Raw genomic sequence first — 230,686 nt, 5'->3', positions numbered from 1 at the left:
AATTCAGACTCCATGAAAATAACAGGGTCATTATCACGGATAGAAGCTTTCAAAAGTCCTTTTGCATCAGCAGGATTTGAAGGCACAACTACTTTCAAACCTGGTGTGTTAGCAAACCAGTTTTCGAAGTTTGAAGAGTGTTGTGAAGACAATTGACCAGCATTACCTGTAGGTCCACGGAAAACCATTGGACAAGAATACTGACCACCTGACATCGACATCATTTTGGCAGCAGAGTTGATAATTTGGTCAATAGCTACCAATGAGAAGTTGAATGTCATGAATTCAACGATAGGACGCAAACCATTAGCGGCAGCACCTACAGCGATCCCTGCAAAACCTAGCTCGGCAATTGGCGTGTCAATTACTCGGTCTGGACCGAATTCATCCAACATTCCTTGCGAAACTTTATAAGCACCATTGTATTCGGCTACTTCTTCTCCCAGTAAAAAAACTGATTGGTCACGACGCATTTCTTCGTTCATGGCTTCACGAAGAGCCTCTCTGAATTGTATTTCTCTCATTTGTTTAAGATAATTCTAGGATATTTAGGACGCTATGCGTTAAAAATTAGATTCTTGTTATATTGAAAACTGTCTGTAAAATTAGGGAAGAATATTGGAACAGACAAGCGGGTTTAGCAACTAAGCCAGTAACATTATTCAAGAAACCTCAAATAGCTGATATTTGTTAGTTTTTGAAAACACTTATTTTCTGAAAAGTCGCTTTTATGCCCTAAAACTGATGATTGGATACTAAAATCTTCCTCTTAATAAACCGAAAAAATAGATTTTTTTACTCATTTACCACAAAAGTATTCCCTAATATCGTCATGATTCAAGGTTACTTCCTTTAAATTTGAGTACTTTTTGCATGAAAATACAACGGTAAAAAGAAGAAGAGAGTTTCCCATTCCAAATCTAAATAGAAAATGCAAGACCTTAAAGTTACGCTCATACAAACAGAACTATATTGGGAAAATCCCATAGCGAATTTGGCTATGCTAGAAGAAAAGATAGCACAAATAGAGGAGGAAACCGATTTGATTGTATTGCCAGAAATGTTTAGCACAGCTTTTTCGATGAATACAACGCTCGCCGAGCCAATGAACTTGACTACTTTTAAGTGGATGAAGCAACAAGCTGCTCAAACAAAAGCTGTGATTTTGGGTAGCGTGATGATTCGGGAGGGCGAGAAGGTCTTTAATCGTATGATTTGGATGCAACCTGACGGACAATTTCAAACCTATGATAAGCGACATTTGTTTAGAATGGGCAACGAACATTCTCATTATGAAGGGGGAAATAAGCGATTAATAGCAACTTTGAAAGGTTGGAACATTTGCCCATTGATTTGCTACGATTTACGCTTTCCTGTGTGGTCGCGCAATGTTGCTCAGGAATACGACCTACTAATATATGTTGCCAATTGGCCTGCCGCAAGAGCCTACCCTTGGAAATCTTTGCTTGTAGCTCGTGCCATCGAAAATCAAAGCTATGTAGTTGGGGTAAATCGAGTTGGGAAAGATGGTAATGATTATGCTTTTTCGGGAGATTCGGCAGTGTTGAATTTTAAAGGAGAATACCTTTTTGAAAAAAGTAATGAAGAAGCTATGGTTACGATTACACTCTCAAAAGAAGATTTGAATACTTTTAGAACGCAGTTTCCTGCCTATTTGGATGCCGACAAGTTTGAAATACTTGATTGAAATAAACATGAGTCATCCCTAATTTAGCGATTGAGTGATTTAGCGAATGAGTGATTATGTTAAAACTCGGGATTTGATATTACTATACTTAGGTCGACTCGACCTAAAACGCAAAGCATTGCGTTTATACAGCTAGAATACAAATTTTAGAATAATCACTAAATCACTCAATTGTAAATCACTAAATTAGAATACCCTAAAGGTTTCAACCTTACTGAATCGTTAGTTTTCGGAAAGTATCCTCCAAAGATTGTCCGTTTTGTACCAATGTAGATAGCGCTTGATCTTCTACGATTTTACCTTTGTTGATAATCACCACTCTATCACAGATAGCCTCCACTTCTTGCATAATGTGAGTAGAGAATACCACTGTTTTTTCTTTTCCGATATTTTTGATAACCTGACGAATCTCAACAAGTTGATTAGGGTCGAGACCTGTTGTTGGTTCGTCCAAAATCAAAACTTTTGGGTCATGAATCAAGGCTTGGGCTAGTCCTACACGTTGACGATAGCCTTTTGAAAGTTGACCGATTTTTTTCTTTTGTTCAATTTGTAAACCAACCAACTCAATCACCTCTTCGATTCTGCGTGTCAGTTGATTACCTTTTATTTGATAGATACCGCCTACAAAGCTCAAAAACTCCTTCACATACATATCCAAATAAAGAGGATTGTGCTCAGGAAGATAACCAATATTTCTACGTACCTCTTTTGACGACTTTTGTACATCGTAACCACATACTTCTACAGAACCTTCAGTGGCAGGAATATAGCAAGTCGCGATTTTCATGGTAGTGGATTTTCCTGCACCGTTAGGTCCGAGAAAACCAACAATTTCACCTTGATTAACCTCAAAAGAAATATTGTCAACAGCTTTTTGCTGCCCGTAAATTTTGGTAAGATTTTGAATTTTGATAGACATTCTAGCGTATTGTTGAATGATTGACTGAATGAGTGATTGTGTGAATATACCCAAGGGAAATTTATGCAGAAAGGCTAGTGTTGCACCTAGTTCTACATTACCAATCACCCACTCATTTATTGCATGTTTTATGAAAACATTCCTCCTAAATCCAAGCCTGGAATATTCGGAAGAAGTCCATTGGTAGCTTGCTGTAGGTGTTCTTTGATTTTGCCTTCGATATTACCCATGGCAATGTTAGTAGCTGCTACAATCAAATCTTGTACAACTTCACGGTCAGAAGGTTTTAATAAATCTTCATCGATTTCAACATTGAGCAATTGTTTTTTGCCATTGATAGTTACTTTTACCATACCACCACCAGCTTCGCCAGTTTCAACGATTGTTCCCAATGTTTCTTGTGCTTCTTTCATTTTTGCTTGAAGGTCTTTTACCTTTCCAAGCATTCCCATCATGTCGAACATAACTTATTTGCTTTGTTTTGGATAATCAAAAAATGGTTCATGAGCCAATGCTCATTTAGACTTGCAAGTTACAATTCTTCCCTCAAGTCACCAAAACGTTGATTAATGAAACCATTTAGTAAACCACCACAATGCTTCCTTCTTTAGTAATGATATTACCAGAAAGGTCTTCTACTTGAACCTGAAAAGCGTAACTTCCCGCAGGTACTTTGTTGCCATTTGAGCTTGTACCGTCCCAACCCAACTGTGGATTATTTTGATAGTTGGTGTTTTCTATAAATGAAATTAAATTGCCCCAACGGTCGAAAATGGACATTTTAGTAGCCTTGATAAATCGTCCTTGAATATAAAATGTGTCATTGAGCCCATCGCCATTAGGCGTAAATGCCTGTGCCGAAAGTGCCAACGAAGGACGTTGATATTCTACATAATTAGAAAGCGTAGTTGGAGGATAGCTAGTTGGATAACCCTCAATAGCTAAATAAATAGTTTGCCCTTCTGCTTCAGGAATGTTCAAGGTAGAAAGATTGAGTGAATTTTTGGTGCTTGTATAAGGCAGACCAGACCCTGAGGTATTAATTGGGAGACCTGTACTAGGGTTGATCCTGTAGATTTTATATTCTGTAATGGGGTCTGTAAAAGAACTTTCAGGAGACCAAATCATTGACGAGCCTTGCATTTGAGCAAAAATGGGACAAATCTTAGACGACGGTTGAGACTCGCCACAGCCACCTGTCCATGTCATATAAAAGCAATACTGCTGAGCGCTTGGATTTACCGAAGTGTCATCCCAAAAAGCACTCGCATCCGAATGTACTTTTGTATAATTACCATTGATGCTGTTGGCACGGTAGTAGTTGAAGGCCGTAAATGTTGGCAAATCCTTTCCTTCTTTTTCCAAAGACGTTACACGAATCGACTGCCCGCCAATAACGGTACTGCCCACTTTACCAAGAGGCGTTGGTGGAATGGACGTATTTTTGATTTTTAATAAATTAGATGTGGATTTGGATTGGTAATTAGTGACGACTTTATAAGTGTACTCTTCTCCACAAATAACATCTGTATCATCATACAGATTATTGCCAATACTCGTAATATTCCTTAGTAGCGATTCAGTGCCAGATGCATCAACTTTGAATACATCGTATGAGCGAAAAGTATTGCCAGGGAGGTTGCTTTGTGCTACTGACCAAATAATTACGTTGCCCCCTTGCTTGGTATTGCCTGTGAGTGGTGTCGTACAAATTTCGTTAGTACTCTCAACGGTCTTAGCGTTGCAAATATCAAAGGCATTGACTTTAAAGCAATATTGTTTGGTAGGGTCAGGAACGGTTAAGTTCTTGATTGCAAAAGCTGTAGCAGTTGGAGTATAAGTTAACGCTGGTGTTCCCGAAGTGTTGTAAGTAGATTGAACAGCAGGGTCACGCATCCAAATTTTATGTTCAATATCCACTGTGGCAAATGTATTTAATGTAACCTCTGATGCGTTTGTTGCGCTTCCGAGTGTAATTTCACCCAATAGAGGTGGGAGCGGCGTTGAAACTGTGGTGAGGGTTCTTGAGTCTGATTTTACACAACCACCAACTTTATTTGTTCCAGATATTTCTAGGTCATAAGATAGAAAGCCACTATTTATAGTTAGTGGGATTGAGTAGGGGTAACTGGCTATACCGGAACGGGTGGTACCTCTTGGTACACTTCCCAACGGAGTAACAGAATAAGTATAACTATCAATCAACTTATTTGATGGGTCATCGAGTAGAACAATCGTAACTTCCTTTTGTGATGTACCAGCAACATCACACATTTTTACAGTGTATTTGGGTTTCTCCAAGTCTACGACCTGAATAACCTGACAAGCATAATAGCCTGTCCCATTGTTGCTACCAAAACTTTTGATAAAATATATCCCTGGCGTAGCTGGCGCTGTAGTAGAAATAGAATTAGTAGTATTCGGTACAGGAATTGCACTAGAGGTAGAAAGTACAGTCGCATTTTGAGTAATTTCGAAAGATCGTGATTGCCCGCCATTTACTAAATCTTTTAAGGTAAGCGGTTGTTGCGGGCATACTTTCAAGGGTATGTTATTGACTGCTGTTGGTTTGCTATCGCCATCCGAGCTTACAGGATCAGTATCAATATTATTGATAGAAAAAATACCCCTGTCATCACTCAAAGGCGCATCGGGGCATTGTCCTAATGCAACTTCATGAAAAGTTACCAGTAGAAAAAGAAAAAAGATATTTCGAGTAAAGTATGTAGTAAATGAATGAGTCATAATGGTTAATATCTTCAAAAATCAACTTAGGATAAGATTAAATAAAGGTAGTAGCAATAACTATGCTAATCATGTATATAAACACAAATAGATAGGAGAGAAAAGGAAGATAATCTATCAACGAATGAGGTGCGATTTTATGATAAATATACAAAAAATAACACCTTTGTGAGTAAGCCTGTACTGACTCGGAACAAAATAGTATAACTTTGGAGTTTTAAATGAAATACAAATTTATGATATTGATTCGACACGAAAGTGTTGGCAAGAACATTCTCAAATTATAAAGAATTGAATAGGTTACGTGAAAACGAGACTTCTTTATGACTTATTGAAACTCTGCTAATGCTTTTGTTTCGGCCCCAAAAAAATAAAAAGATGTCAGCTATTAAATTAGATAGTATTGAGGAGGCTATAGAAGCAATCAGAAATGGTGAAATAATCATTGTTGCTGATGATGAAGACCGTGAAAATGAAGGAGATATGATTTGTGCCTCCGAGGCAATCACTCCCGAAATGGTCAATTTTATGATTCGCGAAGGTCGTGGTTTAATGTGTGTATCCCTTACCGAAGAACGTTGTAATGAATTAGGCCTCGAAATGATGGTGGGCAATAATACTGCCTCGCACGAAACACCATTTACTGTTTCTGTAGATTTATTAGGGCATGGCTGTACCACGGGTATTTCAGCTCCCGATCGTGCTAAAACGATTCAGGCATTAGTTGACGAAAATATCCGTCCTGAAGAGCTGGGTCGTCCTGGGCATATTTTTCCGTTGAAGGCTCGTAAAGAAGGTGTTTTGCGTCGTACTGGGCACACAGAAGCTGCTATGGATTTTGCCAAATTGGCTGGTTTCAAGCCTTCAGGTGTACTTATCGAAGTATTGAATGAGGATGGTACCATGGCACGTCTTCCAGATTTGAGACGTATGGCTGATAAATTCAATTTGAAACTTGTGACGATCAAGGATTTGGTTGAATATCGCCTCAAAACAGAATCTTTGATTAAGCGTGAAATTGGTGTTGATATGCCAACCGAACATGGACATTTTGACTTGATTGCTTTTAAGCAATTAAACACAGGCGAAAGTCATCTTGCTTTGGTAAAAGGTACTTGGGAAAAAGACGAACCCGTATTGGTACGTGTTCATAGCTCATGTGTGACAGGCGATATCTTTGGCTCATGCCGTTGCGATTGTGGGGCACAGCTACACAATGCGATGGAAATGGTCGAAAAAGCAGGAAAAGGAGTAGTCTTATATATGTTCCAAGAAGGCAGAGGTATTGGTTTGATTAACAAACTCAAGGCTTACAAACTTCAAGAACAAGGCCGTGATACTGTGGAGGCTAATTTGGAATTAGGCTTCAAAATGGATGAAAGAGATTATGGTGTAGGCGCACAAATTTTACGTGATTTGGGCGTTGGCAAAATCAAATTGATTTCGAATAACCCTAAAAAACGTGCTGCTCTTTTTGGTTATGGTCTCGAAATCGTAGAAACTGTTGCAATCGAAATTGCGCCAAATCCGCACAATGAGCGCTATTTGCAAACCAAGCGTGACAAAATGGGACATAACATTTTGAAAGGATAGTTTTTGAATTTGAAAATTTGAAGATTTGAAAATTTGTTTTTCTGTATCAAAACTCATTTTCAAATCTTCAAATTAGCCAATCTTCAAATTAATTCAAGATAATTGGTGTATTTCCCTTGGATCCCATAATGATTACTTTTGCATTAGGAGATAACGACAAATCTCTTTGGGCTTTGATAGCTTCATATTGCAGTTGCTTGTCACTCAGTCCTGTAGAAATAATTCTCTGATAATCAGCAATACCTTGCGCTTCTACTCTTTTACGTTCAGCCTCTTGTTTTTCTTTTTGTAAGACAAATTGCATTTTTTGCGCTTCCTGCTCGGCATTAATTTTAGACTCAATCGTTTGTTTTACCGAAGCAGGTAAATTAATGTTTCGAATCAAAAGTTGTTCAAGAATAATCCCTCTATTCTTCAAATCGATATCAATTGCTTTAAAAATACGATTCTGAAATTCATCTCTTCTGGTCGAGTATAGCGATACTGCATCATAATAGACTGCGTTATCTCGAATTTTGGTACGCGTAATCGGACGAATGATTTTGTCTTTATAATCAGCTCCAATTTGTTTCAAAATAGCAGGTGCTTGTGCGGGACTGATCCGATAAAGTACCGTTAAGTCAATAATCACTTCCAAACCATCCGCCGTCAATACCCTGATGGCATCGTCACCTTCTTTGTCTCCTTCATCATGTGAGGCTGACATGGTATAATTTTGTGTTTTAATATCAAACATCGTTACGTCATCTAGCGGGTTGACAAAATTCAAACCACTTTCTAAGGTCTTGTTTTGTACCTCGCCAAATAAAGAAGGTACGCCAACTTGTCCAGTATCTACTTTTCGGACAACAGAAGTAGAAAATCCAATAAGAAAGAAGATAACACCAGCAATGGAAAGTGGACGAGCAATACGTTGAAGGTTCGCATTGGGACTGTTGAACATATATCCTGCGATGAACAACATTAACCCCAAAATCATCAGTATCATGTTTTTTAAATTTAAGTGATTGGTTTATAAAAAAATACAGCACCAAATAAGCTCATTTGGTGCTGTATTGTTCACGAATATGATGAGTGGCATTAGCGAATGCCAGAGTGTCTAAAACTTATATGATATTAAAAGGTAATCCCAAAACGTTGATAAATAAAACTCAATAACCATGCAGGTCCAATCATTAAAAATTGTAAGTCCTTAAAAAATGAAGGTTTGCGTCCTTCCACTTTATGACCCCAAAACTGACCAATCCAAGCAAAAATGAAAATGGTTGAGCAAAATTGCCAAAGTGGTGCAATTCCAGAAGATTCAATAGCTAAACAGAGAAGTAAACAGATAAGGGAAAAGACAAACATCCCAATGGATAGAGATTTGGAAAGTACAAAGTAATAAAACGTAGTAAAAGTAAGCATCAACATCGCTAGATTTCCTTCAATCCCCAGTACATTGAAAAAGGGAAGTTTTACACTAAAGAAAAAACCAACAATACTAAAAAAGATAAGTGGTACACAAATGGAATGCACCGCTTTGTTTGTAGCGTTTTGATGACTTTCGCCATACTCTGATAACCATTGATAAATTGTCTTCATAACGTGTTAGTGATTTTAGGAATTAAGTAATCTTAGTTAATTTATGGTTTGGGTTTTGTTTCTAGTAAATAATCATTCAAGCCCTCAGGCTTTATATTTAATACTGGAATGTTGATTTCTAAAAGGGTAGAAGCATACGATTACCTTGTTTAATCAAAATGACTCAACAAGAAAATATCACTCCGATGGAGCGAATGATTCAAAGGATTAAGAAGATTGTTTTATGATAAATGACTGATTGTAACCGTACTATCCGAGTATAAAAATATTGTCGATGAAAACTCGATAAAAGTCGGTACTAACATTTAGAGCGGAAAGACTAAAATCACCTAATTATCAAAAGCTTATAGTGATTTTTTACGAATATAATAAAAAAAGTGAAAAAGTCGCTGTTCATATTTCAAATTTCTTCATTAAAAAAGAAAATATACGAAGCTTAAATTTGTTTTATTCCTTGCGCTAGTGACAACATTCAAAACAACAAGAAAACCTAAAATGTCGTATCTTCGCAGTCTTAATGGGAGGCTTTAGGCTGCAAGCAGTAGGCATTAGGCAAAAAATGTATTTATGATTTTGTTAGAAATACTTTTATCCTTTTAGCTTACCGGGTATAGCTTAGGGCTTATTGCAGTTAAAATTAACTCAGAGTAATAAGTATAAAATTAATTAATCATTAGAAAGAAAGAGCACTTATTTTTTATGAAATCCTGTTGTTTGAGCCGTAGGCGAGTTTAGGATTTCTTGACTTTCTTTTGTTACTTTTCTTGTGTCAAGACAAGAAAAGTAAGGAGTGGCGAAAGGTAATTTCGTTTTTCTAATGAGAGGGAAATAAAATTTTTAAACATACTCCTAGTTTTACTGATGTACTCATTCAAATTGTAATTTTTAGACTAAATTTTTAAATCGTGTTCATCGAACCTTATCATAATCAACAACAAACAGGGCAACGAACTGGATGGATAGAAGTGATTTGTGGATCAATGTTTTCTGGAAAAACAGAAGAGTTGATTCGTCGCCTCAATCGTGCCAGAATCGCCAAGCAAGACGTTAAAATTTTCAAACCTGCTGTAGATACCCGCTATCATCATGAAGATATAGTTTCGCATAATGCCTCGTCTATTTCTTCGATACCCTTAAAAGACCCAGCAGAAATGCTTTCTTTGGCAGGTAACTGCGATGTGGTAGGTATTGATGAAGCTCAGTTTTTTCAAGAATCAGTCGTGGAAGTTGCCAACCGATTGGCAGACGCTGGTAAAAGAGTTATTGTCGCAGGGTTAGATATGGACTTTCAAGGCAAGCCTTTTGGACCAATGCCAAGCCTTATGTCAATTGCCGAGTATATCACCAAAGTGCATGCTGTATGTGTTGTTTGTGGTGATGTCGCCAACTATTCCTACCGTAAAATTCCTGCACAAAATCAAGTACTATTGGGCGAAACCGATAGTTATGAAGCAAGATGTCGCAAATGTTTTCATACATAAAAAAAACTACCGAAGTTGGAATGAAATCTTCTCAGGTATTATTCCAACTTCTCATGCTATTGTGTGTGGTTCAGGTAGCTGTACCCCATGCAGTGGCACAACTTTCTACTCCAGTAGGTACTTGGAGGACACATTTCAATTATAAAAAAGCCAAAGCGCTAGCACAAGCAGGTAATCTGATTTATTGTGCCACCGAGCAAGGACTTTTTTATTATGACAAATCTGCTAACGAGGCCAATGTGCTGACCAAATTGGATGGTTTGAGCAATAACCAAATCGCTCAAATCAAAATCCATTCTTCACTCAAATTATTAATCATCGGATACGCTTCGGGAGCCCTAGACTTGGTACAGCTCGATAGTCAGTTTGAACCTACTTCTCAGATTACAACGCTCGAATTTATCGAAGATAATACTGCTATTCTTAGCTCAAAAAAAGTTTCAGATATTAGCTTTTACCAAAACACAGCCTTCATGTCTTATGATTTTGGCTTAGTTGTATTGGATTTGGATAAAAAAGAAGTGAAAGAAACCTATTTGTATTTGGGCGAAAATGGCAACGCATTAGGAGTATCTCAAAGTGTGGTAGTAGGAAATATCCTGTATATCTCCACACCCATCGGAATACGTCAAGCAACCCTTAGTAATGAAGTCAATTTGCAGTACTTTGGTAACTGGACTACCCTAAAATCTCCAAACGGAACCGCGTTGAAAGGAGCTTTGAGCGTAACTGGCACTCAGTTGTGGATAGGAAGTACCGAAGGTGATTTATGGAAATACATCAACGGGCAACTGCTATCTACCCTAAAATTTGCCACAGGTATCGACAAACTTATTGCCTTAGATACACAACATTTGCTTATCAAAAATGGTACAATACTGAGAGTTTACCAAACCTCCGACGAATCAGTTTCTCGCTTGACAGAGCCTTTGGCTCTACAATTGCAAGATGGTTTTTGGGATAATCAACAAAAGTTTTGGATAGCCGATTATGCGAATGGTTTAGTGAGTAACATTTCTGGCACATACAAATCCTATAGCCCAACGAGTCAAGATACACTTTTTCAATACCGTAAAGATTCTATTATTCTGGACTCAGACAAAAATCGCTGGACGCGCTTAGGCGCTTATCAAGGTATAATGGTAGAAACTCCAGCCAAACAAAGAACATATCTGTACAGTGGTAAAGGGCAAGGAAACCTCCCGAGTGCGACGGTTGCCAGTATGACTTTGGACAAATATGGACAAATATGGGTGGGAACTACCGCTGGGGTAGCCGTTTTTGACGACCCTGCAAGTGTAGTTTCTGGGCGTAATTTGGATGCTTACACACCAATTTTTGAGAAACGAAGACTTTTAGCTAATGAAACGGTAACGACTATTGCTATCGACGGGGGCAATCGCAAATGGATGGGTACGAACAATGGGGTATTTCTATTTTCAGAGGATGGCACCGAATTGGTTAGTAATTTTACAGTCGCAAATTCGCCGCTTCCAAGTAATCAAATCTCGTACATTGGCATCGAGCCATCTACAGGCGAAGTATTTATGCGAACCTCACAAGGAATGGTTTCTTATCAAGGAACAGCCATGGAAGCAGGCGATAATATTTCAGGAAAAGCCTTGATTTACCCCAATCCTGTTCGTCCAGAATATGAAGGTTTGATTACCATAGATGGATTGTACGAAAATGTAGTCGTAAAAATTACGGACGTAGCGGGTCGCTTGATTTATGAAACCAAATCCAACGGTTCAAGAGCGGTTTGGAATGGACAATATCCAACAGGAGGTAAAGTTCCAACAGGAATATATTATGTAATGACAAGTACCGACGAAGGCAATCAGGCATTAATGGGCAAAATAGCCGTAGTCAGATAAAATTGTAGAATATGTTATACAATCAAGATACCATCACCGAGTTTAGAGATGCTTCATTGAATAAGTATCCCGAAAACAAAAAGTTTTTTGAAAGATTAAAAACCAAAAAAGTAAAAAACCTTGACGAATTGTTTCATCCTCGTCATGAAGAGATTTTTGAAGAAGTTGACTGTTTGGCTTGTGCGAATTGTTGTAAAACGACAAGTCCGATTTTTACTGATATAGATATTGAAAGAATTGCTAAGCATTTGCGCATGCGCCCTGCACAGTTAATCGATAAGTATTTGCATCTGGACAAAGACCAAGACTATGTACTCAATAGTTCGCCGTGCACATTTTTGGGAGCAGATAATTATTGTTCAATTTATGAAGTAAGACCCAGAGCATGCAGAGAATATCCGCATACCGACCGAAAAAATATCTCGGGAATCATGAAGTTGACCTTAGAAAATACCAAAGTGTGCCCCGCAGTATTTGAAATTGTAGAACAATTGAAAAATCTAAAAATCGTGTAAGTAGATTGTTTCCTAAAAATAACAACATCTTTAAGGAAGTGGTGCTGTTTTAGGGCTTAATGTAATAAATTACGTATTCCCCAAACGAGATATTGACAGTTAAGTAATAAATGACTGATTTAGTATTAAATACAGACTAGAAACCTATATAATATTTCGTTATAACATAGAAAAAACAAACTTTTCTGTAATTTTGAAAAAATTTTAATATACTGTAATCCCAATTACTAATCATACATATAACTTTAAAACTTACAATTTTACTAGATGGCTGCAGCAGAGTATTTAGGTATTGACATTGGAGGAACGAACGTAAAAATGGGTATCGTTAACTCTGAAACTGGTCAAATTTCAAATTTTTACAGTCATGATACTGTTAGCTGGCGCAAATCAGGTCATTTCGAAGACCGCCTTGCCGAGGCTATTGCCCTTCAATTACTTGACCACAAGCATATCAAGAAGGTAGGTATTGGTTTGCCAGGTATGATTGACTCTACTCGTCGTACTCCAATCGAGATTACGGCTATTCCTGAGCTTGACCGTGTACCATTGGTTGACTTGCTTGAGAAAAAATTTGTAGGAGTAAATTTCTATCTTGAAAACGATGCCAATGCAGCAGCATTAGGTGAGTTTTATTTTGGTGAAGAACGTATCGACGAAAGCTATATTTTTATCACTTTAGGAACGGGTGTTGGTGGCGCTGCTATCATCGGTAAAAAAGTATTTACAGGTGGTCGTGGTAATGCTATGGAACCAGGGCATACACCATCTGCTAATGGTAAAGTTTTAGAGCGTAACATCGGTAAAAATGAATTGTTGGATTTGGCTAACAATATGAGAAAAGAATACACTGGCGAAACACAATTGCCAGATGATGGTTCTATCTCTACAACGGGTTTAGTAGCAGCTGCTGCCGACAATGACAAACTTGCTTTACAAGTATTTGAAAGAGTAGGAGAGTTGTTAGGCGAAAACCTTTGTCATTTAGTTGCCATTCTTGACATCAATTTGATTTTGATTGGTGGGGGGCTTTCAGCATCATTTGACTATATCTTGCCAAGCATGAAACGCAAGCTAAATCAGTGGTTGACAAAGTACCATGCAAGCGATTTAACAATCAAGCGTGCTACCTTGGGTAACGACGCAGGTTTGTTAGGAGCAGCTTCATTGTGCTTCTAGTACAAAAAATTAACTATAAGCAAGCCTCGAAGAATAGCAAAAAACGTCTAAATTTGTGGGCTAAATATAAAATTCCCTTAAAAATGGGTTTGGAAAACGAGCGAGTAAAAGAATTATTTTATTCTTTCTAAGAAAAGTTTAAAAGATTCTAAGATTAAGAATATCTGTTAGAAATATTTTTTGACAATCTAATTTTTAATCATCATCTTTGCACCGTTTTTCTAACCAAAAATCGTTCTAAAAATGGCAGAAATTGCAGAAAAAGTAAAAGGCATTATCGTCGAGAAATTAGGCGTTGACGCAGCAGAAGTAACTCCAGAAGCTTCATTCACAAACGATTTGGGTGCTGACTCTTTGGATACAGTAGAATTGATTATGGAATTCGAAAAAGAATTCAACGTAACAATTCCAGATGACCAAGCTGAAAACATCCAAACAGTTGGTCACGCTATTGCATATCTTGAAGAACATGCTAAGTAATTGACTTTTCAGTATGTGCTAATTTGAGAGTGGTTTGGTGGCTTTGCCGCAAATCATTGTTCAGATTAGCACATTTTTATTTGAAAGGCGTAATTAAGTGCCATCTCCAAACCTTTTATCAACAAGTCGTCTGCGAGATTTTATAACTTAATTCATATATTTCTTCATTTGATTTATAAAATCATCTATATTTGAAATTCGAGTGAACAAGGCCACTGGAAATTTATCTCTCTCAAGATGCTTTTTTCAGGGTGATTTTGCACCAACAGCGCCTAACAATATCTTCACTTTTAATAGAACTTGAAACTCAACTTCGCCACATGAGCTTTAAACGAGTAGTAGTTACTGGCATAGGAGCGTTGACTCCTATCGGAAACACAGCACCAGAGTATTGGGAAGGTCTCAAAAATGGTGTTAGTGGTAGTGATTATATCACTAAATTTGATGCTGAGAAGTTTCGTACTCGCTTTGCTTGCGAGATTAAAAATTTTGATGTTAACAACTTTATTCCACGTCAAGAAGCACGTAAAATGGATGCTTTTGCTCAGTATGCAATTGTCGCATCTGACGAAGCCATCAAAGATTCAGGCTTAGACTTAGAAAAAGTTGATAAAAATAAAATTGGAGTTATTTGGGGCTCTGGTATTGGTGGTCTTCGCACTTTTGAAGATGAATGCTTCAATTTTGCAAAAGGTGACGGTACGCCAAAGTTTAACCCATTCTTCATTCCTAAAATGATTGCTGACTCTGCTTCAGGAGTTATCTCTATTCGTCATGGTTTCCGTGGTGTAAACTACGTAACTGTTTCGGCTTGTTCGTCAGCAAACAACGCTATCATCGATGCTTTCAACTATATCCGTTTGGGTCGTTTGAAAGCTTGCGTAACAGGTGGTTCTGAAGCGCCAGTAACAATTGCATCAGTAGGTGGTTTTACTGCTTTACGTGCAATGTCTGAGCGTAATGACGATCCTAAGACTGCTTCTCGTCCTTATGATAAAGACCGTGATGGTTTTGTTGTAGGTGAGGGCTCTGGAGCATTGATTTTGGAAGAATATGAGCACGCTGTTGCTCGTGGTGCCAAAATCTACGCTGAAATGATTGGTGGAGGTTTCTCTTCAGATGCTTACCACATCACAGCTCCACACCCAGAAGGTTATGGTGCTTTGTTGTCGATGCAAGACGCTTTAGACGATGCTAAGATCAAGCCAGAAGAAGTTGATTACATCAATACGCATGGTACATCAACTCCACTTGGCGACCCTCAAGAATTGAAAGCTATTGTCGAATTATTTGGCGAGCACGCCTATAACTTGAACATTAGCTCAACTAAGTCAATGACTGGTCACTTGTTGGGTGGTGCTGGAGCAGTTGAAGCTGTAGCTTCTATTTTGGCTATGCAACATCAAATTGTTCCTCCAACGATCAACCACGTTACAGAAGACCCAACAGTTGATAATCGTTTGAACCTTACTTTAAACCAAGCTCAATCACGTAAGATTGATGTGGTTTTGAGTAATGGCTTTGGATTCGGTGGACATAATGCCACAGTTATTTTTAGAAAAATCTAATCTGAATAATATTGCAAACTTTCGTTGTGAGGTTCTTGCTTAATAATACAACGAAAGTTTGCAAGTTTGATTTTGTTTCGAATATATGTTGTCACCCATTTTAGAATTCTTTTCCAGCGACCCGAAAGACAAAAAGCTGAAGAAAGCTGTAGAACATATCATTGGTCAGAAGCCTTCCAATATTATGCTGTACAGATTGGCATTTATGCACTCATCAGTGTCGAAGGAAACGGTGGCAAAAGGATACAAAGAATCTAACGAACGCCTCGAATTTTTGGGAGACTCGGTTCTAGGGATGATAACAGCAGAATACCTCTTCAAAAAATTCCCATTCAAAGACGAGGGTTTTTTGACAGAAATTCGTTCTAGAATGGTAAGCCGCGAATCCTTAAATGGAGTAGCTCGTAAGATTGGTTTGGATAAACTTGTTGAATACGATGGAAATCGTCGCACAGTTTTGGCTCGTACATCGATGTATGGCGATGCGCTTGAGGCTTTGATTGGTGCGATTTATCTCGATAAAGGTTTTCAATTTACTAGAAAGTTTATTGTAAAATCTATTCTTACCCAGCATTTTGATATCGATACTGTTGTGTCAAATAACCCTAATTTCAAGTCTCTTGTGATAGAATGGGCACAGCGTGAGGGTAAGCAAATTAGATTTGATATTTCTGAAGAAGGTGCAAAGCATAATAAGGAATTTACCGCTACAATTTATGTTGACGATGATTCTTTTGCAGTAGGTCAGGGATATTCAAAGAAAAAGGCAGAACAAACTGCCGCTATGAAGGCTTGTGAAAAACTAGAAATTAGTTAATAAACCCAAGGGTTCTCAAAAACGGCCTAAGCACGAATTTTCCTGCTTAGGCCGTTTTTGTCATACCAGACTTCATCTATTAGTGAGATTTTCTGCCAACTGCGTAATTTGCCAATATTCGAAGAATACAATTTTTGATTTTCTTGCTGAATGAAAATCTGAGAAAACCATAATTTGAAAAGTTTCTCAGTGATTAGCATGGATTTATTTTTTTTATTCATTCATCAGAATAATCTTTGGTGTAATATTTGCGTTCTTAGTGTTAGTTAAAATACTTTTCACGGGAAGATTTCTTTTTTATCCTTTTACTTTCGTACATTCATAACCAGAAGTTTCAACCCAAACCATAAAAATATGAAGTTAGACTTTCAGGCAATAGAACGATACGCTAAACAGTATGCTGCCAAAGTTTGTGACGACTTTTTTAATAGAAATAATACAATTTCAGGCCAACAAATTATGAAACTGAGCAACGTTGCTCAGGTGAATACATTTGTGATTGGAGACTTGTACGAAACTTGGAAATCTAACACAGAATCTTTCAAAAGCCCTTATTTTAACTTTGAGAATGAAGAGGTAAAGGCGGCTTTACAAGCTTATATGAACACGGTGTCTCATCATATTTCGGTAGATAGAGAGCACTTTGAGCCGTTGTTGGTCAATGCCGTAAAAAATACCATTGGTCTGTTATTAGATCCAAGCAAGTATTTTGACGACTTTGTTCGTGAGTCACCAGAGTTTACCCTAACAAAAGACCGTATAATAACTTTGGCAAAATACACCAAAATTAATAGTGTGTTTGCTAAAGGATTGAAAGATAAAATAGCTGACGAAAACCAAGTGTATGTAACTACGGCATTGGGTTGGTTAAATGAGCTAGCGAATCATCACGATTTCGAAAATCCAGATAAATACTTAGAAATGCTAAATGCCACTTTAGCATTTAAGCGTGATGACTTTTATAAAAAATCAGCCACAGTAACGGCACCTAGCGCTGCTAGTCCACGATTGACACAGTCGTTTTTTGATGTTGAACACGACGTGGAGGATGAGCCTGAGACAATTATTGCACCAACGGTACCAGAAGAGGAAGACCACGAGCCGCTGCCAACTGTAGCTGCGATTCAAGCACAGATAGACAAAGAAGGTACACCTGCGGATATTCGTATTCCGTCAAAATTGAACGATGCTTTTACCGATGAATTACCTACTGTAAACGATTTGTTGAGAAAAGAGGTGATTAGTCAGGGCACTCCATTGTCAGATTTGGCATTTAATCGTCAAATTAAAAGTATTGCAGATGCGATTAGTTTAAATCAGAAATTCATTTTTATTGGTAAGTTATTTGAAGGGGATGTCAATGCCTATTCTAGAGCAATTGAGGATTTAGATAAATGTACCAGTTATTTGGAAGCAAAAAATATAATGAATAAAGTCTTGGCACCTAAATTTAATTGGGTGATGGCCGCCGAAGAGGCTAATGACTTTTTAGAGATAGTAGGGCGTAAGTTCTAAATTTTGTAAAAGCGAGATGATTCTCGCTTTTTTTTTGAGTAAAATAGTATATTTGTTTCAGAAAACTACTCCTAAATGAGTTCTTCAGAACTCTATAAACTGAGTCTACACCATGAAACAAGTAATATTATTGCTCATTTTAGGCATTATTGTGTCTAATCTACAAGCACAAGTACCTAACGAAGATATTTTGGGTACTTCAGCCGAAGGAGTTTCTGAGGAAACCTTTGAAAATTGGCTTCAAATACAATCTAATCCTATCGATATCAATCGTGTTGATTATGAGTCTCTGTCGGGGCTTGGTATCTTATCAACTATCCAATTAAAGGCATTTTTTGATTACCGAAAATCCTTCGGTCCTTTTGTTTCTATCTATGAATTGCAATCTATACCAGCATTTAACCTCGATGTACTGAAAAAACTAGCCCCATTTATAACATGTGGTCAGGAAATTAATTCGCTTGGACGAGATTTGAAATTAGCTAAAAGCTGGCTTTTGCTACGTTTTAGTCAGACTTTGGAGGAGAAGAAGGGGTTCAGTTTACCCACTAAGACTTCTACCGTTCGCTATGCCAATAGCCCAGTCAAAAGTTTACTCCGATACAAATACGCCAACCCCAAGAATTTAAGTGTTGGTTTTACCATTGAAAAAGACGAAGGAGAAAATAATTGGACAGATTTTACCTCTTTTCATTTACAAATACAAAATAAAGGTATCCTGAAAAATCTCATCATAGGGGATTATCAGCTCCAAATGGGGCAAGGATTAGCTACTGGAGGCGGATTTAGTCTAGGAAAAAGTGCCGAAACGATATTGTTTACCCGTAAGCCTACCTTGGGAGGGCGTCCATATACATCCACGCTTGAATCAGGTTTTTTTAGGGGAGTTCTCGCTAATTTTCAATGGCGAAAATGGGAGGGGCTAGGCTTCATTTCTCATGTGTCGAGAGATGCTAATCAATTAGAGCCCGACTCGCTTGGGGTGGTTAGTGTATCTTCACTTCAAACCTCTGGCTTTCATAGAACTACTTCGGAGATAGCAGATAAAAATGCTTTACTTGAAACAAACCTAGGAGGTGGTATTAGCTATCAATCTGAGTTTTCACGAATAGGCATGATGCTCCAATATACCAATTTTGATAAGCCAATATTAAAGGCCAATAAAACGTATAATCAATATGAGTTCGCTGGAGTACAAAATATTTTAATGAGTTTTTACTACAATTATACTCTATCATTTGCTCAAGTTTTTGGTGAAATAACTCGCTCAAATAGTGGAGGATATGGTGCAGTATTAGGTGCGATTGGTAGTCTTAATCGTCGTTGGGATATGTCACTGCTATTTCGAAAGTTTACACCTGATTTTCACTCTTTTTATGGTAATGCTTTTTCCGAAAATACTCGAAATATTAATGAAACGGGCATTTATTGGGGCGTAAAGTTTATGCCTAGCCGTCGTTGGCAATGGACTGCTTATGTTGATTATTTCTATTTTCCATGGTACAAATATTTAGTTGATAAACCTCGTACCCAGGGCTTTGAGACGTTGCTAAAGCTGAATTATCAACCTTCCAAAGTATCAAGAATTTCGGGACAATTAAGGTTGGAAAATAAAGAAGAAAATTTCAGTTGGAAAGAAAGTTATCTCGAAAATAACAAAACTAAAACTCGAACGATTACTGAAGTAACCCCTCGCTATCGTTGGACTTTTAACAGCTATTACTCCAATAAGTTGACCAGTAATATCTCGATTCAATCTAGGATTTCGGGAAGTGCTTTTAAGTTTAAACAACAAAATGCAACCTATGGTTGGGCTATATCGCAAGACGCCAAATGGAGTAAAGGGGCTTGGTCTCTGGCAGCACGAATAGCTTATTTCTCTACTCAGGATTACGATAATCGGCAATATACCTATGAGCAAGACGTGCAATATGCTTTTTCTTTTCCTGCCTATTATGGACGAGGTTGGCGCTATTACAGTGTTTTGTCGTATGATATAAATAAAAACCTAACATTTTGGCTAAGATGGGCAAGAACTGACTATATTAACCAAGAAACCGTCGGAAGTGGTCTTGATGAGATACCCGTTCCACATCGAAGTGATGTGAAAGCGCAAATAAGGTGGGTGTTTTAGTAATTTGAAGATTTGGGAATGTGGTTTAGCAGTGTACGAAAGATACTAAAAGTTATCAATTTCGGATTTCTGATGTTGGATTTCGGAAGTATTCTCCACTTTTTACATGATATTTTATAAAAAAATAGAAGAGTTTTATTTTCGAAACCCCAAATAGTTTGAAGTTCTTTTACAATACTAGTCTATCATCATAAATACTTTCAGGTTATACGTTAAAAAAAGTTAAAAACCTTTTATACAATTAGTATGGGGCAACAATAAACTTTTGCTTGCCGTTACTATCTTTATAGAAACAATCCTAGAGACGAAAAATATGCAATACCAAATACTTTGGGCAGACGATGAAATCGATTTGTTGAAGCCCTACATCATGTTTTTACAGAGCAAAGGTTATGATGTTACACCTGTGAACTCAGGTGCCGATGCACTGGAAGAGGTAGAGAAAGGAAAATTTGATGTAGTTTTTCTTGATGAAAATATGCCTGGAATGACTGGTTTGGAGGTTTTGCCACAAATCAAGCAGATGAAGCCTAATTTGCCCGTAATCATGATTACCAAATCAGAAGAGGAGCATATTATGGAAGAGGCTATTGGTTCAAAAATTGCCGATTATCTAATTAAGCCTCTTAATCCGAATCAGATTCTACTTTCGGTAAAAAAGATTCTTGATAAAAAACGTTTGGAAGAGGAGAAAACCAATATTTCTTATCAACAAGAATTCCGCCAATTGGCAATGCAATACCAAGATCGCATCAACCATGAAGAATGGGCAGAAATTTATAAGAAATTGCTATTCTGGGAATTGGAAATCGACCGTACTGAGAATAAATCGATGGCAGAGGTTTTGAATATGCAGAAGTCTGAAGCTAATTCAAACTTTTCGAGATTCATTGAAGAAAACTACGAAGATTGGTTGAACGACCCTCGTGCTGACAAACCTTTGATGTCGCACCAATTGATGCGTAAAAAGGTATTTCCATTGGTAAATGAAAGTTCGCCTTTGTTTTTCTTGTTGATTGATAATTTACGTTATGACCAATGGAAAATCTTGGAAGGATTAATTCAGGATTACTTCACCGTAGAAGAGGAGAGTTCATACTATTCTATTCTTCCTACAACAACAGCCTATGCTCGTAATGCTATTTTTGCAGGTATGATGCCTTCTGAAATCGAAAAGCAATATCCTAAGCACTGGGTACAAGACCTTGGAGATAACGAAGACGAAGAGGGTTTTAATCAACATGAGGAGTTTTTCTTACAAGAACAAATTCGCAAAAGCCGTCTTAGTTACAAAACATCTTACAATAAGATTATCCACAATAACCAAGGAAAGTCGTTAGTCGATAACTTCAATCGTTTGATGCAAAATAACTTGAATGTAATTGTGTATAACTTCGTGGATATGCTTTCGCACGCACGTACAGACATGGCCATGATCAAGGAATTGGCACCAGATGAGTCGGGGTATCGTAGTATCACTGCAAGCTGGTTTACACACTCGCCTTTGTTTGATTTAGTGAAAAAGATTTCGGAGAAAAAAGGTCGTTTGATAATCACTACTGATCATGGTATGATTCGTGTGCAAAACCCTGTCAAAATTGTTGGTGACCGTTCTGTAAATACAAATTTGAGATATAAGCAAGGCAAAAACTTGAACTGGGATTCTGACGACCATGTATTGATTTGTCGTAAACCAGAAAGATTTTTCTTGCCTAAAATCAACGTTTCAACAACGTATGTATTTACCATGGAAGACTATTTCTTTGCGTATCCAAACAATTATAATCACTATGTGAGTCATTATCGAAATACTTTCCAGCACGGAGGGGTTTCGTTGGAAGAATGTATTATTCCGTTTGTGTATTTGACAGCAAAATAGTTATGAGTCATTCCTAATTTTTGGGTTAAACTATTTATCAAAAAAGCGGTCGAGAAGTAATTCTCGACCGCTTTTTTGATAAATATGTTGAAAATTTTTGTCATGGGTGAATAAATTCACCCGCTAATTGGAATCGTTGGTCAAGAACGAGGCAAAGTGAAACGTAAATTTTTAAAATAATCACTTATTCACTAAATCTTAATTCACTCAATGAAGGATAAAATGACTATAAATCGTCAGATTTTACATATCCATTATCGCATTTCAAAATACGTGCAGGAAACTGACGAATCATATCAAAGTCATGAGTCGCCATCAAAATAGCAGTACCTGCTTTATTAATATCTTTGAAAAGCTGCAAAATCTGAGCCGAAACCTCAGGATCGAGATTACCTGTTGGCTCATCGGCAAACAAAATTTGCGGTTCGTTCAATAAGGCTCTCGCAATAACCACCCTTTGTTGCTCACCTCCTGAGAGTTGATGCGGCATTTTATCTTTGGCAGAAGCCAATCCTACCTGCATTAGCACTTCAGCGATACGAGCTTTCATTTTGGCACGGTCTGTCCAGCCAGTTGCTTCTAATACCCACATCAAATTTTCGTTCACATTTCTATCCATGAACAATTGAAAGTCTTGGAATACGACCCCAATCTTACGACGTAAAAAAGGTCGGTCCGATAATTTCATTTTTTCAATTTGATAACCAGCAACTTTGGCTGTGCCTTGTTGTAGCCACAAATCGGCATATAAGGTTTTGAGAAGCGAGCTTTTGCCACTACCCGTGCGACCAATTAAAAAGACAAATTCACCTTTATTGATTGTAAAATTCACATCATTCAAAACGATTCTGTCGTTCTGATAGATAAAAGCATTCTGTAAGGATACTACAGGTTCTGCGTTGAACATAAGGAGTTGATTTGGTTTGTTTTTCAAATATACAAAAAAGCCTTTTTGGTTGGTTTATTTGAGTGAGCTTATCTGGTATATGGTCGGGGAAAACAAAAAGGATAGACCGTAGCCTATCCTTTTTGAAAGTATAAAATCAAAATGCTGTCAAATATTAAGCATTTGTTTTAGCGTGGTCTGACAAGAATTTCTCCAAACCGATGTCTGTCAATGGGTGTTTCAACAACGCAGTGATAGCAGACAAAGGACCTGTCATTACATCAGCACCGATTTCAGCACATTTGATGATATGAATAGGGTGACGAACCGATGCCGCAAGGATTTCAGTATCGAAACCGTAGTTGTCATAGATAGTACGGATTTGTTCGATAAGTTCGATACCATCGAAAGAGATGTCATCCAAACGACCGATAAATGGAGATACATAAGAAGCTCCAGCTTTAGCAGCCAATAAAGCCTGACCTGCTGAGAAAATCAAAGTACAGTTCGTTTTGATACCTTTTTCTGAAAAATAACGAAGTGCTTTCACACCGTCTTTGATCATTGGGATTTTCACAACGATTTTATCATCCAATTCAGCTAATTCTTCGCCTTCACGAATCATACCTTCGAAATCTGTCGCAATAACTTCTGCCGAAACATCACCGTCTACGATTTCGCAGATAGCTTTGTAGTGCTTCAACACGTTGTTTTTGCCACTGATACCTTCTTTGGCCATCAATGAAGGGTTGGTAGTTACACCGTCTAATACGCCTAAATCCTGTGCTTCTTGGATTTCTTTGAGATTGGCTGTGTCAATAAAAAACTTCATAGCTGTTTTTGATTATGATTATTTGGCTACCCTCTGGTAGGAGAGTAAGGGATAAAGCTTTCCGAGTACAAAATTATAAAAAGCTGGCAAGAAAAGAAGGAATATTTTTGATTTATCTATAACAGTATAGAACAGTTGCAGAGATTACTTCAAGAAAGGGCAAAAAAAAATGGCAAATTCACCGCTCAACCAACCTACCCTTGCTTCGATCAAGACCTGGGGGATTCGGAGGGAGCTGGTAATTTGCCAGTGCAAATATGGCAGGTTTTGTTGTTTTTTCAAAACCTAGGTGGCAAATTTGTTGAAAATTTTCTGTCAAAAACTGGGCAAAAACTGCTAAATGTTCTATTATAGTTTGATTACCAGTTTTTTAAATAACATATTACGATGAAAAAAAAAGTAATAAAAAAAATCGCTTTGTCGATGATTTTTCCTGTTTTGATGGGTTGGATGACTGCTTGTACAGGTTCGGCAGAGGCTTTTTTAGAAAAAGCAAAGGGAGAATTACAAAAAGGAAAGGCTAAAGAAGCCATCGAATACCTCAATCAAGCCATTGATAAAGATGCCCAAAGCGCTGCTGCTTTCAATATGCGTGGTGCTGCGTATTTCGAATTAAAAGATTATACCAATGCGCTCTTGGATTATGAACAGGCTATCAAATTAGATGCAAGTAATTACAAACCATTCTTTAATCGTGCTTCTATTAAAATGGAACAATCCAACTGGCAAGGTGCTTATGAAGATTGTACTAAGGCAATAGAGCTTGCGCCTAAAGAAGCAGAATTGTATGTGAAAAGAGGTATTATCGAAGCAGCTTTACAGAAAGCAGACGAAGCAATTCATGATTTTGATAAGGCGCTTGAAATAGACCCTAAAGACACCAACGCATTGTATAACAGAGGGAATATCAAATTTCAAAGTGCGGAGTTAGAAGATGCCATTAAGGATTTTACTGAAGCCGTAAAAATTGATGCTCAATTTGCAAAAGCCTATTATGGCTTGGGCTTGGCCTACCAAAAACTGGGTAATTCTGACGCAAGTTGCATGAATCTCAAACAAGCAAATCGCTTAGGTTATGCTGATGCGAAGACAGCTTTGGAGACTTATTGTAAATAATAGTAAGTTAAATAGAGGACAGGCACAAGGCATCTGTGGTTTTATAGCTGATGCTTTGTGCCTGTTTACTTTTTCCGAATAATGTAGAAATGAAAATTTATACCTATTTATCTTGTTTCCGAGAGCTTTGTATATCCCTGTACGGTAAACTTATTTTGTTTGTTCCTTTCTGAAAATGAGGTAGTTGCTACAGGTTGAGATCCATCCCTAGATTTGAAAGCTACTACTATGTGCGCACCATAAATAGAGGCTTCATATCCATCATAAATATCCATGCGTGCAATATGCCCCATGGGTAGAGTAGTTTGGTCGAGCATATCTGGACCAATTTCGAATCCATCCAGAAAATACTTAATAATCAAATTGGGCATATATTTAGCAGCTCTCGGTCCTATGAATTGCTTATAGTAATTACCCATAAAATTCTGTCCTAAAAAGCGTTTTTGAATATCAATCGATTGTGTTGGTTCTCTCGAAAAGAGATTCATATCATATTTTTTATTATTTGCTTTGCCTTTTACAATTACTTCTTTCAACTCCTTAGATTTCGCAATATCGGCTTTCTGAATTTTCTCAAAAGTCTCCTTTTGTGCTATCCTTATTTCTTCTTTTACTTTTGGAGTTTTGAATAAACGCCAATCAATCTCTAGCGCTTCAATCTGGATTTGAGCGATATAGTCTTCATCTATTTTGAATGGAATGGATTCTTTTTGATTTTGAACAGATATGGTAGCAGTCGCTTGGTTATAAAAGTCTAGATTATGAAAGGTAAACAATCCGCTTTCATCCATTTCTGCAAAATGAATCCCAGAAGTAAACGACGCAGGTATGTCATTGCTTTCTAAAAGCATTGTTACACTAAGCTTTTGGGGACTGACTTTAGGATTTGATATTAACTTTCCTTTTACTTCAATATTATCTTGAGGGAAATATTGATGGTGTTTGTTTTTGTCTAGTTTGTAAAGCTTATTTTCAAGCGTGAGAAGCTGAAGATTGATGTCATCATTAGATAAATGGCTCAACTTACTACCAGTTTCTGTATCTAGTAACCATTTTTTCTTTGTAGAGTCAATGCTAGGTTGCTCTATGTAATACATTTTCTGACATAGTACTTCCATGTTAGCATTCACAAGTGAAAAGTTGATAATGCCTGGGGCGATGTTTTGGGTATTGAAATCTATTCTTGTAGAGTTTTTCGGAGAAAATACTGTAAGTTGATTGATTATTTCCCCTTGCTGGTGAATGAGTAAAAATAAAGTGTCTTTAACTGGTTTTACATTTTGTACTCTAATTTTTAGCAAATCACTTTCGGGTATTTTATCAACCAAGATGGTATTGCCACTCGCAAGAGTTGGAGGTAATGGCAGGATTTTATTACCCAATTTAAGTTGGTAAATATCTTGAAGTGACGGTTGAAATTCCAATGTTCCAATGCCTTGTTTATTGGTCTGGATGGCAATGAGGGTGTCTTTTTGATTGCTCATAAGCCATACTTTTTCTTCGATAGGATTACCAAAGTTGTCCTTTACCTCAAATGCGATTCTGTTCCAGGTTTGGGTAATGGGTTGGTCGAAAAATCGAATGTTAGTATCTATTTTGGTCGTAGAAATATCTTTTTCATAATTGACATTTAATATGGTTAGATTTTGCTGTGGGATGAAAAAATTTCTGGCCCAATTGGTATAAACTCTAACCGTATAAATACCTGAGGCTAATTTAGCGTCTGTTTTAAGGGTTTGTTTTACTTGACCATCCTTAATTTTGAATATCCATCTGTCCACCAAAGTGCCAGTTTGGGGATAAACCAAATCAATATACAATGGAACACTTAGAGAGGAAGCTTGAAGAGTTACAGCATCAAAAATCGTTGCTGTCAGTTGAATATCTTCGCCAGCTATATAGGTACTTTTGTTGAGCTGGAATAAGATTTTTTCAGGTCTTAGTACGACAGAAGTGGAGTCATTTTGGGCAATAGCCCCCTTTTGACAAATAGAAAGAAACGATAAAATAGTGGAAAAAATGGCGATTTTGCACATTTTCGAAAGCGTTTGTAGAATAGGAGTTTTCATCAGTTATTAGGTTGTTAAATTGTAATATCGAACTATTAAAAGAGCTTAGAGTAAATATAATATAAAATCCTAAATCAACTATTTAGTGCAGAATAAGCCAATGTCCTTTACAAGGATAATAGCAATTATTAAAATGAGAAAAAACAAAAAAGGCATAGAAATTCATGTTTGAAGTAAGAAATAATGCTTCAATCCTGAACCTCAATGCCTTTTCTAAATTAATCACTTATCTATCTCGGTCCACGTGAGCGACCACCTCCACCACCATTCGAACTTTGTCCTCCGCCGTTTCCTGCGCCACCACTGCTACGTCCTCCTCCATTTCCACCACCAAATGACCCGCCACCGTTGTATGATCCACCTCCACTACGTCCAGCTTCTGCGCCTGAGCGTCCACCTCCATTTCCACCACCAAATGACCCGCCACCGTTGTATGATCCACCTCCACTACGTCCAGCTTCTGTACCCGAGCGTCCCCCTCCATTTCCACCACCAAATGCCCCGCCACCGTTGTATGCTCCACCTCCATTACGCCCAGTTTCTGCCCCTGAGCGTCCACCGCCGTTTCCACCATAAGGATTGCCTCCATTACCATTGTATGCCCCGTTGTTGGCACTATTGTTACCACCGTAGCTTCCACCTCTTTCAGAGTTGTTTCCTCCACGATTACCGCCATTGTTACTGTAGTCTCTCCAGCTATTTACATTTCCATCAGAAGGGCGTTCGGTGTTTCCACTGCGTGGGCTATATCCATTGCCTCTGCCATTGTTATAATCTCTATTAGAGCGGCTATTGTTTCCGTAGTTGCCACGATTTCCATAACTGTAATCATTGCCACGGTTATTTCCTCCATAATTGGGATTAGAATTGCGATAATAACCATTATTCGAACGACCATTATTGCTATAATATCTATCACGGTCATAATTACGATATGGCATTGGGCGACCAGCGTAGTAATAACTACTAGGACGGCCGTAATAATAGTTTACGTAATTGCGATAATAATTGCCAAACGAGCCATAAAGTACAGGATAACGACGATAATAACCCCCATAATAGAACCAATCTGCAAAGCCATACGAGGCATAGCCATAAAGTCCTACGCTACCTATACCAAATGAGAATCTGAAATCATACCAGTAAGAGCTTGGGTACCAAAGTGGCGTAGTGTACCAGTAAGGATAACCACACCAATATGAATATGGGTTTGAGTAGTAGGCACGACTTGGATTGTTATTATAGTAGTTATTGGTGATATAGACGTCTTGGTCGCGATTGGGCAAAACATAATTATTACTTTGAGCGTACTCTTCAGCAGCTTGATCTAATTCTTTGGCTGCATCTGGATTGTCGTTAAGTTTTTTCTTGTACTCGGCTACGTCATACTGACGTTGTGCCACCATGGAGTCATGTAACTCCGACAATTCTTTGTTCAAACCTTCACGGTCGTTGGTATAGCGTTCACCCAAACGAGCAGTCAAATCTCTATTATCAGACATTAGTGTCATGACATCAGGATAATTGGCCAATTGACGAAAAGCAGACTGTGTACTAGGGTCAAGGCTTTGAATCATTTGCTGATATTCTTGGTCAGCATTTTGATTAAGTTGATAGATTTGAACAATCACATCACGATTACTACGATATAAAGACCAAGCATTATCTTTCAGAATCGAACTTGTATTGGCTACTAAATCATCTACATCATTACGACGAAGATTGGTGTTTGTTGCAAATGTGTTCAAAACGTTTGGATAACGAGTTACTTCATAGAAGTATCCTTGCTCTTTTTGACCAAAACCTTTAATTAAATCTTGAAAAGATTTTTGGCTACGAGTACGAATTTGTTGTGCTCTGTCTAAAACGTTTTGATTTTGACTAGCCATCAATATCGACTGACGAACATCCGAGCTGTAAGGAGCAATAGATTGCAAAAGCCCTTTATCCGTTTCGAGTTGATTATTTTGGGAAAAAATAAGTGTTTTCGTTACTAAAATCAGTAAAGCCGAAAGTATAAAGCGATAGTAGCCATAGTTTGGTTTTTCTATGGATAAAGCTAAAGTTGCTGAATGAGATTGAACTTCCATGGGCTGTGTCATTATAAAAAATGATAATTTACTCTTATAACGAAATTGTGTTCGTTTTTCTTCGGAAATATGAAGGGAATCTTTTTAATTTTAAAGTCCTTAACAATCATTAACAATAAGTGTCGATAAATGCGACTTTATTGTAAACAGTCTGATTTTCACAAATATCCCTTTATTCAATCACAATGAAATATTTTGCGTTGCTTTTTGCCTTGATTTTTCTGCTATTTGCTGGGTGGCAATATAATGACCCAGATCCCATACTGTGGATTCCAGTGTATTTGGTACCTGTTTATGTATGTGTACAAGCGTTTAAAGGAAAATATAATACCGAGTTGTTGGTAGTGCTAACGATTATGTCTTTTGTAGCAGGACTCAATACTTGGTTGCAGATGACGTCATGGGAAGGCTTTTTCTCAGAAGGCGAAGGAATTTCTATGAAAACCATGAACCAAGAATTAGCTCGTGAAGCTTGCGGTTTATGGATTTGTACAGGTACGTATGTAGTATTTTTACTGAAAAGTATGTTAGGTAAGCTTTAGGCTGTAAGCCGTAGGAATTAGGCAGAAAAACTTTCATTAAAAAAGGCGTTCGAAATATGTTTTCGAACGCCTTTTTGGGTATTAATGTGTTCCCATCTTTCAGACGCAAAGCATTGCGACTCTACAATTAAAAATAATCACACATTCACTCAAACACTAAATCTCTCAATGGTTTACTCTACATCTTTCCACCAAGGATTTTGTAATAATGAACCGTTTATGACAACAGGTTCGCCAATTCTTGGGTTGGTAAATGGTAGCCCTAGTTCTTTTGCGGATTTGGTTACACGTTCGATAGGCTCTTTCCAAGGGTGCAAAGCCAACGTAAATTTACTCCAGTGAACAGGCATAAGTACTTTGGTATTCAAATCTTTTGCAGCTTGAGTTACTTCTTCTGGCATCATGTGAATATATTTCCAGTAATAATTATACTGACCACATTCTAAAATAGCCAAATCAAAACTTCCGAATTTCTCTCCGATTTGTTTGAAGTGCGAGTCATATCCTGAGTCTCCACCCAAGTATAATTGTTCTGTTGGCGTTTTTAAAACATACGAAGACCAAAGCGCCAAATTACGAGTAAACTTACGTCCAGAGAAATGTCTGGCAGGCGTTGACGTAATTTCAAATCCTTCGATAGGTTGAGCATTTTGCCACCATTCTAATTCGATAATATTTTCAGGGTTAAAACCCCAATATTCAAAGTGTTGACCAGTACCCAAAGATGTTACTACTTTCTTAACTTTTGATTTCAAGGCTGTCACAGTTGGATAATCCAAATGGTCGTAGTGATCGTGGGTAATGAGTAAAATATCAATTTCAGGCATATCTTCTACGCTGTACACATTACTCCCCTCGTAGTTTTTACCAAAAAAAGAAACAGGCGAGGCATTGCCACTAAATACAGGGTCAACCAAAATATTTTTTCCATTGGTATGAATCAAATAAGAAGAATGTCCAAACCAAATAATTTGTGTGCTATCGTTCGATAGGTTTTTAAGATCAGTTTTTATAGAGGGAATAGTCTGCTGTGGCTCTTTATTGGGGATGGTTTGGAGTTGAGCTTTGATGATGTCCCAGTAAGAGGCATCTTCAGCCAAAGCAGGAGTGGGGCTCAGATTTTGAAAAGCACCATCTTTGTAATAAGGCGATTTTTGAATACGTTCAAGTCTTTTTCCTTGTGGTTCTTGTCCAAATTGTGCTTGTTGCATAAATATATAAATTCCTAGCGCAACAACAACTAGAAATACCAATACGTAAATAATCATTTTTTTAAGTTTTTGTAACATAGAGAAAGAGTTCGAAATCTCAGTAATAAAAGTTTTAACTACTTGATTTTAAGCATTGCTATAGACGAATTATTACTTCGCTTTAGTACAGACAAAATAAAGTGAATTTGAGTTCAAGAATAATGAATAAAAATTCATTTTATTTTTTTGAATAAAAAAAGTTATTTGTTAATAGCATATCAGTTAATGGCATTAACGAATCATAAGGAACGTGTGCCATAGTTGAGATTACTGGACAAAACGACTAAGAAGCATACAGGGGTGATTTCGTTACTCAATTTTATTGTAACAGTTTTAAACTGTTTAAAAACGTAAATCCAAGACTAAGTATTGAACTAGGAATTTCAATTTTATCTAATGATTATGATAGAATTGGTATTCTAACCGTAGAGACGTAATATTTTACGTCTTAAGCCAAGTCAAACATACTGTAGAAATATCAAAAAAGCGGTCAGAAATTACTTTCCGACCGCTTTTGATGGTAATATATCGTTATACTAATAAAACGTAGATTTAAGGAATAATCACTCATTCACTCAATAATTCTAATTATTCATAGTTCAGCACTGGAGCAAGCCATCTTTCTACAGTTTCCAAATCCATACCTTTACGTTTGGCATAGTCTTCTACTTGATCTTTAGCGATTTTGCCCAAGCCAAAATATTTAGCATCTGGATGAGAGAAATACCATCCTGAAACTGAACTAGCAGGATACATGGCAAAACTTTCTGTTAACGTAATGCCGATTCGTTCTGCTTGTAACAAATCAAATAACGCGCGTTTTTCGGTATGGTCTGGACAAGCTGGATAGCCTGGCGCAGGGCGAATACCTTGATATTCTTCTGAAATCAGTTCTTCATTCGAGAATGTTTCTTCGTTGGCATATCCCCAAAACTCTTTACGAACTCGTTCGTGCATCAATTCTGCCAATGCTTCTGCCAAACGGTCGGCAATAGCTTTGAGCATGATAGAGTTGTAGTCGTCATGGTCTTTTTCGTATTGTTCCAACAAAGTTTCGATACCCAAACCTGCTGTAACAGCAAATGCACCAATATAATCTTCTTTACCACTAGATTCAGGAGCAATAAAGTCAGACAAACAGATATTTGGCAACTTAGAAGCTTTTTGTCCTTGTTGACGCAAATGATGTAATACCGTTTGTGCTTGTGGAGATACCAATTCTCCTTCGCTATTTACAGCTGTATTACTCAACACTCTGTAGCCTTTCCCTTTCAATGTACCTTGTCCTGCGGCATCATATTCGTATTCCTCGAAAGGATGAAGAATAATATCATCTTCGATAGAGTTGGCAGGATAAAAACCAATTACTGCACGTGCTTTGAGGCTTTTTTCTGAAATCACTTTCTGAAGCATTTTTTGTGCATCTTCATAGAGTTTTTTGGCTTCGGCGCCTACTACTTCGTTTTCAAATATTTTTGGATATTTTCCAGATAATTGCCAAGTCGAGAAGAATGGAGTCCAGTCGATATACTTGGCGATTTCGGCAATATCATAGTCTTCAAATACCTTTGTACCCAAGAATTTTGGTTTTGTACCTTGGAAATTACTCCAATCTATCGCCGTTTTATTTGCACGAGCGGCATCGATAGAAATATAATTTTTATCACGTTTACGACCTGCATGTTCGTCACGAAGACGAGCGTATTCTGTCTTGATTTCGTCGTAAATTTCTTGGTGAGTTTTTTCATTTTGCATCAAACGACCCGCCACAGGAACTGAGCGAGAAGCATCCAATACGTGAATTACTGGACCGTGATAATGTGGGTCGATTTTTACCGCTGTATGGATACGAGACGTAGTAGCACCACCAATCAATAATGGCATGGTGAAACCTTGACGTTCCATTTCTTTGGCAACTCCAACCATTTCGTCCAATGAAGGAGTAATCAAACCCGATAGCCCAATGATATCGACATTATGTTCTTTGGCTGCTGCCAAGATTTTGTCAGTTGGCACCATTACGCCCAAGTCAATCACTTCGTAGTTGTTACAACCCAATACCACCGAAACGATATTTTTACCGATGTCATGAACATCGCCTTTTACCGTTGCTAACAAAATTTTACCTGCACTAGTACTTCCACCTCCAGCTTTTTCTTCTTCAATAAATGGAAGGAGATAAGCCACGGCCTTTTTCATTACACGTGCCGATTTTACTACTTGTGGCAAGAACATTTTTCCTTCACCAAACAAGTCACCTACTACGTTCATACCGTCCATCAGTGGCCCTTCAATTACTTGTAAAGGTCTTTCTACTTGCTGACGAGCTTCTTCTACATCTTGGTCAATAAATTCGGTAAGTCCTTTGATAAGAGCGTGTTCCAAGCGTTTTCCTACAGGCAATTGACGCCAGCTATTGTCTACAACTTGTTCTTTACCTTTTGATTTTACTGTTTCTGCAAATGTTACCAAACGCTCTGTTGAGTCTGGACGACGGTTTAATAAAACATCTTCGCAAAGCTCCAACATATCTTTTGGAATATCGTCATATACGCCTAGTTGACCAGCATTTACGATACCCATATCCATACCTGCTTTGATGGCATAGTACAAAAATACGGTGTGCATTGCCTCTCTTACAGGTTCATTTCCTCTGAAAGAGAATGAGATATTCGAAACACCTCCTGATACCTTAGCATAAGGAAGGTTTTCTTTAATCCAACGAGTTGCATTGATAAAGTCCACCGCATAATTGTTGTGGTCGTCGATACCTGTTGCAACAGTCAAGATGTTAGGGTCAAAAATAATGTCTTCTGGAGGGAAATGTACCTCATCCACCAAAATACGATAGGCACGCTCGCAGATTTCGATACGTCGCTCGTAAGAGTCAGCTTGTCCTTGCTCGTCAAATGCCATTACTACCGCAGCGGCACCGTAGCGTTTTACTTTTTCGGCAGATTCTATGAATTTCTCAACGCCTTCTTTTAATGAAATCGAGTTTACAATAGACTTCCCTTGTACGCATTTCAACCCAGCTTCAATCACTTCCCATTTCGAAGAGTCAATCATAATTGGCAAACGAGCAATATCAGGTTCAGCCATCAAGAGATTCATGAACTTGGTCATAGCCTGTACACCATCGATCATCCCTTCGTCCATGTTCACGTCTATTACTTGGGCTCCTCCATCTACTTGCTCACGTGCAACGGCAATCGCTTCATCGTATTTATTGTCACGGATTAAACGAGCAAATTTTTTCGAACCAGTTACATTACAACGCTCTCCAACGTTCACAAAATTGGTTTCTTTCGTAATTTTCAAAGGTTCTAAACCTGAAAGCTTTTGAACAGGTTCAAGCGCTGGAAGCTGACGAGGAGGATATTTTGCCGCAACATCTGCAATAGCTTTAATATGCGCAGGAGTTGTTCCGCAACAACCTCCAATAATATTAATAAAGCTATGTTGTAAGAAGTCTTCCACAATCTCGCTCATTTGCTCAGGCGACTGGTCATATTCTCCCATCTCGTTTGGCAAACCTGCATTTGGGTGAGCCGAAACCATGAAAGGAGCATTTACAGCAAGTGTCTGCACGTAAGGACGCATCAAATCGGCACCGAGGGCACAGTTTAAGCCAATAGATAACAATGGCATGTGCGAAACAGAAGTCAAAAATGCTTCAGTTGTTTGTCCCGATAACGTACGACCCGAAGCATCAGTAATCGTTCCTGAAACCATTACAGGAAGATATTCTTTTTCGGGGTGATTTTTGAAGAATAAATCAATTGCGAATAGGGCAGCTTTGGCATTTAAGGTATCGAAAATTGTTTCTACCAATAATGCATCTGCACCACCATCTACCAAACCACGAATTTGTTCCGTATAAGCTTCTACTAATTCGTCGAATGTTACTGCACGAAAACCAGGGTCATTTACGTCAGGTGAAAGAGATAAAGTACGGTTAGTTGGTCCGATAGAACCTGTTACAAAACGAGGTTTAGTAGGATTTTTTGCCGTAAACTCATCCGCTACTTCACGAGCAATTTTGGCCGAGCAGTAATTAAGTTCATACACATATTCTTCCATGTGATAATCAGCCATAGCGATAGACGTTGCCGAAAACGTGTTTGTTTCAGCAATATCAGCACCAGCCTCAAAGTACATGGCATGAATTTCCTTGATTACGTCAGGACGAGTAATCGAAAGCATATCGTTGTTGCCTTTTACCTCGTGCGGAAAATCTTTGAATTTTTCACCACGGTAATCAGCATCAGTCAATTTATATTGTTGGATCAAAGAACCCATTGCACCATCTAGTACAAGGATTCTATCTTTTAAGATTTCACGGATGTTCGGACGCATCAGTTTTCTGGTTAATTATAATTTTATCGGTAATGTGTTTTCAAATAGACTAGTAGCCAAAAGAATAACTATTTTAGATTATACCATACTGAAATAGTACCCTTGTATTACTTCATTTTTCTAGCTAAAAGCCTACAACTCGAATCTACTTCTACAAAGTTACATCAAAAGATAATATTTGTTTATTGCTTCTTTTAAATTAGATGTATTATCTTTAAATAAAAATATTTTAGAGAGTTTATCTAAATATTGAAGTGTTTTTACTAGAAAAATGAAAAAATAACGGCTATGAAACTCGATTCAATTGACAAAGCGATTCTTAGAAATCTACAAGAAGATGCTCATCTTACCACCAAAGAACTTTCGAATCGGCTCAACTTGTCGCCTACACCTGTGTACGAAAGGGTAAGAAGACTTGAAAAAGAGGGAGTCATTAAAGGATATGTGGCGTTGGTCGACAGAGAAAAAGTGGAGAAAGACTTGATGGTATTCTGTAATATTCGTTTAAAAGAACACGCCCAAGAGGCTGGTGCTAGATTTGTGCGTGATGTGGTTCAATTAGAGGAGGTTATGGAATGTTACAATATCTCAGGCGAATACGATTTTATGTTGAAAATTGTCGTAAAAGATATGCGTGAATATCAGAGCTTTTTGATGAATCGACTCGCCTCTCTCGATAATATTGGCAGTACGCATAGCACTTTCGTGATGAGCGAAATAAAATCCAAAACAGCACTAGAAATATAGAAAGTGCTGAGTTTTGAATTTTGAATGCTGAGTTTTATTATTCACGGCTATCCTATCCATGAGTCCTTTTGAATTTAGTGAATGGTGGTTGAGTGATTTAGTGATTGTTTTCTACATGATTTTCGCTTGTAGAGACGCAATGCTTTGCGTCTAAATAGTGTGTATTCATCAAACAGGTGTTTACCTTCATAGAAATATCCTGACATTCAATCAAAAAGGCGTTCGAAAAACTCATTTCGAACGCCTTTTTTTAGACGCAAAGCATTGCGTCTCTACTGCTGGAATGTAGATTTAAAGAATAATCACTCATTCACTCAACCACCATTCACTAAATCATTTACTCCGCATTCAAAACTCAAAACTCTACACTTATTTTACTCTTCCAGATAATCCAAATCTTTGTTATGTGTTTCTGGAATAGTTAGGATAGAATAGAAGGCTAGTACAAAACAAATAATGCCCACAATAGCTGCTGCGTTGAATACATCCAAACTTGGTTTTAGTCCTGAGTAAAGCGAAGTCATCCCAATCACCGTTCCACGAACCATATTAGGTACCGTTGTAGCGGCTGTGGCTCTGAGGTTGGTACCAAATTGTTCTGCTCCTATGGTCACAAACATTGCCCAGTAACCAACAGAAAAGCCTGCAAATACACAAACGGTATATAATTCCTGTGCAGAGTTCATACCCGCGTAGAGGTAATAAATACTACAAATCAAGGTAAGTACAAGTAATAATGAAACGGACTTTTTACGAGAGCTTAAAAACTGAGAAATAAAACCACTTGCCAAGTCACCAATAGCCAAACCTATATAACAAAACATAATAGCTTTCCCAGGTTTGATTTCTTCAGCAATGCCTAATTTTTCCCCAAACTCATTCGCAAATGTTGCCAAAATACCAATCACAAACCACGTTGGCATACCAATCGCAATACACTTTAAGTAACGCGACAAGCGGTCGGCATTGGTGAAAAGTGCAAAGAAATTCCCTTTTTTTACCCCTGTTTGATGCTTAATATTTTCGAACATACCTGATTCGAAAACACTAATACGAAGTAATAGCAAAATCACTCCTAAGCCCCCACCTACAAAGTAAGCAGTACGCCAGCCACCAAATAATTCTACGGTGAAATACCCCGCCACGGCGCCAAACAAACCCACACCAGCTACAATAGAGGTTCCAATAGCACGAAGTTCTTTGGGTAATACTTCTGATACCAAGGTGATACCTGCGCCAAGTTCGCCAGCCAAACCAATGCCCGCCACAAAACGTAGTAGCGCATAAGTGGTAGGGTCTTTGACAAAACCACAACCAATATTAGCCAACGAATAAGTAAGAATTGAACCAAATAATACCGACAAACGACCTTTTTTATCACCTAAGATACCCCATAAGATACCTCCCAATAATAAACCGCCCATTTGCCAGTTAAGAATATTTTTGCCAATAACACCGATTTCTTCCTTACTAAGCCCCATATCTTGTAAGCTTGGTACACGTACAATGCCAAAAAGCAAAAGATCATAAATATCGACAAAGTAACCCAAGGCGGCTACAATCACAGGAATACTGAAAAGATGCTGTAAGTTGGTTTTCTGAGAAAGATTTTGTTGCATAGTTTAGGGACTTGATTATATGTTGTTTTTCATAAAGAGAAACTCGAGTTGAATACTACTCTTTTTAGTATAGTAATTTAGTGATTCCTTTTCTAGTTACAAAGGAAGAGTGAGTTTACCTGACGGTACAATATGCTAAAATAATTTTCGAGCTTCGTCTTTTACAAATGCCAAAGCAGACTCAGTACTGAAATGTTGATTTTGTAAGACCTTTTCGATTACTTTTTTAGATAATTCAATCGATGGAGCATTCGGGTCTAATTCCTGAGCCGAGAGGTTAATCATTGAAATGGTTTCGTTCAAGGCATTTTTTACACTCAACCATGCGTCGTCACTGACATATAATTGTTGTGAAAAATTATGAGCTAGCTCTGCACGGATTTCAGCAACTAATACTTGCTGAAAGCTCACAACATTGAACTCGGGATTAGACAAGCGAATGAGGAGATTGTTGGGTAACATTCGTTCTAGTAATAAACAGATACGTTCATAAGCCTCTAGGCGAATGGGTAATACCGTTTTTTGAGCTTCAAAACGCTGTTCAAGATTTTTTTGTGTAAATTCTTTTCTCAAAAAAGAACTCAATGTCAAGTACATAGCCCAAAGGACTAAACTAGCAGGTACTAATACTTTAATTAAATCGGCAACTATTTCCATAAAGTTGGGGTTTATCTGTAATACTTTCTGCCAAGAGCTTTGTCAGTTTTACAAATGATTAAATACATTTTGTAATGTAGGGTTATTAACGTTGTTTTGTGGAAAATCTTTCAAAAATAAGTATTTTCGCCCTGAACTGTATAGCTTCGTTTGAGAAGAAGCAAATTGTGTACAAAGTCAGTCATATCAACCGAATTGTTTTTAGACACGAATAATGAATAGTCCAGCAATAATTCCAATTACGATTACTGAAATTGCTCAACAAGAAATTCTAAAAGCACTTACCATCAAAGGAATTCCTGAGGATTATTACTTGAGAGTAGGTTTGAGAGGAAGCGCCTGTAGTGCAAGTTATCTGATTGGATTTGATAAAAAAGAGGATCACGATGAGTTATACGAAATAGATGGTATTCAACTCATTATCAACAAACATCATCTTATGTACCTAATCGGCGTAGAGCTTGATTTTGAGGAAGATGGAAATGGATTTACGTTTAATAAATAAGCAAAAAGCTACTGCATAGAAAGAAGAAAGCATGAAAATTGCAGCGATTGACATAGGCTCTAATGCCGCCCGAATGCAAATCTCGAAGGTATTAGAGAATGACGGAAAAATTAGTTTTAAGAAGGTAGAATACGTTCGTTTTGCGCTTCGACTTGGACACGATGTATTTAATGAAGGAGAAATTAGCCCTGAATCAGAGGTGCGTATTTTCAAATTATTGAATGCCTACAAATTATTGATGGACTTGCACGAAGTAAAAGATTACATGATTTGTGCTACTTCTGCCATGCGTGAAGCTGGAAATGCTGAGGCTATTATCACGCGTATCCATAAAATTTTGGATATGAAAATCAATATCATCGATGGTTCGAAAGAAGCTGAATTGATTAATGATGTGGTGGTTCAGGCTTTAGATGATAGCAATTATTTGCATATCGATGTAGGTGGTGGTTCGACAGAGTTGAATATCTACATGAATCGTCAGAAAGTAGCTTCTCGTTCATTCAAAATTGGCTCTGTACGTTTGCTTGAACACAAAGAGCGTGAAGGTGATTGGGAAAAAATGCGTAAGTGGATTGAGATGCACGTAGACCCGTCTAAATCTCAGGTAACTGCTGTGGGTACAGGAGGTAATATAAATAAACTCTTTAATATTGCTTCGAACCACGATACCGAAACATCGATGAGTTTGAAGGAGTTGACAAAGATTAAAGAATATGTGGCTGGTTTTACTTATGAAGAACGAATTAATAAACTTCGTTTGAATGCTGACCGTGCCGATGTAATTGTGCCAGCTGCCGAAATATATCTCAACGCCATGAAATGGGCTGGAGCTAAAAGTATTATCGTACCAGATTTAGGATTGAAAGATGGAATCATTCAGATGGTCTACGAAAAAATCCAGAATAGAAAGAGAGACAAATAAGGTAATTGTGAGTTATGAATTGTGAATTGTGAATCACTCACAATTCACAATTCATAACTCACAATTATTTAAAACACCGTTACTCCACATTCTACAGTGTAAGATTCTCCTGCACTGATTACCAACAAATTTTCTTTTGAGTTAAGTGCATTGGTTGGGGCTGTCATTGGCTCGATAGCAATGCGGTCTCCTGTTGGTGGCGTGTATACAACGCTATAATTAAATTGTTGCTCTCCTGCTTGTTGCCATACTTTTATCGACAAATCTTGTTTGTTAGATTTGAGAATAACCTCTACAATTTCTTGTTTTTCTACGGCAAAAACCGCATCTAAAATCTGCCCATCCAAATTAAAACCTTCTGCATAATGCTTTGACGTTCTATCTACTGGACACATTTGATCGTCGAGTAAGTATTGGTGTGTCGATGGGAAACTAACAGTCCAATCATTTTTGGTTTCGCCTTCAATACTAAAGTACGGATGCCAGCCAAGGCTAACTGGGAGATTTCCAGAACCAATGTTATTAATGGTATAACTAAGTGTTAATCCTTTTGCATTTAAGGTATGCTTGATCAATAATTGAAAAGGAAAAGGATAACCTACATAACCACCCTTGTATAGATATTCTAACGTTAAGACTGCTTCAGTTTCAGATTCGGTAGTTTCATACACTTTAAAAGGAGACGTGTACACAAATCCATGAAGGGCATTTTGTAAACCTACTTCATTGAGTGGCAATTGATAACTAGTACCTTCAAATTCATATTGACCACTTTTTACACGATTTCCCCAAGGAAACAAATGTGTAGAAGGATAGGATAACAGGCTCGAAAGTAGTTCTTCAGGGGTATTGCCACAGTTGATGATTTTGTGTAAACCAGTCTCTGTTTTTAAGACTAATTGATGAATAATTCCTCCTAATTCAGGTAAGATATGTACGGCTTCATTAGTAGAAGGATTTTGAAGAACATATTCATTGAATAGTCCAAAGGTACTTTGGGTGATTTTCATGAGAGTTTTTGAAATAGTTAGTAAGCAGGGGCGATGGATTATATCCTTCAAGAATACTGTTCCTACTTTAAGGTAAGTAAAAATTTGCTTTCTGGTCAAGTGCAAGACCAGAAAGCAAATTTAAGATAGTCACTCTAAAGCACCAAATCTATTAAAACTTCATACGTTGAATCCTAATAGCGTTCAAAATAGCCAACAATGCCACACCTACATCAGCAAAAACCGCTTCCCACATAGTTGCTAAACCTCCTGCACCAAGTACAAGTACAAAGGCTTTTACCACAAAGGCCATCGTGATATTTTGCCATACGATACGTTTTGTTTCTTTTCCGATGATAATAGCTGTTGCTATTTTTGAAGGTTGATCATCTTGAATCACAATATCGGCGGTCTCGATGGTGGCATCGCTACCCAAACCACCCATCGCAATACCTGCATCGCTCAAGGCAATTACCGGAGCGTCGTTTACACCATCGCCAACAAATGCGACTGTTTCATGCTGTGTCTTAATCGCTTTTACTTGATTGACTTTATCTTCTGGTAACAAATCTCCAAAGGCTCTCGAAATGCCTATTTGTTGGGCTACATATTGTACAACCGAATTTTTGTCGCCACTCAACATGGTTGTTTTTACCCCTAACTTATGAAGTTGTTGAATGGCCAAAGAGGCATCAGATTTGATACTATCTGCAATAGTGATATAGCCCACAAACTGACCTGAATACGCAATAGCCAGTACAGTATAAACTATTTGAGATGGGTCAATATCATAAGTAATCCCCTTTTTTTCTAATAATTTAAAATTACCAATAAGAATCTCTTTGTCCTCTACAGTTGCGCTGAGCCCATATCCTGCAATTTCCTCTATATCTTGTAAATCGATATTGTAATCAATGTTGCCAACGTATTCATGAATAGCTGTAGCGACAGGATGTGTACTTTTACTTTCCAACGCATTTACAATTTGTAGTAGATGATTTTTGTCAAAGGTATCTTTAATAACTACTTCTTGTACTTTGAAAACTCCTTCAGTGAGTGTGCCCGTTTTGTCCATTACAACATGTTGAATGGTGGCTATTACATCCAAGAAATTACTTCCTTTAAACAAAATGCCATTTTTTGAGGCTGCACCAATACCGCCAAAATATCCTAGAGGAATAGAAATGACCAAAGCACAAGGACAAGAAATAACCAAAAAAATCAATGCTCGATATAGCCATTCTTGAAAATGATATTCTGACACCAATAGATAGGGTAGGAGCGTAATCGCTACTGCCAAACCAACTACAATTGGGGTATAAATATTAGCGAATTTTCGAATAAAAAGCTCCGTAGGCGCTTTTTGCTTGGTGGCATTTTGAACTAAATCCAAAATTTTACTCAATTTACTATCCTGATACGCTGTAGTAACTTTTACCAAAGCAATCGAGTTTAGATTGAGCATTCCAGCCAATACGGGTTCACCTTTTCTCTTGGTGTCTGGCTTACTTTCGCCAGTCAAGGCGGAGGTATTGAAGGTAGAAGTTTCGGAAACTAGTTCGCCGTCTAGGGCTAATTTTTCGCCTGCTTTTAATTGGATAATTTCCCCAACCGAAACAGTCATAGCTTTTTTTACAATAGGCTGGTTATTTTCCACCACTGTCACGGTGTCTGGGCGCTGGTCGAGGAGGCTTTTAATATTTGATTTAGCTCTTTTTACCGCCAAAGACTGAAAACTTTCCCCCACAGCATAAAACAGCATTACTGCCACCCCTTCAGGATATTCGCCAATGCCAAAAGCTCCAACAGTGGCAATACTCATCAAGAGAAATTCAGAGAAAATATCTTTTTTCAATATACTTTCCCAAGCTTCTTTAATAACAGGCAAGCCCACAGGGATGTAGGCAACCAAGTATAAAGTCATTCGTATCCAACCCGTAAACCATGTAGGTTGTAGCCAATTGTCGAGCGTAAGACCAATACCCAATAAAATGAAAGAAATAATGGCAGGCAGAAAAGATACTTCTCCATCATGCGAATGACCTGCATGGTCATGCTCGTTATGTTCGTGATTATGATGGATATGTTCAACCTGTTCGTCATCATGGCAACAGGTGTGACCATGTGACGTATGTGTATGTTGAGTCATGAGATTTAGAATTTATGAAAATACAATTATGCAATAACGATGCAAGAAATCCACTGATTTTTAAGGCGATAGTAGCAATCGTTACGCACAAATGTAGACCTAAAACTCATGCAACAGGGAATCAAAAAGAAAGAATATTTTAAAGAAATTCGAAATAAGTAGACCGAATATGCTTGTCTCATCTCGAATTTTAGTATTAGGTTTATACCCCAATTATTCATCAAAAAAGCGGTTGAAAAAGATTTTTCGACCGCTTTTTTGATACTACTATGCTATGTCTGACTTGGCTTATGACACAAAGTATTGCGTCTCTACGGCTAGAATACAACGTTTAAATAATCAAAAAATCTAAAAAATGAACTCATCTGCAATAGATACTTCTTTGAAGAATTGAGGGTTTTGTTCCATTTGCGTTTCTCTTTTTACTTGAATACCTGTTAAGTCAAAAACTCTTTCAAGGCGCTCCCCAGATTTTAGAAACTTCAATAGTTGTGTTGTGTAAACCCCGTTTCGACCGTATCCGTTTTTCGCTTTATTGCCCCAGTCGGTTGCCATAGCCAAATATACGTTACCTGCATTAAATCTGTTGAGTTGGATAGGGCTAAAGACATTAGCATCTTTCCACGCTCTTTCTGTTTCAATATTGGCTCTGGCTTGAATCTGAAATGGGTCATTTCTACAAGCGTCTAATACAATCAGGTTATGTTTGGCACCACCTGTTTTAAGTCTTCTAAACAAAAAGTCAATATTGTAGGCAAAATCGTCTAAATCTTCAGGGCGCTTAAGTTGGGCATCTACAGGAATAATATATTTCTTGCCTGCAATTTCCATTCCGTGACCTGCGTAGAAAAAAGTGGCCATTTCTGCACCAGTAATTTTTTCTTGAAAAGTTTTAATGGCTTGTTTGACATTTAGCAAATTTGCATCAACTAAAATTTTTACTTCAAAACCTAAAGCGGTTAATGCTTTACCCAAATCCTGAACATCGTTTTTGGGATTTTCGCCCAAACTACCTCCATAATTGTAGGTGCCATTACCAATCAATAGCGCAATACGTCGCCCTCTGCTCGGCATAGGAGTGTTGTTGAGATATGGATTTGAGCTTACAACTTGGCTAGCAGGAGTAGGCAATAGCGTTACTGGAGCTGCATTGGCAGGCGTAGTTTGCTTATTGGTAGTGGTTTTCTTTGTAATATTAACCGCATGAACAGGACTTATGCCCTGAATCGAGATATATTGTGCCTCTGAGTCAAATTTTCCTAGTATGAGCAGGAATAAAACTTGTAAACATATCAGTATTCTCATGAGATAAGGATGATTTAGAATAATACTAAAATAAACTGAAAGCAAGGAAATAGGTAATAGTGTTGGAGCAATATCTTTAAGGCTATTATGTTTATTGTCAGATAAATACGATTGTTAAGGCCTTTGTTTTACTTGCTAATTTACCTATTAGTAGTCCGAATAACAGATGCGAAATCCAATAAAACATGACCTAAATTCAGGCTGTTGATAGCTTCGACTTGAGGTCAGGGTCTCTTTTGGGGAGGATTCCCAGCTACCTCCTCTCACTATTTTGGCATGTCCTTTTGGCGGTCCTAGTGGATTATCTTTTTGGTTCTGATTATAATAGTTTGGTAAATACCAATCTGAACACCACTCGGCGACATTACCTGTTAGGTCGTGAATCCCTAAGTCATTGGGTGTATATGAACCAACTGGTGCTGTAAACACAAAACCGTCTTGATAACCCCAAAAAATTCTATCACTACTTTTAGTCCATTTCAAAACGCTGGCGGTATTTTCGTCAGCAAGGTTACTCACCCGAATATTAAAAGGCTGGTAGTTACCCCAGCTAAATTTGGTATGTTTATCGGCATTTCCTGCCGCATATTCCCACTCAGCTTCGGTGGGTAGTCTGTAGGCTTTGCCTGTAGAATTCTTCAACCAATTACAATAGGCTTGGGCATCGTTCCAACTAACGTGAACCACTGGGTGGTTGTCTTCCATGTCAGTTCTTGGACTTCCTGATGGGTCAAATTTCCAGTTGACCCCTTTTTTTAATTCCCATCTTTCGCCATTAAAAATATAGCTACCTCCTTTTTTTTCAGCGTCTGTTTTATAGCCAGTAGAATTGATAAACGCACGGAAATCGCTAACGGTTACCTCAAATTTGCTAATGTAGAAGTTATTGATTTTTACATATCGAATAGGTTTTTCATCTTCTTTCCCTTGAAGATTACCCATGAGAAATAACCCTCCTTTGACTAATAGCATGGAGGTATTGATACTTTGAGGGAGATTGGTGCCGTAGACTCTTACTTTTAATTGACCCGAAAGATTTTCTAGGTGTGTAAGTGGTAACCAAACAATGCGTTTGCCTTTACCAGTTTCTACAACTCCAAGGTCGCCATTACATGCATGCAATGGAACACTTTTCCAGATGGAGTTATTGATACTATATTGGAGAGATATATTTTGTGCACCACCATCCATAAGGTCATAATCCACAACTACTTGGTCGTTATCGATTTTATAATCAACATGTTGGATACTTTGGGCACTGGCATACATCGAACCAAACAGTAATAACGCTGTAATCAGTTTCATGTATTAAAGTTAGATGCTACAAGTGTGGTTTAAGCTATTTTAATCAATACGGATAGGCGCTATGTGCCTGAATACATCACTGTTGTATCAAAATAGAGGAGCAGAGGAGTTAATAAGTTCGGATTTACAGTCATAAAAATTAATGGTTAAACTACTTGAAAATAGGAAGTAAGCTTCTATAGCATACACTATAGAAATATAAAAATGTACAGCCCTAGTTTAGAAAAAGTTGCATTTGTGAAATTAGCACAACTTTAGACTAGGAATGTTGTTAAAAAGTCAATGAAAAGATAAAAGTAGTGCAGATTTTGTGGCGGAAATCTACATTTCTTTTTCTACGCCGAGACCAAACAAAGCAAAGTCGTACTTGACAGGGTCGTTTTTGTCAAGAGTTCTTAAATTTTCGGTAAGCTCTAATGCCGTTAGCCAATCTGTTTTTTGACGTTGTATCAAGCCTAATTTTCGTGCAACACGATCCACATGAACGTCGCAAGGACAAATCAGTTGGGCAGGTTTGATACGAGTCCAAATACCAAAGTCAACACCTTTGTTATCTTGGCGAACCATCCATCTCAAAAACATATTAATTCTCTTACAAGTAGATTTTCGCAATGGCGTTGCAATATGCTTTTGGGTTCTTTGAGGATAGTCTTCCAAGCTAAAAAATAGTTGATGAAAGCCAATCAGTGCATTTTCTGTTGTATGATCAGTATCATGCAAAAATCGTGCAAAAGCATCCTCTAGGGAGTGATATTTTGCATAATATTCTTTAAACCATTCGATAAAATAAAGGGTATCGGTAGCATTGAAGGTTCGATGCTTAAAATTGAGGAAGCGTTTTAGGTCAGAAGATTGATGTTGGGTAATAAATTGATGTGGTGCTCCATCCATCAAAGTAATAAGTTCATTACATTTATTGATAATGGTTTTACGTTGTCCCCAAGCAAGTATTGAGGCCCAAAATCCCATAATTTCAATATCTTGTTTTTGACTAAAAGAGTGAGGAATACAGATAGGGTCGTTGGGTATAAAATTAGGTTGGTTAAACTCTTGGAATTTTTCTTCCAAGAGTTCTATCACAAATGAGTTCATTATAAGGGCGATAGGAATAAAAGGCTTGCTATTTTTTGATTTTTGATGCCACAAAGGCAATAATTTTAGATGGAATAGATAAAATCCAAACCAATACCGTATATAAAAATGCAAAAGTAGCAATAGCTGGAAAAGCTAATGTGTAGAGGATATTAAAAATGATTCCTCCAGTTGTCAGTGGTCTTTTTTGTCTTGGCATAATATAAAAACAAACAAGGGATAGTTACTTCCGTAAATATCCCTTGGTCGAATTAAGGAGTCATATAATTAATTTCTGCTTTGATTCGTTTGTCAACGGGATTGAGTTTTTCAAAAGCCCGAGGCGATAATTTAATCACCACTTTGTCGGCACCAAGGTCTGGCAATCGACCAATAACTTTTACCCAAATACTTTGTCCATTAGCAACGTTTTTGACGTTCACTAAAGTTCCCACTGGAGCAGAACGATGTAACGCTAGATACTTTCCTGATTTATCTTCTACATCTATAAGCTCAGCCAAGCCTGTTTCTATGGTTTTCTTAAATCCTGATTGAGAGCGACTTACTTCAGAAGAAAGTTTTACTTCTGGCTCTGAGGTATTCACTGGCGTGCTAGAGGTAGGTTGAGTGTTAGCCGGCGTAGTTGGATAATTGGGCTGAACATCTACCTTTTGAATAAAATTTCGTGCTTCTGTATTGTTTCTTTTATTGGCTTCAGCGGGATCAATAATCAATACTTGACCCACTTCCAAATTGTCAGAAGAAAGACTATTCCATTTACGAATATCAGCTACCGCAATATGATATTTTGCTGCAATTCCATACAAACCCTGTCCTGGTTCTACAAGGTGTGTAACCATTTTAGGAGCATTTGTATTAGAAGGAACTTGCTGTTGAGGTGGCGTAGTTGGATACTGTGGTGCAGGATCAGGCTTACGTGCAGGAGGTGTCGATGCAGTAGATGAGCTTCCCATAGTACGCAAAGTTCTATTGTATGGAATTTTCAGAATATCTCCTACCTTAATACCATCTGGTGCCCCTGGGTTTGCAGCCTTGTATTCTGGCACATTACTACCAAATCTCTTTACGATTGAGAACAAAGTTTGCTTAGGATCCACTTTATATTTAACAAAAGTTTTGTCTCCTTCTCTAATCAAACCCAAAGAATCTTTTACTACCTCTTTGGCTTCGGCAACAACGGCTGAACCTGTCAAAACCAAGCAGGTAAATGTTAATTCACTAATGGATTTTTTAATTGAGCTCATAACCGTGTAATTGGCTTTTGTTCTTAACATATAGTAAAATTTCTGGTTTAACAGTGAAGGTGCCGAGACCTAATCCCTCTGATTCAGTAAGTAATTCGTTGAGCAATACTTCTTTACGATTGTTCACCACTAGAAGGTAATTCCAGAGTTTGTTTTCTTGGTAAAGATAATAAGAAATAATAATCTTGTCTTTATATTCTAAATAATCTACTCCTTTTTGAATATCTACATTTAATAAACGGTAAAGGAATCGATGAATCGCTGGAAAATACTCGTTTTGCTCCGTATAATGAATTGGTTGCAAATGACGATAAGACTGGCTGGAAAAATTATCTGATATTTGAGGTATGTACTCCGATATTTCGCCTGTTTGTATGTTTAAATAATGTTTTTGGGTAACTTGTGGCTTAGTTTCTTCCGAAAACTCGATGAGTTCCACTAGGTCATTATTAAGTTTCCCAAGACTTTGCCACCATGTATTGATAGGGCTGGCTTGCTTCCAGATGAGCGCTGCATTGACTAAATCTATACAGATGAGCTCCACTTTTCGAAGTGTTTCATTTCTTAGCTCTGCAACTAAATGGTGCTCACTAAGTTGAATATTCCAGATTTTTTCTTGAAATGTAAACGCAAATAGTTTTTTCACAAACAAGTAATTGATTAACGAAGAAAAAAGGTTTTAGGTATGAATAATGTACTCCTAATTTTTGGAGAGACAGTTTGTTTTTCTGCTTTTTTGACAAATACTCAAGATTTGTTGTACTATCATCTTCATACAAAATTAAGACTTTACTAACAAAGTACTTTATTTATCAATACCCTTTCCTTAAATTTAACGCCCTGATTGAAAAATGCTTTTGGTCATCTCAAATATCAATTAATAATCAATTCTGATGCCAAAAACGTATAGTACCTTCGAGTTTGAATAAATCTTATTTAAAATAATACTTCCATCTCGAGGCGTATCTTTTAAGTAACAACAAATATGTCAAACTCTTGTTTAATTACGGAGAGAAATGTAAAATTAAGCTCATTTTATTGAAAACTAATGATATGAAAATTCTTGGAATAATTCCTGCGCGATATGCTTCTACTCGATTCCCTGCTAAACCTTTGGTAGATATTGGAGGGAAATCAATGATTCAACGTGTTTATGAGCAAGCAAGTTCAGCAGAGGTATTGTCAAAAGTGGTTGTAGCTACCGATGACGAACGTATTTTTGAGCACGTTCAGGCGTTTGGTGGGGCTGTAGTCATGACCTCAACAGAGCATCCTAGTGGTACAGACCGTTGTTTCGAAGCCTTACAAAAAGTAGAACTAGAGTTTAATGAAGTGTTTGATTATGTGATTAATATACAAGGCGATGAACCCTTTATTCAACCAAAGCAAATTGAAATTTTGGCGGGTTGTTTAGATGGGAATACAGAATTAGCAACCTTGATTAAAAAAATCGAAGATGAAATAACCTTATTTAATATCAATACTCCGAAGGTGATTTTTAATGAGTTGAATGAGGCTATCTATTTTTCACGTCAGACTATTCCGCATTTGCGTGGAATTGAACAAAGTGAATGGCTCAATGCTCATGATTTTTATAAACATATTGGTATCTATGCTTATAGAAAAGATATTTTAGGTAAAATCACCTCGCTTCCCATGGCTGTTCTCGAAAAAGCCGAATCTTTAGAGCAATTGAGATGGCTAGCGCATGGATATAAAATCAAAGTCGCTATTACCCCGTATGATAGCTTTGGAATCGACGTACCTGCGGATTTAAAAGAGGCCGTAGAAAGACTTAAGAAGTAGTATAATTCAGGTTATCAATAATGTATTGATAACCTTTTTTATGCTTCAGTGTTCACCATTTATAAGGTGTATTCCAATAATTCTTTTTGCAGTATAAATTTTAAATCAACTTCAAATAACAAACAACGATGAAAAAACTACTTTACTTAATTACCTTTTGCCTTACAAGTTGGGCGGGTATAGCTCAAAAAACGCAACAGAACGAAGCATTCGCACATACATTTTCGATAGTTGCACGCGACCCTCAAACGGGTGATATGGCGGTTGGTGTTCAAAGTCACTGGTTCAGTGTAGGGACAACGGTGTCGTGGGCTGAAGCAGGCGTTGGAGCTATTGCTACTCAAAGTTTTGTAAACAAATCTTTTGGCATTAGAGGATTATCGTTGCTGAAGTCTGGAAAAACAGCTCAAGAAACACTGGATATTCTACTATCTGATGACGCAGGGAAGGAAGTACGTCAGGTTGGAATTGTTGATCAAAAAGGAAATGTGGCTGTACATACTGGCAAAAATTGTGTAGATTATGCAGGTCATGTAAAGGGGACTCAGTTTTCAGTACAAAGTAATATGATGCTTACAGATAAAGTACCCGCTGCCATGGCAAAGGCTTTTGAATCAAGTGCTAATTTACCGCTTGCTGAAAGAGTTTTAAAAGCAATGGAAGCCGCTCAAGCTGTAGGAGGAGATATCCGTGGAAAACAGTCTGCTGCATTATTAGTGGTAAACGCAACAGACACAGGAAAGCCTTGGGATGACAACCATAAAGTGGATTTACGGGTCGATGACCACGCTTTACCACTTGTCGAGTTAGCGCGATTGTTGAAAGTTCAACGAGCTTATGAGCACATGAATGAGGGAGATTTGGCAGTGGAAAAAAACGATATGAAAAAAGCGATGGAGGAGTACGGAGCAGCGATGAAAATGTTTCCCAATAATTTAGAAATGCAATATTGGACAGCTATAGCTCTGGCCAATAGTCATCAAACATTGAAAGCAAGTGCGATGCTAAAAAAGATTTATGCAAAGGATACTAACTGGTTAGAAATGACTAAAAGACTCCCTAAAGTAGGGCTTTTGACTGTTTCAGAAAAAGAATTTCAACAGCTTTTAAAACGTTAGTTTTGTCCGAATACTCAATTTTATATACTAATATCTATTGTTTATCCTTTATAGAAGTGGAGTTGTTGAAGTCCTTACTTAGATACAGTTCCACTCGATTAGCTTTTGTACATTTTTAATTTTATTGCTTAAACATCTTACTTTTATGAAAACTAAATTCTTATTTTTTGCTCTCGTATTTGCCTTAGTATCTACAATTAGTTACCGCTCTAGTGCACAATTATACAAGTCAGCTTTGGGCTTGCGTTTGGGAGCAGCCAATGGTATCACTTTCAAAACATTTGTAAACAAAAATGCTGCCTTTGAAGCCATTGGTACTTTCCGCTATCGTGGATTTGGTCTAACAGGTTTGTATGAGGTTCATGGAAGAGCCTTTAATTCAAGAGATTTCAACTGGTTTATTGGTGGCGGTGGTCACGTCTACACATGGGGCGATGACAGACCAAGCTGGTTGACTGGCGATAAACGTACAGTATTGGGTTTAGATGGTATTCTGGGTTTGGAAGGTAAAGTACGAACAATCCCTTTGGCGATAAGTTTAGACTGGAAACCTACAGTGAACATTATCAACTATTCTGGATTTTGGGGCGATGAGTTTGCCTTATCTTTCAGATATACGTTTTAAAAAGCAAAGTACTTTATTGTAATTCCTCCTCAATGCTTTGTTGAAGAGCTTGGATTTTTGCAATGATATCTTCGTAAATATTCAACACAAACATTCTATTTCTTTTGATTCTGTAAAGGTCAAGAAGTAGAATGTTTTTTTGTTTGGTAGTAAGAACAATCGGGCTATTAATACCTTTTACTACACCTTTGGTATCAAAAATCAAGTTTTCTGCGAAGCAGTCATTAAATTTAGAATAGTAGTTCTTATGAAATTGTAATTCTGAATATTCCTCCTCTAATTTTCTAATAGAATTATAGTCGTTTTCATATAGAGAAAGTATTTGTGACCTAAGAGAATCATTATCGATGATTTCTAATCCTTTCGACTTAAGAGTTTGATAACCAGAAGAGTTTTGGGTTGAAATAAAATCACGAAACAATCTAAAGTAGTAAACATTGGTCGAATCATGATTGATAGGTAGGGATAATATAGCTTTTTGAAAGAAAGTGGTAGCTTCAATTCCTTGCTTATGTCCTAACACATTGAGTTCTATATCTTGAATATCCTGTTTTAAACCATTATTGATTTCTGATAAAATCTTGACTTCGACATATTTATCTTTCCGTGTTTCGTTCCAACTATCGAGTGCAAAGGCTGCAAAAACACCAATGAAGATAGATAGAAATTCAAATCCAAATTTTTTGATAGCGTCAATAGATATAATATTTTTCATAAAATGATTTGATTCAGAGCTTGAATGAAGGTATTAGTTGCGAATATTACGAGATATATCGCTTATAAACAACAGGAGGCACGAGCTTTTATCGTGCCTCCTGTTGTTTATGAAAATATTAAGTTCTGGGCTTTTTAATTTAGTTTACTACGTATTTCCCATCTGAGGCAATAGTCACTTTAGGGAGTTTATGAGTAGTTTCGAAGTACTGATACCCTGGTTTTAGCCAAGACCAAAATTCGATTAAGTCGTTGTTTGAACTAAATTCTTGTTTTAAAGCATTGTAATTGTCGTCACTCAATTTTGTAGGAAAAATATGCACAGGAATATCATTACCGCTATTTTTTGCTTTAATCGCAAACAAATATAGTTCGTTGATAAGCTCGTCACCGACAGGAATACAACCAATGGTCAAACAAGAACCATGAATGAAAATATTGTCGCCTGGGTTTACAGGGTCAGCAAATTTCAAGTCAGAAGCATTAGGATAACCTACCCGAAAGGATAAAATATATTCGCTTTGAGGATTGAACGCATTTACGGTATAAAAACCTTCGGGCATTTGTCTGTCACCAGAACGGCGTTTAGGTCCTAATACGCCTGTAGTGGCACAAAAATCATAGGTTTTAGCTAAAGTGTACTGTGCACTTTCTTGGTTTTTAACCCAAACTTCAAGGATTCGCTCTTTTTTAAATGCACGAATAAACATATCATACTTTTGTATATTGATACCTTTTGATTTTAATAAATCCTCCACAGCCTTTCCTTTGAGTTTGACAGCTTCTCGCACACGAGGAAACTGTAATTGTTTAGCGTAAAAAGAAGGATTTGTCTGAGCAAAACCTCCGAAGCCTAAAAGTGTAATAAAGGCTAGGAAAATGTGTTTCATGGTTCGGATTGAATATTAAAGGTTCAAATAAATTTAAAAGTCAATTAGTAAGCTTATGACGTGTTTATGTGTGAAAGTCTCATAAACAAGGTACAAAAAAGTGTGCAAAAATCAAGGAAGGGATAGAATTCCTTTTATGCCAAATTTAATAGTTGCAATCAGATTTTCTGAAAAATATTTTATTGAATTGACCATATAGCGTAACTTTCCAGCTTCAAAATGGAATCCTATACACAACAATGATTACAGCCTCTTATTTGAAAAGTACCTTGTCGGAAGAATTTCCTCCGCAAGATTGTAATATATTTCTGAAAGCACTTTGGTATGATGCAAAAGGCGATTGGGAATCTGCACACGAAATAGCTCAGTCAAACGAAGGAAGTCAACCCTATGATCGTTTACACGCCTATCTGCATCGTAAGGAAGGCGACAATTGGAATGCCAACTATTGGTACTCACGTGCCAAGTCCAAAATGCCGTCCTATTCATTAGAAAAAGAATGGGAAAATTTAGTGGTTGAACTACAACGATAGATTTAATTTTTAATTACGACTTACAAATGACGAAAATTACCAAATATATAGAGGAAGCAAAAGGGAAAACACTTTTCTCAATTGAGATTATTCCACCTGTAAAAGGCGAAAGTATTCAAACATTGATGAATAACATTGAGCCTTTGATGGAGTTTCAGCCTCCTTTTATCGAAGTTACCTATCACCGAGAGGAATTTATTGAGAAAGTCATCAATGGAAGAATTGAGAAAATCCCTACTCGTAAACGCCCGGGAACGGTCGGAATCTGTGCTTCTATTATGAACAGATTCAAGGTAGATGCTGTGCCACACGTGATTTGTGGAGGATTTACGCAAGAAGAAACCGAAGACTTTTTGTTTGACTTACACTATATCGGTATCGATAATGTATTGGTGCTACGTGGCGATCCTGTGAAGGGCAATGCTGCCTTTGTGCCAGAAAAAGGAGGTCATGCTTACGCTAGTGAATTACTTGAGCAAGTTGTAAGTATGAATCAAGGAAAGCTTTTGCATGAAGAAACCGAAAGTGCGCCAACAAACTTTTGTATTGGTGTGGCAGGTTATCCCGAAAAACATTTTGAAGCTCCCAATTTCCAAGTCGACTTTGAGTATTTGAGAAGAAAAGTTGCATTAGGAGCTGATTATATCGTCACTCAAATGTTTTTTGACAATCAAAAGTATTTTGATTTTGTGAAAAAATGCCGTGAAGAAGGAATCAACGTTCCTATTATTCCAGGACTCAAGCCGTTAGCGACTCGTAAGCAGTTGACGGTATTGCCGAGAATATTTCATTTGGATATTCCGATTGATTTAGTGAATGCGGTAAATGCCTGTAAATCGGATAAAGATGTCAAACAAGTGGGTATCGAATGGTGTATTCAACAATGTAAAGAGTTGATGGATTTTGGTGCACCGATTTTACATTTTTACACCATGTCAAAATCAGAAAGTACTCAAAAAATTGCTCAAGCAATTTTTTAAAAATAGCAAATAAAAACTAAAGGAAAGGTAGGCTTCTTGGAGCCTGCCTCTTTTTTTTAACGCTAATTCATAAAAGAAAAGCTGTTTTCAAAACCATTTAAACAGTTTCATCCTGAATTACTCAAAGAATCCAAGTTACTTGCTTATTTTTGAGACAATAGAATCCAAATTAATTGCAAAACTCATATAAGAGATAATTGTCATACATGGTAATACATTTACAATCCTTCATACGATTTATAGTACAAAAGAGAAAAATATTTCTTGGACTGGCTTTGCTGACTTTTGGCTTGGCCTTTTTAGTCTATTTTTTAAGTGAAAAAGGACCCGTAAGCGCCACCGAGGATAAGTACCTGTATGACGTTCAGCAAAAGGTGCAGGAAGAGGTAAATGTTTCGCAGGAAGATTTACGGAAAATAATCGCTACACTACAAACACTAGGGCCTAAACCTCAGTTTTCTCAATTTGCTGTTCAAGCGACACATCCGTATTTTATTTTCAAGAACCACGAACTGATTTATTGGTCAGACTCAAGATTTGTCCCTGAATATGAAAAAGTAAGAGGAACTTATACGGCTCGTTCTTTTGAAATAGACAGGAATAAATTTGTGGTAAATCATGGGCAGACAGGAGAGTATGAAATATTTTCATTGATAGAACTATTTCGCTTATACGAATCAGAGACCAATCATCTGAAGTCTACGTATAATCCTGCTATTTTTTCGATAGACCCACAAAATTTAAGTGTCGAAAAATCTAATAATTCACACTTAAATATTCATACCGAAGATCAGATTTTCTTATTTGTTGTTACGCCACCTAAGGCGGATAGCTTAAAAAATCAATCCATTCCTGTCAATGTGATTGTGCTTGGTGTATTAGGGCTGTTTTTATTGACAGTATTTGTGTTGAGTGTGATTTGGGTATTCAATCACGAGCATCAATATGAAAAAGCCTTTGTGCTTTTGGGTGTTTTTTTATTGGGTTTGAGAGGGGTAATGTTGTTTTACTCCTTGCCGTTTATTTTCTATGAAAGTAACTTGTTCAATCCCAAATTTTATGCGTCATCTGCTATTGTACCTTCTCTAGGAGATTTAATGCTCAATTTGATTGTAGTATTTTTCTTGTTGTTATACTTGGTGAATTATTACTACAAAATGAAATTTTATCTTTGGGTAATGCACGTTTCGCAAAGTCTAAAAATAACCATTGCTAGCATTCTTGTCTTTTTGAGTTTCTATATTTACAAAAGCCTCTATTTTGTTTTAGTCAATATATATATCTTTTCTCAGTACCGACTAGACCTATCCTTAAGTATTGATTTTTGGGATAGACCCCTCAAAACTTCTTGTATTGGTATCTTTTTACTGGTGAGCTTAGTGTATTTTCTGGCAACGCATGTGCTCATAAATTTGTTTATCAAGCTTTTGCGTTTGACAAAACCACTGATTTACATGGGCTTATTGTTTGTGGTATCCTTGCTTTGTATGGTGTTTTGGGCTTTGCTATTGGACATCGGAATAGGTGTATTGAGCTTGCATGCGTTATATATTGGGCTGATTTGTTGGATGCAGTTTCCTCGTTATCTCTATACTTTTAGATACCAAACTACGATTTATTTCTTTTCGGCATCGATTATTTGTGCGGCTATGGCTACCAATGTAGTCTATAAGCAAGCCATTCGGAGAGACTTAGTAATGAAACAACAATTAGGGAAAAAGTACTTGGCCGAAAACGATGAGATAGGTGAGTTTCTATTGAGCAAACTTATTACCCAAGTAAAAGAAGATACAGCCCTATTGAAAATTGCACGAAAAGCCGTTTTGCCACGAGAAGAAGTGCAGAATTACTTCAAAAAATCTTTGTTAGACAACTATTTTGACTACTATGATGTGGAAATATCCGTATTTGACCCATCAGGCAATTCACTATCTAACGTAGATGGCTCTTCAAGTTATGCTATGTATGAAAAAGAGTATAACAAGCCTAAATATAAAACCAATTATCCTGACTTGTTTTTTATCAACGAACCGCGCAATGGGTTTGTAAAGCAATATGTTGAGTTTATTCCTTTGGCAACCAATTTTGATGAAAAAGTAGGGTATATCGTTTTGGATCTTCGAGAAAGAGATGGTATCACAAAAGATGCCTTTTCTGATTTGACGATGTCTGATGGTTCTCAGTTGGAACTAGGTAATTTTAGTTTTGCCGTATATGAAAATGGACATATCGTCAATTCTGGTGGAAAGGGCTATAATTATGAGCGTAAAATGCCTTTATCTGTCCTGAATAACCCTCTCTTATTTACCGAAGGACTTACCAACAGCGGCTACAAACACTTAGGTGTAACAGGTAAAAACAATCGAAAGATTATTGTTTCTTCCGAAGAAATGACTCCTTCTGGGTTATATTCTAACTTTTCATTTTTGTTTTTAGTGTTAGTAGTCACTATTATTTGTGTGATGCTACTGTATTCGGTTAGATATGGTTTTACCCGCATGAATGTAAGTTTGGCAACTAAAATACAAATTTATTTGAATGTTGCGTTTTTGCTTCCGCTGATATTAGTGGTAGGAATAACCCTGAGTATTATTGGAACAAAATTGGCCGAAAGTCAATCGCAGTCATATTTGAGTCAGACCGAAAATGTTAGTATTAGCGTTTGGCCAGCGGTGGAAAAATATGCTCAAGGCAAAATGAGTGAAGAGTTTCTATCTGATACCTTGACAAAAATTGTTTCGAATAGTAAGAAGTTCGTCAGTATTTTTGATACAACAGGAAAGTTATTAGCAACCAATAAAAACTTAATCTATCAAACTAACATGGTTTCAAAATACTTGAATCCATTGGCTTATACCAAGTTGATAGAAGAAAAGGAACTAAAAGTAAGTTTGAGTGAACAATTGGGTAATCTAACATTTACCACTTCCTTTCTAGGTATGCGCTCCAACGAAGGTCGCTTATTAGGTATTATCAGTATTCCTTTTTATGACTCAAAAGTATGGTATGAGAAAGAAGTAAGTGCTGTAATAGGTTCGTTATTAAATGCCTTTACTACTATTTTTGTAATCTTGTTACTCTTGTCATTCTTTGCTTCGAATGCTCTTACGGTTCCTTTGCGGATTATTACGAATAAACTACGGAAAATAGATTTGAGTAAAACCAATGAGGCATTAAGTTGGCGTTCGGACGATGAGATAGGCGTTTTGATAAAAGCTTATAATCAAATGCTTATCAAGTTGGAGGAGTCAAAAATTGCCTTGGCAGATTCAAATAAGCAGTCGGCGTGGCAACAAATGGCAAAACAGGTAGCGCACGAAATCAAGAACCCTTTGACGCCAATGAAGTTATCTTTGCAATTATTGCAACATAAGCTTTCACGTGGGGTAACGATTGATGCTGTTCAAATAAAAGACCAAATAGATTCATTAACAGGTCAGATAGATAATTTATCATACATTGCCAACTCTTTCTCAGATTTTGCTCGAATGCCTATTCCTAAGAAGGAAGTCTTTGACATAGTAGCAGAAGCAACCATGGTGATTAATTTATTCTTAGAGGATAAAACTATTCGCTTGATTAAGGATATTCCTGCCAATTCGATTTACGTGGTAGGCGATAGACATCTTACGGGGAATATTATCAAAAATTTAATTGTAAATGCGATTCAATCGGTACCTTCACACCGTAGTCCGATTATTACGGTACGTCTCATAAGAGGAATCGAGGCTATAACGTTTAGTGTAACCGATAACGGTATAGGTATCCCTGAAGAAGACCGTAGTAAAATTTTTATGCTTGATTTTAGTACGAAGGAACAAGGCTCTGGTGTAGGACTTGCCTTGGCAAAATGGGTTGTTGATAATGCCAAAGGTAGCATTTGGTTCGAGACGCAAACTAGTTCAGGTTCAACATTCTACTTTACCTTGCCTTTGAATCAATAATACGATCCATAAAAATAAAAAGCGGTCGGAGTTAATCTCCGACCGCTTTTTATTTTTCATCGTCCAACTTTACATGGCCCCAGTTTTCACCAGAACGAATGCGATTGAGTTGGGTGTGAGTGATGCCAAATTGCTTTGCAATCATTTTCAGACGGTTTTTGTCTGAGCGAAGCATCTTTTTAATCATCAAAACCTTACTTTCTGTGAGCTTATAGTTCTTAGTTCTTCTTGGAATAACTTTGTCTCTCACGGCTGGATTATCACGATTATGAATGGTCATTTCATCACGTGTTACCCATTTCAAATTTTCCCAGTGGTTGTTAAGCTTGTCGTGATCAAGGTGGACGACAAATTTCTTTTCATCTGAGTCTTTTTTCAAGAAGAACTCAGCTACAAGTTTATGTACATAGCGATTTAAAGACTTATTGCCTTTTGCTCTGATATTCAAAGACTTATATCCTTGTATTTTGGAGCCAGCAATAATTTCGCCATTTACAGGGTCATTTTGGAAACTTTTAAGTCTTCCATAGTTGGATACCTGATAACGAGGAGGATTTTCTACTTCAGTGAACGGAATATCCACCCATTTCTCGTTCCAGAAACTACTGATTTTGTTGATTTTCAACGCTGTTTTCTTTTCTGTCATGGGTGTAAAGATTAAGGATTATACAAATAACATGGACTAAACCTATTGTGTAATTGGTTTGTTTCTAATCAATTAAATTTTATAAAGTAAGTAACGTAATTAATATGATTTATAGGGTAACTTCTTGAAGCTTAGGGTGTATGCTACTCATCTAGTGCAACTAGTAAACCTCATGTAATAACCTTAAATCAAACATTGTCAATGATAATTGATTTATTGTAGCGAGCAATCCAACAATAAGATTACGAGAGTTTGTCATTTTATCGGGTTAGGTCTAATCAAATATAGCACTTTAGGATAACTATAAAATCAGTGATTTTGTTTCAAGCAATTCGTCATAAATATAACGAACTGCTTGAGTAAATATATTAAAAAGAGAATTAAAAATTACTTATAATTTAAAAATCTTACATTCTCCTGCCAATAGACTATTAACGATAAACACATCATTTGATTGCATAATATTTTGCAATGGTGATGCAAAAGTTGAAAAAATATTTTTGAGTTCTGTACCGTTTAATGCTCCTTTTAGCTCAATAGCTGTAATATCTTGCTCAATATCTAGATTTGCAAGAAATACGTAGTCGGTATCTCCCTCAATTTTCCAAGCAATTACCTTATGTTGATTTTCTATTGATGGGCTAATCAACCACTGTATTTTTTGATGAAGAATATCTGGCATTAGTTGGTCAGCGATTGTTTTTATTTGCTCTAAATTATGGAATAATTCTCCATTTTTACCCCAAATATATGGACCATGGGTCGCCTTTGGTCCTTCATCGAGCTGGAAAACATATAGTTTGGTATAATTTTCGTTTGGAGCAGGTACAGGATGCGGGTCGCGCTGTTCATAACCTAAGCTCATGTACGATGGCATATCTGTTAAAAAGAATGCCAGAAAAAGACGCAACTCGTTTCCTTTAAGATAAAATTCATCAAAACGCGGATCGTCTTTGTCTGCGGTCATGATGGTAAAATTAGGCGCAAAACTGCGAGTTTGGGCCAATTCATGATAACGTGCAAATTCTGCAATAAATCGTGCTGAGCCTACGACCATCGACTGCAAGTCGCCAAGGGTAGAGTCAGTATCTGAGCCTTCCAAATGCTCTTCTTCGATGCCATAAGCCATTTCGTTAGGCGGAGCCAAGAAGCTTTCGGCAAAATATCCAAACGAAGGTTTATGTTGACGAATAAAGTGTTTGATATATTTATGAATATCGTAATACAAATCAGGGTTACTAGGCGTACCTTCTGGACGCATCTGCACGTGTGACATATCGCCACGCATAAAATCAAAATTGAAATCGAGTGCAAAAGATAAGTAACGATTAGCTACATACTCCCAAACTTCTACACGTGGTTTTTCAAAATCAATTTCCCAGTCAGCATTATTGTTTTTAGCCTCATGAAGTTTAAATCTACCTAACGGACCAAAGACACGAGACATATTTTGTGGTTTCGCAATCACATAGTCTCGCCATACTCTACCATCTTCATCAACAGTCTTTGCATCATCGTGTGGGTCTACTACCAAACCACGATAGGGTGGAGCCATAGTGGCAGGCACAGGCTCATAACCTTCTTCAAACAAATAGCTTATAAACTGATTACGGCGTCCGTTTCGTCCCCAAAGGTCTTTTTTCTGACCAAATAATACTAAAATTCTATCTGATTCACTGATTTGAGAATTATCAAAAAAAGCCTCCACATTGTCTGGATAAGGCATTTCTACCGAAGCTCCTACTTGTTGTAAGAACTCAAAAATACGCTCTTGAACTTTTAGATGTAGATTTTCTTCATGGTTTAAAATCTCAAATTCTTTTCGTTGCAACCATTCAAAATACTGAGGATTGGCAAGAGCAATTTCTGAATAACGGTCAGTATGCGGAATCACATCCATACCCACTGTTTTTCCCAAGGCATGAAGTATGTTTACTACCACTTTCAATTGCTTTTCGACGGTATCCAAATGAGGATAGTAGCTCGCTAATTCGACATCATAAAATTCTGGATTAATATTCCACCCAGCCATGCCATACAAACTTGCTACCACGCCGCATTCCCAAATTGGCAACAAGTGAATTGAAGATTGCGAAGCAGGCAGCGTGAGAGAGTACTTTACTACATTCCAAAAACTCTGAATCGTTCGAACATTGATACCGACCATATTTACCGTTTTGAGCCATTGTCCATCGGGTAATGATTTAACTGGGCTATCTACGGTATTGTTGGGGTTAATGGCTTGATAGAAAGTTGCTTGCCCTAGCTTTCGTTCTAGCAAATAAGCTATTTGGGCGGTTGGAATCTTAACCGCCAATTCGGGCAAAAGATGTGGTATGAATTGGCTTTGCCCATTGAGATAGGGCGCAATTAAGTGCTGCTGATTGTTTGCCCAAAGCTGGCAAAAACCATCATGTGTATCTGGGATGTTCATAGATTAATATAAAAATGGATAATGGAACCTAACAAATGTCAGCAATACTGAAACTATTAGTTCTCTTAAATTTGTTTTAAAAGTAAACAAATTCTTGAAAATTACATATTTTTTGCCTTTGATATTACTTTAAGTAGTAGAGTAAGCAAATGATATATAAATACTTATGGCAAAAAAAACATTAGTGATTGGCGCAACGACCAATACTGCAAGATATGCCTACATCGCAACCAATATGCTTTTGAATCACGGACACGAAGTAGCGCTTTTAGGAATAAAAAAAGGAGAGGTGGCTTCTATTCCTATCCAAAATGGTTTTCCAGCATTGGAAAATATTGATACAGTTACCATGTATATCGGACCACAACATCAGGCAGAATATTATGATTATATTCTGGGCTTGCATCCCAAACGAATTGTATTTAATCCTGGTACAGAAAACCCTGAGTTTGAGACTTTGGCACAAAGTAAAGGAATAGACGTAGAAGAAGCTTGTACCTTGGTATTACTCTCAACAGGACAGTACTAATTTGAAAATTTGAAGATTTGAAGATTTGAAAATGTGCTAATTGGGAAATTTAATGATAATTGAAAGGATTGATAAAAAATATGAGGTTGTTTAGCTCTATTTATCGACCTTATTCTCTATCTACGAAACATTTTCAAATCTTCAAATTGGCAAATCTTCAAATTGATTAGTCTTCAAATTAACTAATCTTCAAATTAAATAACTACCACTTAATTAAAGCAGAGCCCCATGTGAATCCACTTCCGAAGGCAGCTAGACATACCAGATTTCCATCTTTAATTTTCCCCATTTCCCAAGCTTCACTTAAAGCAATTGGGATGGATGCTGCGGTGGTATTACCATATTTTTGGATATTATTCATCACTTTCTCCTCTGGCAAGCCCATTTGTTGGCGCACATATTCCGAAATACGAAGATTGGCTTGATGTGGTACTAATAGGTCAATATCTTCAGGAGATAAATTATTTTTTTCCAAAGCCTCTTTAATTACTTCTGGAAAACGAACTACAGCGTGTTTGAATACCATATTACCATTCATAATGACTTCTCCAGTGTTTTTATCTTCGAATAAATCATCATAAAAACGCTTTGGACGGCTACTGCCTGGGTCTTTTACATACAAATCTTCGGCATACGTTCCATCGGCATGTAAGTGTGTTGAAAGAATTCTATGCGATGAGTCGGTAGTGGCTTGTACTACCGCAGCACCTGCACCATCTCCAAAAATTACAGCTACGCCTCTTCCTTCGGTGGTATGATTAAGAAAGGTAGATTGTATTTCAGCACCAATGACCAAAATGTTTTTGTACATTCCCGAACGAATAAATTGGTCAGCAGTTGAAAGCGCATATATAAATCCCGAACATTGATCACGAATATCTAGGACTCCAATGTTTTGCATGCCCAAATTACGTTGCAATACAAAGCCTGGTCCTGGGAAATAGTAGTCGGGAGTAATTGTAGCGTAAACAATAAAATCAATTTCTTGAGGCTTCAATCCTGCTCGTTCAATCGCAATTTTAGCGGCTTCGGTAGCCATTGAGGCATTAGTGTCCTTTCCATAAGTAAAATAGCGACGTTCTTTAATACCAGTTCGTTCGGTAATCCAAGCATCGTTGGTATCCATGATGCTTTCGAGATATTGATTTGAAATGATATTTTCAGGAACATAATGTCCTAGTCCAACAATTTTTGAATAATACATATTTTTGCCAAGTGAATTAGTTAGTTGTTGATATGAATGAAAAATAGCAAGAGCGTATTCTTATTTCGAAAATCTTATTTTCTCTATTTTTATTAATATTTTGTGTAAAAGTATGAAAAAATTACCTTTTTCAGTGGTAGTGCTTGTTTAAACAAAAAGTATCAGATATCCATCATACCTAAAATATAAAGAGCTTCTTTCAAACTTTTGTTTAAAAGAAGCTCTTTTCATGATTTTGGAAATAGTTACTTTTTCTCTCCCATCAAATTATCAGCAATCGAAATCAAAATATAGATAAAGATAACCAACGGAATAGCAACGAATTTAAAGACCAAAATTAATGCTAATGAAAGTATTAAGAAGATATATTTAACCTGATTGGATTTCCAATCAAAGTTCTTGAATTTCAAGGCAAAGAGCGGTAGCTCGGCTACCAATAAATACGACATTACAATTGAATAAATAATCAAAACATTGTAATTGAGTACATATTCACGGTATTCGGGATGATACACCAAAATTAATGGCAACGACGCCACTACCATACCATTGGCTGGCGTAGGCACTCCAATGAACGAATGACTTTGACGGGTATCAACATTAAATTTGGCCAATCGTAATGCCGAGAACACTGCTAGAGCAAAAGCGATATAGGGTTTATAAAAACCAAATAATCCTACGGTACAAGTACCTGTTGTGCAACTTCCTTCAATCAATTTGAGCATGATAAAGGCTGGCAAAACACCAAAAGTTACCATATCTGCTAAAGAGTCTAACTCCTTACCGATAGGAGATTGTGCATTGACCAAGCGAGCGATAAAACCATCGAGCCAGTCACAAACTAATGCCACCCCAATAAGGATTGAAGGCAAAATTAATTTATCGGGCTGATCAATAAAATCAGGCGTGGAAAGAACAATATTTAACCCAAAAATTCCACAAAGTAAATTTCCACATGTGAGAGCATTAGGGATATGATTTTTGATTGAAAACATGCTATGTTGTGCTTAAAGTCTGACAAATGGATTATTTTTTTTCTCAAAACCAATTGTCGTACTTGATCCATGGCCAGGGTAAACTACGGTTTGGTCGGGAAGGGTGTAAAGTTTTGTTTTGATACTTTTTTCTAAATCTGCGAAGCTACATAAAGGTAAGTCAGTACGCCCTACGCTACCTTTAAATAATACATCACCCCCAATCACAAAGTTTTGCTCTTGGGCATAGAACACTACATGCCCAGGCGCGTGTCCCGGCGTAAAGAAAACCTGTAAGGTACTATTGCCAAAGCTTATGTCTTTACCTTCCTCCAAATACTCATCTACTGAAGAATGTTCGTAGGCAGGAAACCCCCAGAAAGCTGCTCTATCAGGTGCTGAGTTTAATACTGGAAGATCTTTTTCGTGTAAAAAGTAGCTAATGTTATAGTTTCTTTTGATGAAAGCATTACCCAAAATATGGTCAATATGAGCATGTGTATTGAGTAGCTTGACTGGTTTTAACTTTTTCTCTGAAATAAAATCTGTCAATGCCTTACGTTCCTCATACACGTGACAACCTGGATCAATGATGACACATTCTTGGGTTTCATCCCATAAAATGTAGGTGTTTTCTTGGAAAGGATTAAATGTAAATATTTCTATCTGAATCATTTTCTTGTAAGAATAAGTCTATATCGACAAAGTTATAAAAATTACTGAATAGTAAATGTTGCAATATAGTGGTGGAACCTAGTATACCGAACTGCCTATTTACCTATCCATCAAGCGCTCATCAAAAACATGGTTGGTTTTTTGTGCAAATCGGGCTTTTGTTTTTTCCATTCCGAAATAGTTTTGGTCTGGATAAACTCATCTGCTGCACTCACATTACTCGCAATACAAAGCTTGATATTGCCTTGACAAGTTTGTAAAATATCTTCCAAAAATTGATTATTACGGAATGGTGTTTCCATAAATATCTGTGTTTGGAGTTTCTGAGCACTTTTTTCTAGATTTTTTAAAGATTTCTGTCTTTCAATTTTATCAATGGGCAAATACCCATGGAAAATAAAAGATTGACCTGAAAAACCAGATGCCATCAAGCCCAATAGGATAGAGGATGGTCCGACTAATGGACATACTTTTATTCCTAATTCGTGTGCTATTTGTACTGCTACAGCGCCAGGGTCGGCTACGCCAGGGCAGCCTGCCTCGGACATTACGCCAATTGTGGCATCGGCTGGAATTTGTTTAAAATAAGAACGAACTTTATCAGAAGTGGTATCTTTATCTAGTTCGAAAAATACTAGCTCATCAATGACTTTACCTAGTTTGAGTTCGCTGATACATCTACGAGCTGTTCTGATATTTTCTACAAAATAATAATTTGTTTGTTTGACTACCTCCAATATTTGTGGTGCCAATACCTGCTGAGCGGTATTGGGTGCCAGCGTAGTTGGAATAAGATATAAGGTCATATACTCGCTATTGTACAAATTCTCTGGTGATTCTGATAAATTCTTGTGGATTGTCTGCCTGTATCCAGTGACCAGCACCCTCTACAGTAACTAACTCATAATTTGGGAAAATTTCCCAAATACGACGTTCATCTTCTGGTTGGATATAGTGCGATTCGGAGCCACGAACAAATAATGCAGGCTGGTCTACCACGTGCTCGTTGTTTAGCTCATGTCCAACTACATCGATATTCTTGGTGATAACAGGGACGTTAATACGCCAATCAAATTGATTTCCTTTTTCTGGATTTCTCCAAAGATTTTTAATCAAAAACTGACGAACCCCTTCTTTTTCCTCAAAGCGTTTTAATATTTCGTTGGCTTCGGTGCGGCTTGTAAGATTCGGGAGATCAACAGCGGCAAGCCCTTGCAAAATCATGTGGTGATGAACTGGATAAAATTTGGGTGCAATATCAACTACCATCATTTTTGAAAATGAATCTGGATAATTGAGCGCAAACTGCATAACAGTTTTTCCACCCATTGAGTGACCGATAATTACTGGATTCTCGATTTGGTGATCGTCGATAAATTCTTTTAAGTCGGCAGACATTACTTCGTAATTGAACTCGTCACTTCTTGGTGACTGACCATGATTACGCTGGTCGACCATATATACCTGATATGTATCGGCCAATACTTTTCCGATGGTAAGCCAGTTGTCCGACGAACCAAAAATACCATGAAGAATAATAATTGCTTGGCCAGTTTCGCCAGCTTTTCTATAATATAGTTTCATTTTTGAATATGAGAGCTGTCTACTAAATGTACATTCCGAATAAAAAGCGTTTATCTGCTAAAATCTAAGAAGGAATGTTATTTGTTTTTTTCTGCAAAGATACGACTTACCTCGACAGGGTAATCAGTAATCATTATATCTAATTGCATAGTTTGAGCTAAATTTAGATAAAATGAAGGCTCAAAAGGACTAGGGTGATTCTTAGCGTTTTCACTACAATCAGCTATAAGCCGAATACCTTTAGCTTTTAGTGCCGAAATAACAGATACAGGAGTTTGAGGATTGACATAGGCAATTAGCTGTTTGAAATTAGGCTGAAAAGCTTGGATACTGTTCCAATCATCTTCATTTCTAATTAATGCAGATATATGTGTAGTAGATGAAAGTTGAAAAACCTCTTTGGTATCTTCGGGTTTGAAAGTAAGAAAAAGTACTCTCGCCTCGAGTTTGTATCGGTGTACAGCATCGTACACTTTTTTCCACAAGCCACCTTTTACATCGAGCATTAACCAAGCGTTTGGATGATTTTTGAGCCAAACCAACATCTCATCGAAGGTGGGGATAGGTATTTTTGTAATATCACCTTGACTATTTTTTAAAAAAGTTTTTGAAAGTAACGAGTCACTAGATGTTTTGAGGAGTCCTGCTGCCGTTGTTGTTCTCTCAAGACTTGTATCGTGCAAGATAAACAGAGAACCATTGAGGCTTTCTCGAATGTCTAACTCAAGAATAATAGGGGAGGAACTGGTATTTTTATAAGTATGGTTAAAAAGTGTGGGACTATTTTCAGGAATATTTTGATAAAATCCTCCACGATGTCCACAGATTTTGAGATTCTGTGTAAAACTTTTTATGCTACTAAATAGTAGTATGATGGAAGTAATCAGGAAAATAAAATTTCGAGCAGTATTCATTCCTCAAAAGATTTTTAAAAGGGTTTGTTGAAAAGATTTAGGAAGCTGTAGAAAATGAAATAAAATTTAGATTAGGTCATCTTTAAAATTGACTTGACTAGTAGCAAATTTAAAACCTTTATCATGAAATATAGGTATATACATCAATTTTAAAGAATCTTTAAAAAATACTAATCTTATAGATTAACAAAATCTACTTGCTTTAGAATTCCTTTAGTTAAACTGTTTGTATAAAAATTAGTATTATTTTAAGAGGTCTGATAGCCGAAACTTATAAATCAGTATCTTACAGTAAGGAAATTTACATTCAGTTAATTTTCGAATTTTGTTGTTACTAATTTTTTGTTGTTATTTTGTAGCCAAATCATCCATTCAGTTTCTAACTAAATTCCAAATTCACTATGTTGAAAAGAATCTTTACCACTAACGTAGTTTTGACATTGCTTTTTGCGATTGCTGCTACTATTTCAAGTGTACAGGTTTTTGCACAGGTTACATCTTCATCTATTACTGGTAGTGTAGTAGATGCAAAGGGAGAAACTCTTCCAGGAGCCTCTGTAATTGCCATTCACACCCCATCAGGCTCACGCTATGGAGCATCAACAAACTCAGCGGGTCGCTTCACATTGCCAAGTGTGCGTGTAGGTGGTCCTTTCAAGATTACAGTTTCTTTTGTTGGCTATAAAACAGAAGAATTCACAGAAGTTTATACTACCTTAGGTGTTGCGACATCTTTGAACATTAAGTTGTCAGAAGAAGGAAAACAGCTTACAGAAGTAATTGTAAAAGGTGATAAAAATGATGTGTTTAGTTCTTCAAGAACTGGAGCTGCGGCTTCATTTTCTGGACAAACACTTTCGACTCTACCAACTTTGAGCCGTACAATTAACTCAATTACTAAATACAACGCTTACAGTAACGGTTCGTCTTTTGCTGGTCAAGACTCTCGTTTCAACAACTTTACTATTGACGGTTCTGTATTTAATAACGGATTTGGTCTTGGTAACGAAGCTCAGGCGGGTGGTAGAACAGGCTATGGTGCAATTTCTTTGGATGCTGTTGAACAATTGCAAATTAACATTGCTCCATTTGATGTTCGTCAATCAGGTTTTGCAGGTGCTGCTATCAACGCAGTAACACGTTCAGGTACTAACGAAACTACTGGTTCGGTTTATCACTTCTGGAAAAACCAAGGATTAGTAGGTAACAAGATTGATACAACTTCAATCAAGATTACAAACTTTAGCGAGAAAACAACTGGTTTCCGTGTTGGTGGTGCAATCATCAAAAACAAGTTGTTCTACTTTGTAAACGGCGAGTTTATCGACAGCTCAACTCCAGCGCTTAGCTGGTCAGCAAACAGAGGAACTTCTGGTGCTAATATTTCTAGAACTACTTTGGCTGATATGCAAAAAGTTGCTAGTATTATGAGCAAATTAGGATGGGATGCTGGTGCTTTGGACGGTTTCAACAGTTTGTCAAACTCTAAGAAATTCTTAGCTCGTATCGATTATAACATCAATGATAAGCATAAATTAACTGTTCGTTATTCACATCACGATTCTCAATCAGATCAGTTGATTTCTGGTAGTAACTCAAGTGGTACAGCAGGTTTTGGTACGCGTGCAAATAATGCTCAGTCATTGTCTCCTCAGAACACAGGTTACATCATTATGGATAATACGCGTTCTATCGTAGCAGAATTAAACTCTACATTCAACTCAAGAATCGCGAACAACTTCATTGCTACATACAACAAGCAGATCGAAGACCGTAAGTACCGTACTTCATTGTTCCCATTGATCGAGATCCAAGACCCTTCTACTGTGTCTACTTATACGACTGCTGGTATGGATCCATTCACTCCTAGCAATAAGTTGGATTACTCTACATTGAACTTTACAGATAACCTTACTTATTTTGCTGGTAAGCATACTGTAACTGCTGGTCTTTCTTACGAATACTTCAAGTCAAACAACTTGTTCTTCCCTGCATCTCAAGGTGTATATGTTTACAAATCAATGGCTGATTTTGAAACAGCAATGAATGCTTACATTGCTAATCCGAACTTGACTACTTCTCCTGTTCAATTAGCTCGTTTCAACTATCGTTATTCATTGTTGCCAGACGGACAAGAGCCTTGGCAAGTAATTAAAGTTTCTACTGCTTCTGCTTACATCCAAGATGAATACCAAGCAAAAGAAAACTTGAAATTAACTGCAGGTTTACGTGCTGACTACATTACAATTGGTACTGAGATTGATTATACAAACTCAACAGTTGCTGCATTGACTTACAAAGCTCCAGATGGTTCTGATTACAAGGTTAACACTGGTGCAATGCCAAAAGGACGTGTATATTTGTCACCAAGATTTGGTTTTAACTGGGATGTTAAAAACGATAAGAAAACTCAGGTTCGTGGTGGTACAGGTTTATTCTTGTCACGTATGCCATACGTGTTGATTTCAAACCAATTGGGTAACAACGGTGTAAACACGGCTGTATTAACCGTAAATAATACCACTGCTTATCCATTTACTTTGAATCCTTCAAAATATACTCCTTCAACTACAGATTTGAACTCAATTCCTGCATTTACGTTGAATGCTAATGATGAGAATTTGAAATTCCCTCAAATCTGGAAATCGAACATCGCTGTTGACCGCAAATTACCATTCGGATTTATTGGTACTTTAGAATATATCTACAATCAAAACATCAACGCGTTGAAATATATCGACGTAAACTTGAAAGCTCCAACAACTACATTTGCTGGTGATGACAATCGTGACCGTTACCCAAGATCAGTTTCTTCTGCTAACTCACTTTATATCAACTCTAAGACTAACAGTGCGTATATCTTAACTAACACTGACCAAGGTTATTCATACAGCTTTACAGCAAAATTAGAAAAACCTGCTAAAAATGGTCTAGGTGGTATGATTGCCTACACTTACTCAAAAGCTAAAGATGTAGCTTCAGTAGGTTCTACAGTAGATGCAACTACTCCAACTGTACGTGGTGTTAACTACTTAGGTTTAGATTATTCAAATAACGACTTGCGTCACCGTTTCGTAGGTTATGTAAACTATAGCATTAACTACGGTGGTAAATTTGGTGGTGCTACTACTTTCACTTTGGGTATGGTATCTAACTCAGGATCTAAATTGTCTTACACTTACTCAACAGACTTGAACGGTGATGGACAGACTAATAACGACTTGATTTATATTCCTAAAGCTGGTTCTACTTTGAATTTCATTACTAACGGTTCATTTACTGCTGCACAACAACAAGCAGCATTTGATGCATGGGTTGACGGTGATGCTTACTTATCTTCTCGTAGAGGAAATTACGTAGAAAGAAATGGTCAAACTTACCCTTGGTTGACTCGTTTTGACTTTACAGTTGAGCAAGACTTCTTCGTGAAAACTGGTAGCAAAACTAATATCTTACGTTTCAGAGCTGATATCTTGAATGCTGGTAACTTGATTTCTAATACTGCTGGTATTGGTTACTCAACTACTACAGCTACTCCATTGACAACTGGTTTGGATGCTCAAGGTAATATCACTTACAAATTGGCTACTCAAGTTGTTAATGGTAAATCAGTATTGTTGCAAGACAGATTCGTTAAAAACTATTCTTTGTCTAGCCTTTACCAAATCCAATTGGGTGTTCGTTACATCTTCAACTAATACCTAATTAGGATTTAGACATACAAAAAAATCCCGCCTCATAAGGGCGGGATTTTTATTTGCAGTAGGGTTAAATATCTATATGAAATTGAGCAAAATGTTTTTTAGATAGACTAAATAGCCTTGCCTTTTAGAAAAGAAAAACCCCAAGCATATAAGGCTTGGGGTTTTCTTTTATTTTCTTTCGTAATCTTCAAAACCTCTGTGATCTGCCATTTTGTATAGCTCATCGTTTGGTAATGACTTAAAGTATTCGTAAGTGATTTTTAAACCTTCTGCACGATTTACTTTTGGTTCCCAACCTAAAAGCTCCTGTGCTTTTGTAATATTTGGTTGGCGTTGTTTTGGGTCATCTTTTGGTAATGGTAACGAAATCAACTTTTGGTTTGTACCTGTCAACTTGATAATTTCTTCACCAAATTCTTTGATCGTGATTTCATCTGGATTACCAATGTTTACTGGATAAGCGTAGTCGCTCAACAACAAACGATAGATACCTTCAACTAAATCGTCAACGAAACAGAATGAACGTGTTTGTGAACCGTCACCAAACATCGTTAAATCCTCTCCACGCAACGCTTGACCAATGAATGCTGGCAATACACGTCCGTCGTTCAATCGCATTCTAGGTCCGTAAGTATTGAAGATTCGAACAATACGAGTTTCTAAGCCATGATACGTATGGTATGCCATCGTCATTGCTTCTTGGAAACGTTTTGCCTCGTCATATACTCCACGTGGACCTACTGGGTTTACATTACCCCAATATTCCTCTGTTTGTGGGTGTACCGTTGGGTCACCATAAACTTCCGAAGTAGAAGCAATCAATACTCTTGCATTCTTAACACGAGCCAATCCCAAACAGTTGTGGATACCCAATGAACCTACTTTCAAGGTCTGAATTGGAATCTTCAAGTAGTCAATTGGAGAGGCTGGTGAAGCAAAGTGAAGAATATAATCTAATTCGCCTGGAACGTGGATAAACTTCGATACATCGTGGTGATAAAACTCGAAGTTGGGTAATTTGAACAAGTGCTCAATGTTCTTTAAGTCACCTGTGATGAGGTTATCCATTGCAATAACGTGATAACCTTCCTTGATAAATCTATCGCAAAGGTGAGAGCCTAAAAAGCCTGCCCCACCTGTGATTAATACTCGTTTCATATTGTTTAGATTTCGCGATTTAGTGAACGAATATCTCTATAATTTACTCATTCACTAAATCACAATTCACCATTATTTAACTGCGTCTCTACCTATTGAGTAGTAAGTATAGCCAAGTTCTTTCATTTGGTCTAATTCATACAAGTTACGACCATCGAAGATTACTTTGTTTTTCAACAACACATCCATCACCTCAAACTCTGGGGTACGGAATTGTGGCCATTCTGTCATAATCAATACTGCATCCGCATCTTTGATTGCTTCATAAGGACCTTTTGTGTAGGTAATTTTGTCGCCAATAATACCCTTCACATTTTCCATAGCCTCAGGGTCAAATGCCTTGATAGTTACGCCCTCTGCCAATAATTCTTCGATATTGTACAAGGCTGGAGCTTCACGAATATCATCAGTATATGGTTTGAAAGCTAAGCCCCACATCGCAAATACTTTGCCTTTCAAATCGCCACCGAAGTGTTCTTTGATTGTTGGGATTAACTTCGTCTTTTGACCTTCATTTACGTTCATGACAGCCTTCAAAATCTGGAAGTCATATTGGTTGTCAGAAGAAGTTTTTGCTAAAGCCTGAACGTCTTTAGGGAAACAACTACCGCCATAACCAATACCCGCAAACAAGAAACGTTTCCCGATACGTGAGTCTGTACCAATACCACGACGAATATCGTCTACATTAGCACCTACTTTTTCGCAAAGGTTAGCAATCTCGTTCATAAACGTGATTTTAGTAGCCAAGAACGCATTTGCAGCATATTTAGTCATTTCAGCCGAACGCTCATCCATGAAGATAACAGGATTACCCTGACGAACCAATGGAGCATACAACTTGTTCATCACAGCTTTTGCTTTCTCAGAACGAGTACCAATTACCACGCGGTCAGGCTTCATAAAATCCTCTACAGCCACACCTTCACGCAAAAACTCAGGATTGGATACTACATCAAAAAGCTCTTCTGAAGCATTTTTAGCAATCGCAGCGTGTACTTTTTCGGCTGTACCTACTGGCACAGTACTTTTATCAATAACCACTACATATTGGTCTAGGATTGGACCTAAATCATCAGCAACTTTCAAGATATATTTTAAATCTGCTGAGCCATCTTCACCTGGAGGGGTTGGCAATGCCAAAAAGATTACCTTAGCATCTTTGATACCTTCCGCCAAATTGGTCGTGAATTTCAATCTCCCTTCAGCAGTATTACGATTGAACAATACGTCCAATCCTGGCTCATAGATAGGGATGATGCCATTCTTCATTTTTTCGACTTTCTTTTCGTCGATATCCACACAGGTTACTTGGTTTCCTGTCTCGGCGAAGCAAGTCCCTGTTACAAGACCCACGTAGCCCGTTCCAATTACAGCGATTTTCATAAATTCAGACGATAATTTCGATTAAAGTTGGGAAAATATAAAATGCGGGTTAAGCGTTAAAAATTCTGTTTGAATTTGCACTATTTCCTGCATGAATCATACCAAACTAGTTATTCTTCAAAAATAAGTTATTTTCCTTAGAAAAGTAAAAGAGACCTAATCTTAATTAGGTCTCTTTTAGTAAAAGGAACAAGTGTTTGCATTATTTTACTACATCAGTAATAATATTACCAACGGTTCCATTAGGCTCTAAGACATCCAATAAATCTGCTACAGTAGGAGCAATGTCCGAAATATTAGTACGCTTAGAGGTTTCGCCATGCTTAATTTTCCAGCCATACCACAACAATGGAATATGTGTATCATAACGATATACCGAACCATGCGTAGTCCCTGTTTTACGTCCTGTAAACCATCCTGGGTTCAAGAAGTAAAGAATATCGCCACTACGTTTTACATTATAGCCGTTTTTAATGTAGCCAATTTGATATTCTGGAACAGTGGCATTGGCAAGATTCTGAAGGTCGATGACATTGGCAACTTCTGGTCTTTTCAAAAGTGCTGTTTTGATGACTTCGAAAGCTTGAGAACGAGAAACATTTCTTGTTTTTAATGTTTCATGATTCAAATAAATTTGATTGTTTTCGTCAGCTCTTACATAATCACCGTCACCGAAAGAGGTTTTTAAGGCATCTTTAACAGTATTCGTGAGTGTAAGTCCGTCGGTTGTACCTGCAGGAAGTTTCTTAGATTGCCAATAGCCAGGCACGTCCGCCACACCATGGTCGGCACTCAAGAATACTAGTACATTGTCCTTGCCCAAATAAGTATCTAAGAAGCTCAATAATGAAGCAATATCTCTATCCAAGCGAATGTAGGTATCTTCTGCTTCAATTGAGTTTGGTCCAAATGCGTGACCTACATAATCTGTTGATGAAAAACTTACCGTTAAGAAATCGGTGCTTGCCCCTTTTCCTAACTGTTCGTTTTGTATAGCCGTAACAGCAAAATCTTTAGTTAAAGAGTTACCATACGGCGTCGAACGAATTACCTCCAAAAGATTGACACCTGCTTGTGCTGCAAGTTCATGAGGAAATACTGGTTTTTGTTCACCACTCAATTTTCCTTCAAATGGTTGATCATCAGGGGTACTTTCAGTGTATTGCTCGATTGGTAATAGGGTATTCCAACCTTTTGCTACATATTTTTGAGGGTTTTTCTGAGCGTTAAATTCTTTTACCCAGCTTGGTAGTTCATTCATATAAAACGAAGATGAAATCCAGAACCCGTCTTTCGAATCAAACCAATAAGCTGCATTGGCTGTATGACCAGCTGGTAAAATAGCTCCACGGTCTTTCAAAGCAATCCCAATAGTTTTACTTTGGTGATTTTGAGCAATTTTTACTTGGTCTGTAATAGTTGAAACCAATAAATTTTTTGGGGACATCAAACCAGCTGAGGTTGCGGCTCCTACCGTTTTTACCGTTGAATCTTCTACACAATAAACCGTGCGTCCTGATTTGGTATCAAACCATTCGTTTCCGATAATGCCGTCTACAGCAGGTACTGATCCTGTAAAGATGGCTGCGTGACCAGCAGCTGTAACTGTTGGTACATAGTCATAATGGTGGTTACGGCAGTTGTAGCCTTCACCCATCAAGCGTTTGAAGCCTCCTGCTGTATATTTATTGCTATAACGGTACAGATAGTCATATCTCATTTGATCTACAACGATACCAATGACCAATTTCGGTTTACTAGGAACTGTTTTTACAACTGCTGTATTGGCTTTAGAGGTACTCTTTATGGAAGTCTGAGCAGATAAATCTGTTACAACTGCACAAAGTCCAGCAAACAGTGTTATGAGTTTTTTGTTCATAATGAAGGTAGTTTTTTGACAAAGATACATAATCATAGAGCAATGATAGTACGGCTTTGTAGTTATGAATTTATGAAATTATGGGAATAGGGGCAGATTTTCCAAAAAGTCAATTTGGAAAGTTTCCCAGTTGGTTTTACAACAATATTGACTCATGCCATTGGTAATAACAATATAAGGACTACGCAAAGTATGATTATATTGGGCCACTTGCTCAAACACTGTTTGGGTAAGTGCAATGTAAGGAGCCTTACATTCGATAATCATAAAAAGCTGTCCATTTCTATCAAATACTTGAATATCAGTACGTTTTTGGACATTGTTGTAAGAAAGTCCTGATTCTAGTTTGATAAGACTTTTGGGGTAAGCCAAATGAGTAATAAGATAGTTGACGAAGTGTTGTCGAACCCATTCTTCAGGAGTCAGAAACAAATACTTTTTACGAAGCTGATCGAAAATGTATAATTTTCCATCTTTTTTTTGTAACTTGTAGTCAAATGTAGGAAGATTCAATAATTCCATTATTTCTACTGCACAGTTTGTTGTGAAAATTTAATATACTCTAACAGACTCGTAGCCTATCAGTTAGCCTCAAAAAGGCAAGACTTCTGGTCTAACAGAAAATAGCAATAAAAGTTAGACACTATTAGTTAAAACAAGTTTAAGATTCGTTTAAATCATAACTTATTCTTGTTTCTCGGAAAATACCATCGTAGTATTAGCCTGTTAAATTAACATTCGTTTTTGTGTTTTAATAATTTACGCATTTTTAAAAATAGCGTACCTGTTTCAGCACACCTTATTTTAAAGGGCTATAGATAAATATTAGTGATGAATTGTGAATTGTGAATGTAAATTTTTAATTATCACGATTTACCATTACAAGTGTACAAAGGATTATAAAACTGTTTATTTCGGATATTGGATGTTGGATTTCGGAAGTTAAGCTTCTTGTAAAAAATAAAGGTATTTTACTTTATTTTCGAAATCAGAAATCCCCAATCTGAAATAGTTGGAAATCGTTCGTACAGTACTAATTTACCACTCACAACTCATCACTGAGACCTGTCTCCCTTTTCCAAATTAATTAACTTTTAAACAAAACCACGACTTCATCAGGTATGAAAACAAAAGAAGAAATTGTGACAAACTGGTTGCCACGATATACTGGCACAGCCATCGAAGACTTTGGTCAATATATTTTGTTGACAAACTTCAAAAATTATGTAGATATGTTTGCGGAGCAGTTTGATGTACCAATTAATGGTATCGACAGACCTATGCAAACTGCCACAGCCAACAATATCACTATTATCAATTTTGGTATGGGTTCGCCAATGGCTGCTACTGTAATGGATATTTTGACTGCTATTTCTCCGAAAGCAGTATTATTTTTAGGAAAATGTGGGGGGTTGAAAAAGAACCTTGGTCTTGGAGATTTGATTTTGCCTATCGCAGCGGTAAGAGGAGAGGGTACTTCGGATGAGTATATGCCGAAAGAAGTTCCAGCACTTCCTTCATTCCGTTTGCAAAGAGCGGTTTCTTCCATGATTAAAAAACATGAACTAGATTACTGGACTGGTTTGGTATATACAACTAACCGCCGTGTTTGGGAACATGATGAGGAATTCAAGCAATATTTGACAGATATTCGTGCGATGGGTATCGATATGGAAACTGCGACTATCTTTACGGTAGGTTTTGCTAATAAGATACCTCATGGAGCTTTGTTATTGGTTTCGGATAACCCAATGACACCAGACGGTGTAAAAACAGAAGAAAGTGATAAGAAAATCACCGCTAATTATGTAGAAAAACACCTTCAAATTGGTATTGATTCTCTCGAAGAACTTGCTATGTCAGGTGAATCGGTGAAGCATTTAAGATTTGAATAAGGAATAAAAAAACCTGCTGATGAGGCAGGTTTTTTTTATTGATCTATGTTAAAGCATGTTTAAATTTTGTAAGTCATTAAAATAAAAAAAGGTATTTATTTTTCTGAAATCCTGTTGTTTGAGCCGCAGGCGAGGTGGGTCGCCACTCCGATTAGGATTTCTTGACTTTCTTTTGCGGCCGCCGCGCGGTTACTTTTCTTGTGTCAAGACAAGAAAAGTAAGGAGTGTCAAAAGGAAATATTGTATTTCCGATACATGCCAAATAAAATTTTAAACATACTACTAGTTACAGTAGTCACGAATTACGGCATACGCTGCTGTGTAGCCCAATTCGCCAGCTTTGCTTAAGTCATTGCATCCGTCGGTATCACCCAATGCATGACGAATAATACCACGAACGTAGTAGGCTTCTGCATATTTGGGATTCAACTTAAGGGCATTTGTACAATCTTGAATAGCACCACGCTGATCACCAATTTGAGATTTCACCATTCCTCTTGTGAAGTAAGCTTCAGCAAAAGTTGGATTAAGGGCGATAGCTTTGTTGTAGTCTTCAATAGCAGATTTGGTATCACCAGTTTTTGCTTTTGACAAACCTCGGTTATAATATACTTCTGAGCGCTCAGCAGTCATTTCTGCCATTTTCAAACGCTCGCTCACACCGCTACGCAACTCATCCAATACTTGTTTGGTAATAGGACCTGCGTAAAGAACCTTTTTGGCTTCGATGTTGCCAATGGCAATTGCTTTGTTGAAATCATCAATAGCTTCTTTGGTACGACCAAGTTTATTTTTGGCAAAACCACGACCATAATACGCAGGAGCGTTTTCTGGGTCTTGGCTCAAAGCACGGTCAAAGTCGATTTGTGCGCCAGCAAAGTCCTCTGTTTGGCTTTTACAATAACCACGAAAGTACAAAGATTCAGCATCTTCAGGGCTGATTTCAAGGGCTTTACCGTAATCAGCAATGGCACCTTTATAATCACCCATTTTCATTTTACTGTAAGCACGACCAGAATAAGATGAAGGACGTTTTGGACTTAATTCAATTGCTTTTGAAAAATCTTCCAAACTACCTTTGTAATCTTCTAGTTTTTGCTTAACTACGCCTCTAGCAGCATAACCTAACGCATTGTCGGGTGTCAAATCCAAAGATTTGTTGTAGTCAGAAAGAGCGCCTTTGTAGTTTTCCAGTTTTGATTTACTGTAGCCACGGCTAAAATATGCGTTGGCATCAACAGGATTTAAATCAATACCACGGTTGTAGTCTTGCAGAGCACCTTTATGGTCTTCTTGTCTTGCTTTACTAGTTCCACGACCGATGTAAGCGTCCGAATATCTTGGATTTAATTCGATAGCTTTGTCAAAATCATTGATAGCACCACGGTTATCTTTAAGGTTTGACTTTGTAACACCACGGCTATAATAGGCTACAGCATTATCTGGTTGAAGCTGGATAGCTTGTGTGAAGTAATTTTGAGCTAGTGGATAGTTGCCCTGACGACTCTGAACTACACCTAGGTCCATCAATTCTTGAAAAGTTTGTGTGGGCACAGGGGTTTGTTGTGAATATCCAGTAAAACTAAGCAGAGATATAGACAGCAGAGCAGAATAAAAACTCTTTTTCATAGGGTTAAATTTGAAAAAATAAGTTTTAGTGATTGGTTAACTATCAAAAATGAAGTAAATAGATAGATTAACCTTTAGATTTGTTTTATAACTTTGTAATTGCCAAAGTTTCAGCCAAATTACTGAAAAAATACCTTACAGCCAAAAGATAAAAGATAAACTGTCATGAAATTTGCCTTTCTAAAGAGTAGAAAAAAAATATTGCTTGGGCTTGTGCTCGGGACAACTGTAAGCTTGGATGGTTGTCGGGTAATTAATAAAAATCGTATCTATACCGATGAAAGATGGCAGACAGTCCAACAGTCGTCAACTACTAGCAGTCGGGCAGTTAGCGATAAAACGACATCTTTGCTAACAGCTGACGAAAGAGTGGCTCAATATTTTGATCAGCAATTAGGTGAACTCCGAAAGCAAGTCAAAGTGAGCCCTGTGACTCGTGTCAACACCAAGCTTATTCACATACGTTTTGATACGGACTCCTATTTTATTGGCAACTCAGATATACCTTCCGAGTTTGGTAAAATGAATATGGCAAGTCTTTCTCGTGTGTTGTTGTCGTATCCTCATACCGCAGTCATTATGGAAAGCTACACCGATGCTAATGGTACTGATGCTTATAATGATCGATTGTCTTTTAAAAGAGTAGCCCAAGTAGCCAATTGGTTGGTATTGAGTGGGGTAGCCCCCAATCGTCTTAAAGCATTATGGTATGGGAAGCGTAATCCTGTAGCAAGTAATGATATTGTAGACGGACAGCGTATGAATCGCCGTGTGGAGGTGTTTATTATGCCTCACAAAAGCTTGTTCGACAAAATTTCAACAGAAATGCGTGTAGCAGGTACGAATTAAACAGACCAGAGTACAGTCTTAAAGATTCCTATACTCTAGTCCGACAATGTTATTACAAAATTTGGCTTAGCCCGAAAGTAAGTACAAAAAGAAGGGTTGTTAAAGCCATTCTTTTCAAAAATGGGTCGATTTGAGCAGGTGTTTGTCCTTGAGAAATGCCACGACCAATCTTAATTAATAAAGGAAGCGTAACAACAAATAACCAATGAATCCAGTTGTTGCCTGATTCACTCAAAAGTGTATAAATTACTGCACACAAAAATCCCACAATTAAAAGTAACCAGTGATAAATAACCGCCTTTTCTTTTCCTAATCTCACTGGTATTGAATTTTTTCCTGTTTTTGTATCCGATTCTATATCTCGAATATTATTGATATTCAATACACCAACCGCAAATAAGCCACATGAACTTGCTGGTAAAAAGTTTAACCAATCAAAGTTGTGAGTATGTAAAAAGTACGTTCCTAGCACACCAACCCATCCAAAAAATATCAATACCGAAATATCTCCTAAGCCCATATAACCATAAGGACGTTTGCCAACGGTATAGGTAATAGCTGCAATAATCGATAAAATACCAAGTCCAAAGAAACCAAGAATCGTTTGCAAATCTGTGTCTTTTAGCCCTTCATAAATTAATAAAGAACCCGATGCTAATGATAATACAGACATGATAATCATTGCTCTGGTCATTTGCTCTCTGGTAATGGCGCCCGTTTGTACGGCACGTGTTGCTACTGTTCTTTCTACACTATCCACACCACTTACGGTATCGCCGTAATCATTCGCAAAGTTGGAAAGAACTTGTAAAAAAGTGGTAGTAAGCACTGCCAACCAAAAGATTTTCCAAGAAAAAGCATCATGACCTGCTGCCAAGAAGCTTCCCATCAAAATACTCGCCAGTGCCAAAGGCAATGTACGAGGACGAGCCGCCAGAATCCAATTTTTCATGTTTTATATAAAGTCTTTAAAGTATAAAATAAAACGAAAAGAAGTGGAAAAGTATCGCTAGCCATACGCTAGACGACAAACCTTTATCCAATAAAAATACCGAATATACAGCTACAAAAATAACCTGTACATTCGGTATTTAGATGTTTTTACTTGAAATAAGTTAGCGGGTAAAATAAAATTAATTTTACCTGCAATAGGCATTAAACTATATGCCGTAAGTAAAAAGTATTTCTAACAAAATCATGAATACAATTTTTGCCTAATGCCTACGGCTTACTGCCTAAAGCGTATTTTAAGTTATCAAAAAAGATTCATGATTACTTGTTCAACGCATCTTGGAATTCTTTGCTGTTTGGTTTTACGCCTGAAGCAAAAAAGTTTGTTAACTCTCCTTTTTCGTTAATCAAGTATTTACAGAAGTTCCAACTTGGTTCTTTGTCGTTCCAACCGTTTAATTCTTTTGTAGTAAGCCATTTGTACAAATCACATTTGCCTTCGCCTTTTACTACAACTTTTTCAAACATTGGGAATGAAACGCCGTAGTTTTTTTGACAGAAAGAAGCAATTTCACTATTTGAGCCAGGCTCTTGTCCACCAAATTCGTTAGCTGGAAAACCTAATACTACTACTTTCGCTTTGTTAGCTTGATAGAAAGCTTCCCAATCAGCGTACTGTGGCGTATAACCACATTTTGAAGCAGTATTTAGGATAATCACTTTTTTACCCTTATAATCTGCAAGATTTACATCTTTGCCATCTAATGATTTCATTTTGAAATCATAAAGCGTTTTTTTAGCTGCAAATTCAGTGTTCACAGGTCTGTTTTCGATAGTGTTTTTGGTAAAAGGAAGTGCTAATGCACCTAGCAAGCTTCCTACTTTCAAAAGTTTAAGAATCATGACAGTTACGATTGTTGAAAGGATGATAAACAAGGGCTTTTTCATAAAAACTAAAGCTGAAAGTTATCCAATATTGCTAATCCATTCAAACGAAAAACTGGTTACAGTCTGAATATTCGACGAACGGATTACATTCTTGTTGGTACTTTTATACCTAATAACGCCATTGCCTTCTTAATTGTTTCGCCAACTGCTTTTGAAAGCTGTACTCTGAACTGCATAGCCTCTGGGCTTTCAGCACTAAAAATGCTCAATTCTGCAAATAATCGGTTATATGATTTTGCCAAATCGTATACATATTGTGCAATTAAAGCTGGTGAATATTCACGTCCTGCATCGGCAACTTTTCTTGGATATTCGCTCAATGCAAAAATGATTTCACGCTCTACCTCATGCAAACTAGTGTATGAGCTTGCTTCTACGATATTGATGCTTTGGCTTTCAGCTTTTTTCAAAATCGAACAAATACGTGCATGCGTGTATTGAATGAATGGTCCTGTATTGCCTTGGAAATCAATAGATTCGGCTGGGTTGAAAAGCATACGCTTCTTAGGATCCACTTTCAATAAGAAGTATTTTAAGGCACCCATTGCCAATGTACTGTATAATTCTTCGGCTTCTTCAGGTGTAAATCCATCGATTTTCCCTAATTCGTTGGTGCGCTCACGAGCGGTATCCTTCATTTCTTGCATCAAGTCGTCGGCATCTACTACGGTACCTTCTCTCGACTTCATTTTTCCTGAAGGTAAGTCAACCATGCCATAACTCAAATGGTAGCAACCTTCAGCGTAAGGACGACCTAATTTTTTCAAAATTTTGAACAATACCTCAAAGTGATAATCTTGCTCGTTACCTACCACATAAAGTGATTTTGACATGCCGAAATCTTTGTATTTCAAATCGGCTGTTCCCATATCTTGAGTGATATACACCGAAGTACCATCTTTACGAAGTACTAATTTTTGGTCAAGTCCTTCATCTGCAAGGTCAATCCATACCGAACCATCTTCTTTTTGGAAGAAAACTCCTGAAGCTAAACCTTCCTCAACGGTCTCTTTTCCTAAAAGATAAGTATTAGATTCTTTGTAGATTTTGTCGAAGCTCACACCCATGGTTTCATACGTTTGATTGAAGCCATCAAATACCCAATCATTCATTTTTTGCCAAAGAGCTACTACTTCTTCATCGCCTTGTTCCCATTTCAAAAGCATCTCTTGAGCTTCTTTCATCAAAGGCGCTTGCTTTTTGGCATCGTCTTCCGACAACCCTTCGGCTTTTAGGGCTTCTACTTCTACTTTATAGTGTTTGTCAAATTCCACATAATATTTACCTACCAAGTGGTCGCCCTTCATGTCAGCAGAGGCTGGCGTTTCGTTCTGACCAAATTTCTGGTAAGCCAGCATCGACTTACAAATATGAATACCACGATCGTTTACGAGATTGGCTTTGATAACATCATATCCGTTGGCATCCAAGATTTGAGCTACAGAGTATCCCAAAAAGTTGTTACGAAGGTGCCCTAAGTGAAGAGGCTTGTTGGTGTTGGGAGAAGAATATTCTACCATAACAGTTTCGTTTTTGGCAGCGAGCTGACCAAACGAAGCTTCACTTCTAAGGTGATTGAAAGTATCCTTCCAAGCAGTATCAGCAATAGAAATATTCAAAAAGCCTTGTACTACATTGAAGGTACTAACAACAGTAGTATTGCTGACCAAGTAATTTCCGATGGCATTTCCAATTTCTACTGGAGACTTGCGAAGAGCTTTGACATAGGGGAAAACCACAAATGTGTAAAATCCTTCAAAATCCTTACGAGTAGGTTGAAGGGCTATAGTTGGTTCGGAAACTTCAAACTCGGCCAAAAGGGCAGCTTGAATACTGTCTTGTAGTATTTTTTCGATATTCATTGCGCTAGGAAAATTTTCCAGTGTTTACTAAAAGGAAGAAAGTGGAGACCATTAAATATGGCAAAAAATCGTATTTGACGAAGTGTACCTTCTACCGAAGTGCAAAATTAGCCAAAATCCCTTCGATAACCATATCGGAATAAGAAAACCTCTGTGCTTTTTCTTTTTCAGATTCTTTGAAATGTGTAAATTGTAGAAGAGATCTCGAGAGATAACAATCTGATATAATGTTTGTTTTCTATTAGAAATGAACCAATTGTCCGTTTAATGCTATCATAAACCTTTTACCAATACTATGAAAAAACACCTTACTATATTCCTTTCTTTTTTTTGGGGTTTTCCTATTGCTAGGGAGAATTTCTGGCGTATTGGCGTTGGGCTTCTTTGTATGCTTTGTTGTTTAGTAAACTTTTCAGTTTGGGCTCAATTGGATAAGGTAAATGAAGTAGAGTATATCAAAGACTATGGCAAAACGAAGGACTGGTCGGTAATTCCGCTCAAAGAAAAGGGCGCTCTCGTAGTGCTTGATAATGCTGAAATATTTGGGAGAAATAGTCAATGGGAGTTTTATAGAATAGACTCCACGCTGAAAGAGCTATGGAATGCCAAATATACACCGCCAGTAAGAATGGAAAACCTACTGACCTACTCAAACGCAGACTATATGTATTTCTTGTTTGCCGAGGCTGATGCCGATGATTTTGTCATTACGAGAGTCAATTTGGGTTTAGGAGAAATAGATGAGTTTAAGGGGAAATTAGTGGGTTTAAGAACAATCAGTCATTTTAAGGTGCTCGGAAATTCAGCCTATTTTGCAGGTACTTATTTTGATAAACCAGTGGTGATATCATTTGCTTTTTTTAACTCTACTACGAAAGTTTTGTCTGGAATATATGATAAAAATGTAACGATTAATACCCTAGAGATTGATGAGATACGTAACGAAGTCAATGTAGTTATTAATGAAAGAAGAAAGGGTATTTGTAGTTTGTCTGTATTGTCTTATTCCTACATGGGCGATTTGCTCAGAACGAACCAAGTACCATTAGCCGACCATAAAAATGTCAATTTTGTCAGCGGAAGGCTCCTTCCTGTATCAGAGCAAGAAACAATTTTGGTAGGCAATTTTTCTACTAATTGTAGCAACTATTCGAGAGGTTTGTATTTAACCCATTTTGACAATGGCGAGCAGACAGGAACTACCATGATAGATTTTTCGGAATTGAGTAACTTTTTTGGATACTTATCACCTAAGCGTCAGCAGAAACTAAAAGAAAAAATAGCTAGAAAAAAGAATGAAGGAAAGGAAACCAACTTTAGTTATTTGTTACAAGTACATGATTTAATAAAAACTGAAAAAGGGGCATTGGTCTTGGCGGAGGTCTATTATTTTTCTCCCAACAATAACAATACTTTGGGAGTGTATAATTATGCGCCTATAAGTATCGCTCAAGTACAACGTATGCGAGCTAGAGCAGGGCGCTATCGTTATACTCACGCTATTGTTTGTGAGTTTACCAAGGATGGAAAAGTGCTCTGGGACGATGCCGTTTCATTAGGTTCTCTTGAGGGAAGTGGTTTAGTAGAACAAGTACAAGTGTCCAAATATAAAGGCGATTGGATAGCTACCTATTTGGATAAAGGAAAGTTGAATCTTCAAAACCTACACAATGGAAAAGGCTCTTCAGACAAAGAGTTGTTTGAAATAAAGTCAGATATAGAAAACCGTCGTATTGATGAAGAGGCTGAAGTAGCAGCATGGTACGATAAGTATTTTTTGATTTGGGGCACACGCCAAGTGCCTGCCAGAAGCGATAATGCCATAGGCTCTGAAGTACTTTATATTCGGAAAATGGCTTACGCCCCAGAACAATCTAGTCCAACGAGTCAAAAATGATCTACGGTATCCTTTTGTGAAAATCCTCGAAGAAGCATAGAATGTTGTATCTTTGCGTGAAAATTGAAAAAACAAAAGTATTGGAACACGGTTTTCCAGAAAATACTTTGTGCAAATAGCAATCATTTCTTTGCTAAGACTAATATTTAAAACAATGGTAGAACTATATAGAGAGGCATTGACACATTTGAAGAAAGGTGATACTTTGCTTTACCCATCTGATACAATCTGGGGATTAGGTTGCGATGCACGTAACGAAAAGGCTGTAGAGAAAATCTTGTCAATTAAGCAACGTCCTCAAAATAAGGCATTTATTGTGCTTATTTCAAAAATTGAGCAGCTTTCAGAATATTTAGTTGAAGTACCCGAAATTGCCTGGAATTTGGTTGAGTTTGCTGAAAAACCCTTAACGGTCATTTATCCTAAAGGTAAAAACTTGGCGCCAAACTTGATGGGACCAGATGGTAGCGTGGCTATTCGTTTGGTAAAGGATGAATTCTGTAAAGGCTTAGTACATCGTATGGAAAGGGCGATTGTTTCCACTTCTGCGAACATTTCAGGACAACCAAGTCCGACGCAATTTTCTGACATTGACCAGTCAATTATCGACAACGTAGATTTTATTCTTAAAAATCCTAAAGGTGAAAACCTAAACGCCCAACCGTCTCAGATTGTCAAAATTGGGATGTACGGAGAGTTTGAGTTTATCAGAAAATAGTGATTTGTTAGTATTAGCCGTTTTCTATGCGTTGTATAAGTAATAGAAACGCTAAATACCCAATAGACAATTGATTCAAAGCGAATACTTTGTTCGCATGTCATCAGAGAATGAAAAGAAGGGGGCAGTAGCTTCAGGGTCTTTTACAAAACAATAGTATGAATTTTACAGAAACTTTAAATAATAACCCCATTTTCCAATTGGTAGCGGACTCGGCACAACAGTTGAATGTCCGTGCTTTTGTGGTAGGTGGGTTTGTACGTGATTTAATTTTAAATCGTCCTTCAAAAGACATTGATATTGTGTGCGTAGGTTCTGGAATTGAATTGGCTGAATTAGTAGCCAAAAATTCTGGACGAGATGATACATATTTGTCAGTATTCAAAAATTTTGGAACGGCAATGATTCGTATTGATGATTGGGAGGTCGAGTTTGTAGGAGCAAGAAAAGAGTCATATCGTAGCGACTCCCGCAAACCTATTGTGGAGGATGGCACTTTGGAAGACGATCAAAATCGTAGAGATTTTACCATCAATGCCATGGCTATTTCTTTGAATGTTAGCGATTTTGGTCAATTGCTAGACCCGTTTGATGGTGTTTCTGACTTGAGAAGAAAAATTGTTAAAACGCCACTTGAGCCAGGTATTACTTTCTCTGATGATCCACTAAGAATGATGCGTGCGGTACGTTTTGCCACACAACTCAATTTTGATATTCACCCTGATACTTTCGATGCATTGTTGTCGATGAAAGACCGTATTTCGATTATCTCGAAAGAACGGATTACCGAAGAATTAAATAAGATTATTCTTTCAAAAGTACCTTCTTACGGTTTCAAACTACTAGATTCTTGCGGATTGCTGCAACTCATTTTTCCTGAATTCTGTCTATTAAAGGGAGTAGAAACAGAGGAGGGTAAAGGGCATAAAGACAATTTTTATCATACTTTACAAGTATTGGATAATGTCGCCAAAAAGTCGGACGACTTGTGGACTCGTTGGGCGGCTATTTTGCACGATATAGCCAAACCTGCTACCAAGCGTTTTGATAAGAAAAAAGGGTGGACTTTTCATGGGCATGAGGAGTTGGGTGCCAAAATGGTAAAACCAATTTTTACCAATATGCGCTTGCCGCTCAATGAGAAAATGCGTTACGTGAAAAGTTTGGTTCGCTTGCATTTACGTCCGATTGCCTTGTCTAAAGAAACTATTACCGATTCGGCTTTGAGGAGGCTACTTTTTGAAGCAGGTGAAAATTTGGAGGGTCTCATGATTTTGTGTCGTGCCGATATTACTTCCAAAAATGGTGAAAAAGTAAAGCGCTACCTGCGTAATTTTGATATAGTTGAAGAGAAGCTCAAAGAGGTTGAGGAAAATGATAGGCTTCGTAATTTTCAGCCTGTGATTACAGGCGAAATTATTATGGAAACGTTTGGGCTGACTCCTTCTAAGGAAGTAGGTATTATCAAAATTGCTGTTCGAGAAGCTATTATCGAAGGGCAAATAGAAAATACCATGGAGTCAGGTATGCCATTCATTATTGAAGAAGGACGTAAACTAGGTTTGACTCCTAAATTGTAGTATTGATTACAAGCTTTAGGCAATCTCAACCATTTTGCCTAAAGCTATTTTATATTCCATTACCGTATTTCACTTCCACACGTCGTTCATTCGAACAAATCCTTGAATCTTCTGAATTTTAAGCCACGGTATTAAACTTCTTGCATAATGAAGACCTCCAGATTGTGGATATTCTTGCTTTTACTATCATTCCCCTGCTATGTTTGGGGGCAAATGACTATTTTACATCCTATCAATCGTTTGATTCTACAACGAAATCTTTCCAATCAAGCTGATTTAGCGATTACTGGATATACCAATGCTGCTGCTACTAAAATTGAGTATCAATTAGTTGAAATAGGTAAACCTGCCAAGGGCTGGCAGACGCTCGCAAGTAATGTTTTAAATCGTGAATTTTCAGGAAAAGTAAAAGTAAATGCAGGTTTTTATGACTTGTATGTACGTGCTTGGGTCAATAATACGATTATCGACGAAAAAATTATTGAGCAGATTGGGGTAGGAGAGGTATTCTTGATTGCTGGACAATCTAATGCCATGGGTGTACAGGGTTTGGGCTCGAAAGACGCTTCCGAAAAAGTAATTGTGATTAATGATTTGGATAAATATTTGGATGAGAAAGACAACCTCACTATTGCTCCTAATGAACCTATGCGTTTACACAAAATGGAAAGGGCTTTAGCCAATACCAATATGTATCCATCAGGAGAATCTGCGTGGCTATGGGGCGAGTTAGCAGACAAAATTGTTCAGAAATATCAAGTTCCTGTTTTTCTGCTTAACTGTGGTTGGGCGGCAGCTACCTCCGAAAACTGGAGTAAATCTGCCAACGGAGAGTTGGCTTATAATCAGTATGTTAGTAAGTATTGGCCTAATCAGCAGCCTTATGCAAACCTCAAAAATACCTTACAATATTTGGCTTCGCATACAGGGCTTCGAGCGGTTTTGTGGATGCAAGGAGAATCGGATGCTGCTCATAATCAGACTTCTGCACAAAATTATGAAGCTAATGTAAAGAATTTGATTGAAAAGTCTCGTCAAGTTTTTGGTTATAATATGCCTTGGTCAATTGCCCGCTCAACAGTTTCGAGCCGTAATGAATGGGCAGATTTGGTGATAAAAGGACAGAATGCAATTCTCAAAAATGTACCCAATACCTTTGCTGGACCCGAAACAGATACTATTCAAAATCCTAGGCCTATTGCGCACGGGCATTTGGAAAATGTCAAAAATGGTATTCAAGGACTAACATTAGCTGCCACAGCATGGATGCGTACAATGGATACGACGTTTTTCAAAAAAGCAATTCCGTATCAACCTCAAACTACTTTAGTGCCTAGGTTATTACCAACACATCTACCATTCGGGCGAAATTTTGCCGTTTATTTTCAAGGAGTTACAAGTCAAAATAAGACCTATCGAGTAGAGCTTTTGGATAAAGATGGAAAATTTGTGGCGCAGGTCGGACAAGGAACAAATAGCCCTGTAACTATCAATATTCAGAATGTATCACCTCTTGAGGTGTATCGTCTCAGAATTGTTTCTGAAGCACCTTTTTTACAAAGTACACTTTCCAATACGTTTACTTTGTCTGGTAGTTGGACTCCTTTAAATCTATTTACATTGGTTGAAAAATCAGACTCTCTGCATTTGAGTTGGTCGTATGTAGAAGCTTATTCGCCTACTAAAATCACGGTTCAGTACAGTACTAATCAGCAAAATTTTACAGATGTGTACACCGAAAATGCCAATAGTACTTTGGAAGGAAAATGGGCAGTAATTCGCCCGAAGGAAGTATTTGCTTATTACAGACTAAAATTGACACTAGCCGACGGGTCAGTTGTGTACACTGATACAAAATTGGTGATTGATTACTCACAAGTCTTAGGTATCGAAAACCCTAGTGTATCAGTAAAAATCTTTCCGAATCCAGCAAGTACTTACCTTACGATTCAGGGAGTAAATGACATGAGGCAACTACAAATATTTTCCAGTAATGGACAAGAGATTATGGATATTAAATCAAATAGAGTAGGAGAAGAATATTGGGTAGAGTTTCCTGAAACGATTCAAAATGGCGCTTATTTCTTAAGACTTCAATTACCAAACAATCAAATCATATTTAGCAAAGTGCTGATAATGAAGTAAGTGGTTAGAGTTTTGAGTGATGAATTTGTAGTGTACGAAGGATTATAAAACTGTTTATTTGGGATTTCTGATTTCGGAAACATGTGCTTTTATATTTCCGCAATCAGAAATCCGAAATCCACAATAGTTAGAAAGTCCTAACTCATAATTCTTTTTACTTTAATCTTATTTTTTACCTCTCACCGCACGAGCAATCATATCCCATTTTTCGTCTGGTACTTCGTTCAAGGCCGAAAACTCACCAGCGCCCATCAGCCACTCACCACCATCAATCGTAATGACTTCACCATTGATATATGATGAAAAATCTGACATTAAGAACGCTGCCAAATTAGCCAATTCTTGATGATCACCCACTCGCTTGAGAGGAATACGGCTTGCTGGGTCAAACTTTTTAGCAAGGTCATGTCCCATAGCTTCGGCAGGAAATAGCCTTTCCCATGCTCCTTCTGTTGGAAATGGACCTGGAGCGATGGCATTGAAGCGGATACCATATTTGTAGCCCCATTCAACCGCCAAGGAGCGTGTTAAAGCAAGCACACCTGCTTTGGCTGTCGCTGATGGAACAACATAACCAGAACCAGTCCAAGAATAAGTTGTCACAATACTCATGACGGTTCCTTTGATGTTATTTTCTATCCAATATTTACCAAATGCCAAGCTAAAGTTATAAGTACCCTTCAACACAATGTCTACTACCACATCAAAGGCTTTGTGAGTAAGTCGCTCGGTTGGACTAATAAAATTTCCTGCGGCATTATTGACCAAGCCTTCCACACTACCAAAGTGCTCTACTGCTGTTTTAAGAACATTTTCTACCTCGTCGTAGTTACGTGCATCACAGGCTACTGGAAGGATTTTTCCACCAGTGAGTTCTTCTAATTCTTTGGCTGTGGCTTCCAATACAGGGAGTTTGCGGGAGGCAATAACTACATTTGCTCCTAATTCTAGAAAGTATTTCGACATAGATTTTCCTAGTCCAGTACCTCCTCCTGTCACTACAATGGTCTTACCTTGTAAGGCTCCGTCTCTTAGCATTGGTTGGTTAAACATAGCTTTTTAGTTTAAAGATTTAAAAGCAAAACAGGTGATTAAAATACCTTATGCTATATTTTATCTCTCCTTTATGACTTTATTTTACTATACTTTTTAAAAGTAAAGTTCTATTGTAAAGCAATTTGGGATAAATAAAATTATTATGCAAGCATACTAATTGAGAATTTTTGAAAAAGTTAAAAGAATCAAAGAAGAAAGGATTGAGAAGTTAATTAGGGGAAGGGTAAAGGAGTAGAGAAAATGGAGCAAAACCATAAAAAAAGCCCTGCAATCATTTGCAGGGCTTTTATATAGTGCTCAGAGCACTTTGGGTGGATTATTTACCAGCTACCAAAGTTACGTCCAAGTTGAATACATCGTCGATAGCTTTGTCACCGATTGATTCGAAGAATTTCTTAGAACCATATTTGATGTTGAAATCTGTACGGTCAACTGGGATTTTAGCAGTTGCAGTTACTTTACCAGCAGCAGAAGTAATTGTAGCAGGGAAAGTGATAGTTTTTGTGATACCGTGCAAAGTCAAATCACCAGTGATGTTTGAACCAGCAACTTTAGTGATTTTGAAAGTAGCAGTTGGGAATTTTTCTACTTCAAAGAAATCACCTGTAGTGATGTGGCTGATGAATTTTTGGTTGTAACCAGCGTCAGTGATGTCAGTACAAACGATAGATTTCATATCGATTGTGAAAGTACCACCTGTTACTTTACCTTTAGCTACTGAAAGGTTACCGTTGCTGATGCTGATAAATCCTTCGTGTTGACCAGTTACTTTTTTAGCCAACCAGTGGATTTTAGAACCTTTAGTATCTACTGCCAAACCTTCAGCAGCTTTCTTAGGAGCGTTACCAGCGATAGCTGAACTCAATACTGTTGCAGATACAAATAAACTTGCGATGAACTTAATTGCTTTCATTTGATTGAAAAATAATTTTAGTGAATATGAATAATAAGGAGTTTTTAATACAATTCAGAAAATACCAATTATTCAGTCGAGCCTCTGAGTTTGTCTAAAAGATGACTTAGTGTGAGGGCTTCTTCAGGACTTAGCTTGTGAAGTGCCGTTTCCCATTCTGATTGTTGGTTATCTAGTTCTGCCAACAAGTCCAAACCTTTGTCTGTGATGATAACATCTACTTGACGACGGTCGTGTGGACACTCTTTACGGATTACTAAATCTTTCAGAATAAGCTTGTCAACTAATCTTGAGGCATTTGACATTTTATCGAGCATACGCTCAATTATTCCGCATACTGTAATAGGATTTGGATGCTGCCCTCTCAGAATTCTCAAAACATTATATTGCTGCAACGTTACATCATAACGTTTCAGTAAATCACTCTGTAATGTACAAAGCCAGTTGTTTGTGAACATAATATTCACAACGGCCTTAGTGTAAGGTGATTTGAATGCTTTTTGCTGTATGTCTTGTTCGATACTCATAATTTGATGATACAAATTTAATGTAAAAACATTTGATGTCAATACATTAAAATGTTAATTTTTTGTTAATGTTAATTAGTAGTCTGAAAATCAATGGCTTGTATTTTGTAAAATTTCCTTAATTAAATAAAATATAGAGATTTTGTTAACAAGTTTTACTAAAATCGTTATTGAATCGATCAAAGATGACGCATATCTATCGCTCATTGTCTATGGCTTTGGCTGATTATGAAGCATCTTCTTGGAGTTTTTGAAGTAGTGTATCCAATTGCTCAAGTTCGGATTGACTCATTTGAATACTTTGCGACTCCCAAACCTCAATCAGCTCATTGAGCTCATGGGTTACTTGTAAGCCTTCTTCCGTAATAAGTACCTCTACTACTCTTCTATCATTAGGGGATTTTTTTCTTTCGACAAATCCTTTTTGCTCAAGTTTATCTACCAATCTCGAAACATTTGACATTTGATCTCTCATACTGTCGATAATCGTGTTGATACAGAGTGGGGTAGGATGAGAAAGTTGCAAAATTTTGAGAACACTATATTGCTGCTCGCTAAGAGAATAGGGTTTTATAATCTGACTAAATTCAGACACTAACCAGTTGTTGGTAAACATGATATTTACGGTTAGTTTCTGATAAGGATTAGCAAAAGATTTTTGCTTTATATCTTTTTCAATGGACATAATTTTAAATTTAATGTGTACAGACCTAGATTTGCGAAGATTATAATGATACAAGGTTTTAACAAGAGTAACGAATACTCTTCCGATAATGTCCATTAATGTGGATTTTGTACAATTATAAATGGTATCTTTTCTGCAAGAAGCCAGAGCTTTACATCAAGTTAAGAGAAGTATTAAAAGGAGGTGGTTAATTGTTTGCAAATATACTCAATTATCGGAAGGGCACGATTTCTGGTGCCGAAATATCAAAGTCTTTGAGGCGATAATTGTATGTATCACTAAAAGAGGCATTGAGCACTCCTATATTGGGCAAGTTGGGGAAATAGGTAAACTTGAGTTGGAAAGTATTAAATGTCAGATTTTCGTTTCGTAATCTTACTCCCAAACCTATCCCAGTGTAGGGATATTTGGTAAATAAAAATTGATTTCTTGGTGTTACAAAAGCCATATCTAGCTGAAAAAATGGCGCTAAGCGAAAGCCGACAAAGTTGACTTTCGAAAACCAAACGGCTTGGTAGCCTAGGGCTAGTTTTTTACTACCCCAAAGTTGATCGCTATTGATGCCTAAAATACCATTCTCACCATTGATATTGAGATATTCACCCGTGTAGCGTTGTACGCCAAAGGCATATTTGAGATTGATAAAATGACGTAATTTGGCTTTGGGCAATGTATATAACCTCGAAAAATAATTAGATTCGATACTTACCCCTGCCGTACCATTGGTGTAGGCACCTGCATTGAGTAAAGCATACAAATAGCCTGAATTGTTAAGATACTGTCCTCTTGCCAGTTTTATCCCCGAATAAAAGCGACTGCCAAAAGCATCCGAATATTCTTTTCCCGCCACAAAAGTAGCCAGATAACCGTAGGGAACGTCTTCAGTAATCCCGAAGCCATAAATCAAAAAATCCCGTTTGTAGCGTCTATTCGAAAAGCCAATACCAACTAAATATTGTTCTTGGTTACGAAAAAGCTGGTTGGTGTCAGCAGTTACAACAGGGCGCTGAGTGTAATTGATACTGGTAAATCTTAGTCCGACGATAAAGCGGGTACGAGCTTGATTTTCAGGACTTAAAAAAGGAAGTTTGTAAGAACGAGCTAGCCAAAAATCTACATAATTTCTCACTGTTGGAAAATACAACGGCAAGGTGTCATTTTGCATGAGTGTGCGTGCATCATATCCTCTTGTAGTCACGCGCAAATCACGGTCGTGACTCATTTCAAAACCTCCTGCCATTTTCATTTCTGGCGTTAGAAATGGTCTAAAAAAACGCAAAGCATAGCGATTGGTTTGCCTACGAAACGACAAATCCAATTGGCCTGTAATAAAGGAGCGGCCAATATACGGAATGGTATAGGTGGTGGCGTATTCGAGTTTGGGTGATTCTTTTTGATTGATATAAAAGGTGTTTCTCCAGGAATGACCTAGTCCTCGAAAGTTTACTTGGTTGATACTCAAATCATAACGATCAAAACCTCCAAAATTGACATCAGGAATCAATGACCAAATATCTTGCGTAATGACCAACAAATCCACCAAGTTGGGATATTGTTCATCAGGAACTACCAAAATACGAGCATCGTGCAAAATGGTACTATTACGCATCACACGCTCGTTGTCACGAAGTCGGTCGGCATCGATGATATCGCCCGTGTGGAATAATAGGAAGGATTTTCGGATGATACTCTCTCGGGTATTGGTGTGTAGAGCGCTAAAAAACTTTTCAAAACCCTGTGCTTTACGAGCAGTATCATTGACACTTTCTCCAAAAACTCGGAGTGTTTTGACATAGATTTTACGCACAACTCGACCTTCATATTCCTGAAAGGGATTTTCGTCAATTTTCACAACCTCCTGACCCGCTGAGTTTTGATTATACACATCCTTGAAGAGGGCATGATAAATTTCGTTGAGAACCCGATTTTTTGAAAACCGCTTTTTTAAATTAGAGTAAAGCAAACTATCTTCTTTATTTTTCTTTACTTGATAATCTTCAGGAATAAAGGCTTGAGTGGAATCTTTTTGTTGGGCGTGGGCCGATATTGGCGCAAATAATAGCCAAAAGGTCATTGTAACCAGTGCGACAATTTCACTCAGGCTCATGTTCCTACAAGGTTTTGTGGGTATAATTGGCTTATTTTGTAGAAATTTGCATATCATATCTAAACAAAAATACGAAAACTCTCAGAATGCTAACATTAAATTATCCACTTGTTTTAGCTTCAAATTCGCCACGTCGACAACAATTACTTAAAGATGCGGGCTTTGAATTTAGTGTCAAGGTAAAACCAACAGATGAGGATTTTCCTGATACGATGCCTGCGCCTGAAGTTCCTGTATTTTTGGCAAAAAAGAAAGCATTGGCATTTCAGCATGAAATCGAAAATCAAATTATACTAACGGCTGACACAATTGTGGTAGTCGATGGTTTGATTTTGAATAAACCACAAGACAAAGCTGAAGCCAAGTGGATGTTACAAAAACTTTCGGGACGTAAACACCAAGTAATTACAGGGGTTTGTGTGATGACCAAAGATTCCATGGAAAGTTACAGCGATACGACAGACGTATTTTTCAGAGAATTAACGGACGCTGAAATTGATTATTATATTGAAAACTGCAAACCTTTCGACAAGGCGGGAAGCTATGGCGTACAAGATTTTGTAGGAATGGTGGGTATTCCTCGCATCGAAGGGTCATATTTTACAGTCATGGGCTTACCTGTACATCTCGTGTACGATGCGCTCAAGAAATTTAGTGAATTGTGAATGAGTAAAAGGAAATAAAATTCACTATTCATAACTCACTCAACTACTCAATTACCAATAGAACACATGCTTCATTCAAGAAATAAACATCAAGAAAGATATGATATGGAGGCACTTATGAAGGTGTCGCCAGAGTTAAAACCTTTTGTCTTTATTAACCAATACGGTAGTCAAACCATTGATTTTGCCAATCCAGCTGCGGTAAAGTTGTTGAATAAAGCTATTCTAAAAGCTTTTTACAAAATCGAATATTGGGATATACCATTGCATTATCTGTGTCCACCGATTCCAGGACGTGCAGATTATTTGCATTACACCGCCGATTTATTGGCAGAATCCAACAATAGTCAAATTCCTACAGGTAAGGATATCAGAATTTTGGATGTTGGGGTAGGGGCTAACTGCGTTTATCCTATCATTGGTCATGCCGAATATGGCTGGCGTTTTGTGGGTTCGGAGGTAGATAAAACTGCTATGAAATCGGCACAGAACATTGTTATTACTAATTCGAATCTTAAAAACAATGTAGATGTTCGTTTACAAAATCGCCCCGACCAGATTCTTGAAGGTATTATCCGTACCCAAGAGTTATTCGATTTAGTGATTTGTAATCCTCCCTTCCACGCTTCCGCTGAAGAAGCATCGGCAAGCTCTATTCGTAAGCAACAGAATCTTACGGGCAAAAAAGTACAAAATGCTTCACTCAACTTTGGTGGACAAAGTCGTGAATTGTGGTGTGAAGGTGGTGAACTGAAGTTTATTTGGCAAATGATTCAAGAAAGTAAAGTTTTTGCTAAAAACTGCCTTTGGTTTTCTTCTTTGGTTTCGAAAAAAGATAACTTAAAAAGCTTGTATAAAGCTCTTGATAAAACAGATGTTACCAATTATCGCATTATTGAAATGTCGCATGGACAAAAAATAAGCCGAATTTTGGTTTGGACATATTTTTCTGAAGAAGAAAGAAAAGCTTGGGCAAAAGCTAGATTTGTGAATAAGTAAAATACACTTAACCGTAGAGATGCAATGCTTTGCGCCTAAAAAGGTTTCATTCTGAAGTTTAGTATCAGAAAATATGAGTCATCCCAAATTTTAAGATTGGGATTATTCTCCAAGTTTTCACCAAAAAGCGGTTGGAAAATATTTTCCAACCGCTTTTTGGTACTACCATGCTAGATATGACTCGGATTAAGACGCAATCATTGCGTCTCTACTGCTAGAATACAAATTTTAAAATAATCACTCATTCACAACTCACTAAATTCGGGATGACTCATATTGATGATTTCAAAATTCGAGAGACCTTTTGATAAACCCAAATATCCTTTCTTCAAAAAAAAAACTTTAAGACTAGGTGTAAATCAATACTTTGTGTACTTCACAGATAGAGGAGAAAATCTCCTTACCTTTATGAAGTTCCATTTTTCTTTATCTCAAACTTATTTCATTTATTATGTTCAAAAAACTATTTGCACTAAGCTTTTTGCTTAGTATCTCCCTAGTGGGCTTGGCTCAAACACAAAAGCCTCTTTCAAAAGAAGATAGTCTCCTCAAAGTTTACCGAAAAATTGCTGATACGGGCGATGCCATCGAGCTGAAAAAAGTAGATACTGAAATTGCTCGTTTGCTAAAATCCTCCGAAGAAAAGGATTTTACTTTTGCCGTTCGTGTAGCCTATTCTATTAAACAAAGCTCTTTGGCTGATTCTATTAACAAGTTGGCAGTTCAGAAATTCCCAACAGGAAAAGCGGCATTAATGGCAGCTTATAATTTGGTCATTCAAGCACCACAGGAAATAAAAGCCAAGTTGGATGCTTATGAAACATTTCTGAAGAAGTTTCCAGAACCTGCTGAAAAGTCTGACATTGTTTATGACTACGCACGTTCTGAAATTGCTTCTACATACGCCAAAGCAGGCGATGCCATAAATAATGCTTTGTGGCTGTCCAAAATAAAAACTCAATCCTATAAAGGGATAGCTCAGGCTTCTAATTCGCAAATGTTTTTGCAAAAAGGTGATTTTGCAACGGCTGAAAAATTGGCATTTGAAGGACTTCAAAACTCTAAAGCTTCCTTGGAAAATAATCCCAACCCGAATGCCAAAGGTGATTATTACTATTACTTACAAAACTATGCGGGTTTGTTGTATAAAATCAAAAAGTATGATGAAGCACTGAAATACATCAACGAACTTCGTAGCAATCTTGAAGGAAATAAGGTAAACCAAACCAATGAGATTTATGCGCTTATCTTGACAGGAACTGGCAAAGGCAAAGAAGCTTTACCAATGCTAGCTGAACTTGTAAAGACAGGTAAGGGTAGCAATGAGGTTGCTGCGGCGATAAAAGAAGCCTATATTCAAACCAATGGAAAAAGTGATGGTTTTGAAAAATACTTGAGTTCATTGCATACCGACATGAAAAAAAGTATTCAAGCAAAATTGGCAAAAGAATTGATTTCTCAACCAGCGCCTGCATTTTCGCTTGTGGACTTGGAAGGCAATAAAGTATCATTGGCTGAATTAAAAGGTAAAGTAGTTATCTTGGATTTTTGGGCTACTTGGTGTGGACCTTGCAAAAAGTCATTTCCTGCTATGCAAAAGGCATTAGATAAATACAAAGCAGATCCAAACGTGCGCTTTTTGTTTATTGATACTTGGGAACGTATTCCTGAACCTAAAAAAGCAGTTCAATCATTTATTACAGAAAATAAATATACATTCTCTGTATTGCTTGACGATAAAAACACGAAAGTGGTGGACAAGTTTGGTATCGTAGGTATTCCAACGAAATTTATCATTGATGGAAAAGGAAACATTCGTTACAAATTGATTGGTTTCGAGGGTTCTGACGAAGCTGCCGTAGAAGAAATTTCTTATATGATTGAAAGTGTGAGATTGTAGTTTTATTCTTGCAAGCTTACAACTCTAACTGGTTCAAGTCTTAGACTTGGACCAGTTTTTTTTATAGTTTTCAAACTATAAATCAATCTGTAGCACTGAGAAATTTTAAGTTTTTAAATAACCAAGTCATAGTCCTTGAGAAAAAGTAAGTCCAAGCCGTAGACTTTGAGCTACTAGGTGGACTTGTAAAATCAGGATATATCTGTCTTTGCTTTGTATTTTATTGTACTTAACTAAGAAAGCCTCTATCTTCGTACTTCCATTAACCAAGTTTATAAACATTTTATGAAAAAATTATCTCTTCTGCTTGCCCTACTTTGGGTGAGTTGCTATCCTATTATTGGTCAGGCTGTAACAACTGACCCTCTTCTGCCAACAGGCGATAAAGAAGTAACACTTATTTTTGACCTAAAACAATCCAAAGACTCGCGCACGAAAGGTTTATTAGGCAAAACCTCCGATGTATATCTTTGGTCTGGAGCTGGGACTACTGCCACAGGCAATGCCTTTGAGTACGTTCCGACGGGGCAGAGTAACTTTGCTGAACCTTTTACTAATGGAAAAATGACCTCATTGGGCAATGATGTTTGGAGTATCAAAATTACTCCTCGAACATTCTATAATGTACCTACTAGTAAGTCTATTAAAAGACTCGGGGTTTTGTTGAAAAATGGAAATGGAACGGCTCAAACGGAGGACTTTTTTGTTACTATGTACGATGCCGCTTTTAGCCTCGCATTTTTGTCACCAACCGAGAGTACCATCGTGTTAAAGTCTGGGCAAGACTTACCAATTAGCTTAAAAGCATCTGCTAAAGCTATTTTTTCAGCTGAAATAAGTGTTGGAAATACATTGATAAACAACACAATCCTTAATTTTTCAACTGATAGTACAGATACTTTTACAACCACAATACCTTATAATTCATTGGCTAAACTAATCAATGATAAATCTTCCACTATTACGATGAAAGTTCAGGCAAAAGCAAAGTTAGGAACAGCTACCGCACAATTGGCGGTATTGGTACCACCTCAGATTACTACAGCCGAAGTACCAGCTGGATGGAAAGATGGCATCAACTATTTGTCTGAAACCAGTGTCGGTTTAGTACTATATGCACCCAATAAGGACTTTGTTCATGTGATAGGAGATTTTAATAATTGGGAAACCAATAATAACTATTTGTTGAAAAGAAATACTTCTGCTGAACGCTATTGGATACAGCTAGACGGTATCGAAAAGGCAAAAGAATATGCTTTTCAGTATTTGATTAATGGAACTGTAGCTGTGGCAGACCCTTACGCTGAAAAAATTCTTGATCCCAATAATGACCAATATATCCCGTCGGCAACGTATCCTAATTTGAAGACTCTACCTTCGAGCGTAAAAACAATTGCCTCGGTATTTCAGACTGGACAAGCGGCTTATGTTTGGAAAAATACTGCTTTCAAACGCCCAGCTAAAGAAGATTTAGTAGTGTATGAATTACATGTGAGGGATTTTGTAGCCAATAAAAACTATCAAGCAGTGATTGATACGTTGTCGTATCTCAAGAAGCTTGGCGTCAATGCCATTGAGTTAATGCCAGTGCAGGAATTTACAGGAAATGATTCATGGGGCTACAACCCAATTTTCTATTTCGCTCCAGACAAGGCTTATGGTACAAAGGACGAATTGAAGCGTTTCATTGACAAATGCCACGAATTGGGTATTGCGGTACTGATGGATATGGTATTTAACCAAGCTGACTATGAGTTTCCTTATGTGAAAATGTATTGGGACGGCTCAAAACCTTCGGCAGATTCTCCGATGTTTAACCAAACAGACCGACATCCATTTGGCGTATTTTTTGACTTTAATCATGAAAGTTTAGCCACCAAAGCCTACGTAAATCGTGCGAATGCTTTTTGGTTGCAAGAATATAAGATTGATGGTTTTAGATTTGACTTAGCTAAAGGTTTTACCCAAAAACAGACCTCAAACGATGCACAATTTAGACTTTATGATCAATCTAGAGTTGATATTTGGAAAGGATACTACGACAATATTCGCAAGGTAGATGCTTCTGCTTTCGTGATTTTGGAGCTTTTTTCTGAGGATTTAGAAGAAAGAACTTTCACCAATATGGGCATGATGGTTTGGGGAAATCATAACTACGATTTTAGAGGTATGATGAAAGGTGAAACCGTCGATTTGACACGTCTTTCTTATCAATCGAGAGGAATGACTACACCGGGTGTAGTAAGTTACATGGAAAGCCATGACGAAGAGCGTTTGATTTATGATGCAGTACAGAATGGAAAAACGGCTAACTCTTACTCAACTAGAGATTTAGCGACAGCCCTAGAACGTGAGAAAGCAAATGTGGCGGTATTTATGGCGGTTCCCGGTCCAAAAATGATTTGGCAATTTGGAGAGCTAGGCTATGACGTAAATATTGATTTTAATGGTCGTACTGGACAAAAACCTTTGAAGTGGGAATACCTTACTGATGCTCGTCGTTTGAAATTATACAAAGCCTATGCCGCCATGGTTCAGTTGAAAACCTCGCAATCAATATTTAAAACTACAGATTTTAGTATCGACTTGACAGGTATGCAGAAAAAAGTGACGCTTCGTTCAAGCGATAATACAGTTTTGGTAGTGGGTAATTTTGATATTCAAGCAAAAGGTATGACTCGTCTCTTCCCATCTACAGGTAAATGGTATGATTATTTTACAGGAAGTAGTATCGATGTAGGTGATTTAGATTTGCCTTTATTCCTAGAGCCAGGGGAGTTTCATATCTTTTCAACAAAACCATTCCCAAAACCTGAAGCCGATATCGTTCCTTGGAAAGTACCTTCGGCATTAGTGATTACAGGAATCGAAGAGGAGGCTACAGCTGTGAAATTATTCCCTAATCCAGCTACAAACATGGTACGCTTGTCGGTTCCAACTTTCAGAAAAGGAGATACGCATTACGAAATGTACGATTTTTATGGAAAAATGGTAAAACAAGGAAAAGTAGAAGAGACAAACACAGATATATCTATCACCGACCTAAAAGAAGGACTGTATTTGATTCATATCCAAGACGCACAACGTAATCAGGTGCTAAAAATGATTAAACAATAGTTCGATTGGGGATTTGGGATTTTTGATTTCGGGATGTACGGATAGGATATTCTGACTGAAATCAGCAATATATCTAAAATCCCCTTAGCAATTCCTATTCGAAAGTTTGGACTTATCTTTAAAATAAAATTGCTGTAGCGGCAACCCTTGCGGTTGCCGCTACAGCATAATGATATGAATGATTTTGAGTAAAATGAAATCCCTTTATTCACTCATGATTTTTTCAAACTCAGTCTTTATTATTTTTATATCTTCTACAATCATTGATACTATCTCTTCAGTTGTACAACCATAGTTAGAAAAGTTCTTTACTCCAAGCCATGCATCATTGGTATCGTTAATAAATCCCATCTCTTTTTGTAAAAAGCCCATTAATTTTTCTTGATGCGGATATTCTTTTACTTTGTAATTCAAGGAGTAGTTTTTGTGCCGAATACCCACATATCCTACGCCTGTTTTCGTGACAGAAACCATAATGTCTTCTGAAATCTTATATCTTTCAGGATGCTTGTCATCAAAGGTACAAATACCTTCTATTTTGAGTTTTTCTGATATATTTTTTTGTACTTCTGTTTTAATTTGCGGAAAATCTCTACTTACATCATTAAGATTACCTTTTTTATTTTTGACCTCGTCGATTTCACCAGAAAAAATCTTTTCTATTTGGGCTTTGATTTCAGTATCATTAGGATTATCAAATAGGTATTTTAAACATTTCCCTACAAGATTCATTTCTTCAGTAGTAAGGCGACTTGAAGGATGTTTGATAGAGGAAATAGGGATATGTTGGTATTTGCCATGGCTCAGAAGCTTATTAGGCAATAGTAATTCAGTAGTAAATTTACCTTCTTTTTTCAACGGGTCAATGCAATCTTCAATACCGAGACATAGAATTTTTTTTGGTTGTAATATGTTAATTAACTCAATAGTTTTTTGGATACATTCAGATGGGAGCTTTGGTAAGTCCTTTGCTTGGACAGAGGAAAATAGCGTTAGATTAGTAAGAACAAATTTTGATTTATCTTGAAGAATTGACTCTATTTTCCCTCTTCTCAAAATACTCTTTAACCTTTGCCAAAATCGCCAAGTATCCCTTTTATACCAATCAGGATTTCCTTTCAATAAGGTAGCCCCATCCATTTTGCCATCCAGCCCCCAATCTGTCCAAAAAGTTTTAGACACTTGGTCAGTATAACTTCCTCCCGAACCAGGGTTAATTGCCAAAATCAATAGTTCTGGTCGTTGCTCAAGATCATTTAAGTTAGATTGAGTGTAAAATGCTTTGTCAAAAATAGGTTCTTTTTTAGCTAAATCATGGTACAAATTAGATGTACTATCTGCCCATTTTGCTAGTTCTTGTTTCATTAATTCTAGGTCAGTCATCATATTTTTTATTAAATGTATGTAGGGTAAATATACAATTTTTAGGTAAGTTCGCATTGTACGATACCAATGTTTTTTTGATAAAAAGTAGAATTTTTGGGGACTTTGCTGCTGTTCCCTATATTTGTTACTATTCATCTTAACTAAACTATGAAACTATGAGTGCAGATACCACTAAAACCATTCTTTGGATTCTCAGTATTCTTTATGGGATATTGATTGTTGGGTCATTCTTTCCGATTATGATGAGCCCTTTTTTGTTTGATGCTGGCGCCACAAAAGGGCGTTGGGTAACTTTCTTCTCTATTGTTGCTTTCCCAATCCTAGCTTTGATTTCGATTATTGCGGCTTGGTGGTTGTTTCGACATGGACATTATTCAGCAGCTAAATGGGTCTTTACTTTACCTGCTTTGAGCATCATAGGTTTTTTTGTAGGATTTTCGATGCCTTAGTTTTAACGATGCTTGTTCCAGAAAAATAGTATACCAGAGCGATAGGATTTGATTTATGTTCTCATAAATATCGACTACTTATTCCACTTAGCGGGTGAATTTATTCATCCCTGACGAAAGAGTTTAATTAACTTCATAAAAAAAGGGTACGAAAATTAATTTTCGCACCCTTTTTTGTTACTATATTTCAGAAAATACCTTTTAAAATACAAAGCATTGCGTCTATACAAGTGAAAATTATATTAAAAATAATCACTCATTCACTCAATCACAATTCACTAAATGCTATACTGCAAAACTTTCGCCGCAACCACAAGTACGAGTTGCATTAGGGTTTTTGAATTGAAAACCTTTACCATTTAAACCGTCAGAAAAATCTAATTCTGTACCTGCAAGATAAAGAATGGATTTTTTGTCAATCATGATTTTTACTCCTTTGTCTTCAAATACCATATCATTGGCTTGTGGTTCAGAAGCAAAGTCGAGGTCGTACATCAAGCCTGAGCAACCACCGCCTTGTACGGCTACGCGTACGTTGTAGTTGTTGCTTAAACCTTCTTTATCACGCAATTCTTTGATTTTTTCTGCTGCTATATCTGTTACTGTTACCATGATGCTATATCTATTTTAGGAAAAACAAGTTGTTATGATTTTTGAACCACAAAAGTAATCGAAAAGTTCCGAAAATCTATTTCATTGGCAAATGAACCTCAGCCATCATACAGCGTGCCGAACCTCCTCCATTACCTTCAATCATACTCAAATCGAAGTGTAGAATAGTACAATAGTCGCCTAGAATTTTGGTTTGTGCTGGTGTAAGCGAGTAATAAGCGGCATCTGACATAACCAAGTATCGGTCTCCTTTTTCGCTACGAATTTCAAGCATATTGCCTGCAAACTGATTCATTTGATCTAGGGTAATTTCAATCACCTGCTTTCCACTGCTTTCTAGTGAATTTCTAACCATCAAACGTTCATCCAAATCAGGTATTGCTTCAAGACAAATCACGGCAAACATATCGCCGATGCACATCAAGACATTGGTATGGTAAATTTGCTTTCCTGCGCCATCTACTGCGGTGAATTTTACGATTTCGTAATTCATCTGAATTGAGAATTCAGTTAAAACCGCTTCATTAGTTCTTGGCGACAAACACGCATACGCTATTTTGAATTTTCGGTCTAGTACCATCGAGCCTGTTCCTTCTAGGTATTCGCCTTTTTCTTCAAAATAGGATAAATCAATTTTTCGGTTGATATAAAAATCTTTTTCCAGCAGGTTAACTATGTCTTGACGTCTTTCCAATCGGCGATTGGGAGCCTGCATTGGATACTCGATGACCGTACCGTTATTGTGAAATGAAACCCAATTATTAGGAAAAATCGAATCAGGTGTATGCGGCTCAGGTGTGTCTTCGACTACAATGACATTGACACCATGTTTGCGGAGGCGAGCCACCATTTCATCAAATTCACCTAACGCTTGGGCTTGGGCAGTATCTTGCGTTTGTTGACCAAAAGCTTTATCCTGAAATGCATTTGACTCGGCTGTTTGTTCGTTAAAGCCAAATCGCACAGGACGAATCATCAAGATATTTGAAGTTGTTTGTGAGCGCATAGTTTGATTCGTTTTGTTTGTTGCAAAGTAGTTTATTTGTAAGTAGTGTAGCCGTTAGCATGCAAAAAAGATTGCCCTTTGGGCTTTCGGCAATGAGCTATCGGCATTCAGGAAAGATGTTTCTACCACTTCTTTAGTAACCTCCGATTGCTGATTGCCAAGACCTAAAATCCCTCTCTCAGAATTGGCATTGACATACAGTGTGAACCACCACGAGCACGCGATAATTCTGCTGAAGGAAGTAGAATAAAAGTATTCTGCATATTATCTGGCGACTTGCGACCACTCTCAAATTCTTGAATCAAATCAGCTGCTTTGATAGCTTCAAAGCCTAATGCCTTAAAGGCTTCAAGGGTTTTGTCGTTTCTATCATAACCGATTACGACTCCTTCTTTGAGTGCCAACAAATTACAAGAATCTGTCCACTGCTCGCGGTCACCGTAAGGGAACTCGTTATTACCAGAATATACAAATTGTACATCGAGAGGCATACAGCCTAAATCATTTACTGAAATTTCTGTCAACAAATCTTCCAAATAGTCAATTACACGTGGTTCTTTGGCATCTTTGCGGAATTGTATAATGCGTAATTCGTCTTTCACCTTAGCTTTGATTAAACCAGCTTTTACGAATATCTCATTTTCTTGTTTAGCTTGTTTTCCAAGCGAGCCGAGTAATACCCAAATATTTCTTTTGACTTGTGTAAAAACCGTATCAATGTGCATATAGTCACGTTTTTTCGGAATTTTTACCAAGGTAATTTTCTCAACTATATCCTTTTCAAAAAGAGCCTCTATGACTTGTTTGGCAGCGTACACTGTAGTTCTTTCCGAAATACCTATCAATAAGTGGTTAGGCGCCACCATCATGACATCGCCACCTTCGAGAGTGGCAATGGTATCTGACTTTTGGTCATCGGGCATTAAGAACTGATGTTCATTGTCCGGAATTTCGATGATATTGTTGCGTATTTCTTCAAAAATTTGATGATTGAAGAAAACGTATTGCATCAACAAAGCTTCGCGTGTACGCGCTATTTTGGCGGGTTTATTAAGCAATAAATAGTTGTTGATGGTAATCCCAATATCCCGAGTGAAGATAAAGTTGGGAATAGGCGCAAAAAGCATTTCTTTTTCGGGCGTCATGCCTGAGATAAGCGTTTTGGCCAGTTCGGTAGAAGGGTAATTCAATAACGTATTTTGAATGGCAAACGAACAATGTTCAACCGCACAAACGGCAGCTACAAGTCGTGTCCTTATAATAGAGTTGTCTAAAACTTCTGCCAATAGCCTTTGAACTTCGATGACTCTATCTGATTTGAAATAATGTGGGCTTTCTGGTTTGAAGAATTCTCTGGAGGTATCGGCATCGATTTCGTGCAAACGACCTTTAATTTTGGATGGGTCGAGGAAGTAAAGTAATGTTTTTACGTAGTAATCATATTCATCTTTTCGCATCGTGTCCAGATGCACTATATCTTCAAAGAGCCAATCTTGAGCTTTTGAAGGAATAACCTTCCCTAATCCACTGTCTGGGCTATGAATCAATAACCTCTTTAGCGTTCCTACTTCCGATGAAACATTGATAGACTTTTCCATAATTTGATTGTCTTTGAAGTTTGTTGCTTTTTAGGTAAAAAATGGTAAAAAACTCATTTTTCGCAATAAACGATTTTTTTTCTACAAAGTCAAGTCGAGAGAAAAACATAACGAATTTTTCATTTCAAAGCTGAATAGATTTTCAGAATGGCCTATAATCTTTGACAAAATATGAAAATTATATAATCGAAGTTTTTTCTGTGTAAAAGAAAATAATACTAGGGTATTCGTAGAAAATACGCTTAGAGGTGCATGCGAGATATCCTTTTTGTAAGAAATTCTAGTACTTAAGCTGAATCCAATTTGTGATTTCTTTCGTAAGTTTAGGTATCTATATAGGCACGGGAGGGAAGTTACTTGGATTGATAGTATTAATGGTAATAAGTCATTTGCTCATGACGCATTCGAATAAGCAGTAATTAGGCGGTTTAATTGCACGGTATTGAATGTTTTTTTAACCTTACTACAATTCGAGACTTAACTCCCTTTTGCTATTTATTTCTTGTCTTAATATCTTCTATAAAAATATTTCCCCAAGTTATTATTCTGTTGAAATTCTAGCTTTCAAATAATCTGAAAGTGATGAAACATTTTTGCTCAAGCAATCATATAAGAAGGAGCACATATACCGAGAAGCATTTTGAGACTAAGGGATATTTTACGTAGTCGTGCAAAATTAAGTTTAAGAAATTAATGAGATAAAATATTAGTAATCAAAAAATACACTCAAAACTCATCACTCACAATTCAGCACTCATACTTACCTATTTACTCAAATAACAAAAAGGGAGCCCAATGCAGGCTCCCTTTTGTATTTATCTCGCAAAATAAAATTTATACTATCTCATTTTTTTAATTGTAATCGGCACACAAACCTGAGGACAAGATGAACATGCCGCTGGAGGCGTGATCGTCACGTTGTTCAACGAACATCCATTTGCATCAGTAATTGTAATTGTTTTAGGGCCATCACTGATTTGGAATGGACCAAATACACTTGATGTAGCACCATAATTTAGTGGAGAAGCCGATGTAATACCACCTGATACTGTATATGTTGTTCCACTACCGCCAGTTGGGTTTAATGTGAGAGTGTACTTATCATCTGCACCAGTTCCTGGAGTACCATTGTCGTTACAAATTGTAACTACCCCTGCTGAAATTGGAGCTGCTTTAACAGTCACGTTAAATGTATCTTCGATAGAACATCCTTGAGCTGAAGATTTAGTTACACGATATGTTGTAGAGAACATAGGAGTCACTGAAATCGATGCTGTTGTTTCACCAGTATCCCACAGATATGAAGTTCCACCTGTAGCAGTCAATGTCACAGGAGTACCTGCACAAACTTCTTTGTTTTCAGTAGTTCCAACAGGAGTTGCATTTACAGTTACACTAACTGTTGCTGTTTGGTTACATCCCAATGGACTAGTTACAACAACAGTATAAACACCTTGGTTAGCAGCCGTTGCCGAAGCTGTTACTGTTGGTTCTGCTACTGTCGAAGTAAAGCTGTTAGGACCAGACCAAGCGTAAGTTTCGCCTGCTTGTTTTCCACCTAGCGTAAAGGCAATTGGAGTGGTAGAACATACTGTAATTGTTGGACCGCCTGTGATTGTCGTAGTAGGAGCAGGGTTAACAGTTACGGCAACTGATGCCGTACCAATACAACCTTTGCTATCGGTTACTGTAACTGTATAAGTTCCACTCATAGCAGCTGTTGCAGTTGCAGAAACTACTGGACTTGCAGCTGTTGAAGTAAAGCTGTTTGGTCCTGTCCAAGAATATGAAGGACTTGTTCCGTCTGTTGTCGCACTTAAAGTAAGTGGTACACCCGAACAGTTAACCGCTACTACTGTAGTTGCAGTAACCATTGGTTTAGGATTCACCATTACGTTTACAGTAGCAATAGCACTACAGTTATCACCACTAACACCTGTTACAGTATAGACACCTGCGTGTTGAGTCATCGAAGCACTTGCTGTTACTGTTGGGTTTGCCGAAGTAGAAGTAAATCCATTCGGACCTGTCCAAGAGTACGTTGATGCACCTGAAGCTGTCAAAGTAATAGGAGATTGCTCACAGACAGCCAATGCTGTTGGAGTAATTTTCACATCTGGAGCAGAGTATAGACTGATTGAAGTAGTTGTTGTTGCTGTACAACCGTTGATATCAGTTACACTTACAGAATAAGTTCCTACATTAGCATTTGTTACAGATGCAATTGTAGGGTTGGCAGCTGTAGAAGTAAATCCTGCAGGACCTGACCATGAGTAGCTTGCGCCAGCTGGATTACTGCTTACCGAAAGATTAGCTGTACCATTCAAACAAACTTGAAGTGGAGCATTTGCTGTAGCTGTTGGAATAGGATTAACATTTACCTGAACTGTAGCTGTTGCTGTACAACCCAAAGATGATGTACCCGTGATGGTATATACACCTGCATTTACAGCACTTGCTGAGCTTATAGTTGGATTCGCTACGGTAGAGGTAAAATTATTTGGACCAGCCCATGAAAGACTAACAGTATTAGTAGTAGTTACACCTAAATTGATAGTTGTTCCAGTACAATAACCTTTAGCTGGTTGTGCTGTAGCTAATAGTTCTGGAAGTGGTGCCATTTCAACGATGATTGGACAACAGTTACCGGTCGAACAACCAGCAACTAAATCTAATGTAACGCTATACTCGCCAGCCTCTCTTACTACTAATGAATCTTTTGTTTCACCAGGTATCTCTACTCCGTTTCTTTTCCATTGGTAGTTAGTGTACGTCTTAGGTACTCGTAATGTCATTGTTTCTCCAGTACAAAGTTTTGCAGGAACTGTGAAACAATTTGTATCTGAGTTTTTACCTTTGTTCACGTTGTTATCACTTGCGGTGACAGTTGCTGTATTGTAAGTAATACCCTCGGCATTTGCTGTAACTGTAATAGTAAGGGTTACTTCTGTTTTATCGCCACTTAATAAACTACCTATATACCATTTTCCAGTTGTTTTATCATAGGTCGTTCCAGATTCAGCTGAGTGAGAAACATACGTTACTGTTGATGGAAGTAAATCTGTAATTTCTAAACCCGTAGGGTCATCATATCCTGCAGCTTTTGTCGCTTTTATTGTGTAAGTAACTTGTGAACCTAGTGGAACAGGTGCTCCATTATTGCTACTTGTTTTTGCAATGGAAACATTGATTTCATTTTTATCACAAGGTACACCGTTTGGACGACCATCTCCATCTTCATCAAAATAGTCAGGCCCTGTAGGGCACTTATCTATACAATCTGCAAATCCGTCATTATCCGTATCAAGCTTAGAATAAGCATAAAATACCTTTAGATTAGTTGCTACAGACAATAATCCTCCATTTGCTGTAATTCTAATTTTGTCATAGGCTCTAGTAGTTTTAAAGCCGAACTCATATTTGTTAGAATTTCCAAGCAAACCAAGCTTTATTGTTGAACTGTTACCAGTAATAGTTTCTTGAAGGATAGAGCCGTTATAAGTTTGAATTTTCAAATTACTGAATAAGCTTAAGTCAATAAGCGTGTTACCATCTGAAATAACAAAACCTGCCTCACTACCTGCTGGTCTTGCGGTAGCGCTTGCTACTTCAATATAGCTTGAACAAGCAACTCCAACCAATATCGTTAAATCTGCATTATTGGTCGTATTAGCATCAATTACGTTGTTTTCGTTAGAAACGCCACCAACACATGTAAGACCCCCAACCAGAGGGATAGAACTTGTCGTTGCTCCATTAACAGTATAACTCCCTGTTCCACCATTCACCCATTTGTCAGCACAATCTAAATTAGTTGTTGCCGCAGGGCCTTCAAAAGCATAATATACATTTAAGCTATTGAATAAACCAACCGCACCACCACTATAGAACAATTGAACTTGGTCAAAGTCTTTTGTAGTAGTGAAACTTAAAATTTGCTTTCCAATGCTACCACCTAGTACGGAAGCATTCAATAAACCTCCTGATAAAGTAGCTGTTTCTTGAAGCGTACCATCTCGGTATGTTTTGATTGAGATGTTTGATAAAACGGAAGCTGAGAGTAAACCAGCTCCAGGAGCTACCACAAAACCTACAACATTACCAGCGGGATAGTATTGTTTAGCATCTTGTACGGTTAGACCAACACCACCGCCTAGAAGAGAGAGTGTTAAATCGATTGTAGCAAAATCACGAAGGTCGCCATTTACGACGTTTGAAGTGTTTGTTGCGCCACCAGTAAGAGATAGCGAGGAGTTAATGGTAACGCCAGTTCCAACGATTGGATCCATTGGGATTTTATTATTCTCCAATGTTTTCACCTGCGCATGTGTTTGAAAGATACTGAGCATAGAAATACACAGTACCACAACTACTTGGGTAAACTTGTTCATGAGCATAAAATTAATTGAATTAAACACCTTTTACAGCCCACATAGAAATACAGTCAAAGTCACAATCGAGAGATTGCTCTTTGGTTGGCGGAGATGTTTTCTACTTAGGAAATTTTGATTTTTTGAATACAACTGGCGGTTGCTTGCTTAAAAAGGAGCAAAAATTATGCCATTGAGGCTTAAATTATGACTATACGCAGGAGTTTTGAATGAGTGAGGATAATAGAGGATAAGCATACTAAAATTAGTACGAAATTGAAGTGCGGCAATTTTAGACTATTTGCTCTAAAACCGTGCCAGAGTGTATTTTGCTATGTTTTTTTTTGTAGAAATTATTTGATGGTAAAGGGCTTCAAATATTAAAGTTGACACTCTTAATTATGGAGAAAAACTCTATCCTTAAAAGTGCTGATTTTTAGCTTATAACGCCACATATCAAGTATGTGGCGTTACTATTACTTATGAGTTTGATCCTTTCAAAACTACGTCATTTTGGCTTGCCCATGCACTCATATCTTGTCGGTTAATGGCAGCTGCCATCATATTTGGAAACAAATCTGGTGTGCAAGCAAAGACAGGAACTCCTACGTTGGAGAGGAATTTAGCATTGTCTTTGTCAAAAGAAGGTGCACCCGAATCGTCTAAAGCTAGCAGACAAATTATTTGAATCCCCAACTCACTGAGCTCCACTATACGTTTGCGCATCTGTGCTTGATTACCTCCTTCATACAAATCCGTAATCATAATCAGAATGGTATCGTCGGGCTTCGTAATAATTTCTTGACAATATCCGAGAGCTTTGTTGATGTCGGTACCTCCACCAAGCTGTACTCCGAAGAGCAAGTCTACAGGGTCTTTCAAATCTTCTGTCAAATCAACCACTTCAGTATCAAATACCACCATTTTGGTTGTTACTTGTGGTAACGAAGCCATAACTGCACCAAAGATGCCTGAATAGACAACAGAGGCGCCCATTGAACCACTTTGATCAAGGCACAAAACAATATCTTTTAAAGATCGTTTGTTTTTACGTCCAAAACCTACTCTAATTTCTGGAATAATGGTTTTGTATTCGGGCAAATAGTTTTTGAGGTTTTTCCGAATAGTTGTATTCCAATCTATCTCATTATAACGAGGTCGATTATTGCGAACGCTTCGATTGATAGCGCCTGTAATAGCTTGTATCGTTTTTTGCTCTAATTTTAATATTAACTCCTCTACTACCTGTTGCACCACTCTACGAGCAGTTTCTTTGGTTTTGGAAGGAATTAGTTTGCCTAGTTCCATTAAACTGGCAACTAAATGCACGTTGGGCGTAGCTTTTTCCAAAATTTCAGGTTCTAGCATGAGCTTTTGCTGTAACTCAGGATGCTTTAAGGCGTCACCTTGCATCACTTGCACCACCGACTGAGGGAAATATTTATTAATATCCCCTAACCAACGTGCCACAGAAGGACTGGAGCTACCATTTCCTCCTGCACCACCTCCATTTTGTCCATAATTGAAGCTTCGTTTTCTTTCAAAGTCATACAGAGCCGAGAGGGCAACATCAATCTGACTGTCTAAATCTGACAGTTGATATTGTGTGCCATCAGCTTCATCGCCTCCTAACATAAGGCGCCAGCGTCGGAGTGATTCTTTTTCGTCTGTCATAGTACTTAATTACCGCCGTTTTGTCTAGTATCATTTTCTTTGAAAAACTGCATATCTGCCATTACCTCTGAGTACATAATAGGGGAGATTTGTTCAAAAGGAATTAGTCTTGGGTCGTTTGTATGCCCTGGTTCATCATAGGTATAACTTCCAAAGTCGACACTACCGTATTTTACAAACATAAGGTTGCCAATTCCTCCGATGGAGTCCAGATAACCTACACATATATCTCCTTCCTGTGTAATAATGGCTGTGATACCTTCTTCCGCGAAGTTTTTGTAATAATTGCTGATGAAGCCTGCATCGACAACCGAACCTCTAAACCAGCCTCTTTTTTCAAGTACAGACACGAAGGTGTATCCTGACATTTCAATGCCTCTGTACTTTGAAGAAATAAGGGTTCCTTTATCCGAAGGGTCAAAATTGACTACCTCACGATTGAGTTGTAAAAATGCAGGTGATAGCCCTTCATCCTTTAATACTTCTGACCAATAGTTGATGGTCTCCGTCTCAAGAATTAGTGGATGCACCATTCGAATCATTTGTCCTTCTTCAAACGCTACCTCGTCTCCATCTTGGTTGATACACGTTTGATCTTCTTGCACTTTGAAGGTAAATAACAATTGCTTTTGGTCGTTGAAAGCACCCCAAATTAACCTCGTTGCATAGACAAACATAATGGGGTTATTTAGGAAAAGGCTCTGCCATTTTTCAGTATCCCATTGACGCTGAATAATGAGGTATTGCTCCAAACGAGGTGTTTGAGATTTTACGATGTCTTTGATTTCCTTTCCTATCTCTTTAAATTCCTCTTGTAAATCCACTGGCGTTCCTTTAGGAAGCGCTTTTAGCGTTTTGTTATCTTCATTTAAGAAAAGGATTTTAAAATCTTGATTCACAAAGGCACGATATTCTTGTCCTTCAACTTCAAAGGTTTTAAACAATCCTTCAAACCCAAAATCAGGAATGATTTGGTCGGCTAGATCGTATGGAGATATTCCCAGTTCTTCGGCAACAATGGTAAACGACTCGGTTGCGGCAGCGCCAACGTTTTTATTTTTGTTTTTATATTTTCTAGAAAAGTACTCCACATGACGCAATGCCTGTGTTCCGCCATTGAGCGCTAATGCTTTTACAACATATTCCGCCATTTTACCACGATTGTTATCGGCAAATTCTTGCACCTTATTACGCAATTGACGGATGACAGTAGTATCTCCAAAAATACTAGCGAGCGTCAAACAGAATTTGAAATTAGCTAGTGCTCCATTGACAAAATAGGCATCCAATAAACTAGCGGCATATTCGTAGTTTTTGTCAGTATCCAAATGCTCAATAAGTAATTTTGCTTCTATATCGAGGCGAATTTCTTTGGCACGACTCATACGATAATGTAAGAAACGAAACGCCTCAACGCTTAGCTGGGTACCATCTTTGAAGTATAGTGGAGGAAGCACCTTTTCGTCGAGCCATGGCGTTAATGGAGCATTGAGCTTAGCTCTTTTTTGAGCAAATGCTATTTTGGTATTAATTTCTGCTAAAGAATTTTGTTTACTAACTAAGTGACGCAATGATTCCAGAATAATATCACGAGCCTCATCATTCTTTTCTTGTTCCAAAAGTTCAACCAAAATGACTTTTGATTCATCGGTATTGATAAGGGATAAAATCAGAAAGCCCATTTGTCTAGCCTCCAACTTTTTAGACTTTGTTAATTCAGAAGCGTTTGGAATGGCTTCATTGCCTAATTTACTCAATAGACCAGCACCTAATCTTCGTAACTCTTTCGATTTGTTTTTACTCAAATCCCAGAAATATTCTTGGTGTGAGCGGAAATCAAGTGCTTCAACGATTTTGAAGTATTTTTTGAAGAAATCTTTATCATTCCAGTAAAGATTATTCGGGTCTTGATGTAGGGCTTCTATTAAAATATCTAAACCGTCTTCTTTCAATTCGTTTGCTACCGCTACCAAAAGGTCAACAGGTATTGAGTAGATATTTTGTAGTTCACTTTGGAATCGTTTTTTAGTTTCCTGAGTTTCTTTTTTTACCAAAAAATTAAAGCAGTGCGCTAACACAGTGATTGGCTCAGGCCCATAACAATAAAGACTGGCATAGTTGGTACTACACCAATTCAATTCGATGGTAAGTGTTTTTTGAATGGCTTCTAATTCAAGTGGGTTATATTTTTCGGGAAACTTGTTCGCCAAAAATTCATACAGTTTAATGAATATATAACTATTCTTTAGGTTTTGCCATTTGGTGAAGATGAGTGGTTCATATTTTGTTGAATCCTCATTAAGTAGCAAATCGGTGATATTCAAAATATTATCATCAACAATCAATGAGTCGATTGTTGACGATAAAAATTCATTTTGCTTAGAGGATAAAAGAAACATTACTAGGAGGGTTTTCTCATTAGCCTCTATACTGGTATTCAACAAAATTGGATTATAGTGTTGATTATTGAGCAAAAGATAATTACCCCATTTTGTCAAATTTTGGTTTCCATCAACAAAAAATGTCTTTGTATTTAAAAAGTAAATTAGGAATGCTTCATCGGTAATAAAACGACTTGCTAATTGGAGGATTTTGGTTATGTCAAGATTATTCTTGCTACGTAGTATTTGTTTGCTGACCCAATCAGTAAAATCACGAAAGCCACCATAGGTGGAAAATCCCAATGCCTGAGGTTCATTCCAATTGGAAGGTTGAGTCATCAATGCCATGATTTTTTCTTCCCATTCATCCCATTCGTCTACATTGCCCAATAACTGCTCAAACCCTGTGATTACCCAGTAGTTTTGTATAGGAGGTACTGGAATCGTAGGGTCGTCACTTCTCAGATATTCGATGCAGCTATCAGCTTCAACACGGGCGTATGCATGAACTGATTTTTTTAGATTTTCGATAAAGATTTCTAATTTCTCTAAATTTTTCATAGTCGAGTAATACCCAAAAGCGTTTCTAACATAGGCAGTACGCTTTCGGCGAATTGAGGGTTAAAATTTTCGTTAATAGTGGTAAATTCTAGTGATTGAATAATAGTGCCAGCTTTGGCTTTTTCTCCTAGTTGTTTTCGTTCGTTAGGTTCAAATTGTGAAAAAGTACGTCGTAAAATGGGTAATAGCTCCGTAAAGTATTCCTGAGGTAGCTCAGCTACCCATTTGTAGAGGAGGTTCCATAAGACATGGTCGTATATTAAAATCATACCACTTCCTTTGAGGAATCCTTCGAGCCAACCTGCCGAAAAACTTGGTTCTTGTCCTTGTGACAAAGCCCAAGCAAATCGCTCTGCGGTTTCTTCGGTATTAATTTCTTGAACATCAAGTAATAAGCGACAAGTACAGCCTTGAATGATACCATGAACGCCATCTTTCGTCAAAAGTTTTTTAAGCGTATCAAACCATAACTGGGTCAAATCTTCATTTTCGATTAGCTTAGTTGCTTCATTTACTTGTTTGATATGCTCAAATACTTTTCTCGAATTGTCATCATCGAGTCCGTAGCAGGCATTTGGCAAACCTATACATATACGGGTGAGGAGAGCATCCACAATCTGACGAATTGCACCTAAATCAGTTTTGCGAACGTTTCCATATCTGCTGATTTCCACCATAGGCTTAAGCGCGGTCATTAAGTCCAATATATCGGCAGAAATGGCAGCAACTTCGTCAATTTTTTTAAGCAAAAATTCAATTGCTACAAACAGCTCGGCAGGTATTGCTTTTTGGATGTTCTCAGCAATTTTTCCAATATTTTGTGATTTTTGACTAGTGTCAATCAAGTATTTTGTACAAGTATCTTCAAGCGTGTTGCCCCAAACTGCTTTATCAATCAAAGCCAAATACATTTCGGGTTTCCATGACAAGGTCCATGCTTCTTTAAAAGTGCCTTTGCTACGGGCATAGACTTTTTGTCCCCAATTGATTTCCAAAATATCCAGTCGGTGAATCATTTTACTTCGATTGAGATCTAGCTCTTTTCGAAGGTCTAATTCATAATCTTTCTTTTCGGCTGTAAGTGCCAAACGGTTACTTTTAGCTAACTTTTCGAAATCAAGCTGGAGAGGAACTTTCGGTAATTCGTCGGGAACTTCGCCCAAGCGATTGGCCACGATAAGCTTATCTTTGACCAAACTCAATAAAACTGTATCGCCCATACACATGACTGTTTGGGTAGCTTCGTTGAGCTCGAGTAAGCCAATACGAGAAAGTCCACGTAAACTAGTTAAGGTCTCAGCCAAACGAAATGCCTCAATAACGTGCGCTGTAGATATATCAATTTGCTTTTTTCGGAAAAGTCTCGCTACAAGGCTGAGCCATTCTATGGCAAAATCTTTTCTTTTGCCTTTTTTCCACAAAAAGTCATACCAACCTGGCGAGGTAATACCTGCACCATATCCTGAGTACATGGATAAACGCCCGTTTGTCCATGGAATCCAAGTGGTGGCTACTTTGATTTTAGTTTTGGGTAAAGACTTTAAGAGTTTCGTATCCGCTTTGGCGGTACTGTCCACATCGAGCAGCGCAGGAGCATGCCAAGCACCACAAACGACTACAATATTGTCGTACAGTTCGTTTTGAGCTTTTCGGATAATCTCACGCATATAGGCTTCACGGGCAATATTTTCTTCATCCAATACCGATGGAATATTGGCACGACGAAGTTCCGTCATCATGAGCATTACGGCATCAAAATGCTCTTTGGCACTATTTGCTATGTAGTTATGTTCGAAGTGATGCTCCCACCAAAGTTCCGAGTTGTCATAACCTGCTATTTCTGCAAAGTAAGAAATAGGGTCTTGATGAATATGCAGGGGCTCTAATGGCTTGGAATCTTCAATATTGTTATCTTCAATATCAGTTTCTTCTGCAATATCATTTTCCTTTTCTTGTTCATTCTTCTTTTGTTGAAAACCTATGGCTAAAGGTAGGTCCAACATTCTTACTGGAATTTGGCGTTTGTTGGCGTAAAGAATAGCTTGCCACTCAGGCGAAAATTCTGCAAAAGGGTAGAAGGTAGCCTGTTGGGGTTCGTCTACGTTGTAACCAAGTACAGCCACGGGAGGTCTGAGCTGTTCATTACCAATCCAAGAAATAATCGAATCTAGTTCTGGAGCGCCTTCAACCAGTACCATATCTGGTTGGATTTGCTCCAACATTTCGATTACATTTTGGGTCGAACCTACCCCATGATGTCGTATTCCCAAAATTGTTAAGGGCATATTTTGCGTGCAGATTTAAGCGTTAAAGATTCAGTTTGTCATGAATAGATATTGTACATGTTACAATACAATCTCTTTGCAGGCACGATACACGTCTTTCCAGTCTTCACGTGTTTTGATGACTGTTTCCAAATATTCATTCCAAACGACTTTATCTTGAATAGGGTCTTTTACCACAGCACCAACCAAACCAGCAGCCAAATCTTCGGCATTGAGACGACCATCACCAAAATGAGCAGCCAAGGCTAAACCATTATTTACTACCGAAATAGCTTCGGCAGTACTCATGGTACTGGATGGCGTTTTGATTTTGGTTTTACCATCGGCAGTTACGCCAGCACGTAACTCACGGAAAATAGTTACAATTCGTTGAATTTCCTTTAGAGCAGGTGCCTCAGCAGGAAGCTCTAGGGCTTTTTGTAAGCTAGATACACGATGTTGTACAATTGCTATCTCTTCCTTCATCGTTTCAGGAACAGGTAAAATTACTGTATTGAAACGGCGTTTTAGGGCACCTGACAATTCGTTTACTCCTTTGTCACGGTTGTTGGCTGTGGCAATCACATTAAATCCCCTTACTGCTTGCACTTCCATATTTAGCTCTGGAATAGGGAGTGTTTTTTCAGATAAAATAGTAATCAAAGTATCCTGAACATCGGCAGTGATACGTGTTAATTCCTCAATTCTGGCAATTTTTCCCGTGCGCATCGCCTGCATCATTGGAGTAGTTACCAAGGCATTTTCGCTTGGTCCTTCTGCCAACAATTTGGCATAATTCCAACCATAACGAATGGCTTCTTCGCTGGTTCCAGCCGTACCTTGTACGAGCAATGTTGAATTTCCCGAAATCGCTGCTGCCAAATGCTCTGCTACCCATGACTTGGCTGTTCCGGGCAATCCATATAATAGTAGCGCTCGGTCGGTGGTAAGGGTGGCTACAGCGATTTCCATCAAGCGACGATTACCGATATATTTGGGCGATACCTCAAATCCATTCGGTAGTTTGCCACCTATTAAGTAGTGTACAACCGCCTGAGGTGAAAGATTCCAACTGGTTGGACGGGCATTTTTATCTTGTTTACTAATTTCTTCTAATTCATGAGCAAACTGCTCTTCTGCGTGTTGACGTAATACGTTCATGGTGTTGAAGGTTTATAATCTAACTATGTGTTATAATTTGGTATTGGCTATAGTTTTTGTAAAAATTCCGCTTGAATCATCTTTTTGTAATACAATGAAGATTTTAGAGGAACTACTACGGAGCGTTCCCACATGTTTCTGTGCGGCTCGGTTTGGATTTGTTCAGGGTAATTATCAAGTTGTTTTAGAAGCTGAGTTGAAAAACATCTTCCTAGAGTACTCATTAAATCATGCTCGTACATTAACGTGTAAAAGGTTTGCGGATTAACAATTACAGAGGCTAAAACTGATAAAATGTACGTTGAAAATTTTGTGGAATATTCTTGATGCGGATTTAATAAGACGAAATCTTTAAGTATCGCAAGATCAATAGAATCATTTTTCATCAAAAGAACTTCTTGTCGTTCCCAATTGAGGAATTGTATTAAATCATGCCAAGCATATTTTGAAAAGTCACAACTTGATAAGAAAAGATCAATTTGCTCAGGCGTAGCAAGTTCCATGCTTTGTGAAAAAGCATTGAGCAATAGTGACTCGTGAGTATCTACAAACTTTTGAATAAGCTTTTGGATATCGTTGTCAAAATAATCGAATATGTATTGTGGATGTAGATAAGTTAAGGTCTCAGAAATCCAATACAATTCATCAGAAACGCCTCTGTAGGGGCTTATTGGCTGCATTCCGAGGGTTTCTCTCAGCTTAGATTCTTCCCAGAATGTAGCTATTTCTACAGGTTTTTTCTCTGAATCCAAGTACTTAGGAAGCAAATCTACGATGTGCTTAGCAACGCTATTGGCCCAGTCGCACCCATAAATACCTAGCTTTAGGCGAAGAATGATTTTAATCGTATCGAAAGTAATATCCTTAGGCTTTTTGATTTGGGCTAACTCTTCGTGTACTTTATTCAAAAAATCAAGGTCTTGACTAGATAAACGATGAAAGAATTCATTTAGAAAATCTTTAAGGTCTTTTCCTGTTTCTGAACTCCACGAAGCCTCCAAAAGCGCCAGTGCTTCGTTGGGCTTTTCTTTTCTTAACTTACTAAAGTATAACTTTCGAGCAGAGGGTTTTCCTTCTGTCCATACATTATCAACTATAAGCTTATCTTGCCAATCAGGATTGAATTGTGTCAGCCAAAGTCCTTTTTTGCCAATAACAGGATATAGTTTTGATTTGAATTTTGTGAAAAATTTGTTCAGAATCGGAACAATTAGATTATCCTGTACAATCAACTGATTTTGTGTACATTGGAGAAGTAAATACTCTACCAGATAATAGTTGACTTTATCTTCGTTCAAAAAGCCTTTCCAGATAGCATGAATGTTTTTGGAACTATACTCAGAGGTTTCAGTCTCCGAAAATGCCTGATTAGGAAATGTTACCTTCTCATGCATAGTGCCAGCTTTTTCGTACAAAAGCGTCATGGCAGAAGCTTTTAGAAATAGATCCTCTGTGTTTTTTTCTTCAGCAAGGGCTTTTTGTATGGGTTCTGGCAATGGCTCAAGCTGTAATGGCATTTTGGTAGTGCCCAATAATGCCGTTTTTTTTAGGTGACTCCAATACATAATATCGATAGCGGTATATTGTTGGTCGAAGGTTGATTTTTAAAGTATAATTCTAAGCTGTTGGGCTAGTCCAATAATAGATATTCATAATTTTGAACTAAACCCAATGGCCTAACAGAATCAAACTGATAAAGTACCATTAGTGATACAGCATTACCACCAGTGATAGCCAATAGTTTCCAGATTTGCTCGTTACTTACTGTCGAATCAATCTTCAGAATGGTCTCGTGTGCATCTTGTAGGTAATATTTTCCTTGATGAAAAACGATACATACTTGCTCAATCAGTAAAGGAACGGTATCTGTCCAAGGGTTTTGTGCCAAAATATCTATTGCTTTCGCGTGAGCTTCGTTCCAAGAGCTGAGTCCAGAGATAGGTTCAGGTAGATAGTCTACAGTCGAGATATAGTTTTTTACTGTAGCTCTCAAAGGTGTATTACTAGGATAAAAAGCCAGATCTGCGTGTGCAATACTACCAGGTAAAATGGGTGTTTCTATGGCCATCCCGCCAAAGGCAAAATTTAGCACTAGGGCATTTTTTTGACTTTTGAGCCCCCAAAGCCAGTTCTTTTGCATGGTCAGACCTTCTTCTATAGTGGTTTGTCGACCTATTACCAACCAATGATCTTTGATGGTTTCTATATCGTTACGCTCCAATAATTCTTTGGTTTGGATATTCCAGCCAATTCTTGCTTTTACTTCTTCTTGAACCAGTGGAGGAAGTTGATCTAGTCGATTGAATGCTTCAATCAATAAGTATATTTTAGAGATGAGTTCTAATGATTCTTTTTGCCAGTCGTCATTTTTAAAGAAATCTAACTTATTAAAAGACTTGACCAATCCTGCAAGTCCTGTAGCCTGCGAGTCAACTAATCGAGCAGCCATGCGCTCAAAATAATGCGCACCTTTTTGAGGAACCGTCAATAGACCTGCTTGTACTAAATCTTTAAGCCAAAGTTCTAGTTCTGCAATGCCATTCTGAACTTTCAGATAGCGTTCTTCTTGTCGTTTGGCTTTTGCTTGTGCTTGTTTTTCGGCTTGTGCTAATAGCACTTCAGGTGATATTTCTTCTTCGGTAGATACTTCTGGTTTATTAACTTTTGCGCTCCTTTTATTCATCCATTCGCTAACCCACGAAGGTTCCTCGATGGCTGAAGAGATTTCGCCATTTTTTTTGGCAACCAAAAACAATAAACCTAAACCATGTTTACAAGGAAATTTGCGACTTGGGCATGAGCATTTGAAGGCGGTATTGGTTAAATCAATTTGAGTTTGATAAGGGTTTTTACCACTCCCTTGGACTTCTCCCCACAATACTCGTTCATTGGATTGAAAATTGAGCCATTTGGGTTCATGTGATAAGTCTCGTCCTGCTTTTAAAGAAGAAGCGTCTGGAGCAAGTTGAGCAACTTGCTCGTCAGTTAAATAGTTCATAGATAAAGTTCAACACTAGGGTAAAAGTTCGGTTTTAAATTTAGCTTGTTTTTTTAGTTAAATACAAGCCTTTTGTCATCTTTTATTTTTGAAAAAATAAAAAAAGTGGTTTTGGCGCAGGGGTAAACGATTTTTTGCCTAAAAAAGCTAACTTTATTCTGCTAAAAATATATTTAATAGATAATATATGCTACAGGATAGATTATCACTATTCGGCTAAAATATTGACTATATTTGTGGATAACTATTCTATTCAAACTATGAAAAAATTATTCCTTCTAACCTTCATTGGTATATTATGTCATCATTTTGTTCTTGCACAAACCCTCGACCAATCTAATTTACCTATTCTGAAAATTACGACGAAAAATGGCGCAACCATCCCCGATGAGCCTAAAATTTTGGGCACATTACAACTCATTAATAATGGCAACGGACGAGTAAATACTCCCAACGATACGCCTACAGGTTATGATGGGTATTTGGGAATAGAATTAAGAGGGTCGACCTCCAAAGACTTTTTTCCTAAAAAACCTTATGGCTTTGAACTTTGGGCAGACACAACAGGAAAAAGTCAGAAAATAGCTTTTCTAGGAATGCCCGAAGAATCTGACTGGGTACTCAATGCCAGCTACAATGATAAAACCTTTATGCGAGATGCTTTGACCTATGATATTTCGAATCGTATGGGTAGATATGCCACGCGTACTCGTTATTGTGAAATTACCTTGAATGGTCGTTATGATGGGTTGTATTTGGTCATGGAAAAAATCAAAAGAGATAAAAATAGAGTCAATATTTCTAGCATCAAAACCACCGATAGTACTGGCGACGCGCTTACGGGTGGGTATATCCTTAAAATTGATAAGGTTAATGGTTCGCCTGCTTGGTCTTGGAAAAATACGATTGGGACACCAAGTGTACTTTTTCAGGTAGAATATCCCAAGTATGCCGATTTAACCTCCAAACAATTGACCTATATCAAAGGCTGGATGACAACTTTTGAAAAAGAACTTTATGCCAATACTGCGCTTGACAAAGACGCTGCTTGGCGCAATATGATAGATATGGATTCTTTTATAGACTATTTTATCTTGACGGAGCTAACCAAAAATATTGATGGTTATCGACTCAGTACGTATTTCTACAAGGATAAAGATAGTAAAGATGCTCGCCTAAAAATGGGACCAGCTTGGGACTACAACTTGGCGTATGGCAATGCCGATTATTATGAAGGATACAAAACTACAGGTTGGCAATATCAAATCAACGCATTGGCATCTCCAACGGGCGACATTTATTTGTCTCCTTTTTGGTGGTCAAAACTCGTGCAAGATGAAGATTTTAGAACCAAAGCTTCTACTCGTTGGGGGGAACTTCGAAAATCTATTTTATCCACCGACCGTATCAATCAATGGGTCGACTCAACGGCTACGATTATTGCTCCTGCGGTAGCACGTAATTTTAAAAGATGGCCAGGAGTTTTAGGAACAAAAGTATGGCCTAACTATTACGTTGGAACAACTTTTCAAGATGAATTAAATTTTATGAAAGATTGGATTCGTTCGAGATGTTTATGGCTGGATGGACAATTTCAAAGTAAGTCGCTTGTACTTGGAACAGAAGCCTTTTTTGAGCCTAAACAAAGTTTAACCATTTTTCCCAACCCTATATCTTCTCAAAGTCAGGTCAAATATGAAGTATTATTAAAAGGTCAAGTAGAAATTAATCTTTACGATTTGTCAGGAAAAAAAGTACATGAAGTAGTCAACGAAAATCAATCTGTAGGAGAATATCAAGCACCATTCAATAAACTACTTCCCCAAGGAGTTTATATCCTCGACTATCGCCTCAGTGGAATACCTGTGGATAGGATAAAAGTGGTGGTTCAGTAAATAGGGGATAGGCAAGGGAGGCATTAGGCAAAGAGTTTTTTTTAGTGGTAGAGTGAACAGGCGCAAAGGCACAAAGTTTGACTGAGAGAACAAGACATTCACTTTGAGCCTTTGTGCCTCTGTCCCTTTGCCCCTTCGAGCCACTGTGCCTGTGTCACTCATGCCCTCCCGATGTCAGTCTTAAAAATTCCAGAAAGAAAATCACTGACTTTCGTCATTTTTTTTAAGAAAAATGTGGATAAATATAAACTTTTTCAATTTGTTTAGAGTTGTTCTAAATAAAGTATAGTATTTGAAAAATCCAATAATTAATTTTGTGCCTAAATTAAATAGGTGTTGTCTCCTGACAGATGAAAGTGTACTTTCAAATGATAATCAGTAAGTTTTGATTGAGGAGGCCAATCCTACAACGTTTGTCATAGGTCAAATATCACTACCAAGAAAATGTTAAAGATAAATAACTTACAAGCCAAAATTGGTGAAAAAGAAATTCTGAAAGGAATCAACTTAGAAGTTAAAGCTGGTGAAGTTCACGCTATCATGGGACCAAACGGTTCAGGTAAAAGTACTTTAGCTTCTGTTTTGGCAGGTCGCGAAGATTATGAAGTTACAGGAGGTTCGGTAGATTTCTTTGGCAAAGACCTTTTGGATTTGGCTCCAGAAGAACGTGCTGCTGAAGGTATCTTCCTTGCATTTCAATATCCTGTCGAAATCCCAGGTGTTTCGACAACTAACTTTTTGAAAACTGCTGTAAACGAAATCAGAAAGTACCGTGGCGAAGAACCATTGGATGCAGTTCAGTTTTTGAAAATGTTCAAGCAAAAAATGTCTTACGTAAATATCGACCAGTCTTTGTTGAACCGTGCGTTGAACGAAGGTTTCTCTGGTGGTGAGAAAAAACGTAATGAGATTTTCCAAATGGCAGTATTAGAGCCAAAGTTGGCAATCCTTGACGAAACTGACTCAGGTTTGGATATCGATGCACTTCGTATTGTAGCTGAAGGTGTAAACAAATTGAAATCACCAGACAACGCAACTATCGTGGTTACTCACTACCAACGTTTGTTGGATTATATCGTTCCAGACTACGTACACGTATTGTATAAAGGTAGAATCGTAAAATCAGGTACAAAAGAATTAGCGCTTGAACTTGAAGAAAGAGGTTACGATTGGATTAAAGCTGAAGTTGACGCTGCTGAAGTAAGCGCTTAATTTTCGGTAATCTTTGAGGCGTTTTACTCAAAGGTAGTACTGTAACAATCTACCAATTATCAAATCATCGAACAAAATGAATAGTAATACTGATTTGAAGGCACAATTAATTGCTGACTTTAAAGATGCTGAGGGCAAAATGAATGGCGAGGCCAAAAGCCCGATTCATTTGGTACGTCAGCAGGCTTTGCAAACCTTCGATCAATTGGGTTTCCCAACAATCAAGCATGAAGAATGGAAGTATTCTAACGTAAAAAACTTGGTAAGCCAATCGTTTGCGTTTAATGCCCCTTCCGACTTTAGTGCTGCTGATGTAGAGCAAATGGCTATTCCAAACTTGGATGGCAATATTTTGTATTTTATCAACGGTGTTTACAACGAATCTTTAAGTACCATTGTAAGCCCTACAGACGAGGTGGTAATTCTTCCATTAGCGGAAGCTATCAAGTCGCATGCTGATGTGATTGAAAAATATTTCAACCAATATGCTGATTCTGCCGACAATGCTTTTACAGCTGTAAATACTGCTTTTGCTAAAAATGGTGTATTTATTTATGTACCAGAGAAAAAAGTAGTAGAACAACCTATCATCTTGCGTTTTATTGCTGATGCTCGTGAAACCAACGTAGCTGCACAACCACGTAACTTGATTGTAGCTGGCAAACGTGCTGAGGTGAAAGTAGCTGAAGCGTTTCGTTCTTTTGGTGAAAATGTATCGTTTACCAATGCTGTTACCGAAGTTTACGTAGCAGAAGAAGCAAACGTACACTACTATAAAGTACAAAACGAAACTGACCAATCTTATAACATCGGTACTACTGCTGTTTATCAAGAAGGTCGTTCGGTATTTACTGCAAATACAGTGACAGCCAATGGTGGTTTTGTGCGTAACAACCTCAATATCAAAATTGATGGTGAATATGCCGAAGCTAACATGTTTGGTTTGTATATTCCAAACGGAAAACAACATGTAGATAACCACACAGCTGTTGACCATGCCAAACCTAATTCGAACTCAAACGAATTATATAAAGGTATCTTGAAAGATAAGTCAACAGGGGTATTCAACGGTAAAATTTATGTAAGACAAGATGCACAGAAAACAAATGCATTCCAGTCTTGCAAAAATGTGTTGATTTCAAACGATGCGACGATGAATACAAAGCCTCAGTTGGAAATTTGGGCAGATGATGTGAAGTGTTCACACGGAACAACAACTGGTCAATTAAACGATGATGCTTTGTTTTATATGCAAGCGCGTGGTATCTCTAAAGATTCTGCTCGTGCTTTGTTGATGTTAGCATTTGCGCAAGAAGTAATCGACAAAATGGAAATTCCAGCTATTAAAGAATACTTGGAAGGACTTATTGTTGAAAAAATATATCAAGCGTAAGATTGATCTTAAAGAAAAATCAAAACTGTGTCGGGTATTAAGTAGGTGTGAGTGTTGAATTATGAGTTGTAAATGTAAGTTTTTAATTATCTATGATTAAAGATTTTTATTCATAATTCACAAACTCTACATTCATATTTCAAAACTTATTACCCGACATATTTATTTTAAGTAGTGGTACAAAATTAATGTGCTTTTGAGGCAAGTGATTGGTTATTAGTTACTTGAAAAAGTAGTCATGATAAATATGATTTAATCAATTGAAAATGTAAGATATTAATAATTAAAATTTTACATTCACAACTCATCATTCAGCACTAATTCATAACTCCTACTTATTCAGGTACTATGCAAATCAAACTGGTTCAATCACATGAAGATTTGCTTCGATGCTTTCCTGTCATACACGAGCTACGACCACATCTTACCGTAGAGCGTTTTGTGGAAATGTATGAGCAAATGCAAAAGGAGTCCTATCAAATCGCTTTTGTCGAAGAACCAAATCACGAAATTTGGTCAGCTGTAGGATTCCGATGTATGAATCTGTTTTATGCTGGCAAAATTATCTATATCGATGACCTCAGTACATTGCCCCAAGCCCGTGGAAAAGGTCGAGCCAGTCAACTCTTAGATTTTGTCAAACAATTTGCTATCGAATTAGGCTGTGATGCCATTCACCTCGATTCGGGTCACCAGCGACACGATGCGCATCGTTTGTATCTTCAAAAGAAATTCAAAATTGCTAGTCACCATTTTATTTTAGAACTTCCCAAAAACACGTAACTGCCATGACACTCACCGAAATTGTAGATATTCAAAAAATCAGAGCAGACTTTCCTGTACTAGATCAAGAAATCAATGGGAAAAAATTAGTGTATTTTGATAATGCGGCCACAACTCAAAAGCCTATCGCAGTTATCAATGCACTGAAGCATTATTATGAATTTGATAATGCTAATATTCACCGTGGGATTCACACTTTAGCCGAACGTGCTACGCGTGATTTTGAAGCTACGCGTGAAGCAGTACGTAAATTTTTGGGAGCCGCTTCGACCGAAGAAATTATCTTTACCTCTGGTACTACCAATGGTATCAACCTAGTAGCTAGTACTTACGGACGTAAGTTTATTAAAGAGGGTGACGAAATCATTATCTCAGGACTAGAGCACCATTCTAATATTGTGCCTTGGCAAATGCTTTGCGAAGAAAAGGGGATTAACCTTAAGGTTATTCCTGTAAATGACCGTGGCGAGTTGGATATGGAGGTGTATGACCAATTGCTTTCTGAAAAAGTAAAATTGGTATCAGTAAACCATGTTTCAAATGCTTTAGGAACGATTAACCCAGTAAAAGAAATTATAGCCAAAGCACATGCAGTAGGAGCGGTAGTGATGATAGACGGTGCACAGGCAACTTCTCACTTGGACATTGATGTACAAGATTTAGACGCAGATTTTTATGCGTTTTCAGCACATAAATTGTATGGTCCAACAGGTGTTGGGGCTTTGTATGGCAAAAAAGCTTTATTAGAAGCTATGCCTCCATATATGGGTGGTGGTGAGATGATTAAAGAAGTGACTTTTGAAAAAACTACTTATAACGAACTTCCTTACAAATTCGAAGCAGGTACACCCAATATCGCTGATGTAGTAGCGCTCAAAGCTGCCTTAGAGTATATGGATTCGATTGGTCGTGATAAAATTGCGGCTCACGAAGATATGCTTTTACAATACGCTACCGAGCAATTATTACAAATCGAAGGTTTAAGAATGATTGGCGAGGCAAAAAATAAAGTTTCAGTAGCCAGTTTTGTGATTGAGGGTATTCACCCGCAGGACATAGGTGTTTTGTTGGACAATTTGGGGGTTGCCGTACGTACAGGTCACCATTGTACACAACCTTTGATGAAACGTTTTAATATTCTTGGAACTACAAGAGCCTCTTTTGCGGTTTATAATACAATTGAGGAAGTCGATCGTTTAATCGCGGGACTTCACCGTGTGAAGAAAATGCTTGCTTAATACCACGAGTTTGAGAAAGTGAATAAATTTGTGAGTGATTTAGTTTGTTCAATTTACTAACCACGCATTCACAAGTCACTAAATGACATAAAATCAATGACAATCAACGAGATACAAGACGAAATCATCGAAGAGTTTGCATTATTTGATGATTGGGCAGATAAATACGAGTATATTATTGACATGGGGAAAAAGCTGAAAGGCTTGCCTGAAGACCAAAAAACAGAAGACAATATTATCAAGGGTTGCCAAAGTAGAGTGTGGTTAAACGCTCATAAAGATGGTGAAAACTTGGTATTTGAAGCTGATTCTGAAGCAGTAATTGTAAAAGGATTGGTGAGTATGTTGATTAGAGTTTTGTCGGGGCATTCACCCAAAGAAATCGCAGAATCAGAACTTTATTTCATTGACCAAATTGGTATGAGTCAGCATTTGGCTCAAACACGTTCAAATGGTTTGGTGTCGATGGTAAAGCAAATGAAAAATTACGCTATCGCTTATCAATTAGTGTAAAAAAAAGATATTAAAGAAATAGACTATCTTTTTATAAACCACTTAACAAGTTTTTTACAAAACAATGACTGAGGAAGAATTAAAAGAAGAAGTTATTGGGGCACTTAAAAAGGTATATGACCCCGAAATTCCTGTAGATGTATATGAGTTGGGGTTGATTTATGACATTAAGGTTTTTCCCGTAAACAACATCTACATTCTCATGACTTTGACGTCACCTTCTTGCCCATCAGCAGAGCAAATTCCTGTTGAAATCGAGCAAAAAGTTAGAGAAATTGAGGGTGTTTCTGACGTAAGTGTTGAGCTTACTTTTGACCCACCATATTCACAAGATATGATGTCAGAAGTGGCAAAGCTTGAGTTAGGGTTTATGTAGTCGATGGCTTTAGGCAATACGCTATAAGCCTATAAATTATCGCTCAACTACTTTTGTATTAAAGAAATTCCAAATTTTTAAATTTGTTTATAAGTAATTATGTATCCAGAACATTTAGTGGCTCCAATGAGAGCTGATATCGTAGAAGGTGGTTTCAAAGAATTGAAATCAGCAGGTGAAGTAGATTCAGTAATGACAGAAAAAGGCACTACTTTGGTGTTTATCAACTCAGTTTGTGGTTGCTCTGCTCGTACTGCTCGTCCAGGCGTGAAAGAAGCGGTTTGGAATGCTGCTAAAAAACCAGATCATTTATACACAGTTTTCGCTGGTGTTGACCAAGATGCTACGGCTAAAGTACGTGAGTACTCATTGCCTTACGCTCCATCATCTCCATCAATTGCGCTTTTCAAAGATGGTGATTTAGTTCATTTTGTTGAGCGTCACCACATCGAAGGCCGTTCAGCTGAAATGATTGCGGCACACCTTGAAATGGTATTCGAAGAGTTTTGTTAATCGTTGATTAACCAAAACAAAAAATCCCCAAAGTCTGACTTTGGGGATTTTTTGTTACAAAAGAATTTTACTTTTTCTGATATTGTTCAATAATTCGATAAATCGCCTTTTGAGTTTCTAAATTTTTGAAATATTCAAACATGATTTCATGACCATCAAAATTGAGAATTAGTCCTGTTTCCAAGTAATTAAAAGCCTCTCTATATTTTCCTGCCTTAATCAAATAAATCGAAGCTCGATAATACAATTCTGATTCTTCTGGTAATTCGTCGATAGCACTTAGCATCAAGTTGGCGGCATCGTCATAATTGCCTTGTTCATGATTCAATACCGACCATTTAATCCAAGCTTCGGTATTTTGTGGGTCTAACTCAGCAGCTTTTTGGTAAGCTTCCAAAGCAGATACTAAACTTCCCAAATTGGCCTCGGCGTCTGCCAATGCCAACCAATAATAAGTATTGTGTTTGTTGAGCTCAAGTGCTTTTTTAAGAAAATGAATGGCTTCAAACCATTTCTTTTTCTCGCACAAACAAATACCCACGCCAAAATAGCCATCATCCCAAAGAGGGTCTAATTTAATAGACTCTTTGTAATAGTGCATTGCTTCATCAAAGCGTTCTTGTCGCTCGATACTTGCTCCAAGGCAACAATACACCTCAGGGCTTTTTTCTTCGTGCTCTAAACAATAACGATAACATTCTTCAGCTTTAGTCCAATTGACTAAATTCATGTAGGCATTTCCCAAATTGAAATAAGCAGACGCAAAATCGTCCTGAATAGCCACGGCATATTCGTAGGCATTGGCTGCCTCTTCAAATCGTCCTAACTTAGAATAGGCAATACCGATGTTATACCAAGCATTTTGAGAGTACGGGTCGTTGTCAATAAAGCTTTCGTAGTAAGGAAGACTTTCTTCTAATTTACCAGTTATCTCTAAGCTATTGGCAAGTTCATACAGCGCATTTTCGTTATTAGGATTTACTTCAATCGCTTGTTTGAAAGCCGCTACGGCATTATGATGACGCTCCCAACTCTGGTACGCTAAACCAATATGGTAATACACCTCATCTTTGTCTTCTGCATTTTCGAGGGTTTCTGTCAGAATCTCAATGGCTGCTTGATAGTCGCCTTTGAGGCTGTAAACGGTTCCTTTTAAAAAGGTAATATCGTTATCGGATGGATTAAATAACTCGGCACGAGCCAAAATTTCTAGGGCTTCATCATACTCACCAAGGCTGGAACTGAGTTCGGCTTTGCACAGCATCAACTCAACCGAATAAGGATATTGCTCAAGTGCGATTTCGCAAGCTTGAGAAGCCTCTTCGAATTTTCCTTCCTCCATATAATGCTCTACGATTTGCTCAAAAGTATCTAAGTCGAAAAAAGAGCTCTCGGCACGTTTTAACATAGATTCAAAACGTTTTACCGATTGGAGAACATCTTCATGACGGTCTTCAAAGTCTTGTTCCATAATGGTTCTAATTGGATAAGATACAATTAATACGAGGTGAAATAACGTTTTTGAATCTTATCATTTCTTAAAGCTAGAAATGATAAGAGGTTATTAATAGGGGAACAATCTTCCACAATTATTTTTTACAAAACGACTTATTGCTAAGATAAGATTTTATTTTCAAAATCGCAAACGAGATTTTTGCCGAAAACCTATCTTAAATAGTTCGGGCCAGTTTTGTATTTTTCTAATATGACTCTGTTTTATATTGTCCTGTATCTCTACTTAATTGTTTGATTGAAAGTTGATTAGTATATGTATAATGGCAAGAGTAATTAGTCTTATTTACGCCTTATCTAACAAACGACGGTGATAGTTGATTTGTCCGAGGTGATAGGTAAGGTGAGTGGTAAGATGAATCAATAAATAGCCTGTTGATGTTTTTTGTTCGAACACTAATTGAGGATATATTTCCTCCAAAGCCTCTTCTGGTAAAGTATTGAGACTTTCTTTGATTACGTCGAGTGTGTCACTGATTTTGCCAACGAGTTCTTTTTTTGATAATCCTTTCTGAGAAAACTCTAAAGGGCGGTTTCTAACATAGCCAGTTTTGCCAATTTCTGCACCGATATAGGTATTCAAGTTGCCTACTAAATGAAGAACCAAATTGCCCGCAGAGTTATTGATTTCTGGAACTACTGTCCAGATATTTTCTTCCTCAGAATATTGGACAATTTCAGCTTTGAGTTTTTGTAAATCTCGCTCAAATAGTTGTATCAAATTGGGTATTACATTCATGGTTCAGGACTTGATTCTGTAGGGGATGGGTTCAAAAAAATGGCTATTTTAGCTAAACTTTAAATTAGTGCTGTGTACCTGCTTATGGCTGTTTCTTTGATAAATTTTGAGTCACTCTGGTAATAGTATCCTCAAAACTTCTAAAGTCAAAATTCAACTGTTTCTTGATTTTTGTATTGTCAAAATAAAAATTAAACTTCGAAGAGCGAGCCGTTTCTTTGGTCAAAATAGGCGTACTACCTGTAATCCAACTTCTGAGCGCTTCGATTCTCCAAAGTATTTCGGACATGGTCTCTGACACAACCTTATTAGGCGCTTTTTTGCCCAAAGCATTTGCAATTTGTGCGAAGAAATTTTGGTATGGAATAACGCCTGCATTCAAAATAAATCTTTCGCCAGCAATATCAGAAGTGGCTAATTGATAAACACATGCTGAAAGGTCTAAGATATCGATGTAGTTGATTGTGCCTTTGGGGTAATAAGTGGGTTCGCCAGCGGCATATTTAAAAAGTTGTGTTGAACTTTTGTTCCAGTCGGCCTCGCCCAAAATGACTGATGGGTTCACAATAACAGCATTGAGTCCTTCTGCCACACCACGCCATACTTCCATTTCTGCTAAATACTTACTTTTGGCGTACGTAGAATTGAGCGGGTCTTCTTCCCAAGTAGATTTTTCGTTGAGGGTTACTTGTTGTCCTTGCACATACTCCTGAGGTAATTTGCGACCCAAAGCTGCTACCGAACTAATAAAACACATTTTGGAAACTGCTGCATCCAAACAAGCATTTACTACATTGGCTGTACCTTCAATGTTGACTTTGTTCATCAACTCGGCATCTTTAGGGGCAAAGGAGACTACTGCTGCGGCATGCACAACGATGTCAATACCTACCAAGGCTTTTTCCAATGACAAAACATCCAATACATCACCCTCAATCCAATGAATTTGAGTTTGAATATCAGCAAGCAGTGACAAATCACTGCTTGCTCTGCGAAGTCCTGCTACTTGGTGCCCTTTGTCCAAAAATTGCTTGGCAACAAAGCTTCCAACTAATCCTGTAATACCTGTTATTAATACCATACTGTAAAGATAACCTAAGAGTTTTTTACAGACAAAGAACACGAAGTTTTTCGGTGAAAGTTCGTTTGTAGGAGAAGAATCCCGTTTCTTTGTAATTCTCTCCGAGTGGAAAAACAGCGATAGCAAACATGAGAAAAGCAATTATTGATTTAGGAACGAATACTTTTCAACTTTTGGTAGTTGAACAAGAGGAGCATAATTTTCAGATTATACATGAAGACAGTTATGCCGCCAAAATTGGACAAGGTGGTATTTCGAAAGGTATTATCACTCAAGAAGGAATCGAGCGAGCTATTGTAGGGCTGAATTATTTCAGAACCATTTTGGAAAAAGAAGGCGTTTCCTTGGCAAATGTAAAGGCTATGGCAACCAGTGCGGTACGCAATGCGTCAAATGGTCAGGAGTTTTGTGAAAAAATTGCTGAGGCAACAGGTATTAGTATTCAGGTTATTTCAGGAGATGAAGAAGCGGGTTTGATTTATGAAGGCGTTAGGTTAGGAACGCAAATCGGACGAACACCATCAATGATTATTGATATTGGCGGAGGAAGTGTCGAGTTTATCATTTGTGATGCAAGCAAAGTTTATTGGAAACAAAGTTTTGAAATAGGCGGTCAGCGCTTGATGGATCAATTTATGAATACCGACCCTATTTCGCCTCGCTCGGTAGGGTTAATGCGAGATTATTTGGAGGATGCTCTTTTGCCATTGACCAATGCGGTTCACCAATATGCTCCCGAATGTATCATTGGCTCGGCAGGGTCATTTGAGACCTTAGTGGATATGTACTGGCATCAGCTTCATGGCGATTGGCCACCGCGCGAGCAAGTGAGTTTTGAGCTACCTTTGGAATCATTCAAAACATCTTTTTTAGCTTTGGTTTCTCAAGATAGAGAAAAACGAATGCAAATTCCTGGGATGATAGAGTTACGTGTAGATATGATTGTGGTGGGAGTTTGTTTGATAGATTTTATCTTGAAAAGATATGATATTCAGAAAATTAAAGTTTCTACGTATGCTTTGAAGGAAGGGGTATTAGCAAAGTTGTTGAATCAATAAGGTAGCGGGCAAAATAAAATTAATTTTACCCGCAATAGGCATTAAGCTATATGCCATAAGCAAAAAGTATTTCTAACAAAATCATGAATATCATTTTTGCCTAACGCCTACGGCTTACAGCCTAAAGCGTATTAATGCAATTTTATTTTGCATTAATAATTTTCCAAAACTAATTACATAATGCCTTTACACGAAATTCAAGTAACTAAAACGGCTCGTTATTATACTATTGGCGAATGGTCAGAAAAAACTCGAAAGGTTATTTTTGTATTGCATGGTTACGGGCAATTAGGAGAGTTTTTTATCCAAAAATTTAAAGAATTAGCCTCTGAGAATACGTTGATAGCTGCGCCTGAAGCCTTGTCAAGGTTTTACCTTAATGGATTTTCTGGTAGGGTTGGGGCAACTTGGATGACCAAGGAGGCAAGAGATACCGAAATTTTGGACTATCTCAACTACCTCAATAAGTTGTTAGATACCCTATTGATGGATTTGAATCCTTTTGACGTAGAGATCGAATTATTAGGTTTTTCGCAGGGGTGCGCCACGGCTGCAAGATGGTTTGAGGTACACTCAGAAGCATTTCAAAGGCTCATTCTTTGGTCTGGGTATTTTTCGGAGGGTATTTCGGAAGTAGTAAGTCCTTCACATTTTGTCGACAAACCTCTGGTGTATGTTTACGGGAATAAAGATGAAATTTTGGTGCAAACCCAATTTGATGAATTTTTAAAATCATTGAAACAGGCAGTCCCCACCATAAATATCATCGAATTTGAAGGAGGGCATCAGATAAATACAATGGTGTTGAAACAAATTTTTTGAGTCTCTGCTTCATTTTTATCAAACGGTAAAAAGAAAGTCGTTTTTCTATGTTACTTTAGTAAAATGAAGACTCTGTACATTTCGTATAACAAGCTCAAACTCATACCCTACAGTACAGCAACGGGCTTTTTTTTGCCTGACTTATATCATATTACTTAAAATTTTTCGTTAAACTTGTTGAAAATTTAGTTCGCGTAGGCAACTCCTCGTGTAACAATCGCAATAATTTGCAAGCAAGGTAACTCAATAATTAATCAATTTCCTACAAATCAAAATAGCAGTATTTTTCAATTGAGGAAATACGCTTTTACCTGTAAAAACTTATGACTACTCTTCTAAGTATCTTATTACAGACAACTACTTTTGAACCCGACACAACATCTACGACGGTAACTACAGTTACGAAAGTAGGAGAAGATCTAAACTTATTTGGCCTTTTGGAAAAAGGGGGATGGGTAATGATTCCTATTTTTGTATTGTTTTTTATTGCTCTTTTCTTGTTCGTTGAGCGTTACAGATATATCAGTAAAACATCAAGATTGGACAATACATTTTTGTTCTCAATCAAAGAAATGTTGTATGCTGGTAATATTCAAGGAGCGATAAACTACTGCAAAACATCACCTTTTCCGATTGCTCGTTTATTAGAAAAAGGCTTAAATCGTATTGGCTCGCCTATGCGTGACATTGAAAATGCCATCGAAAATTCGGCTCGTGTTGAGATTTATAACATGGAAAAAAACTTGGGTATTTTGTCAGCTATTGCCAAAATTGCCCCAATGTTTGGTTTCTTGGGTACGGTTTCGGGTATGATTCGTACTTTCCACAATATTTCGGTAGCTAACAAAATCGACATTAGTACGATTGCGAGTGGTATTTATGAGAAAATGGTGACCTCGGCAACAGGTTTGATGGTAGGTATCATTGCATACTTCTTTTATACCATCTTGACAACGATGATTGACCGTACTGTAAACAAAATGGAAGTTACAGCCATCGACTTTTTGGATATTCTTCACAAACCAGCTTCTAAATAATAGAGCTTTCTAATTTGAAGTAAATATGAACATTAGAAAAAGAGCTAGAGAACAATCTGAAGTAGAAACAGGAGCCTTAGCGGATATCCTATTCTTCTTGATGATGTTTTTCTTGATGATATCAACCTTGGCAAGTCCTGATGCTATTAAGCTTCTTTTGCCAGAATCAAGCTCAGCAGAACAAACGGCTACCAAAGAGAATATTCGTTTGACTGTAGATGAGAATGATAATTATTTTGTAGATGATAACCCTGTTCAAGCCGATCAATTGGAAGCCTATTTGGCAGAGCAGGCCAAAGCTAAAAATTCGGAAACGGTGGTTTTACGTATTTCAAAAGATCGTACTGTACAGGAATTAGCAAAAATTTACGACGTGGTTGCCAAGCTAAATTTGGCGCTAGTAATGGCCACCGAAAAACAATAGGAGTAACTACCCAAAAAAATAGCCGTTACGAAAGTGACGGCTATTTTTTTGCCTTGTGAATATCTATTAATTTCACAGTGGTAAAAAGTTATAGGGGAAAAGTAAGTACGAATCCTGTTACTCCTTGTCAATTTGAGTTTATTTCCTTTTTAATCGTAAAATCTATAAAGAAAAAATATACGTATGTTTTTGATGGGTGATTGGGAGATTCTCTGGAATCATATTATTCATGATGAAGATTTAATCAAACTGCTTGCTTCTACTTTTGTTGGAGCAATCATTGGTGGCGAACGCGAATATCATAGTAAATCCGCTGGTTTACGAACCTTTACTTTGATTGCAGTGGGTTCAACTATATTTACCATTCTTTCTGAAAAAGTAGGTATGGGTGCATCGCCCGATAGGATTTCTGCCAATATTGTTACAGGGGTAGGTTTTTTAGGTGCTGGAATCATCTTTAAAGTAGATGACCGAGTAAAAGGACTTACCACGGCAGCTATTATTTGGGTAACGGCGTCGTTAGGTATGGCTATTGGCGATGGACATATTTTATTGTCCTTTTTTGGCGCCATTATGGTATTTATGATTTTGCAGTTTTTTATCGTAATGGAACGTTGGATTCATAAATATGGAGAAACACGTAATTACAAAATTGTGATAAAGAAAGGCGATGAAGGCTTTTTGAAAATGGATGAAATTTTTAAACAGTTTAGAATGCAAGCTAAGAAAGGCAAGCAAATTTATAAAGAAGAAACCATTACTTGCTTTTGGTCAGTGAGAGGTAAAACTTCAAAACATGAGCGTTTAGCCAAAAAGCTTATCGCCGAACCTCATGTAATTGAGTTAGAGTTTTAAAGAAGGATAATTATTTTAAGTAGTACTTAAATAGAAGTATGAAAAGGCGGAATAATTTTGAAACGATATACTAAAATAGCATACGTTTTGTTGTATCTTTATTGAAGATAACCACTTAAGCTAATTTATTATATCTATTTAAGCTAATTGTGTTAGTCTTCCTGAGCTCCTAAGTATCCTCGATTTGATAAACCATTATGTTGTTATACGGTTCTATTAATCCTATCATTTATATAAACCTTACTTAATCGAGCCGGTTGATATTATGATTTTCCCAACAATACCAGAAAACGAAATAGAAAGATTAGATACCCTAAAGGCGTATAAAATACTAGACACACTTCCAGAAAAGGATTTTGATGATATCGTAAGAATAGCTTCTCAAATATGTCAAACCCCCATTTCGACTATCACTATTATTGATGAAAATCGTCAGTGGTTTAAAGCTAAAAATGGGTTAGATGGCAATGGTGGCCCTCGTGAGCTATCTTTTTGTGCTCATGCAATTGTACAACCTGATCGCCCTTTTATTATCGAAGACGCGCGCCAAGACGAACGTTTTTCGGATAACCCGCTGACTGTAGGCTCTCCTTATGTGGTTTTTTATGCAGGAATACCACTTGTGGCAGAAAATGGGCATGCGCTTGGCACCTTATGTGTCATCGATAGTAGTCCACGATCGCTAAAGGACGAACAAGTAGTTGCACTGAAGGCACTTGCATCTCAGGCAATGGGGCAGTTGGAGCTTCGTAAAAAGACTTTTGAACTCACAGAAACAAAAGATAGTCTTGAGCAAAAAAACTATGCTTTGACAGAAGCAAAAGAAAATCTAGAGATAGCCCTAAAGGCAAAATCTACGTTTTTGTCAATGATGAGCCATGAAATACGCTCACCTTTACATGCGATTTTGGGCAATATCAATCTACTTTTAGAGGAATCTCCAAGGGCGGACCAAGAAAACTCTTTAAATGTATTAAGGTTTACTGGGGAGACTTTGTTGTCCATTATCAACGATATTTTAGACTTTAGTAAGCTAGAAGCTGGAAAGGTTCAACTTGAAAATATTAGCTTTAATATTCGAGATTTAGTAAAGAATATTGTAAGTATTAATCTGCATCGTGCAAAAGAACAAGGTAATAAATTGCAGATTGAGGTAGCAGATCAAGTTCCTAATTATGTAGGAGGGGACCCTACTAGGCTTGTTCAGGTTATTAATAATTTGGTCTCGAATGCCGTAAAGTTTACTAAAAATGGTGTAGTTACGATAAAAGTTAGCCTTAAAGAGCAGCTTACAACGACAAATATCCTTACTATTGAGGTAATAGACACGGGCATCGGAATACCTCAAGAGGCTGTAAATCAGATTTTTGAAGAATTTGTTCAAGCGTCCAATAAAACCACACGCCAGTTTGGAGGTACAGGATTAGGATTGGCCATTATTCGTAAAATTCTAGAATTGTTTGGTACGCGTATCTATGTGGAGAGTGAAGTGGGTAAGGGGTCTACTTTCAAGTTTGATTTGACTGTAGGGCAGGTACAACAAGAGGTAATAAAGAAAGATACAGTCGCCAGTTTTAACTTTGAGGGTTTTAATGTGATGGCTATTGATGACAATGATATCAACCTTATCATCATTAATAGAAGTCTCCAAAAGAAAGGTATTTCTGTAAAAACCTTTAATAATGGTATCGATGCATTAGCCTCCTTGAAAGCAGGCACGCATTATGATTTAGTAATTGTTGATTTGCAAATGCCAGAAATGAGCGGATTTGAATTTGCGGAAGAAGTAAGGAAATTTTCAGAAATTCCTATTATTGCCAGTTCTGCCGATAACAATACAGAAACAATCGAAATGGCACTTAGTACAGGTATGAATGATTATTTGTTGAAACCGCATACGCCACAAGATTTGTATATTTTACTCGCACAACATTTGAAATACGTAACAGAGGAATAATAAAAAGGTCAGCAAGGCATATCTTGCTGACCTTTTTTATTTATAAGAAAATTGGGAGTTACTGGTCTGTTTTGGCTTATTTCAAAAAGCCTTTGAAAAAGTTTACATGCAATTTTTCTAAACGATCAGCATGAACCTTCATGCGCTCAGAGAATTTACTATAATCTTTCAATTCCTTTTTCGTCCATGCTACTTCTGATAAGGCTGATGCACGAGGGAAAACCATGTATTCAACATAGTCGCTGGTTTGCATATATTCTGTCCAAACGTTTGCTTGAACTCCAATGATATGTTTTTGTTGTTCAGGCGAAAGTTCAGTCGGTGTTGGTTCGTACGAATAGATTTTTTCTAAAGTAGTAAAACCTCCAATAGCTAAAGGCTCAGTTTTAGGGTCTGCCTGATAGTGATCTAAATATACATAACCACCTGGTGTCATGATAGCATCGTGGTTTTCTTTAGCTGCTGCAATACCACCTTCAGTCCCTCTCCAAGACATTACGATGGCATTTGGTGAAAGTCCACCTTCCAAAATCTCGTCCCAACCAATCATTTTGCGACCTTTTGACGTAATAAACTTATCGATACGACGGATAAAATAACTTTGTAATCCGTGCTCATCACCCAAGTTTTCACGCTTGATAATTTCTTGGCAAAAACGACTTTCTTTCCATTGTTTCTTAGGGCATTCGTCACCACCGATATGGATATATTCACTTGGGAAAAGCTCCATTACCTCTGTCAAAACATTCTCCAAAAATTGGAAAGTCTCTTCTCTTGGGCAAAGTACATCTTCATACACACCCCAGTCAGTAGCAGTTTGATAGATTTTATCAGGATTACAACCAAATTCAGGATATGCTGCCAAAACTGCTTGTGAGTGCCCTGGCATTTCAATCTCAGGAATTACATTCACAAACCTAGCTTTTGCATAAGCAACTACTTCTTTTACTTCGTCTTGTGTGTAATATCCTCCATAAGGTTTACCATCAAATTTCTTTGAGTAAGCTCTACCCACAACAGTTTGCGAACGTTTCGAAGCTATTTCTGCCAATTTAGGATAGCGCTTGATTTCAATTCTCCAGCCTTGGTCTTCTGTCAAGTGCCAGTGAAAATTATTCAACTTGTGTAAAGCAATCAAATCAATATACTTTTTGATAAAGCTTACAGGGAAGAAATGACGACCAACATCCAAGTGCAAACCTCTGTAAGAGTAGCGAGGTGCATCTGCAATAGAACAGTTAGGAACTGACCATGTTATGCCCGTAGATTTTTCTTTACTAAAAATTTGATTCGGAAGTAATTGTAACAAACTTTGTAAAGCATAAAAAGCACCTTTTCCTGTGCTGGCTGCAATACTTACCTGCTTGCTACTTACATTAAGCGTATATCCTTCCTCTGTTAGTTGATCATTTTTTACAAACTGAATGCTGTTGCTTACGGCTTTGCTATTGGAGCTAACTACTTTAGGTGTTGTCCCCATTGCAGCGCCTAATTGGTCGGCCAACATAGAGGCAACTTGCTTGAAAGCAGGATCATTAGTACTAACTACGATATTGGTATTACTCTTTATGACAAACTGTCCTTTTTGTGGTGTAACAGTCTGAGGTAAAGGGATAATGTTATATTGATTTTGCGCAGAACTAACAAATACTACGCAAGCACAAATAAGGGTTAATAGTTTTTTCATAAAAAATTGGTTTGATAAAGACGATTCAAAGGTAGGTGAAAAAACTCCAAGGTGTATAAGGAAAAAAGAATATTTTTAAATTTTTTTAATATATAGGTAATATATTTCTTATTTATTTTAAATTAACGATCAAAACCTTAATTTATACAATATGATACTGATTGATAAACTGTTAAAACAAAAAGTGTGGTCGTGGCTATGTGGAGGACTAATTATTGTACTTTGTGCTATGCCTTCAAAAGAAATACCTCATTCTCTCAATTTTTATGATAAAACACAGCATTTCATAGCATTTGGTGCATGGGCGTTTTTAACAATGTATGCTTATTCATCAACGTTAGGAGTTATGATAGGAGGAGCTTTGTTTGGATATGGAATTGAGATAATGCAGTATTTATTGCCAGTATCATTTCATCGAGCGTATGATTTAGCCGATGTTCTTGCAGATTTTATTGGGGTATTACTCGGAATATCGTTAGCCATCTTATTTTCCAAGATATTCAAAAAAGGATAAAAGTGTTTTTGTCGGCAATATATTGCTGCTTGTGTTTGGGTAAAATGAATCATTCTGATTTTGGAAATTACTATAACTTGATAACTATTCATCAAAAAAGCGGTCGAAAATTGTTTTTCGACCGCTTTTTTGATACTATGGTGTTCGATGTAAGATGCAAATCATTGCGCCTCTACAGCAAGAATGCAAATTCTTATATAATCACTCATGCACTCAATCATAATTCACTAAATTATTAATCTAGCCTATTACCACTGGACCTGCTTGATTGATGCCAGAAACATAACAATCAGAATCGATACCTACTTTTGAAAAACCTTCTTGCATAGCTCTGCCAACTTTTTGTGCCGTGTCAAAGTCTTTTGATAAAGCAAACATCGAAGGTCCTGAGCCAGAAATAGAACAGCCAAGTGCTCCATTTTCAAGTGCAGCATTTTTGACAACATCAAATTGTGGTATCAAAATCGCACGAACTGGTTCAATGATTACGTCAACCAGCGAGCGAGAAATCAAATCATAATCAGGAAGCATCAGACCAGCTACCAAACCAGCCACATTACCCATTTGAGTAATCGTCTTTTTCAAGGAAATTTCACGTTTCAAAATATTACGTGCATCCTTGGTATTTACCTCGATATGTGGGTGAACAATCGTCGCATATAGCTCCTTGGGCGTGCGAAGCTGAATAATGTCTAATGGGTCGTAGCTACGAATTACCGTAAATCCTCCCATCAAACTTGGTCCAACATTGTCGGCATGTGCCGAGCCACAAGCGATAAACTCACCTTCCATGGCAAAAGGCAATAGGTCTTTTTGTGCCAAAGGACGACCCAATAACTCATTTGCAGCAAATACACCAGCTACCGAGGAAGCTGCCGAAGAGCCTAATCCAGAACCTAATGGCATCAATTTTTTCAAGTCCATTTCAAAACCTTGCGATTCGGCACCGATAGCTTCTAGAAACTTGATAATGGCGATACCAGCCGTATTTTTGCTAGCGTCCAAAGGTAAACGACCTTCGTCACCTTCGATTTTATTAATTTTTACGCCTTTCAAATCAGTTTTGCGCAATACTAGCTCATCGCCAGGATTGTCTACCGCAAAGCCAAATATATCAAAACCACAAGCTACATTGGCAACCGTAGCTGGGGCGAATACTTTTATTGAATCATTCATGGTTTTATAAAATCTTAACTCGCTAAGACGAGTGAAATAATATTTTCAAGCCACGCTGCAAAGCGAGGACAATATTCAAGGATAGTTTCCAAGCCTGTCAATTCAGCAATATCAATACCATCGACAACTTTATTATATTTTTTGCCTGATGCAGCATAAATCCTTTCGAGTCTTTTGGATGGGAAGTTCTCTGGGTTGCTATTTATATCTTCAATGCTTTTATAACCGCTTTTAAGGTCTAATATCTTACTCTTTATTTCCTCATCTTCCAAGTCAAACCCTTCTGATGGGTTTGCAAATAAAAGAGTTTCAAATTCGTGTCTGAGAATATTAGGTATAAAGTTTGGGTATGGTTTTATAGAGTTTACATAATTTTTTAATGACTCTTCCATACAACTTATACGTTGTTCGGTATCGTTATGCTGAATACAACGTAAATGATTTGGTAGTTTTTGCTCACTATTGATACCTGAATGATCTATCATCGTGGTAATAATAGGTTCATTTTGGTAATATAATAAAGGTTCGATGGTATTGCCAAAATGTTTTATATTATTGAACCCATGACCTCCTCCTTTCATTGAAATGATGACAGATTGGATATGAGAGGAAATACCTCGCTGATAGAGATAAGGAATTAATAACCTATCAACGAATTCTTTTTCTGTTTCTCCTTCTACTACAAAATATAAATCTTTCATGGTGTACCTCCGATAACGTTTTTATGCCATAAGTTTCCTAAGGTGTAGTTTTTAAGCCAATTTTGAAGAGATAAGCTATCAAGTCTTTTAAATACTGAATCAGTTTGATTTCTATCAACAATAATAACGTCTTCTGGGGCAAAGTTATCAACCAAATCTGTCGATTGTGTAGATACAATCACCTGACTTTGAGCAGAGGCTTTTTTGATAAGTCCTGCTAGCTTGTTTATGGCAAAAGGATGTAATCCCAACTCTGGTTCATCTATAATAATAGTGGTGGGTAAATTGGGTTGCAATAGCAATGTAACCAATGTCATAAATCGTAATGTACCATCCGACAAGTGCATAGCAAAAAAAGACATATCTGACCCTTTTTGTCTCCAAGCTAACTGTATTTGGTCGTTACGGATTTTGTCTGGTTTTAAATCAAAACCTTCAAAATATGGAGCAACTGTTCGGATTACATTTTCAATTTTGCGAAAATCTTTAGGAGATGTTTCTTGTAAATAAAATAAGTATGCAGCCAAATTTCCCCCATCTTCTCTTAGGACTCTATTATCATCAATACTCCCTTTTTGTTTAATTTTTGCTGTTTTACTGGTATCATGAAAGTGAAAAACCTTGAAAGATGACATATAGGTGTTAACATACCGATAACGAGCGCCCTCTGTATCTTTTAGCTTACTTTCTAAATAACCTTTCCCTAAAATAACCTCGTCCCAAGAAGGGAAACCATGATGGAATTGAGTAATCTCATGCTGAAAGTATAAGCTCCCTTGTTGATTGGTAGCGAGTGTAAACAGATAAGCATTCGTACTATCAAACTCAATTCGTCCAAACAGTTTTTCTGTGTGTTTTAGTCCTAAATGAAGAATATTTTCGGCACCAGCTTCTTCGGCTACGTAGTTTTGTAAATCTTGATGATAGAGTTGATAGAGCAACTTAAAGAAGTTGATAAAATTACTTTTACCAGCTCCATTTGCTCCAATTAAGATATTGATAGAAGAGAGCTTTAAGTCCATTTTTTGAATGGACTTAAAACCTTGTATTTCGATGCGATTTATCATAGTAAAACCTATTACGCCAAATAGCTTCCTATAGCAACAATATCTGCAAATACTCCTGAAGCGGTTACCTCAGCACCCGCGCCTGGTCCTTTGATGACCAATGGACGGTCGTGGTAACGTTTGGTAGTAAATGAAATTACGTTGTCGGCGCCATCCATCATATAGAATGGATGCGTTTTGCCGATACTTTTTACCCCAATCGTAATTTTATTGTCTTCGAGTGTTGCGATAAAACGAAGTACTTCGCCTTTGGCTTCGGCTTCGTCAACCATTGTTTCAAAATAACTATTGGATACTTCCAGTTCGTTGAAAAAGTCTTCTACAGTTGGGGCTTTTTCACAATTTTCTGGTAATAATTTTAAAATGGTTACATCTTCTGGTTCTAATCTTAGTCCGATTTCACGACCCAAAATCAAAATCTTACGAGCTACGTCCATACCACTCAAATCTTCGCGAGGATCTGGCTCGGTGTAACCTTTTACTTTGGCTTCACGAACGATGTCAGCAAATTTGACACCTTTTTTGAAGTTATTAAAGATATATGAAAGCGTACCTGAAAGCACTCCTTCGATTTTCTCGAATCTATCGCCCGAAGCAATCAAACCTTGCAAAGTGTTGATGACTGGCAAACCTGCTCCTACGTTGGTTTCGTACAAGAATTTGACGCCTTTTTTCAACACGGTTCTGTGTAATAAGGCGTAATCTTCGTATCGTCCAGAGTTGGCTACTTTGTTTGGCGTCACCACTGAGATATTCGATTCAAACAAACCTAGGTAATAATTATGAATCGTTTTATCGGCAGTACAATCTGCAAATACGGAGTTTGGTAAATTCAAGCGTTTGGCTTCCTCTACAAAAGCCCAAAGTTCTGCTGGTTTACCCATTGCATCTAGGGTCTCTTGCCACGAATCCATCGAAATACCATCGCTTGTTACGAGCATTTTTCTGGAATTCATCACACCAACTAGATTTACTTTCAAACCACGGTATTTTGACAAATAATTTGCTTGTCCTTTCAATTGGTTTAAAAGCGCCTTTCCTATCAAACCTGTACCAACCAAAAATAAGTTGAGAGTTTTGACTTGAGAGAAAAAGAAAGTATCATGGATAACATTGAGTGCTTTTGAAATATCTTTTTTCTCAATAACTACTGATATATTCAGCTCAGAAGAACCTTGTGCAGTAGCCACGATGTTGATACCATTTTTACCCAATACTGAGAAAAGTTTACCACTCACCCCTGTATGATGACGCATACCTTCACCGACAACAGCGATTACTGATAGATTTTCCTGAATATCTACTCCTTCAATATCTCCAATGGCAATTTCACTCGCAAATTCTGTTTCCAGAATTTGACGTACTTGTTGCGAATATTGTGGGTCGATGGCAAAACAAATTGAGTGCTCAGAAGAAGCCTGAGAAATCAATACCACCGATATTTTATGCTTGGCAAGAATCGTAAATAGCTTTCCTGAAACCCCAGCCACACCAATCATCCCTGAACCTTGAAGGTTGACCAAGGCAAGGTTATCAATCGAACTAATACCTGTAATAATATACTCACTTGGCTCGGCTTGGCGACTTACAACTGTACCAATAAAGCTAGGGTTGAAGGTATTGAGTACACGAATGGGAATATTTTTGGCAAAAGCTGGTTGCAACGAAGGTGGATAAATCACCTTGGCACCAAAATGTGTCAGCTCCATTGCCTCCGAATAGGTAATGGTAGGAATCGTAAAGGCATTTTTTACTTTACGAGGGTCGGCGGTCATCATGCCGTCTACATCTGTCCAAATTTCGATTTCCTCAGAGTTGAGCGCTGCACCGAATATTGAACCTGTATAGTCAGAACCACCACGTCCTAAAGTCGTAGTTTCGCCTTTGTCAGTCGAACCAATAAAGCCTGTAATTAATTGTAGTGATTTGGTTTTGGCAAAATGCTCCTGAATCAAACGATTTGTCGTATCAAAATCCACCTCTGCCATGCCAAAGCTATCGTTAGTACGAATCACTTTGCGAGCGTCCAAAAACTGACAATCTACGCCTTGCGCATGAAGGATTTCATAAATGAGGGTAGTCGAAAGACGTTCTCCAAAACTTACGATTAAATCAGCCGTTCGAGAAGAAATCTCACGAATCAACGATACTCCTTTCAATAAATCCTCAAGTTCGTTGATAATCGTTCGGATATTGGCAAATACTTTTGATTGAGCTTTTACATCGATAAGCGCTCTAACTACATTGAAATGGCGCTCCTCGATAGCTTTTACAAGGTCAAAATAACTTAAATCACTTACAGAAGCTCTTTTGCCTGTTTCAATAAGTTGATTGGTTACTCCACCCATTGCCGAGAATACAACGGCGATTTTTTCTCCTTTTTCAAGGTTTCCCTTGATGATGCTTAGAACAGATTGAATACTATCAACGGTTCCGCAAGACGTTCCTCCGAATTTTAATACTTTCATATTTTGGTAAAGATGCTGCTTGATAAGTTGGTGTAAAAGCCTCTTAAAAAGCACGCTTCTGCTTTACAACAGCAGTTTAAATGTTTATAATGGAGTACAAATATAGATAAAGCCTTGATATGATTTGACCTTTCGGAAAGCTTTTCCAAGAATAATCTTTGGGGATTTTAGGGGGCAAATAGAATATTTTTCCTGCTAAATAGTAAAATAACGGTATAAATAAATGATTAAATCTTATGCCTAACTAAAATATTTTGCTTTATGCCTATTTCAGAAGTTAAATTCTGGAAACCTCAATGCGTAAAAATTTGTTTTATAATTATAGAATTTCGAACAGTCCGATGTGTCGGTGTTCAATTTTACCTTTTTTAAAACCTTCAACTAGCTCTAAAACACGCATGCTCGGATACCGCTTTTCTGAATTTGTTCCTCAAGAACAAGAAGAAGGGAAAAAAGCTAAGTTCGACCAATTGTTAGATATTTTCAACCAATTGGTCACTATGACCTCAGGCGATGTCTCTGAGGCACTGGCTTGGCTTACCCAACTCGACAAACAATACAACCTTACAGACGACTCTTACGGTATTGCCGATTTTATTGAAGACCTCAAAGAAAAAGGATATATCCGCGAAGAAAAAGACGAAAACGGTCAACAAGCTCAAGTCCTTTCAGCCAAAGGTGAGCAAAGTATTCGTAAACAATCATTAGATGAAATTTTTGGTAAACTCAAAAAGACTGGTAATTCTGGCAATCACCGTACGCCCTATCAAGGCACGGGCGACGAAATGAATACTGATCGTCGAGAGTTTCAATTTGGTGATTCTTTAGAACAAATTGCCATGACGGAGTCTATCCGAAATGCTCAAATCAATAATGGTTTCGAGAACTTTATGTTGACCGAAAATGACCTCGAAATCATGGATAAGGAATACAAAGCTCAAACCTCTACGGTGTTGATGATTGATATTTCACACTCAATGATTTTGTACGGAGAAGATAGAATTACGCCTGCTAAAAAGGTCGCTATGGCGCTCTCGGAGCTCATTATGACCAAATATCCCAAAGATACCCTCGATGTAATTGTATTTGGCAACGACGCTTGGCAGATTCAGGTAAAGGATTTACCTTATCTGGAAGTGGGTCCTTATCATACCAATACCGTGGCAGGCTTAGAATTAGCGATGGACTTGTTGCGTAGAAGAAAAAACAAAAACAAACAGATTTTTATGATTACCGATGGCAAACCTACTTGTTTAAAAGAAGGTATTCGATATTATAAAAATAGCTTTGGTTTGGATAAAAAGATTCTGAACAAAACTCTCACTCTCGCTGCTCAGTGCCGTCGTTTGAAAATTCCAGTAACAACTTTTATGATTGCCCGAGACCAGTATCTCAAAGAATTTGTACAAGAGTTTACTAAAACCAACAATGGTCGTGCCTATTACTCTTCTTTGAAGGGTTTGGGAGAATTTATCTTTGAAGACTATCAACGAAATCGTAGGAAGGATGTCAGATAAAAAGCCCCTGCTCGAAAGCAGAGGCTTGCTAGGTTGAGATTAAGCAGAAAGGAGCTTCATTTTGAATTTTAGATAAAGAGGTTATTACCTTTCAAAATTACCGAATGTTAAGTATCGCCGCACTTAAATGTATGTGAACGGCAGAATTAGATAAATAAGTGGTCGAATTATAGCGGAATCCTTTGGAAATCGATTGAAAATTCGCCTAGATCCCAAAATCAAAAATAATTTATGTCTTACAGAAATCTTTCAGCAACACAATTGCTAGCTATCAAAACCCTTGGCGAATTAAAAAATGCAGGCTATCAAGTAAAATCTATTAAACAAGAATTACGAGATAACTTGATTCAAAAGATTAAAAATAAAGAAAAAGTATTTGATGGAATTTGGGGATATGAGGATACTGTAATTCCAGATATCGAACGTGCTATTCTTTCGCAACATCATATCAACTTATTGGGCTTGCGTGGACAAGCCAAAACTCGAATTGCTCGTTTGATGGTCAATCTTTTGGACGAATATGTCCCAGTCGTAGAAGGCTCAGAACTAAATGACGACCCTTTACAGCCTTTATCACGCTATGCCAAAGATTTGATTACAGAAAAAGGTGACGCTACACCTATCTCATGGTTACATCGTGACGACCGTTACACAGAAAAATTAGCCACTCCAGACGTATCTGTTGCTGACCTTATTGGTGATGCCGACCCAATTAAAGCTGCAACATTAAAATTACCATATTCTGATGAACGTGTAATTCACTTTGGTTTGATTCCGCGTTCGCATCGTGGAATTTTTGTAATTAATGAATTGCCTGATTTACAGGCTCGTATTCAGGTTTCTTTGTTTAATATTTTACAAGAAGGTGATATTCAAATTCGTGGATTCAAATTGCGTTTGCCTTTGGATATCCAGTTTGTATTTACTGCCAACCCTGAGGATTATACCAACCGCGGTTCAATCGTAACACCACTCAAAGACCGTATTGATTCTCAAATTGTAACACACTATCCTAAGACTTTAGAAATCGGTAAGCGTATCACTTTGCAGGAAGCCAATATCAAACCTGAGCAAGAAGAATTAGTTACAACAAATGCCTTAATTGAGGATTTGATTGAACAAATTGCTTTCGAAGCTCGTCAATCAGAGTACGTAGATGCCAAATCTGGTGTTTCAGCAAGGATGACTATCTCGGCTTATGAAAACCTTATTTCTGCTGCTGAGCGTCGTGCATTATTGTGTGGAGAAGAAAAAACCTATGTACGTGTTGCCGATTTAGTAGGCGTGATTCCTGCGGTTTGTGGTAAGGTTGAGTTAGTGTATGAAGGCGAAGTAGAAGGCCCAGTAATCGTGGCACAAAACTTAGTTGGTAAAGCTATTCGTGCGCAGTTTTTGAACTTCTTCCCAGATCCTGAGAAAATCAAAAAGTTGGCGAAAGACAAAGCTGGTAAAAACCCATACAAACCAATTATCGACTGGTTTATGGATGGCAACATTATTGATATTTTCAACGATAGTTCTGATGCTGATTATTCATCAAGATTGAGAACTATTGATGGCTTGGATGAACTGGTAGAAAAAATATATCCAACATTCGAAGGTCGTGAAAAATTATTTATGATGGAGTTTGTATTGCACGGACTTTCAGAATTCTCAATGATTTCAAAGAAAACGCTTGACCAAGGTCTACAATTCAAAGACTTGACTGATTCGTTGTTCGATTTGGATAACTTCAAATTTGAAGATGAAGAATAGTATTGAGTGATTTGTGATTGAGTGCATGAGTGATTGTTTTTAATATTCATTATATCTGTAGACGCAACGCTTTGCGTCTACAGATATGTCATTAATTAGAAAAGGCGGTCGAAATTTGTTTTTCGACCGCTTTTCTATCTAGTTCGGGACTTTGTCTCGGACTGCTATTTACTTCAGTTTGTAAACTGTTTAAAAAAAAGTCCAAGAGTCTTGAACTAGTAAACGACTTAGATAAAAAATAATCACTCATCTCCTCAATCACAACTCACTAAATTAGGCTTTCGGATGCGCCTGCTCATATATCTTTTTCAGTTTTTCCATCGAATTATGGGTATATACTTGCGTGGCAGCCAAGGAAGTGTGTCCCATCAAATCCTTAATAGCCGTTAAATCGGCGCCATTATTCAACAAATGCGTGGCATAAGAGTGACGCAATACGTGAGGAGATTTTTTGGTTAAGCTCGTGACAAGTGACAGATATTTTTTTACAATTCGCTGAATCATCACAGGATAACCTTGTTCGCCTTTATTGCTTACAATCAACAAATGATGTTGAAAACCTTCTCTATCTCTTATTTCAATATATTCCTTTATCTGTGCTGAGAGATTGGCATGAATAGGTACAATCCTTTCTTTATTTCTTTTTCCTAAAACCTTAATTGTGTGTTGGTAAAAATCAATGTCTTTTACTTCCAACTCAATAAGTTCTGACAGACGAATACCCGAACCGTAGAGTAATTCCATGATGAGTTTGTCACGAACACCCTCAAAATCTTCTGGAAATTCGACTTGATCCAATAGCATTTCCATCTCGCTTTCTCTTACAAACGTAGGAATATTCTTGGCTGTTTTCATGGCCACAACCTTACGCATAGGGTCTTGGTCGATGATTTTCTTGAAAAGTAAAAATTTATAAAAACTGCGAAGCGTAGCTACTTTTCGATTAATCGAGCGACTGTCGAGTTTGGCTTCCGAAAGAGATACCACCCACGAACGAATCATTTGGTGGTCGGCAAGTTGAGGATGATGAAAATCGTAGGTATTGGCAAGGTAATGACTAAACTGCGACATATCATTGCGATAGGCCGTAGTGGTGTGATCGCTACAACGTTTTTCGTGTTGTATGTAGGCTAAAAAAAAATTGACTATCTCTGAATTCATGATTCTAAAGATAGTCAATTTTTTATGAATGCTGAACGGTTATCGGCTTAATTCGCGATTAAATGATAACATTATGAAATGAAATCAAACGTTAATTAAGACTCTAAGTTACCGTACATTTTTTGCTTGTATGAAGCACGAATTACTTCAGTACGACGCTCAACAGATGGCTTTTCGAATGCCATACGTCTACGAAGTTCTTTAACTACACCAGTTTTTTCGAATTTTTTCTTGAATCTTTTAAGAGCTTTGTCGATTGACTCGTTTTCTTTTACGTTGATAATCAGCATATTGTTTGTTTGTTTATTGCCTTAATGATAATTGAGGTGCAAAGATAAGTATTTCCAATTTGATTGTCAAGGGTTTTTATCAAACAAACCTACGCTTTTTCAGAACCGTTACGTAGTAGGCTCATAAATCAACCCTCAAAAGAATACTTTCAATTCGGAAGTCTTTTCTCCCAAAGAATTCATAAATCAGCCTTATCTTTGTGTGCTAGAATTTTCTCGATACACATAACAACTTCAAAAGGTAATAGCAAAAAACGAAAACGGGCTATTTTTTATATATGATTTCTGTAGATAACGTAACAGTAGAGTTTGGCGGTCGTGCGCTATTTGGTGATGTAACATTCAACGTCAACGAAAAAGATAAAATCGCCTTGATGGGCAAAAACGGAGCAGGTAAATCCACTTTGTTGAAAATTATTGCGGGTGTTGACAAGCCAACGCGTGGTAAAATCTCGAAGCCAGCTGATGCTGTTATCGCTTATTTGCCTCAACATTTGTTGACGGAAGATAACTCAACGGTATTTGAAGAAACTTCAAAAGCATTTTCAAATGTGTTGAGTATGAAGGCCGAAATCGATGAGCTAAATCACCAACTCGAAACTCGCACTGATTACGAATCTGACGAATACATGGCGATTATCGAGCGTGTTTCGGAGGTTAGTGAAAAATATTACTCTATCGAAGAAATCAATTATGATGCGGAGGTTGAAAAAATCTTGTTGGGCTTAGGATTCCTTCGTTCAGATTTTCAACGCCAAACTAGCGAATTTAGTGGTGGCTGGCGTATGCGTATTGAGTTGGCAAAAATTTTACTCCAAAATCCTGATTTGATTTTGCTAGATGAGCCAACCAACCACATGGACATCGAGTCGATTCAATGGCTTGAGGACTTTTTGTTGAATAGCGCCAAAGCGGTAATCGTAATTTCTCACGATAGAGCGTTTGTCGATAATATCACCAACCGTACCATTGAGTTGACAATGGGTAAAATTTATGACTATAAAGTAAATTATACTCAATACCAACAATTGCGTAAAGAGCGTTTGGAGCAACAACAAAAAGCGTTTAATGAACAGCAAAAAATGATTGCTGAAACGACAGAGTTTATCGAACGTTTTAAAGGTACATATTCAAAAACTTTACAGGTACAATCACGTGTGAAGATGTTGGAGAAATTGGATATTGTTCAGGTTGATGAAGTAGATACATCAGCGTTGAACTTGAAATTCCCTCCAGCACCGCGTTCTGGTAACTATCCTGTAATTGCAGAGGGTGTTGCGAAAAGCTATGACGACTATTTGGTATTCAAAGATGTTTCGATGACCATCGAAAGAGGCGAAAAAGTAGCATTTGTAGGGAAAAATGGGGAAGGTAAATCAACTTTCGTCAAAGCAATTATGAACGAAATCGAACACGAAGGTGATTTGAAAATCGGTCATAACTCGATGATTGGTTATTTTGCTCAGAACCAAGCGGCTTTATTGGATGGAGAATTATCAGTGTTTCAAACGATTGATAATATTGCGGTAGGAGAGATTCGTACCAAAATCAAGGATATCCTCGGTGCATTTATGTTTAGTGGCGACGCTATCGAGAAGAAAGTAAAAGTACTTTCAGGAGGAGAAAGAACTCGTTTGGCTATGATTAAGTTGTTGTTAGAGCCAGTAAACTTGTTGATTCTGGATGAACCTACCAACCACCTTGACCTTAAAACCAAGGATATTTTGAAAGAAGCTCTTAAGGCATTTGAAGGTACAATTATCTTAATTTCTCACGACCGTGATTTCTTAGATGGCTTGGCTACCAAAGTTTTCGAATTTGGCAACAAACGAGTAAAAGAGCATTTGGAGGATATTAATGGTTTCTTGAGAAATAAGAAAATGGAGAACTTAAGAGACATTGAAAGAAAGGCGTAAATATGAGTGCATGGCATATTAGGCAGTCGGCTTTCAGCTATCGGCATTCAGTAATATAAATCTGTGGTTATCTAAAAACTATTTGCCTAATGCCTATTGCCAGACCACTTAAATCTTATTTTGCCTAACGCCTACGGCATATAGCGTGTAAATTATTCGTAATTTTGCCCTAAATTTTTGACCTAAAACTTAAGAAGAGATAGATACTCTTCCGTTTATATAATGACAAAGCAATTTAAAAGAACAACCGTAACAGCCGCCTTAATTTATGCCAATGGACCCATCCATATTGGGCATATTGCAGGCTGTTATTTGCCAGCAGATATTTACGTAAGATACTTGCGTTCGATAGGTCACGATGTAAAATTCGTTTCTGGAACCGACGAGCATGGTGTTCCTATTACGATTAAAGCTAAAAAAGAAGGTATTACACCACAAGAAGTGGTTGATAAATACTATAATATTATCAAAGACTCTTTCGAGGAATTTGGGATTTCTTTTGATATTTATTCTCGTACTTCAAACAAAGTACACCATGAGACTTCTCAAGAGATGTTCAAAAATTTGTACGACAAAGGTCAATTTGTTGAGGAAGTTACAGAACAGTATTTTGATGAAAAAGCTCAAACCTTTTTGGCTGACCGCTATATCATAGGTACTTGTCCAAAATGTAGCAATGAAAATGCCTATGGCGATCAGTGCGAAAAATGTGGTTCAACACTATCTCCAACTGAGTTGATTAATCCTCGCTCAGCTTTGAGTGGTGAAAAACCTGTGATGAAACCAACCAAAAACTGGTATTTGCCATTAGACAAAATGCAACCAGCTTTGGAGGAATATATTGCTAGTCATCCAGAATGGAAAACCAATGTATTGGGTCAAGTAAAATCTTGGTTAAACGACGGTCTGCGTCCTCGCGCTATGACCCGTGACTTGGATTGGGGTGTAAAAGTACCACTTCCTGATACAGACGGTAAAGTGCTGTATGTATGGTTTGATGCGCCGATTGGTTATATCTCAATGACCAAAGAATTGACAGACGAATGGCAAAAATATTGGCAAGACCCTGAAACTCGCTTGGTAAACTTTATTGGTAAAGACAATATCGTTTTCCACTGCTTGATTTTCCCTGCCATGTGTATGGCTGATGGTCGCTTTATTTTGGCTGATAACGTACCAGCTAACGAGTTTATGAACCTAGAAGGTGATAAAATCTCAACTTCACGTAACTGGGCGGTATGGTTGCATGAGTACCTTCGTGAGTTTGAAGGCAAGCAAGACGTATTGCGATATGCCTTGGCGGCATCTGCTCCTGAAACAAAAGATTCAGACTTTACTTGGGGAGATTTCCAAACACGTAATAACTCTGAATTGGTAGGTATTCTTGGAAACTTTGTTAACCGTGCCTTTGTGTTGACGCAAAAGAATTTTGATTCAAAAATCCCTGCACGTGGCGAGTTGACTGATTTTGACCGTCAGACATTAGATACTTTGGCTGAGTTGCCAAATAAAATTGGTGATGCTATCGCAAACTACAAATTCCGTGAGGCTTTGGCTTTAGTGATGGATGTGGCACGTTTGGGTAATAAATACTTAGCAGATACCGAGCCTTGGAAGGTAATCAAAAATGATGTTGAACGCACAGGTACAATTTTGAATATCGGTTTGCAAATTGCTGCAACTTTATCAATCGTTTCTGAGCCATTTATGCCTTTTACGGCGGCTAAATTAAGCACTGGCTTAGGATTATCTGGATTGAACTGGTCAGATGCAGGAAATGCGGATTTATTAACAGCAGGAAGTCCAATTGAGTCAATTGGTTTGTTGTTCGATAAAATTGAGGACACAACTGTTCAAGCACAGATTCAAAAATTACAAGACGCTAAAAAAATGAATGAATTAGCAGGAAAAGAAGTTTCGGCTATCAAAGATACAATTCAGTACGATGACTTTGCGAAAATGGATTTGCGTATCGGTACAATCGACGCCGCAGAGAAAGTAGCAAAATCGAAGAAACTATTGAAGTTGACAGTGAACGATGGGCTTAAGCAACGCACCATTTTGAGTGGTATTGCAGAGCATTTCTCTCCAGAAGATGTAATTGGCAAGCAAGTAACTTTCTTGGCTAACCTAGCACCTCGCCCAATGATGGGAATGGTATCTGAAGGGATGATTTTGATGGCGGAAGACAAAGATGGTTCTTTGGCTTTCTTACATCCTTCAAAAGACGTTTGGAGTGGAGCTTCTATCAACTAGAAGATTCTTACCAATAGCTAATCATACAAAAGGGTTATCTCTCTACAGAGGTAACCCTTTTGTATTTTGTATGAAAAAGGGTGATTATCGTCAGTTGTTATGGGACGATAAATGGTACTTATTTGAGATTGTAACCAAACTATGATATCCATTTAGAAAAGAACATTACTTGTCCAATAACGGAATCGGTAAGTGAATAGAATAGGGGTGGAGTATGCTAAAAATAGGATGCAGGTTCGACTTGATAACGTTTACGGTAACGATTGCACAAAAAAACTCTTTCAGATACTAAGAGAAAGTTTGAAAACCTTTTAGATTCGTTTCACAATCAGTCATAATATATCTTATATTGAATGAATACTCTTCAATAAACTGATTTCTTAAAATTGTACTTTTTAAATAAAATGATTGTACGGAGTTTTTCTTTCAAAATAATCTTTTAGCCTTTCTAAGTAGATTTAGAAGGCAAGATTCTTTTTGAAGAAGGATTCTCTTAGTCTATTAAAACCAAATAAGTAATATGCAAATTCTTCATGCCATCAGCCCAAATGAGGCAAAGGGCTTCGATACACAAGCGTTAAGAAACAATTTTTTAGTAGAGAAAAACTTCGTTGCTGATACTATTCAGCTCGTTTATACGCACTACGACCGTGTGATTATTGGGGGAGCAATGCCTGTAGAACAAGCATTGGAATTACCAACGTATGATAACCTAAAATCGACTTACTTTTTTGAAAGAAGAGAAGCTGGTATCATCAACGTAGGTGGTGATGGTTCAATCGAAGTGGACGGTCAGGTATTTGCATTGTCAAAATTGGATTGCTTATACATTGGTAAAGGCTCTCAGAAGGTAACCTTCAAAAGTGCAGATGCTACTGCTCCTGCCAATTTCTTTATTTTGTCGGCTCCAGCACATCAAGTATATCCTACAAGTAAACTATCGAAAGAGGAGGCTTCTCCAGTAGCTTTAGGTAGCTTAGAAACTTCAAACGAGCGTACGATTTATAAGTATATCCACAAAGATGGTTTACAGAGCTGTCAGGTCGTAATGGGGCTTACTGTATTGAACAAAGGTAGTGTTTGGAATACTATGCCGTCGCACGTGCATGATCGTCGTATGGAAGCGTATTTGTACTTTGATGTTCCACAAGAGCACCGTGTTTTCCATTTTATGGGACAGCCACAAGAAACACGTCACATGCTAGTAGCCAACCATCAAGCAATTGTATCGCCACCTTGGTCTATTCACTCAGGAGCGGGTACTACTAATTACTCATTTATTTGGGGTATGGCTGGCGAAAACCTTGACTTTACCGATATGGATTTTGCTGCGATTTCAGACTTACGATAATTGCAAGAAAAGTCTTTCAAAATCTGCTACGAAAGTGGCAGATTTTTTTTTGCTTTTACGGAAAGTTCTTGATATTCAAAAGATTGGAATATGAATTGTTGAGCCGTCAAATTCATGACTTAGCATAATTTGCATATATGTCTGCAAATTGTGAAGTATGTAGAATGTATAATAAAAATAAGGACAGGAGAAGCTCCCGCCCTTATCTGTTTAACCTCTAAACCTATTTAACTATGAAAATTGATACAAATATATACCTAACGATTGGAATTTACTAAGAATTGTACAAATTTTTTTTATTGTGTCGATTTGATACAAAGGGCAGATTTTTGATGAGTTTTGAAAAATTGATGTATATACATATTTTTTGGGTATGAAGTCATATTTTTTGCGAATAAATGGAGTAAAACTAAAGGGAATAAAAACAAAAAAAGGACGAAGCCAATAGCCATGTCCTTTCAAATCTTACCTCTAAACCTATTTAACTATGAAAAATAACTGCACCTTTTTACAAAATCAAAAACTCTTTATCGCAACCATCTGCCCATTCGCTACTACCTAATCGACTTTGAGTGTAAATATTTTTAAAAAGTGGCGCCTTCATTGAAGACGCCCTTTCCCGTCTTACCTCTAAACCTATTTAACTATGAAAAAAACGGTGGCTTTTCGCCAAAATCTTTGAATAGCTTTTGGAGGAGAATTAAAAAGTGGCGTCTCCATTGAAAACGCCCTTTCTCGTCTTACCTCTAAACCTATTTAACTATGAAAAAAATATTTTTGAGTCTATAATCGACTTACGAATTTCTTACTTTTAACTGTTACAAAAACCTTTCCAAAATGGGTTTTGTAAGGCACAACAACAAGTTTTATTTTCAGTATTTTTACTTATAAAATAAACGAAAAATGACACTGTTTGGTTCTATTTTTCTAGTAATAATTTACATACTGATTTTTTGACGCCTGTAACTTTTTTATGTCACCTTTCGCATTTTTAATAATTTGTTTAATCGTTGATTTGTACAAATTATTTTGCTGTTGTTCTATGATGCAAATTTCTGCAAAGTTTTTTAATTCTCCAAATGTTTTTTTTCAATTTACGAAGCTAACTATGTCATAACTATTTCAAAATCAGTGAATAGTTGGGTATAAGATGTAATTGTCGGTAAGCATACCAAAATAATATTTTGTTAATTGTGCAAATTACTATTGGAATATTCTGATTGTATCTTTTTGAGAAAATAGAAAAATTCTTTAAAAAATACAATTACTGATTGTATTTGTTCATCGTTTGATTTACGCCTTGAGTACAAAATGAAAGTACTATTTCACTTGCTCTATCAAGATGCTCGGGTAAAAAGCTTGTTTCTTCATCCGTAAAATTACCTAATACATAATCAGCTTGTCGACCCTTCGAAAAATCACTCCCAACACCGATACGCAAACGGCTGTATTGTTGTGTACCTAATAGCTCTTCAATGTTTCTCAAACCATTGTGTCCACCGTGTGAGCCTTTGGTTTTTAAACGCATTTTTCCATAAGGTAAAGCAATGTCATCTGTAATAACTAGAAGATTCTCAGGTTCTATTTTTAGGTCTTTTAGCCAATAGTTTACCGCTTTTCCACTTAGGTTCATATAAGTAGTGGGCTTCAATAGGTGAATTTGTTTACCTTTATGTCTGAATTCGGTATGGTAGGCAAGACGGCTCATATCGTATTTTACTTCATGGGTATTGGCTAATTTGTCGATGACCATAAAGCCGATATTATGACGAGTGAATAAGTATTCTGGGCCGATATTTCCTAAGCCAACAATTAAATATTTCATTTTAATAATACTGTTGTATGTTTCTTATCCCTGCTAAATCCAATTTTTACGGGTAAATACCTCAGGGTAAATCAGGATACGAAACTGTGTTATTTATAGATTAAATGCAATTTTTATGAGATGATTTTTAAAGGAACGTACCAAATAAAAATAAATCCATCAAAAAATGATACTTGAGTGCCTAATTCTGTAAAAAAAATCTGTGAACCCTGTATCTTTTGGATTCAAAACCTTAATGTGCTTGCTTTTTTATCCATAAAGAGTGAAAACTTTTCAAATTCTTGCAAATCATGAATCATCAGATTATGCGTTATGAAGAAAAGAAAGCTACTCAATACTTCATCTAAGAGTGTAAAGCAAGGTACGCAATTGGCAAAATTAACTAATTTTGCAAAGTAATTAATTGCCCATGAAAAACGTAACACGAAATATTAAGTTTATACTTTTGGGAATAATTGGCTCTTTGAGTTCACAGCATATCGTGGCGCAAGGAAAAAAAGCCCTAAACCCACCTGTTAACACAGCCAAATTTATAGAAACCGCTCCGACAGTTAGTGCAGATGGTCGTACCATGATTTTCGAGTCAAATCGACAGGGAGATTGGAAGTTGTTTGAAACCAAAAGAAAAGGAAATGTTTGGTCTGTTCCTACGCCAATACCCAAAATCAGTGCTACTTTTTACGAAAATCAACCACTCGGAGCTCCATGTTTGAGCTACGATGGAAATATTTTGTATTTCTCGGCAGAAAGCAAAGAATCTTCTGGTCACGAAGATATTTTTGTTTCCGTAAAAGAATCCACAGGATGGTCGTCACCGTCTCGTTTGCCTAATACCATCAACACCACCGATTACGAAGGATATCCATCTTTGTCACCTGATGGACAAAAGCTGTATTTTGCCCGTGCCAAATACAATGAAAAAAACACGCAAGATGCTCAATCTTGTTACAGAATCATGGTGTCTGAAAAAGCGCCTGATGGCTCATGGAAAACGCCTGTAGAGCTACCAAGTCCTATCAATTTGCTTTGCGAAAAAGCCCCTCGAATTATGCCTGATGGTAAAACCTTAGTTTTTGCCTCAGTAAGAAAAGAAGGAAAGGGTAATTTTGACTTGTATTATTCTACTCTTCAAGCGAATAATTCATGGTCGCCCGCAAAACCTTTAAACGAAATAAACACACCACAGGCAGATTTGTTTGCGGCAATACCCGCTTGTGGACAAGAGTTATTCTTTGTAGAAAATAACGATATATATACCACTTCGGTTTCCTTATTTGCTAATCAGACCATTATTGGTACTATTACTGACTCGCTTACCAATAAGCCTGTGGCAACTAGAATCAATATTTTTGATAAAAACAAAGGCAATACTCTGATAGCTTCATTCTTGTCCAATGCTGAAGGAAATTATACCGCTATTGTTCCAGCCAAAGGAAACTATTCTTTTGAAATTAGAGAAGCAGGATATTATGAGAAAAGATTAGGGTTGGATCTTACCAATCAATCAAGCTGTGAAGCAAGTGTAGAGCCTATCAAGTTGGTGATGCTCGCTAATCAGACAACGACAAAGGTCGAGCCTGTTCCAGCCAAAATTCCAGCCAATGTGCCTCAACTTAAATTGGTTTTCCAAGTAGTTGACTCACAAACTCGTTTTCTGGTGCCAGCACAAGTTGAGATTTTAGAAAAGGGGAGTGGAAAAGCTATTGCTACCCAACAACAAGGTGCAACAGGACAAATTGCAAGCGCAGTTGCTTTGGGGCAGGAATACGAATTAGTAGTAAATGCCAAAGGATATAACTCCATAAGGCAGCCCCTCAAATATGATAATCAAAAAGATGCAAAGCCACTCACACAAATTGCTTTAGAAGCTACTAATGCCAATTTTACAATAAAGGCATTGGATGCTAGCACCAATCAGCCTGCACCAAACTGGAAAGTGATTTTGACAGAAATCGGAACTGGGACTATAGCACAATTTGCGCCACAAACAGGCATGAATTATGTAAAACTCCATCTTCCAGAAAATCGTCAAGTCAAAGTGTCTATTCAATCTGATTATTTTGAAGATAATGACCTCAATTTCACTGGACAATCAACGAATGATTTGACGGTTAAGTTGATTCCACGTAAGGTTACGCTCATACGATTGAAGGCGATAGATGATGTAACACAAGGGCTTTTGTATGCTTCATTCAAAGTAAAAACGAAGAAAAAGGGCGAGGTTTTAGAAGGTAAAACGAATAAAGATACGGAGTTTTTTGAGGTTAAACTTTTGAAAGAGGACGTATTAGAAATTACGGCAGAGGCAGATGGTTACTTGCCTTTTGAAAAAACACTTGAATTTTCAGATTTTAAATTAGGTGAAAAGAAAGTAGAGCTGATAGCCATGCAAAATGACCGTTATCCTATGACGGTGAAAATTGTAGACGGAGATACCAAGCAAATCATCAAAACTTCGAAAGTGAAAATAGCTGATATGCTCACTGGCGAAGTAAATCCTACTATTCAGGGTTCTGCTGGTGAATTTAAAGCCATGATGAAACGTAAAGGATCTTTTGAGGTAGTAGCAAGTGCCGATGGCTATCGTCCTTTATCTCAAAAAATAGAGGATATTCCCGTAGGAGCAACTCTTACTTTTACCTTGTACAGAAACAAGTCTGTTCCTGTAAGCTTTACTGTTTTGGATGCTAAAACCAATAAGCCTGTTGAGGCCAATTTAACGGTCAAACTTGAGAAGTCTAATCGAGTGGAGACTTTCCAAGGTAAATCTGAAGTAGAGATACGCATATCAGAAAAAGAAGTATTTACGGTCGAAACTTCAGCGCCAACATTCAAGCACAAGCAAAGTACCTTCAACATGGCGGATTTGCTTGAAAATAAGAAGTATAATTATATCATCCGTCTCGAAAAAGAATATGTACAAGTTGCTGTCAAAGTAGTTGACAATGCAACAGGTTCCAAAATTGATGTACAGAAATATGCACTATATGATTTGTCCGATAAAAATGCCAAGCCTGAGGTAATCATTGCAAACGATGGTTCGCCAAGTATTTCGATTTTACCAGAAAACAAATACCGAATAGAGTTGGTATCGAGCGGATTTGAGCGTTTTTCACAAGAAATCAATAATTTTTCTGGTACGGAGTTGGTATGCCGAATGACACGAGTGGCATCGGATATGACAGTGACTTTGGCTGCCAAAGATTCGATTTCACAAAAACCATTAGAAGCTATATTTAAAGTAACCAAAGCAGATGGAAGTGTTGTGAGTCAGGGTTTGACCATATCTGGTAAAATGGAGTTTAAGTTTGTCATTCCTGCTTTTGGTTCATATTATGTTGAGACGGTGGTAAAAGGATATTCTGTTAAAAAAGAAAAAATTACGATTGCAGATCTTTCTACGAGTAGAAGCTTTAATGTCTATTTCTCAAGAGACTTTTCAGTACTAACCGCTCGTCCAGTTCATGCCGAAACACGTGATTTGTTGAAAGATGCCTTGGTAATTATGACAGACACCCAGACTAACAAAATGGTGTCGGCAATGGTAACACTACCCAATGGAGAAGTAAGTGCTAATCTAACGCCTGGACATACTTATAAAATGAAGGTGAAAGCAGCAGGTTTTGAGGAATATGAAACTCAATTACAGGCTACGAGCGATGATCAGCGTAAGGATTTGGAATTACAACCCTTCAAAAAGTATTTTATTCAGTTGTATGCTATTGATGCAGTCAAAAAATCAAGAGTGTCCGCAAGCATAAAAATTAGCGCGCCAGGAGGAGGTACGATTGCCGAAGGAAGTACCGATATTCGTAATGAATATGTATTAGCTTCATTGATGGATAAAGTAAATTATACTATCGAAGTAAAAGCAGAAGGTTACAAGTTATACGACGGGCGTTTCACACTCGATGAGAGTATGAAGAAAGATAAGGGTAAAACTGCTATCTGGCTCGAAAAAGAAACCATCTTGTCTTTCTCTGTAGTTGATGCCAAGTATAAAAATGTTGTGAGTAATGTTACAGCACATTTGACCGACTTAAAGTCTTCGCAAGAGTTGGCTTTAAATCTGAAAAATGATACTTATAGTGCGGAGTTGAGCCCTGTAGCTTCATATCAGTTAGATATTCAGGCAGAGGGATATATGCCTTATTCTGCTAAGATAGAGCCATCATCGGCTGACAAAAAGAAAGAAATATTGCTGACTCGTACCAAAGAGAACACGCAAGCACCACCAGTAGTGGCTAAAGTAGAAGCGCCTGCTGCTAAAAATGCTCCAGAAACGGTACAGAAGATTGAAAAAGGGAAGTCTTTTGTACTAAACAACGTGTATTTTGAACAAGGAAGTTTTATTCTTCAGAAAGAGTCCTATCCAGAATTAGACAAGGTAGTGACCATGTTGAAACAAAACCCGCAAACCAAAATCGAAATTGCAGGACATACCGACAACGTTGGTGATCCAAGGTTAAATAAAGCCTTGTCCGAAAACCGCGCTAGAGTCATTCTAAATTATTTTGTAAGCAAGGGCATAGACGATAAACGTTTGACATTTAAAGGCTATGGAGGGGCTCAACCAGTAGCGCCAAACGATAACGAAGATAGTAAGAAAAGAAACCGAAGAGTTGAGATTGTAGGGATTCAGTAGGGGAGACATACTTCCTTATCAATGGTATTTTCAACGGATCTTTTGTATCTTTTCCCAATCTTTTTTGGGAGATTCGAGACCTGATAATATTTGCTTAGAGGGGTAGCCGAGCCATTCTAATAACTCCAAAATATCCTGAAAGTGTCTTTGTGAATAAAGGATAGAGGGTTTGTTGTTAACATCAAAGCAAATGGGTTCATGATGAGCAATTCTGTTACGTAAATTATTAGTATCGGTAAGTTTTTGGTAAATATTTTTTTGATTTATCCCTTTGGGGCGATTAGGAAATATTTGTAATAACGTGTTCCCAAATACCTTAAATTGAATACCAGAAAACATAAATCGCCAAAATCCAAAACTTAAACCTGCCACAAGCTTATCATGAGAGTAGTGCTTTCTTAATGCGATTATGGTTGAGTTAACTTTTTCAGCTTGTTCAAAACGTCCCGCATGATTTCTTAATGAAGGGTCATTGAATAAGCCTGATGGTTGACTACTATGCTTAAGCCAATCTGGTTGGTTTAATTGCTTTTGATAATGCTTGTCAATGGCATTTCGTAATGCAATTTCAAGCATTGAAATTGTTCCAAAAAGCGACTGAGATAGCCTTAAATTATATTTATACAATCTAACTGCCTGAGATTTATTGCCTTGTGTGGCTGTTAGAAAACGCCCTAAACGTGGTGTTGAAAGTAACTTTTCGTGAAGTTGATACTGCGTAGACAATTCGTTGCTATTGTTTTTGTGGATAAAAGTACTTATTTTTACAACGTATTCCCCGAAACCGCTGGCTTGCCATGTGTCGGGGTTTTTGTTTTTATTTGGGATAGCTTATTCCCCAAGATTAGATTTTATCTTGTGAAAATACTCAGTCATTCATCAGTTAACAGATGAATTGAAATGTGAAAACGAATTTCGCTAAAATGGGAAGGGTCGATTTGAATAGATAGATCTGGAGCTAATCTAAAAATAGCTTTGAAGTGAGATATATTCATTGTCTTATTTATATGTAGATGCGACTATTTATTTACTAAACAAATGTAAAAATATTTTTCTAAAATAGATTATTTTATAGTCATAAACCCTCATTTTAAGGAAAAAGGAAAGGATTCAAAAAGAGTTCTTTCCTTTTTTTATATATTCAAAATCTATTACATTTTTCAACAAATCTATCACCATGAAAGCTTCTCGACTGATAATTGTTTTTTTGTTTTTTGTGAAAATAACCACACTTCAGGCGCAAGCCCCACAAGAGCGCTTGTACGAATTACGAACCTATTATGCCACCGAAGGGAAGTTAGACGTTTTACTAGATCGTTTTAAAAATCATACGCTAAAGCTTTTCAAAAAGCATCACATAAAAGTTGAAGGTTTTTGGGTACCCCTTGATAATACAGATAGTAAGCTCGTTTATTTGTTGTCTTTCCCTAATAAATCTGCTAAAGAAGCTTATTCTAAAGCTTTTGTAGAGGATAAAGCGTGGAAAAAAGTTGTGTCAGAAACCACCAAAGATGGAGAAATCGTCGCTAAAATGGAGAGTGTGGATTTAAAAATGACTGACTTTTCACCCTATGACTGGAAAAATGTGGGTAATCGTGTATTTGAACTACGAGTTTATAAAGCTACGCCCAATAATCTTGGCAATTTGCTCGACCGCTTTAAAAATCATACCATTGATTTACTCGAAAAACATGGTATCCATAATTTGATTTATTGGACACCTACTGAGACCAGCCAAGGAGCGGAGGATATGTTATACTATTTTGTGGTACATAAAGACAAAGCTTCTGGTTTGGCATCGTTTAAAGAATTTGATGCTGATCCAGCATGGAAAAAGGTCAAAGCCGAAACAGAAGCCAAAGCAGGGGGATTGCTTACCGTCTATTTGAAATCAGAATATCTAATGCCAACCGATTTTTCACCCATTAAATAAAACAAACCAAGAAGGCAAATCAAGATAGCTTGATACGACTAAAATGAGGTGTCTTTATCTATTTTTGGGTGTAATCATTTCCCTTTTTTACCTAACTTGAGAAACAATTCATATATAGCTATGAGTTGTATTAAAAAGCTTAATCAAAACACACAAAAGATAAGGGGCGATTTTCATCAACACCCTCGCAACGATTATGTCAAAATTAGCGATTATTACAGGAGCTACCTCTGGTATTGGTAGAGCAACGGCAGTAGCATTTGCCAATTTAGGAATAGATTTAGTAATCTGTGGACGCCGTATCGAACGTCTCAACGAGTTGAAAGAAGAATTATCATCTAAAGTAAAAGTTCATACCCTAACTTTTGATGTACGTGACCGTGAGGCCGTAGAAACGGCATTGAATAGTCTTCCAGAAGAATTAAAACAAGTGGATATTTTACTCAACAATGCAGGAAATGCCCACGGGCTTGGAACTATTCAAGATGGTGATGTAGCCGACTGGGATGCGATGATCGATGGTAATGTAAAAGGTTTGCTCTATGTTTCGAAGGTTGTAATGCCTTGGATGATAGCACGTCAGACAGGGCATATTGTCAATATCAGCTCGATAGCAGGTAAACAAACGTATCCGAATGGCAATGTATATTGTGCTTCGAAAGCTGCAGTAGAAGCTATTTCAGAAGGAATGCGTTTGGATTTGAACCCACATAATATCAAAGTAACCAATATTGCTCCAGGGGCAGTCGAAACAGAGTTTTCAATGGTGAGATTCAAAGGAGATGCTCAAAAATCTGATGCAGTATATCAAGGATTCCAGCCTTTGGTAGCAGAAGACATTGCGGATATTATTGCTTTTACGGTGACGCGCCCAGCACATGTCGTCTTGGCAGATATTTTGGTATATCCTACGGCACAGGCTTCTCCTGCAGTCATAAAAAGACAATAGTGCCTTACAAACAAGAAAGCCCAATACCATTGGTATTGAGCTTTTCATATTCCGAACTTATTTATGGTAACTAATTATTTCTAAATCCAAACGTGTTCAATTCTAAAACGAATTGCGCACTAAAATGTTATTATTTGAATAACAGTGTATGCAAAAAACTGCGTGAAAATCGATTTTTAACCAATGAGAGGCAATTTGTCAAATTAGTAGCAGATAATTAGGAAATGGACTTTTACTAAAAACGAACAAACTCAACTTTGCATTCTGATTTCTAATCAAAATTATAAATACTTCCTTGAATATGTGGAATATAACTCCGATTATTGAGTGAACGGCACATTAGGAATAAAATCAAAAAAAGAGAGTAATAACTAAAAGAAGAGGAATAAGACAGATATATTCTGGTCCGAAAGATTTGTTGATAGGGAGAAAATGTTTGCAGAAACTAACCATGTTATGCTAGTTTCTGCAAACTATAGATATACTACAAACTAAGGCGCTGACGTACTGCTTCGTACAATACCACACCATTAGCTACAGAAACATTAAGCGAGCCTACACGACCAGCCATTGGAATACTGGCCAATTCATCAGCTGCTTTTAATAATTCATCCGAAATACCATCCTCTTCAGAACCCATAATGATTGCTGTAGGAATAGTCATGTCTACTTCATATAGATTTTTAGAAACTTTTTCGGTGCAACCTACCACTTGAATCCCTGATTCTTGAAGATATTTTACTGTTTGAGCTAAACTTTCTTCACGACAAACAGGTAAAAAGTTTAAGGCACCCGAAGATGTTTTCATGGCATCAGCATTGATTTGTGCTGCTCCTTTTGTAGGAAGCACGATAGCATGAACACCTGTACACTCGGCAGTACGAGCAATCGCACCAAAGTTGCGAACATCGGTTACTCTATCCAAAATTAGAAGAAGTGGTGTTTCTCCTTTTTCGTAGATACCCGCTACTACGTTATCCAACTTAGCGTAATTGATTGCAGAAACAAAAGCAATAACACCTTGGTGGTTTTTACGAGTAACACGGTCTAATTTTTCAGTAGGAACTTTTTGAACAGGAATACCACGAAGACGAGCGAACTCCAATACTTCGATAGATCCTAATTCTCTTTGTACTAAAATCTTGTCGATTTCTTTCCCTGAGCGCAGTGTCTCCAATACCGATTGAACTCCAAAAACAATATCTTTATTGTCGGGTCTCGGTGCATGATTAAAATATTTGAAAGGTTTTTTAGGCCCTTCAGATTTTTGTTCGAATGACATTTTTTTTGAATATAAATATAGCACTTGGCTATGTTTGGTATTAACAATCAGATAGATATACTTATAAGTCTTTTCTTTTTGTTAATGAAAAATTTTAACAAAGTTCGTAAAGTTTTTGGCAGTAACCAACAACTACCGCATTCTTATCTGAAAGCTCCTTAAAAGTGACAGAATTCTATTGACTGTTAATGCTATTTTTGGGGTTTTATATTTAGCTACAAGCAAAAAAACAGGCTTTATATAAAATATCATTTTATATAAAGCCTAAAATATACTTTTTGTTTAAGATTTTTATGGAGTTAAATGCCTTTGTCTATGATAGTTTTTACTTCTTTAAACTTCATAGCGTTTAGTTTCTACCATAAAAAACTACCTTGATGAGCATCTAATTATCTAACCCCAACATCTCCATTACGCCATTGGTCTACTGTTGGATACCAAATAGATTGATATTCGGCATATCGCTGTAGTTCATAATGGTCTTCGGTAAATTGGTTCGCTCTTCTGTTAAAGGTAAAATTTACCTCCGAATATTGACTATTGCGAGTGTATGTCCAGATTTCTTTATCCTTAGTTCGTACTATTTTTGAAGGGTCTCCCATGATAATCCACACCATTCCTTTATCGGTTTTCCAACCTTCTTTGTAGGTACTAAACATTTTGTTGGCTTGTTCTACTCGTTGATAAAATGCCTTGATGGTGCGTTTAGCATTATTTTGATTGCCTTGAGTTACGTTCAGCCAATAGTTATCAAGTGCTTTTTTAGGCTCTCTTGAACCGTAAAGATCAGCTGTTTCGGTAGAGGTGCTCATATAGATAAGCGGACGAGCTAGCTTTTCTGGACGAGTTAGTTTTGGAAAACGTTTATCCACTACCATCAATCCGATACCGAATGCCTCAGAGGTATCTTTAGTCATGTAATACAAAGATTCTGTATCAAATCTGATGATTTTATTCGACTGAAGTGTGTAAACAGAGTCAGTATATAGGCTCTTTTGAGGTACACGTTGCCCTGTAGCCATTGGTGAAAGGGCTGGGTCAAACTCGTATTTATAGCGCATCGTTTTGAATACCGTTGTTTTGCTATCTAAACTTTTTAGGATAACAGAATCACCAGCAGTTACAAAACTTTGTAAGAGAGGCTCCGTTCCAGTTTTATCAAAAAACATATAGTAGTCTCCCACTTTGCCAGACTGGAATCTTACAAAACAGTCATTAATTGTTTTATTATTGCTACGGTTGTCTCTGATTTCGGTTAAAACAACGCCTGTGTACAAATCTTTTGGCTTAGGTACGTCAAATGATGCAATGTACCAGCCTTTGTCTTCAAGCAATGTATTTACCGAAAAATTGACATTGCCACTTACCAAAGCTTGTTTGGTGCTGTTGTACTCAGCAAATAGCTGATAATTTACTACCACTTCACGACTTACCTCTGCAAGAGTAGAGGGGCGGTCGAGATAGAAAGTTACATATACTCTGATGTTATTACCATTGTCCAAAAACTTACTTTTGGTAAGAATTCGTTGTAAGGGAACTCTATTCTCTTGGTTATTGGCAGTTTGTTTTACAGATGGATTGGTAGCAGTACATCCACTCAACAAAACTAATGCGGCGAATAGGTAAAATAATTGTTTCATAGTAATTCTAAATGAGTAAGCTCGTTTCATCAACCTACAATTTGTAGGGAATGTTCAAATGATTCAGTGTAAAAAAGCTTAAGAGGTAAATACTTTAAAGCATTTTTTGAAAGATATATGCTTAGAACTTTACCAAACCGAAACTTATTTCGGATAAATAACGAACCAATTTAAGGAGTATTTTTCTGATGTCAAGCAAAAGCGGTAATTTTGAAAAAAAATACAAAGACTCCAAGTGCCAAAGCGTGGAAACACACACTTTATTGACAAATTGGATTTTACTCAAGAATACAATGTATAAAACTACCGAAATCGCTTCCTCTGAAATTGTATCAGACAATCCTGTTCATCAGCGTTTGTTATTCCCTTATATCGAAGCCGCAAAAATGGTCTCTGGCGACTTGTTAGAAATCGGTTGTGGAACTGGCCGCGGAGTGGCTGTATTGGCTCCTTCGGTAACAAATTATACGGGTGTCGACAAAAATGAGCCTTTGATGACTAAGTTAACAGCTGAGTATCCAAGCTTCAAATTCATTGATATGTTTTTGCCACCGCTCAAAGGTATCGCAGATAATACGTTTGATTATATTGTGACTTTTCAAGTAATCGAGCATATCGAAGACGATTTGGCGTTTATCAAAGAGGCACATCGTGTATTAAAACCAGGCGGGAAGTTGATTTTGACTACGGTAAACCGTAAATATTCATTGAGTCGCAATCCTTGGCACGTGAGAGAATACCTTGCAGATGAATTGAAAAATTTAATCTTGAAAGTATTCCCTACCATTCAAACGAAAGGTATTCATGGTAATCCTAAAGTAATGGCTTACTATGAAGAAAATAAACGCTCTGTTGAGAAAATTACAAGATTCGATATTTTCAACTTACAATACCGCTTGCCAAGATGGATGTTGCAAATACCTTATGATATTGCCAACCGTATGAGCCGTGATATTATTCAGAAAAGTGATGGCAAGTTAGTGTCAGATATTACTTGGCAAGATTATTTTATTAATGACGATGCAGAAAATTGTTTCGACTTTTTCTATATCGCCACAAAGTAGTTAATAAAGTAGTTAATAATGTAGAATTGTGAGTTATGAATTAGGAGACTGTACGAAGGATTTCCAACAATTTCAGATTTGGGATTTCTGATTTCGGAAATAAAGTAAAATACCTTTATTTTTTACAAAATTTAGAAGATTATACTTCCGAAATAAACATTTTTCATAATCCTTTGTACACTACTAGTTATGAATTTCTGATTTCGAAAATAGGGGAGTATTCCATAATTTTCCTGAAATATGAGGCAAAAATTAGGCAATATTTCCAATATAAAGGTAAAGGACTAATTCATCATTCACAATTCTCAACTCATAATTGAGCACTAGGGCTTAGGTACTTTCATCAAGAAGTTAAATTGAGTTTAAAATGGATTTTCTTCCACAAAATATTAATGACTATTCAGAACAGCATACCACGCCTGAAAGTGATTTGTTGAAAAAACTGAATAGAGATACACATGTCAAAATCTTACAACCTCGTATGCTCTCAGGGCATTTACAAGGACGTTATTTGGCGGAGGTAAGTTATATGATGCGCCCACGTCGTATCCTTGAAATTGGGACCTACACGGGGTATTCTGCACTTTGTTTGGCGGAGGGTTTGGCAGATGATGGCAAAATTATTACCATCGACGTAAATGAAGAGCTAGAAACATTTACGCGTAGTTTTTTTGGCGAATCTCCTTATGCTGATAAAATTGATTATCGTATTGGTGATGCAGGTGAGATTATTCCAACCCTCGACGAAGTTTTTGACTTGGTATTTATTGATGCTGATAAAATGAACTATACCAAATACTATAATTTAGTTTTTGATAAAGTTCGTAAAGGTGGCTATATTCTTTCTGACAATGTTTTGTGGAGCGGCAAAGTTGCCAATGTAGAAGAAGGCAAGAAGATTGATAAGGATACCAAAAACTTATTAGATTTCAACAAAATGTGTCACGATGATCCTAGAACAGAAAATATCTTATTGCCATTGAGAGACGGTATTATGATTTCTAGAAAATTGTAAGGGGTATATTTGAATATTTAGTGAGTTGTGATTGAGCGATTACGTTAAAAGCTAAATCTTAGTAGCAGAGACGCAATACTTTGTATCTAGCGATATATCGTAATGAAATGTAGCATGAAAAAAGCGGTCAAAAATTATTTTTCGACCGCTTTTTTTACGCTATTATGTTAGATATAACTTGGCTTAAGACGCAATCATAGCGAGAATATAAATTTTAAAATAATCACTCATTCACTCAATCTCAAATCACTAAATATTAATATCCGCTTACTTAACTTTTAGCTTTTGCCCAGCAGAAATCGATGGACTTGATAAACCATTCATTTTCAAGAATTGAGGTACCGTTAGTCCATACATTTGTGAAATACGGAACGCCGTTTCTCCTGCTTTTACCGTATGATATTTCGTCTCAGTAGGAGTATATTCTATTGGTGTACGAGCATGAGGTTTTTCAGGAAGAGCAACAGAACTGTAAGTGCTTGTTCCTGGACCTTCGATTGGCAAATGAGCAAACTCGCCCGGAATAGAAATTTCTTGTCCTACTTCAACATTACTGGATGGCAAACTATTCCAGTTGCGAAGATCTGCGGCATTCACATTATAAAACTGAGCAATACGGAAAAGCGTTTCTCCTTTTTGAACTGTATGTACAAGTTTAAAAATGGGCTTATTGGTTGACCTTTCAAACGTTGATGTTCCAGTATTTTCAGGGTTTTTTACTGGCGCCTCATTTTTTTCAGGGGTATTATAAATAGGTTCCTCAATCGCTGATGGCTTCGGCTTTTTGTTATCGTTAGGAATAACGTTGTCTTTATTACCAATTAAAGCATCAGAACCTCCACTTTTATACACTTTTAAATCCTGACCAACACGCAATGTTACACTTGCATCTACGCCATTGAGTTGATATAAGTCTGCTATAGACATATTATACAAACGGGCAATGCTGTAATAAGTTTGTTTTGCCTCAACGCGGTGTGAGCCAATGTTCAAGTTTTTCTTTGAATCACTTGCATCGCTTGGCGGTGTTGGATTCGCAGGTTTTGGATTCGTTGTTGGGTACACAGGATCCAAAGGATCAGGGTCTTTTTTGGTAGTACTAGGTGGCGTTACAGGAACATCAGGTTGTTTGGTTGAGGTGCCTGGATTTACAAGAATTGGAGGTGGCATTTTGTCTACACCACTGCTAGTATTGTTATCTTGTTTTGGTGCTTCTTTAGGAGGTGTAGGTACAGGATTTTTATTGGTATCTTTAGGAGGCTGAGGTTGCTCTGGATCTTTGACAATCTGAATATCATCCTTCTCCGAACGGGTGTCGATAAGATAAAGAAGTCTTCCTTTTTGTAACCTTTGAACTGTTGTAATACGGTTTTTCTCCTTTAAGTCATCTAAATTGATACCATACATTTGAGATACTTGCCAAAGAGATTCATTCCCACGAACTGTGTGGAACGCTACTTGTGCTTTGCGGTCTTTTTTACGTAAATAATATACCTGATTAGGAATGATACGCTCGTTATCTTCCAAATCATTATATTTCAAAAATTTCTTTAAACTAACATCTCCACGTTCAGCTATTTTTTCGGGTGTGTCTCCTTCCAATGCTAAAATCCCTTTTTTCCCATTTATTTCGTAATAAATAGGCTCATTGGGGTTAGTATTGGCAGGCGAAAGTCTTTTGAGCACAGGGAAGCCAATATCTGGTGTAGTGTCTGGACCATTTGAAATGCTACCACTATTATTATTATAGTTGTTCGACGAATTATTATTATTATCAGTAGCATCGACAATATTCATGAGCTCTTGATACTTCATTGGATCTACAATCAAATAGACTGTATAATCTTTGTCGTCGGGAACAGACTTTGAGGTAAGCCAAGAGTTAGAAAGTTCTAATTCTTGAGTACTTACTTTCAGAAAGGTAGCAATTTCGTAAAGACTTTTACCCTTTGTTTTACTATACTCAAACAATACTGGATTGCTAATAGGAGGATTTTGTTTGGCTTTGTTGTATTCTTGGTCGAGGACAAGCTTATAGGCCAAGAAACGAATAATATACCAATCTGTTTCGCCAGTAACGGTAATTTCAGACTTGTTTGCCCATTCCATCTCTTTGGCTTTTCTAAAACTGGTATAGCCCAAGCGGTACGACAAAATACTGGCAACCCAGTTGCCCAACAAATCTTTATGTTTCTTAAAATAGCTACAAGCTGCCTTAGTCGATGCCATAAGATGCTTGCGTTCGTCTACTACAGCGTCTACTCGGAGATTAAAATTTTTGGCAGTTTCTTTTTTGAATTGCCAATAGCCGATTGCATCCGAAGTCGAACGTGCATCTGGGCTCAAGAAACTTTCTTGCACACATAGGTATTTTATTTCATCAGGAACTCTTTCCTCTTGTAAAATGCGCTCAACCGAAGGCAAATAGGTTAGCATTCGGCTCACCATTCTATTCAGATAGTTTGAATTGATGGTGAGAGGGCTAATTTCATTTTGGATTTTGGTGCGCGCCTCATCCGTAATTTTTACATTAACAGAGCCAATGACCATACTTGACGGAATATCTTGAGCCATTAATAGGCTCGGGAAGAAAGCAACAAGTAATGTTAGGTAGCGATATAATTTCATGAACTTTTTTAAGAAAAGTAAGATATATTTTGTGCAATAATTTTTAATTCAACTACGGTACTTTAGTGCAAATGTCAGGGCCAAGCGATTTCTACAGAGTTTTGTTTCTTAGACTTTCAAACGTTTTGATGTATTTACAAATACTTAATAACTTAATTCAGAGGCTAAAAAATTAGGAAAACCTCCAGTATTAAAAGAAAATGATAACGAATCAAGTAATGATAGGTCTATATACTCAATTTATGTAGAAGTAAGCTATTAGCTGATAGAATGAGCCATTCTGATACAAGCTAAATCAAAGCAAATTGCACAGGTGCAAAAGAGAAAGAGATTCTTTACATCTTGACAAGCAAACTCAATTAGAGTGCCAAATTGTAAAAGTATCTAAAAATTACTTTAATTTCGCTAGATTTTTATTCAGTGGCGCATTTTATTTGGTGCTTTTTCCCAAATTTAACGAATATACTATAGGATTATGATTTTAATTGAGAATACGGTCATTAGTGATGATATAGCCGAAAAATTTTTTGTATGTGATCTCCTCAAATGTAGAGGGGCATGTTGTGTAGAAGGTGACCTAGGCGCACCGCTGGAAGATGATGAATTGCCAATTATGGACGAAATTTTGGATGCAGTAAAACCTTACTTGTCACCAGAAGGATTGGCCGTTATAGAAAAAGAAGGTACTTATGTAAAAGATTGGGAAGGCGATTTTTCAACGCCAGTAATCGAAGGTCGTGAGTGTGCTTTTGCTTTATATGATGATAAAGGTATTTTGAAATGTGGTATTGAACAGGCATATTTTGATGGTAAAATTTCGTGGAGAAAGCCTATTTCTTGTCATTTGTACCCTATCCGTATTTCAAAATATGACCAATATGATGCCTTAAATTACGATCGTTGGCATATTTGTTCGGATGCCTGTTCACATGGTGAACAATTGGGTGTGGAGCTTTATAAGTTTTTGAAAGAACCTCTTATCCGTAAATATGGCGAAGCTTGGTACCAAGAATTGTTGGAAGAAATCAAAGACCGTCAGGAGGAGTAATGGCTACCGACAAATCAAGCATATTCGAGGATGTGTATGCCGTTGTGCGTCTTATTCCTCAGGGAAGAGTGACTAGCTATGGTGCTATTGCTCAGTTTTTAGGAAAAAAGAGTGGCGCCAGATTAGTGGGTTGGGCTATGAATGCTTGTCATGCCGACCCTTCTATCCCTGCGCATCGTGTAGTAAATAGCACGGGTATGCTCACAGGAAAAGGATTTTTTGGTGGTAATCTTATGCAAGAACTATTAGAAGCAGAAGGTCTTGTAATCAAAAATGATAAGATTGTCGATTTTAAAAAACACTTGTGGGTTCCCTCAGAAGAGCTCCTGTAGTGCCGATAAAGCACAAAAAAAAGGCTAACCATTGGGGTTAGCCTTTTTTGATTAGCCCCTAGGGCTCATTTGATAAGTAATGCTAATGTTTTGTGTATTTTCATCAACAATGCCGGCGAAAAAACCTGCGAATACTGCGGCGGTCGGAATATCAATCTCATCGAGTTTTTGAATATCCCAATTTACTTTGCGAGCGTTTACACTCAAATGGAGTACCAAAGTCTTAGCGTCGGTTTTCAAAATATCCCAAAACACTTCCTTTTTGTCTTCCAACACCATTTTTAATTTAGTGTTGTTGTCCACGAGCTTCCACTTTCCTTCGTGTTTGTCACCACCTTCGTCTGTGTGAATCACAGTGCCATCGGGCGATAACTTGAAGCATTCTTTCGAATAATCACGCAAATTTGCTACTTCTCCTCTTTGGTAAAGCATATCCTTTTTGGCATCTGCTTGGTAATTTACCTTGTTGATTGTCCAAGTCTTAGACAATTGATGGGTTAGTTCATCTCCCTCTAATAATTCAGTGATGATAGATGGACTGTCCTGAGAAGAAAGGTCGTGTTGTTTCTGTTTGACTTTACAAGCAGATACAAGCATGCTAATCATAGCGAAAAACATGCAGAGTAATAGCGTCTTTCTCATACAATATATGGTTGTTTAAGTAGAGCAAAAAGCCTCTTTCGGCCAGATGCGAGACTACTGCACCTTCCCGTATTCAAGTAGTAGTCATTCTTGAATATTCATTGTGCTCAAAAAGTAAGATAGCACAAAAAACAGTCATTCGTAGCCAAGCTGTGCGGAGTCCTGGGGAATGAAAGCGAATACCTTAATCGTGATTAGGTTTTGGATTATTTTGTGAAAATGTTCGTATCCGAATAAGCTGGATAATTGATGTGTAATTAAGTAAGAAACTGTTTTACAGTTGTTTAAATTTGACGTGTGAAATTTGGATTCAAAGAACGTTTTTGGACATTTTCACAAGAGTGTATGCAAAGGTAATACATTTTTTACCACTTTTCCAAACCGTTTAATAAAGTCCGTTACTCCTCTAGGTAGTTCAGGAATAACTTTTTAGATAAGCTGAAAAATAGAAAAACGGGTAAAAATGTTTCACAAAAACACCTTTTACCCGTTTTTACTTTTAGAATATTTTGTCTTCTCTAGAGATTTGAGATATATTGTTTGCCCCCCAATCCTCGCATTTGTCTTACAATAAAATTGGTTCTGCGCTGTACATAACCCGAAGGTTTTTTGATAGAAAAGCGATTGGGGCTAGGTAATACGGCCGCTATACGTGCTGCTTCTACTCGTGTGAGTGACTTGGCCGAATGCCCATAATATTTAAGTGAAGCTGCTTCTACACCAAATGTCATTTTGCCTGTTTCGGCAACATTTAGATATACTTCAAGGATACGCTCTTTTCCCCAAATCAATTCGATTAATAAGGTAAAATAAGCTTCCAATGCTTTGCGTACATAGCTTCTGCCTTGCCACAAAAATACGTTTTTGGCTACTTGTTGCGAAATAGTACTAGCTCCTTTGATTTTTTTACCTTTGAAATTATGACGAAAAGCCCCCCACATCGCATCAAAGTCGAATCCATGATGTTCTGGGAAAAGCTGGTCTTCAGATGCCACTACGGCTAGGGCTACTTCTTTCGAAATATTTTCGTAAGGTTCCCAATCTGAATAGATTTCCGAATCGCGTCCATCTGCAATTGCTTCTATTTTGCGATCGAGCATGGTAGGGGTAAACCAAACGGGTACAAATTTAAAAATCAGCACCAATGCCAACGAGATACCCAAAAAATAAAGGATGGCTTTGAAGAAAAGACGTTGTAGGTATTGTGCAAATGTATGGTCTTCTCTAAATGTTTTATAACGTTGCCACCAACTAGGTTTGGGCGTGGTTTCTTCCATTGGTTCTTGCTCAGTGATTTTGAATGTATTTTTTCCCATAAAGCAATCTGTATATCAAATGAGGAGTTGATTTGTACGAGTAGATTAGGTTTTTGCCATAAGCTGAGAAACACAAATTTACTCAAAAATATCATTGGTTTTGTTATAATTTTAGGAAGTATTTCTAGAAAAAATACAAAATATTGATTTTGAATGATAAAGCGTTTTTTAGCATTCTGCCTATCATTGGTCTGTAAAAACAATTCTAGCAAAACTACCGTCTCGGAGAAATGATATTTTGCTCTATTCTTCTACAAATAAGTCTGAGGCAATACGGTCGGCAAAAAGTTTTCCTGATTCTGTGAGCTTGAGTGTATGCTGATTAATTTCAAGATGCCCAGCTCTTAAAATTGGTTCAAGATAGCTTTTTTGTAAATCTAAAAAAGAGCTTCCAAGAATACTATCCAAATAATCAATTTTACAGCCCCAGATAGTTCTTAGTCCTGTCAACAAATATTCATTGATTTGGTCCTCCTTAGTAAGTATTTCAAGTGTTGCTGGAATAATTCCTGCGCTGATTTGCTGAACATATTTGGTGTTATTAGCAATATTATACTGGCGACTAGCTCCATTAAAACTATGTGCCGACGGACCAATGCCCAGATATTCTTCTTGTTTCCAATAGCTGGTATTATGCTTTGAATACTGCTGATTTCGGGCAAAATTGGAAATTTCGTACTGTTCATAGCCCATTCTTTGAAGATTTTCAACCAGAATGTTGAATTGCTGTGCCGAAAAATCATCGTCAATATTGGGCATTTTGCCTTGTTTTGTCCATTTTCCAAAAACCGTTTGTGGTTCGATTGTCAGACAATAGGCGGATACGTGCTGAAGATTTAATGCTTCAACTTTTGCCAAATCTGAATATAAAATCTGGTGGTCTGGTGCTGGAATCGCATAAATCAAATCAATCGTAATATTATCAATTCCTGCATCCTGTGCTAGTTTGACACAAGTTTCGGCCTCGTGTGCATTATGTGCACGATTCATTTGTTTGAGATGTGGCTCATGAAATGACTGAATACCAATGCTGAGTCGGTTGATGCCAAATTTTTTGAATATGGCTAGTTTTTCAACACTAATATCGTCTGGGTTTGCCTCTAGGGTAATTTCAGCATCAGGCAAAATGGTAAATGTTTGGTGTAAGGTAGAAAAAATGGCGCCTAATGAAGTTTCATCCAAAATAGAGGGCGTGCCACCACCAAAGTAAATGGTTGTTATATAGGTATTCTTGAGGTAGTTTTTCTGTAAACGGATTTCTTGACAAATCGCCTCGACTACGGCTTCTTTTTGAGATAAAGAGGTACTAAAATGAAAGTCACAATAGTAACAAGCTTGTTTGCAAAAAGGAATATGAAGGTATATATGCATACGTTTGAGTGCGATGTTAATTCCCAATTTTGGGGTAAATAAATGGCAAAGGTAGGAAGTTTATTCGATAAAGTTTTTGAACTTTTCCAATAGCAGAAAAGGCAGGCTTGAACATAAAAGCTATCAAATAAGTAGATTCCTTTAAAATAATTTTAGGTTTCGTTATGAAAAAACTAACTTTGAAGAATCTCAAAACAAATTAGTTAATCAGTCTATTCAATTTCGTTAATAATGCAGTTTAAGACAACAGCCTTAGAAGGAGTTATCGAATGCTACCCAACTAAGTTCGAAGACGAAAGAGGTTTTTTTTTCGAATCGTACAATCAAAAACTTTTTGAAGCAAATGGTGTTCCAGGGAATTTTGTCCAAGACAACCACTCTTGGTCAAAGCCTGGCGTCGTTCGGGGCTTGCACTTCCAATATGATCCTTTTGCACAAGGCAAATTGGTGCGTGTAATCACTGGAAAAGTCATTGATGTCGTGGTAGATATTCGCCGTAATTCTCCAACTTTTGGTCAACACGCCAAATTTGAATTGGATTCAAACGTGGGCAATATGTTATTTGTCCCTGCTGGATTCGCACACGGTTTTGTGGCTTTGGAAGAGACTGTATTTTTGTACAAGTGTACTGAATACTGGCACAAAGCTTCTGAATCGGGTATTATTTATAATGACCCTGACCTTGGCATCGACTGGGGCGTAGAAAACCCAATCGTATCCTCAAAGGATTTAGTATTGCCAAGCTTCAAGGATTTGAAGTAGTCAAAAAGAAAGTTTTTCATATAAAGCTTTCTTGCTATTATCTTGAAAATTATCTAGAACAAAACCCCTTCAACGCTATTTATGAGTTGAAGTGGTTTTTGTTTAGCGCTTAAGATTTGATGGAATTACGTATTTGTACCTTATCTCTGTTTTCTTTTCTCTAAAACTGCTTCAAATAACTAATTTTGGTAATCACATGATTTTCTACACGTACTCTTTCCATGTATGGATTAAAGGATTGTTGGTTGAATACCAGATAGATATATGATAAAGGTTGGTATTCCCACGAAAACCTAATGTTGTAATTCTGTGAGCTATTTTCAGAGTTTCTTTGGTAAAATCCTATGAGTTGTAATCTAGGATTAAGCGCAAATCTTCCCTCAATGGAATATAAATCTACATTGGTCGTCGTTTGATTTTCGCCCACTTTCGAGAAATGATTTCGGTTAAATCTCCCAGATAATGACACATGAGGCATGGGCGCAAACTGTAAGGTAGCGTCTGCTCCATCCAAATGACCATTAAAATAAGAACCTCCCGAATAGCCTACTTGTAAATTGAGCACACGTGAGGGGTCCGTACTGTAATACATTTGATGACGCACATAGTTGTACTCACCAGCACCAATTTTTACCCCAAGTGGTTCAAAGGCTTCTGTCAAATACTGATAAGTAGGGTTGATACTATACCCAAAATATCCGCCACTTTGCAAGTTCAGCCAAATGGGGTAAATTGTCCAAACTCGTTCAATCAGTTTGCCTGTGGAGGCTTGATGGTAGAACTCTGGGAAAATACTTGGTTCCCAAGCTCGAAGCCACTTTTTGAAGGGTAAATGTTTTCCGCGATACCACCAAAAAATCCCTGGTGTTGTAGCAACTACATCGTTACGTGAGACAAAACCCAATTCAGGGTCATAATCCTTGGTGACTATCGACTGTGTCCACCAGATTTTGAATTGATTATTGACAAAAAAGTATTGTGCATACGCCGTCATACCATTTTTTCCTGTAATACTCGACGACGACTGCGATACCAAGGTATTTAAAGAGTGCGTATCCGAAAGCCTAAAAAAAGCATCAACAGTACTTACGATATTGGTGCCATCGGGTCTATTTTTAAGGGTTAATAAGCCACCTACACGATTTTGTTTACCAAAATTTTCAGAAAAACGCCCTACAAAAAAGTTAGTTGCAGGTGAATCTCCAAGTTCTTTTTGTCGCATCAATATAGCTCCAAAGTTTCTTTTATCTGATCGATATACAAGTCTGCCTCCAATTTCGATAGGAATAGGATTTCCTTTATCGTCCAAGCCAATTCGGCGACTAAAAAATGGCTGAATACGCATATTACCACCCGATTCGTCAGGATTTCGACTAATGCCTACACCAAAAAGAGAAGCATTTTCGAGAAAGAATTGGCGTCTTTCTGGAAAAAATACCGAAAACCTACTCACATTATTTACCTGACGGTCGGCATCGGCTTGAGCAAAGTCGGTATTGATTGTTAAGTCAAAAATGGTATTAGTATTGATAGCCCATTTCATTTCTCCGCCCACTTTAATATTCGTCTCTTCAGGTTTTACCGAAGCATCATAGCCCGAATAATGGTCATACGAAGTCAAGAAATAAGGTTGAAAACGGATGTTTGAAGTTGGGGGAGGAGGTTTTAAGTTGGTCAATTTTCCTGCGTAATTCATACGCATAGCAGTAAACGAGCGAGGAAATGCCGAAAGGGCAGAAACCTCGTTGCTTAGCCTTCTATTTCTATAAATATTTATACCCCAATTTTGAATAGAATCTGCCGTCTTCGGATAACGAAGGGTTTGCCAAGGAATGGCAATTTCGGCGACCCACCCAGAATCGCTTCGGCTTGTACGTACACGCCAAAGCCCGTCCCAATCCATGTCATAATATAAGTCATCGAAGGACAATAGATCTCGTTGTACACCATAAGGGTTAGTTCCTAACGAAATAGCATTTCGTTGATCATTAAATCCATCAAATGACAGCATGATTAAATCGTGCTGAAGTGCATTGAAATCTCTTTTGAAATCGGTGGCTCTAATGGCCTTTTTCCCTAAAGAATCCTTTGAAGTAATACCGAAATATAGAAAATGATTGTTGTACAATACTTTCACTTCAGTATGGTGGTTGGGCTTATTACCTTGAAAAGGTTCTATTTGGGTAAAGTGTGGGGAGCTTGGCGCCAATTTCCATTCTTCATCATTGAGTAATCCATCAACTTTTAGTTTATGATGTATCTGAATAGCTTTAAGCTCTTTTTTGATGGAATCTGGTTTAAAAACTTCAGCATCTTGTGCGGTTACCCCAGTCCAAACCAATAATAGTGGGAGGAGAAATCTTTTCATTAATTATTTAGGATAGTATGTGAGTTGAGATTAAACGTTGATAGAGAGGAGTAGAGATATTTTTGTAAATGATAGAAAACCAATTGATGGTAGATGTAGTATGAACTGTTTAATAGAAAATAGGCAAAGAGATAACAATGCAGTTTTAAACTAAGAGCATGTTTAAATATTATAAGCTATTAAAATGAAAAAGTTTGTATTTACACTAATGAAATCCTGTTGTTTGAGCCGTAGGCGAGTTTAGGATTTCTTGACTTTCTTTTGTTACTTTTCTTGTGTCAAGACAAGAAAAGTAAGGAGTGTCGAGTGAAAATTTTGTTTTTTCAACAAGTGCTAAATAAAATTATTAAACATACTCTAATGTCTATATTCTCTTTGCCTAAGTCCTCAAATAATACTAGATAGAAAGTTTTTTCATGTATTCAGCGTCATATTTTAAGCTAATCAATGACGATTCTGGGTATTCTTCTTGTTCAACCATGAAATATTTCATACCGTTGTCTAGTGCAGCTCTAAGCGTTTTTTGCATGTCAACGCTTCCTTTACCTAGGTCGTTTTGAACAGGCTTGCCATTTTCTTTTTTGTAATCTTTTACATGACAAAGCTCATAGCGCTTACCGTATTTTTTCAAATGTTCTGCTGTATTTACACCTGCTACATCAATCCAGCACAAATCTAATTCGAACATTACCTTTGAAGGGTCAGTGTTTTCCAACAAATATTCTTGAGGCATTTTGCCATCTAGCAAGTGGAAAGAGTAATCGTGGTTATGATAACCAAATTTCAAGCCAGCTTTATTCACTTGCTCACCCACTTCGTTAAATTTATCAGCAATGCGCTTCCAATCGTCCCATGTTTTTTGAGCACCCAAGTAAGGACAAAGGATGTATTTCAAACCAGCTTCTGCTGCCAAGTCAATACTCTTTTTCAACTCTTCTGGTTTTTTGATTTCGCCCGTATAATTGAAGTGCGTACTGACCATTTTTACACCGATGTCGCCCAAAAATGACTTGATTTCTTTAGGAGTCATACCCCAAAGAAAACCTTTTGCACCACCGTAACTTTCAAATTGTTTATAGCCCATTTGTGCCAATTGAGTCATTACGCCTTTAGGGTCTTTTGGCAACACATCACGAACACTGTATAACTGCACACCAAAAGTTTTGATGATTTTGCTATTCGAATTGGCGAATAAGTCTGATGAATTGAGCGCAAATGCTCCAGCGGCAAGTAGGCCAGATTGCTTAAGAAAATTTCTTCTTTGCATGAGTTTGAATATAGTTTAAACGTAAAACAAAACCCCTTTGTGGGGTTTGGGGATAGTTATTTACAAAATTAAGGACAATAATCTGTTTCTTATCAGTTGTTATTGGGGTAACATCAATTTGTGGATGTTGACATTGATTAAATTATTTTGCCTTGAAGAAACAATCGAATAAAAACTTAAATCATAAATTAACAATCTCTGAGGGTTTTATAGCTCAAAAACTAAACAAACCTGTAATTTTGTTGCTGTTAATGCGTCTCTGCACGAACAATTCATAATTTAATATTATCTTTGCATCCAATGCAACGGAAACTTATTCTTTCAAGCCCCCTTTTAGAGATTACTATCAGCCGTCTCTGTCAAGAATTGATCGAGAATCACCAAGATTTTACTGATAGTGTCATCATTGGTTTACAACCAAGAGGTATCTTCTTTGCTAAACGTATTCAAGAAGAATTGTTAAGCATTACAGGCAAAAATATTCCATTAGGACAATTAGATGCTACTTTCTATCGTGACGATTTTCGTCGCCGTGAGCCCCTCAAGCCCAACGCTACTAAAGTGCCTTTCTTGATTGAAAATAAGAAGGTTATTTTAGTGGATGACGTATTGGCTACAGGTCGTATGGTACGTGCTGCACTAGATGCAATGACGGCATTTGGTCGCCCAGATAAGGTGGAATTGTGTGTGTTGGTCGATCGTATCTACAACCGTGATTTACCTGTTAAACCTGACTATGTTGGCAAAAAGGTAAATACTATTGATACCGAAAAGGTATTGGTTGAATGGAAAGAACAAGGCCATGAAGCCGATAGAATTTGGTTGATTACAAAATAATCTGATGGCACGATTCTTTTTGAGTCGTGTATTTTTTTGACTTATTTCATCGCATACTGCGTTTTGAGCTATAAATTACCATGCAAAAATTAAGCACTCGCCATCTTTTGGGTATCAAAGACCTAACTCCTGAAGATATCGAACTCATCATGGCTACTGCCACCGAGTTTAAAGAAGTTATCAATCGTCCTATCAAAAAAGTGCCTTCGCTTCGTGATGTGACAATTGCTAATGTATTTTTCGAAAATTCAACTCGTACACGTCTCTCTTTCGAATTAGCAGAAAAACGCCTATCGGCCGATACCTTAAGCTTTTCAGCAGCAGGAAGTTCTGTGAAAAAAGGAGAAACACTTTTGGATACGGTCAATAACATTTTGGCCATGAAAGTAGATATGATTGTGATGCGTCATGCTAGTCCAGGAGCACCACACTATTTGTCAAAACATATCAGTGCCAATATCGTTAATGCTGGCGATGGCACGCATGAGCACCCAACACAGGCATTATTAGATTCGTTTTCGATGCGTGAAAAATTGGGTGATTTAGCAGGAAAGAAAATCGCTATTATCGGCGATATTTTACACTCACGTGTGGCATTGTCCAATATTTTTGCCTTAAAAAAACAAGGTGCAGAAGTAATGCTTTGTGGTCCTTCTACCTTGATTCCTCGACATATTACTGAACTAGGCGTAAAGGTTTGCCACGATGTTAAAAAAGCTTTGGCATGGTGCGATGTAGCCAACGTATTGCGTATTCAGTTGGAACGCCAACAAATCAAGTATTTCCCGTCTTTGCGTGAGTATTCTTTGTACTACGGTATCAACAAAAAAATGTTGGATGAACTGGATAAAGAAATCGTACTAATGCACCCAGGCCCTATCAACCGTGGGGTTGAACTTACTTCAGATGCCGCTGATTCTCATCATTCTATCATTCTTGATCAGGTAGAAAACGGTGTAGCAGTGCGTATGGCAGTGTTATATTTGTTAGCAGCGCAAAACTAAGAAATAATACTAAATTGTGAGGGAGTATTTAGTGTATAAGTATTTTAATAATAGGTTTTTATATTAGATGTGACTTTTGAGAGTTTCAGCATCAATACCCAAATATTCATCAAAAAAAGCGGTCAAAAATAATTTTCGACCGCTTTTTTTGATACTATATTCCGAATGATACCTCTTTAGACGCAATGCATTGCGTCTTTACTCCTAGAAATATAGATTTTTAAATAATCACTAAATCACTCAATTACAAATCACTAAATGAGTGAGGAATCATGTTAACTTAGCTTTAGTTTGTTGTGGGTAATTCAAAAAATCAAGTTACTGAGATTATGACCACAAAGTACGGATACATCTTTTATTTACCAATAGTTTAATCAAAACTAAGTAGATTATATTTTTCGATAATCTTAATGGTTTTATCAGCATAATATTTGCCTCCCAAATGATTATAACCTTTTGAACCTAGCTGAAAAGCAAACTGATAAGCCGCATCGTATTTCGAAAATCCTCTATCCAGACGATTCTGATAGTCTCGTACGGCTCCCGAATAGTCTCGTTTCCATTTTCCTGTTTTATGTAAAAAAACTTCTTCTACCAAAAACTTGATACATTCAGCTCGTGATTTGAAAGAGCGATACCAATTATCTTTCCTGCGGGCTTCATCATAAATATATTGCCCTTGTCCTGCGTTTTTTAGGACTCTTACCCTTCCGTTATGTTCATCTGCCTGTCCTTTTAGTTGGTAGCCATCTGCTGAGGGTTTCCATTGTTTGATGCCAAAATAATTATTAGCAGCAATTGAAATAGGACTATATCCATAACCGCTCTCTAATGCTGCCATCGCCATAATTACACTAGCAGGTACACGGTATTTGTGTGCGAGAGGAATCACTTCATTTTGAATACTACTAAAAAATGTCCATGCCACTTCGTTTGTAGGCTGTTCGAAGGGATATACATTGGTTACTACCTTATTATTTTCATCAAAAGTATCTGAAAAAGTAGGTACATTGGGATTAGGATACACCACACTGGCGCCCGAAAGAGCAGCTGTAATACTCCCACTATTGGAGTTATAGCTTTTGTCAGTCGTATTGTTTGGCAAACTAGCGTTTGTGTATTCGTACTTAGTTTCTTTAGAGATTTGATTTTTGCCAGCAATCGTTATTTCCCCTTGGACTTCGCTAAGGGTATTGTTATCAGGAGAAAAACCGACAAATTTTAGCTTTTTGGTACTGGCGTACACAAACTTGAATCTGAATTCGGCGTGATTATTGAGAACGAAAGCAGAGCCAAGGCTGCTTCCATTGACAAAAACACGAATTCGATGGATATTCAAACGTGTAGCAAAATTGAAAGACACCTCTTGACCCGTTTGGGCGTATTTGGGATAATATACACTGAACCCTATTGAAGTATCATTAGATTTTGCAGAGATTGAAAGTAGGTTAAATATTAGTAAGGACAAATACATAAAGTCCTTGCAACCACTTAATGATATAAGTAGAAAAAGACTATTTTTTTTCATAACTCGGTCAATACTTAGGAAATTTATACCACAGACCAGTAGTTATTTACTCAACTACAGATCAGTATGTTACAAGAATTTTCAAAAACCGTGCCTATTGTATAAAACTAAATTATGAATATTTGATTATTTTTTATTGAGATTTAAATGTGTGTAGTGCTAAAAGTTACCAAATGTTCGTTTGTGAGTTCTGAGAATAGATTTTACCGCTTACTCATTCTTAAATTTTCTGATAAATTTTTTCTAAATCTTGTGCTATTTCTTCTGAAGAAAACCGTTTGACATACATTTGCCCTTTTGTAACCAAATCTTTTTGTAATGAATAATCTCCCAGTACTCTATTGATTTGTGTAGCCAACGCTTGAATGTCATAAGGATTTACATAAATGGCTCCATTGCCTCCAGCTTCTTCTAGACATGAACCCGTAGCAGCTATCACAGGTACACCCGAATGCAAGGCCTCTACAATAGGAATACCAAAGCCTTCAAAAATGGATGGATATACGGTTAAAGTTGCATTTTGGTAGAAAGCAGGTAAATCTGCAAAAGGTACGCCATTGATGATATGAACTCCCTTGAGATTTTTTTGTTGGAGATAGTCCTCAATTTGATTTTGATAGGCACTTTTTCCACCTACAAGCACCAAATCCACATCGCTGTTTTGAAGTTCTTCAAATGCTTTTACCAACGTAAGTTGATTTTTACGGTCGGCAATGGTAGCTACGCACAAGATGTATGGCTTGTGTAAATTGTATTTCTGGGTAATAGCCGAAAGTTGCTCAGTTGTTAATTTATTTCTAAAAGCTATATCACAGTCCTGATACACCACCTCGATTTTGGACGGATTAATGTGTAGCATATCAACAATATCATCTTTGGTTTGTTGACTAATAGCTACCACACAATCTGCTTTTTCGCAAGCAGACTTAAATTTTTGTTTATAAATCCAACGGTCAATCGTAGGATATAACTCTGGATAGCGGATAAAAATTAAATCATGGATAGTTACCACGGTTTTGATACCTGTATTTTGAATTTGCCAAGGCAATTCATTACTCAAACCATGAAAAATATCGATGTTGTCTTTTTTGAGTTGTTGGTTAATGCCCCAGCTTCGCCACAGCGGTTTTGGCATAGAGGTTTGCGGTAACTCAACATGTAATCGTTCATCAAATTGTACTTTACTGTTGAGCTTGGGCGTATAGGCAAAATATTCGTGTTGCGAAGGAGAAGCCAGTAAAGATTGAATAATAAATCGGCTGTAGTTTCCTAATCCTGTAAAATTTTGGAAAGCTCGTTTTGCATCAAATCCTATACGCATACTTTTGGGGGCTAATGGTGAATACTGAAAAAAACAAAATTACCTAAACTTTCTGGCTACGAGAATGTATTTATTTAAAAATGTGTTATAGCAATCAGGCATCTTATTTTCATAAGTAGTTTTACGAACCATATCAATCGCTTCAAAATTGTGTAACTTTGTAGTTCGATAAAAAAGTGCTTTAGAAATTAGTAAATAACTTGTCTGAGAACCACCATCAAACAAGGAAATTCATTAGAATGGACGGAATTCAAGAATATACATTACCAAACGGTATTCGAATTGTACATCGCCAAGTAACGCATACAGCGATTTCACACATGGGTTTGATGCTCGATATGGGTAGCCGTGACGAAAAACCTCATCAACAAGGCTTGGCACACTTCTGGGAGCACATGGCTTTTAAAGGAACAGACAAGCGTTCGTCATTACAAATTATCAATCGCCTTGAGGTAGTAGGAGGGGAATTGAATGCTTATACTACCAAGGAAAAAATCTGTTTTCATGCTTCAGTACTAACTCCTCACTATGAGCGAGCATTAGAACTTTTATCAGATATTACTTTTCATTCTGTATTTCCAGATAAGCAGGTAGAGCGTGAGCGTGGTGTAATCCTCGAAGAAATGTCGATGTATTACGATTCGCCCGAAGATGCCATTCAGGATGATTTTGATGATATTATCTTTTCAAATCATCAACTAGGACGTAATATTTTGGGGACACAAGAAAGTGTAAACGGTTTTACCCGTCAAGACTTACTTGATTTTATCGCTGAAAATCTGGATACAAGTCGTATTATTTTCTCATCAGTGGGTAATATGCCTTTCAAGAAAGTAGTGGCTTTGGTAGAAAAATATTTGAAAAATATTCCTGCCAAAAGTTCTAGTTTAGTAAGAACTCCTCCAGCGCTATATACGCCTAAAAATGTTGATCACAAACGTAGCATTACGCAGGCGCATGTAGCGATTGGTCGTACTGCCTACGAAATTACTCATGCCCAACGATTGCCATTTTTTATGCTGATTAATTTATTGGGTGGACCGGGTATGAATTCACGCTTAAATTTGGCTGTGAGAGAAAAAAATGGCTTAGTATATTCGATTGATGCAGGCTATACACCATTTATTGACACAGGCTATTGGGGTATTTATTTTGCGACTGAGCCAAAGCACTTGAAAAAAGCTAATGCGCTCATTTTAAAAGAACTAAAGACACTGAGAGAAGTCCCTTTGACCAAAACCCAATTGCATAATACCAAAGAGCAATTGATGGGTCAGATGGCGATGTCCGAAGAAGGCAATATGAGCTTTATGCTTATGATGGCCAAAAGTCTGTTGGATATTAACCGTATCGATACATTAGAAGAGCTTTTTGCTCAGATTCGTACGGTTTCGGCTACTCAGCTCCAAGATTTAGCCAATGAACTTTGCAGAGAGGAAGATTTAAGTTATTTGACCTTCCTTCCTGAGAATTAGAATTTACTATTCTTTAAGTTGCTTATAATGAGCGATTTATGGTTTGATGTGTTTTTCTGAAATCCTATTGTCTGAGCCGAAGGCGAGTTTAGGATTTCTTGACTTTCTTTTGTTACTTTTCTTGTGTCAAGACAAGAAAAGTAAGGTGTGGCGAAGGGGAATTTTGTTTTTTTCGACAAATACCAAATGAAATTATTAAATATGCTTTCAAAAGGAAAGAACATTGTCCATAGCACAAATCTCAATCTTACGAAGGTGGCACCTCTTCTAATAGTTACAACAGTAGCTATATTTCATGTAATTCACAGTTGAACATAACAATGACAAAACAAGAACTTTTCGGACAAATTTTGTCCAAAAAATCCTATTTATGCGTTGGTCTTGATACCGACCTTCAAAAACTTCCAAAGCACTTGTTGGATACTGAAGATCCTATTTTTGAATTCAACAAGCAAATTATTGATGCTACCAAACAATATGCAGTAGCTTACAAACCTAATATTGCTTTTTATGAGGCTTTTGGCGCAAAAGGATGGGAGAGTCTTCAAAAAACATTAGCCTATATTCCCAAAGAATGTTTTACTATTGCTGATGCTAAAAGAGGCGATATAGGTAATACTTCTGGTTTATACGCAAGAGCTTTTTTTGACCCAAACTCTTCAGGGCTTGATTTTGATTCGGTAACAGTAGCGCCTTATATGGGTGAAGATTCTGTTACGCCATTTTTGACTTTCCCTAACAAATGGGTGATTCTTTTGGCATTGACCTCGAATGGTGGTAGTAAAGATTTTCAAACGCTTTCGGTAGGAGATAAGGCATTATTTGAGGAGGTTCTAACCAAATCACAAGAATGGGGTACCGATGAGCAACTGATGTATGTGGTTGGGGCTACCAAAGCAGATATGCTTGCACAAGTACGTGCACTTGCTCCTGAACACTTCTTGTTAGTACCTGGCGTTGGTGCGCAAGGTGGAAGCTTAGAGGAGGTTTCTAAATACGGTATGAATAGCACTTGTGGCTTATTAGTAAACTCTTCTCGTGCTATTATCTATGCTTCATCTGGTGAAGATTTTGCAGAAAAAGCTGCCGAAGAGGCACAAAAAGTACAAGCCGAAATGGCTCAGTATCTGGATTTGTATTTGAAGAAATAAAAAATATTTCAATGATTGGATTGGCAATTAGTCTAAGAATATATGCTTAGACTAATTGCCAATTTTCTTTTTCCCCTGTTTTTCCCCTGTTCTCCTAATATTTTAGCCCAATTATCGAAATATATTAACTATATGAAAAAATGTTAATATATTTGTTTGTTGATATATAGACTTAAAATATACAAAGAAAAACTCATTTATATTCCTTAGCGTGTCAATGAGATTCTATTGAAAAATCACTTTATTACTAAAAATGAAGCTTAAAAGACTCATAGCAATTGCTATTCCATTCTCGATAATATCGGGGATAGTGAATATTTTGGGTATAAAGTTACTCGGTGTTGTCACCACCAATGTTACGGGCTTGTTTAGTTTGGGCGTACAATGGTGGAGCGATAACGGACATCAGTTTCCTTTTACGCTTACTATATATATATTGAGTTATTTATTGGGGTCATTTTTTAGTTCATGGTGGTATCATAGTTATCAGTTAGTCCCCAAAATGTGGAAAAAACTCATCACTCCAAGTGTGAATCTGTTGATTGTTCTTGTCGCATATTTTATGAAGGAGCCTTTTATCCCCAGTTTGGTATTTGCCATGAGTAACCACAATGCCTTTGCTTCCAATTTTACTTGTGCCAAAGTAAAGCCATCGCAATTAACAGGTTTGGTAATGGATTTGGGGGTGGAGTTATCAAAACTAAGATTTACTAGTTCCGAATCGAGGGGGTGTCTGTGGGATAGTATATTGACAAGACTTACCATTATTGTATTTTTTACGGTAGGAGCTATTGTAGCGGTAACAAATCAAACCATGAGCCTGATGTTGGTGGCAGCAGTATTCTATATAGGTCTTATCATTAGTGTATTGCTACGGAAGTTTTAAAAGGGTGTTTTGAGATGTCGAGTAGATAAACTATGCTCATGATTTACGTCTAAGACATATTGGTTCAAAATACGAAGCGAGTTGTAGAAAGCAAACCTAAAATCCCCTGCCATTTCCAAATGACAGGGGATTTTAGGTTTTATAATTTTTAATATTAGTAAGGGATAAAGTCGAGAACACTATCGTCGGTCAAGATATGGTGTCTTGTGACCCAATCTTTAAGGTCTTTCATGTGTTCATGTTTAACGATTACCTGAACCTTTTCACGGTTTTCTTTTAAAATCAGGAATGCCGTACTCAAAAATTTTGAATAAGTTACATAAAAAACATCTTCAGGACGATATGGCATAGAAAATGGCTTATTAATTTGGCGAGATCTCATATTCATATATTAATGTTAAGTTTTGGTTTTACTCATCCTTGTGTGATACGCAATAGCTTTACAATTGTCAATCGAACCATCAATCCACCATTCGGGCGGTATTGTAATATCTCTGATAATCCCTCTTTCGGTAAGCTTTACGCAAGCAACTTTGTATTTGTGTAGGTTAATAATGTCTTTATTTGTGATAATTCTGCCAGAATCCTTATCACGGTAAATAAACTTATAATTCATCGGTTAGTATTAATTCATGGGTTGCTATTGAATTTCAAGAAAAAGAAGGTTTATTGATGAAATTTCTCTAGTAATAGGTAAAATGATATTGTTTTGAACTAATGCAATACTAATATCAAAAATGGCAAAAAGCAAGAAAAAAAAGCTTAATTTATTATTTGTGTATATTTTTCGCCGTAAATCATGACATATTCAACAATTATCATTATTGATAAATTGAGCAATAAAATGACAAATTTGTATTGAAAATTAATAAATAGGAGTAGTGAAAATTAGTATCAATAATTTGTGCTTTAAAGGGTTTTTTCTGCGCCAATAAGATATTAGGTGCTTTTCTTGGCATGAAACTTGTTTTAACTATACCAAAGCAGTTTATGAGTAAAATTGCATGTAAGGGTGTCAGTTCATGAGGTAATTTGAGTATTGGTTAGATTTTTTGAAATATTTTTCAAAAAAAAGTCTCATAAAATTTGTTTGGCACGTTTATTGTTAATACATTTGTAATGTAAATCAAGAACAACAAAATAAAGGTTTACAAAGTGAGCCAATTAGGCTTACAACTTAGATTAGAAATAGCAATTGAAGAACGTTTCAATTCAAAAATATTTGGTTAGATATTGACCGCTTTTTCGACGTAGTGCCGCACACGCTACTGGAATGGTGATTGAGCCGCTACTCAATCACCAAAAAAATTCAAGGTTGATGATAAATCAACTGAGTGAGTAAAGTCTTATGACTCGAAAGCAAACAAACTTTAGAGCTTCGGCTTGCGGGTGGATTACCCAAAAGATAACTACTTAGGCGGATTGCGTAAAGGCTCGGAGCATTGCTGCGGGTCTTTATTATTTTATACCCATCCCAAAATTCCTCAATTAAGTATTTCCTGTTATTTTTTAGCTTTCCCAGTCTTTTTCCTTTTATCTCATCCACAAATCTTTAATTTTAATATATTTTTTCTAATCCAATAGCATTGGCGCTTTTGGGATAGATAAAATCTTACTTCAAACTAAAACTAAATTACCATGAAGCAATTTTTCCGAAAACTTCCAACACTCATGTTGGTCGCAAGTGCATTTTGGGCTCAACCAATCTTTGCTCAAAAGCTTTCTCCACAAAAAATCAAAGCGCTCCAAAAAGAAATTATCGAGGAAGTTGATAAAAGAAAAGAATTTTCTGCGCAGGTCAATGATATGATTTTCAGTTTTGCCGAATTAGGATTTCAAGAAACTGAAACCTCGCAGTATTTGATTAATCTTTTAGAAAAAGAAGGCTTTACGATTCAAAAGGGTATTTCTGGAGTCCCAACGGCATGGATTGCTACTTGGGGGGCAGGTAAACCTGTCATTGCCATCGGATCAGATGTCGATTGTATTCCCAAAGCTTCACAAAAACCTGGTGTGGCCTATCACGATCCAATTGTAGATGGTGCCCCTGGGCATGGAGAAGGTCATAATTCTGGTCAGGCACTGAATATTACTTCTGCATTGGTGCTCAAAAAAATCATGGAGCGTGAAAAACTTTCAGGAACCTTGATGCTTTGGCCTGGGGTTGCTGAGGAATTGGTGGGAACAAAGGCGTTTTACATTCGTGATGGTTATTTCAAAGATGTAGATGCATGTATTTTTACCCACGTTAACAGCAATTTGAGTGTAAAGCACGGTGATGCAGGAAATAATGGCTTGGTTTCGGTAAAGTTCAATTTTGAAGGCGAAGCTGCTCATGCTGCGGCCAATCCTTGGCGTGGTAAAAGTGCTCTTGATGCCGTAGAATTGATGAATGTGGGCTGGAATTATAAAAGAGAACACCTTTTGCCAACACAGCGCTCACATTATGTGGTAGTAAATGGGGGCGACCAGCCAAACGTAGTTCCGTCTAAAGCTTCGGTTTGGTATTATTTCAGAGAACGTACTTATCCCAAAATCAAGGAATTATATGATTTTGGTAAAAAAATAGCTCAAGGTGCTGCCATGATGACAGATACTAAAGTCTCGTGGGAGGTACTAGGAAGCGCATGGCCGGGGCATTTTAACAAACCTATTGCCGAAAGAGCCTTTTCACATATCAAACGTGTAGGCCTGCCCACATGGTCAGATGCTGATCAGCAATTAGCGAAGGGAATTCAGCAGGAACTTAGTTCGCCAGAACAGAAAGGACTTCGTGCCGAAATAGATACTGTTTTGGAGGTTGTAGGCTCGATGGGCGGAGGTTCAGATGATATTGCGGATATTTCTTGGTCATTGCCGACCATTGTATTGGGTTATCCTTCAAATATTCCGGGTTTGCCGGGGCACCACTGGGCAAATGCCATCTCGATGGCTACTCCTATTGCACACAAAGGAATTACAGCAGGGGCGAAAGTAGAGGCGCTGACAATTTTGGACTTATTAAACGAGCCAAAGCTCATTGAAAGTGCTTGGGATTATTATAAAAATGTTCAAACCAAGGATATTAAATACGAACCGTTGATTGCTCCTACAGATAAACCTGCGATTGCGATTAATGCCAATATCATGGAAATTTACCGTCCCAAACTCAAGCAATATTACTTTGATCCTACTAAGTACAAAACCTACTTGGAACAGTTAGGCATACAATATCCTACTGTTCGAAAAGTAGAACAAAAGAAAGACTAATCTCATTTTATCACAGCGTAATATAGTCCAAAAAGGCTCTATTACGCTATTTTTCAAATGAATGAAATTTCATTATTAACGTTGAATAAGGTTGTACCAACGTTGAGAGTGGTTAATACTGTTGTTTCTTGCATCAAATTTTAAGAGTTAGTCATAAAAATTCCATCTTTTATGTAAATCTTAGAAAAATACTAAACATTTCTATTGTGGATAAAATTAATTATACTAACTTTGAAATGTCAACGATTCACAATTGTGGCGGCAAGCGTGGATAATAGACTCATTTTAATTTATGTTAATAATTAAAATAAAATAACTGTGGCGGCAGTGATGTTTATTGGCGTTATTAAACAACAATAGCCTAAGTAATCTTAAAGTAATCCTCTAAATAGGATAACTAAAAAAAACAAGAAAACCCTTGGAGTGGCGGCTTCGAGGGTTTCGTTTTTTATAGGGTTTAAGAAAATATTTCCTTTGAAAAAACAAAAGTACTTTATGTATAAAAGAAAATCGACTCCCATTTCTGAGAGTCGATTTTCTTTTTTATTTCACTTTCAACACTAAGCCACCCAATGGAGGAAGGTTTAGTGGAATCGAATAAGCTTTTCCTTGCCAAGAAACTTCTTCTGCAAAAATTGGCTCTGGGTTTGTTTTTCCACTTCCACCAAATTTGGTGTCGTCAGAGTTCAAAATCTCTTGCCAAACACCTTGCATTGGCACGCCAATACGATAATTATTATGAGGAATTGGTGTTAGATTTAACACGATAATGAGCTGCTCTTTGTGAGAATCGCCTTTTCTTGCATAAACTACTACTGAGTTGTTGCGGTCCGAGGAATCAATCCATTCAAAACCTTCTGGTGCAAATTGCTTATCAAACATCGCATGTTCGTTGCGATAAAGTAAGTTTAATTCTCTAACCAGACTTTGAACTCCTTGATGATACCCATGGTCTAATAACCACCATTCAAGACTTTTTGAGAAATTCCATTCTGAGGTTTGCCCAAATTCACCACCCATGAACAGTAATTTTGTACCTGGGTGTGTAAACATATAAGTAAACAGCAATCGCAAATTCGCAAATCGTTGCCATTCATCTCCTGGCATTTTACCTACCAACGACTCTTTACCATACACAACCTCATCATGAGACAGCGGTAGCATAAAGTTTTCAGTAAAGGCATAAACTGTTGAGAACGTCAATTGATCTTGATGGTATTTACGATACATCGGATCTTTTTCGAAATACTTCAAGGTGTCGTTCATCCAGCCCATCATCCACTTTTGACCAAAACCTAAACCTCCTGTATATACTGGACGAGAAACTCCCGTAAATGAAGTAGATTCTTCGGCAATCGTTTGTACGTCTGGGAATTCGGCGTAAAGAATTTCGTTTAGTTCACGGAATAACGAAATAGCCTCAAGGTGGTGATTGCCACCAAAGATATTAGGTTCCCATTCGCCATGATTACGCGAGTAATCTAAGTAAAGCATCGACGCTACTGCATCTACGCGTAAGCCATCGGCGTGGAAACGCTCTAGCCAATAAATAGCATTTGAAATTAAGAAACTACGTACTTCATTACGACCATAATTGAAGATATACGATTTCCAATCAGGATGGTAACCTTTACGCATATCTGGGTGCTCAAAAAGATGTGAGCCATCATACTCGTAAAGCCCGTGGGCATCGCCAGGGAAGTGAGATGGTACCCAGTCAAGTATAACACCAATATCATTTTTGTGACATTGTTCTACCAAATACATAAAGTCTTGTGGTGTGCCAAAACGCGAAGAAGGAGCAAAGTATCCTAATACTTGATAACCCCAAGATGGTTCGTATGGGTGCTCCATTACTGGCATAAACTCGATGTGCGTAAATGCCATTTCTTTTACGTAAGAAACTAACTGGTCTGCCAGTTCAATATACGATAGTTTTTCTTCGTCACCTTTACGACGCCATGAGCCGATATGTACTTCATAAACAGACATTGGAGACGAAAGGGAGTTTTTACTCTTACGAGTAGCCATCCAATCGGAGTCTGTCCACTCATACCAGTTATCCCATACAATCGAAGCCGTTTTGGGAGGTGTTTCGAAGTAATGCGCATACGGGTCGATTTTTTCAAGTTTACGACCGTCATGGGCTTCAATACAATATTTGTAAGCCTCTCCCTTGCCGATATGAGGGATGAATCCTTCCCAAATACCAGATTCGTCCCAACGGACAAAAAGGTGGTGAGAGTCTTTATTCCAATAGTTAAAATTACCGATTACCGATACGCTCTTTGCTGAAGGAGCCCAAACAGCAAAATAAGTACCAGCTACGCCTTGGTATTCGGTAGTATGCGAACCCAGCTTTTCGAATAATCTAAAATGCTTTCCAGATTTAAACAACGAAATATCAAAACCAGAGAAACGAGTAAACGCTTCTACATTCTTTAATTCGACTGGAGGAGCTGCGGGCGTTTGGTCAACAACAATTGAAGTTTCGACAACTGGTGCTTCTTCAGTAGTTTTTTTTGAGACTCTTTTTTTTGCAGGAGCTTTGGTTACAGCTTTTTCTTCTTCAGATTGAGTTTTTGCCTTGGTGGTCTTAGCCATATTTTCTGAAATGGTTAATGGATTAAATTTCAAAAGGAACTAGATAGACTTTGGTAAAGATAGAGGTTGTCATAGTACAATCATTGAGAATAGGAGAAAATTTGACGTTTATAGGAATTTCTTTTCCGTTTTTCAAATCTTCGACTAGCCTTTTAGAGGTGATAGTTTGATATATCATGCAAAATTCTGAAGGAAATGAATAAATTGGCTTTGGGCATTGAGCTATCGGCCATAAAATTAATTACAACCAATAATCTAACGATTGGTTATTACTGCTAAAATAATATTTTTTAAAAGTTTTTCACAATTTCAATTCGATTTATTCGCATTTGCTTGAGGCAATGATAACCCAAATTTCCATGAAAGAATACGAACGGTAAAAATGATGAAGATGGTAATTTGGTTTGAATAAGCTTCTAGACCTGATATGTTTTTGATTTGGTAAAATGTGAAAAAGCCTACTAAACAAGCGGTTGCATAAATTTCTTTTCGAAATAAAACAGGAATTTCGTTCAGTAATATGTCTCGAATCACGCCTCCTGCACAGGCTGTACAAGTGCCCAATAAAAAGCTACTTAATACTTCATTATTTTCAGAAATACCTCTTTGGTAACCCAAAACATAAAAGCATCCTAAACCTAGTGCGTCAAAGATTTGAAGTGGAATATCTACCTTAGGAATCCATGTCGCAAAAAGAATCGCTAAGATGGCACTGATGAAAATTATAAAAATCAAGGTCTCGTCATGAATCCATCGCACAGGCTGACCCAGAAATACATCACGAAGCGTACCTCCACCAACGGCGGTTACAAAAGCAACAACAATAACCCCAAACCAATCCAATCGTTTTTGAATACCAGCATAAGCGCCCGATATACTAAAAGCCACCGTTCCCAAGATACTAATGATTTTGTAGAGGTGTTCCATAATTAATGATGAATGAGTGAATTGTGAATGACGAATTAGCTTTTACGCTTATTTAGAGAAATTTCTAATGATAGTAAAAATGGCTTACTTTCTCAAAGATATTTTTACTTAGCTTAATGCTCAGGTTTTAGTAATCGATGACTAATTGATAACTAATGAGTTTAATTCTTAATTCGTCATTCACAATTCACCATTAAAAACTATACGAATACGTGTGTTTGATTTCTTTCAAAACGAATGTGGTGTTGAGGACACCGATGTTTTCGAGTTTTGAAAGTTTGTATTTAACAAAGTCATGATATTCGTCGAGACTTTTGATATAAATCTTTAGTAAAAAATCTACTTGACCCGCCATGTGGTAGCATTCATGGATTTCTTCTAATTGCTGAACAGCCTGTTCGAATTTCTCGATAAACTCTTCATTATGATAGCGCATAGATACCTGACAGATACACATAATAGGGTTATCGAGTAAGGTTTTATCAACAATTGCTACGTATTGCTTGATATATCCAACGCTTTCGAGGCGACGAATTCGCTCGTACACGGGCGAGATTGTTAGCCCCAATTGATTGGCGATTTCTTTGGTTGTTACTTTAGCATCTTGTTGCAAAATCCTGAGGATTTTTTTGTCTATTTCGTCTATTGCTTCCATAAAAGTAATTTTTTCTACCCAAATAATATTTTGCCTTCTTGGAAAAGTAAAAATTATGGTAAAAATATTATAATAAAGTAATTTTTATTGAAATAATCTATATGTTTTGATAAATATAACTGAAAATATAAATTTGTGCCAATATAATTACTGAAAAAGTTATTCTTGTCAGTAATATTTTTGAATTACACTCATCAACTACTATGGCAAAAGACAAAATTTTAGTAATTGGTGCCAATGGTCAAATTGGTACAGTATTGCTTGAGCAATTACGCAGCATACATGGTGCAGATCAAGTAATTGGCTCAGATATAGTAGCTCCTCGTGAGGAGAATGGTCCGTTTGTCGTTTTGGATGCCACCAACGTTTTGGCTTTGGTCGAAACAGTTCACCGTCATGGTATCACTCAAATCTATCATTTAGCCGCAGTACTTTCTGCTAAAGGCGAGTTAGATCCTCTTCGTGCTTGGGAACTTAACATGAGAACTCTCTTCAATGTTTTTGAAGTAGCTCGTGAGGTAAAGCTCGATAAAGTATTCTTCCCTAGTTCAATTGCCGCTTTTGGCGATAGCGCTCCACAGTACGATACACCACAAGCTACCTATTTAGATCCATCAACGGTATATGGTATTAGCAAAGTAGCTGGCGAAAACTGGGCTGGTTATTATCATAAACGTTATGGCGTAGACATTCGCTCGTTGCGTTATCCTGGCGTAATTAGTTATCAATCAATGCCTGGCGGAGGTACCACAGATTATGCTGTGGAAATATTCCACGAAGCAGTTCAACATAAGCCATATACGTGCTTTTTGCGTGAAGATACGCTTTTGCCTATGATTTATATGGACGATGCGATTCGCGCAACGCTAGAATTAATGGAAGCGCCAGTCGAAAATATTCGCATTCGTAGTTCGTATAACTTGGCTGGTGTGAGTTTTACGCCTGCACAAGTTACTGCCGAAATAAAAAGGTATTACCCTGATTTTGAGGTGCAATACCAACCAGACTTTAGACAAATGATTGCCGATTCGTGGCCTAAATCTGTGGATGACACGGCGGCTTATCAGGATTGGGGTTGGAAACCACAATTCGACTTGGCACGTATGACACAGGTCATGATTGAAAAATTATCTGAAAAATACCAACAAAAACTCTTAATTACTCAATAATAACCAAGTATTATTTATGTACGGAAGTGTAAAAGAGGCTCTTCAACAAGAGTTAGATAACATCAAAGAAGCAGGATTGTACAAATCAGAACGTATTATTGTGAGTCCTCAAGCTGCTAATATTCAAATCAATACAGGTAAGGAAGTACTCAATTTTTGTGCTAACAATTACCTAGGGTTATCATCTCATCCTGAGGCAATTAAGGCAGCACATGAGGCAATTGATACCCATGGATTTGGTATGTCTTCGGTTCGTTTTATTTGTGGAACACAAGATATTCACAAAGAATTAGAGCAAAAAACTGCTGAGTTTTTGGGTATGGAAGATTGTATTCTTTATGCCGCAGCATTTGATGCCAATGGAGGTGTATTTGAGCCATTATTGAACGAGCAAGATGCCATTATTTCTGATGAACTAAACCACGCTTCAATTATCGACGGTATTCGTTTGTGTAAAGCAAAGCGTTTTAGATATAAGCACAACAATATGGAAGACCTTGAAGAGCAATTAAAAGCAGCTCAAGGAAGTCGCCGTATTTTGGTTGTGACAGATGGTGTGTTCTCAATGGACGGTACAATTGCGCAGTTAGACAAAATCTGTGATTTGGTTGAGCAATATGGCGCCATGATTATGATAGACGAATGTCACTCATCGGGCTTTATGGGTAAAACGGGTCGTGGTACACATGAGTTTAAAAATGTAATGGGGCGTATCGATATTATTACTGGGACTTATGGTAAAGCGTTGGGAGGAGCCTCTGGTGGATTTACGGCTGCTCGCAAAGAGATTGTAGAAATATTACGTCAGCGTTCTCGTCCATACTTGTTCTCAAATACGCTTGCACCAGCCATTGTTGGCGCTTCTATCAAGGTATTAGAGGTATTGAGTAGCTCGACAGCGTTGCGTGATAAATTGGAAGCTAATACAAAATATTTCCGTCATGCCATGACCGAGGCAGGTTTTGATATTTTACAAGGTGAGCATCCAATAGTGCCGATTATGTTGTACGAAGCCAAACTTGCTCAAGAGTTTGCAGCGCGTTTATTAGAAGAGGGTATCTATGTAATTGGATTCTTTTATCCAGTTGTACCTCAAGGCAAAGCACGTATTCGAGTACAAATTTCGGCAGGACATGATATGGAGCACCTTGAAAAAGCAGTTGCAGCTTTTACTAAAGTAGGGAAGGAGCTTGGTGTTTTGAAGGCTTAGTAAGAAGTTTGTGATTATTTTATAAAAAATAGTAAAAAACATTTAGTGATTTGACATGAATCACAGGTGTTTCCATAGTTTTAATACGAGGCATTTATTACCTTTGTGTCTCATAAACAACAATTTATTATTTATTCGGGATAGGTAGTAAAAAATCCCCCTTGCCATTTGGTAAGGGGGATTTTTGTTACATCTTCATTTTCTCAATTTCTCTAATCACGTTGACAATTCCTTTTAATGGAATTTTTACCCAATCGGGTCTATAACTTATCTCATAGCCAAGCTCATAAACGGCTTTTTCTAATAAATAAATCAAAAGTAAGAAGTTGGTTTCATTATTGTTTTTGAAAAGCGGATGAGGATGCCCAAAGGTTTCCAAGTATTTTTCCAAATAGGTCTGCATAATTAAACGATACCAGCGGTCAGCGGCAGTTTGTACTCTAAATGCATCCATATCTGCTGTTTCGTTTGAATTAAGCATCTTTGCCGAAATCGCATAATGGTAACTTCTAATCATACCTGCCACATCTTTGAGTGGTGAGTGCATAATTTTTCGATCGGTGATGGAGCTTTCTGGCTCTCCTTCAAAGTCGATGATGATATAATCATTTCCAGTAGCCAAAACTTGCCCTAAATGATAATCACCATGGATTCTTATTCTGAGCGAATCCAAGTCTTTGGTTAGAATCTGGTCAGCAAATTCGTCAATCAACTCTTTTGCTTCCATAAAATCCCAAGCTAGTTTACGAGTCACTGGGTCGGTAATACTTGTATATTTTTCTATCAATAAATTATAGCGTCGATCCAGTAAATCGCATAAGCGTTTATGAATAAATTGGCGATAAGTATCATCAAACTTTTGGGTAGCAAACATCGGTTCAGCCTCAGGCGCATATAGTGCCAAGTGCATTTCGGCAGTGCGTTGTGCCAGCAATTCTACCTGACTGAAAACATCCTCTTTAATAGCAAAGGTTTTATCGACAAACGCCGTTACAAAGTCTGTAAGCTGGTTGCCTGTCATTTCCCAAGTATCAGCCTGATTATCGACCATTCGTTGCATCATCCCAAGGGTAATTTCGCTTTCTGACTCTTGTTGCCAAGTTATGCTTCCTGCAAATGCTGGAATAAAAGCAAAATCAGAGTGCTCGGTCAAAAACTCAATCATTTCAACCTCAGGATTAGTTTCTTTAAAGAGTTTTCGATAAAGTTTGAGAAAATATTTTTCTCCAAAAACCATTGCCGAGTTGGAAGATGATAAGGTTAATGCCTTTGAAGTAATAGGAGCATTGATGTCTTCACCTGACAGTCCTTTCCCACGCACAAAATCAACCTTCCCATCTTGTTGATAAACTGATTCAGCGTGAGAAATTTGATAAAAAAGAGCCTGTTGAAAACGTTCATCATACAAGGCATCAATCACAAAACCTCGTTTTTCGTTGATATATGCCAAACTGATGATACCAACAGGTGCTATAGCGTTAGATTGTGAGGCCTCTATAAATGATACAGGTAGTAAATAACGCTCAATCTCCTGATTGTCATAGCCAACTTCTACAATACAAAGCAAGGCAATAGAGTCTTTGATAGGGATTTCGAGTGCTGATGCTACCTTAAAATACTGTTGGGTTCTGGCTTTACCTGCAAACCATCGACAACTATTCATGTAAGAGGGAAGAATTTCGGTCTCAAATTTTGAAAATAGTGCCTTATCATTTTTGATATCCTCCCAAGCTTTTAAGGAGCTGAGATTTGTCGAGGTGATTTCATTCATAGTTGATTGTTTACAAAAATGGTATTTTAATGGCTTAAATTTAGAATATATTTAGGTGAAAAAAAAGCATTATCACCGGCTCTAAGGAGTGATTGGGTAGTAATAAAGTATAAATGGGTATAATATAGGAAGCTGTTATGGGAGAAATAAAAAATGTAGCGTTAAAGAAAACCAAAGCGACTCATTTAGGACTAAAACAAACAATTTGTGATTTATGATTGAGTTTTTAAATTACAGTTTGAAAAAATTTATAAAAATAATAAATTCATAATCAGGTGATTAAAAAATAATTTCACTTTTTTTGTAAAAAACATTTGGAGTGAATGACTTAAAGCTGTAATTTTGCACCACGAAAAACGACAAGGAAACATATTCTAAGCGTTTTTATCCCCATCAGGTCCGTTCGTCTAGGGGTTAGGACACGTCCCTTTCACGGATGAAACACGGGTTCGATTCCCGTACGGACTACAAATATTAACAAGAAGGCGTTGATATTTAATTAGTATTTATTGTTTTAAATTGCCCCATCAGGTCCGTTCGTCTAGGGGTTAGGACACGTCCCTTTCACGGATGAAACACGGGTTCGATTCCCGTACGGACTACCAAGCCTCTCCAATGGAGAGGCTTTTTTGTTTGTATATAGTTCGTTTTTATTCCACTCATTCTTTTCGATTGCTTCTCTTTTTTGTAGTAAAACCTTTTTAAAAATCATAAACCCATACGGAGTTGGCTTTTTCATCCAGCGAGGCGATAATCAGAGGTTCTATCTGGTCCCAGGTTCCGCCTGCTAATCCACAACCGATTCTTGGCATGTGTACCGAAGCATTTTGTGCTTTTGCAAATACTCCTACTTTTTGAAGTCCTTCCAACACAGCTTCATAGCGAATCGGTGGATTTCCATGTTCATCCTTATTGATTTTGTGTTGTCCGATAAGATTAGCAACCCAAAGGTTTTCTTCTACTTGGACAAATTGTACTTGTCCGAGGTCAAAATTTTCTTGGGATTTATACCAAGCGCGATACTGAAGTTCTGGTTCTTTCCAGCGTTTTGATATAGCCATGACAAATCCTTTTCCCCAACCGCCGATGTCGTTACAAATATGTACAATAATCTTGTTCCCTGAATGTGTAGGTGCGGTTGCGTCTCCTTTGATGTAGTTAATAGACATAGTTTTCTATGGTTTGATGAAAGTGGAAAATTGAAAAGGTTTACAATTTCTCCACACTTTAGGATATAAGCCTATTTAGCTTTAAAAGCTTTAATTAATTTTGCTGTAAGTAAGCATTTTGCAGTGAAATTCAACTTTAGTTTGATTGTTGGAGGTCGTCATGACTATGCTCATTAGCTTGATGAGTATAGTTGTTTAGGTTTTGAATGTTAGGGTAAATATTAGTCATTTAGGTCATGCTTTAACAATACAACATTGGGATTTTTTCTTTGAATATACTATTTCAACCGTATCACCTACTTCATACTGTTTGTAAAATTCCGTTTTAACTCCTGTTGTTAACAAATATTTTTTTCCGCCGATAAGATAAGCAACATCAATCCCCTTTCCCTTATATGACCTTTTAGTAGTGATAACCCCTTTTATGTAGATAGGATTTGATAGTATTTCTGCTTGAGTTTCTTCAAAATTAATATCCATATACTTCCATATTATAAGTACAAGAGAAAGCGTGAGTAACACAGCTAGAATAACTGATATGACCTTTTGAAGTAACTTGAATTTAAAGCCCAAACCCATCTGAATGTTTGTTTAAATGTGGTATTAAAACTAGCTTTTGTGATATTACAAGCACCTTCTGTACTAATATTTATTATTGATGCGCTCTTAAGGTCAACTTATCTACCCATAAGGTAAATGAATGGATGCTTTAACCCGTAATATTTCTAAAACTATCAACTTTCCTAACGTCGATAGATGAAATATAACAGAAATACTGTTTGAGTTTTCAGAAAAGAATCCAATGCTTTATTCGCACTTTATATTAGTTATGCCCTCAAATGGTGTTTATGATTGAAATAATTATTTAGATTTCATCGCTTTAATTAATCGTTCGGTACGCTTGTCGGCACGGGCATTTTGTAGTGAAATTACGGCCCAGATGGCAGCAGGAATCCAGCCAATGAGCGTTACTTGCAAAATCAAACAAATAATAGCCGTTAATATTTTTCCTCTAAATAGGAAAGATAAAAATGGGAAGAAAATCGCTAACAGAGTCATCATAATAGGTTGTTTTTGTGAAAAATGTATCTACAATTATGAAACGAAATAGAACGATTCTCAGGCAATAACAAAGATTTTTGTGATATAAGAACTTTTATTGGTACAAACACCGAGTTTAGTGTGGTGAGTTGAGAAGGCAAATGATTTCATAGTAAAACAAATAGTTACTCCGCCAGTTTGTTTACGTATTCCATAGAACAATAACGTGATACAGAAATTGGAATAAATGCCGTATTATCTTTGCATAAAGTAGCTCACCTACTGAAACATTAAAAACTACCTCCGAAAACAATGACGAAAAAATATTTGATTGATGGGCTTAAAAAAGTGATGAAGCCTTATTTGGACGAGCATGGAATTACCATAAAGCAAAATGGTAGTATTGTTAAATCAGATGCTGATCTTTGCTGGCAAATTATACTAGATTTCAATAATTATGGTACAATCGAAATTAGATCTGTTTCCACAGCTCTTAGATATAGCCATCTAGCGAAGGCGGTAGTCGATATTGTTTACAATGGAGAGGTTGATATAATGACTAAGAAAACATATTCCACAAAATATATAAAAGAGAGATATGAATCTAGTTCAACTATGGGAGGTCCAATATTTAAGGGAGAGGTAGTAGAATTTTTTGTTGATGAACAAATTGATTTGTTAGCAGAGTTCCTAATAGAATTCATAGAACAACAAGTAAAGCCTTTTTGTGAAAAATATCCTGATATTTATTCGATTGGTCCAGAATTTTATAAATATGACCCACCTTACCAAGAGGGTGTAGGTTATGTAGGAATGTTTAATGAATATCTCGGAAACTTTGATAATGTTACAGGCGATTATACCTCTTGGGTTGTAGAGAGGCTACTATTATTAAAATTTACAGCCGATCCAAAATATGATGATTACATGAAATGGATTCAAGAGTGTAGAGATACAGGACAATTATTTTCTAGCCTTCACAAGCTAATCGACAAAGTTATAGCGTATCCAATCCCTAAATTTTATTTGAAGTAAGGTATATATATTGATTTTACAGATTAAAATAGACACCTACAGGAACTCTAACACCCGAAAACAATGACGAAAAAATATTTGATTGATGGGCTTAAAAAAGTGATGAAGCCTTATTTGGACGAGAACGAAATTACCATAAAGCAAAATGGTAGTATTGTTAAATCAGATGATGACCTTCGTTGTCAAATCATGTTTAATTTTAATAATTACGGAACGATTGAGATTCAAGCCGTTTTTGCCCTCCTTAGATATAACCATCTCGAGAAAGCCGTAATTGACATTGTTTATAATGGAGTAGTTGATATAGTTAATTTACAACCATATTCCGCAAAATATATAAAAGAAAGATATGAGTTTATAGAAACAATGAGCGGTCCAATATTTAAGGGAGAGAAAGTTAAATTCTTTGTTGATGAACAAATTGATTTGTTAGCAGAGTTCCTAATAGAATTCATAGAACAACAAGTAAAGCCTTTTTGTGAAAAATATCCTGATATTTATTCGATTGGCCCAGAATTTTATAAATATGACCCACCTTACCAAGAGGGTGTAGGTTATGTAGGATTATTTGAAGAATACCTTGGAAATCTTAATAAATTTCAAGGTGATTATACTTCTCGGATTATACGAAGGCTACTGCTATTAAAATTTACTGGTGATCCAAAATATGATGATTACATGAAATGGATTCAAGAATGTAGAGATACAGGACAGATATTCCCTTATCTTCATAATTTTATCGATAAAGTTATAGCGTATCCAATCCCTAAATTTTATTTGAAGTAAGGTTTCTTAATTTGATTTAACAATGGTATTGTACTATCACTCTTATTTTCTTTCAAATGCGGGAATAATATGTTACCCAGCATTTGAAAGAAAATAATTGGCTGCCATATCAACTAATATCCGTTAATCTAGTAATAGTATTTCCCTGAAACTCAAAAATGGATTTTCCTGATAATTGTAGTATTTGTCCTTTTTGTAATCCATTAGGGAAATCCATGCCAAGGGTTGCTACATACTGTATATCAACCTCTGTGGTATGTTCTAAGTGGGTAATAGCAGTAATGGTTTGAGTTCTTTCAGAAAAATAGGCTTTTGCAGTTTCAGCTTGTTGTCTAAATTCGCTTAAGCCATTTAGCACTAGATTTGTTTCACCATTTTGTACGTTTTCAAATACAACATTAATGTCAAAATCTTTCACCATTTGGTCTATATTAAATTGATTATATCCATCGATATAGTTTTGTATAATTGCTTCTCGATTTGTCATGATGGATGGTGTTGGTTTGTCGTGAATAGATTTTGTTTAGCCCTTTCTGGCAAAATTGTCTTTTATTTTTAATACTTCATTCTACCATTGCCAGAATTTTCGGTAGTACTTCTTTCAATCTTCGTCTTCATATTCCCAATGAGGTAAATACCTTTGAAATAGAATTGTTGGGATTAGTGCTATATTATTAAAATTCCTTATTTGAAATTTCATTAAAGGGTTTTCACTTAAATCCAAATATTTCAGATGCGAAGATTTGGGTAATTCAGGTAAGACTTTAATACGGTTTTTCCCAAGTTTTAAGCTTTCTAAATTTGATATAAGATAAATATCTTCATCCACTAATTCGAGTTGGTTATTCGAAAAATCAATTTCTTGGAGACTTTGAGTGAAAATTATATCTTCTGGGACTTCCTTTAGTTGATTACCTCTTAAGTACAAATGCGTAAGCTTTACATCTGGAGGAATTATGAAGGTCTTTATGTTCGATAAGTGATTATGACTGTAGTTTAATACTTTGAGGTTTGTGGAGTTGAATGGAATCCCAAAGGATGTTAATTTATTTTGATGAACATCTAATGTTTCTAAATAGAGAAGTTTTAAAATCGGAGCTGGTAGTTTTATAAGGTTATTATGGCTTAGATTCAAATAGCTGAGTTTAGGAAGTTTTTCAATAGCGTTTGAAACTTTGCTAATACGATTTCCTTTGAGATTAAGCGATTTTAGATGCTGTAAATACTTTATTTCCATGGGTATTTCACCAATATCGTTGTTCTCTAAACTTAATTCTTCTAAATACAGGCAGCTAAAAATCTCTTTGGGAATACTTTTGAGATTTTGTTGTTTTAAATAGAGCGCTCTAACTTTTAAGGGGTTCTTACGTATTTCTGAAAGAGTGTAAAAAGTACTATCAACCTTTAGGGATTGACTTATTGCGGTTTCTGTTAATAAAATTAGAATAAGATGTAAAACGATTTTGTGCATAGATTTCCTGAATTTTAAAGGTTATCACTATTTATTTTCCTCCTCAATCTCCTTCAGGATTTTCTTTGTATGTTCTATGAGAATTGTGTATTGGCTTCTTAACTCATATAGACTTCTCGAAGCATAGAAACTATATTTTTGGAGATAGGGAATTTTTAAAATCGCTGGGTTGATAGGAGAAATTTTATGGTCAATACTATTTTCTGATAAGTCTACATTGGGCTGGCTAAGCGACCATTCGTCTAGGTTTTTGCGTTTGTAGCTCAAATATTCTAATTCCAGACGAGTCAACCAAGTGAAACGTTCCTCATATAAATCGGTAATGTCGTTTAACAAAGCTTTGTTTTTGAGAAGACGAAAATATCCAGCACTTTTGGCTGCTTCATAGTTGCCATTGTTGGGGCTAATTAGGGTAGTTGTATAAAAAAGAGTAGCATTTGATTGAAGAAAAGAACTTATACTATCTTGGGTAATTTCGGGATGGTAGTTTAGTGTCCTGATAAAGGTCGCGCATTGTAGCTGTCGGCTAATAGAAACAGAGTCTTCCTTCATTTCTAGCAAATCATGCGTTAAGTCTCTTGAAATACTTTTGAGGAAATTTTGTGCTATTTCCTCATTTTTATTATCCTCACTCCAATTATTTACCCACAAACTTATGGTGATTGATACAATAATGATAATAGCTTCAGTAAGGAAATAGGCTCCCTTTTCGATGAGGGAAATTTGTATTTTCTTTAGAAGAGAGGTAATGTGTTTGATAAGTTTCATAAGGGTATCGATTTATGAATATCGACCAAAATATACAATGAAAAGTTTAGAAAGGAAAGCATTACTGTTTCCCCAAAAAATCATCCTAACCGTATAATAGAAAAATTTCTTATTCTCAGTAACTAGCATGTAATCTTAATATATTTGGATACATAAGCTCACTATTGCCCAAACGCACACCACAATGCCTCCAATAACCAATTCTGATGACTTTAAACCAGCTAAAATGGTACGTTGGTTTAATCCTTTATTACTACTAAAAGCTGGTGTAAAACTAGTTGTATCGAATATCTTCGGAAACTTTGCTGACAGACGTGAAATAATGGCAGCTCTAGATAGCAAATGGTCTAGCAGGGATCCTTTTGATTCAACTTTGGACTTCAGGAAGACTATTGAAGAATACTGCGCAAAACGATTTGAAAAAGAAATTTGGGTAGATTTTATTAGTGATACTGGTGAGGGATATGACCCAACTTACGCAGTAGCAAGTACTGTTGCAAAACAAAATCTAATCCTTAGTACAGGTCAAGGCCAACAGCAGTATGAGACGAAAAGAGGTCATATTCTCATTTTGGGAGGAGATCAAGTATATCCTTATCCTACAAGGGAAGAATACGATAATAGATTTCGAATGCCTTTTGAAAAAGCTGCTGTGAAAGCAGGTAAAATAGATACGGCTTCTTGTCCTCATCTTTATGCTATTCCTGGGAACCATGATTGGTATGATGGACTCAGTAATTTTTTGAAACTATTTTGTCAACAAAGGTCTATTGGTATCTGGAAAACTATTCAAAGAAGAAGTTATTTTGCGATTCCACTTCCTCATAATTGCTGGATTTGGGGGATTGATATTCAGCTGGCTTCAGACATTGATAAGCCTCAGCTGGATTATTTTGACTCAATAGCAAATAAGTATATGAGAAAGGGCGATAAGGTGATTTTGGTAACAGCCGAACCATCTTGGGTATATAATGAAGTTAGATACAGTAACGACTCATTTGACCGCCTCGATTTTTTTGTTGATAGGTATATATTGAGAGAAAAGGACAAAGGAGACTCTTCTTTAGACTTTGATTTACCACTTGTGCTTACTGGAGATTGGCATCATTATGCACGATACGAGAATAAAGATGGTTCTCGACAATATTTTACGGCAGGAGGAGGTGGTGCTCATTTGCACTTAACCAATAATTTACCCGAAAAAATTCAAAAAGAATTTAAGTATGTAGAAATTAACAAGACAGGGGAAAAATCTTTGCAACAATCGGATGGAGTATCTTTGAAGAAAACATTTCCAGACAAGAAAACTTCACAAAGATTATTGCTTAAAGTGTTGGGCTTTGCCATTTCTAATTTGGAGTTATCTGTCTTGTTCGCCTTAGTTTCTATTCTATTTAATTGGTTGTTAATTCGAGAAATTAATTTGAATAATCAAGGTGATTTGCAGCATAGCTATTGGTTTGCGTTTTTTTCAAATCCTGTTATTTTTATTTTAGCGGTAGCGTTTGGTCTGAGTATTTATCTCATTACAGACACAAGTACCAAAAGCTCCGTTAATGCAAGAATATTGGGTATTGTACACGGTGCCTGTCATTGTGGGGCTTTGGTTGGATGGAGTTTTGTTTGTATTACTGGCTCATGCGCTTTTTTTAGATTATATGATATCTGTGCTCATAACTCATCCTGTGAACCTGTAATTAGAGTGATATCTGCCTCAGTTTTGACAGGATTTACATCTGCAACCGTATTCGGATTGTATCTTGTGTTAACTAACTTGATTTGGGGAATGCATGTAGATGAAGCATCATGTGCTTTGAGATGTGCCGATTATAAAAACTTTCTTAGAATAAAAATTACCAAGGAAGAAATTGTAGTGTATCCTATCGGTATTGAGAGTGCTGAAAAGTGTAAAGAGCAAGAAAACTCAGATGATAATTTGTCTAAAGGAATTTTTTTGATAGAAAACCCTATAGTTATTAGATTACAGAATAAAGATTAAACTTAAGAGGCGCGATAATCTGCGCCTCCAAGCAGGTTAGGCGATTTTACTTTTTTTGATATACTCTTACATAGTCTACTTCAAAGCGATTGGGGAAAGTGGTATTGCTTGGGTCGCCACCATTTTGTCCGCCAATAGCCAAATCAAATAGCATGTAGTGTGGTTGTTTGAAGGGGTTAAATCCACTTCCATCTTTATTTTCAAGTTGGGAGAGGGGTGTGCTTATCATCAATTGGTCATCGACGTATAGGGCTATATGTTCTTCGTCCCAATCCATGCGCCAAGTATGAAACTGGCTTGCCCAAGCACTATCTACGCTTTTGGTTTTACTATGCCATTCGGTTTTGTTACTGGTACCCAAACAGGCAATATTAGCCAGTATTTTGCCTCGATAAAATTCCATAATATCGATTTCGCCATTGGCTGGCCAAGGTTTTTGGACGCCCAAAGTCCACCAAGCTGGCCACAAACCTGAGCGAATGTCAATTTTGGCTCGTATTTCAAAGCGACCATATTGCCATTGTTGTTTTCCTTGGGTGATTAAACACGAGGAGGTATATTCGATATTGGGACGGTTTTCTCGCCAAGATTTACTGCCAGCCTTATAATTGGGGTTGGGAAGATTCACCTTTTTAGCCTCAATGATTAATAAACCATTTTCACAACGAGCGTTATCGGGTTGATACCATTGTAGTTCTTCGTTGCGGACAAAGCCTTTTTCGTAATTCCAATTGTTGGGATTAGGTGCGCCATCTTGATTAAATTCATCTGCCCAGACCAATTGGTAAGGGTCTTTAGGCTTTTCTTGAGCTATTCCAGCGCAACTGGTTAGTACCAAAGTGGCAAAAATGAGGTTTTGTATTTTCATAGTGAGGGATTTTTAGGCTAGGAAGCCTCAGAGAAGACCGTGCTGGATAGGAATCCAGCACGAGGATTCAATGTTTATTTCCAAGCCAAATATCTTTTCATTCCTTCTAAATAATAATAATCTGCATAGGTCAACGGTACATCGATTTCCGTATTTTGGGGAATATGTCCAACGCAATGTTCGATGATAAAGCCCCCATTTTTGCCTTGTGCTGCATGGTATGGCGCTTTTGAAAGATTTACCAAAATCGTTTCTGCTTCTTTGAAATAAGCCTTATTGAGCTTTGACGTACTGTATTTTGCTAGTTCCAAAAGTGCGGAGGCGGTCACTGATGCCGCCGATGCGTCTCTTAAAGCATTAGGAATATTGGGCGCATTGTAATCCCAGAACGGTATTTTATCTGCTGGCATATTGGGATTGCTCATGATAAATTTGGCAATATTCTGCGCCTGTTTCAGGTAAATAGGATTTTTGGTTTCACGAAACATGACCGTATAGCCATAAAGTCCCCATGCTTGTCCACGTGCCCAAGCCGATTCGTCGGCGAAGCCCTGAGCTGTTCTTTTTTGTTGAACCTCACCAGTCGTCGCATTGTAGTTGATTACATGGTAAGAACTGTAGTCTGGACGAAAATGGTTTTTCATGGTTGTATTGGCATGAGTTACCGCAATCTTGTAATAGCTAGAGTCGCCTGTGATTTTCGTAGCCCAGAAAAGCAACTCTAAGTTCATCATGTTGTCGATTATTACCAAGTATTCGTTTTTGTTGCTATCCCACGACTTGATACAGCCTACTTTTGGGTCGAATCTCGAAGCCAAAGATTTAGCACTTTGAATCAAAATCTCTTTGTATTCAGGTTTAGGGTCAATGTCTTTGGCATTACCAAAGCTACAAAACATCATAAAACCCAAGTCATGCGTAGAAGTATTGAATTTTTCTTTTTCTAATACCTTCAAAATACGGTTTGCCTCGGTCAATGTAGCTTGATCTTTGGTTTGTTCATAAATGTACAACAAAGAGCCAGGGTAAAAACCACTGCACCACCAGCCAGAGCCGCTCCATTCGTATTTGTCTGTTTTAGGGAAATAGGTTTTAGGAAATTTATCTGCTGGAAGGTTTTGGGCTAAAACTTTATATTGAGCTGCTGCCTCTGCAAAAGCTTGTTTAAAAAGCTTTTTGTTTTGAGCAGATTGGGCAAAAGATTGAGTCGTTAAAAAGGTTAGCGTATAAATTAAAATTAGACGTAAGTTTTTCATAAATAATGTAATGAATTAAAATGAGTAAAAAAGTTTTTTAACTGTCGTAAAACTACTTCAAATCGCTTGCTCAGGAAGGGCGTATTTTAAGAAAAATAAGGGGTTAAAACGTTCAAGAAGAAATAAGAGCCGTAAGCTGATAGATCAATTTACGACTCTTATAATAGGTGCAGTCCCAATCAGTCAATTATTCGTAATTTTGAGTTAGGAGTGCTGAGCGTCCATTTCGGATATCGGATGTTGGATTTCGGAAGTATACTCAAACTTTTTATTGATATTTTGTAAAAAATAAAAGTATGTTACTTCATTTCCGAAATCAGAAATCCCAAATCTGAAATAGTTGGAAGTTCTTCATATTTTTGAAAAAGAACTCCGCACTCAACACTCAAACTTCTTCTCTTACCATCCCGGATTTTGGAGCATAGCTGGTGCTTTGCGTACTTCCGAGTCAGGGATTGGTAATAAATACATTTCGGGTCTGAAGTTGTGTCTTCTTATCGACTCCGTTACTTGATATGTATAAGTATTGTTAGCGTTTTTGATAATTCTCATACGCTTGTTATAACCGTTTGAAACATCCATCGCAATTTTCCAACGACGAATGTCATTCCAACGATGATCTTCAAATGCCAATTCAACACGGCGCTCGTTGCGGATGATTTCACGCATTTGCTCTTTGGTCATATTCGCTTTCAAACCATACAATTTGTCATCACCAGCGGCTATACCAGCACGATCACGAAGTGCAATGAGAGGCGCATAAGCCAAATCTGTTTTGCCAGTTTCGTTGATAGCCTCCGCATAACTGAGCAATACCTCGGCATAGCGCATGAGCGACCACCCACGGTTAGAGTTGAAACTACTATTAGCTGAAATATTGGCATCACACATTTTTCGGCTATAGTACCCTGTAGTTTGTCCTGCCTGCGTAAAGCCATCCGAAGGAGCATTTTCGTAAGTCAAAACTTGTCTTTGAGCATTAGCACTTGCCAAATAATACATCGATTCGTTGTACACAATCGAGTATTCAAAACGAGGGTCACGGTTTTTGTAAGGGTTATTAGGGTCATAACCCGAAGTTGCATCCGAAATTGCTTTTCCGTTTTTCATTGGGAAAGCATCTACCAAGTTTTGCGTAGGCATCGCATTATATGCCCCACCACGGGTAGGCATATTATAAAACCCTTCCATGTCACGGTTGGCAGAACGGTTTTGAAAAATAATAAACTCGGGGTTTACACGATTTAAAAACACCTGATAAAAACCATAACCAGGCGCAGTTGTATTGTCTTTGTACAAAGAATATTCTCCCGAATTCATTACTGCCATAGCTGCATCAGCAGCTTTTTGCCAATGTGCTACATCATAGGTGGGATTGCTCACGATTTTGGCAAGGTCCGCATTTTGCGTTTCGGCACCACCATTGAACAATGGGCTTGCTGCATACAACAAAATACGAGATTTGAGTGCTAAGCAAGCGCCACGAGTAGCTTTACCATAATTTTGCTCAGAATAATCAGTGCTTTTTGGTAAAACTGCTGCCGCTTCGTCGAGTTCTTTTACCAGATAATTAACACAGTCGGCATAAGAATTTCGAGGTAAATTGATAAAGTCAGTAATATCATACACCTTATCGCCAACGATTGGCACACCTCCAAAGCTAATCAAGAGCCAATGATAGTACCAAGCACGAAGAAATCGTGCCTCGGCTGCCATTTGAGCTTTGAGTGGTGCCGATACAGGAATAACGGGTAGTTTTTCGAGTAATAAGTTCACCCTACGAATATTGTTGTAGGGTGTTGACCAAAATTCGAAAAATGGAAAGTTCGTCGGGCTCACCGTTCCGCTGTAAAGCACGACGGCTTTTTGTCCAGTTCCCGAATAGCGATATTCAGCATCGTCGGTAGCTTCTTCTGTATTACCGTGCGAATCCCAACGTCCTTTATTATAGCTAAAACCTATATCACTGTAAATACGGTACAAAAACGCCACACTTCGGGTACTATCCGCAAAAACAGTTTCTTCTGTTAGCGCTGTAGTTTTGGGGTCAAGGAAATCATCCGACGAAAAGCAGGAAGTGAGTCCTATAGCACAGGCGAGTAATAATATTTTTTTCATAAAATTGAATCAATGAGTTGAAATCCTTAGAAAGTTGCGCTGATACCAAAGTTGATTAACCTCTGTGGAGGATAACTCACACGGTCGGTACCCGATGAAATTTCTGGGTCAAGCTGATAGAGTTTGTCAAGGCTTGTGAAAGTCAGTAAGTTAGAGCCATTAACATAAATTCTTGCTTGCTGAATACCCAATCCTTTGGTCAAACTACTCGGTAGGTCGAAGTTGATTTGCGCATTTCTCAATCGTAAATAATCCCCTGGAATCAACCAGAATGTTGATGGATAAGCCGTTGGGTCACTAATACCGCCAAGCAAGGTCAAACGCGGGTATTTGGCGTTGTCGCCTAGCTCTGGTGTCCATGCGTATTTATGCACTTCGGTAAGATTTGAGGAGAATGCACGGATAGACTCTGCCGTTCCTCTTACACTAAAGTTACGAGCTCCTTGGAAGTTGGCACTGATACTGATTGCTTTATAACGGACGCCCAAATTGATGCCATATACGGTATTTGGTGTGTTTGGATTTCCTGTCACCGACATATCAAAGCCGTCTATTTTGCCATCGCCATTCAAGTCGGCATATTTCAAATCACCTGGTTGTACTGGTACAGCCGTTTTAGGACTGCTAGCGATGTCATCGGCATTTTTATAGTATCCAATAAAAGTGTATGCTCTCATTTGACCAATACTATTCCCTGTGTACATTTGGTATGGGTACAAAGAGCTTGGTTCGTCTTGGAAGACAATTTTGTTTTTAGCTACCGAATAATTTCCCTTAATATAATACGAGAAGCCTCCTTTGGTAGGACTTTGATAGCCCAATTCGATTTCATAACCGCGATTGTTTACTTTTCCCATGTTTACAGGAGGAAGTCCTTGACCAAAAATGGCTGATACTGTACCACGAGTGGTCAAAATATCATATCGATTATTATCAAAATAGTTGAAGCTACCCGTTACATTGCTATTGAACAACCCAAACTCTATCGCTAAATCTAGTTTTTTCTCTTTTTCCCAAGTTACCTCGTTGTTGGCAAGCGTACCTTCTACCACACCGTTATAGGAGTTGCTTGAATAGCCAAAGTTGGGAGTAACTACGCCGTTTCCTGCCGAATAATTTTGTTGATAGTAATATGAAAAGCTACTACCGAGTGCATCGTTACCCACAATACCATACGAACCTCTGATTTTCAACAAATCCATGAATTTTGGAAAAGAGTTTTTGTAGAAAGGTTCTTCAGAAATATTCCATCCTGCCGAAACTGCTGGTAAAAGTCCAAATCTTTTGTCTCTTACAAAACGGTCAGAGCCATTGTAAGCCATGTTGAATTGTACCAAATAACGATTTTTGTAATCATATCCCACACGACCAGAATAGCCTTGGAAATTGTTTGGAATAAAGTTATAAACGGCATTGCTGTTTGCCGCCTCAGTCGAACTACGATTGAATAGCCCAAGTGCATATACGTGGTGTTTGGAATCGAAAGTACGGTCGTAGTTTACCATAAATTGCAAGTTCAAAACCCTCGAAGTACTCTTGGCATCATATCCTAAGAAAAAGCGACGCACACGATACACATTCGGGTCACGAGCTTCGTAAGAATCCGTAGCCGAAGTATAGATAAATGATGGAAACTGGTCGCGGGTCATGCTACGACCATAGCCATAGTTACTCGTAAACGAAATACGACCTTGAACAAATAAGCCTTTGGTAAGAAAATCTAATTTTTGTTTTGCCGAGCCAATGAAGTTGATATTACTTTCATTGGTTTGGTTATAACCATAGTACTTCAAACGTCCCACTACGTTGTTGACGTTATAGCTTGGGTTTTCGTTTCTAATCCAAGTACTGTAACCCAACGAACCATCTGGGTTATACACAGGATAAGCAAATGGCGCCAAAGTCAAGAAACTACTATAATCATAAAACAAGTCGTTGTAGCCAAATGGACTTCCTACTTGTGGGGTATTTACTTGCCCAAAGTTTCCGTACAAATCCAATCTTAAATCAAGTGATTTTGTAACCGACATATCCAAGTTTGAACGATAGTTGTAACGTTGGTGAAAATAATTACTATTTACCCCTTGGTCTTGACCAAAATCTTTGAGCATACCATCTTGGTACAAATAACCTACCGAAACAAAGTATTTTACTTTTTGTGTACCGCCCGACAAATCCAAATTACCACGGTATTGTTTTGAAAATTGTTTGAACAAAACATCCTTCCAATTGACATTTGGGTGACCATAAGGGTCTTTACCATTTTTGAATAACTCCAAATCTTGATCACTCCAACGTGGTTTAAACGACGGACTTGGGTTTACGCTATTGTCATTAATTTGAGCCTGATTGTACATTTTTGCACTTTCGTAAGCATCTAAATAGTTTGGAATAATCGTAGGCTGTGAAAGTGCCATTTCGGCACGCATCGAGATTTGCGGAGGACCTTCTTTACCTCTTCTTGTCGAAACTACAATTACGCCATTGGCACCACGAACCCCATAAATAGCGGTTGTTGAAGCATCTTTCAAAATCGAGAGATTTTCGATTTCGTTGGGGTCGATACGAGCAAATTGGTCATACGAGTATTCCACATCATCTACAATAATCAAAGGACGGTTGTTGCCATTGTAGGAACTCACCCCACGAATATAAAAGCTTGCACCATCGGCACCGGGACGACCAGAGGGTTGTTGCGAGAAAAACCCTGGGAGTTTACCTGCCAAAGCATTTTGCAAACTAGCAGAAGGGTTTTCACGAATTTCACGACCTGATACTGAACTTACAGAACCCGTCAAGGTGATTTTTTTCTGTTGTCCGTACCCAATGACAACAACTTCATCGAGTGATTTGTCTTCGTCTTCAAGGGTGATATTGACGGTGGAGCGACCAGCTACACTAACTTCTTGCTGTTTGAAACCAAGTGAACGAAATACGAGTGTATTGCTTTGCCCTTTTAACGTAATTTTAAAAAAACCTTTCACATCGGTAAGCGTACCATTGGTACTTCGCCCTTTTTCGAAGACTGCCACGCCAGGCAATACTTCTTTACCTCCTGTTACTACTCCCGACACCACTTGACCTTGAGCAAGGGCATTTTGTGCAAAAAGTGTAACAATAGAAATCCATATATAGAGTATTTTTTTCATAAAAACATGAGGATTTTCAGATGGGATTTAAGCCATGAATTTGTTCTTCATAACTATGAAGTAATCGCGCAAAATGAGACCTAGTTAATTTTGACTGTAAAGTGTTGATAATTAAAATTTACATTCAAGATTCATAGCTCATCATTCAGCATTCATACTTACCAGCCTTCGTTTTGAATAAGCTTATTGTTTTTTAGGGTTTCGTCATACGGTAAAGGCATACTGTATAATTTGTTCGAAAACTTCATCGTCGACACCACAAATGGCGTAAAAGTCAAGCTCGCATTGGTGTTTTTCACGATTTTCATCCCCTTGAGCGAACCACTTGTAGCAGTTTCTGCTATTTTCCAGCGACGAATATCCCAAAAGCGATGTTCTTCAAACGCTAACTCAATACGTCTCTCATTTTGGATAAGCGTACGCATTTCTGTTTGTGAAATACCCGCTTTGATGCCGTAGCGATTGTCTGTTCCTGCTCTAATACCAGCCCTTTTACGAATATCAATGATTCTTGTGACGGCTTCTGTGGTTCTTCCTAGCTCATTTAGTGCTTCGGCTGCGTTTAACAGTATTTCCGAGTATCTGAATAATGGGAAGTTATGGCTTTGGTTTGTATAGGTAGTATTGTTAGAAAAATCTGCCATAAATTTACGCAGATAATAGCCTGTACGTGTTTGAACGGCAATACCTCCTGGCTTATCCAAACCGCCTTCGAAAGTTTCAACGGCTCTACGTAACCAAGTTTGACCATTAAAGAATACCGTCAAAGCCAAACGAGGGTCACGGTTGGCGTAAGGATTTTGAGGGTCATAGCCTGATTGAGCATTGGTAATGTCAAGTCCAGTAATGGTAGGAAAAGCATCAACCAAGTTTTGTGAAGGACTCGTCAAGCCCTGACTAGCTGCTGGCGAACCAAAACCCATTGGAGCATTAATAGATTCAATCGCAAAATTGTTACCTGACTGCTTAGCAAGAATGATTTCGGTATTCTTTTTAGTCGTAAAAACACCTGAAAACGAAGCCTGCAAAGCATAGTAGTTGAGTCCAATCAATTCGTTGGCAGCGTCTAAGGCTTTTTGCCAACGGTTAGCGTCATACGTAGGATAGCCCATTAAGGCCTTCAGGTTGGTATTGGTACTAATGCCACCGCCATTAAACAACGGACTTGCAGCATATAACAAAGCACGACCTTTGAGTGCAATGGCAGCTCCTCTTGGAATTTTTCCCCAGTTACTATCCGAAACAGGTTCTGGTGTAAGTGTTCCTTTTACGGCATCACATTCAGAAACGATGTAGTTGATACACTCTTCATACGTGTTGCGAGGAATCGACAAATCGTCATTTATTGTAAATACTTGGTCACCAATCAATGGGACACCACCGTAGCGTTTTACTAGTTCAAAATACAATAGCGCACGAATATAACGAGCTTCGGCTTTCCAGATAGTAATACTGTTGGGGTCGGCTGGAACTTTGTCGATATTACTCAAAAAGATATTGACACGACGAATACCCGCATACGAAGTACCCCAATAAGGGTCAGGATTGTTGATAGTGCTAATCAACCCATTGGTATAATATTCGGGTGTACGATTGGTACGAGATGGAATCGCGTCATCGGTACCTGTTTCCAAAAAGTCATTTCCGATTCTATTAAAACCATCAGGAATATAACTGTAAATATTGTTGAGGAAAAAGACTGCTACTGTAGCATTTTTATCTTTGTCGTCCCAAACCAATGTGTCAAGAATCCAATCACGAGGCTCAGTTTCTACCCTTTCGCAAGCCGCAAAAGTTAGTGCTGTAGCCAAAATAAAGGATGATATATATTTTTTAGAAATCATTTCTTCTGAAAATTTTATGCTTGATAAAAGCCAATTTTACAATTTGAGATTAACACCAAAATTGAATACTCGCTGTATAGGATAGTTGCTCGAAAAGCCTTCTGGATCGAGGTATTTATCGGCATTAAACGTCATAAGGTTGGTAGCATTTGCAAAAACACGAATTCCCTGAACTTTGATATTTTTACATAGCTTACTAGGAAGCGTATATCCCAATTCGATATTTTTCAAGCGGACATAATCTCCTGAGCGTGCCCAAAAAGTAGAGACTAATTGGTTGTTGGTATTGGTGCCTAACCATACACGAGGATACGAAGCGTTTGGATTAGTAGGCGTCCAGCGGTCAAGATGTTGCTCGAACGCCTGTCCGAAACCACCATTCTGGAAAGCCAACATCGAATTGGCATTAGCTAAAATTACTCGGTTAGCCACGCCCTGCACCAACACAGAGAAGTCAAAGCCTTTTCTCGAATACCCTAACGTTGACCCGAAGGTAATGTATGGGCTCTGCGGTCCGATTGGAGCCACATCAAGCTGGTTGATTACGCCATCATTGTTCAAATCTTTGTATTTGAGGTCACCCAATTGTGGTTGATAACCGACAGTTGTAGCACGTGATTGTAATTCGGCAGTGGTTTGATAAAAACCGTCTGAAATATATCCGAAAAGCTGTCCAACTCTTTCTCCAGTACGATACATCCAAGAATATGGCTGAGTCACTTCATCGATATAAATCACTTTTGAATTTTGGAAGCCTGCATTCGCAGTGGCATAAAAATCTCCAATCGAGGTACTTTTTTGCCAATTCAACTGTAAGTCTATTCCAGTATATTGATTCTTGCCAATATTTTCAGTCGGATAAATATTTCCCAATATGCTAGAATTGCGACCACGTTGAATCAACAAATCATAATATTGCATATTGTAATACTCCACCGTAAAGCCTAATGAGTTATCAAATAAGCCTCCTGTAAGTCCAATATTGAGTTTATTAGATTTTTCGAAAGTGATATTAGGATTCGCCAAAGGCTCTTCTGTAACACCTGTATTGCCACCTGCACCTGTACCGAAAACAGCACCACTATTGTCAAAATAACGTTGGATATAGCTAAAATAACCAGGGTTGTCATTACCATTTTTACCATAACTAGCATATAATTTCAAATAAGAAATCCATGCTTGTGATTGTAGGAAATCTTCTTTCGAAATATTCCACGCCAAGCCTACCGCTGGGAAAAATCCATATTTGGTTGTTCCTCCTGTTGGGTATCTGTTTGAGCCGTTCAAACCGAAAGCAAGGTCGAGGATATATTTTTGCTTGTAATTATAGCCCATTCTACCTGCCAGACCTGTAATCGTATAGGGTAAATCAGAGCCTGAAACGGAGTTTTGACGATTAGCCAATAATACGGCATTTACACCATGATTTCCTTTGTTTTTGTCATATCCCAAAGACAATTCCAAATAGTCAGAACGTCCTTGATAATCCATATAGTTATAGTTGCTTTGGTCGCCATTTACCCCAAACTGTTGATAAGATTCTTGTCCTGTAGCGGATACATTTCTCTGGAAAACGGCAAAGTTTTTATTACGAACTACGTTTTCAGAAAGTGTAGCATAATAGGAGCCCACGGCTTTTATCCACATACCAGAAGCGATTTCGTCGAGCGTTCTTTTCAAGTAAAAGTCAGCTAACATATCTCTTTTGAAGTTTTGTTGATAACCCGACCCAATCGTTTGTGCCAAAATATTGTTTTGAAACTGCTGATTGCCGCCATACGAACCATTGGGATTATAAACAGGGTAAGCATTGTTGGGCGTGTTGAGAATACTGTTCAAAATACTGCCTGTCCCAGCACCTGCATCATTACCATTCAGAATACGTCCCAAGAGATAGATACCGCCCGAAAGTTTGGAGTTTAGCTGTAAATCAACATTCGAACGTATGGTATATGATTTAAAATTGTTATTGGTATTGTACGGGGTAGTAGTATTTTTTTTCAAAAGCCCCGTTTGGTTGATATGGTCAAACGAAATAAAGTATTTCGAAAAATTATTTCCTCCAGTAGCACTAAAAGTGTAGCGATCCATGCGTGAAGATGGCTCAAGCGTAGCATCACGCCAATTGACATTGGGGTAATTATATGGATCCGAATTGGTTGCATAAGCCTGCAATGCTGCTTCTGTATATACAGGTGTAAGTCCGTCGTTTACACGAGCTTCGTTATACAATTTGGCATAATTGTAGGCGTCCAATCCCTTTGGGAACTTCAAGGGTTGTTGAATCGCTGTTTGCGCGGTAAACGACATTTTTGCGTTTGATGCCGAGCCTTTACGAGTATTGATTACCAAAGCGCCGCCATTGCCACGTACGCCAAGCATGGCATTTGATAACGCATCCTTGTGTACGGTGATTGATTCGATTTCTTCCAAATCAAAAATGGTAAGTTGTCTAGGAATACCATCTATTATAACCAGCGGACCCTGCCCACGAAGTCCAAATGAAATGCCATCGCTTCCTGGTTGTCCTGAAAACTGAAACGTACTCGTACCAGCAAGTCTACCCACCAAGGTATTGAGTATCGAGGTAGCAGGCATTTTTTGAATATCTTTGTTGTAAATCGCCTGCGACGAACCAGCGGTAAGTTCTGTTTGTAACGACTGGTTAAAAAGTCCACGGATAGGCTTAATGCGAGCCACGGCTGGGTTTTGACTACTCAAAATAACTCTTTCAGAAATATCTTTTATTGAAATTTCTTTTAAAAAAGTACCCACACAGTAAATACCAATTTTGTCGCCAAGTTGCGCATCAATCGTGGCAATACCATTACTGGAAGTGGTCGCAAACATTCCTGTTCTAACGTTTTTAATGCTGACATTCGCCAGCACTTCATCGTTGTCGTCGGTTACCAAAATGGTACGTAAAGTAGGATTAGAGGTTTGTACATTTTCGGTGGTGTTTTGGGCATGAATGGCATGGCTTAGAGGATAACCACTCAAGAGCACCATCAACCAAAATGAGGAGGGTGGAAACCTGAAGAATTGAGGTTTTCGTAAAAGTTTGATCATAATTATAGGGTTTGATAAAACGGAAAAAGGTTTGGTATAAAATAGGTTGGCTAAACAGACAAGGGTTCTCTGTTGTTACAATTATATATTTGAATAATGCAAAAATGGGGAGAAAAAATGGTCTAAAGTAGGGTGAAATTCGTTTAAAAACAGGGGCACTTTAAGCCTTTACAATAATTTGAATAGGTTTTTGGTATTTTTGAGCGGTAATATAAGTGAAGGAGTAGTATTTACTTATTTCATTCTTTTGACAATATGAATTGAGCCTTAGTTGGCAAAAACGCCAACAAAGGTTTTAGTCATCCTTATGACCTTAATGATTGCTTTAAACCATGAAAAAAATTATACAATTGTTATTTACCCTACTATTGTTTTGTGAGGTATTCCCAAGTAAATCACAAGAGAATACGGATAAATACCGCTTCGAACATATCACCGTTAACGATGGACTACCACATAGTGATGCCAATTGTATTGTGTCGGACAGTACGGGTTATATTTGGATTGGCACCAACAATGGGGTATCCAAATATGATGGCTATACACTCAAAAACTACGACCTTCCTGTAAATCCTCACAATGGTTTGCCAAGTAATAGAGTAGTGGCAATGCACCTCGATGCCAGCAAACGTCTCTGGGTGGCATCTGGTAGTGCTGGCTTGAGTTTTTTTGATAAATTTCATGATAACTTCCTCAATATTACCGAACGGGTAGGTAACGGAGTCGATGAAAAAGCACTTGAAAAGCTTCGAGTAAGTAACGTTTTATCTATCTCGAGTGACTCTCATGGAAGAGTTTGGGTAGGTACGCGTTCGATGGGCTTGTTTGTACTAGAATTCAAAAATGAATTATTGGTTTCCATTCGCCAAATCGTTATGCATGGGACTACGCAATACGGCGTATCTTCAATGGTTCGTGAAAAGGATGGCTCTATTTGGTTTGGTACAATTACACATGGCTTATGGCATTTGGGAGCTAATCAATCAATGCCCATTCCGACCTTTTTTACCAATCATAAGATTTCGGCACTTTGGGTAGATGCTTTCGACAATCTGTGGATTGGTACTCAATTTGAGTTGTTTTTGGTTGATAAATTATCCAAGCGCAATCGTGTAAAGACTTCTGTCCTAATTAATGGTTTTTCTGAAATAGGGAGTGTGTATGTTGATTCTTTCCATCATCTATGGATTGGAACAAATCATGGTTTGTACTATTGGTCAAATATTCCCGCAAGCACTGAGCCTAGTTATTTGAATACATGGAGAAATTCTATGCAACGGTTTTTCCCTACAGATGGCGACTCATATAGTATCAATTCAGGAAGAGTACATCAGATCTTAGAAGACAAATACCATAATTTATGGTTGGCTGCTTCTTCGGGAGGACTCAATAAAGTTGATCTCAAAAGAAAACCTTTTTATGTAATTCAACGCCAGTTTGGCTCTGCCACAACTTTACCAAGTAATTACATCAATTGTCTTTTGCCCGATAATGACAAGCAGCACTTGTGGATTGGTACTAGAAACGGGTTTTCTAAATATCATCTTCAAAATCATTCATTTCAGAATTTTGCCCACATTCCTATCAATGGGGATGGTTCAGGCGTAGATGTTTCAGCTTTTTATCAACAACAAGATGGTACACTATGGGTTGGTACTCGATACAATGGTCTTCTTTTAATCAAAGGAAACACCCGAAAAGCGATTACCGAAGTAAATCCAAACCTTTCATTATTTGGCACCAGTATCGAAAAAATTCAAGAAGATAGATTTGGTACAATCTGGATGGCAACCTTTGAAAAGGGACTGTTGAGGTTTGATAAAGAAGGAAAATTACTACAGCAATATTCGCTAGAAACTAATAATTTTCCAGCAAGACAATGTACCTATCTGCTATATGAACCAACAACCGATCAACTTTGGGTGAGCTCGAGAGATAAAGGCGTGTTAAAACTTCAAGTGTCAGCCACAGGTATAAGGGTAATTAAAAATTATCAATATGAAAAAAATAACCCCAATAGTTTGAGTGGTAATTATGCTTGGCCTTTGGTAAAAGATAACAGCGGTAATTTATGGGTTGGTACCATCGGTGCGGGGTTAAATAAAATATCTCCACAAGGTCAGGTCGAACGTTGGAATATAGGTTATTCAAATATTGAGTCTTTAATTTTTGACCAACAGGGTTTTCTTTGGCTGGGAGGCGATGGGCTGGTAAGACTCAACACTCAACATAAAAGCATAATACATTACGATGTCGGAGATGGTTTGCAAAGTAATTCATTCAAAATAGGAGCAGTGTGTAAGGACCCATCGGGTTATTTTTATTTTGGAGGAATAAAAGGTGTAACCTATTTCAAACCAGAACAGATTAGACCAAGCGACCAAAAGCCCGAAATTCATCTGACTACACTTAGAATCTACAACAAAGAGGTTCGTATTGGAGAAGCCTTCGAAGGAAGATTGATTCTATCCAAACCTTTAGACGAAACGGAGGAGTTAACCATTGAGCCAAATGAAAACTATTTTTCCATTGAGTTTGTCGGCATTAATTACAAAAACCCAAAAAAGAATCAGTATGCCTATAAGCTAGTAGGTTCAAATGACGATTGGATTTATACAAACTACAACCAACGCATTGCAAACTTTTCAAACTTAGACTCTGGTGAATATACGTTCTTGGTCAAAGCAAGCGATGGGGAAGGGGCGTGGTCGGCCAAACCTGCCGAAATCAAAATTCGGGTGTTACCGCCTTGGTACAAAACTTGGTGGGCATTTTTGATATATGCTTTGGTTTTATTTTTTGCTTTCAAAGAATACCAAAAAGCTACTCTAGCCAAGCAGGCATTGAAAAATGATGTCTTGATGGAAAAGTACAAAGCTGACCAAGAAAAGACTTTGACCGATCTCAAACTTCGTTTTTTCACCAATGTTTCGCATGAACTGCGAACGCCTCTCACCTTGATTTTGGGACCAATCGAAGAGCTGGCTTCTTCCGAACATGAGAAGAAGGACAAAATCATGCTGATTTTACAACAAACCAGAAAATTACTGGACTTGGTTAATCAATTGCTCGATTTTCGAAAAGCCGAAACGGGCAATATGAAAATACTAGCAACCTTCGGAAATATCATTCCGATGATAGAAGAGGTGTTTTTGATTTTCAAACTCAAAGCTCAAGAGTCTGTAATAGATTATACCATGAGTTTGCCACAAACTACGGTAGAACTGTTTTTTGATAGTAGTAAATTGGAAATTATTTTGACCAATTTGCTATCCAATGCTTTTAAATATACGCCATCGGGAGGTAAAATATCATTGAAAACAGAAATTGTCGGTAGTTCTTCCGAGGAGGCAGTGTTTGAAGCAGGCAGACCAAGTAAGAACTTTCTCCAAATTTCTATTCAAGATTTTGGGGTAGGAATGTCAGCTGATGAATTGGATAAAATTTTTGACCCTTATTATCAAGCGTCACATACCGAAACACTCAAAATTAGAGGAACAGGTATTGGTTTGTCACTGGTAAAACAGTTGGTTGAAGCCCATAAAGGAAGCATAGAGGTAGAAAGTACTATTGGGAAAGGAACGATATTTACAGTAAAACTTCCATTTGGTAAAAAACATCTTCCTGAAAATGCTAAAGTCAAAATACTAGAAGATACCTCCGAACTAGCCGAATCATCAGAAACGGTGGAGATACCAGCCGTAGTTGTTACAGAAAAATTCTCTGCCAAAATATTAATTGTAGAGGATCAAGATGATTTGAGGGCATATTTAAAACAGATTTGTGAGGTAAATTATGAGGTCGATACCGCAGTAGATGGACTAGATGGTTGGGAGAAAGCCTTAGAATGGCAACCCGATTTGATTATTAGTGACATCATGATGCCGAATAGCGATGGGTTGGAGCTGTGTCAAAAAATCAAACAAAATCCCAAAACCTCTCATATTCCTGTGTTTTTGCTTACGGCGCGTGCAGCAGTCACGCATGAAGTAGAAGGTTTAGAAATGGGAGCAGATGAATATATGGCAAAGCCGTTTAATCCCTTGGTACTGAATGCCAAGATAGCTTCTATTATTCAAAACCGCTCACAATTGCGTAGCTATTACCAGAAACAGATTTTGCTAGAACCAAGTTTGCCAGATATTCCAGACGAAACAAAAGCACTGCTTGAAAAAGCAATGACTATTGTGGAGGCGAATCTGACTAACCAAGAATTTACAGTGCAAACTCTTGTGAGAGATATGGGAATGAGCCAGTCGGCAATCTATCGTCAAATCAAGTCTATTACAGGGCAATCATTAGTAGAATTTATTAGAGACATTCGCCTCAAAAGGGCTGCTCAATTGCTAAGTCATGGAAATCTCCGTGTGACAGAAGTCGCTATGCTGGTAGGAATAGAGGATATGAAGTATTTCCGAAAAATGTTTCAGCAAACCTACCATGTTTCACCATCTGAATATGCAAAGCAGAAGAGGGAGATTTTGAAATAGGGATACTGTAAGGTTGGAGAGAGGGGTATATTCAATAAAACTCTTTCTTCTCTCTTGATTGTAGTAATGAATAAGGTTTTACAAAATTATTTACACAGAAAAATAGACCCAGAAAGTCTTGTTATAATAGAACTTGTCACCTAGGCAAAACGAAGCTCAAAACTTGACCTATTAATTAAGCGAGGATTTGAGCTTCGACAATTCCCAGATGGCGTTTTACAAATGTCTTTCAGACTCATTTATTTCGAGATCGTTGATACTTGCGTATCTTTTTTCCATCAAACCATTTTCATCAAACTCCCAGTTTTCGTTTCCATAAGCTCTGAACCATTTTCCTTCTTTGGTTTGATACTCATACTCAAATCTAACTGCGATTCTATTTTCTGCATGCGCCCAATACTCTTTTTTGAGCTTGTAATTTAATTCTCGCTTCCATTTATCAGCCAAGAAATTTACAATTTCTTCTCTACCATTGACAAATGTGCTTCGATTTCGCCATTCACTGTCGATAGTATACGCCAAAGATACTTTTTCTGGATTTTGTGAGTTCCAAGCGTCCTCAGCCATTTGAATTTTTTGCTTTGCGGTTTCCAACGTAAAAGGAGGAAGTGGATGTTTCTGTTCCATTTGATTAGTTATTTAGATGATACTTTTGACTATTGTTTTTGATTTATTAACAATCTCGTTTGACTCAAACAATTGGCTTTCTATGATAGAGCTTTCAAATAGAAGATAAACATGTGTCGCTAACAATTCATCTTCAATGAGTTGACTAAAAAACACCCTCAAATCATTTTTGTGCGATTGAATTACTCTAAGGATACTCTCTTGTTCTTTTGATATTTCAGACATGATATTGAGAAAACTACAGCCTCGAAAGTTCTCCTTTTCATTCATGTGCATGATAAAGTCAAATGAGGCTAAAATTTTTTCTTGAGCATTTTCAGATTTAGAGGTGAATTCTGAAAGTGCATTAAACCAGGATTCATGTCTTCTATTCAGAAAGGTGACACATAGGTCGTCCTTCGTTTTAAAATGTTGGTAAAAGCTCGCTTTCGCAACATTTGCCTCACTGATAATCTGGTTAATTCCTGTGCTGTTATAACCTTGATGATGAAATAAAATCGAGGCTCGCTCTAATATTCTTTCTCTTGGTGAACTCATGATGTCTTTTTTTTTATCAAAGGTATGAATAAAAATTATATATACAAACAAGTCTGTCTGTTTTTTGAAAAAATAAATTTCATAGAGAAAATAATTGATATGATACTTCTAAAAAAGCAGAAAAAATTAAAGAGTAGGATGTGTAAGCTTTCTATTTAGGAGAGGTTTTGCAAACATGTAGATGTACTTTTGTTGGAAAGGTCAAAAACTGAGTTGTTTTTTGATTAAAGTAAAATCAGGATGACCTTCAACAAACATGTCAAAGTTATTTAAGGTTTGATGGTTTGTGGAACCGAATCAGCCAAGATATTTTACAATACACTTGTAGAGCTTAAACTCATGGTGTATATCATTTTTGTATCATGTTATGGAAAAATATTATCCTCTTCATCAAGTGATTTTCTAAAAGACGAATACTTGGTATTTACTCGACTTAGTACTTTGTCAAGTACGATACGGTTTAAACTGGTTATAAAATCACGGTCAAAAGATAGGTCTTAAACAAAAGCTCGTTACAATATAGTTTAATAAATGTATAGGAGCATACTTTTTGTCCTGCTTTTGTGTACAATACTCAAGGTGGTTGTTTGAAATGGATAACACTTGGTACCTACTGACTGGATGAACTTTATTGGCGATCGCACTCAACTCCCCAAATAACTAAATGTTCTGTTTCCTCCTTAAATTTTACACTTTTATGATTGATTCTTTCTAAAATCCCAGGATTATCTATTGGATCAAATAATGCCATAACGTTAGGAATGTCATTACTATCTTTCTTAAATTCTAATTCATAAAAGTGGTTATTAGTCTTCCATGTGTCGGCTTCCCATTTTTAGTACAGTTTAAAAATATACATAATCTGATTGTTTTGATTATGTATTTAACCCTTCTTGGGCTGAGTGTAGCGTAGCGGAACGAAGCCCAAGAAGGGTGTTCTGTTTTTTCATTCTATAATCTACTGGGCTCATACCACCCAAAGAGACATGTGGACGAACGAAATTATAATCCCTCATCCATAGATCTGTTTCTTGGCGTAC

175 protein-coding genes, 2 tRNA genes and 1 pseudogene (1 of these 178 cut by a window edge) are annotated in these 230,686 nt (G+C 37.4%); 78 read left to right on the top strand and 100 right to left on the bottom strand.

What is annotated here, in order from left to right:
• Nucleotides 1-524, bottom strand: the 5' portion of a protein-coding gene (locus QM481_RS03410; protein ID WP_283380654.1) for a pyruvate dehydrogenase complex E1 component subunit beta. It extends 460 nt beyond the left edge of the window; 524 of the gene's 984 nt are visible here — the first part of the coding sequence; the start codon lies at nucleotides 522-524; its stop codon lies off the left edge, out of view.
• A 407-nt stretch (nucleotides 525-931) separates the two neighbouring features.
• Between QM481_RS03410 and QM481_RS03405 the strand changes: the two genes are divergently transcribed.
• Nucleotides 932-1,708, top strand: a complete 777-nt coding sequence (locus QM481_RS03405) for an amidohydrolase (RefSeq protein WP_283380653.1) — start codon at nucleotides 932-934, stop codon at nucleotides 1,706-1,708.
• A 265-nt stretch (nucleotides 1,709-1,973) separates the two neighbouring features.
• Here QM481_RS03405 and gldA read toward each other — a convergent pair.
• From gldA to QM481_RS03390, 3 genes and pseudogenes are all read right to left on the bottom strand, one after another.
• Nucleotides 1,974-2,630, bottom strand: a pseudogene (gene gldA, locus QM481_RS03400) (gliding motility-associated ABC transporter ATP-binding subunit GldA); the annotation flags it as partial.
• A 128-nt stretch (nucleotides 2,631-2,758) separates the two neighbouring features.
• Entirely contained in the window at nucleotides 2,759-3,094 is a 336-nt protein-coding gene (locus tag QM481_RS03395; RefSeq protein ID WP_095160286.1) for a YbaB/EbfC family nucleoid-associated protein, read from the bottom strand.
• A 115-nt stretch (nucleotides 3,095-3,209) separates the two neighbouring features.
• Entirely contained in the window at nucleotides 3,210-5,375 is a 2,166-nt protein-coding gene (locus QM481_RS03390) for a T9SS type B sorting domain-containing protein (protein ID WP_283380651.1), read from the bottom strand.
• 378 nt (nucleotides 5,376-5,753) lie between these two features.
• Here QM481_RS03390 and QM481_RS03385 point away from each other — a divergent pair, with 378 nt between their 5' ends.
• On the top strand, nucleotides 5,754-6,968 hold the full coding sequence (locus tag QM481_RS03385) for a bifunctional 3,4-dihydroxy-2-butanone-4-phosphate synthase/GTP cyclohydrolase II (protein ID WP_095160288.1): 1,215 nt from the start codon (nucleotides 5,754-5,756) through the stop codon (nucleotides 6,966-6,968).
• A gap of 88 nt (nucleotides 6,969-7,056) precedes the next feature.
• On the opposite strand, the gene QM481_RS03380 is transcribed toward QM481_RS03385, so the two are convergent.
• Both QM481_RS03380 and QM481_RS03375 read right to left on the bottom strand, forming a co-directional pair.
• A complete protein-coding gene (locus tag QM481_RS03380) occupies nucleotides 7,057-7,956 on the bottom strand; it encodes a prohibitin family protein (protein ID WP_283380650.1) in 900 nt (299 codons plus the stop codon).
• A 128-nt stretch (nucleotides 7,957-8,084) separates the two neighbouring features.
• The gene (locus QM481_RS03375; protein ID WP_166553467.1) at nucleotides 8,085-8,552 is read right to left on the bottom strand and encodes an Mpo1 family 2-hydroxy fatty acid dioxygenase; all 468 of its coding nucleotides are present in this window, start codon (nucleotides 8,550-8,552) and stop codon (nucleotides 8,085-8,087) included.
• A gap of 905 nt (nucleotides 8,553-9,457) precedes the next feature.
• Here QM481_RS03375 and QM481_RS03370 point away from each other — a divergent pair.
• The 10 genes from QM481_RS03370 (at nucleotide 9,458) to porX (ending at nucleotide 21,997) form a co-directional block, all read left to right on the top strand.
• On the top strand, nucleotides 9,458-10,033 hold the full coding sequence (locus QM481_RS03370; RefSeq protein WP_283380649.1) for a thymidine kinase: 576 nt from the start codon (nucleotides 9,458-9,460) through the stop codon (nucleotides 10,031-10,033).
• 20 nt (nucleotides 10,034-10,053) lie between these two features.
• On the top strand, nucleotides 10,054-11,910 hold the full coding sequence (porZ, locus tag QM481_RS03365) for a type IX secretion system anionic LPS delivery protein PorZ (protein ID WP_283380648.1): 1,857 nt from the start codon (nucleotides 10,054-10,056) through the stop codon (nucleotides 11,908-11,910).
• Between the two features lie 11 nt (nucleotides 11,911-11,921).
• On the top strand, nucleotides 11,922-12,425 hold the full coding sequence (locus QM481_RS03360; protein ID WP_283380647.1) for a YkgJ family cysteine cluster protein: 504 nt from the start codon (nucleotides 11,922-11,924) through the stop codon (nucleotides 12,423-12,425).
• 267 nt (nucleotides 12,426-12,692) lie between these two features.
• On the top strand, nucleotides 12,693-13,604 hold the full coding sequence (locus QM481_RS03355; protein WP_166553470.1) for an ROK family protein: 912 nt from the start codon (nucleotides 12,693-12,695) through the stop codon (nucleotides 13,602-13,604).
• A 243-nt stretch (nucleotides 13,605-13,847) separates the two neighbouring features.
• Nucleotides 13,848-14,084 (top strand): acyl carrier protein, encoded by a 237-nt coding sequence (locus QM481_RS03350; RefSeq protein ID WP_095160293.1) that lies wholly within the window; start codon nucleotides 13,848-13,850, stop codon nucleotides 14,082-14,084.
• Nucleotides 14,085-14,404: 320 nt separating this feature from the next.
• The gene (gene fabF, locus QM481_RS03345; RefSeq protein ID WP_283325937.1) at nucleotides 14,405-15,652 is read left to right on the top strand and encodes a beta-ketoacyl-ACP synthase II; all 1,248 of its coding nucleotides are present in this window, start codon (nucleotides 14,405-14,407) and stop codon (nucleotides 15,650-15,652) included.
• A gap of 85 nt (nucleotides 15,653-15,737) precedes the next feature.
• Nucleotides 15,738-16,469, top strand: a complete 732-nt coding sequence (rnc, locus tag QM481_RS03340) for a ribonuclease III (RefSeq protein WP_095160295.1) — start codon at nucleotides 15,738-15,740, stop codon at nucleotides 16,467-16,469.
• A 354-nt stretch (nucleotides 16,470-16,823) separates the two neighbouring features.
• Nucleotides 16,824-17,984, top strand: coding sequence for a DUF8457 domain-containing protein (locus QM481_RS03335; RefSeq protein WP_166553472.1), 1,161 nt, complete (start codon nucleotides 16,824-16,826; stop codon nucleotides 17,982-17,984).
• 112 nt (nucleotides 17,985-18,096) lie between these two features.
• A complete protein-coding gene (locus QM481_RS03330; RefSeq protein WP_283380646.1) occupies nucleotides 18,097-20,118 on the top strand; it encodes a ComEA family DNA-binding protein in 2,022 nt (673 codons plus the stop codon).
• 313 nt (nucleotides 20,119-20,431) lie between these two features.
• A complete protein-coding gene (gene porX, locus QM481_RS03325; RefSeq protein WP_166553474.1) occupies nucleotides 20,432-21,997 on the top strand; it encodes a T9SS response regulator signal transducer PorX in 1,566 nt (521 codons plus the stop codon).
• A gap of 226 nt (nucleotides 21,998-22,223) precedes the next feature.
• On the opposite strand, the gene QM481_RS03320 is transcribed toward porX, so the two are convergent.
• The gene (locus QM481_RS03320; protein WP_283380645.1) at nucleotides 22,224-22,904 is read right to left on the bottom strand and encodes a cell division ATP-binding protein FtsE; all 681 of its coding nucleotides are present in this window, start codon (nucleotides 22,902-22,904) and stop codon (nucleotides 22,224-22,226) included.
• 154 nt (nucleotides 22,905-23,058) lie between these two features.
• Nucleotides 23,059-23,715 (bottom strand): fructose-6-phosphate aldolase, encoded by a 657-nt coding sequence (gene fsa, locus QM481_RS03315; RefSeq protein WP_095160298.1) that lies wholly within the window; start codon nucleotides 23,713-23,715, stop codon nucleotides 23,059-23,061.
• 387 nt (nucleotides 23,716-24,102) lie between these two features.
• On the opposite strand from fsa, the gene QM481_RS03310 reads away from it, so the two are divergent.
• The gene (locus QM481_RS03310; RefSeq protein ID WP_283325930.1) at nucleotides 24,103-24,831 is read left to right on the top strand and encodes a tetratricopeptide repeat protein; all 729 of its coding nucleotides are present in this window, start codon (nucleotides 24,103-24,105) and stop codon (nucleotides 24,829-24,831) included.
• Nucleotides 24,832-24,938: 107 nt separating this feature from the next.
• Here QM481_RS03310 and QM481_RS03305 read toward each other — a convergent pair whose 3' ends face one another.
• Together QM481_RS03305 and QM481_RS03300 are read right to left on the bottom strand one after the other, a co-directional pair.
• Nucleotides 24,939-26,900 (bottom strand): hypothetical protein, encoded by a 1,962-nt coding sequence (locus QM481_RS03305; RefSeq protein WP_283380644.1) that lies wholly within the window; start codon nucleotides 26,898-26,900, stop codon nucleotides 24,939-24,941.
• Nucleotides 26,901-27,130: 230 nt separating this feature from the next.
• Nucleotides 27,131-28,990 (bottom strand): hypothetical protein, encoded by a 1,860-nt coding sequence (locus QM481_RS03300; RefSeq protein WP_283380643.1) that lies wholly within the window; start codon nucleotides 28,988-28,990, stop codon nucleotides 27,131-27,133.
• Nucleotides 28,991-29,175: 185 nt separating this feature from the next.
• On the opposite strand from QM481_RS03300, the gene QM481_RS03295 reads away from it, so the two are divergent.
• A complete protein-coding gene (locus QM481_RS03295; RefSeq protein ID WP_283380642.1) occupies nucleotides 29,176-29,532 on the top strand; it encodes a transmembrane 220 family protein in 357 nt (118 codons plus the stop codon).
• 173 nt (nucleotides 29,533-29,705) lie between these two features.
• Here the strand turns inward: QM481_RS03295 and QM481_RS03290 are convergent, their stop codons facing one another.
• Both QM481_RS03290 and metH read right to left on the bottom strand, forming a co-directional pair.
• Complete coding sequence (locus QM481_RS03290) at nucleotides 29,706-30,821, bottom strand: MBL fold metallo-hydrolase (protein WP_283380641.1); 1,116 nt, start codon at nucleotides 30,819-30,821, stop codon at nucleotides 29,706-29,708.
• A 549-nt stretch (nucleotides 30,822-31,370) separates the two neighbouring features.
• Nucleotides 31,371-35,141 (bottom strand): methionine synthase, encoded by a 3,771-nt coding sequence (metH, locus tag QM481_RS03285; protein WP_283380640.1) that lies wholly within the window; start codon nucleotides 35,139-35,141, stop codon nucleotides 31,371-31,373.
• A gap of 288 nt (nucleotides 35,142-35,429) precedes the next feature.
• Here metH and QM481_RS03280 point away from each other — a divergent pair, with 288 nt between their 5' ends.
• A complete protein-coding gene (locus tag QM481_RS03280) occupies nucleotides 35,430-35,888 on the top strand; it encodes an Lrp/AsnC family transcriptional regulator (protein WP_095160303.1) in 459 nt (152 codons plus the stop codon).
• 374 nt (nucleotides 35,889-36,262) lie between these two features.
• Here the strand turns inward: QM481_RS03280 and QM481_RS03275 are convergent, their stop codons facing one another.
• Together QM481_RS03275 and QM481_RS03270 are read right to left on the bottom strand one after the other, a co-directional pair.
• On the bottom strand, nucleotides 36,263-37,507 hold the full coding sequence (locus tag QM481_RS03275) for an MFS transporter (RefSeq protein WP_283380639.1): 1,245 nt from the start codon (nucleotides 37,505-37,507) through the stop codon (nucleotides 36,263-36,265).
• A gap of 135 nt (nucleotides 37,508-37,642) precedes the next feature.
• Nucleotides 37,643-38,164, bottom strand: a complete 522-nt coding sequence (locus QM481_RS03270; RefSeq protein WP_283380638.1) for a DUF7935 family protein — start codon at nucleotides 38,162-38,164, stop codon at nucleotides 37,643-37,645.
• Nucleotides 38,165-38,378: 214 nt separating this feature from the next.
• Here QM481_RS03270 and QM481_RS03265 point away from each other — a divergent pair, with 214 nt between their 5' ends.
• Together QM481_RS03265 and QM481_RS03260 are read left to right on the top strand one after the other, a co-directional pair.
• Entirely contained in the window at nucleotides 38,379-38,669 is a 291-nt protein-coding gene (locus QM481_RS03265) for a HesB/IscA family protein (protein WP_166553322.1), read from the top strand.
• A gap of 31 nt (nucleotides 38,670-38,700) precedes the next feature.
• Nucleotides 38,701-39,594: a Ppx/GppA phosphatase family protein gene (locus QM481_RS03260; protein WP_166553321.1), complete on the top strand. Its 894-nt coding sequence runs from the start codon at nucleotides 38,701-38,703 to the stop codon at nucleotides 39,592-39,594.
• Between the two features lie 68 nt (nucleotides 39,595-39,662).
• Here the strand turns inward: QM481_RS03260 and QM481_RS03255 are convergent, their stop codons facing one another.
• The 8 genes from QM481_RS03255 to QM481_RS03220 all read right to left on the bottom strand — a co-directional run bounded on the left by QM481_RS03255 (nucleotide 39,663) and on the right by QM481_RS03220 (nucleotide 48,324).
• On the bottom strand, nucleotides 39,663-40,604 hold the full coding sequence (locus QM481_RS03255; RefSeq protein ID WP_283380637.1) for an aldose 1-epimerase: 942 nt from the start codon (nucleotides 40,602-40,604) through the stop codon (nucleotides 39,663-39,665).
• Nucleotides 40,605-40,755: 151 nt separating this feature from the next.
• The gene (locus tag QM481_RS03250) at nucleotides 40,756-42,732 is read right to left on the bottom strand and encodes a heavy metal translocating P-type ATPase (protein WP_283380636.1); all 1,977 of its coding nucleotides are present in this window, start codon (nucleotides 42,730-42,732) and stop codon (nucleotides 40,756-40,758) included.
• Nucleotides 42,733-43,080: 348 nt separating this feature from the next.
• Nucleotides 43,081-44,037 (bottom strand): caspase family protein, encoded by a 957-nt coding sequence (locus tag QM481_RS03245; RefSeq protein WP_166553318.1) that lies wholly within the window; start codon nucleotides 44,035-44,037, stop codon nucleotides 43,081-43,083.
• 147 nt (nucleotides 44,038-44,184) lie between these two features.
• The gene (locus QM481_RS03240; RefSeq protein ID WP_166553317.1) at nucleotides 44,185-45,342 is read right to left on the bottom strand and encodes a formylglycine-generating enzyme family protein; all 1,158 of its coding nucleotides are present in this window, start codon (nucleotides 45,340-45,342) and stop codon (nucleotides 44,185-44,187) included.
• Between the two features lie 321 nt (nucleotides 45,343-45,663).
• On the bottom strand, nucleotides 45,664-46,434 hold the full coding sequence (locus tag QM481_RS03235; RefSeq protein ID WP_283380635.1) for a TIGR02757 family protein: 771 nt from the start codon (nucleotides 46,432-46,434) through the stop codon (nucleotides 45,664-45,666).
• A gap of 28 nt (nucleotides 46,435-46,462) precedes the next feature.
• Nucleotides 46,463-46,633 (bottom strand): hypothetical protein, encoded by a 171-nt coding sequence (locus tag QM481_RS03230; protein WP_166553315.1) that lies wholly within the window; start codon nucleotides 46,631-46,633, stop codon nucleotides 46,463-46,465.
• 52 nt (nucleotides 46,634-46,685) lie between these two features.
• Nucleotides 46,686-47,678, bottom strand: coding sequence for a septal ring lytic transglycosylase RlpA family protein (locus tag QM481_RS03225; protein ID WP_283380634.1), 993 nt, complete (start codon nucleotides 47,676-47,678; stop codon nucleotides 46,686-46,688).
• Nucleotides 47,665-48,324 carry a DUF4905 domain-containing protein gene (locus QM481_RS03220; RefSeq protein ID WP_283380633.1) on the bottom strand — a complete coding sequence of 220 codons (660 nt, stop codon included), beginning with the start codon at nucleotides 48,322-48,324 and terminating at the stop codon, nucleotides 47,665-47,667. The genes QM481_RS03225 and QM481_RS03220 overlap by 14 nt, the downstream gene beginning before the upstream one ends.
• A gap of 407 nt (nucleotides 48,325-48,731) precedes the next feature.
• Between QM481_RS03220 and kdsB the strand changes: the two genes are divergently transcribed.
• The 3 genes from kdsB to QM481_RS03205 all read left to right on the top strand — a co-directional run bounded on the left by kdsB (nucleotide 48,732) and on the right by QM481_RS03205 (nucleotide 51,227).
• Nucleotides 48,732-49,484 carry a 3-deoxy-manno-octulosonate cytidylyltransferase gene (kdsB, locus tag QM481_RS03215; RefSeq protein ID WP_283380632.1) on the top strand — a complete coding sequence of 251 codons (753 nt, stop codon included), beginning with the start codon at nucleotides 48,732-48,734 and terminating at the stop codon, nucleotides 49,482-49,484.
• Between the two features lie 128 nt (nucleotides 49,485-49,612).
• Complete coding sequence (locus QM481_RS03210) at nucleotides 49,613-50,602, top strand: DUF1028 domain-containing protein (RefSeq protein ID WP_283380631.1); 990 nt, start codon at nucleotides 49,613-49,615, stop codon at nucleotides 50,600-50,602.
• 145 nt (nucleotides 50,603-50,747) lie between these two features.
• Nucleotides 50,748-51,227 (top strand): hypothetical protein, encoded by a 480-nt coding sequence (locus tag QM481_RS03205; RefSeq protein ID WP_283380630.1) that lies wholly within the window; start codon nucleotides 50,748-50,750, stop codon nucleotides 51,225-51,227.
• Between the two features lie 13 nt (nucleotides 51,228-51,240).
• Here the strand turns inward: QM481_RS03205 and QM481_RS03200 are convergent, their stop codons facing one another.
• Nucleotides 51,241-51,942: a hypothetical protein gene (locus tag QM481_RS03200; RefSeq protein ID WP_283380629.1), complete on the bottom strand. Its 702-nt coding sequence runs from the start codon at nucleotides 51,940-51,942 to the stop codon at nucleotides 51,241-51,243.
• Between the two features lie 139 nt (nucleotides 51,943-52,081).
• Nucleotides 52,082-52,831 carry a L,D-transpeptidase family protein gene (locus QM481_RS03195; protein WP_283380628.1) on the bottom strand — a complete coding sequence of 250 codons (750 nt, stop codon included), beginning with the start codon at nucleotides 52,829-52,831 and terminating at the stop codon, nucleotides 52,082-52,084.
• A 242-nt stretch (nucleotides 52,832-53,073) separates the two neighbouring features.
• Here QM481_RS03195 and QM481_RS03190 point away from each other — a divergent pair, with 242 nt between their 5' ends.
• From QM481_RS03190 to QM481_RS03180, 3 genes are all read left to right on the top strand, one after another.
• Nucleotides 53,074-53,364, top strand: coding sequence for a hypothetical protein (locus tag QM481_RS03190; RefSeq protein ID WP_374760869.1), 291 nt, complete (start codon nucleotides 53,074-53,076; stop codon nucleotides 53,362-53,364).
• A gap of 26 nt (nucleotides 53,365-53,390) precedes the next feature.
• A complete protein-coding gene (gene metF / locus QM481_RS03185) occupies nucleotides 53,391-54,344 on the top strand; it encodes a methylenetetrahydrofolate reductase [NAD(P)H] (protein WP_166553307.1) in 954 nt (317 codons plus the stop codon).
• Nucleotides 54,345-54,550: 206 nt separating this feature from the next.
• The gene (locus QM481_RS03180; protein ID WP_283380627.1) at nucleotides 54,551-58,288 is read left to right on the top strand and encodes a sensor histidine kinase; all 3,738 of its coding nucleotides are present in this window, start codon (nucleotides 54,551-54,553) and stop codon (nucleotides 58,286-58,288) included.
• Nucleotides 58,289-58,337: 49 nt separating this feature from the next.
• On the opposite strand, the gene QM481_RS03175 is transcribed toward QM481_RS03180, so the two are convergent.
• Entirely contained in the window at nucleotides 58,338-58,934 is a 597-nt protein-coding gene (locus tag QM481_RS03175; RefSeq protein WP_166553305.1) for an NUMOD4 domain-containing protein, read from the bottom strand.
• A 391-nt stretch (nucleotides 58,935-59,325) separates the two neighbouring features.
• Complete coding sequence (locus tag QM481_RS03170; protein WP_283380626.1) at nucleotides 59,326-61,368, bottom strand: hypothetical protein; 2,043 nt, start codon at nucleotides 61,366-61,368, stop codon at nucleotides 59,326-59,328.
• Nucleotides 61,369-61,534: 166 nt separating this feature from the next.
• Between QM481_RS03170 and QM481_RS03165 the strand changes: the two genes are divergently transcribed.
• A complete protein-coding gene (locus QM481_RS03165; RefSeq protein WP_166553303.1) occupies nucleotides 61,535-61,897 on the top strand; it encodes a CoA-binding protein in 363 nt (120 codons plus the stop codon).
• A 202-nt stretch (nucleotides 61,898-62,099) separates the two neighbouring features.
• On the opposite strand, the gene QM481_RS03160 is transcribed toward QM481_RS03165, so the two are convergent.
• The 6 genes from QM481_RS03160 to QM481_RS03135 all read right to left on the bottom strand — a co-directional run bounded on the left by QM481_RS03160 (nucleotide 62,100) and on the right by QM481_RS03135 (nucleotide 67,248).
• On the bottom strand, nucleotides 62,100-63,101 hold the full coding sequence (locus QM481_RS03160; protein WP_283380625.1) for a beta-ketoacyl-ACP synthase III: 1,002 nt from the start codon (nucleotides 63,099-63,101) through the stop codon (nucleotides 62,100-62,102).
• A gap of 245 nt (nucleotides 63,102-63,346) precedes the next feature.
• A complete protein-coding gene (locus QM481_RS03155) occupies nucleotides 63,347-64,096 on the bottom strand; it encodes a CDP-alcohol phosphatidyltransferase family protein (RefSeq protein ID WP_166553301.1) in 750 nt (249 codons plus the stop codon).
• Between the two features lie 12 nt (nucleotides 64,097-64,108).
• Complete coding sequence (locus tag QM481_RS03150; protein WP_283380624.1) at nucleotides 64,109-64,750, bottom strand: MBL fold metallo-hydrolase; 642 nt, start codon at nucleotides 64,748-64,750, stop codon at nucleotides 64,109-64,111.
• Nucleotides 64,751-64,860: 110 nt separating this feature from the next.
• Entirely contained in the window at nucleotides 64,861-65,556 is a 696-nt protein-coding gene (locus QM481_RS03145) for an SAM-dependent methyltransferase (protein ID WP_283380623.1), read from the bottom strand.
• Between the two features lie 7 nt (nucleotides 65,557-65,563).
• Nucleotides 65,564-66,334, bottom strand: coding sequence for an alpha/beta fold hydrolase (locus tag QM481_RS03140; protein WP_166553298.1), 771 nt, complete (start codon nucleotides 66,332-66,334; stop codon nucleotides 65,564-65,566).
• Between the two features lie 77 nt (nucleotides 66,335-66,411).
• On the bottom strand, nucleotides 66,412-67,248 hold the full coding sequence (locus QM481_RS03135; protein ID WP_283380622.1) for a glycerophosphodiester phosphodiesterase family protein: 837 nt from the start codon (nucleotides 67,246-67,248) through the stop codon (nucleotides 66,412-66,414).
• 401 nt (nucleotides 67,249-67,649) lie between these two features.
• Between QM481_RS03135 and QM481_RS03130 the strand changes: the two genes are divergently transcribed.
• Complete coding sequence (locus QM481_RS03130) at nucleotides 67,650-70,946, top strand: TonB-dependent receptor (RefSeq protein WP_283380621.1); 3,297 nt, start codon at nucleotides 67,650-67,652, stop codon at nucleotides 70,944-70,946.
• Between the two features lie 174 nt (nucleotides 70,947-71,120).
• Here QM481_RS03130 and QM481_RS03125 read toward each other — a convergent pair whose 3' ends face one another.
• The 4 genes from QM481_RS03125 to QM481_RS03110 form a co-directional block, all read right to left on the bottom strand.
• Nucleotides 71,121-72,110, bottom strand: coding sequence for a UDP-glucuronic acid decarboxylase family protein (locus tag QM481_RS03125; RefSeq protein ID WP_166554142.1), 990 nt, complete (start codon nucleotides 72,108-72,110; stop codon nucleotides 71,121-71,123).
• Between the two features lie 72 nt (nucleotides 72,111-72,182).
• Entirely contained in the window at nucleotides 72,183-73,496 is a 1,314-nt protein-coding gene (locus QM481_RS03120) for a UDP-glucose dehydrogenase family protein (RefSeq protein WP_283380517.1), read from the bottom strand.
• A gap of 202 nt (nucleotides 73,497-73,698) precedes the next feature.
• A complete protein-coding gene (gene pafA, locus QM481_RS03115; protein WP_283380620.1) occupies nucleotides 73,699-75,375 on the bottom strand; it encodes an alkaline phosphatase PafA in 1,677 nt (558 codons plus the stop codon).
• 78 nt (nucleotides 75,376-75,453) lie between these two features.
• Complete coding sequence (locus tag QM481_RS03110) at nucleotides 75,454-75,897, bottom strand: type I restriction enzyme HsdR N-terminal domain-containing protein (protein ID WP_166553614.1); 444 nt, start codon at nucleotides 75,895-75,897, stop codon at nucleotides 75,454-75,456.
• A 599-nt stretch (nucleotides 75,898-76,496) separates the two neighbouring features.
• Here QM481_RS03110 and QM481_RS03105 point away from each other — a divergent pair.
• A complete protein-coding gene (locus QM481_RS03105) occupies nucleotides 76,497-77,270 on the top strand; it encodes an AMP nucleosidase (RefSeq protein ID WP_166553613.1) in 774 nt (257 codons plus the stop codon).
• A 282-nt stretch (nucleotides 77,271-77,552) separates the two neighbouring features.
• Here QM481_RS03105 and QM481_RS03100 read toward each other — a convergent pair whose 3' ends face one another.
• The gene (locus tag QM481_RS03100) at nucleotides 77,553-78,899 is read right to left on the bottom strand and encodes a tetratricopeptide repeat protein (RefSeq protein ID WP_166553612.1); all 1,347 of its coding nucleotides are present in this window, start codon (nucleotides 78,897-78,899) and stop codon (nucleotides 77,553-77,555) included.
• Nucleotides 78,900-79,064: 165 nt separating this feature from the next.
• On the opposite strand from QM481_RS03100, the gene QM481_RS03095 reads away from it, so the two are divergent.
• Nucleotides 79,065-79,748: an OmpA family protein gene (locus tag QM481_RS03095; protein WP_283380619.1), complete on the top strand. Its 684-nt coding sequence runs from the start codon at nucleotides 79,065-79,067 to the stop codon at nucleotides 79,746-79,748.
• 52 nt (nucleotides 79,749-79,800) lie between these two features.
• Here the strand turns inward: QM481_RS03095 and QM481_RS03090 are convergent, their stop codons facing one another.
• From QM481_RS03090 to argS, 3 genes are all read right to left on the bottom strand, one after another.
• On the bottom strand, nucleotides 79,801-80,700 hold the full coding sequence (locus QM481_RS03090) for a 1,4-dihydroxy-2-naphthoate polyprenyltransferase (RefSeq protein ID WP_166553610.1): 900 nt from the start codon (nucleotides 80,698-80,700) through the stop codon (nucleotides 79,801-79,803).
• Between the two features lie 320 nt (nucleotides 80,701-81,020).
• Nucleotides 81,021-81,647, bottom strand: a complete 627-nt coding sequence (locus QM481_RS03085; RefSeq protein WP_283380618.1) for a glutathione peroxidase — start codon at nucleotides 81,645-81,647, stop codon at nucleotides 81,021-81,023.
• Nucleotides 81,648-81,730: 83 nt separating this feature from the next.
• The gene (argS, locus tag QM481_RS03080; RefSeq protein WP_283380617.1) at nucleotides 81,731-83,509 is read right to left on the bottom strand and encodes an arginine--tRNA ligase; all 1,779 of its coding nucleotides are present in this window, start codon (nucleotides 83,507-83,509) and stop codon (nucleotides 81,731-81,733) included.
• A gap of 295 nt (nucleotides 83,510-83,804) precedes the next feature.
• Between argS and QM481_RS03075 the strand changes: the two genes are divergently transcribed.
• The 4 genes from QM481_RS03075 to QM481_RS03060 all read left to right on the top strand — a co-directional run bounded on the left by QM481_RS03075 (nucleotide 83,805) and on the right by QM481_RS03060 (nucleotide 89,849).
• Nucleotides 83,805-85,406 carry a hypothetical protein gene (locus QM481_RS03075; protein WP_283380616.1) on the top strand — a complete coding sequence of 534 codons (1,602 nt, stop codon included), beginning with the start codon at nucleotides 83,805-83,807 and terminating at the stop codon, nucleotides 85,404-85,406.
• Between the two features lie 154 nt (nucleotides 85,407-85,560).
• Nucleotides 85,561-86,124 (top strand): L-threonylcarbamoyladenylate synthase, encoded by a 564-nt coding sequence (locus tag QM481_RS03070; protein WP_166553606.1) that lies wholly within the window; start codon nucleotides 85,561-85,563, stop codon nucleotides 86,122-86,124.
• A gap of 158 nt (nucleotides 86,125-86,282) precedes the next feature.
• Complete coding sequence (locus QM481_RS03065; RefSeq protein WP_283380615.1) at nucleotides 86,283-87,704, top strand: CCA tRNA nucleotidyltransferase; 1,422 nt, start codon at nucleotides 86,283-86,285, stop codon at nucleotides 87,702-87,704.
• Nucleotides 87,705-87,851: 147 nt separating this feature from the next.
• Nucleotides 87,852-89,849 carry a sialate O-acetylesterase gene (locus QM481_RS03060; RefSeq protein WP_283380614.1) on the top strand — a complete coding sequence of 666 codons (1,998 nt, stop codon included), beginning with the start codon at nucleotides 87,852-87,854 and terminating at the stop codon, nucleotides 89,847-89,849.
• Between the two features lie 165 nt (nucleotides 89,850-90,014).
• On the opposite strand, the gene QM481_RS03055 is transcribed toward QM481_RS03060, so the two are convergent.
• The 5 genes from QM481_RS03055 to QM481_RS03035 all read right to left on the bottom strand — a co-directional run bounded on the left by QM481_RS03055 (nucleotide 90,015) and on the right by QM481_RS03035 (nucleotide 95,137).
• Nucleotides 90,015-90,902 (bottom strand): SDR family oxidoreductase, encoded by an 888-nt coding sequence (locus QM481_RS03055; protein WP_205691027.1) that lies wholly within the window; start codon nucleotides 90,900-90,902, stop codon nucleotides 90,015-90,017.
• A gap of 319 nt (nucleotides 90,903-91,221) precedes the next feature.
• Nucleotides 91,222-91,818: a YceI family protein gene (locus QM481_RS03050; protein ID WP_283370780.1), complete on the bottom strand. Its 597-nt coding sequence runs from the start codon at nucleotides 91,816-91,818 to the stop codon at nucleotides 91,222-91,224.
• Nucleotides 91,819-91,886: 68 nt separating this feature from the next.
• Nucleotides 91,887-92,345 (bottom strand): MarR family winged helix-turn-helix transcriptional regulator, encoded by a 459-nt coding sequence (locus QM481_RS03045; protein WP_283380613.1) that lies wholly within the window; start codon nucleotides 92,343-92,345, stop codon nucleotides 91,887-91,889.
• Between the two features lie 226 nt (nucleotides 92,346-92,571).
• Nucleotides 92,572-93,030 carry a MarR family winged helix-turn-helix transcriptional regulator gene (locus QM481_RS03040; RefSeq protein WP_166553601.1) on the bottom strand — a complete coding sequence of 153 codons (459 nt, stop codon included), beginning with the start codon at nucleotides 93,028-93,030 and terminating at the stop codon, nucleotides 92,572-92,574.
• A gap of 211 nt (nucleotides 93,031-93,241) precedes the next feature.
• Entirely contained in the window at nucleotides 93,242-95,137 is a 1,896-nt protein-coding gene (locus QM481_RS03035) for a hypothetical protein (RefSeq protein ID WP_283380612.1), read from the bottom strand.
• Nucleotides 95,138-95,223: 86 nt separating this feature from the next.
• Here QM481_RS03035 and QM481_RS03030 point away from each other — a divergent pair, with 86 nt between their 5' ends.
• The 4 genes from QM481_RS03030 to QM481_RS03015 all read left to right on the top strand — a co-directional run bounded on the left by QM481_RS03030 (nucleotide 95,224) and on the right by QM481_RS03015 (nucleotide 101,818).
• Complete coding sequence (locus QM481_RS03030) at nucleotides 95,224-95,802, top strand: Maf family protein (protein ID WP_166553599.1); 579 nt, start codon at nucleotides 95,224-95,226, stop codon at nucleotides 95,800-95,802.
• A gap of 66 nt (nucleotides 95,803-95,868) precedes the next feature.
• Nucleotides 95,869-96,801 (top strand): 23S rRNA (adenine(1618)-N(6))-methyltransferase RlmF, encoded by a 933-nt coding sequence (gene rlmF, locus QM481_RS03025; RefSeq protein ID WP_283380611.1) that lies wholly within the window; start codon nucleotides 95,869-95,871, stop codon nucleotides 96,799-96,801.
• A 451-nt stretch (nucleotides 96,802-97,252) separates the two neighbouring features.
• On the top strand, nucleotides 97,253-98,701 hold the full coding sequence (locus QM481_RS03020; protein WP_283380610.1) for a TlpA disulfide reductase family protein: 1,449 nt from the start codon (nucleotides 97,253-97,255) through the stop codon (nucleotides 98,699-98,701).
• Between the two features lie 285 nt (nucleotides 98,702-98,986).
• Nucleotides 98,987-101,818 (top strand): alpha-amylase family glycosyl hydrolase, encoded by a 2,832-nt coding sequence (locus QM481_RS03015; RefSeq protein WP_283380609.1) that lies wholly within the window; start codon nucleotides 98,987-98,989, stop codon nucleotides 101,816-101,818.
• Nucleotides 101,819-102,022: 204 nt separating this feature from the next.
• Here QM481_RS03015 and QM481_RS03010 read toward each other — a convergent pair whose 3' ends face one another.
• Nucleotides 102,023-103,339, bottom strand: coding sequence for a hypothetical protein (locus QM481_RS03010; protein WP_283380608.1), 1,317 nt, complete (start codon nucleotides 103,337-103,339; stop codon nucleotides 102,023-102,025).
• Nucleotides 103,340-103,359: 20 nt separating this feature from the next.
• On the opposite strand from QM481_RS03010, the gene QM481_RS03005 reads away from it, so the two are divergent.
• Nucleotides 103,360-103,653: a hypothetical protein gene (locus QM481_RS03005; protein WP_283370772.1), complete on the top strand. Its 294-nt coding sequence runs from the start codon at nucleotides 103,360-103,362 to the stop codon at nucleotides 103,651-103,653.
• Nucleotides 103,654-103,938: 285 nt separating this feature from the next.
• Here the strand turns inward: QM481_RS03005 and QM481_RS03000 are convergent, their stop codons facing one another.
• The 10 genes from QM481_RS03000 to QM481_RS02955 form a co-directional block, all read right to left on the bottom strand.
• Complete coding sequence (locus QM481_RS03000) at nucleotides 103,939-104,265, bottom strand: HesB/IscA family protein (RefSeq protein WP_095160352.1); 327 nt, start codon at nucleotides 104,263-104,265, stop codon at nucleotides 103,939-103,941.
• A gap of 76 nt (nucleotides 104,266-104,341) precedes the next feature.
• Nucleotides 104,342-105,271, bottom strand: coding sequence for a citrulline utilization hydrolase CtlX (gene ctlX, locus QM481_RS02995; RefSeq protein ID WP_283380607.1), 930 nt, complete (start codon nucleotides 105,269-105,271; stop codon nucleotides 104,342-104,344).
• Nucleotides 105,272-105,435: 164 nt separating this feature from the next.
• On the bottom strand, nucleotides 105,436-106,869 hold the full coding sequence (locus tag QM481_RS02990) for an arginine deiminase family protein (RefSeq protein ID WP_283380606.1): 1,434 nt from the start codon (nucleotides 106,867-106,869) through the stop codon (nucleotides 105,436-105,438).
• A gap of 839 nt (nucleotides 106,870-107,708) precedes the next feature.
• The gene (locus QM481_RS02985; protein WP_283380605.1) at nucleotides 107,709-111,260 is read right to left on the bottom strand and encodes a hypothetical protein; all 3,552 of its coding nucleotides are present in this window, start codon (nucleotides 111,258-111,260) and stop codon (nucleotides 107,709-107,711) included.
• Between the two features lie 459 nt (nucleotides 111,261-111,719).
• Nucleotides 111,720-112,913, bottom strand: coding sequence for a VWA domain-containing protein (locus QM481_RS02980; RefSeq protein WP_283380604.1), 1,194 nt, complete (start codon nucleotides 112,911-112,913; stop codon nucleotides 111,720-111,722).
• 5 nt (nucleotides 112,914-112,918) lie between these two features.
• Nucleotides 112,919-115,855, bottom strand: coding sequence for a DUF4132 domain-containing protein (locus QM481_RS02975; RefSeq protein WP_283380603.1), 2,937 nt, complete (start codon nucleotides 115,853-115,855; stop codon nucleotides 112,919-112,921).
• On the bottom strand, nucleotides 115,852-118,140 hold the full coding sequence (locus QM481_RS02970; RefSeq protein WP_283380602.1) for a DUF5682 family protein: 2,289 nt from the start codon (nucleotides 118,138-118,140) through the stop codon (nucleotides 115,852-115,854). Before QM481_RS02970 ends, QM481_RS02975 begins: the two co-directional genes overlap by 4 nt.
• 60 nt (nucleotides 118,141-118,200) lie before the next feature.
• Complete coding sequence (locus QM481_RS02965; RefSeq protein WP_283380601.1) at nucleotides 118,201-119,280, bottom strand: ATP-binding protein; 1,080 nt, start codon at nucleotides 119,278-119,280, stop codon at nucleotides 118,201-118,203.
• Nucleotides 119,281-119,327: 47 nt separating this feature from the next.
• Nucleotides 119,328-120,845, bottom strand: a complete 1,518-nt coding sequence (locus QM481_RS02960) for a DUF5691 domain-containing protein (RefSeq protein ID WP_283380600.1) — start codon at nucleotides 120,843-120,845, stop codon at nucleotides 119,328-119,330.
• A gap of 65 nt (nucleotides 120,846-120,910) precedes the next feature.
• Nucleotides 120,911-122,278 carry an SWIM zinc finger family protein gene (locus QM481_RS02955; RefSeq protein WP_283380599.1) on the bottom strand — a complete coding sequence of 456 codons (1,368 nt, stop codon included), beginning with the start codon at nucleotides 122,276-122,278 and terminating at the stop codon, nucleotides 120,911-120,913.
• Nucleotides 122,279-122,538: 260 nt separating this feature from the next.
• Here QM481_RS02955 and QM481_RS02950 point away from each other — a divergent pair, with 260 nt between their 5' ends.
• The 8 genes from QM481_RS02950 to QM481_RS02915 all read left to right on the top strand — a co-directional run bounded on the left by QM481_RS02950 (nucleotide 122,539) and on the right by QM481_RS02915 (nucleotide 130,201).
• On the top strand, nucleotides 122,539-124,173 hold the full coding sequence (locus QM481_RS02950) for a CotH kinase family protein (protein WP_283380598.1): 1,635 nt from the start codon (nucleotides 122,539-122,541) through the stop codon (nucleotides 124,171-124,173).
• A 444-nt stretch (nucleotides 124,174-124,617) separates the two neighbouring features.
• Nucleotides 124,618-125,385, top strand: a complete 768-nt coding sequence (gene sufC / locus QM481_RS02945) for a Fe-S cluster assembly ATPase SufC (RefSeq protein ID WP_095160363.1) — start codon at nucleotides 124,618-124,620, stop codon at nucleotides 125,383-125,385.
• Between the two features lie 76 nt (nucleotides 125,386-125,461).
• Nucleotides 125,462-126,778 carry a Fe-S cluster assembly protein SufD gene (gene sufD, locus QM481_RS02940; protein ID WP_283326101.1) on the top strand — a complete coding sequence of 439 codons (1,317 nt, stop codon included), beginning with the start codon at nucleotides 125,462-125,464 and terminating at the stop codon, nucleotides 126,776-126,778.
• A 348-nt stretch (nucleotides 126,779-127,126) separates the two neighbouring features.
• Nucleotides 127,127-127,561, top strand: a complete 435-nt coding sequence (locus QM481_RS02935) for a GNAT family N-acetyltransferase (protein WP_283380597.1) — start codon at nucleotides 127,127-127,129, stop codon at nucleotides 127,559-127,561.
• Between the two features lie 5 nt (nucleotides 127,562-127,566).
• Entirely contained in the window at nucleotides 127,567-128,799 is a 1,233-nt protein-coding gene (locus QM481_RS02930; protein WP_166551802.1) for a cysteine desulfurase, read from the top strand.
• Between the two features lie 96 nt (nucleotides 128,800-128,895).
• Entirely contained in the window at nucleotides 128,896-129,312 is a 417-nt protein-coding gene (locus tag QM481_RS02925; protein ID WP_166551801.1) for a SufE family protein, read from the top strand.
• A 64-nt stretch (nucleotides 129,313-129,376) separates the two neighbouring features.
• On the top strand, nucleotides 129,377-129,688 hold the full coding sequence (locus QM481_RS02920; RefSeq protein WP_095160368.1) for a DUF59 domain-containing protein: 312 nt from the start codon (nucleotides 129,377-129,379) through the stop codon (nucleotides 129,686-129,688).
• A gap of 99 nt (nucleotides 129,689-129,787) precedes the next feature.
• Nucleotides 129,788-130,201 (top strand): BrxA/BrxB family bacilliredoxin, encoded by a 414-nt coding sequence (locus QM481_RS02915; protein WP_166551799.1) that lies wholly within the window; start codon nucleotides 129,788-129,790, stop codon nucleotides 130,199-130,201.
• Between the two features lie 67 nt (nucleotides 130,202-130,268).
• Here QM481_RS02915 and QM481_RS02910 read toward each other — a convergent pair whose 3' ends face one another.
• The 3 genes from QM481_RS02910 to QM481_RS02900 all read right to left on the bottom strand — a co-directional run bounded on the left by QM481_RS02910 (nucleotide 130,269) and on the right by QM481_RS02900 (nucleotide 133,533).
• Nucleotides 130,269-131,672: a tetratricopeptide repeat protein gene (locus tag QM481_RS02910; RefSeq protein WP_283380596.1), complete on the bottom strand. Its 1,404-nt coding sequence runs from the start codon at nucleotides 131,670-131,672 to the stop codon at nucleotides 130,269-130,271.
• A gap of 327 nt (nucleotides 131,673-131,999) precedes the next feature.
• Nucleotides 132,000-132,452: a DinB family protein gene (locus QM481_RS02905; protein ID WP_283380595.1), complete on the bottom strand. Its 453-nt coding sequence runs from the start codon at nucleotides 132,450-132,452 to the stop codon at nucleotides 132,000-132,002.
• 82 nt (nucleotides 132,453-132,534) lie between these two features.
• On the bottom strand, nucleotides 132,535-133,533 hold the full coding sequence (locus tag QM481_RS02900; RefSeq protein ID WP_283380594.1) for an NAD-dependent epimerase/dehydratase family protein: 999 nt from the start codon (nucleotides 133,531-133,533) through the stop codon (nucleotides 132,535-132,537).
• 128 nt (nucleotides 133,534-133,661) lie between these two features.
• Between QM481_RS02900 and QM481_RS02895 the strand changes: the two genes are divergently transcribed.
• The 6 genes from QM481_RS02895 (at nucleotide 133,662) to QM481_RS02870 (ending at nucleotide 139,686) form a co-directional block, all read left to right on the top strand.
• Nucleotides 133,662-134,591, top strand: coding sequence for a Ppx/GppA phosphatase family protein (locus QM481_RS02895; protein ID WP_283380593.1), 930 nt, complete (start codon nucleotides 133,662-133,664; stop codon nucleotides 134,589-134,591).
• 180 nt (nucleotides 134,592-134,771) lie between these two features.
• Nucleotides 134,772-135,413 carry an alpha/beta hydrolase gene (locus QM481_RS02890; RefSeq protein WP_283380592.1) on the top strand — a complete coding sequence of 214 codons (642 nt, stop codon included), beginning with the start codon at nucleotides 134,772-134,774 and terminating at the stop codon, nucleotides 135,411-135,413.
• A gap of 323 nt (nucleotides 135,414-135,736) precedes the next feature.
• Nucleotides 135,737-136,450 (top strand): MotA/TolQ/ExbB proton channel family protein, encoded by a 714-nt coding sequence (locus tag QM481_RS02885; RefSeq protein WP_166551794.1) that lies wholly within the window; start codon nucleotides 135,737-135,739, stop codon nucleotides 136,448-136,450.
• A 25-nt stretch (nucleotides 136,451-136,475) separates the two neighbouring features.
• Nucleotides 136,476-136,874: an ExbD/TolR family protein gene (locus QM481_RS02880; protein WP_095160376.1), complete on the top strand. Its 399-nt coding sequence runs from the start codon at nucleotides 136,476-136,478 to the stop codon at nucleotides 136,872-136,874.
• A 183-nt stretch (nucleotides 136,875-137,057) separates the two neighbouring features.
• A complete protein-coding gene (locus QM481_RS02875; protein WP_166551793.1) occupies nucleotides 137,058-137,729 on the top strand; it encodes an MgtC/SapB family protein in 672 nt (223 codons plus the stop codon).
• Nucleotides 137,730-137,994: 265 nt separating this feature from the next.
• Nucleotides 137,995-139,686 (top strand): hybrid sensor histidine kinase/response regulator, encoded by a 1,692-nt coding sequence (locus QM481_RS02870; RefSeq protein WP_283380591.1) that lies wholly within the window; start codon nucleotides 137,995-137,997, stop codon nucleotides 139,684-139,686.
• Nucleotides 139,687-139,762: 76 nt separating this feature from the next.
• Here the strand turns inward: QM481_RS02870 and QM481_RS02865 are convergent, their stop codons facing one another.
• Nucleotides 139,763-141,373 (bottom strand): beta-N-acetylhexosaminidase, encoded by a 1,611-nt coding sequence (locus tag QM481_RS02865; protein WP_283380590.1) that lies wholly within the window; start codon nucleotides 141,371-141,373, stop codon nucleotides 139,763-139,765.
• A 151-nt stretch (nucleotides 141,374-141,524) separates the two neighbouring features.
• On the opposite strand from QM481_RS02865, the gene QM481_RS02860 reads away from it, so the two are divergent.
• Nucleotides 141,525-141,887, top strand: coding sequence for a VanZ family protein (locus QM481_RS02860; RefSeq protein WP_283380589.1), 363 nt, complete (start codon nucleotides 141,525-141,527; stop codon nucleotides 141,885-141,887).
• A 240-nt stretch (nucleotides 141,888-142,127) separates the two neighbouring features.
• Here QM481_RS02860 and QM481_RS02855 read toward each other — a convergent pair whose 3' ends face one another.
• From QM481_RS02855 to thrA, 4 genes are read right to left on the bottom strand one after another with little or no spacing between them, the layout of a single operon-like run.
• Nucleotides 142,128-143,063, bottom strand: a complete 936-nt coding sequence (locus QM481_RS02855; protein ID WP_166551787.1) for a homoserine kinase — start codon at nucleotides 143,061-143,063, stop codon at nucleotides 142,128-142,130.
• Between the two features lie 14 nt (nucleotides 143,064-143,077).
• Nucleotides 143,078-143,764, bottom strand: coding sequence for a DUF4276 family protein (locus tag QM481_RS02850; protein ID WP_283380588.1), 687 nt, complete (start codon nucleotides 143,762-143,764; stop codon nucleotides 143,078-143,080).
• Nucleotides 143,761-144,831: an AAA family ATPase gene (locus tag QM481_RS02845; protein WP_283380587.1), complete on the bottom strand. Its 1,071-nt coding sequence runs from the start codon at nucleotides 144,829-144,831 to the stop codon at nucleotides 143,761-143,763. Before QM481_RS02845 ends, QM481_RS02850 begins: the two co-directional genes overlap by 4 nt.
• An 11-nt stretch (nucleotides 144,832-144,842) precedes the next feature.
• Nucleotides 144,843-147,299 carry a bifunctional aspartate kinase/homoserine dehydrogenase I gene (gene thrA / locus QM481_RS02840; protein ID WP_166551786.1) on the bottom strand — a complete coding sequence of 819 codons (2,457 nt, stop codon included), beginning with the start codon at nucleotides 147,297-147,299 and terminating at the stop codon, nucleotides 144,843-144,845.
• 398 nt (nucleotides 147,300-147,697) lie between these two features.
• Here thrA and QM481_RS02835 point away from each other — a divergent pair, with 398 nt between their 5' ends.
• Both QM481_RS02835 and QM481_RS02830 read left to right on the top strand, forming a co-directional pair.
• The gene (locus tag QM481_RS02835; protein ID WP_166551785.1) at nucleotides 147,698-148,816 is read left to right on the top strand and encodes a vWA domain-containing protein; all 1,119 of its coding nucleotides are present in this window, start codon (nucleotides 147,698-147,700) and stop codon (nucleotides 148,814-148,816) included.
• 231 nt (nucleotides 148,817-149,047) lie between these two features.
• Entirely contained in the window at nucleotides 149,048-150,571 is a 1,524-nt protein-coding gene (locus tag QM481_RS02830; RefSeq protein WP_283380586.1) for a P-loop NTPase family protein, read from the top strand.
• A gap of 273 nt (nucleotides 150,572-150,844) precedes the next feature.
• Here the strand turns inward: QM481_RS02830 and QM481_RS02825 are convergent, their stop codons facing one another.
• A complete protein-coding gene (locus tag QM481_RS02825; RefSeq protein ID WP_166551783.1) occupies nucleotides 150,845-151,732 on the bottom strand; it encodes a tyrosine-type recombinase/integrase in 888 nt (295 codons plus the stop codon).
• 95 nt (nucleotides 151,733-151,827) lie between these two features.
• The gene (rpsU, locus tag QM481_RS02820) at nucleotides 151,828-152,022 is read right to left on the bottom strand and encodes a 30S ribosomal protein S21 (RefSeq protein ID WP_095160389.1); all 195 of its coding nucleotides are present in this window, start codon (nucleotides 152,020-152,022) and stop codon (nucleotides 151,828-151,830) included.
• Between the two features lie 278 nt (nucleotides 152,023-152,300).
• Here rpsU and QM481_RS02815 point away from each other — a divergent pair, with 278 nt between their 5' ends.
• The 3 genes from QM481_RS02815 to kduI all read left to right on the top strand — a co-directional run bounded on the left by QM481_RS02815 (nucleotide 152,301) and on the right by kduI (nucleotide 157,545).
• A complete protein-coding gene (locus tag QM481_RS02815) occupies nucleotides 152,301-153,938 on the top strand; it encodes an ABC-F family ATP-binding cassette domain-containing protein (protein WP_166551782.1) in 1,638 nt (545 codons plus the stop codon).
• A gap of 222 nt (nucleotides 153,939-154,160) precedes the next feature.
• Nucleotides 154,161-156,194 carry a methionine--tRNA ligase gene (gene metG, locus QM481_RS02810; protein WP_283380585.1) on the top strand — a complete coding sequence of 678 codons (2,034 nt, stop codon included), beginning with the start codon at nucleotides 154,161-154,163 and terminating at the stop codon, nucleotides 156,192-156,194.
• A 520-nt stretch (nucleotides 156,195-156,714) separates the two neighbouring features.
• On the top strand, nucleotides 156,715-157,545 hold the full coding sequence (kduI, locus tag QM481_RS02805) for a 5-dehydro-4-deoxy-D-glucuronate isomerase (protein ID WP_283380584.1): 831 nt from the start codon (nucleotides 156,715-156,717) through the stop codon (nucleotides 157,543-157,545).
• A gap of 1,264 nt (nucleotides 157,546-158,809) precedes the next feature.
• Here kduI and pth read toward each other — a convergent pair.
• Nucleotides 158,810-159,370, bottom strand: coding sequence for an aminoacyl-tRNA hydrolase (gene pth, locus QM481_RS02800; RefSeq protein ID WP_166551779.1), 561 nt, complete (start codon nucleotides 159,368-159,370; stop codon nucleotides 158,810-158,812).
• A 409-nt stretch (nucleotides 159,371-159,779) separates the two neighbouring features.
• On the opposite strand from pth, the gene QM481_RS02795 reads away from it, so the two are divergent.
• On the top strand, nucleotides 159,780-164,015 hold the full coding sequence (locus QM481_RS02795; protein ID WP_283380583.1) for an OmpA family protein: 4,236 nt from the start codon (nucleotides 159,780-159,782) through the stop codon (nucleotides 164,013-164,015).
• A gap of 30 nt (nucleotides 164,016-164,045) precedes the next feature.
• Here the strand turns inward: QM481_RS02795 and QM481_RS02790 are convergent, their stop codons facing one another.
• Complete coding sequence (locus tag QM481_RS02790; protein ID WP_283380582.1) at nucleotides 164,046-164,741, bottom strand: Abi family protein; 696 nt, start codon at nucleotides 164,739-164,741, stop codon at nucleotides 164,046-164,048.
• 451 nt (nucleotides 164,742-165,192) lie between these two features.
• Here QM481_RS02790 and QM481_RS02785 point away from each other — a divergent pair, with 451 nt between their 5' ends.
• Both QM481_RS02785 and QM481_RS02780 read left to right on the top strand, forming a co-directional pair.
• On the top strand, nucleotides 165,193-165,948 hold the full coding sequence (locus QM481_RS02785) for an NIPSNAP family protein (RefSeq protein WP_283380581.1): 756 nt from the start codon (nucleotides 165,193-165,195) through the stop codon (nucleotides 165,946-165,948).
• A gap of 196 nt (nucleotides 165,949-166,144) precedes the next feature.
• Nucleotides 166,145-166,897 carry an SDR family NAD(P)-dependent oxidoreductase gene (locus QM481_RS02780; RefSeq protein WP_166551775.1) on the top strand — a complete coding sequence of 251 codons (753 nt, stop codon included), beginning with the start codon at nucleotides 166,145-166,147 and terminating at the stop codon, nucleotides 166,895-166,897.
• A 484-nt stretch (nucleotides 166,898-167,381) separates the two neighbouring features.
• On the opposite strand, the gene rlmB is transcribed toward QM481_RS02780, so the two are convergent.
• Both rlmB and QM481_RS02770 read right to left on the bottom strand, forming a co-directional pair.
• A complete protein-coding gene (gene rlmB / locus QM481_RS02775) occupies nucleotides 167,382-168,179 on the bottom strand; it encodes a 23S rRNA (guanosine(2251)-2'-O)-methyltransferase RlmB (protein WP_166551774.1) in 798 nt (265 codons plus the stop codon).
• Between the two features lie 389 nt (nucleotides 168,180-168,568).
• A complete protein-coding gene (locus QM481_RS02770) occupies nucleotides 168,569-169,819 on the bottom strand; it encodes a GWxTD domain-containing protein (protein WP_283380580.1) in 1,251 nt (416 codons plus the stop codon).
• 293 nt (nucleotides 169,820-170,112) lie between these two features.
• Between QM481_RS02770 and QM481_RS02765 the strand changes: the two genes are divergently transcribed.
• Nucleotides 170,113-170,883 (top strand): class I SAM-dependent methyltransferase, encoded by a 771-nt coding sequence (locus tag QM481_RS02765; protein WP_166551818.1) that lies wholly within the window; start codon nucleotides 170,113-170,115, stop codon nucleotides 170,881-170,883.
• A gap of 367 nt (nucleotides 170,884-171,250) precedes the next feature.
• A complete protein-coding gene (locus tag QM481_RS02760; protein WP_283380579.1) occupies nucleotides 171,251-171,898 on the top strand; it encodes an O-methyltransferase in 648 nt (215 codons plus the stop codon).
• Nucleotides 171,899-172,165: 267 nt separating this feature from the next.
• Here the strand turns inward: QM481_RS02760 and QM481_RS02755 are convergent, their stop codons facing one another.
• Nucleotides 172,166-174,526 carry a LysM peptidoglycan-binding domain-containing protein gene (locus QM481_RS02755; RefSeq protein ID WP_283380578.1) on the bottom strand — a complete coding sequence of 787 codons (2,361 nt, stop codon included), beginning with the start codon at nucleotides 174,524-174,526 and terminating at the stop codon, nucleotides 172,166-172,168.
• A 475-nt stretch (nucleotides 174,527-175,001) separates the two neighbouring features.
• Here QM481_RS02755 and QM481_RS02750 point away from each other — a divergent pair, with 475 nt between their 5' ends.
• Together QM481_RS02750 and QM481_RS02745 are read left to right on the top strand one after the other, a co-directional pair.
• Nucleotides 175,002-175,574, top strand: coding sequence for a DUF3109 family protein (locus tag QM481_RS02750; RefSeq protein ID WP_166551769.1), 573 nt, complete (start codon nucleotides 175,002-175,004; stop codon nucleotides 175,572-175,574).
• Nucleotides 175,574-175,906 (top strand): MGMT family protein, encoded by a 333-nt coding sequence (locus QM481_RS02745; RefSeq protein ID WP_283380786.1) that lies wholly within the window; start codon nucleotides 175,574-175,576, stop codon nucleotides 175,904-175,906. The genes QM481_RS02750 and QM481_RS02745 overlap by 1 nt, the downstream gene beginning before the upstream one ends.
• 51 nt (nucleotides 175,907-175,957) lie before the next feature.
• Here QM481_RS02745 and QM481_RS02740 read toward each other — a convergent pair whose 3' ends face one another.
• From QM481_RS02740 to hemW, 3 genes are all read right to left on the bottom strand, one after another.
• Nucleotides 175,958-176,548, bottom strand: a complete 591-nt coding sequence (locus QM481_RS02740) for a hypothetical protein (RefSeq protein ID WP_166551767.1) — start codon at nucleotides 176,546-176,548, stop codon at nucleotides 175,958-175,960.
• 518 nt (nucleotides 176,549-177,066) lie between these two features.
• Nucleotides 177,067-177,864: a monofunctional biosynthetic peptidoglycan transglycosylase gene (mtgA, locus tag QM481_RS02735; RefSeq protein WP_283380577.1), complete on the bottom strand. Its 798-nt coding sequence runs from the start codon at nucleotides 177,862-177,864 to the stop codon at nucleotides 177,067-177,069.
• A gap of 243 nt (nucleotides 177,865-178,107) precedes the next feature.
• Entirely contained in the window at nucleotides 178,108-179,235 is a 1,128-nt protein-coding gene (gene hemW, locus QM481_RS02730) for a radical SAM family heme chaperone HemW (RefSeq protein WP_283380576.1), read from the bottom strand.
• 231 nt (nucleotides 179,236-179,466) lie between these two features.
• Between hemW and rfbC the strand changes: the two genes are divergently transcribed.
• On the top strand, nucleotides 179,467-179,997 hold the full coding sequence (gene rfbC, locus QM481_RS02725; RefSeq protein ID WP_095160411.1) for a dTDP-4-dehydrorhamnose 3,5-epimerase: 531 nt from the start codon (nucleotides 179,467-179,469) through the stop codon (nucleotides 179,995-179,997).
• A 160-nt stretch (nucleotides 179,998-180,157) separates the two neighbouring features.
• On the opposite strand, the gene QM481_RS02720 is transcribed toward rfbC, so the two are convergent.
• Together QM481_RS02720 and QM481_RS02715 are read right to left on the bottom strand one after the other, a co-directional pair.
• Complete coding sequence (locus tag QM481_RS02720) at nucleotides 180,158-182,365, bottom strand: carbohydrate binding family 9 domain-containing protein (protein ID WP_166551765.1); 2,208 nt, start codon at nucleotides 182,363-182,365, stop codon at nucleotides 180,158-180,160.
• 397 nt (nucleotides 182,366-182,762) lie between these two features.
• Nucleotides 182,763-183,632 carry a sugar phosphate isomerase/epimerase family protein gene (locus QM481_RS02715; protein WP_283380575.1) on the bottom strand — a complete coding sequence of 290 codons (870 nt, stop codon included), beginning with the start codon at nucleotides 183,630-183,632 and terminating at the stop codon, nucleotides 182,763-182,765.
• A 300-nt stretch (nucleotides 183,633-183,932) separates the two neighbouring features.
• On the opposite strand from QM481_RS02715, the gene pyrR reads away from it, so the two are divergent.
• Together pyrR and QM481_RS02705 are read left to right on the top strand one after the other, a co-directional pair.
• The gene (pyrR, locus tag QM481_RS02710; protein WP_166551763.1) at nucleotides 183,933-184,469 is read left to right on the top strand and encodes a bifunctional pyr operon transcriptional regulator/uracil phosphoribosyltransferase PyrR; all 537 of its coding nucleotides are present in this window, start codon (nucleotides 183,933-183,935) and stop codon (nucleotides 184,467-184,469) included.
• 80 nt (nucleotides 184,470-184,549) lie between these two features.
• Complete coding sequence (locus QM481_RS02705) at nucleotides 184,550-185,473, top strand: aspartate carbamoyltransferase catalytic subunit (protein ID WP_283380574.1); 924 nt, start codon at nucleotides 184,550-184,552, stop codon at nucleotides 185,471-185,473.
• A 370-nt stretch (nucleotides 185,474-185,843) separates the two neighbouring features.
• On the opposite strand, the gene QM481_RS02700 is transcribed toward QM481_RS02705, so the two are convergent.
• Entirely contained in the window at nucleotides 185,844-187,001 is a 1,158-nt protein-coding gene (locus QM481_RS02700; protein ID WP_283380573.1) for a glucosaminidase domain-containing protein, read from the bottom strand.
• 220 nt (nucleotides 187,002-187,221) lie between these two features.
• Complete coding sequence (locus QM481_RS02695) at nucleotides 187,222-188,322, bottom strand: glycosyltransferase family 4 protein (protein ID WP_283380572.1); 1,101 nt, start codon at nucleotides 188,320-188,322, stop codon at nucleotides 187,222-187,224.
• 239 nt (nucleotides 188,323-188,561) lie between these two features.
• On the opposite strand from QM481_RS02695, the gene QM481_RS02690 reads away from it, so the two are divergent.
• The 3 genes from QM481_RS02690 (at nucleotide 188,562) to QM481_RS02680 (ending at nucleotide 191,834) form a co-directional block, all read left to right on the top strand.
• The gene (locus QM481_RS02690) at nucleotides 188,562-189,797 is read left to right on the top strand and encodes a M16 family metallopeptidase (protein ID WP_283380571.1); all 1,236 of its coding nucleotides are present in this window, start codon (nucleotides 188,562-188,564) and stop codon (nucleotides 189,795-189,797) included.
• A gap of 320 nt (nucleotides 189,798-190,117) precedes the next feature.
• A complete protein-coding gene (gene pyrF / locus QM481_RS02685; RefSeq protein WP_166551759.1) occupies nucleotides 190,118-190,948 on the top strand; it encodes an orotidine-5'-phosphate decarboxylase in 831 nt (276 codons plus the stop codon).
• A 253-nt stretch (nucleotides 190,949-191,201) separates the two neighbouring features.
• On the top strand, nucleotides 191,202-191,834 hold the full coding sequence (locus QM481_RS02680; protein WP_283380570.1) for a DUF1275 family protein: 633 nt from the start codon (nucleotides 191,202-191,204) through the stop codon (nucleotides 191,832-191,834).
• A gap of 154 nt (nucleotides 191,835-191,988) precedes the next feature.
• Here the strand turns inward: QM481_RS02680 and QM481_RS02675 are convergent, their stop codons facing one another.
• Nucleotides 191,989-192,222, bottom strand: a complete 234-nt coding sequence (locus QM481_RS02675) for a hypothetical protein (protein ID WP_166551757.1) — start codon at nucleotides 192,220-192,222, stop codon at nucleotides 191,989-191,991.
• Between the two features lie 9 nt (nucleotides 192,223-192,231).
• A complete protein-coding gene (locus QM481_RS02670; protein WP_166551756.1) occupies nucleotides 192,232-192,450 on the bottom strand; it encodes a hypothetical protein in 219 nt (72 codons plus the stop codon).
• Nucleotides 192,451-193,472: 1,022 nt separating this feature from the next.
• Here QM481_RS02670 and QM481_RS02665 point away from each other — a divergent pair.
• On the top strand, nucleotides 193,473-195,083 hold the full coding sequence (locus QM481_RS02665; RefSeq protein ID WP_283380569.1) for an amidohydrolase: 1,611 nt from the start codon (nucleotides 193,473-193,475) through the stop codon (nucleotides 195,081-195,083).
• Nucleotides 195,084-195,626: 543 nt separating this feature from the next.
• On the opposite strand, the gene glgB is transcribed toward QM481_RS02665, so the two are convergent.
• The 3 genes from glgB to QM481_RS02650 all read right to left on the bottom strand — a co-directional run bounded on the left by glgB (nucleotide 195,627) and on the right by QM481_RS02650 (nucleotide 199,269).
• The gene (gene glgB, locus QM481_RS02660) at nucleotides 195,627-197,687 is read right to left on the bottom strand and encodes a 1,4-alpha-glucan branching protein GlgB (protein WP_283380568.1); all 2,061 of its coding nucleotides are present in this window, start codon (nucleotides 197,685-197,687) and stop codon (nucleotides 195,627-195,629) included.
• Between the two features lie 309 nt (nucleotides 197,688-197,996).
• A complete protein-coding gene (locus QM481_RS02655) occupies nucleotides 197,997-198,614 on the bottom strand; it encodes a trimeric intracellular cation channel family protein (protein WP_283380567.1) in 618 nt (205 codons plus the stop codon).
• A 193-nt stretch (nucleotides 198,615-198,807) separates the two neighbouring features.
• Entirely contained in the window at nucleotides 198,808-199,269 is a 462-nt protein-coding gene (locus QM481_RS02650) for an Lrp/AsnC family transcriptional regulator (protein WP_095160424.1), read from the bottom strand.
• A 203-nt stretch (nucleotides 199,270-199,472) separates the two neighbouring features.
• Here QM481_RS02650 and QM481_RS02645 point away from each other — a divergent pair, with 203 nt between their 5' ends.
• Both QM481_RS02645 and kbl read left to right on the top strand, forming a co-directional pair.
• On the top strand, nucleotides 199,473-200,438 hold the full coding sequence (locus tag QM481_RS02645; protein ID WP_166551752.1) for an NAD-dependent epimerase/dehydratase family protein: 966 nt from the start codon (nucleotides 199,473-199,475) through the stop codon (nucleotides 200,436-200,438).
• A 16-nt stretch (nucleotides 200,439-200,454) separates the two neighbouring features.
• On the top strand, nucleotides 200,455-201,648 hold the full coding sequence (gene kbl, locus QM481_RS02640; protein WP_283380566.1) for a glycine C-acetyltransferase: 1,194 nt from the start codon (nucleotides 200,455-200,457) through the stop codon (nucleotides 201,646-201,648).
• Nucleotides 201,649-201,835: 187 nt separating this feature from the next.
• On the opposite strand, the gene QM481_RS02635 is transcribed toward kbl, so the two are convergent.
• A complete protein-coding gene (locus QM481_RS02635) occupies nucleotides 201,836-203,419 on the bottom strand; it encodes a putative maltokinase (RefSeq protein WP_166551750.1) in 1,584 nt (527 codons plus the stop codon).
• A 396-nt stretch (nucleotides 203,420-203,815) separates the two neighbouring features.
• Here QM481_RS02635 and QM481_RS02630 point away from each other — a divergent pair.
• Nucleotides 203,816-203,887 (top strand) — tRNA-Glu (locus QM481_RS02630).
• Nucleotides 203,888-203,949: 62 nt separating this feature from the next.
• Nucleotides 203,950-204,024, top strand: a tRNA-Glu gene (locus QM481_RS02625).
• 96 nt (nucleotides 204,025-204,120) lie between these two features.
• Here QM481_RS02625 and QM481_RS02620 read toward each other — a convergent pair.
• The 3 genes from QM481_RS02620 to QM481_RS02610 form a co-directional block, all read right to left on the bottom strand.
• Nucleotides 204,121-204,588 carry a macro domain-containing protein gene (locus tag QM481_RS02620; RefSeq protein WP_283380565.1) on the bottom strand — a complete coding sequence of 156 codons (468 nt, stop codon included), beginning with the start codon at nucleotides 204,586-204,588 and terminating at the stop codon, nucleotides 204,121-204,123.
• 234 nt (nucleotides 204,589-204,822) lie between these two features.
• Entirely contained in the window at nucleotides 204,823-205,068 is a 246-nt protein-coding gene (locus QM481_RS02615) for a hypothetical protein (RefSeq protein ID WP_283380564.1), read from the bottom strand.
• Between the two features lie 381 nt (nucleotides 205,069-205,449).
• Nucleotides 205,450-205,650, bottom strand: a complete 201-nt coding sequence (locus tag QM481_RS02610; protein WP_283375214.1) for a YqaE/Pmp3 family membrane protein — start codon at nucleotides 205,648-205,650, stop codon at nucleotides 205,450-205,452.
• Between the two features lie 291 nt (nucleotides 205,651-205,941).
• On the opposite strand from QM481_RS02610, the gene QM481_RS02605 reads away from it, so the two are divergent.
• Entirely contained in the window at nucleotides 205,942-206,664 is a 723-nt protein-coding gene (locus QM481_RS02605; RefSeq protein WP_283380563.1) for a hypothetical protein, read from the top strand.
• Between the two features lie 63 nt (nucleotides 206,665-206,727).
• Nucleotides 206,728-207,450: a hypothetical protein gene (locus QM481_RS02600; protein WP_283380562.1), complete on the top strand. Its 723-nt coding sequence runs from the start codon at nucleotides 206,728-206,730 to the stop codon at nucleotides 207,448-207,450.
• A gap of 109 nt (nucleotides 207,451-207,559) precedes the next feature.
• On the opposite strand, the gene QM481_RS02595 is transcribed toward QM481_RS02600, so the two are convergent.
• The 3 genes from QM481_RS02595 to QM481_RS02585 form a co-directional block, all read right to left on the bottom strand.
• Entirely contained in the window at nucleotides 207,560-207,937 is a 378-nt protein-coding gene (locus tag QM481_RS02595) for a nuclear transport factor 2 family protein (RefSeq protein WP_283380561.1), read from the bottom strand.
• A 114-nt stretch (nucleotides 207,938-208,051) separates the two neighbouring features.
• Nucleotides 208,052-208,921: a leucine-rich repeat domain-containing protein gene (locus tag QM481_RS02590; RefSeq protein WP_283380560.1), complete on the bottom strand. Its 870-nt coding sequence runs from the start codon at nucleotides 208,919-208,921 to the stop codon at nucleotides 208,052-208,054.
• A 27-nt stretch (nucleotides 208,922-208,948) separates the two neighbouring features.
• Nucleotides 208,949-209,689: a DUF6090 family protein gene (locus QM481_RS02585; RefSeq protein WP_283380559.1), complete on the bottom strand. Its 741-nt coding sequence runs from the start codon at nucleotides 209,687-209,689 to the stop codon at nucleotides 208,949-208,951.
• A gap of 184 nt (nucleotides 209,690-209,873) precedes the next feature.
• Between QM481_RS02585 and QM481_RS02580 the strand changes: the two genes are divergently transcribed.
• Entirely contained in the window at nucleotides 209,874-211,688 is a 1,815-nt protein-coding gene (locus QM481_RS02580) for a metallophosphoesterase (RefSeq protein WP_283380558.1), read from the top strand.
• 46 nt (nucleotides 211,689-211,734) lie between these two features.
• On the opposite strand, the gene QM481_RS02575 is transcribed toward QM481_RS02580, so the two are convergent.
• The 6 genes from QM481_RS02575 to QM481_RS02550 form a co-directional block, all read right to left on the bottom strand.
• Nucleotides 211,735-212,556, bottom strand: coding sequence for a glycoside hydrolase family 16 protein (locus QM481_RS02575; protein WP_283380557.1), 822 nt, complete (start codon nucleotides 212,554-212,556; stop codon nucleotides 211,735-211,737).
• 74 nt (nucleotides 212,557-212,630) lie between these two features.
• Nucleotides 212,631-213,812 carry a glycoside hydrolase family 88 protein gene (locus tag QM481_RS02570; RefSeq protein ID WP_283380556.1) on the bottom strand — a complete coding sequence of 394 codons (1,182 nt, stop codon included), beginning with the start codon at nucleotides 213,810-213,812 and terminating at the stop codon, nucleotides 212,631-212,633.
• A gap of 399 nt (nucleotides 213,813-214,211) precedes the next feature.
• Nucleotides 214,212-215,930 carry a RagB/SusD family nutrient uptake outer membrane protein gene (locus tag QM481_RS02565; RefSeq protein WP_283380555.1) on the bottom strand — a complete coding sequence of 573 codons (1,719 nt, stop codon included), beginning with the start codon at nucleotides 215,928-215,930 and terminating at the stop codon, nucleotides 214,212-214,214.
• 26 nt (nucleotides 215,931-215,956) lie between these two features.
• A complete protein-coding gene (locus QM481_RS02560) occupies nucleotides 215,957-219,079 on the bottom strand; it encodes a SusC/RagA family TonB-linked outer membrane protein (protein ID WP_283380554.1) in 3,123 nt (1,040 codons plus the stop codon).
• Nucleotides 219,080-219,237: 158 nt separating this feature from the next.
• Nucleotides 219,238-220,923 (bottom strand): RagB/SusD family nutrient uptake outer membrane protein, encoded by a 1,686-nt coding sequence (locus QM481_RS02555; protein ID WP_283380553.1) that lies wholly within the window; start codon nucleotides 220,921-220,923, stop codon nucleotides 219,238-219,240.
• A gap of 36 nt (nucleotides 220,924-220,959) precedes the next feature.
• Nucleotides 220,960-223,992: a SusC/RagA family TonB-linked outer membrane protein gene (locus QM481_RS02550; protein ID WP_283380552.1), complete on the bottom strand. Its 3,033-nt coding sequence runs from the start codon at nucleotides 223,990-223,992 to the stop codon at nucleotides 220,960-220,962.
• Between the two features lie 332 nt (nucleotides 223,993-224,324).
• On the opposite strand from QM481_RS02550, the gene QM481_RS02545 reads away from it, so the two are divergent.
• Nucleotides 224,325-228,482 carry a hybrid sensor histidine kinase/response regulator transcription factor gene (locus tag QM481_RS02545; RefSeq protein WP_283380551.1) on the top strand — a complete coding sequence of 1,386 codons (4,158 nt, stop codon included), beginning with the start codon at nucleotides 224,325-224,327 and terminating at the stop codon, nucleotides 228,480-228,482.
• A 216-nt stretch (nucleotides 228,483-228,698) separates the two neighbouring features.
• On the opposite strand, the gene QM481_RS02540 is transcribed toward QM481_RS02545, so the two are convergent.
• The 4 genes from QM481_RS02540 to QM481_RS24875 form a co-directional block, all read right to left on the bottom strand.
• Nucleotides 228,699-229,109 carry a nuclear transport factor 2 family protein gene (locus QM481_RS02540; protein WP_283370723.1) on the bottom strand — a complete coding sequence of 137 codons (411 nt, stop codon included), beginning with the start codon at nucleotides 229,107-229,109 and terminating at the stop codon, nucleotides 228,699-228,701.
• Nucleotides 229,110-229,121: 12 nt separating this feature from the next.
• Nucleotides 229,122-229,646, bottom strand: coding sequence for a TetR/AcrR family transcriptional regulator (locus QM481_RS02535; RefSeq protein ID WP_283380550.1), 525 nt, complete (start codon nucleotides 229,644-229,646; stop codon nucleotides 229,122-229,124).
• 628 nt (nucleotides 229,647-230,274) lie between these two features.
• Entirely contained in the window at nucleotides 230,275-230,397 is a 123-nt protein-coding gene (locus QM481_RS02530) for a hypothetical protein (RefSeq protein WP_283380549.1), read from the bottom strand.
• A gap of 124 nt (nucleotides 230,398-230,521) precedes the next feature.
• On the bottom strand, nucleotides 230,522-230,686 hold a 165-nt coding region (locus QM481_RS24875), incomplete at its 5' end, for an integrase core domain-containing protein (protein WP_374760868.1).

Origin of the sequence: Flectobacillus rivi, assembly GCF_030056655.1 — a bacterium.
Taxonomy (GTDB): domain Bacteria; phylum Bacteroidota; class Bacteroidia; order Cytophagales; family Spirosomataceae; genus Flectobacillus; species Flectobacillus rivi.
Note: the sequence above shows the minus strand (reverse complement) of the source record. Positions and strands in the feature narration are given on the sequence as shown.

Excerpts from the sequence above, each read along its gene's own strand:
- QM481_RS03405 (WP_283380653.1), top strand. The coding sequence starts at position 932 with ATGCAAGACCTTAAAGTTACGCTCATACAAACAGAACTATATTGGGAA.
- QM481_RS03395 (WP_095160286.1), bottom strand. The coding sequence starts at position 3,094 with ATGTTCGACATGATGGGAATGCTTGGAAAGGTAAAAGACCTTCAAGCA.
- QM481_RS03390 (WP_283380651.1), bottom strand. The coding sequence starts at position 5,375 with ATGACTCATTCATTTACTACATACTTTACTCGAAATATCTTTTTTCTT.
- QM481_RS03385 (WP_095160288.1), top strand. The coding sequence starts at position 5,754 with ATGTCAGCTATTAAATTAGATAGTATTGAGGAGGCTATAGAAGCAATC.
- QM481_RS03380 (WP_283380650.1), bottom strand. The coding sequence starts at position 7,956 with ATGATACTGATGATTTTGGGGTTAATGTTGTTCATCGCAGGATATATG.
- QM481_RS03375 (WP_166553467.1), bottom strand. The coding sequence starts at position 8,552 with ATGAAGACAATTTATCAATGGTTATCAGAGTATGGCGAAAGTCATCAA.
- porZ (WP_283380648.1), top strand. The coding sequence starts at position 10,054 with ATGAAATCTTCTCAGGTATTATTCCAACTTCTCATGCTATTGTGTGTG.
- QM481_RS03360 (WP_283380647.1), top strand. The coding sequence starts at position 11,922 with ATGTTATACAATCAAGATACCATCACCGAGTTTAGAGATGCTTCATTG.
- QM481_RS03355 (WP_166553470.1), top strand. The coding sequence starts at position 12,693 with ATGGCTGCAGCAGAGTATTTAGGTATTGACATTGGAGGAACGAACGTA.
- QM481_RS03350 (WP_095160293.1), top strand. The coding sequence starts at position 13,848 with ATGGCAGAAATTGCAGAAAAAGTAAAAGGCATTATCGTCGAGAAATTA.
- fabF (WP_283325937.1), top strand. The coding sequence starts at position 14,405 with ATGAGCTTTAAACGAGTAGTAGTTACTGGCATAGGAGCGTTGACTCCT.
- rnc (WP_095160295.1), top strand. The coding sequence starts at position 15,738 with ATGTTGTCACCCATTTTAGAATTCTTTTCCAGCGACCCGAAAGACAAA.
- QM481_RS03335 (WP_166553472.1), top strand. The coding sequence starts at position 16,824 with ATGAAGTTAGACTTTCAGGCAATAGAACGATACGCTAAACAGTATGCT.
- QM481_RS03330 (WP_283380646.1), top strand. The coding sequence starts at position 18,097 with ATGAAACAAGTAATATTATTGCTCATTTTAGGCATTATTGTGTCTAAT.
- porX (WP_166553474.1), top strand. The coding sequence starts at position 20,432 with ATGCAATACCAAATACTTTGGGCAGACGATGAAATCGATTTGTTGAAG.
- QM481_RS03320 (WP_283380645.1), bottom strand. The coding sequence starts at position 22,904 with ATGTTCAACGCAGAACCTGTAGTATCCTTACAGAATGCTTTTATCTAT.
- fsa (WP_095160298.1), bottom strand. The coding sequence starts at position 23,715 with ATGAAGTTTTTTATTGACACAGCCAATCTCAAAGAAATCCAAGAAGCA.
- QM481_RS03310 (WP_283325930.1), top strand. The coding sequence starts at position 24,103 with ATGAAAAAAAAAGTAATAAAAAAAATCGCTTTGTCGATGATTTTTCCT.
- QM481_RS03305 (WP_283380644.1), bottom strand. The coding sequence starts at position 26,900 with ATGAAAACTCCTATTCTACAAACGCTTTCGAAAATGTGCAAAATCGCC.
- QM481_RS03300 (WP_283380643.1), bottom strand. The coding sequence starts at position 28,990 with ATGGAAGTTCAATCTCATTCAGCAACTTTAGCTTTATCCATAGAAAAA.
- QM481_RS03295 (WP_283380642.1), top strand. The coding sequence starts at position 29,176 with ATGAAATATTTTGCGTTGCTTTTTGCCTTGATTTTTCTGCTATTTGCT.
- QM481_RS03290 (WP_283380641.1), bottom strand. The coding sequence starts at position 30,821 with ATGTTACAAAAACTTAAAAAAATGATTATTTACGTATTGGTATTTCTA.
- metH (WP_283380640.1), bottom strand. The coding sequence starts at position 35,141 with ATGCGTCCGAACATCCGTGAAATCTTAAAAGATAGAATCCTTGTACTA.
- QM481_RS03280 (WP_095160303.1), top strand. The coding sequence starts at position 35,430 with ATGAAACTCGATTCAATTGACAAAGCGATTCTTAGAAATCTACAAGAA.
- QM481_RS03275 (WP_283380639.1), bottom strand. The coding sequence starts at position 37,507 with ATGCAACAAAATCTTTCTCAGAAAACCAACTTACAGCATCTTTTCAGT.
- QM481_RS03270 (WP_283380638.1), bottom strand. The coding sequence starts at position 38,164 with ATGGAAATAGTTGCCGATTTAATTAAAGTATTAGTACCTGCTAGTTTA.
- QM481_RS03265 (WP_166553322.1), top strand. The coding sequence starts at position 38,379 with ATGAATAGTCCAGCAATAATTCCAATTACGATTACTGAAATTGCTCAA.
- QM481_RS03260 (WP_166553321.1), top strand. The coding sequence starts at position 38,701 with ATGAAAATTGCAGCGATTGACATAGGCTCTAATGCCGCCCGAATGCAA.
- QM481_RS03255 (WP_283380637.1), bottom strand. The coding sequence starts at position 40,604 with ATGAAAATCACCCAAAGTACCTTTGGACTATTCAATGAATATGTTCTT.
- QM481_RS03250 (WP_283380636.1), bottom strand. The coding sequence starts at position 42,732 with ATGACTCAACATACACATACGTCACATGGTCACACCTGTTGCCATGAT.
- QM481_RS03245 (WP_166553318.1), bottom strand. The coding sequence starts at position 44,037 with ATGAGAATACTGATATGTTTACAAGTTTTATTCCTGCTCATACTAGGA.
- QM481_RS03240 (WP_166553317.1), bottom strand. The coding sequence starts at position 45,342 with ATGAAACTGATTACAGCGTTATTACTGTTTGGTTCGATGTATGCCAGT.
- QM481_RS03235 (WP_283380635.1), bottom strand. The coding sequence starts at position 46,434 with ATGAACTCATTTGTGATAGAACTCTTGGAAGAAAAATTCCAAGAGTTT.
- QM481_RS03230 (WP_166553315.1), bottom strand. The coding sequence starts at position 46,633 with ATGCCAAGACAAAAAAGACCACTGACAACTGGAGGAATCATTTTTAAT.
- QM481_RS03225 (WP_283380634.1), bottom strand. The coding sequence starts at position 47,678 with ATGAGCTCAATTAAAAAATCCATTAGTGAATTAACATTTACCTGCTTG.
- kdsB (WP_283380632.1), top strand. The coding sequence starts at position 48,732 with ATGAAAATTCTTGGAATAATTCCTGCGCGATATGCTTCTACTCGATTC.
- QM481_RS03210 (WP_283380631.1), top strand. The coding sequence starts at position 49,613 with ATGAAAAAACTACTTTACTTAATTACCTTTTGCCTTACAAGTTGGGCG.
- QM481_RS03205 (WP_283380630.1), top strand. The coding sequence starts at position 50,748 with ATGAAAACTAAATTCTTATTTTTTGCTCTCGTATTTGCCTTAGTATCT.
- QM481_RS03200 (WP_283380629.1), bottom strand. The coding sequence starts at position 51,942 with ATGAAAAATATTATATCTATTGACGCTATCAAAAAATTTGGATTTGAA.
- QM481_RS03195 (WP_283380628.1), bottom strand. The coding sequence starts at position 52,831 with ATGAAACACATTTTCCTAGCCTTTATTACACTTTTAGGCTTCGGAGGT.
- metF (WP_166553307.1), top strand. The coding sequence starts at position 53,391 with ATGACGAAAATTACCAAATATATAGAGGAAGCAAAAGGGAAAACACTT.
- QM481_RS03180 (WP_283380627.1), top strand. The coding sequence starts at position 54,551 with ATGGTAATACATTTACAATCCTTCATACGATTTATAGTACAAAAGAGA.
- QM481_RS03175 (WP_166553305.1), bottom strand. The coding sequence starts at position 58,934 with ATGACAGAAAAGAAAACAGCGTTGAAAATCAACAAAATCAGTAGTTTC.
- QM481_RS03170 (WP_283380626.1), bottom strand. The coding sequence starts at position 61,368 with ATGAACATCCCAGATACACATGATGGTTTTTGCCAGCTTTGGGCAAAC.
- QM481_RS03165 (WP_166553303.1), top strand. The coding sequence starts at position 61,535 with ATGGCAAAAAAAACATTAGTGATTGGCGCAACGACCAATACTGCAAGA.
- QM481_RS03160 (WP_283380625.1), bottom strand. The coding sequence starts at position 63,101 with ATGTATTATTCAAAAATTGTTGGACTAGGACATTATGTTCCTGAAAAT.
- QM481_RS03155 (WP_166553301.1), bottom strand. The coding sequence starts at position 64,096 with ATGTTTTCAATCAAAAATCATATCCCTAATGCTCTCACATGTGGAAAT.
- QM481_RS03150 (WP_283380624.1), bottom strand. The coding sequence starts at position 64,750 with ATGATTCAGATAGAAATATTTACATTTAATCCTTTCCAAGAAAACACC.
- QM481_RS03145 (WP_283380623.1), bottom strand. The coding sequence starts at position 65,556 with ATGACCTTATATCTTATTCCAACTACGCTGGCACCCAATACCGCTCAG.
- QM481_RS03140 (WP_166553298.1), bottom strand. The coding sequence starts at position 66,334 with ATGAAACTATATTATAGAAAAGCTGGCGAAACTGGCCAAGCAATTATT.
- QM481_RS03135 (WP_283380622.1), bottom strand. The coding sequence starts at position 67,248 with ATGAATACTGCTCGAAATTTTATTTTCCTGATTACTTCCATCATACTA.
- QM481_RS03130 (WP_283380621.1), top strand. The coding sequence starts at position 67,650 with ATGTTGAAAAGAATCTTTACCACTAACGTAGTTTTGACATTGCTTTTT.
- QM481_RS03125 (WP_166554142.1), bottom strand. The coding sequence starts at position 72,110 with ATGAAACGAGTATTAATCACAGGTGGGGCAGGCTTTTTAGGCTCTCAC.
- QM481_RS03120 (WP_283380517.1), bottom strand. The coding sequence starts at position 73,496 with ATGAAAATCGCTGTAATTGGAACGGGCTACGTGGGTCTTGTAACAGGG.
- pafA (WP_283380620.1), bottom strand. The coding sequence starts at position 75,375 with ATGAACAAAAAACTCATAACACTGTTTGCTGGACTTTGTGCAGTTGTA.
- QM481_RS03110 (WP_166553614.1), bottom strand. The coding sequence starts at position 75,897 with ATGGAATTATTGAATCTTCCTACATTTGACTACAAGTTACAAAAAAAA.
- QM481_RS03105 (WP_166553613.1), top strand. The coding sequence starts at position 76,497 with ATGAAAACAAAAGAAGAAATTGTGACAAACTGGTTGCCACGATATACT.
- QM481_RS03100 (WP_166553612.1), bottom strand. The coding sequence starts at position 78,899 with ATGAAAAAGAGTTTTTATTCTGCTCTGCTGTCTATATCTCTGCTTAGT.
- QM481_RS03095 (WP_283380619.1), top strand. The coding sequence starts at position 79,065 with ATGAAATTTGCCTTTCTAAAGAGTAGAAAAAAAATATTGCTTGGGCTT.
- QM481_RS03090 (WP_166553610.1), bottom strand. The coding sequence starts at position 80,700 with ATGAAAAATTGGATTCTGGCGGCTCGTCCTCGTACATTGCCTTTGGCA.
- QM481_RS03085 (WP_283380618.1), bottom strand. The coding sequence starts at position 81,647 with ATGAAAAAGCCCTTGTTTATCATCCTTTCAACAATCGTAACTGTCATG.
- argS (WP_283380617.1), bottom strand. The coding sequence starts at position 83,509 with ATGAATATCGAAAAAATACTACAAGACAGTATTCAAGCTGCCCTTTTG.
- QM481_RS03075 (WP_283380616.1), top strand. The coding sequence starts at position 83,805 with ATGAAAAAACACCTTACTATATTCCTTTCTTTTTTTTGGGGTTTTCCT.
- QM481_RS03070 (WP_166553606.1), top strand. The coding sequence starts at position 85,561 with ATGGTAGAACTATATAGAGAGGCATTGACACATTTGAAGAAAGGTGAT.
- QM481_RS03065 (WP_283380615.1), top strand. The coding sequence starts at position 86,283 with ATGAATTTTACAGAAACTTTAAATAATAACCCCATTTTCCAATTGGTA.
- QM481_RS03060 (WP_283380614.1), top strand. The coding sequence starts at position 87,852 with ATGAAGACCTCCAGATTGTGGATATTCTTGCTTTTACTATCATTCCCC.
- QM481_RS03055 (WP_205691027.1), bottom strand. The coding sequence starts at position 90,902 with ATGTTTAACCAACCAATGCTAAGAGACGGAGCCTTACAAGGTAAGACC.
- QM481_RS03050 (WP_283370780.1), bottom strand. The coding sequence starts at position 91,818 with ATGAAAGCAATTAAGTTCATCGCAAGTTTATTTGTATCTGCAACAGTA.
- QM481_RS03045 (WP_283380613.1), bottom strand. The coding sequence starts at position 92,345 with ATGAGTATCGAACAAGACATACAGCAAAAAGCATTCAAATCACCTTAC.
- QM481_RS03040 (WP_166553601.1), bottom strand. The coding sequence starts at position 93,030 with ATGTCCATTGAAAAAGATATAAAGCAAAAATCTTTTGCTAATCCTTAT.
- QM481_RS03035 (WP_283380612.1), bottom strand. The coding sequence starts at position 95,137 with ATGAGCCTGAGTGAAATTGTCGCACTGGTTACAATGACCTTTTGGCTA.
- QM481_RS03030 (WP_166553599.1), top strand. The coding sequence starts at position 95,224 with ATGCTAACATTAAATTATCCACTTGTTTTAGCTTCAAATTCGCCACGT.
- rlmF (WP_283380611.1), top strand. The coding sequence starts at position 95,869 with ATGCTTCATTCAAGAAATAAACATCAAGAAAGATATGATATGGAGGCA.
- QM481_RS03020 (WP_283380610.1), top strand. The coding sequence starts at position 97,253 with ATGTTCAAAAAACTATTTGCACTAAGCTTTTTGCTTAGTATCTCCCTA.
- QM481_RS03015 (WP_283380609.1), top strand. The coding sequence starts at position 98,987 with ATGAAAAAATTATCTCTTCTGCTTGCCCTACTTTGGGTGAGTTGCTAT.
- QM481_RS03010 (WP_283380608.1), bottom strand. The coding sequence starts at position 103,339 with ATGAATAGTAACAAATATAGGGAACAGCAGCAAAGTCCCCAAAAATTC.
- QM481_RS03005 (WP_283370772.1), top strand. The coding sequence starts at position 103,360 with ATGAGTGCAGATACCACTAAAACCATTCTTTGGATTCTCAGTATTCTT.
- QM481_RS03000 (WP_095160352.1), bottom strand. The coding sequence starts at position 104,265 with ATGGTAACAGTAACAGATATAGCAGCAGAAAAAATCAAAGAATTGCGT.
- ctlX (WP_283380607.1), bottom strand. The coding sequence starts at position 105,271 with ATGCGCTCACAAACAACTTCAAATATCTTGATGATTCGTCCTGTGCGA.
- QM481_RS02990 (WP_283380606.1), bottom strand. The coding sequence starts at position 106,869 with ATGGAAAAGTCTATCAATGTTTCATCGGAAGTAGGAACGCTAAAGAGG.
- QM481_RS02985 (WP_283380605.1), bottom strand. The coding sequence starts at position 111,260 with ATGAACAAGTTTACCCAAGTAGTTGTGGTACTGTGTATTTCTATGCTC.
- QM481_RS02980 (WP_283380604.1), bottom strand. The coding sequence starts at position 112,913 with ATGACAGACGAAAAAGAATCACTCCGACGCTGGCGCCTTATGTTAGGA.
- QM481_RS02975 (WP_283380603.1), bottom strand. The coding sequence starts at position 115,855 with ATGAAAAATTTAGAGAAATTAGAAATCTTTATCGAAAATCTAAAAAAA.
- QM481_RS02970 (WP_283380602.1), bottom strand. The coding sequence starts at position 118,140 with ATGCCCTTAACAATTTTGGGAATACGACATCATGGGGTAGGTTCGACC.
- QM481_RS02965 (WP_283380601.1), bottom strand. The coding sequence starts at position 119,280 with ATGAACGTATTACGTCAACACGCAGAAGAGCAGTTTGCTCATGAATTA.
- QM481_RS02960 (WP_283380600.1), bottom strand. The coding sequence starts at position 120,845 with ATGTATTGGAGTCACCTAAAAAAAACGGCATTATTGGGCACTACCAAA.
- QM481_RS02955 (WP_283380599.1), bottom strand. The coding sequence starts at position 122,278 with ATGAACTATTTAACTGACGAGCAAGTTGCTCAACTTGCTCCAGACGCT.
- QM481_RS02950 (WP_283380598.1), top strand. The coding sequence starts at position 122,539 with ATGAAAAAATTATTCCTTCTAACCTTCATTGGTATATTATGTCATCAT.
- sufC (WP_095160363.1), top strand. The coding sequence starts at position 124,618 with ATGTTAAAGATAAATAACTTACAAGCCAAAATTGGTGAAAAAGAAATT.
- sufD (WP_283326101.1), top strand. The coding sequence starts at position 125,462 with ATGAATAGTAATACTGATTTGAAGGCACAATTAATTGCTGACTTTAAA.
- QM481_RS02935 (WP_283380597.1), top strand. The coding sequence starts at position 127,127 with ATGCAAATCAAACTGGTTCAATCACATGAAGATTTGCTTCGATGCTTT.
- QM481_RS02930 (WP_166551802.1), top strand. The coding sequence starts at position 127,567 with ATGACACTCACCGAAATTGTAGATATTCAAAAAATCAGAGCAGACTTT.
- QM481_RS02925 (WP_166551801.1), top strand. The coding sequence starts at position 128,896 with ATGACAATCAACGAGATACAAGACGAAATCATCGAAGAGTTTGCATTA.
- QM481_RS02920 (WP_095160368.1), top strand. The coding sequence starts at position 129,377 with ATGACTGAGGAAGAATTAAAAGAAGAAGTTATTGGGGCACTTAAAAAG.
- QM481_RS02915 (WP_166551799.1), top strand. The coding sequence starts at position 129,788 with ATGTATCCAGAACATTTAGTGGCTCCAATGAGAGCTGATATCGTAGAA.
- QM481_RS02910 (WP_283380596.1), bottom strand. The coding sequence starts at position 131,672 with ATGGAACAAGACTTTGAAGACCGTCATGAAGATGTTCTCCAATCGGTA.
- QM481_RS02905 (WP_283380595.1), bottom strand. The coding sequence starts at position 132,452 with ATGAATGTAATACCCAATTTGATACAACTATTTGAGCGAGATTTACAA.
- QM481_RS02900 (WP_283380594.1), bottom strand. The coding sequence starts at position 133,533 with ATGGTATTAATAACAGGTATTACAGGATTAGTTGGAAGCTTTGTTGCC.
- QM481_RS02895 (WP_283380593.1), top strand. The coding sequence starts at position 133,662 with ATGAGAAAAGCAATTATTGATTTAGGAACGAATACTTTTCAACTTTTG.
- QM481_RS02890 (WP_283380592.1), top strand. The coding sequence starts at position 134,772 with ATGCCTTTACACGAAATTCAAGTAACTAAAACGGCTCGTTATTATACT.
- QM481_RS02885 (WP_166551794.1), top strand. The coding sequence starts at position 135,737 with ATGACTACTCTTCTAAGTATCTTATTACAGACAACTACTTTTGAACCC.
- QM481_RS02880 (WP_095160376.1), top strand. The coding sequence starts at position 136,476 with ATGAACATTAGAAAAAGAGCTAGAGAACAATCTGAAGTAGAAACAGGA.
- QM481_RS02875 (WP_166551793.1), top strand. The coding sequence starts at position 137,058 with ATGTTTTTGATGGGTGATTGGGAGATTCTCTGGAATCATATTATTCAT.
- QM481_RS02870 (WP_283380591.1), top strand. The coding sequence starts at position 137,995 with ATGATTTTCCCAACAATACCAGAAAACGAAATAGAAAGATTAGATACC.
- QM481_RS02865 (WP_283380590.1), bottom strand. The coding sequence starts at position 141,373 with ATGAAAAAACTATTAACCCTTATTTGTGCTTGCGTAGTATTTGTTAGT.
- QM481_RS02860 (WP_283380589.1), top strand. The coding sequence starts at position 141,525 with ATGATACTGATTGATAAACTGTTAAAACAAAAAGTGTGGTCGTGGCTA.
- QM481_RS02855 (WP_166551787.1), bottom strand. The coding sequence starts at position 143,063 with ATGAATGATTCAATAAAAGTATTCGCCCCAGCTACGGTTGCCAATGTA.
- QM481_RS02850 (WP_283380588.1), bottom strand. The coding sequence starts at position 143,764 with ATGAAAGATTTATATTTTGTAGTAGAAGGAGAAACAGAAAAAGAATTC.
- QM481_RS02845 (WP_283380587.1), bottom strand. The coding sequence starts at position 144,831 with ATGATAAATCGCATCGAAATACAAGGTTTTAAGTCCATTCAAAAAATG.
- thrA (WP_166551786.1), bottom strand. The coding sequence starts at position 147,299 with ATGAAAGTATTAAAATTCGGAGGAACGTCTTGCGGAACCGTTGATAGT.
- QM481_RS02835 (WP_166551785.1), top strand. The coding sequence starts at position 147,698 with ATGCTCGGATACCGCTTTTCTGAATTTGTTCCTCAAGAACAAGAAGAA.
- QM481_RS02830 (WP_283380586.1), top strand. The coding sequence starts at position 149,048 with ATGTCTTACAGAAATCTTTCAGCAACACAATTGCTAGCTATCAAAACC.
- QM481_RS02825 (WP_166551783.1), bottom strand. The coding sequence starts at position 151,732 with ATGAATTCAGAGATAGTCAATTTTTTTTTAGCCTACATACAACACGAA.
- rpsU (WP_095160389.1), bottom strand. The coding sequence starts at position 152,022 with ATGCTGATTATCAACGTAAAAGAAAACGAGTCAATCGACAAAGCTCTT.
- QM481_RS02815 (WP_166551782.1), top strand. The coding sequence starts at position 152,301 with ATGATTTCTGTAGATAACGTAACAGTAGAGTTTGGCGGTCGTGCGCTA.
- metG (WP_283380585.1), top strand. The coding sequence starts at position 154,161 with ATGACAAAGCAATTTAAAAGAACAACCGTAACAGCCGCCTTAATTTAT.
- kduI (WP_283380584.1), top strand. The coding sequence starts at position 156,715 with ATGCAAATTCTTCATGCCATCAGCCCAAATGAGGCAAAGGGCTTCGAT.
- pth (WP_166551779.1), bottom strand. The coding sequence starts at position 159,370 with ATGAAATATTTAATTGTTGGCTTAGGAAATATCGGCCCAGAATACTTA.
- QM481_RS02795 (WP_283380583.1), top strand. The coding sequence starts at position 159,780 with ATGAAAAACGTAACACGAAATATTAAGTTTATACTTTTGGGAATAATT.
- QM481_RS02785 (WP_283380581.1), top strand. The coding sequence starts at position 165,193 with ATGAAAGCTTCTCGACTGATAATTGTTTTTTTGTTTTTTGTGAAAATA.
- QM481_RS02780 (WP_166551775.1), top strand. The coding sequence starts at position 166,145 with ATGTCAAAATTAGCGATTATTACAGGAGCTACCTCTGGTATTGGTAGA.
- rlmB (WP_166551774.1), bottom strand. The coding sequence starts at position 168,179 with ATGTCATTCGAACAAAAATCTGAAGGGCCTAAAAAACCTTTCAAATAT.
- QM481_RS02770 (WP_283380580.1), bottom strand. The coding sequence starts at position 169,819 with ATGAAACAATTATTTTACCTATTCGCCGCATTAGTTTTGTTGAGTGGA.
- QM481_RS02765 (WP_166551818.1), top strand. The coding sequence starts at position 170,113 with ATGTATAAAACTACCGAAATCGCTTCCTCTGAAATTGTATCAGACAAT.
- QM481_RS02760 (WP_283380579.1), top strand. The coding sequence starts at position 171,251 with ATGGATTTTCTTCCACAAAATATTAATGACTATTCAGAACAGCATACC.
- QM481_RS02755 (WP_283380578.1), bottom strand. The coding sequence starts at position 174,526 with ATGAAATTATATCGCTACCTAACATTACTTGTTGCTTTCTTCCCGAGC.
- QM481_RS02750 (WP_166551769.1), top strand. The coding sequence starts at position 175,002 with ATGATTTTAATTGAGAATACGGTCATTAGTGATGATATAGCCGAAAAA.
- QM481_RS02745 (WP_283380786.1), top strand. The coding sequence starts at position 175,574 with ATGGCTACCGACAAATCAAGCATATTCGAGGATGTGTATGCCGTTGTG.
- QM481_RS02740 (WP_166551767.1), bottom strand. The coding sequence starts at position 176,548 with ATGAGAAAGACGCTATTACTCTGCATGTTTTTCGCTATGATTAGCATG.
- mtgA (WP_283380577.1), bottom strand. The coding sequence starts at position 177,864 with ATGGGAAAAAATACATTCAAAATCACTGAGCAAGAACCAATGGAAGAA.
- hemW (WP_283380576.1), bottom strand. The coding sequence starts at position 179,235 with ATGCATATATACCTTCATATTCCTTTTTGCAAACAAGCTTGTTACTAT.
- rfbC (WP_095160411.1), top strand. The coding sequence starts at position 179,467 with ATGCAGTTTAAGACAACAGCCTTAGAAGGAGTTATCGAATGCTACCCA.
- QM481_RS02720 (WP_166551765.1), bottom strand. The coding sequence starts at position 182,365 with ATGAAAAGATTTCTCCTCCCACTATTATTGGTTTGGACTGGGGTAACC.
- QM481_RS02715 (WP_283380575.1), bottom strand. The coding sequence starts at position 183,632 with ATGCAAAGAAGAAATTTTCTTAAGCAATCTGGCCTACTTGCCGCTGGA.
- pyrR (WP_166551763.1), top strand. The coding sequence starts at position 183,933 with ATGCAACGGAAACTTATTCTTTCAAGCCCCCTTTTAGAGATTACTATC.
- QM481_RS02705 (WP_283380574.1), top strand. The coding sequence starts at position 184,550 with ATGCAAAAATTAAGCACTCGCCATCTTTTGGGTATCAAAGACCTAACT.
- QM481_RS02700 (WP_283380573.1), bottom strand. The coding sequence starts at position 187,001 with ATGAAAAAAAATAGTCTTTTTCTACTTATATCATTAAGTGGTTGCAAG.
- QM481_RS02695 (WP_283380572.1), bottom strand. The coding sequence starts at position 188,322 with ATGCGTATAGGATTTGATGCAAAACGAGCTTTCCAAAATTTTACAGGA.
- QM481_RS02690 (WP_283380571.1), top strand. The coding sequence starts at position 188,562 with ATGGACGGAATTCAAGAATATACATTACCAAACGGTATTCGAATTGTA.
- pyrF (WP_166551759.1), top strand. The coding sequence starts at position 190,118 with ATGACAAAACAAGAACTTTTCGGACAAATTTTGTCCAAAAAATCCTAT.
- QM481_RS02680 (WP_283380570.1), top strand. The coding sequence starts at position 191,202 with ATGAAGCTTAAAAGACTCATAGCAATTGCTATTCCATTCTCGATAATA.
- QM481_RS02675 (WP_166551757.1), bottom strand. The coding sequence starts at position 192,222 with ATGAATATGAGATCTCGCCAAATTAATAAGCCATTTTCTATGCCATAT.
- QM481_RS02670 (WP_166551756.1), bottom strand. The coding sequence starts at position 192,450 with ATGAATTATAAGTTTATTTACCGTGATAAGGATTCTGGCAGAATTATC.
- QM481_RS02665 (WP_283380569.1), top strand. The coding sequence starts at position 193,473 with ATGAAGCAATTTTTCCGAAAACTTCCAACACTCATGTTGGTCGCAAGT.
- glgB (WP_283380568.1), bottom strand. The coding sequence starts at position 197,687 with ATGGCTAAGACCACCAAGGCAAAAACTCAATCTGAAGAAGAAAAAGCT.
- QM481_RS02655 (WP_283380567.1), bottom strand. The coding sequence starts at position 198,614 with ATGGAACACCTCTACAAAATCATTAGTATCTTGGGAACGGTGGCTTTT.
- QM481_RS02650 (WP_095160424.1), bottom strand. The coding sequence starts at position 199,269 with ATGGAAGCAATAGACGAAATAGACAAAAAAATCCTCAGGATTTTGCAA.
- QM481_RS02645 (WP_166551752.1), top strand. The coding sequence starts at position 199,473 with ATGGCAAAAGACAAAATTTTAGTAATTGGTGCCAATGGTCAAATTGGT.
- kbl (WP_283380566.1), top strand. The coding sequence starts at position 200,455 with ATGTACGGAAGTGTAAAAGAGGCTCTTCAACAAGAGTTAGATAACATC.
- QM481_RS02635 (WP_166551750.1), bottom strand. The coding sequence starts at position 203,419 with ATGAATGAAATCACCTCGACAAATCTCAGCTCCTTAAAAGCTTGGGAG.
- QM481_RS02620 (WP_283380565.1), bottom strand. The coding sequence starts at position 204,588 with ATGTCTATTAACTACATCAAAGGAGACGCAACCGCACCTACACATTCA.
- QM481_RS02615 (WP_283380564.1), bottom strand. The coding sequence starts at position 205,068 with ATGGATATTAATTTTGAAGAAACTCAAGCAGAAATACTATCAAATCCT.
- QM481_RS02610 (WP_283375214.1), bottom strand. The coding sequence starts at position 205,650 with ATGATGACTCTGTTAGCGATTTTCTTCCCATTTTTATCTTTCCTATTT.
- QM481_RS02605 (WP_283380563.1), top strand. The coding sequence starts at position 205,942 with ATGACGAAAAAATATTTGATTGATGGGCTTAAAAAAGTGATGAAGCCT.
- QM481_RS02600 (WP_283380562.1), top strand. The coding sequence starts at position 206,728 with ATGACGAAAAAATATTTGATTGATGGGCTTAAAAAAGTGATGAAGCCT.
- QM481_RS02595 (WP_283380561.1), bottom strand. The coding sequence starts at position 207,937 with ATGACAAATCGAGAAGCAATTATACAAAACTATATCGATGGATATAAT.
- QM481_RS02590 (WP_283380560.1), bottom strand. The coding sequence starts at position 208,921 with ATGCACAAAATCGTTTTACATCTTATTCTAATTTTATTAACAGAAACC.
- QM481_RS02585 (WP_283380559.1), bottom strand. The coding sequence starts at position 209,689 with ATGAAACTTATCAAACACATTACCTCTCTTCTAAAGAAAATACAAATT.
- QM481_RS02580 (WP_283380558.1), top strand. The coding sequence starts at position 209,874 with ATGCCTCCAATAACCAATTCTGATGACTTTAAACCAGCTAAAATGGTA.
- QM481_RS02575 (WP_283380557.1), bottom strand. The coding sequence starts at position 212,556 with ATGAAAATACAAAACCTCATTTTTGCCACTTTGGTACTAACCAGTTGC.
- QM481_RS02570 (WP_283380556.1), bottom strand. The coding sequence starts at position 213,812 with ATGAAAAACTTACGTCTAATTTTAATTTATACGCTAACCTTTTTAACG.
- QM481_RS02565 (WP_283380555.1), bottom strand. The coding sequence starts at position 215,930 with ATGAAAAAAATATTATTACTCGCCTGTGCTATAGGACTCACTTCCTGC.
- QM481_RS02560 (WP_283380554.1), bottom strand. The coding sequence starts at position 219,079 with ATGAAAAAAATACTCTATATATGGATTTCTATTGTTACACTTTTTGCA.
- QM481_RS02555 (WP_283380553.1), bottom strand. The coding sequence starts at position 220,923 with ATGATTTCTAAAAAATATATATCATCCTTTATTTTGGCTACAGCACTA.
- QM481_RS02550 (WP_283380552.1), bottom strand. The coding sequence starts at position 223,992 with ATGATCAAACTTTTACGAAAACCTCAATTCTTCAGGTTTCCACCCTCC.
- QM481_RS02545 (WP_283380551.1), top strand. The coding sequence starts at position 224,325 with ATGAAAAAAATTATACAATTGTTATTTACCCTACTATTGTTTTGTGAG.
- QM481_RS02540 (WP_283370723.1), bottom strand. The coding sequence starts at position 229,109 with ATGGAACAGAAACATCCACTTCCTCCTTTTACGTTGGAAACCGCAAAG.
- QM481_RS02535 (WP_283380550.1), bottom strand. The coding sequence starts at position 229,646 with ATGAGTTCACCAAGAGAAAGAATATTAGAGCGAGCCTCGATTTTATTT.
- QM481_RS02530 (WP_283380549.1), bottom strand. The coding sequence starts at position 230,397 with ATGGCATTATTTGATCCAATAGATAATCCTGGGATTTTAGAAAGAATC.